This is a genomic window from Haloferax mucosum ATCC BAA-1512, assembly GCF_000337815.1.
GTDB lineage: Archaea > Halobacteriota > Halobacteria > Halobacteriales > Haloferacaceae > Haloferax > Haloferax mucosum.
In genome coordinates this window covers 163855-382966 of sequence record NZ_AOLN01000011.1, presented here as the reverse complement: position 1 = coordinate 382966, position 219112 = coordinate 163855, and the positions used below count along the sequence as shown (strand labels likewise).

The 219112-nt window shown below is 62.1% G+C and carries 245 protein-coding genes, 3 tRNA genes and 1 CRISPR repeat array (2 of these 249 running past the window's edge); of the genes, 133 read left to right on the top strand and 115 right to left on the bottom strand.

Translation table 11 applies throughout. The features are described 5' to 3' along the window. A protein-coding gene (locus tag C440_RS08775) for a 60S ribosomal export protein NMD3 (RefSeq protein WP_049915566.1) crosses the window boundary here: on the bottom strand, positions 1-761 show its 5' portion. It extends 370 nt beyond the left edge of the window; only the first 761 of its 1131 coding nucleotides appear in the window; it begins with the start codon at positions 759-761; its stop codon lies beyond the left edge, outside the window. A gap of 83 nt (positions 762-844) precedes the next feature. After that, complete coding sequence (locus C440_RS08770; RefSeq protein WP_008320032.1) at positions 845-1483, bottom strand: phosphoribosyltransferase; 639 nt, start codon at positions 1481-1483, stop codon at positions 845-847. A gap of 252 nt (positions 1484-1735) precedes the next feature. On the opposite strand from C440_RS08770, the gene htpX reads away from it, so the two are divergent. The 5 genes from htpX (at position 1736) to C440_RS08750 (ending at position 5303) form a co-directional block, all read left to right on the top strand. Then, a complete protein-coding gene (gene htpX, locus C440_RS08765) occupies positions 1736-2617 on the top strand; it encodes a zinc metalloprotease HtpX (protein WP_008320031.1) in 882 nt (293 codons plus the stop codon). Between the two features lie 84 nt (positions 2618-2701). Next, positions 2702-3307: a PspA-associated protein PspAB gene (pspAB, locus tag C440_RS08760; protein WP_008320030.1), complete on the top strand. Its 606-nt coding sequence runs from the start codon at positions 2702-2704 to the stop codon at positions 3305-3307. Between the two features lie 190 nt (positions 3308-3497). Beyond that, positions 3498-4529: a DNA repair and recombination protein RadA gene (radA, locus tag C440_RS08755; protein WP_008320029.1), complete on the top strand. Its 1032-nt coding sequence runs from the start codon at positions 3498-3500 to the stop codon at positions 4527-4529. Between the two features lie 234 nt (positions 4530-4763). After that, positions 4764-4919, top strand: coding sequence for a hypothetical protein (locus C440_RS17750; protein WP_169317785.1), 156 nt, complete (start codon positions 4764-4766; stop codon positions 4917-4919). A gap of 30 nt (positions 4920-4949) precedes the next feature. Then, entirely contained in the window at positions 4950-5303 is a 354-nt protein-coding gene (locus tag C440_RS08750; RefSeq protein ID WP_008320028.1) for a DUF1641 domain-containing protein, read from the top strand. A gap of 18 nt (positions 5304-5321) precedes the next feature. Here C440_RS08750 and sufU read toward each other — a convergent pair whose 3' ends face one another. Further along, on the bottom strand, positions 5322-5747 hold the full coding sequence (gene sufU / locus C440_RS08745; protein ID WP_008320027.1) for a Fe-S cluster assembly sulfur transfer protein SufU: 426 nt from the start codon (positions 5745-5747) through the stop codon (positions 5322-5324). Positions 5748-5922: 175 nt separating this feature from the next. After that, on the bottom strand, positions 5923-7203 hold the full coding sequence (gene sufS, locus C440_RS08740; RefSeq protein WP_008320024.1) for a bifunctional cysteine desulfurase/selenocysteine lyase SufS: 1281 nt from the start codon (positions 7201-7203) through the stop codon (positions 5923-5925). Between the two features lie 255 nt (positions 7204-7458). Between sufS and C440_RS08735 the strand changes: the two genes are divergently transcribed. Beyond that, positions 7459-8526, top strand: coding sequence for a PAS domain-containing sensor histidine kinase (locus tag C440_RS08735; protein WP_049915564.1), 1068 nt, complete (start codon positions 7459-7461; stop codon positions 8524-8526). 91 nt (positions 8527-8617) lie between these two features. Here the strand turns inward: C440_RS08735 and C440_RS08730 are convergent, their stop codons facing one another. Next, positions 8618-8920, bottom strand: coding sequence for a DUF424 domain-containing protein (locus C440_RS08730; protein ID WP_008320022.1), 303 nt, complete (start codon positions 8918-8920; stop codon positions 8618-8620). Next, positions 8920-9660, bottom strand: a complete 741-nt coding sequence (locus tag C440_RS08725; protein WP_008320021.1) for a tetratricopeptide repeat protein — start codon at positions 9658-9660, stop codon at positions 8920-8922. Before C440_RS08725 ends, C440_RS08730 begins: the two co-directional genes overlap by 1 nt. A gap of 91 nt (positions 9661-9751) precedes the next feature. Here C440_RS08725 and C440_RS08720 point away from each other — a divergent pair, with 91 nt between their 5' ends. From C440_RS08720 to thpR, 3 genes are read left to right on the top strand one after another with little or no spacing between them, the layout of a single operon-like run. Next, positions 9752-10393: a histidine phosphatase family protein gene (locus tag C440_RS08720; RefSeq protein ID WP_049915561.1), complete on the top strand. Its 642-nt coding sequence runs from the start codon at positions 9752-9754 to the stop codon at positions 10391-10393. Continuing rightward, positions 10390-10536, top strand: a complete 147-nt coding sequence (locus C440_RS17515) for a hypothetical protein (protein WP_161605923.1) — start codon at positions 10390-10392, stop codon at positions 10534-10536. The genes C440_RS08720 and C440_RS17515 overlap by 4 nt, the downstream gene beginning before the upstream one ends. Positions 10537-10542: 6 nt before the next feature. Beyond that, a complete protein-coding gene (gene thpR, locus C440_RS08715) occupies positions 10543-11097 on the top strand; it encodes an RNA 2',3'-cyclic phosphodiesterase (protein WP_008320018.1) in 555 nt (184 codons plus the stop codon). 82 nt (positions 11098-11179) lie between these two features. On the opposite strand, the gene C440_RS08710 is transcribed toward thpR, so the two are convergent. Further along, a complete protein-coding gene (locus C440_RS08710) occupies positions 11180-12121 on the bottom strand; it encodes a DMT family transporter (RefSeq protein WP_008320017.1) in 942 nt (313 codons plus the stop codon). A gap of 213 nt (positions 12122-12334) precedes the next feature. On the opposite strand from C440_RS08710, the gene C440_RS08705 reads away from it, so the two are divergent. From C440_RS08705 to ftsY, 6 genes are all read left to right on the top strand, one after another. Beyond that, on the top strand, positions 12335-12487 hold the full coding sequence (locus tag C440_RS08705; RefSeq protein ID WP_004058569.1) for a 50S ribosomal protein L39e: 153 nt from the start codon (positions 12335-12337) through the stop codon (positions 12485-12487). A 3-nt stretch (positions 12488-12490) separates the two neighbouring features. Continuing rightward, the gene (locus C440_RS08700) at positions 12491-12769 is read left to right on the top strand and encodes a 50S ribosomal protein L31e (protein ID WP_008320016.1); all 279 of its coding nucleotides are present in this window, start codon (positions 12491-12493) and stop codon (positions 12767-12769) included. A gap of 3 nt (positions 12770-12772) precedes the next feature. After that, positions 12773-13438, top strand: a complete 666-nt coding sequence (locus C440_RS08695; protein WP_008320015.1) for a translation initiation factor IF-6 — start codon at positions 12773-12775, stop codon at positions 13436-13438. Positions 13439-13519: 81 nt separating this feature from the next. Next, a complete protein-coding gene (rpl18a, locus tag C440_RS08690; RefSeq protein WP_008320014.1) occupies positions 13520-13696 on the top strand; it encodes a 50S ribosomal protein L18Ae in 177 nt (58 codons plus the stop codon). Next, a complete protein-coding gene (pfdA, locus tag C440_RS08685; protein WP_049915558.1) occupies positions 13696-14169 on the top strand; it encodes a prefoldin subunit alpha in 474 nt (157 codons plus the stop codon). The genes rpl18a and pfdA overlap by 1 nt, the downstream gene beginning before the upstream one ends. Positions 14170-14190: 21 nt before the next feature. Next, positions 14191-15582 carry a signal recognition particle-docking protein FtsY gene (ftsY, locus tag C440_RS08680; protein ID WP_008320012.1) on the top strand — a complete coding sequence of 464 codons (1392 nt, stop codon included), beginning with the start codon at positions 14191-14193 and terminating at the stop codon, positions 15580-15582. 206 nt (positions 15583-15788) lie between these two features. On the opposite strand, the gene C440_RS08675 is transcribed toward ftsY, so the two are convergent. The 3 genes from C440_RS08675 to C440_RS08665 form a co-directional block, all read right to left on the bottom strand. After that, positions 15789-22487 carry a PGF-CTERM sorting domain-containing protein gene (locus C440_RS08675; protein ID WP_008320011.1) on the bottom strand — a complete coding sequence of 2233 codons (6699 nt, stop codon included), beginning with the start codon at positions 22485-22487 and terminating at the stop codon, positions 15789-15791. 161 nt (positions 22488-22648) lie between these two features. After that, a complete protein-coding gene (locus C440_RS08670) occupies positions 22649-23266 on the bottom strand; it encodes a LysE family translocator (protein WP_008320010.1) in 618 nt (205 codons plus the stop codon). Positions 23267-23275: 9 nt separating this feature from the next. After that, on the bottom strand, positions 23276-24265 hold the full coding sequence (locus C440_RS08665; protein ID WP_008320009.1) for a D-2-hydroxyacid dehydrogenase: 990 nt from the start codon (positions 24263-24265) through the stop codon (positions 23276-23278). Between the two features lie 91 nt (positions 24266-24356). Here C440_RS08665 and C440_RS08660 point away from each other — a divergent pair, with 91 nt between their 5' ends. From C440_RS08660 to C440_RS08645, 4 genes are all read left to right on the top strand, one after another. After that, a complete protein-coding gene (locus tag C440_RS08660; RefSeq protein WP_008320008.1) occupies positions 24357-25751 on the top strand; it encodes a signal recognition particle protein Srp54 in 1395 nt (464 codons plus the stop codon). A gap of 147 nt (positions 25752-25898) precedes the next feature. Then, complete coding sequence (locus tag C440_RS08655) at positions 25899-26480, top strand: magnesium transporter (protein WP_008320007.1); 582 nt, start codon at positions 25899-25901, stop codon at positions 26478-26480. Continuing rightward, entirely contained in the window at positions 26481-27041 is a 561-nt protein-coding gene (locus C440_RS08650) for a magnesium transporter (protein ID WP_008320006.1), read from the top strand. A gap of 68 nt (positions 27042-27109) precedes the next feature. Then, positions 27110-28111, top strand: coding sequence for a transporter gate domain-containing protein (locus C440_RS08645; protein ID WP_008320004.1), 1002 nt, complete (start codon positions 27110-27112; stop codon positions 28109-28111). Between the two features lie 26 nt (positions 28112-28137). Here the strand turns inward: C440_RS08645 and C440_RS08640 are convergent, their stop codons facing one another. After that, positions 28138-28554 carry an RNA-binding domain-containing protein gene (locus C440_RS08640; RefSeq protein ID WP_008320003.1) on the bottom strand — a complete coding sequence of 139 codons (417 nt, stop codon included), beginning with the start codon at positions 28552-28554 and terminating at the stop codon, positions 28138-28140. Next, entirely contained in the window at positions 28551-29120 is a 570-nt protein-coding gene (locus C440_RS08635) for an AAA family ATPase (protein WP_008320001.1), read from the bottom strand. The genes C440_RS08640 and C440_RS08635 overlap by 4 nt, the downstream gene beginning before the upstream one ends. Positions 29121-29256: 136 nt before the next feature. Between C440_RS08635 and C440_RS08630 the strand changes: the two genes are divergently transcribed. The 3 genes from C440_RS08630 (at position 29257) to C440_RS08620 (ending at position 30223) form a co-directional block, all read left to right on the top strand. Beyond that, positions 29257-29634, top strand: a complete 378-nt coding sequence (locus C440_RS08630; protein ID WP_008319999.1) for a YccF domain-containing protein — start codon at positions 29257-29259, stop codon at positions 29632-29634. 43 nt (positions 29635-29677) lie between these two features. Then, positions 29678-29751 (top strand) — tRNA-Arg (locus C440_RS08625). Positions 29752-29899: 148 nt separating this feature from the next. Further along, positions 29900-30223, top strand: a complete 324-nt coding sequence (locus C440_RS08620) for a hypothetical protein (protein WP_008319998.1) — start codon at positions 29900-29902, stop codon at positions 30221-30223. Between the two features lie 115 nt (positions 30224-30338). Here C440_RS08620 and thsA read toward each other — a convergent pair whose 3' ends face one another. The 5 genes from thsA to eif1A form a co-directional block, all read right to left on the bottom strand. Then, positions 30339-31991 (bottom strand): thermosome subunit alpha, encoded by a 1653-nt coding sequence (gene thsA, locus C440_RS08615; RefSeq protein WP_008319996.1) that lies wholly within the window; start codon positions 31989-31991, stop codon positions 30339-30341. 304 nt (positions 31992-32295) lie between these two features. After that, positions 32296-32565 (bottom strand): hypothetical protein, encoded by a 270-nt coding sequence (locus tag C440_RS18060; RefSeq protein ID WP_049915555.1) that lies wholly within the window; start codon positions 32563-32565, stop codon positions 32296-32298. An 84-nt stretch (positions 32566-32649) separates the two neighbouring features. Next, on the bottom strand, positions 32650-33192 hold the full coding sequence (locus C440_RS08605; RefSeq protein WP_008319993.1) for a KH domain-containing protein: 543 nt from the start codon (positions 33190-33192) through the stop codon (positions 32650-32652). A gap of 83 nt (positions 33193-33275) precedes the next feature. Continuing rightward, entirely contained in the window at positions 33276-34130 is an 855-nt protein-coding gene (gene rio1 / locus C440_RS08600) for a serine/threonine-protein kinase Rio1 (protein WP_008319990.1), read from the bottom strand. Positions 34131-34298: 168 nt separating this feature from the next. Continuing rightward, on the bottom strand, positions 34299-34589 hold the full coding sequence (gene eif1A, locus C440_RS08595) for a translation initiation factor eIF-1A (protein ID WP_004058539.1): 291 nt from the start codon (positions 34587-34589) through the stop codon (positions 34299-34301). A 105-nt stretch (positions 34590-34694) separates the two neighbouring features. Between eif1A and C440_RS08590 the strand changes: the two genes are divergently transcribed. Then, on the top strand, positions 34695-34874 hold the full coding sequence (locus tag C440_RS08590; protein ID WP_008319989.1) for a DUF7470 family protein: 180 nt from the start codon (positions 34695-34697) through the stop codon (positions 34872-34874). Positions 34875-34913: 39 nt separating this feature from the next. Here the strand turns inward: C440_RS08590 and C440_RS08585 are convergent, their stop codons facing one another. Further along, the gene (locus tag C440_RS08585) at positions 34914-35897 is read right to left on the bottom strand and encodes a tyrosine--tRNA ligase (RefSeq protein ID WP_008319988.1); all 984 of its coding nucleotides are present in this window, start codon (positions 35895-35897) and stop codon (positions 34914-34916) included. A gap of 90 nt (positions 35898-35987) precedes the next feature. Here C440_RS08585 and C440_RS08580 point away from each other — a divergent pair, with 90 nt between their 5' ends. Both C440_RS08580 and C440_RS08575 read left to right on the top strand, forming a co-directional pair. After that, positions 35988-36299 carry a hypothetical protein gene (locus C440_RS08580; RefSeq protein WP_008319987.1) on the top strand — a complete coding sequence of 104 codons (312 nt, stop codon included), beginning with the start codon at positions 35988-35990 and terminating at the stop codon, positions 36297-36299. Between the two features lie 85 nt (positions 36300-36384). Beyond that, on the top strand, positions 36385-36627 hold the full coding sequence (locus C440_RS08575) for a hypothetical protein (RefSeq protein ID WP_241432022.1): 243 nt from the start codon (positions 36385-36387) through the stop codon (positions 36625-36627). A gap of 89 nt (positions 36628-36716) precedes the next feature. On the opposite strand, the gene C440_RS08570 is transcribed toward C440_RS08575, so the two are convergent. Further along, positions 36717-38780: a DUF460 domain-containing protein gene (locus C440_RS08570; RefSeq protein ID WP_008319985.1), complete on the bottom strand. Its 2064-nt coding sequence runs from the start codon at positions 38778-38780 to the stop codon at positions 36717-36719. 169 nt (positions 38781-38949) lie between these two features. Between C440_RS08570 and C440_RS08565 the strand changes: the two genes are divergently transcribed. Both C440_RS08565 and C440_RS08560 read left to right on the top strand, forming a co-directional pair. Beyond that, positions 38950-39921, top strand: a complete 972-nt coding sequence (locus C440_RS08565) for a prohibitin family protein (protein WP_049915552.1) — start codon at positions 38950-38952, stop codon at positions 39919-39921. Next, the gene (locus C440_RS08560; RefSeq protein WP_008319983.1) at positions 39921-40265 is read left to right on the top strand and encodes a hypothetical protein; all 345 of its coding nucleotides are present in this window, start codon (positions 39921-39923) and stop codon (positions 40263-40265) included. The genes C440_RS08565 and C440_RS08560 overlap by 1 nt, the downstream gene beginning before the upstream one ends. 27 nt (positions 40266-40292) lie before the next feature. On the opposite strand, the gene C440_RS08555 is transcribed toward C440_RS08560, so the two are convergent. Both C440_RS08555 and rnz read right to left on the bottom strand, forming a co-directional pair. Further along, positions 40293-41177: a PhzF family phenazine biosynthesis protein gene (locus C440_RS08555; RefSeq protein WP_008319982.1), complete on the bottom strand. Its 885-nt coding sequence runs from the start codon at positions 41175-41177 to the stop codon at positions 40293-40295. Positions 41178-41260: 83 nt separating this feature from the next. Further along, the gene (rnz, locus tag C440_RS08550) at positions 41261-42190 is read right to left on the bottom strand and encodes a ribonuclease Z (protein ID WP_193788399.1); all 930 of its coding nucleotides are present in this window, start codon (positions 42188-42190) and stop codon (positions 41261-41263) included. Positions 42191-42321: 131 nt separating this feature from the next. On the opposite strand from rnz, the gene C440_RS08545 reads away from it, so the two are divergent. From C440_RS08545 to C440_RS18055, 3 genes are read left to right on the top strand one after another with little or no spacing between them, the layout of a single operon-like run. Continuing rightward, positions 42322-43347, top strand: a complete 1026-nt coding sequence (locus C440_RS08545; protein ID WP_008319980.1) for an AAA family ATPase — start codon at positions 42322-42324, stop codon at positions 43345-43347. Next, complete coding sequence (locus C440_RS08540) at positions 43348-43953, top strand: protein sorting system archaetidylserine decarboxylase (protein WP_008319979.1); 606 nt, start codon at positions 43348-43350, stop codon at positions 43951-43953. It begins immediately after the preceding gene. Positions 43954-44008: 55 nt separating this feature from the next. Continuing rightward, positions 44009-44416 (top strand): hypothetical protein, encoded by a 408-nt coding sequence (locus C440_RS18055; protein ID WP_241432021.1) that lies wholly within the window; start codon positions 44009-44011, stop codon positions 44414-44416. Positions 44417-44432: 16 nt separating this feature from the next. Here the strand turns inward: C440_RS18055 and C440_RS17745 are convergent, their stop codons facing one another. Then, entirely contained in the window at positions 44433-44603 is a 171-nt protein-coding gene (locus tag C440_RS17745; RefSeq protein ID WP_169317789.1) for a hypothetical protein, read from the bottom strand. 80 nt (positions 44604-44683) lie between these two features. Further along, on the bottom strand, positions 44684-45646 hold the full coding sequence (locus C440_RS08530; protein ID WP_008319977.1) for a TIGR01177 family methyltransferase: 963 nt from the start codon (positions 45644-45646) through the stop codon (positions 44684-44686). 232 nt (positions 45647-45878) lie between these two features. On the opposite strand from C440_RS08530, the gene C440_RS08525 reads away from it, so the two are divergent. From C440_RS08525 to C440_RS08510, 4 genes are all read left to right on the top strand, one after another. Further along, a complete protein-coding gene (locus tag C440_RS08525) occupies positions 45879-46190 on the top strand; it encodes a DUF5658 family protein (protein ID WP_008319976.1) in 312 nt (103 codons plus the stop codon). A 58-nt stretch (positions 46191-46248) separates the two neighbouring features. Further along, complete coding sequence (locus tag C440_RS08520; RefSeq protein ID WP_008319975.1) at positions 46249-46818, top strand: TATA-box-binding protein; 570 nt, start codon at positions 46249-46251, stop codon at positions 46816-46818. A gap of 126 nt (positions 46819-46944) precedes the next feature. Next, the gene (locus C440_RS08515) at positions 46945-47325 is read left to right on the top strand and encodes a DUF7473 family protein (protein ID WP_008319974.1); all 381 of its coding nucleotides are present in this window, start codon (positions 46945-46947) and stop codon (positions 47323-47325) included. Between the two features lie 98 nt (positions 47326-47423). Further along, positions 47424-48368: a CPBP family intramembrane glutamic endopeptidase gene (locus C440_RS08510; protein WP_008319973.1), complete on the top strand. Its 945-nt coding sequence runs from the start codon at positions 47424-47426 to the stop codon at positions 48366-48368. A gap of 27 nt (positions 48369-48395) precedes the next feature. Here the strand turns inward: C440_RS08510 and hisG are convergent, their stop codons facing one another. Beyond that, positions 48396-49241 carry an ATP phosphoribosyltransferase gene (hisG, locus tag C440_RS08505; protein ID WP_008319968.1) on the bottom strand — a complete coding sequence of 282 codons (846 nt, stop codon included), beginning with the start codon at positions 49239-49241 and terminating at the stop codon, positions 48396-48398. A gap of 78 nt (positions 49242-49319) precedes the next feature. On the opposite strand from hisG, the gene C440_RS08500 reads away from it, so the two are divergent. Further along, positions 49320-50399, top strand: a complete 1080-nt coding sequence (locus C440_RS08500; RefSeq protein ID WP_008319967.1) for a hypothetical protein — start codon at positions 49320-49322, stop codon at positions 50397-50399. Between the two features lie 150 nt (positions 50400-50549). On the opposite strand, the gene C440_RS08495 is transcribed toward C440_RS08500, so the two are convergent. Both C440_RS08495 and C440_RS08490 read right to left on the bottom strand, forming a co-directional pair. Next, positions 50550-51062: a winged helix-turn-helix transcriptional regulator gene (locus C440_RS08495; protein ID WP_008319966.1), complete on the bottom strand. Its 513-nt coding sequence runs from the start codon at positions 51060-51062 to the stop codon at positions 50550-50552. Further along, positions 51059-51406: a DUF7471 family protein gene (locus C440_RS08490; RefSeq protein WP_008319965.1), complete on the bottom strand. Its 348-nt coding sequence runs from the start codon at positions 51404-51406 to the stop codon at positions 51059-51061. Before C440_RS08490 ends, C440_RS08495 begins: the two co-directional genes overlap by 4 nt. A gap of 159 nt (positions 51407-51565) precedes the next feature. Here C440_RS08490 and C440_RS08485 point away from each other — a divergent pair, with 159 nt between their 5' ends. Then, the gene (locus C440_RS08485) at positions 51566-52858 is read left to right on the top strand and encodes an amidohydrolase (RefSeq protein WP_008319964.1); all 1293 of its coding nucleotides are present in this window, start codon (positions 51566-51568) and stop codon (positions 52856-52858) included. A 22-nt stretch (positions 52859-52880) separates the two neighbouring features. Here C440_RS08485 and C440_RS08480 read toward each other — a convergent pair whose 3' ends face one another. After that, positions 52881-53192: a helix-turn-helix domain-containing protein gene (locus tag C440_RS08480; RefSeq protein ID WP_008319962.1), complete on the bottom strand. Its 312-nt coding sequence runs from the start codon at positions 53190-53192 to the stop codon at positions 52881-52883. A gap of 98 nt (positions 53193-53290) precedes the next feature. Here C440_RS08480 and C440_RS08475 point away from each other — a divergent pair, with 98 nt between their 5' ends. Continuing rightward, the gene (locus C440_RS08475; protein ID WP_008319960.1) at positions 53291-54577 is read left to right on the top strand and encodes an adenosylhomocysteinase; all 1287 of its coding nucleotides are present in this window, start codon (positions 53291-53293) and stop codon (positions 54575-54577) included. A 207-nt stretch (positions 54578-54784) separates the two neighbouring features. Here C440_RS08475 and C440_RS18235 read toward each other — a convergent pair whose 3' ends face one another. Next, positions 54785-55483: a DUF3800 domain-containing protein gene (locus C440_RS18235; RefSeq protein ID WP_161605922.1), complete on the bottom strand. Its 699-nt coding sequence runs from the start codon at positions 55481-55483 to the stop codon at positions 54785-54787. Positions 55484-55617: 134 nt separating this feature from the next. Here C440_RS18235 and hjc point away from each other — a divergent pair, with 134 nt between their 5' ends. Further along, positions 55618-56040, top strand: a complete 423-nt coding sequence (gene hjc, locus C440_RS08470; protein WP_008319959.1) for a Holliday junction resolvase Hjc — start codon at positions 55618-55620, stop codon at positions 56038-56040. A 30-nt stretch (positions 56041-56070) separates the two neighbouring features. Here the strand turns inward: hjc and C440_RS08465 are convergent, their stop codons facing one another. After that, positions 56071-56718, bottom strand: a complete 648-nt coding sequence (locus tag C440_RS08465; protein ID WP_083894011.1) for an SWIM zinc finger family protein — start codon at positions 56716-56718, stop codon at positions 56071-56073. Positions 56719-56938: 220 nt separating this feature from the next. On the opposite strand from C440_RS08465, the gene C440_RS08460 reads away from it, so the two are divergent. After that, a complete protein-coding gene (locus C440_RS08460) occupies positions 56939-57142 on the top strand; it encodes a DUF7472 family protein (protein ID WP_008319957.1) in 204 nt (67 codons plus the stop codon). Positions 57143-57318: 176 nt separating this feature from the next. Here the strand turns inward: C440_RS08460 and C440_RS08455 are convergent, their stop codons facing one another. Next, positions 57319-58419 carry a DNA primase large subunit PriL gene (locus C440_RS08455; RefSeq protein ID WP_008319956.1) on the bottom strand — a complete coding sequence of 367 codons (1101 nt, stop codon included), beginning with the start codon at positions 58417-58419 and terminating at the stop codon, positions 57319-57321. A 129-nt stretch (positions 58420-58548) separates the two neighbouring features. On the opposite strand from C440_RS08455, the gene C440_RS08450 reads away from it, so the two are divergent. From C440_RS08450 to C440_RS08440, 3 genes are all read left to right on the top strand, one after another. Then, a complete protein-coding gene (locus C440_RS08450; protein WP_008319955.1) occupies positions 58549-59142 on the top strand; it encodes a DUF7474 family protein in 594 nt (197 codons plus the stop codon). A gap of 63 nt (positions 59143-59205) precedes the next feature. Beyond that, entirely contained in the window at positions 59206-60552 is a 1347-nt protein-coding gene (locus C440_RS08445) for an MFS transporter (RefSeq protein ID WP_008319954.1), read from the top strand. Between the two features lie 84 nt (positions 60553-60636). Continuing rightward, a complete protein-coding gene (locus C440_RS08440; protein ID WP_008319953.1) occupies positions 60637-62466 on the top strand; it encodes a histidine kinase N-terminal 7TM domain-containing protein in 1830 nt (609 codons plus the stop codon). A 123-nt stretch (positions 62467-62589) separates the two neighbouring features. Here the strand turns inward: C440_RS08440 and C440_RS08435 are convergent, their stop codons facing one another. Beyond that, positions 62590-63333 (bottom strand): DNA polymerase sliding clamp, encoded by a 744-nt coding sequence (locus C440_RS08435; protein ID WP_008319952.1) that lies wholly within the window; start codon positions 63331-63333, stop codon positions 62590-62592. 24 nt (positions 63334-63357) lie between these two features. Next, the gene (locus C440_RS08430) at positions 63358-65106 is read right to left on the bottom strand and encodes a histidine kinase N-terminal 7TM domain-containing protein (RefSeq protein WP_008319951.1); all 1749 of its coding nucleotides are present in this window, start codon (positions 65104-65106) and stop codon (positions 63358-63360) included. Positions 65107-65307: 201 nt separating this feature from the next. Here C440_RS08430 and C440_RS08425 point away from each other — a divergent pair, with 201 nt between their 5' ends. Together C440_RS08425 and C440_RS08420 are read left to right on the top strand one after the other, a co-directional pair. Then, entirely contained in the window at positions 65308-65700 is a 393-nt protein-coding gene (locus C440_RS08425) for an ArsR/SmtB family transcription factor (protein ID WP_008319950.1), read from the top strand. Next, the gene (locus tag C440_RS08420) at positions 65697-66128 is read left to right on the top strand and encodes an arsenate-mycothiol transferase ArsC (RefSeq protein WP_008319949.1); all 432 of its coding nucleotides are present in this window, start codon (positions 65697-65699) and stop codon (positions 66126-66128) included. The genes C440_RS08425 and C440_RS08420 overlap by 4 nt, the downstream gene beginning before the upstream one ends. A gap of 95 nt (positions 66129-66223) precedes the next feature. On the opposite strand, the gene C440_RS08415 is transcribed toward C440_RS08420, so the two are convergent. Together C440_RS08415 and C440_RS08410 are read right to left on the bottom strand one after the other, a co-directional pair. Next, the gene (locus tag C440_RS08415; RefSeq protein ID WP_008319947.1) at positions 66224-68467 is read right to left on the bottom strand and encodes an amino acid permease; all 2244 of its coding nucleotides are present in this window, start codon (positions 68465-68467) and stop codon (positions 66224-66226) included. Further along, entirely contained in the window at positions 68464-68700 is a 237-nt protein-coding gene (locus tag C440_RS08410) for a hypothetical protein (RefSeq protein ID WP_008319946.1), read from the bottom strand. The genes C440_RS08415 and C440_RS08410 overlap by 4 nt, the downstream gene beginning before the upstream one ends. Positions 68701-69074: 374 nt before the next feature. Between C440_RS08410 and C440_RS08405 the strand changes: the two genes are divergently transcribed. The 3 genes from C440_RS08405 to C440_RS08395 all read left to right on the top strand — a co-directional run bounded on the left by C440_RS08405 (position 69075) and on the right by C440_RS08395 (position 71321). Continuing rightward, a complete protein-coding gene (locus C440_RS08405) occupies positions 69075-69854 on the top strand; it encodes an Lrp/AsnC family transcriptional regulator (protein ID WP_008319944.1) in 780 nt (259 codons plus the stop codon). Between the two features lie 181 nt (positions 69855-70035). After that, positions 70036-70809 carry a 23S rRNA (uridine(2552)-2'-O)-methyltransferase gene (locus tag C440_RS08400; RefSeq protein WP_008319943.1) on the top strand — a complete coding sequence of 258 codons (774 nt, stop codon included), beginning with the start codon at positions 70036-70038 and terminating at the stop codon, positions 70807-70809. 110 nt (positions 70810-70919) lie between these two features. Further along, a complete protein-coding gene (locus C440_RS08395) occupies positions 70920-71321 on the top strand; it encodes a DUF7475 family protein (protein ID WP_008319942.1) in 402 nt (133 codons plus the stop codon). A 67-nt stretch (positions 71322-71388) separates the two neighbouring features. On the opposite strand, the gene C440_RS17740 is transcribed toward C440_RS08395, so the two are convergent. From C440_RS17740 to C440_RS08380, 4 genes are all read right to left on the bottom strand, one after another. Further along, positions 71389-71565, bottom strand: a complete 177-nt coding sequence (locus tag C440_RS17740) for a hypothetical protein (RefSeq protein ID WP_008319940.1) — start codon at positions 71563-71565, stop codon at positions 71389-71391. Between the two features lie 52 nt (positions 71566-71617). Next, positions 71618-72337, bottom strand: coding sequence for a queuosine precursor transporter (locus C440_RS08390; RefSeq protein ID WP_008319939.1), 720 nt, complete (start codon positions 72335-72337; stop codon positions 71618-71620). Next, positions 72330-72506 carry a ribbon-helix-helix domain-containing protein gene (locus C440_RS08385; protein ID WP_004058458.1) on the bottom strand — a complete coding sequence of 59 codons (177 nt, stop codon included), beginning with the start codon at positions 72504-72506 and terminating at the stop codon, positions 72330-72332. Before C440_RS08385 ends, C440_RS08390 begins: the two co-directional genes overlap by 8 nt. Positions 72507-72597: 91 nt before the next feature. Further along, positions 72598-74751, bottom strand: a complete 2154-nt coding sequence (locus tag C440_RS08380; RefSeq protein WP_008319938.1) for a twin-arginine translocase subunit TatC — start codon at positions 74749-74751, stop codon at positions 72598-72600. A gap of 131 nt (positions 74752-74882) precedes the next feature. On the opposite strand from C440_RS08380, the gene C440_RS08375 reads away from it, so the two are divergent. Further along, a complete protein-coding gene (locus C440_RS08375) occupies positions 74883-76016 on the top strand; it encodes a twin-arginine translocase subunit TatC (RefSeq protein WP_008319937.1) in 1134 nt (377 codons plus the stop codon). 157 nt (positions 76017-76173) lie between these two features. Then, positions 76174-76530, top strand: a complete 357-nt coding sequence (locus C440_RS08370; RefSeq protein ID WP_008319936.1) for a hypothetical protein — start codon at positions 76174-76176, stop codon at positions 76528-76530. 135 nt (positions 76531-76665) lie between these two features. Here C440_RS08370 and C440_RS08365 read toward each other — a convergent pair whose 3' ends face one another. Then, positions 76666-77178, bottom strand: coding sequence for an SRPBCC domain-containing protein (locus tag C440_RS08365; RefSeq protein WP_008319935.1), 513 nt, complete (start codon positions 77176-77178; stop codon positions 76666-76668). Positions 77179-77251: 73 nt separating this feature from the next. On the opposite strand from C440_RS08365, the gene C440_RS08360 reads away from it, so the two are divergent. Then, positions 77252-77887: a histidine phosphatase family protein gene (locus C440_RS08360; RefSeq protein WP_008319934.1), complete on the top strand. Its 636-nt coding sequence runs from the start codon at positions 77252-77254 to the stop codon at positions 77885-77887. Between the two features lie 9 nt (positions 77888-77896). Here the strand turns inward: C440_RS08360 and larE are convergent, their stop codons facing one another. After that, the gene (larE, locus tag C440_RS08355; RefSeq protein ID WP_008319933.1) at positions 77897-78796 is read right to left on the bottom strand and encodes an ATP-dependent sacrificial sulfur transferase LarE; all 900 of its coding nucleotides are present in this window, start codon (positions 78794-78796) and stop codon (positions 77897-77899) included. A gap of 156 nt (positions 78797-78952) precedes the next feature. Here larE and C440_RS08350 point away from each other — a divergent pair, with 156 nt between their 5' ends. After that, positions 78953-80944: a MutS-related protein gene (locus C440_RS08350; protein WP_008319932.1), complete on the top strand. Its 1992-nt coding sequence runs from the start codon at positions 78953-78955 to the stop codon at positions 80942-80944. 9 nt (positions 80945-80953) lie between these two features. Here C440_RS08350 and C440_RS08345 read toward each other — a convergent pair whose 3' ends face one another. Continuing rightward, positions 80954-81508, bottom strand: a complete 555-nt coding sequence (locus tag C440_RS08345; RefSeq protein ID WP_008319930.1) for a GNAT family N-acetyltransferase — start codon at positions 81506-81508, stop codon at positions 80954-80956. Between the two features lie 81 nt (positions 81509-81589). On the opposite strand from C440_RS08345, the gene C440_RS08340 reads away from it, so the two are divergent. Next, complete coding sequence (locus C440_RS08340; RefSeq protein ID WP_241432020.1) at positions 81590-81877, top strand: hypothetical protein; 288 nt, start codon at positions 81590-81592, stop codon at positions 81875-81877. Here the strand turns inward: C440_RS08340 and C440_RS08335 are convergent. Continuing rightward, positions 81871-82275, bottom strand: a complete 405-nt coding sequence (locus C440_RS08335) for a hypothetical protein (RefSeq protein ID WP_008319927.1) — start codon at positions 82273-82275, stop codon at positions 81871-81873. The two genes, C440_RS08340 and C440_RS08335, sit on opposite strands and share 7 nt — an antisense overlap. 174 nt (positions 82276-82449) lie before the next feature. Between C440_RS08335 and C440_RS08330 the strand changes: the two genes are divergently transcribed. Both C440_RS08330 and rpiA read left to right on the top strand, forming a co-directional pair. Continuing rightward, positions 82450-83574 (top strand): ORC1-type DNA replication protein, encoded by a 1125-nt coding sequence (locus C440_RS08330; protein ID WP_008319926.1) that lies wholly within the window; start codon positions 82450-82452, stop codon positions 83572-83574. A gap of 69 nt (positions 83575-83643) precedes the next feature. Next, the gene (gene rpiA / locus C440_RS08325) at positions 83644-84336 is read left to right on the top strand and encodes a ribose-5-phosphate isomerase RpiA (RefSeq protein ID WP_008319924.1); all 693 of its coding nucleotides are present in this window, start codon (positions 83644-83646) and stop codon (positions 84334-84336) included. Positions 84337-84432: 96 nt separating this feature from the next. On the opposite strand, the gene C440_RS08320 is transcribed toward rpiA, so the two are convergent. Then, positions 84433-84600 (bottom strand): DUF1931 family protein, encoded by a 168-nt coding sequence (locus tag C440_RS08320; protein ID WP_008319923.1) that lies wholly within the window; start codon positions 84598-84600, stop codon positions 84433-84435. 183 nt (positions 84601-84783) lie between these two features. On the opposite strand from C440_RS08320, the gene larB reads away from it, so the two are divergent. The 4 genes from larB to C440_RS08305 all read left to right on the top strand — a co-directional run bounded on the left by larB (position 84784) and on the right by C440_RS08305 (position 87565). Next, positions 84784-85542, top strand: a complete 759-nt coding sequence (larB, locus tag C440_RS08315) for a nickel pincer cofactor biosynthesis protein LarB (protein ID WP_008319922.1) — start codon at positions 84784-84786, stop codon at positions 85540-85542. Positions 85543-85647: 105 nt separating this feature from the next. Continuing rightward, the gene (locus C440_RS18270) at positions 85648-85797 is read left to right on the top strand and encodes a DUF7563 family protein (RefSeq protein WP_187367346.1); all 150 of its coding nucleotides are present in this window, start codon (positions 85648-85650) and stop codon (positions 85795-85797) included. Positions 85798-85892: 95 nt separating this feature from the next. Beyond that, positions 85893-86156 carry a GIY-YIG nuclease family protein gene (locus C440_RS08310; RefSeq protein WP_008319920.1) on the top strand — a complete coding sequence of 88 codons (264 nt, stop codon included), beginning with the start codon at positions 85893-85895 and terminating at the stop codon, positions 86154-86156. A gap of 35 nt (positions 86157-86191) precedes the next feature. Next, entirely contained in the window at positions 86192-87565 is a 1374-nt protein-coding gene (locus C440_RS08305) for a phosphoglucomutase/phosphomannomutase family protein (RefSeq protein ID WP_008319919.1), read from the top strand. Here C440_RS08305 and C440_RS08300 read toward each other — a convergent pair. The 3 genes from C440_RS08300 to samp2 all read right to left on the bottom strand — a co-directional run bounded on the left by C440_RS08300 (position 87562) and on the right by samp2 (position 88887). After that, entirely contained in the window at positions 87562-87957 is a 396-nt protein-coding gene (locus C440_RS08300) for a DUF7344 domain-containing protein (RefSeq protein ID WP_008319918.1), read from the bottom strand. The two genes, C440_RS08305 and C440_RS08300, sit on opposite strands and share 4 nt — an antisense overlap. 143 nt (positions 87958-88100) lie before the next feature. After that, positions 88101-88520 (bottom strand): GNAT family N-acetyltransferase, encoded by a 420-nt coding sequence (locus C440_RS08295; protein WP_008319917.1) that lies wholly within the window; start codon positions 88518-88520, stop codon positions 88101-88103. A gap of 166 nt (positions 88521-88686) precedes the next feature. Then, positions 88687-88887 carry a ubiquitin-like small modifier protein SAMP2 gene (gene samp2 / locus C440_RS08290; RefSeq protein ID WP_008319915.1) on the bottom strand — a complete coding sequence of 67 codons (201 nt, stop codon included), beginning with the start codon at positions 88885-88887 and terminating at the stop codon, positions 88687-88689. Positions 88888-89004: 117 nt separating this feature from the next. Between samp2 and C440_RS08285 the strand changes: the two genes are divergently transcribed. Then, the gene (locus C440_RS08285; protein ID WP_193788398.1) at positions 89005-89988 is read left to right on the top strand and encodes a replication factor C small subunit; all 984 of its coding nucleotides are present in this window, start codon (positions 89005-89007) and stop codon (positions 89986-89988) included. A gap of 69 nt (positions 89989-90057) precedes the next feature. On the opposite strand, the gene C440_RS08280 is transcribed toward C440_RS08285, so the two are convergent. Beyond that, positions 90058-92391 (bottom strand): GAF domain-containing protein, encoded by a 2334-nt coding sequence (locus C440_RS08280; RefSeq protein WP_008319913.1) that lies wholly within the window; start codon positions 92389-92391, stop codon positions 90058-90060. Between the two features lie 293 nt (positions 92392-92684). Here C440_RS08280 and alaS point away from each other — a divergent pair, with 293 nt between their 5' ends. The 10 genes from alaS (at position 92685) to C440_RS08225 (ending at position 104369) form a co-directional block, all read left to right on the top strand. Beyond that, positions 92685-95453, top strand: a complete 2769-nt coding sequence (gene alaS, locus C440_RS08270) for an alanine--tRNA ligase (protein WP_008319912.1) — start codon at positions 92685-92687, stop codon at positions 95451-95453. 108 nt (positions 95454-95561) lie between these two features. After that, positions 95562-96335 carry an alpha/beta fold hydrolase gene (locus C440_RS08265; RefSeq protein WP_008319910.1) on the top strand — a complete coding sequence of 258 codons (774 nt, stop codon included), beginning with the start codon at positions 95562-95564 and terminating at the stop codon, positions 96333-96335. A gap of 243 nt (positions 96336-96578) precedes the next feature. After that, on the top strand, positions 96579-97937 hold the full coding sequence (locus C440_RS08260; RefSeq protein ID WP_008319909.1) for an APC family permease: 1359 nt from the start codon (positions 96579-96581) through the stop codon (positions 97935-97937). A 98-nt stretch (positions 97938-98035) separates the two neighbouring features. Further along, a complete protein-coding gene (locus C440_RS08255; protein WP_008319908.1) occupies positions 98036-98740 on the top strand; it encodes a type 1 glutamine amidotransferase in 705 nt (234 codons plus the stop codon). A gap of 243 nt (positions 98741-98983) precedes the next feature. Beyond that, positions 98984-100147 carry an acyl-CoA dehydrogenase family protein gene (locus C440_RS08250; protein WP_008319907.1) on the top strand — a complete coding sequence of 388 codons (1164 nt, stop codon included), beginning with the start codon at positions 98984-98986 and terminating at the stop codon, positions 100145-100147. 110 nt (positions 100148-100257) lie between these two features. Continuing rightward, entirely contained in the window at positions 100258-100548 is a 291-nt protein-coding gene (locus C440_RS08245) for a DUF7853 family protein (protein ID WP_008319906.1), read from the top strand. A gap of 244 nt (positions 100549-100792) precedes the next feature. Continuing rightward, positions 100793-101509, top strand: coding sequence for a DUF7827 domain-containing protein (locus C440_RS08240; RefSeq protein WP_008319905.1), 717 nt, complete (start codon positions 100793-100795; stop codon positions 101507-101509). A 134-nt stretch (positions 101510-101643) separates the two neighbouring features. Further along, positions 101644-102699, top strand: coding sequence for a DUF7827 domain-containing protein (locus C440_RS08235; RefSeq protein ID WP_008319904.1), 1056 nt, complete (start codon positions 101644-101646; stop codon positions 102697-102699). A gap of 134 nt (positions 102700-102833) precedes the next feature. Next, positions 102834-103877, top strand: coding sequence for a DUF7827 domain-containing protein (locus C440_RS08230; protein WP_049915546.1), 1044 nt, complete (start codon positions 102834-102836; stop codon positions 103875-103877). Positions 103878-104000: 123 nt separating this feature from the next. Next, a complete protein-coding gene (locus C440_RS08225; RefSeq protein WP_008319902.1) occupies positions 104001-104369 on the top strand; it encodes a 4Fe-4S dicluster domain-containing protein in 369 nt (122 codons plus the stop codon). Positions 104370-104393: 24 nt separating this feature from the next. Here the strand turns inward: C440_RS08225 and C440_RS08220 are convergent, their stop codons facing one another. Continuing rightward, entirely contained in the window at positions 104394-105134 is a 741-nt protein-coding gene (locus C440_RS08220) for an archaellin/type IV pilin N-terminal domain-containing protein (protein ID WP_049915545.1), read from the bottom strand. A gap of 151 nt (positions 105135-105285) precedes the next feature. Here C440_RS08220 and C440_RS08215 point away from each other — a divergent pair, with 151 nt between their 5' ends. Further along, positions 105286-105738 (top strand): ferritin-like domain-containing protein, encoded by a 453-nt coding sequence (locus tag C440_RS08215; protein WP_008319900.1) that lies wholly within the window; start codon positions 105286-105288, stop codon positions 105736-105738. A gap of 323 nt (positions 105739-106061) precedes the next feature. Here C440_RS08215 and C440_RS08210 read toward each other — a convergent pair whose 3' ends face one another. The 4 genes from C440_RS08210 to C440_RS08195 form a co-directional block, all read right to left on the bottom strand. Continuing rightward, entirely contained in the window at positions 106062-108176 is a 2115-nt protein-coding gene (locus tag C440_RS08210; RefSeq protein ID WP_008319899.1) for a (Fe-S)-binding protein, read from the bottom strand. 81 nt (positions 108177-108257) lie between these two features. Further along, on the bottom strand, positions 108258-108962 hold the full coding sequence (locus C440_RS08205) for an energy-coupling factor transporter transmembrane component T family protein (protein ID WP_008319898.1): 705 nt from the start codon (positions 108960-108962) through the stop codon (positions 108258-108260). Continuing rightward, on the bottom strand, positions 108956-109657 hold the full coding sequence (locus tag C440_RS08200) for an energy-coupling factor ABC transporter ATP-binding protein (protein WP_008319897.1): 702 nt from the start codon (positions 109655-109657) through the stop codon (positions 108956-108958). The genes C440_RS08205 and C440_RS08200 overlap by 7 nt, the downstream gene beginning before the upstream one ends. Next, on the bottom strand, positions 109658-110236 hold the full coding sequence (locus tag C440_RS08195; RefSeq protein WP_008319896.1) for a biotin transporter BioY: 579 nt from the start codon (positions 110234-110236) through the stop codon (positions 109658-109660). A gap of 180 nt (positions 110237-110416) precedes the next feature. Here C440_RS08195 and C440_RS08190 point away from each other — a divergent pair, with 180 nt between their 5' ends. From C440_RS08190 to C440_RS08160, 7 genes are all read left to right on the top strand, one after another. Continuing rightward, positions 110417-111022: a hypothetical protein gene (locus C440_RS08190; RefSeq protein ID WP_008319895.1), complete on the top strand. Its 606-nt coding sequence runs from the start codon at positions 110417-110419 to the stop codon at positions 111020-111022. A 112-nt stretch (positions 111023-111134) separates the two neighbouring features. Then, positions 111135-113243, top strand: coding sequence for a minichromosome maintenance protein MCM (locus C440_RS08185; RefSeq protein WP_008319894.1), 2109 nt, complete (start codon positions 111135-111137; stop codon positions 113241-113243). Next, positions 113244-113546 (top strand): DUF7854 family protein, encoded by a 303-nt coding sequence (locus C440_RS08180; protein WP_008319893.1) that lies wholly within the window; start codon positions 113244-113246, stop codon positions 113544-113546. A 134-nt stretch (positions 113547-113680) separates the two neighbouring features. Next, positions 113681-114019, top strand: a complete 339-nt coding sequence (locus C440_RS08175) for a DUF7855 family protein (protein WP_008319892.1) — start codon at positions 113681-113683, stop codon at positions 114017-114019. Further along, positions 114016-114948: a DUF7856 family protein gene (locus tag C440_RS08170; RefSeq protein ID WP_008319891.1), complete on the top strand. Its 933-nt coding sequence runs from the start codon at positions 114016-114018 to the stop codon at positions 114946-114948. The genes C440_RS08175 and C440_RS08170 overlap by 4 nt, the downstream gene beginning before the upstream one ends. A gap of 108 nt (positions 114949-115056) precedes the next feature. After that, entirely contained in the window at positions 115057-116061 is a 1005-nt protein-coding gene (locus C440_RS08165) for a DUF7857 domain-containing protein (RefSeq protein ID WP_008319890.1), read from the top strand. Continuing rightward, positions 116058-116720: a P-loop NTPase gene (locus C440_RS08160; RefSeq protein ID WP_008319889.1), complete on the top strand. Its 663-nt coding sequence runs from the start codon at positions 116058-116060 to the stop codon at positions 116718-116720. Before C440_RS08165 ends, C440_RS08160 begins: the two co-directional genes overlap by 4 nt. A 142-nt stretch (positions 116721-116862) precedes the next feature. On the opposite strand, the gene C440_RS08155 is transcribed toward C440_RS08160, so the two are convergent. Beyond that, a complete protein-coding gene (locus C440_RS08155) occupies positions 116863-117729 on the bottom strand; it encodes a transcription initiation factor IIB (RefSeq protein WP_008319888.1) in 867 nt (288 codons plus the stop codon). A gap of 162 nt (positions 117730-117891) precedes the next feature. Between C440_RS08155 and C440_RS08150 the strand changes: the two genes are divergently transcribed. After that, a complete protein-coding gene (locus C440_RS08150) occupies positions 117892-118413 on the top strand; it encodes a DUF7858 family protein (RefSeq protein WP_008319887.1) in 522 nt (173 codons plus the stop codon). Between the two features lie 97 nt (positions 118414-118510). Here the strand turns inward: C440_RS08150 and C440_RS08145 are convergent, their stop codons facing one another. The 8 genes from C440_RS08145 to C440_RS08110 all read right to left on the bottom strand — a co-directional run bounded on the left by C440_RS08145 (position 118511) and on the right by C440_RS08110 (position 123247). After that, positions 118511-119254 (bottom strand): P-loop NTPase family protein, encoded by a 744-nt coding sequence (locus tag C440_RS08145; RefSeq protein WP_008319886.1) that lies wholly within the window; start codon positions 119252-119254, stop codon positions 118511-118513. A gap of 95 nt (positions 119255-119349) precedes the next feature. Then, positions 119350-119769: an HIT family protein gene (locus tag C440_RS08140; RefSeq protein WP_008319885.1), complete on the bottom strand. Its 420-nt coding sequence runs from the start codon at positions 119767-119769 to the stop codon at positions 119350-119352. Between the two features lie 98 nt (positions 119770-119867). After that, the gene (locus C440_RS08135) at positions 119868-120080 is read right to left on the bottom strand and encodes a hypothetical protein (RefSeq protein ID WP_008319884.1); all 213 of its coding nucleotides are present in this window, start codon (positions 120078-120080) and stop codon (positions 119868-119870) included. Between the two features lie 33 nt (positions 120081-120113). Further along, on the bottom strand, positions 120114-120761 hold the full coding sequence (locus tag C440_RS08130) for a uracil-DNA glycosylase (protein ID WP_008319883.1): 648 nt from the start codon (positions 120759-120761) through the stop codon (positions 120114-120116). Between the two features lie 4 nt (positions 120762-120765). After that, positions 120766-120996 carry a DUF7860 family protein gene (locus C440_RS08125; RefSeq protein ID WP_008319882.1) on the bottom strand — a complete coding sequence of 77 codons (231 nt, stop codon included), beginning with the start codon at positions 120994-120996 and terminating at the stop codon, positions 120766-120768. A 77-nt stretch (positions 120997-121073) separates the two neighbouring features. Continuing rightward, on the bottom strand, positions 121074-121925 hold the full coding sequence (locus C440_RS08120) for a ribose-phosphate diphosphokinase (protein ID WP_008319881.1): 852 nt from the start codon (positions 121923-121925) through the stop codon (positions 121074-121076). 60 nt (positions 121926-121985) lie between these two features. After that, positions 121986-122810 carry an HVO_0234 family beta-propeller protein gene (locus C440_RS08115; protein WP_008319880.1) on the bottom strand — a complete coding sequence of 275 codons (825 nt, stop codon included), beginning with the start codon at positions 122808-122810 and terminating at the stop codon, positions 121986-121988. 92 nt (positions 122811-122902) lie between these two features. Continuing rightward, positions 122903-123247 carry a metal-binding protein gene (locus C440_RS08110; RefSeq protein WP_049915616.1) on the bottom strand — a complete coding sequence of 115 codons (345 nt, stop codon included), beginning with the start codon at positions 123245-123247 and terminating at the stop codon, positions 122903-122905. A gap of 150 nt (positions 123248-123397) precedes the next feature. Here C440_RS08110 and C440_RS08105 point away from each other — a divergent pair, with 150 nt between their 5' ends. The 3 genes from C440_RS08105 to C440_RS08095 all read left to right on the top strand — a co-directional run bounded on the left by C440_RS08105 (position 123398) and on the right by C440_RS08095 (position 126890). Then, on the top strand, positions 123398-124528 hold the full coding sequence (locus C440_RS08105; protein WP_008319878.1) for a tRNA (guanine(26)-N(2))-dimethyltransferase: 1131 nt from the start codon (positions 123398-123400) through the stop codon (positions 124526-124528). A gap of 66 nt (positions 124529-124594) precedes the next feature. Then, positions 124595-125938 carry a YihY/virulence factor BrkB family protein gene (locus C440_RS08100; protein ID WP_049915540.1) on the top strand — a complete coding sequence of 448 codons (1344 nt, stop codon included), beginning with the start codon at positions 124595-124597 and terminating at the stop codon, positions 125936-125938. 1 nt (position 125939) lies between these two features. Next, positions 125940-126890, top strand: a complete 951-nt coding sequence (locus C440_RS08095; RefSeq protein WP_008319876.1) for a phosphatase PAP2 family protein — start codon at positions 125940-125942, stop codon at positions 126888-126890. Between the two features lie 140 nt (positions 126891-127030). On the opposite strand, the gene glnA is transcribed toward C440_RS08095, so the two are convergent. After that, positions 127031-128401 carry a type I glutamate--ammonia ligase gene (glnA, locus tag C440_RS08090; protein ID WP_008319875.1) on the bottom strand — a complete coding sequence of 457 codons (1371 nt, stop codon included), beginning with the start codon at positions 128399-128401 and terminating at the stop codon, positions 127031-127033. 117 nt (positions 128402-128518) lie between these two features. Between glnA and lrp the strand changes: the two genes are divergently transcribed. Beyond that, on the top strand, positions 128519-128986 hold the full coding sequence (gene lrp / locus C440_RS08085) for an HTH-type transcriptional regulator Lrp (RefSeq protein WP_449404596.1): 468 nt from the start codon (positions 128519-128521) through the stop codon (positions 128984-128986). 6 nt (positions 128987-128992) lie between these two features. Here lrp and C440_RS17735 read toward each other — a convergent pair whose 3' ends face one another. Then, positions 128993-129145 carry a hypothetical protein gene (locus C440_RS17735; protein ID WP_008319873.1) on the bottom strand — a complete coding sequence of 51 codons (153 nt, stop codon included), beginning with the start codon at positions 129143-129145 and terminating at the stop codon, positions 128993-128995. A gap of 381 nt (positions 129146-129526) precedes the next feature. Then, positions 129527-130612 (bottom strand): aminopeptidase, encoded by a 1086-nt coding sequence (locus tag C440_RS08080; protein ID WP_008319871.1) that lies wholly within the window; start codon positions 130610-130612, stop codon positions 129527-129529. Between the two features lie 140 nt (positions 130613-130752). On the opposite strand from C440_RS08080, the gene C440_RS08075 reads away from it, so the two are divergent. Beyond that, positions 130753-131778 carry a threonine aldolase family protein gene (locus C440_RS08075; RefSeq protein WP_008319870.1) on the top strand — a complete coding sequence of 342 codons (1026 nt, stop codon included), beginning with the start codon at positions 130753-130755 and terminating at the stop codon, positions 131776-131778. 21 nt (positions 131779-131799) lie between these two features. On the opposite strand, the gene C440_RS08070 is transcribed toward C440_RS08075, so the two are convergent. After that, positions 131800-132744: a cation diffusion facilitator family transporter gene (locus tag C440_RS08070; RefSeq protein ID WP_008319869.1), complete on the bottom strand. Its 945-nt coding sequence runs from the start codon at positions 132742-132744 to the stop codon at positions 131800-131802. 120 nt (positions 132745-132864) lie between these two features. Here C440_RS08070 and C440_RS08065 point away from each other — a divergent pair, with 120 nt between their 5' ends. Continuing rightward, positions 132865-133389: a metallophosphoesterase gene (locus C440_RS08065; RefSeq protein WP_008319868.1), complete on the top strand. Its 525-nt coding sequence runs from the start codon at positions 132865-132867 to the stop codon at positions 133387-133389. A 229-nt stretch (positions 133390-133618) separates the two neighbouring features. On the opposite strand, the gene C440_RS08060 is transcribed toward C440_RS08065, so the two are convergent. Then, entirely contained in the window at positions 133619-134545 is a 927-nt protein-coding gene (locus tag C440_RS08060; RefSeq protein WP_008319867.1) for an ArsR/SmtB family transcription factor, read from the bottom strand. A gap of 96 nt (positions 134546-134641) precedes the next feature. On the opposite strand from C440_RS08060, the gene C440_RS17730 reads away from it, so the two are divergent. The 3 genes from C440_RS17730 to C440_RS08050 are packed head-to-tail and all read left to right on the top strand — an operon-like array spanning position 134642 to position 136323. Then, positions 134642-134809 (top strand): DUF7859 family protein, encoded by a 168-nt coding sequence (locus C440_RS17730; protein ID WP_169317788.1) that lies wholly within the window; start codon positions 134642-134644, stop codon positions 134807-134809. A 42-nt stretch (positions 134810-134851) separates the two neighbouring features. Then, positions 134852-136051, top strand: a complete 1200-nt coding sequence (locus C440_RS08055) for an inorganic phosphate transporter (protein WP_008319865.1) — start codon at positions 134852-134854, stop codon at positions 136049-136051. Beyond that, positions 136048-136323 carry a hypothetical protein gene (locus C440_RS08050; protein WP_008319864.1) on the top strand — a complete coding sequence of 92 codons (276 nt, stop codon included), beginning with the start codon at positions 136048-136050 and terminating at the stop codon, positions 136321-136323. Before C440_RS08055 ends, C440_RS08050 begins: the two co-directional genes overlap by 4 nt. 31 nt (positions 136324-136354) lie before the next feature. On the opposite strand, the gene C440_RS08045 is transcribed toward C440_RS08050, so the two are convergent. Further along, positions 136355-137752, bottom strand: a complete 1398-nt coding sequence (locus C440_RS08045) for a hemolysin family protein (protein ID WP_008319863.1) — start codon at positions 137750-137752, stop codon at positions 136355-136357. A gap of 208 nt (positions 137753-137960) precedes the next feature. Here C440_RS08045 and C440_RS08040 point away from each other — a divergent pair, with 208 nt between their 5' ends. The 3 genes from C440_RS08040 to C440_RS08030 all read left to right on the top strand — a co-directional run bounded on the left by C440_RS08040 (position 137961) and on the right by C440_RS08030 (position 139543). Then, positions 137961-138224, top strand: coding sequence for a glutaredoxin family protein (locus C440_RS08040; protein ID WP_008319862.1), 264 nt, complete (start codon positions 137961-137963; stop codon positions 138222-138224). After that, positions 138224-138730 (top strand): redoxin domain-containing protein, encoded by a 507-nt coding sequence (locus C440_RS08035; RefSeq protein ID WP_008319861.1) that lies wholly within the window; start codon positions 138224-138226, stop codon positions 138728-138730. Before C440_RS08040 ends, C440_RS08035 begins: the two co-directional genes overlap by 1 nt. A gap of 204 nt (positions 138731-138934) precedes the next feature. Beyond that, positions 138935-139543 carry an L-threonylcarbamoyladenylate synthase gene (locus C440_RS08030; RefSeq protein WP_008319860.1) on the top strand — a complete coding sequence of 203 codons (609 nt, stop codon included), beginning with the start codon at positions 138935-138937 and terminating at the stop codon, positions 139541-139543. Between the two features lie 5 nt (positions 139544-139548). Here C440_RS08030 and C440_RS08025 read toward each other — a convergent pair whose 3' ends face one another. Continuing rightward, on the bottom strand, positions 139549-140211 hold the full coding sequence (locus C440_RS08025) for a CRISPR-associated protein Cas4 (RefSeq protein WP_008319859.1): 663 nt from the start codon (positions 140209-140211) through the stop codon (positions 139549-139551). Positions 140212-140343: 132 nt separating this feature from the next. Here C440_RS08025 and C440_RS08020 point away from each other — a divergent pair, with 132 nt between their 5' ends. Further along, entirely contained in the window at positions 140344-141957 is a 1614-nt protein-coding gene (locus C440_RS08020) for a spermidine synthase (protein WP_008319858.1), read from the top strand. Between the two features lie 28 nt (positions 141958-141985). Here the strand turns inward: C440_RS08020 and C440_RS17725 are convergent, their stop codons facing one another. Next, positions 141986-142147: a hypothetical protein gene (locus C440_RS17725; RefSeq protein WP_169317787.1), complete on the bottom strand. Its 162-nt coding sequence runs from the start codon at positions 142145-142147 to the stop codon at positions 141986-141988. Between the two features lie 168 nt (positions 142148-142315). Here C440_RS17725 and C440_RS08015 point away from each other — a divergent pair, with 168 nt between their 5' ends. Together C440_RS08015 and C440_RS17920 are read left to right on the top strand one after the other, a co-directional pair. Further along, positions 142316-142501, top strand: a complete 186-nt coding sequence (locus C440_RS08015) for a hypothetical protein (RefSeq protein ID WP_008319856.1) — start codon at positions 142316-142318, stop codon at positions 142499-142501. A gap of 443 nt (positions 142502-142944) precedes the next feature. Continuing rightward, positions 142945-143253, top strand: coding sequence for an SHOCT domain-containing protein (locus C440_RS17920; RefSeq protein WP_008319855.1), 309 nt, complete (start codon positions 142945-142947; stop codon positions 143251-143253). Positions 143254-144061: 808 nt separating this feature from the next. Here the strand turns inward: C440_RS17920 and C440_RS08005 are convergent. The 3 genes from C440_RS08005 to C440_RS18220 all read right to left on the bottom strand — a co-directional run bounded on the left by C440_RS08005 (position 144062) and on the right by C440_RS18220 (position 146838). Beyond that, positions 144062-145087, bottom strand: coding sequence for a tyrosine-type recombinase/integrase (locus C440_RS08005; RefSeq protein ID WP_008319854.1), 1026 nt, complete (start codon positions 145085-145087; stop codon positions 144062-144064). A 290-nt stretch (positions 145088-145377) separates the two neighbouring features. Continuing rightward, positions 145378-145728 (bottom strand): hypothetical protein, encoded by a 351-nt coding sequence (locus C440_RS08000; RefSeq protein WP_008319853.1) that lies wholly within the window; start codon positions 145726-145728, stop codon positions 145378-145380. Between the two features lie 354 nt (positions 145729-146082). Further along, a complete protein-coding gene (locus C440_RS18220; protein WP_008319852.1) occupies positions 146083-146838 on the bottom strand; it encodes a helix-turn-helix transcriptional regulator in 756 nt (251 codons plus the stop codon). Positions 146839-147231: 393 nt separating this feature from the next. Between C440_RS18220 and C440_RS07985 the strand changes: the two genes are divergently transcribed. The 4 genes from C440_RS07985 (at position 147232) to C440_RS07970 (ending at position 148752) form a co-directional block, all read left to right on the top strand. After that, positions 147232-147510 (top strand): helix-turn-helix domain-containing protein, encoded by a 279-nt coding sequence (locus C440_RS07985; protein ID WP_008319850.1) that lies wholly within the window; start codon positions 147232-147234, stop codon positions 147508-147510. A gap of 42 nt (positions 147511-147552) precedes the next feature. Next, the gene (locus C440_RS07980) at positions 147553-147822 is read left to right on the top strand and encodes a ribbon-helix-helix domain-containing protein (RefSeq protein WP_008319849.1); all 270 of its coding nucleotides are present in this window, start codon (positions 147553-147555) and stop codon (positions 147820-147822) included. 10 nt (positions 147823-147832) lie between these two features. Continuing rightward, positions 147833-148129 (top strand): type II toxin-antitoxin system RelE family toxin, encoded by a 297-nt coding sequence (locus C440_RS07975; RefSeq protein ID WP_008319848.1) that lies wholly within the window; start codon positions 147833-147835, stop codon positions 148127-148129. Between the two features lie 269 nt (positions 148130-148398). Further along, positions 148399-148752, top strand: coding sequence for a hypothetical protein (locus tag C440_RS07970; RefSeq protein ID WP_241432019.1), 354 nt, complete (start codon positions 148399-148401; stop codon positions 148750-148752). Positions 148753-148754: 2 nt separating this feature from the next. Here C440_RS07970 and C440_RS07965 read toward each other — a convergent pair whose 3' ends face one another. Further along, the gene (locus C440_RS07965) at positions 148755-149030 is read right to left on the bottom strand and encodes a hypothetical protein (RefSeq protein WP_008319846.1); all 276 of its coding nucleotides are present in this window, start codon (positions 149028-149030) and stop codon (positions 148755-148757) included. Between the two features lie 313 nt (positions 149031-149343). On the opposite strand from C440_RS07965, the gene C440_RS07960 reads away from it, so the two are divergent. Further along, positions 149344-149865, top strand: a complete 522-nt coding sequence (locus C440_RS07960) for a hypothetical protein (RefSeq protein ID WP_241432018.1) — start codon at positions 149344-149346, stop codon at positions 149863-149865. Continuing rightward, entirely contained in the window at positions 149862-150251 is a 390-nt protein-coding gene (locus C440_RS17375; RefSeq protein WP_008319844.1) for a hypothetical protein, read from the top strand. Before C440_RS07960 ends, C440_RS17375 begins: the two co-directional genes overlap by 4 nt. Before the next feature lie 101 nt (positions 150252-150352). Here the strand turns inward: C440_RS17375 and C440_RS07955 are convergent, their stop codons facing one another. After that, positions 150353-150739: a type II toxin-antitoxin system VapC family toxin gene (locus C440_RS07955; RefSeq protein ID WP_008319843.1), complete on the bottom strand. Its 387-nt coding sequence runs from the start codon at positions 150737-150739 to the stop codon at positions 150353-150355. After that, positions 150736-150963 (bottom strand): antitoxin VapB family protein, encoded by a 228-nt coding sequence (locus tag C440_RS07950; protein ID WP_193788395.1) that lies wholly within the window; start codon positions 150961-150963, stop codon positions 150736-150738. The genes C440_RS07955 and C440_RS07950 overlap by 4 nt, the downstream gene beginning before the upstream one ends. 65 nt (positions 150964-151028) lie before the next feature. On the opposite strand from C440_RS07950, the gene C440_RS07945 reads away from it, so the two are divergent. Continuing rightward, the gene (locus tag C440_RS07945; RefSeq protein WP_008319841.1) at positions 151029-151433 is read left to right on the top strand and encodes an HVO_A0114 family putative DNA-binding protein; all 405 of its coding nucleotides are present in this window, start codon (positions 151029-151031) and stop codon (positions 151431-151433) included. A 19-nt stretch (positions 151434-151452) separates the two neighbouring features. On the opposite strand, the gene C440_RS07940 is transcribed toward C440_RS07945, so the two are convergent. From C440_RS07940 to C440_RS07865, 16 genes are all read right to left on the bottom strand, one after another. Further along, the gene (locus C440_RS07940; protein ID WP_008319840.1) at positions 151453-151959 is read right to left on the bottom strand and encodes a hypothetical protein; all 507 of its coding nucleotides are present in this window, start codon (positions 151957-151959) and stop codon (positions 151453-151455) included. Next, positions 151956-152282, bottom strand: a complete 327-nt coding sequence (locus C440_RS07935) for a UPF0175 family protein (protein WP_008319839.1) — start codon at positions 152280-152282, stop codon at positions 151956-151958. Before C440_RS07935 ends, C440_RS07940 begins: the two co-directional genes overlap by 4 nt. Positions 152283-152385: 103 nt before the next feature. Then, positions 152386-153390, bottom strand: a complete 1005-nt coding sequence (locus C440_RS07930; RefSeq protein WP_008319838.1) for a Cdc6/Cdc18 family protein — start codon at positions 153388-153390, stop codon at positions 152386-152388. 95 nt (positions 153391-153485) lie between these two features. Beyond that, positions 153486-153839: a hypothetical protein gene (locus C440_RS07925; protein WP_008319837.1), complete on the bottom strand. Its 354-nt coding sequence runs from the start codon at positions 153837-153839 to the stop codon at positions 153486-153488. Beyond that, positions 153836-154081, bottom strand: a complete 246-nt coding sequence (locus tag C440_RS07920) for a hypothetical protein (protein ID WP_008319836.1) — start codon at positions 154079-154081, stop codon at positions 153836-153838. The genes C440_RS07925 and C440_RS07920 overlap by 4 nt, the downstream gene beginning before the upstream one ends. Beyond that, the gene (locus C440_RS07915) at positions 154078-154371 is read right to left on the bottom strand and encodes a hypothetical protein (protein WP_008319835.1); all 294 of its coding nucleotides are present in this window, start codon (positions 154369-154371) and stop codon (positions 154078-154080) included. Before C440_RS07915 ends, C440_RS07920 begins: the two co-directional genes overlap by 4 nt. Next, the gene (locus C440_RS07910) at positions 154368-154739 is read right to left on the bottom strand and encodes a hypothetical protein (RefSeq protein ID WP_241432016.1); all 372 of its coding nucleotides are present in this window, start codon (positions 154737-154739) and stop codon (positions 154368-154370) included. The genes C440_RS07915 and C440_RS07910 overlap by 4 nt, the downstream gene beginning before the upstream one ends. A 1-nt stretch (position 154740) precedes the next feature. Next, on the bottom strand, positions 154741-156291 hold the full coding sequence (locus C440_RS07905) for an Ig-like domain repeat protein (protein WP_241432015.1): 1551 nt from the start codon (positions 156289-156291) through the stop codon (positions 154741-154743). 1177 nt (positions 156292-157468) lie between these two features. After that, entirely contained in the window at positions 157469-157744 is a 276-nt protein-coding gene (locus tag C440_RS07900; RefSeq protein ID WP_008319832.1) for a hypothetical protein, read from the bottom strand. Next, the gene (locus C440_RS07895) at positions 157741-157995 is read right to left on the bottom strand and encodes a hypothetical protein (RefSeq protein ID WP_008319831.1); all 255 of its coding nucleotides are present in this window, start codon (positions 157993-157995) and stop codon (positions 157741-157743) included. The genes C440_RS07900 and C440_RS07895 overlap by 4 nt, the downstream gene beginning before the upstream one ends. Then, on the bottom strand, positions 157995-160058 hold the full coding sequence (locus C440_RS07890) for a hypothetical protein (protein ID WP_241432014.1): 2064 nt from the start codon (positions 160056-160058) through the stop codon (positions 157995-157997). Before C440_RS07890 ends, C440_RS07895 begins: the two co-directional genes overlap by 1 nt. 873 nt (positions 160059-160931) lie before the next feature. Further along, positions 160932-161795 (bottom strand): hypothetical protein, encoded by an 864-nt coding sequence (locus C440_RS07885; RefSeq protein ID WP_008319829.1) that lies wholly within the window; start codon positions 161793-161795, stop codon positions 160932-160934. Positions 161796-161801: 6 nt separating this feature from the next. Continuing rightward, the gene (locus C440_RS07880; protein ID WP_008319828.1) at positions 161802-162392 is read right to left on the bottom strand and encodes a hypothetical protein; all 591 of its coding nucleotides are present in this window, start codon (positions 162390-162392) and stop codon (positions 161802-161804) included. After that, positions 162392-162691 (bottom strand): hypothetical protein, encoded by a 300-nt coding sequence (locus C440_RS07875; protein ID WP_241432013.1) that lies wholly within the window; start codon positions 162689-162691, stop codon positions 162392-162394. Before C440_RS07875 ends, C440_RS07880 begins: the two co-directional genes overlap by 1 nt. Next, complete coding sequence (locus C440_RS07870; RefSeq protein WP_008319826.1) at positions 162688-163116, bottom strand: hypothetical protein; 429 nt, start codon at positions 163114-163116, stop codon at positions 162688-162690. The genes C440_RS07875 and C440_RS07870 overlap by 4 nt, the downstream gene beginning before the upstream one ends. A gap of 47 nt (positions 163117-163163) precedes the next feature. Next, positions 163164-163646 (bottom strand): hypothetical protein, encoded by a 483-nt coding sequence (locus C440_RS07865; protein ID WP_241432012.1) that lies wholly within the window; start codon positions 163644-163646, stop codon positions 163164-163166. 141 nt (positions 163647-163787) lie between these two features. Here C440_RS07865 and C440_RS07860 point away from each other — a divergent pair, with 141 nt between their 5' ends. From C440_RS07860 to C440_RS07835, 6 genes are all read left to right on the top strand, one after another. After that, the gene (locus C440_RS07860; RefSeq protein ID WP_241432011.1) at positions 163788-164093 is read left to right on the top strand and encodes a hypothetical protein; all 306 of its coding nucleotides are present in this window, start codon (positions 163788-163790) and stop codon (positions 164091-164093) included. Next, positions 164083-164649 (top strand): hypothetical protein, encoded by a 567-nt coding sequence (locus C440_RS07855; protein ID WP_241432010.1) that lies wholly within the window; start codon positions 164083-164085, stop codon positions 164647-164649. The genes C440_RS07860 and C440_RS07855 overlap by 11 nt, the downstream gene beginning before the upstream one ends. Then, the gene (locus tag C440_RS07850; protein WP_008319822.1) at positions 164646-165599 is read left to right on the top strand and encodes a hypothetical protein; all 954 of its coding nucleotides are present in this window, start codon (positions 164646-164648) and stop codon (positions 165597-165599) included. The genes C440_RS07855 and C440_RS07850 overlap by 4 nt, the downstream gene beginning before the upstream one ends. Before the next feature lie 162 nt (positions 165600-165761). Then, on the top strand, positions 165762-166283 hold the full coding sequence (locus tag C440_RS07845; RefSeq protein WP_008319821.1) for a class I SAM-dependent methyltransferase: 522 nt from the start codon (positions 165762-165764) through the stop codon (positions 166281-166283). 68 nt (positions 166284-166351) lie between these two features. Beyond that, positions 166352-166504, top strand: coding sequence for a hypothetical protein (locus C440_RS07840; RefSeq protein ID WP_241432009.1), 153 nt, complete (start codon positions 166352-166354; stop codon positions 166502-166504). A gap of 220 nt (positions 166505-166724) precedes the next feature. Continuing rightward, positions 166725-167415: direct repeats of the CRISPR family, unit length 30 nt; unit sequence GCTTCAACCCAACTAGGGTTCGTCTGTAAC. A gap of 256 nt (positions 167416-167671) precedes the next feature. Beyond that, positions 167672-168292 carry a site-specific integrase gene (locus tag C440_RS07835; protein ID WP_008319819.1) on the top strand — a complete coding sequence of 207 codons (621 nt, stop codon included), beginning with the start codon at positions 167672-167674 and terminating at the stop codon, positions 168290-168292. 115 nt (positions 168293-168407) lie between these two features. Here C440_RS07835 and C440_RS07830 read toward each other — a convergent pair whose 3' ends face one another. The 7 genes from C440_RS07830 to C440_RS07800 form a co-directional block, all read right to left on the bottom strand. Then, positions 168408-169043, bottom strand: coding sequence for a hypothetical protein (locus C440_RS07830; protein WP_008319818.1), 636 nt, complete (start codon positions 169041-169043; stop codon positions 168408-168410). A gap of 672 nt (positions 169044-169715) precedes the next feature. Continuing rightward, positions 169716-171833 carry a DUF7845 domain-containing protein gene (locus C440_RS07825; protein WP_008319817.1) on the bottom strand — a complete coding sequence of 706 codons (2118 nt, stop codon included), beginning with the start codon at positions 171831-171833 and terminating at the stop codon, positions 169716-169718. 159 nt (positions 171834-171992) lie between these two features. Then, positions 171993-172065 (bottom strand) — tRNA-Pro (locus tag C440_RS07820). 48 nt (positions 172066-172113) lie between these two features. Beyond that, positions 172114-173970 (bottom strand): SLC13 family permease, encoded by a 1857-nt coding sequence (locus C440_RS07815; RefSeq protein ID WP_008319816.1) that lies wholly within the window; start codon positions 173968-173970, stop codon positions 172114-172116. Positions 173971-174093: 123 nt separating this feature from the next. Continuing rightward, a complete protein-coding gene (locus tag C440_RS07810) occupies positions 174094-176148 on the bottom strand; it encodes a DEAD/DEAH box helicase (protein WP_008319815.1) in 2055 nt (684 codons plus the stop codon). 57 nt (positions 176149-176205) lie between these two features. Continuing rightward, the gene (locus C440_RS07805) at positions 176206-177258 is read right to left on the bottom strand and encodes a hypothetical protein (protein WP_008319814.1); all 1053 of its coding nucleotides are present in this window, start codon (positions 177256-177258) and stop codon (positions 176206-176208) included. Positions 177259-177484: 226 nt separating this feature from the next. Continuing rightward, positions 177485-177865 carry a cupin domain-containing protein gene (locus tag C440_RS07800; RefSeq protein WP_049915528.1) on the bottom strand — a complete coding sequence of 127 codons (381 nt, stop codon included), beginning with the start codon at positions 177863-177865 and terminating at the stop codon, positions 177485-177487. An 85-nt stretch (positions 177866-177950) separates the two neighbouring features. Here C440_RS07800 and C440_RS07795 point away from each other — a divergent pair, with 85 nt between their 5' ends. Beyond that, on the top strand, positions 177951-179123 hold the full coding sequence (locus C440_RS07795) for a M50 family metallopeptidase (RefSeq protein ID WP_008319811.1): 1173 nt from the start codon (positions 177951-177953) through the stop codon (positions 179121-179123). 15 nt (positions 179124-179138) lie between these two features. On the opposite strand, the gene C440_RS07790 is transcribed toward C440_RS07795, so the two are convergent. Beyond that, a complete protein-coding gene (locus C440_RS07790) occupies positions 179139-179984 on the bottom strand; it encodes a competence/damage-inducible protein A (protein WP_008319810.1) in 846 nt (281 codons plus the stop codon). Positions 179985-180117: 133 nt separating this feature from the next. On the opposite strand from C440_RS07790, the gene C440_RS17080 reads away from it, so the two are divergent. Next, positions 180118-180282 carry a DUF1059 domain-containing protein gene (locus C440_RS17080; protein ID WP_008319809.1) on the top strand — a complete coding sequence of 55 codons (165 nt, stop codon included), beginning with the start codon at positions 180118-180120 and terminating at the stop codon, positions 180280-180282. A gap of 79 nt (positions 180283-180361) precedes the next feature. Here C440_RS17080 and C440_RS07785 read toward each other — a convergent pair. Further along, positions 180362-180434, bottom strand: a tRNA-His gene (locus tag C440_RS07785). A 264-nt stretch (positions 180435-180698) separates the two neighbouring features. Here C440_RS07785 and C440_RS07780 point away from each other — a divergent pair. Continuing rightward, positions 180699-181160 (top strand): DUF5814 domain-containing protein, encoded by a 462-nt coding sequence (locus tag C440_RS07780; RefSeq protein WP_008319808.1) that lies wholly within the window; start codon positions 180699-180701, stop codon positions 181158-181160. Between the two features lie 43 nt (positions 181161-181203). On the opposite strand, the gene C440_RS07775 is transcribed toward C440_RS07780, so the two are convergent. The 3 genes from C440_RS07775 to C440_RS07765 all read right to left on the bottom strand — a co-directional run bounded on the left by C440_RS07775 (position 181204) and on the right by C440_RS07765 (position 183257). Further along, positions 181204-181623 carry a ribbon-helix-helix protein, CopG family gene (locus tag C440_RS07775; protein WP_008319807.1) on the bottom strand — a complete coding sequence of 140 codons (420 nt, stop codon included), beginning with the start codon at positions 181621-181623 and terminating at the stop codon, positions 181204-181206. 104 nt (positions 181624-181727) lie between these two features. Next, complete coding sequence (locus tag C440_RS07770; RefSeq protein ID WP_008319806.1) at positions 181728-182318, bottom strand: RPA family protein; 591 nt, start codon at positions 182316-182318, stop codon at positions 181728-181730. Then, on the bottom strand, positions 182319-183257 hold the full coding sequence (locus C440_RS07765; protein WP_049915526.1) for a replication factor A: 939 nt from the start codon (positions 183255-183257) through the stop codon (positions 182319-182321). It lies immediately after the preceding gene. 148 nt (positions 183258-183405) lie between these two features. On the opposite strand from C440_RS07765, the gene C440_RS07760 reads away from it, so the two are divergent. Both C440_RS07760 and C440_RS07755 read left to right on the top strand, forming a co-directional pair. Next, positions 183406-183690, top strand: a complete 285-nt coding sequence (locus C440_RS07760) for a DUF7091 family protein (protein WP_008319804.1) — start codon at positions 183406-183408, stop codon at positions 183688-183690. A gap of 66 nt (positions 183691-183756) precedes the next feature. Continuing rightward, complete coding sequence (locus C440_RS07755) at positions 183757-184761, top strand: mannose-1-phosphate guanylyltransferase (protein WP_008319803.1); 1005 nt, start codon at positions 183757-183759, stop codon at positions 184759-184761. Positions 184762-184773: 12 nt separating this feature from the next. Here C440_RS07755 and C440_RS07750 read toward each other — a convergent pair whose 3' ends face one another. From C440_RS07750 to C440_RS07740, 3 genes are all read right to left on the bottom strand, one after another. Next, entirely contained in the window at positions 184774-185559 is a 786-nt protein-coding gene (locus C440_RS07750; RefSeq protein ID WP_008319802.1) for an SDR family oxidoreductase, read from the bottom strand. Between the two features lie 87 nt (positions 185560-185646). Then, positions 185647-186141: a Tfx family DNA-binding protein gene (locus C440_RS07745; protein ID WP_008319801.1), complete on the bottom strand. Its 495-nt coding sequence runs from the start codon at positions 186139-186141 to the stop codon at positions 185647-185649. Positions 186142-186217: 76 nt separating this feature from the next. Next, positions 186218-186682 (bottom strand): TRAM domain-containing protein, encoded by a 465-nt coding sequence (locus C440_RS07740; protein ID WP_008319800.1) that lies wholly within the window; start codon positions 186680-186682, stop codon positions 186218-186220. 121 nt (positions 186683-186803) lie between these two features. On the opposite strand from C440_RS07740, the gene C440_RS07735 reads away from it, so the two are divergent. Further along, on the top strand, positions 186804-187463 hold the full coding sequence (locus C440_RS07735) for a hypothetical protein (protein WP_008319799.1): 660 nt from the start codon (positions 186804-186806) through the stop codon (positions 187461-187463). Between the two features lie 14 nt (positions 187464-187477). Here the strand turns inward: C440_RS07735 and C440_RS07730 are convergent, their stop codons facing one another. Beyond that, positions 187478-188473 carry a radical SAM protein gene (locus C440_RS07730; RefSeq protein WP_049915525.1) on the bottom strand — a complete coding sequence of 332 codons (996 nt, stop codon included), beginning with the start codon at positions 188471-188473 and terminating at the stop codon, positions 187478-187480. 120 nt (positions 188474-188593) lie between these two features. Between C440_RS07730 and C440_RS07725 the strand changes: the two genes are divergently transcribed. After that, positions 188594-190480, top strand: coding sequence for a S9 family peptidase (locus C440_RS07725; protein WP_008319797.1), 1887 nt, complete (start codon positions 188594-188596; stop codon positions 190478-190480). A gap of 65 nt (positions 190481-190545) precedes the next feature. Next, a complete protein-coding gene (locus C440_RS07720) occupies positions 190546-191679 on the top strand; it encodes a DUF373 family protein (protein WP_008319795.1) in 1134 nt (377 codons plus the stop codon). Positions 191680-191695: 16 nt separating this feature from the next. On the opposite strand, the gene C440_RS07715 is transcribed toward C440_RS07720, so the two are convergent. The 4 genes from C440_RS07715 to C440_RS07700 all read right to left on the bottom strand — a co-directional run bounded on the left by C440_RS07715 (position 191696) and on the right by C440_RS07700 (position 195754). Beyond that, positions 191696-192538, bottom strand: coding sequence for a polyprenyl synthetase family protein (locus tag C440_RS07715; RefSeq protein WP_008319794.1), 843 nt, complete (start codon positions 192536-192538; stop codon positions 191696-191698). A 272-nt stretch (positions 192539-192810) separates the two neighbouring features. Then, on the bottom strand, positions 192811-193764 hold the full coding sequence (locus C440_RS07710; RefSeq protein ID WP_008319793.1) for an electron transfer flavoprotein subunit alpha/FixB family protein: 954 nt from the start codon (positions 193762-193764) through the stop codon (positions 192811-192813). Continuing rightward, on the bottom strand, positions 193761-194555 hold the full coding sequence (locus C440_RS07705; protein WP_008319792.1) for an electron transfer flavoprotein subunit beta/FixA family protein: 795 nt from the start codon (positions 194553-194555) through the stop codon (positions 193761-193763). Before C440_RS07705 ends, C440_RS07710 begins: the two co-directional genes overlap by 4 nt. Positions 194556-194623: 68 nt before the next feature. Next, a complete protein-coding gene (locus C440_RS07700; protein ID WP_008319791.1) occupies positions 194624-195754 on the bottom strand; it encodes a helix-turn-helix transcriptional regulator in 1131 nt (376 codons plus the stop codon). A 195-nt stretch (positions 195755-195949) separates the two neighbouring features. Here C440_RS07700 and C440_RS07695 point away from each other — a divergent pair, with 195 nt between their 5' ends. Both C440_RS07695 and C440_RS07690 read left to right on the top strand, forming a co-directional pair. Then, positions 195950-197278: a DUF7094 domain-containing protein gene (locus C440_RS07695; RefSeq protein ID WP_008319790.1), complete on the top strand. Its 1329-nt coding sequence runs from the start codon at positions 195950-195952 to the stop codon at positions 197276-197278. Positions 197279-197347: 69 nt separating this feature from the next. Next, entirely contained in the window at positions 197348-197830 is a 483-nt protein-coding gene (locus tag C440_RS07690) for a type IV pilin (protein WP_008319789.1), read from the top strand. Positions 197831-197934: 104 nt separating this feature from the next. Here the strand turns inward: C440_RS07690 and C440_RS07685 are convergent, their stop codons facing one another. Beyond that, on the bottom strand, positions 197935-198558 hold the full coding sequence (locus C440_RS07685; RefSeq protein WP_008319788.1) for a methyltransferase domain-containing protein: 624 nt from the start codon (positions 198556-198558) through the stop codon (positions 197935-197937). Between the two features lie 156 nt (positions 198559-198714). Between C440_RS07685 and ahaH the strand changes: the two genes are divergently transcribed. The 11 genes from ahaH to C440_RS07630 all read left to right on the top strand — a co-directional run bounded on the left by ahaH (position 198715) and on the right by C440_RS07630 (position 210161). Further along, complete coding sequence (gene ahaH, locus C440_RS07680; RefSeq protein WP_008319787.1) at positions 198715-199047, top strand: ATP synthase archaeal subunit H; 333 nt, start codon at positions 198715-198717, stop codon at positions 199045-199047. Beyond that, positions 199034-201244: a V-type ATP synthase subunit I gene (locus C440_RS07675; RefSeq protein ID WP_008319786.1), complete on the top strand. Its 2211-nt coding sequence runs from the start codon at positions 199034-199036 to the stop codon at positions 201242-201244. The genes ahaH and C440_RS07675 overlap by 14 nt, the downstream gene beginning before the upstream one ends. A 175-nt stretch (positions 201245-201419) precedes the next feature. Beyond that, a complete protein-coding gene (locus tag C440_RS07670; protein WP_008319785.1) occupies positions 201420-201677 on the top strand; it encodes a F0F1 ATP synthase subunit C in 258 nt (85 codons plus the stop codon). A gap of 20 nt (positions 201678-201697) precedes the next feature. Further along, positions 201698-202282: a V-type ATP synthase subunit E gene (locus C440_RS07665; protein WP_008319784.1), complete on the top strand. Its 585-nt coding sequence runs from the start codon at positions 201698-201700 to the stop codon at positions 202280-202282. Beyond that, positions 202279-203325, top strand: coding sequence for a V-type ATP synthase subunit C (locus C440_RS07660; protein WP_008319782.1), 1047 nt, complete (start codon positions 202279-202281; stop codon positions 203323-203325). Before C440_RS07665 ends, C440_RS07660 begins: the two co-directional genes overlap by 4 nt. Next, on the top strand, positions 203322-203642 hold the full coding sequence (locus C440_RS07655) for a V-type ATP synthase subunit F (RefSeq protein ID WP_008319781.1): 321 nt from the start codon (positions 203322-203324) through the stop codon (positions 203640-203642). The genes C440_RS07660 and C440_RS07655 overlap by 4 nt, the downstream gene beginning before the upstream one ends. Positions 203643-203648: 6 nt before the next feature. Further along, positions 203649-205409 carry an ATP synthase subunit A gene (locus tag C440_RS07650; protein WP_008319780.1) on the top strand — a complete coding sequence of 587 codons (1761 nt, stop codon included), beginning with the start codon at positions 203649-203651 and terminating at the stop codon, positions 205407-205409. A gap of 4 nt (positions 205410-205413) precedes the next feature. Further along, entirely contained in the window at positions 205414-206820 is a 1407-nt protein-coding gene (locus tag C440_RS07645; protein WP_008319779.1) for an ATP synthase subunit B, read from the top strand. A gap of 102 nt (positions 206821-206922) precedes the next feature. Beyond that, on the top strand, positions 206923-208902 hold the full coding sequence (locus tag C440_RS07640) for a bacterio-opsin activator domain-containing protein (protein ID WP_008319778.1): 1980 nt from the start codon (positions 206923-206925) through the stop codon (positions 208900-208902). Between the two features lie 110 nt (positions 208903-209012). Continuing rightward, complete coding sequence (locus C440_RS07635) at positions 209013-209681, top strand: V-type ATP synthase subunit D (protein ID WP_008319777.1); 669 nt, start codon at positions 209013-209015, stop codon at positions 209679-209681. A 96-nt stretch (positions 209682-209777) separates the two neighbouring features. After that, a complete protein-coding gene (locus C440_RS07630; RefSeq protein ID WP_008319776.1) occupies positions 209778-210161 on the top strand; it encodes a DUF6276 family protein in 384 nt (127 codons plus the stop codon). Positions 210162-210300: 139 nt separating this feature from the next. Here C440_RS07630 and prf1 read toward each other — a convergent pair whose 3' ends face one another. Beyond that, positions 210301-211545 (bottom strand): peptide chain release factor aRF-1, encoded by a 1245-nt coding sequence (gene prf1, locus C440_RS07625; protein ID WP_008319775.1) that lies wholly within the window; start codon positions 211543-211545, stop codon positions 210301-210303. Between the two features lie 130 nt (positions 211546-211675). Between prf1 and minD the strand changes: the two genes are divergently transcribed. Together minD and C440_RS17720 are read left to right on the top strand one after the other, a co-directional pair. Beyond that, a complete protein-coding gene (gene minD, locus C440_RS07620) occupies positions 211676-213652 on the top strand; it encodes a cell division ATPase MinD (protein ID WP_049915607.1) in 1977 nt (658 codons plus the stop codon). A gap of 39 nt (positions 213653-213691) precedes the next feature. Beyond that, on the top strand, positions 213692-213829 hold the full coding sequence (locus tag C440_RS17720; RefSeq protein ID WP_008319773.1) for a hypothetical protein: 138 nt from the start codon (positions 213692-213694) through the stop codon (positions 213827-213829). Between the two features lie 26 nt (positions 213830-213855). Here C440_RS17720 and argS read toward each other — a convergent pair whose 3' ends face one another. Further along, positions 213856-215619 carry an arginine--tRNA ligase gene (gene argS, locus C440_RS07615; protein WP_008319772.1) on the bottom strand — a complete coding sequence of 588 codons (1764 nt, stop codon included), beginning with the start codon at positions 215617-215619 and terminating at the stop codon, positions 213856-213858. A gap of 227 nt (positions 215620-215846) precedes the next feature. Between argS and C440_RS18265 the strand changes: the two genes are divergently transcribed. From C440_RS18265 to ribB, 3 genes are all read left to right on the top strand, one after another. Next, entirely contained in the window at positions 215847-215999 is a 153-nt protein-coding gene (locus C440_RS18265) for a DUF7563 family protein (protein ID WP_449404595.1), read from the top strand. A gap of 311 nt (positions 216000-216310) precedes the next feature. Further along, a complete protein-coding gene (locus C440_RS07610) occupies positions 216311-217024 on the top strand; it encodes a DUF120 domain-containing protein (protein WP_008319771.1) in 714 nt (237 codons plus the stop codon). Beyond that, positions 217021-217704 carry a 3,4-dihydroxy-2-butanone-4-phosphate synthase gene (ribB, locus tag C440_RS07605; RefSeq protein WP_008319770.1) on the top strand — a complete coding sequence of 228 codons (684 nt, stop codon included), beginning with the start codon at positions 217021-217023 and terminating at the stop codon, positions 217702-217704. The genes C440_RS07610 and ribB overlap by 4 nt, the downstream gene beginning before the upstream one ends. A gap of 96 nt (positions 217705-217800) precedes the next feature. On the opposite strand, the gene C440_RS07600 is transcribed toward ribB, so the two are convergent. Beyond that, positions 217801-218691, bottom strand: coding sequence for an NAD-dependent epimerase/dehydratase family protein (locus tag C440_RS07600; RefSeq protein ID WP_008319769.1), 891 nt, complete (start codon positions 218689-218691; stop codon positions 217801-217803). Positions 218692-218781: 90 nt separating this feature from the next. On the opposite strand from C440_RS07600, the gene C440_RS07595 reads away from it, so the two are divergent. After that, positions 218782-219112 carry the start of a branched-chain amino acid transaminase gene (locus C440_RS07595; protein ID WP_008319768.1) on the top strand. 608 nt of this gene lie beyond the right edge of the window, so the window shows 331 of its 939 coding nt (coding positions 1-331); the start codon lies at positions 218782-218784; its stop codon lies off the right edge, out of view.

Below are 219112 nucleotides of genomic sequence, written 5' to 3'. Positions count from 1 at the left end.
AGTCGCGCGACGAACGTGACGCGGTACACCTCGTTGCCGTCGCCGTCCTCCGTGACGAGCGTCGGGTGTTCTTCGATGGTGCCGCCAAATCGCTCACGAATCTGTTTTGCGACGCCGCTTCCCATCTGGTTGGTCGAGATCTTGATGTCCGGGCCGTCGGGCGTTCGGTTGACCTCCGTGATGAAGGCGTTGCGGTCGCCTTTGTCCTCGCGCTCGGCGATGTAGGATTCGGCGATTTCGATGGCCGTCTCGGCCTCGTCGGTCGTTGGTGTGCGGTCGTCGGCGCGGACCTGTACGAGACTGGCGAAGTAGCCGCCGGCGATGCGGCCGCACCGCTTGCACGTCTCGCGGGCGATACTCACCGGGACGACGACCGACTCTTCCAGCGGCGTCCCGCGGACGACGCCCGAAAAGTGGCAGTGCATTTTGATGTTGTTCTCGTCGATTTGCTCGGGTTCGACCCCCCAGCGGACCTCCTCCGCGTTGAGGTGGACGCCGAGCGAGTTCGATACCTCCTCGATGGCGATGTCGGTGTAGTCTCGCGCGCCGACATCGACCCATCGGTTTCCGCGGTGAATCGCGCCGCACTGCGCGCAGACGCGCACCTGCACCTTGTCGGGCGCGTCCACGAGGTCGAAATCCTCGAAGTAACACGCGTCGCAGAGCACGTCGTCGCGCTCGCGGGGCATCCCCGGGAGCTGTTCCGGTCGCTCCGGAATAGGGTCCCCACACCGAGGGCAAAAGTCGCGGGATTCGCTCATTGACGGCTCTAGTCCGCTCGACCGCTTAAATTCCGCGTCACGTCTGTGTCGTGTGCCGTCTCCGATTCCCCCGAACTCCCGGGTTACTCGATGGTCTCGCTCGGGTCCAAATACGTCGCGGCCACCTCGTCCGTAACCTGCGTGAAATCGCGGTAGAACGCACCGACGGCTCCGAACGCCTCGGGGGCTTCGACGGTCACGACGGCGTCACACTCACCTTCGAGGTCTTCGATTGTGTGAGGCGGCCCGACCGGAACCGCGAGCACGACGCGTTCTGCGCCACTTCCTCTCACCTGTCGGAGACAGGCGCGGGCGGTCGCCCCGGTCGCAACGCCGTCGTCAACGACGATAACGCGTTTTCCATCGAGGTTCGGAAGCGGGTCACCGTCGCGGTACAGCGAGATTTTCTCACGTGCCACCTCCGCCTCGTGTTTGCGCTCTCGGTCGAGGTAGTCGTCTTTCACGCTGAGATACGACACGAGGTCCTCGTTCCACCACGCGCTTTCGTCACCCGCGACGGCCCCGAGTGCGAGTTCCGAATTTCCCGGCGCGCCGACTTTCGAGGCGACGACCACGTCGAGCGGCGCTCTGAGCCTGTCGGCCACCTCTCTCCCCACCGGTAGCCCCCCACGCGGGATTGCCAGCACTACGTCCGCCTCTTCGCCTCGTTCGTCGAGGAGGTCTGCCAAGCGTCGGCCCGCGTCTTCTCTATCGGCGAACATCTCTCCTAGCGATACGCACCCAGTCGGCAAAATGGTGTGTCCCGATTTCCCGCTTCGGCGACGCAAAAACGGCTTCGGACGCATTACTTCTGACTCTCCCAGTCGAACGCTTCCGGTTCACTATCGAAACCATTGCCGTCTGTGACACGGAGGTGACCTGTGAACGAGCCGACCCGTACCCGATTCAGTTACAACCGTGCGATAAATTCGCACTCCAACAGCGTTTATTAGCCGGATTACTAAGCACACCCTATGGAATGGAAACCGGACTGGGGACTGCGTGGTCGCATGGCGTTCACGATGTTTCTCCTGTTCGCACTCTACATCGTCTTCGCAGGGGTGCTGTTCGCCTACTTCCAGAGCCTCGCTATCATGGTCGGGTTCATGGGCGTCTTCCTCTTTGCGCAGTTGTTCTTCAGCGACAAACTCGCGCTTTACAGCATGGGCGCGACCGTCGTTGACGAAGACGACGGCCCACAAGCGAAGAAACTCCACGCGATGATCGGTCGCCTCTCGCAACAGGCCGACCTGCCGAAGCCGAAAGTCGCCATCGCCGACACCCGCGTCCCGAACGCGTTTGCGACGGGTCGCTCGCAGAAGAATTCGGCCGTCTGCGTCACGACTGGACTGATGCAGACGCTCGACGACGACGAGTTAGAAGGCGTCATCGCGCACGAACTCGCGCACGTGAAGAACCGCGACGTGATGGTCATGACAATCGCATCGTTCCTCTCCAGTATCGCCTTCCTTATCGTCCGCTGGGGCTGGTTCTTCGGCGGTGACCGCGACCGACAGAACATGCCGGTCATCGTGGCCATCCTCGCGTCGCTCGTCGTCTGGATTATCTCGTATCTCCTGATTCGGGCGCTCTCGCGCTACCGTGAGTACGCCGCCGACCGCGGGGCCGCCATCATCACGGGCCGCCCGTCGGCGCTGGCATCCGCCCTGACCAAGATTTCGGGCCGGATGGAGAACGTCCCAAAGCGCGACATGCGCGAAACCTCGGAGATGAACGCGTTCTTCATCATCCCCATCAAGTCGGACTTCATCGGTCGGCTGTTCAGCACCCACCCCTCGACCGAGAACCGTATCGAGCGCCTCCGCGACATGGAGCGCGAGATGGAGACGTTCTAGGTCGGTTTCACCCGCGGCGTTTTTTCTGCGACCGCCCGATGACTGTCCCACGACGCTAAGTTACCAGCCACCTTACCGGTGGCCATGGGACTCTTCGATTCAGTCCGCGCCGCACTTGGCATCAGCGCCGAGTCAGACGCGACCAGCCGAGCCGACCCCGACGACCTCTTCGGGATGAGCACGGCGTATCTGACGATGGAAGCCGACCTTGGATTCGACCCGTCTAACGAAGCGGCACTCTGTTTTTCCTCCGTCGATAGCACCGACTTCGCAGACACCGTCGACGCCGTCGAGGCTATCCTCACCGCCGGAGAGGAAGAGACCGGGACCGAGTTCCGTCGCCACACAGACGGTCACGGCTACAACTGGGTAATCCTCGTTGACGACGACCCAGAGGACCTCGTGACGAGTGTCCACTTCGCGGCCGACGAGTTCATCGAACGCGGCTACGGGTCGCGCCTGCTCGCGGCACTCTTCGGGTTCCGAAAGGATGGCGACCGAGCCTACTGGGTGTACTCGTTCCGCCGCGGCGCGTATTACCCGTTTTCGCCACAGGGAACGTCGAACCGGAACCAACAACTGGAGTTCAAACTCGAATCGGTCCTCAACGGCGAACTCGAAATCGAAGACGACGAGAGTTACTGGTACCCGCTTTGGCCCTCGACGCGAGATGGGCACCCGTGGAACTGATGGCTTGGCCTGCCTTGCTCTGACCTGACCTGACCTGACCTGACTCGACTTCTTTCATCGCCACCGAACGTCTCGACTTCCAACTTCAACCTCCGTCAGACAGTCGTCATCGGGTAGCCGCAGTCCCTCGATTTCACTTTCACTCCGCTGTTAACGAGGGTTTATGTGGGTATGGGCGGAACGACTGGGTATGGCAGAAGACGACCTCGAAAGTCTCCCCGGTGTCGGCCCGGCCACCGCCGACAAACTCGTCGAGAGCGGTTACGACAGCTACCAGTCTATCGCAGTCGCCAGCCCCGGCGAACTGTCTAACAAGGCCGACATCGGCTCTAGCACGGCCTCGGACATCATTAACGTGGCCCGTGACGCCGCCGATGTCGGTGGCTTCGAGACCGGTTCGATGGTCCTCGAACGACGCCAGCAAATCGGCAAGCTGAGCTGGCAAATCGACGAAGTGGACGAACTCCTCGGCGGCGGCCTCGAAACACAGTCCATCACCGAAGTCTACGGCGAGTTCGGTGCCGGTAAGTCTCAGATTACGCACCAACTGGCCGTCAACGTCCAACTCCCGCCCGAACAGGGCGGCCTCGGCGGCGGTTGTATCTTCATCGACTCCGAAGACACGTTCCGCCCGGAGCGTATCGACGACATGGTCCGCGGTCTCGAAGACGATGTCCTCGAAGCGACGCTCGATGACCGCGGCATCGAAGGCTCTATCGACGACGAAGAGACGATGACGGCGCTCGTCGATGACGTCCTCGACAAGATTCACGTCGCAAAGGCGTTCAACTCCAACCACCAGATTCTCCTCGCCGAGAAGGCCAAGGAACTCGCCGGCGACCACGAAGACACCGAGTGGCCGGTTCGCCTGCTCTGTGTTGACTCGCTTACGGCACACTTCCGCGCTGAGTACGTCGGTCGTGGCGAACTCGCAGAACGCCAGCAGAAGCTCAACAAGCACCTCCACGACCTGATGCGCATCGGCGACCTGTTCAACACGGGTATCCTCGTCACGAACCAGGTCGCGTCGAACCCCGACTCCTACTTCGGCGACCCGACACAACCTATCGGTGGCAACATCCTCGGCCACACCTCGACGTTCCGTATCTACCTCCGCAAGTCGAAAGGTGACAAGCGTATCGTCCGTCTCGTTGACGCGCCGAACCTTGCCGACGGCGAGGGAATCATGCGCGTGCAGGACGGCGGTCTCAAGCCCGAATAGACCCGGCTTCCGCTCCAAACCCAAGACTCCATGTCCTCCCTTTCGCTTCGAAACCACGACGTTGAGCACCAGCAGTCGTGTCTACTTCCCAATCTCGTCTGGGAAGACTGAAACGACTATCTCCGAACTGAACACCGTCTCCCTATCGCCTCACCGTCTGTCAGTTCCCACAATATTGGGGATGTGGTTCAATACTGACGCCCTCGGAAACGACTACTCACGTAAGTGAACGTGATGACACAGCGAATCGTGGTCGTCGTCGGTGGAACTGGCGGGACGGTGGTCTCGAATCGACTCGCCGACTGCGGCGTCCGCGTCGAGACCGACTTCGTGGTCGAGGCTACCGACCCGGACGACCGAGTCGTACGTACAACGAATCGTACTGGCTGACCGCCAGAGGAATGCTCTGAGGGACGGACGATGCAAGACCAAGAGAACCCACAATCGACCGAACAGGCGGTGCCCGACGAACTCGTTCGGGCTATCGAGAACAACCCCGAAGAAGTCGCCGTCCTCGTCGAACGACTCGGTCTCGTCAACGACCGCATCGACGTGGTCGAACTCGGCGTCGGCGCGATGGACGACGAGATGGTGCACTCGATCGCACGAACCGGGAGCACGCTCGCCGAAGTCGCCGACGCGGAAGACGCCGATGCCGAGCCGCTCGGAGCGGTCGGACTCCTTCGAGCGACGCGAGACCCGGACGTCAAAGCCGGACTCGGCTACCTCGTCGCGCTGGCCGCGGCGCTCGGGTCGCGGACGAACGAAGAATAAGCGCGCACCCGAACGACTTCAGTCGTCGTCTTCGGTTTTCGTCTGCTCGATTTCTATCTCGCCGTCGTGAATCTTCGCGCCGTCCTGTGCGACCTGTCGAGCGAGGACAGCGCACTTGACGCGCATCGGCGAAATATCGACGCCGAGCATCTCCGTGATGTCGTCGGTGTCCATCTCGTTTAGTTCCGAGAGCGTCGTCCCCGGGAGCCGCTGGGTGAGCATGCTCGCGGACGCCTGACTGATGGCACAGCCATCGCCGGAGAACGCGACGCGCTCTATCGTCTCGCCGTCGTCGGCGAGTTGCACGTCCATCGTGATGGTATCGCCGCAGGAGGGATTCTCCCCCGTGTGACTGAACGTCGGCGAGTCGAGCCGGCCGTGGTTTCGGGGGTTCTTGTAGTGGTCCAAAATCTGCTGACGATACATGTCTGAGCCAATGCCCATTGTGTTCGTCGGGGCTACGCCCGAGCGCGGTAAAAGGATTCCGGGGCCGCAAATCGGCCGATTTCGCCGGGTACGCTCGCCCAGCAAAAAAGAGCGGAACCCGCTTCGGGCCGCAAGCGGCGTGCGGTGACTGTTCGCGGGCGACAGCGAGCGTGTTGAGGGACGCCGAGCGTGTTCAGGCGAACAGTTCGCGGGCGATGTCGAGCCCTTCGACTAACGCGTCTACTTCGTCTTTCGTGTTGTAGATGTAGAAGGACGCGCGCGTCGAGGCGGCCGCGCCGAGTTTGTCGTGAAGCGGTTGCGTACAGTGGTCGCCGGCGCGGATGGCAACGCCCTGCTCGTTGAGGATGCTGGAGAGGTCGTGAGCGTGGACGCCGTCGAGGTTGAACGACACCAGTCCGCCGCGGTCGTCGCCCGGCGGACCGTAGATTTCGATATCGTCGAACTCGCTGAGTCGGTCGTAGGCGTACTCGGCGAGGAGTTCCTCGTGGGCTTGGACGTTCTCCATGCCGATGTCGTCGAGATAGTCGATGGCGGCGGCAAAGCCGATGCCCTGTGCGATGGGCGGCGTCCCGGCTTCGAACTTCCACGGGAGGTCTTCCCACGTGGCGTCGTCGAAGGTGACGCGGCGAATCATCGACCCGCCGTAGTGGTACGGTTGCATCTCGTCGAGGATATCGCGCTTACCGTAGAGCGCACCGATGCCGGTCGGACCGCACATCTTGTGGCCCGAAAAGGCGAAGAAGTCGGCGTCGATGGTCTCGACATCGACCGGGCGGGTCGGTGCCGATTGCGCGCCGTCAACGAAGATGTACGCGCCGACGTCGTGGGCCATGTCCGCGAGGTCGGAGACGGGGTTGATGGTCCCGAGCGTGTTCGAGATGTGGACGACAGAAACCATCTTCGTCGAGTCGTCGATGAGTTCCTTCGCGTGTTCCATGTCGAGACGGCCGTCCTCGTCGATGCGGATGTAGCGCACCTCTGCGCCGACTTTCTTGGCTATCTGTTGCCACGTGACGAGCGAGGCGTGGTGTTCCATCTCGGTGAGGACGACGGAGTCGTCCGGACTCAGTTCGTTGAGTCCCCACGCGTACGCGACCGTGTTCATCGCTTCGGTCGTGTTCTTGGTGAACGCGACTTCCTCGCGTCCGCCAGAGGCACCGATGAACTCGGCGACTCGGTCGTGGGCGTCCTCGTAGGCGATAGAAGCCTCTTGGCTCAGGTGGTGGATGCCACGGTGAACGTTCGAGTTGTAGCCGTGGTAGTACTCGACTATCGAATCGACAACCTGCTTCGGGGTGTGGCTCGTGGCGGCGTTGTCGAGATAGACGAGCGGTGTCGTGTCATCGTCGTGTTCGCCCGGCGTCGAAGTGTCGCCGCCGACGTTCCGTTCGAGGATGGGGAAATCCGACCGGATAGCGCCGACGTTGACGGGATACGATTCCTTCGCTTCCATTACAAATACGTTACCCCCGTAGGCACAACACGTCTTCGGTCCCGGAATCGCTTCGAAACCGATTCCAGTTACGTCGTCTGTCTGATGGTGTCGGAATCAGTGACAGTCCAGCCGTTTCGGCGGGTACAGACATCGACGTGCCCACCCCTTGTGTGCCGTTTTGGGACCCCCCGATTTGCCATTCTCTCGCTTCTGACCGTGCTGAATCGAACATATACACCGTCCAAACAAATCAAGTAGCTCACGTCCCACTGTATGTGTATGACTCTCTCCCCCTCACTCGCGTCTTCGAGTTTAGACGCGCTTCCGACACAACTCGCAATTTTGGACGCGGAGGGAGTCATCATCTATACGAACCAGACGTGGCGCGAGTTCGGCAACGAACACGGACGCACCGACGATAGTAGCTCGATTGGGTCGAACTATCTCGATATCTGTGACGTGAGTGGGGATAAGACGGCAATGACGGCGAGAGACGGTATTCGGGCGGTCGCTCGCGGCGACCGCGACACGTTCTCGTTCGAGTATCCGTGTCACAACGAGAACGAACGACAGTGGTTCACGATGCGTGCCTCTCGGTTCTCGGTGGGCGACGAGATGTACATTCAGGTCATCCACCTGGATATCACCGACCGAAAGCGCGCCGAACTGGAGGTCGATGAGAAAGCGGCGCGACTGCAGAGCGTCGCCCGCATGCTCTCACACGACCTCAGAAACCCGCTTTCGGTCGCGTCGGGATACGTCGATTCGCTTCTCGAAGAGGGCGTCGTCCCGTCGCAACTCGAACGCGTCGCCAACGCGCTCAGCCGCATCGACGAAATCATCTCCGACGCGCTGATTTTCGCCCGCCACGACTCGGTCAATGAACTCGTCACTGTTGACCTCGAAACGCAAGCCGAACGCGCGTGGGAACACGTCGAAACGGGCGATGCCGAACTGGTCGTCTCCGACACGGTCGTATTCCGCGCGGACCCGAATCTCCTCGGACACATCTTCGAGAACCTGTTTCGGAACGCCATCGAACACGGTTGCGACACCGACGATTGTGGCCAGCTAACCGTGACCGTCGGCCCGACCACGGGCCGGACGGGTGACCCCGGATTCTACGTCGCAGACGACGGTCCCGGCGTTCCGGCCGAAGACCGCGACGAGGTGTTCGAAGCCGGCTACACGACAGGAACAGACGGAACCGGGTTCGGACTGGCTATCGTCACACAAACGGCCATGGCACACGATTGGTGTATCGAACTCGCCGAGTCGGTCGGCGGTTCGAGATTCGAGATTACGGGTCTCGAACTTCGAGCGGACGGGGAAAGCGAATAACCGGTTCGCGTTTCGCACTCGACTGCTCGGCGTATCGAAGCAGTGACGGCTACAGCAGTGCGGCGAGAGACCAGCACGGAGAACGCCTGCGTTAGCGAAGCCAGAGCAGTTGCGCGTGGAGCGTGCCGCCCACTTCGAGGACGGCCGCTTCGTCCACGAGTCCGGCGTCGATGGCGACGGAGACGGACTCTTCGCCGACGATGTTGGCGACGGTCGCGCGGGTGAGGCTCTCGACGACGGTGTCTTCATCGACGGTTTCGGCTTCGTCGCCGCCGTAGAAGTCCTCGGTCACGTCCAGCGAGACACCGCCGTCGGTGTACGTCTCGCCGATGCAGTCGGAGTCACAGACCGACACGAGGAGTCCTTCGGGCGTCTCTCGTTCGCGGAGGAGCATCAGTAATCCTCGACCAGTTCGGCTTCGGCCTGCTCGCGGATGTCGTCAGCCTGCTTTTGTGCCTGTTCTGCTTCTTCCTCGCGGCCGAGTTCTTCGAGTGCGCGCGCCTTCTCCTCGTGGACCGTCGGGTTGCGCATTCCGAGACGAATCGCGTTGTCGAAGGCGTTGACGGCGTCTTCGTTCAGCCCTCGCTCGTGGAGGAAAAAGCCGCGATTGTACCACGCCTGCGGGAAGCGCGGGTCGAGTTCGACGGCGCGCTCTGCGTGGTCTAATGCGTCGGCGGTCTGGCCGGACTCCCACAGCGCGTACGCGAGGTTCGTGTGAGCCGTCGCGGCGTGTTCGCCGTCGTCGTCGATGTCGAGCGCTTCGTAGTACGACCCGATTGCCTCGTCCCACTCTTCGAGTTGCGCGTGTGCCGCGCCCTTGTTCGCCCACGCCTCCTGTGCGAGCGGGGAGCCGTCGTCCGCGAATCGAGCGGTGCGCTCGAACGCTTCGGTGGCTTCCTCGAAGCGATTGATCTGCATATACGAGAGGCCGACGTCGAGCAGTTGCTCCACATCGACGTCCTCGGGGTCGATGTTACGCTCGTCGAGGATGTCGGTGAGGACGCGTGAATCGACCGGATCGACCTTCGTCGGGTCCACCGAAAGCTCCGGCGGGTCGAGCGAGAAATCAGAGTAGTCCTCGTCGAACCCCTGGCCTTCCGAGAATTGGTGGGGTCGGTTGCCGTCGTCGGTCATATAGCCGGGTTTGGGTGTCACGGCGGTTAAACGCTACGTCAGAGCGGCGACACCGACCGCTTTTTAGCCTCGCAGAGGTGACCGTCTGCGAATGACTGCGCCCTCGATGACCGTAGTTTCGTTCGTCCGGCACGCCCACTCGCCGTACATACCCGATGCCGAACGGAGCCGCGGGCTTTCCCGTCGAGGTCGCCGCGACGCCGCACGCGTGACTGCCCACCTCGCCGATGTCGCCGATATCGTCGCCACGAGTCCGTACGAACGCGCCCGAGCGACCGTAACGGGCGTCTCCGACGCCGCCGACGTACCGCTGGTCGTTGATGAGGACCTTCGTGAACGCGAACTCGCGGGCCGACACGTCGAGGACTTCGACGCGGCCGTCGAGGAGTTGTGGGCGGACCCCACGGCGTCCCATCCCGGTGGCGAATCACACGCCGAAGCCCAAGCCCGCGGCGTGGCCGCCGTAGACCGACTCGTCGAGGCCTACCCCGGTCGCCACGTCGTCGTCGGCACCCACGGAACGCTCATGGCGCTCGTGTTCAACGCCTACGACCCACGATACGGCTACGAGTTCTGGACCGGTCTGTCCATGCCCGACGTGTACGAAGCGACCTTCGTCGGCGACGCGCTCGCCAGTCTCGTCCGGACGTGGGTCCCGCCGGACGAACGGGCGGCTGTCCTCGACCACGGCCCGACCACCGAACGCGGCGGTGCGGACGACTTCGAGGGATGATGATTTTTACGGGAAACGACTTCGACGAGCGACGCTTTCGACTGCTGACGGTCCTCCCGATAGATACCGACGGTCGCTGGCGACGCCAACAGACGATGCGTCTCTGTCGCCGGGAGACAGTTAAGTTCGATTCGACCGACTAGTCTCTCATGCGATTGTTCCTCGCAATCGACCTTCCGCCGTCGCTCTCGGAGGGCGTCGCCGAAGTGCAGGAACTGCTCTCAGACGCCGAAAGCCTCCGGTTGACCGACTCCGAACAGGCGCACGTCACGCTGAAATTCCTCGGTGAGACGCCGACGGACCGACTCGATACGGTCGAAAACGCGGTCGAAGACGCCATCGAAGCGGCCGATGTCGAGCCATTCGAGGCCGAAGTCAGCGGACTCGGCGTCTTCCCCTCGCTCGACTACATACGGGTCGTCTGGGCCGGTGTCACCGACGGTGCACCCGAGATGACGCGGCTTCACGAGGCGCTCGAACGCGAGACGACGGCTCTCGGCTTCGACGCCGAAGCCCACGAGTTTTCGCCTCACGTCACGCTCGCTCGACTGGACGATGCCCGCGGAAAAGATCACGTGAGACGGGTCGTCGAGCGGGAATCGCCGACGATTGGGACGTTCCGCGTCCCGGAAGTCCGACTGAAAAAGAGCGAACTCGGTTCCGCCGGTCCCGACTACGAGACTGTCACGCGGTTTTCGCTGTAAGTGGCGGATTCGGCGTTCCTGTCTCCTGTTCGGTGTTTTGTCTTCTGTTCGACGTTCTCGTCTCCGCTTTCTCCTCGGTGCATCAGTCGTCCGTCGGTTCACGCCGCCTTCGACGGTCGATGACGCGCCGAAGCTCGCCGCGAATCGCCTCTCGTTTGAACAGGACGAACCCGACGAAGATGAGGACGAACCCGGCGACAGTCGTCCGCGTCGGCGCTCGCTCGACGACGACCCACTCCGCGAGCGCGGCGAAAAGCGGAATGACGTACTCCAGAATGCTCACCTCGATTGGGCCGATTCGGTCGAGAAGCCAGAAGTACAGGAGGAAGCCGCCCGCGCCGGCGATGACTGCGAGATAGCCCGTGGCGACCAGCGCGTGCGTGTTCCAGACTGCGGTCGCGGCGGACTCCCACGGGAGCGCGATACTCGTCACGTGGAGCGTCACAGCACCGATGAGCATCATCCACGCTTGAACGGAAAGCAACGACATGTCCGTCTCGCTGTCGTGGGTGAGGACCGCGCCGAGCGCGAATGCGATTGCCGACCCGAACACCAACACCGCGCCGACGAGGTTCGACGAGAACAGGTTTTCGGGGTCTGGGTTGGCGATGACGACGAGGCCGAGGAACCCGAGTACTAGCCCTGTCGCCTTGAGCGGAGAGAGTTGCTCCTGTGTCGCCGTCAGTCGAGTGAGCGTCGGCGTTGCGAGCGGGATGATGCCGAGGAGAACTGACGCCACGGACCCGGGGATGTAGACCTGCCCGGAGAACAAGAGCGCGTGGTGTGCGCCGATGCTGAACACGCCACCGGCGAGAATCGGTCGCCACTCGTTTCGTCCGGCGGGGACGAACCGGTCGCCGCGGACGACGGTGAGCGCGAACAGTAAGAGGGCCGCAACGTCGAACCGAACGGCTCCGAGAAACGCCGGCGGAACCGTTTCGAGGGCGATATCGGTGGCGAGAAAGGCGCTCCCCCAAACCGCGGAAAGCGCCACGAAGACGGCGAGTGTACGGCCCCGACTCATTCGTCATGGGATTTCTCGCCGACGGTACTGAATGGGTCGGTTGGGTTGTATCGTGCCGGAACCGGCGGCTGTGCCCGGAATGTTCCGTTCTTCGAACCCCGGCGCTTCGGTTCGGATGTCAATCGGACCGCACCCCAACGTGCGGGCGCATCTCACACTGCTAAAACGCGAAGGAACAAGATTTTATGCGGAGGATGGAAAGTGTAGCCCACTATGGGTAAGAAGTCGAAGGCTAAGAAGAAGCGTCTGGCGAAGCTCGAACGCCAGAACAGTCGTGTCCCCGCGTGGGTCATGCTCAAGACCGACATGGAAGTTTCCCGAAACCCCAAGCGTCGCAACTGGCGGCGGAGCAACACGGACGAGTAAGCAATGAGCGCAAACGACTTCGAGGAGCGCGTCGTCACCGTCCCGCTCCGAGACGTGAAAGCAGTGCCGTCCCACGAGCGCGCAGGTCGCGCCATGAAGCTCATCCGCGAACACCTCGCCAAGCACTTCAAGGTCGAAGCCGACAACGTGCGTCTCGACTCTCAGATCAACGAGGACATCTGGGCGCACGGTCGGCAGAGCCCGCCGAGCAAGTTCCGCGTTCGCGCCGCTCGATTCGACGAGGACGGCGAGTCGATCGTCGAAGCCGAACCGGCCGAGTAAACAGTGCTCCGCGCCTCCTTCGCCGGTTCGTCCTACATCGGCGTCTTCGCTCGGGCTACCGACGACGTGCTTCTCGTTCGCCCGGATGCCGACGACTCGCTCGTCGAGCAGATGACCGCAGAACTCGACGTGCCAGCGGTCCAGACGACTATCGGCGGGTCTGGCACTGTCGGTGCGCTAGCGACCGGTAACGAGAACGGTCTTCTCGTTTCGAGTCGCGCGACGACCCGCGAAAAGGAGGCCATCGAAGACACCGTAGACCTCCCCGTCTACGAGCTTCCCGGGCGTATCAACGCCGCCGGAAACGTCGTTCTTGCGAACGACTACGGCGCGTACGTCCACGCGGACCTCTCCGACGACGCCGTTGAAGCCGTCGAAGACGCACTCGACGTGCCCGTCGAACGCGGCGACCTCGCCGACGTTCGAACCGTCGGGATGGCGGCCGTCGCCAACAACCGTGGCGTCCTCTGCCATCCGAAATCGCGCGAACCCGAACTCGAAGCTATCGAAGCGCTTCTCGACGTTCGCGCCGACATCGGCACTATCAACTACGGCGGACCGCTCGTCGGCTCCGGCCTCGTCGCCACCGACGAGAGCTACATCGTCGGCGACGACACGACCGGCCCGGAACTGGGTCGCATCGAAGACGCCCTCGACTACATCGACTGAGGGCCTCGCGTCCGCCCGTTTCGCGGTTTCTTTTCGCTCCGAGTAGGAAGACTCTTCCCGCTTGCCACCAGACCGACGTGCATGAGCCAGTTCATTATTGCGGGTACCTTCACGAGCCGTGGTGTGGTCCACGAGTTCACGAAGACCGTTGAAGCGCCGAACGAGAACGTCGCAGAAGAACACGCGTACTCGCTTATCGGAAGCGAACACGGAATCAAGCGCACGAAGGTCGAACTCACTGAGGTGTCCGCGGCATGATGGGTGGTGGCGGTCAGCAGCAACTCCAACAGCTCTCCCAGGAACTGCAGGCTCTCGACGAGGAGATCGAATCCCTCAAAGCTGAGGTTTCGGACCTCAACGACGAGAAGGCCGAAATCGACGAGGCAGTCGAAGCCATCGAGACGCTCGAAACCGGTTCGACCGTGCAGGTCCCGCTCGGCGGTGACGCGTACCTCCGCGCCGAAGTACAGGACATCGACGAAATTATCGTCTCGCTCGGTGCCAACTACGCGGCCGAACAGGACCAGACGACCGCTATCGAATCCCTGCACCGCAAGCAGGACATGCTCGACGAGGAAATCGCCAGCATCCGCGGACAGATCGAGGACCTCGAAGAGGAAAGCGACGAAATCGAACAGCAGGCGATGCAGGCCCAACAGCAGATGCAGCAACAGCAGATGCAACAGATGCAACAGATGCAGGGCGAAGGCGACGACGGCGACGACGAGTAACCTCACTACCTCACTATTCAGATGTTCGACGGACTGAAGAAGAAACTCAACCGCTTCCGGAAAGACGTCGAAGATACCGCCGAAGAGAAGGCAGAAGCGGCCGCTGAGGACGCTGACGCCGACGCGGAAGCGGACGCTCCCGATGCGGCGACGACCGCCGACACCGACGCGGTCGATGCCGAATCCACCGAGACGACCCCCACGGCGACTGACTCGGTTGCTGTCGAGACCGACGCCGAGACACAGCCAGCCGAACCCACCACGGAGACGGCCGAGGCTGACGCCGCGGTTGACACCGACGATGGGACGGGAGCCGAAACCGGAACCGAGTCGGCGACTGCATCGACCGACAGTCCGGCGACCGAGACGGCATCCCAACCCGAATCGGCGTCGGAACCTGCGTCGGCGGCCGCCGAACGCGAGGCCGAACGCGACGCTGACGGCGACGACATTCCGGAGTCGCTCGCCTCCGACGCCGCGAAAGCGGCGCTGTCGAACGAGGACGAAGACGATTCGTCCAGTGCGAGCCGATTGAAGCGCGCCGCCGCGTTTGCTACCGGGAAAGTCGTCATCGAGGAAGAAGACCTCGAAGACCCCCTGTGGGAACTCGAAATGGCGCTCCTCCAGAGCGACGTGGAGATGCAGGTCGCAGAGGAGATTCTCGACACCATCCGCGGGAAACTCATCGGCGAGACGCGAAAGCAGGTCCAGAGTACGGGCCAGCTCGTCTCCGAGGCGCTTCACGACGCACTTTACGAAGTCATCAGCGTCGGCCAGTTCGACTTCGACCAGCGCATCGCCGAGGCGGACAAACCGGTCACGCTCATCTTCACCGGTATCAACGGCGTCGGGAAGACGACGACCATCGCCAAGCTCGCTCGCTACTTCGAGAAACAGGGCTACTCGACGGTGCTCGCCAACGGCGACACCTACCGCGCCGGTGCGAACGAGCAGATTCGTGAGCACGCGGACGCGCTCGACAAGAAACTCATCGCCCACGAGCAGGGTGGCGACCCGGCGGCGGTCATCTACGACGCCGTCGAATACGCCGAGGCGCACGACATCGACATCGTGCTCGGCGACACGGCCGGTCGTCTTCACACCTCCAACGACCTCATGGCGCAGTTGGAGAAAATCGACCGCGTCGTCGGCCCGGACCTCACCATCTTCGTAGACGAGGCCGTCGCCGGACAGGACGCGGTCGAACGCGCTCGCCAGTTCAACGACGCGGCCGCAATCGACGGCGCGATTCTCACGAAGGCCGACGCCGACTCCAACGGCGGCGCGGCCATCTCTATCGCGTACGTCACGGGGAAACCAATCCTGTTCCTCGGCGTCGGACAGGGCTACGACCACATCGAACGGTTCGACCCCGAAGCGATGGTCGAACGACTTCTCGGAGACGAGGAGTAACCGCTCGGGACCGAACACGACGGTCCGTCGGCCGTCTGTCGTCTCATTTTTGCGCGTTGCAACACTGACATCAGTCTACTATAGTAGCGTTTGCAACTGCTGACAGCCGATCGAACGACAGCGGTCTATCGAGTGTGCAATGACTTGCAAACGCTACTATCGCTCCGACAGAACGTCGCGCCAGCGTCGTCTCAGTCGCGTCCGCGTCACTTCCGCCGACGTCGCCGACCTCGAACGAGCGCGACGATACCGACTGCGACGACTGCGACGACAGCGCCGAATCCGGGCGTCTCGGTCGTCGTCGACCGCTCGGTGGTCGCTTCCGTGGGCGGTGTCGTCTCGTCGTCCTTCTCGGTCGTCGTCGCCTCCGGCGTGGGCGTCTCGTCAGTCCGGGCGGTCACGGTCCCGGCCGACACGCCATCGACCGACACGTTCGTCACGCCGCCGCGTTCCAGTTCGACGTCGAGCGCGACGACCGCCCGCTCGCCCGCGCCGAGAGTCACGTCGCGCGACCCGACGACGGTCCCGTTTGCCGTCACCGCGACGGTCTTTTTCACGCCGAAGCCGCGGGGATTAGTGAGTTCGGCCGTCACCGTAAGCGACTGTCCAGCAGGTACGCTCGGCCGGGAGAGGGTCGCACCCTCCACGGAGAGCAAGTCGCCCGATTCGACGCCGACGACGAACCGGGAGAGACCGGGCGAGTTCGCTCGGAGCCTGTGCGTTCCGTTGTCTCGCGTTTCGACAGTCGTCTCGACGCGATTCCACGCGTCGCCGTGGAACCGGTACAAAGAGAGTTCGTCCGCCTCGACACCGAGCCGAGCGAGTCGGTCGGCATCGACGGCAACCGTGAAGGCGGCCGCGTCGATGGTCGAATCGTCGATTTCGTGGTCAACTCGGAGCGACCCGAGGACGACGCCATCGAACCGGGTCGTCGGGCCATCGTTCGCCTCGCCAGAGTCGTTAGCCTCGTCGGCGTCATCTTCGGCTGGCGAGGCCGTTCTGTTCGACGTCGTCACATCGACTGTCGTCTCCGAGACCGACGTGTCGAGAAGCGGTGCGTCGCCCGCGACGGCGAGGGAGTAGTTGGACGCGCGGTTCGTCGTCACTGTGAGTCGCGTCAGATTCATCCCGCCGGTTTCGACACGGCCGTCGAAATCGACCGCGACCGGCTTGTCTCGTGCGGGATTCCCGACTGAGACGTTCGTCACGTTCTCGTTGGTCTCGTCGTCTTCGACGCGAACGACGGTGTCGGGACGCGAGCGACCGTCCCCGTCGTCGTTCGAGCCACCTCCGCTTTGACTGCTGTCTCCGCCGTCCGATGACCCACCGCCGGACGAACCGCCGCCGGAACCGCCTGCACCGCCGCTTCCGCCGTCGTCGCTGTCGTCGCTGTCGTCCACTTGGATTGAGATACTATCGGACTGTCCGCTCGCGCCGTCTTTGCCGGTCGCGTCGGTCGCCGCCGAGAGCGTCGCGGTCACGGTACCGCTTGCACTCGGCTCGAACGTTGCGACGTAGCCGGACCCGACTGCCGTGAACGCGTCTGTCGAGAGCGTCGCCGACTCCGCGCCGGAGACGGTCACCGTGATGTTCGTCAGCGCTTCGGAGGCGCTGAAACTCACTCGAACCGTCTCTCCCGTCGGATTTTCGACCGTGAACTTCGACACGTCCGGTGGCGTGTTCAACGCGAGCGTGTTCGTCCACTCGTGTTGGTCGGTGCCCTCGGTGTCGGTTGCGACGAGTTCGACGTCGTAGTCGCCGTCGTCGTCGGCGGCCGCGCCGTCAACGGTGACGTTCGCGTCGTAGATGTCGTCGCCGTCCCCGTCGGTCAGCGCGACGGCCGCTCCCGCGCCGAACGATGTCGCATCTGCGGTGACAGCCGTCACGCCGGTATCGTCGGTCACGTTCGCGCTGATTTCGAGCACGTCGCCGTCATCGACCGCGCCGTCGCCGTCGGTCGCATCGGTCAGCGTCGCGTTCGTCACGACGGGACCGGTAGCGCTCACGGTGAGCGGTGCCGTCGTCCCGCTGTCGTCGTTTCCGACCGTGTCTTCGACGACGAACGTCGCGGACTGCGTGCCGCCGGACGCGCCGGAGCCGACCGCGACGGTGGCTTCGTAGGTGTCGTCGCCGTTGCCGTCGGTCAGTTCGACAGGCGACCCGACGCCGAGGTCGGAGAGATACGCCGTCACCGACTCGACCGCGGTCGTCGCGTCTGTGACGGTGATGCTGACTGTCACCGAGTCGCCGACGCCGACAGTGCCGTCGCCGTCGGTCGCGTCGGTGAGCGAGAGACCGCTCATCGCCGGCGGCGCCGTATCGAGCGTGACCGTGCCGGTCGCCGCGGTCTGTGCGGTTCCGCCGGTGTCGTTCGCGGTGACGCTGACGGCGCGGTCACCGTCAGCCGGGACGCCGCTTTCGTCGACGACGAGCGTCGATTCGTAGGTCCCGTCACCGTCGCCGTCGGTGAGTTTCACGGCCGACCCCGCGCCGAAGGCGGACGCGTCGGCGAGGACCGCCGCGACTGCTGTCGTCGCGTCGGCGGCGTCCACGGAGACGACGAGCACGTCACCGTCGCTTACGGTGCCGTCGCCGTCGGTCGTATCAGTGAGTGTGACGTTCGAGAGCGACGGGGCGGTCGTGTCGAGCGTCAGTTGCGGCGTGCTGACGGTCTGTGCGTTCCCCTGTCCGTCGGTCGCTTGAATCGTGATGCCGCGGGCACCGTCCGCCGCGGTCCCGGTGTCATCGACGGTGACGGTCGCGTCGTAGATATCGTCGCCGTCGGCGTCAGAGAGCGTGACTGCCGACCCCGCGCCGAAGGCGGACGCGTCGGCGACGACCGACTCGACGCCTGTGAGGTCGGTCGCTTCGACCGAGACGGTGAGGTCGCTCCCGTTCGCAGCGACGCCGTCGCCGTCAGTTGCGTCCGTGAGCGTAGGATTCGACAGCGACGGGGATGCGCTGTCGAGAGTCGGTCCGCCGACCGTCGTCATCCCCTCGTTGTCGGCCGCATCGACCGCGGTGAAGGTGACGTCGTGTGCCCCGTCGGACGTTCCCGCCTCCGAGACCGTGACTGTCGCGTCGTATGTGCCGTCGCCGTCGCCATCGGAGAGTGGCACCGCCGACCCGGCACCGAACGCGGAGACATCCGCGGTGACGGTTGCGACAGTCGTGTTGTCGGCGACCGTCACGTCGAGCGTGAGTTCGTCGCCGCCATCGACGGCCCCGTTTGCGTCGGTCGAATCGGTGACAGCGTCGTTCGAGAGTGTCGGTGCGGTCGTATCGAGCGTCAGCGGGTCGGTCGTACCGGTTTCGGTGTTGAACCCGGCGTCGGCCACGGTGACTGTGATACTGTAGTTGCCGTCGGGGTCGGCGGCCGAGTCATCGACTGGGACCGTCGTCTCGTAGGTGTTGCCCGACGCGTGTCCGAGTGCGACTCCTGAGCCGAGACCGAACTCGGTCAAGTCGGCCGTTACGGTCTCGATACTACTTTCGCCGTCCGAGACGGTCGCTGTCACCGTGATGTCGTCGCCGTCGCCGACGATTCTGTCGCCGTCGTCACCGACGCTCACGTCCGAGATAGTCGGTGCCGCGGTGTCAACGGTCACACTTCCGGTCCCTGCCGTCTGGGTTCTTCCCTGTGCGTCTTCGGCGACGATTGTGAGCGAGTGCGCGCCGAGCGTCGCGTTTCCGCCATCGACGCTGATAGTCGCGTCGTAGCGGTCACTGCCGCTGTTCGTCAGGGTGACGTCGCCCGCGCCGAACGCGGACGCATCGACCGTCACGTTCCGAACCGTCGTCGCGTCGGTCACGTTCGCCGAGATGGTCAGCGCGTCCGCGTCGGCGACGACGCCGTTTCCGTCGGTCGCATCGGTCAGTTCCGCGTCGTCGAGTACGGGCGCGTCGGTGTCGAGCGTGAGTTCGCCAGCGGACTGGTTTCGGTCGTTTCCGGCCGCGTCGGTCGCGGTGACGACGACCGTGTGATTCCCGTCGAGACCAGCGGTCGCGTCGGAGACGGTTGCCGTCGCGGTGTAGGTACTTCCCGTGTCGTGCGGGAGTTCGACGACGCCAGCGCCGAACGCGGAGAGATTCACCGTGACGTTCACGACACCGCTCGTCGCGTCGGAGACGGTCGCAGTGACGCGAATCGACTCGCCGTCGCCGACCACGCCGTCGCCGTTCGTCGCGTCTTCCGCGCTCGGCGAGAACGACGCGGGTGGAGTCGAATCGAGGGTGAGTTCGCCCGTCGCGGTTGTCACGTCGGTCCCATGAGCGTCGGCCGCGACGATTTCGACGGAGTAGTTGCCGTCGGGGTCGGCGGTCGCGCCATCGACGGTGACGGTCGCGTCGTAGGTGTCGTCGCCGTTGCCGTCGGTGAGAGAGACCGCCGACCCAGCGCCGAACGCCGAGAGGTCGGCCGTGACGGAACCGGCCGTGGTCGCGTCGGTGACGGTCGCCGAGACGGTCACGCTGTCGCCGTCGGTCACGAGACGGTCGCCGTCGTCCGAGAGCGTCGCCTCCGCCACGCTCGGCGCGGTCGTATCGAGCGTCAGGGTCGGCGTCGTCGCGGTCGAAATCTTGCTTTTTTCGTCTGTCGCGGTGAGTTCGACGGAGTGGTCTCCGTCGGGGTCGGCGGTCGCGTCATCGACGGTGACGGTCGCGTCGTAGGTGTCGTCGCCGTTGCCGTCGGTGAGAGAGACCGCCGACCCAGCGCCGAACGCGGAGAGATTCGCGGTGATGGACGAGATGGTAACGGTGTCGGTGACGGTCGCCGAGACGGTTATCGAATCCGTGTCGGCGACGACGCCGTCTCCGTTGGTCGCGTCGGTCACCGTCGGATTCGTGATGGTCGGCGGCGCGGTGTTCAGCGCGAGCGTCCCCGTCGAATCCGTGCGTTCGTTGTCGCCGTCGTCGGTCGCTGTCACCGTAACGCCGTAGTCGCCCTCGCCGGAGGAATCCGCTTCGTCGACGGTGACGGTCCCGGTGTAGGTGCCACCGCCGCTGTCGGTGAGTTTCACGGCTGGTCCCGCGCCGAACGCGGAGGCGTCGGCCGTGACGTTCACGACGCCGCTCGTCGCGTCGGTGCTGTTCGCACGAATCTCGATTTGGTCACCGTCTTCGACGATGCCGTCGCCGTCAGTCGCGTCCGTTATCGAGAGGTCAGAGAGCGTCGGGTCCGTCGTGTCGAGAACGAGCGTCTCGGTCGTCACGGATTCGACGTTGCCTTCGGCGTCGGTGGCGGTGAGTTGTACGGAATAGCTTCCGTCCGAGGCCGCGTTCGTGGCTTTCACCGTCGCCGTCGCGTCGTACACGCCGTCGGCGTCGCCGTCGGTCAGCGTCTCGCTTTCGCCGAGGTGCCCCCAGCCGAACTCTCGCCCGTCGAAGGTGACGCTGGCGATATCGCTCGTCGCATCCGAGACGTTCACGTCGAGACGGAAGTCGTCACCGTCGGCGAGAACGCTGTCGCCGTCGGCCGCGTCGAGTAGCGTCGCGTTCGACATCGACGGCGAGATGGTGTCTACCGTCGTGGCTCCCGACCGTCCGCCCGCGCCGTTCTGGCCGGTTGAGTCGTTTGCGACGAGCAGGTCGGCGGTGAAATCTCCCTCGGTGGTCGTGTTCCACGTCGCCGTGTAGGTGCCGCCGGATTCGGCGAAATCGGACGCTGTCAGCGTCGTCGTACTCGGGCCGCTGACGGACACCTCGATGTCGGCCAGCGTCTCCGAGGAGTCGAAACTGACGGTGAGATTCTGGCCGCTTGGGTTGGTGACGGCGTAGGACGTGATGTCCGGCGGGGCGCTGATTGCGACCGCCGCGCTTTCGTTCGACGCCGACTGCCCGGCGAAATCGACCGCGGTGACGGTCGCGTTGTAGTAGCCGTCAGGTGCGGCCGCCGCGCCGTCGGTAGTTGCCGTCGCGGTGTAGATGTTTCCGGTGTCTTTCGTGAGGACGACGGCAGAACCGGCACCGAACGCCGAGAGGTCGGCCGTGAGTTTCGACCCGTCGAGAGTCGGTCCCGCCGGGCCGTCGGTGATGGCGGCTTCGATGCCGAACGTGTCGCCGTCGTTGAGCACGTCGTCTTGGACCGCGCTCCCGGTGAACTGCACGTTCGAGACCGACGGCGTCGAGGTGTCGATGGTCAGCGTCGTCGCGCTCGTCGTGTTCCCTTCGTTTCCTGTGCCGTCGGTGTCGGTCGCGGTGAGCGTCACCGAGTGGTTGCCTTCGGTCGGCGTCTCACCCGAACCGACGGTGATTGTCGTCTCGTAGGTGTCGCCGCCCGTATGACTGAGTGGTTCGGCGGCGTCTGCACCGAACGCGCTGAGATTGGCCGTCACCGAGTCGATGCTCGTCGTGTTTTCGACGACAGTCGCGCTGACCGTGACATCGTCACCAGCCGTGACGTAGCCGTTGCCGTCGGCGTCGTCGGTGACAGCAAGGTTCGAAACTAACGGCGGCCCGGAATCGACGATGACAGTTCGTTCTTCGCCGCTCGCGCCGTTGTTTCCGTCTTGGCCCTTGGCGACGAGCAGTTCGGCGGTGTAGGTGCTGTCTGCTGACGCCGTGTAGGTCGCCGTGTACCGGTACGGAGCAGAGGTGTCCCCGGTCGAAAATATGGAATCAGTAATCGCGTAGTCGATGAACTTCTCTTCTGTCGTCGGATTCAGCGAGGCGTTGTAGAACGCGACGTTGATGTCCTCTAACTCCTTCGAGGAGGTGAAACTGAACTCGACGGTGCGGCCGGATTTACTTTCGACGGTGAAGTCCGAGATGGTCGGCGCGGACGCCGCGGACACGACACCCGCCCCGAAGCCGATATCTGTCGTCGCGGCCGGCGCGACGACCATCGTGGAGAGAACCACGACACCGACGAAAAAGAGCTTGAGCGTATTACGAGCGTTCTTGTCCACGAATCTATTTTGATATTGAAATTGAATGTCCGAATGACTCGACTCGTCCGTGTGCGTACGTGTATTATCCGACATGAAGCTGTGGCTGATAAGGGCACGGTCGTAATTATCAAAATTGTAATTTGCACCTCGGGTACGATGTCAATCCCCGGCGTGCGAAGCTACTCGACCGCGAGACCGACGCCGAGTGCAACCATCACACCGCCGCCAACCCAATTGAGACGTGACGTGACCCGCGGCGATTCGAGTGCTTTCCCCGCCCGCTCCGAGACGAGCGCGACGAGACAGAGATAGACGGCCGTGAGAACCGCGTACGTCGCGCCGAGAAGCGCTATCCTGCTGTCCGCGCCCGCTCCCGTGCCGGCGAAGTTGGGGAGAAACGCGAGGAAGAACAGCGCGACCTTCGGGTTGAGCGCGTTCACCAAGACGCCGCGGCGAAAACTCCCGCCCGAATTCGTCTCCACCTGCGGGTCGAACTCGCGGTTTCGGATGGCGTTGATGCCGAGATAGACGAGATATAGCGCACCGACGTATTTCACGGCGCGATACGCAATCGGCGCGGCTCTAAGCAGTGCCGCCAACCCGAGCGTCGCCGCGGCGGTATGGAGCAAGACGCCGGTGGCGATGCCGAGCGCCGATCGAATCCCCGAACTTCTGCCTTGTACCCCCCGAGCGAGGACGTACACCGTATCTGGGCCGGGCGTGAGAATGAGCGCGATAGACGCGGCGCAGAAGGCGACCATGGTTGCCGGTTGCAGGCCAAACACGACGCCAGTCATGAGTTCTGACTAGCGCGTTCCGGATGAAGTACGTGGGGTTTCGGGAAGGATTTGGTTCCGGAGCGTCGCGTCGGCACTCTCGCGGTCTGCCAGCAGTTCGACGTTCTCCGCGAGAATCTCTGCCAGCCGGGTGAAGTACTGCGGCGTGTGACCCGCGATGTGGGGTGTGATGAATACGTTCTCGAAGTTCCAAAGCGGGTGGTCCTTCGGGAGTGGTTCCGGGTCTGTCACGTCGAGTGCGGCCGCCCGAATCCGCCCGCGTTGGACCGTCGTGACGAGTGCGTCGGTATCGACGACACCACCGCGGGCGACGTTCACGAGGACGGCGTGGTCCGGCAGGGCGTCGAACGCGTTTCCGTCGATGAGTCGTCGCGTGTCGTCGGTCAGCGGACACGCGAGAACGAGATAGTCCGTCTCCACGAGGGCGGATTCGAGTTCGTCGAAGCCGAGCACGCGGTCGGTCGGACCGCCCTTTTCGGGCGTGTATCGAACACCGACGGTCTCGACGCCGAAGGGGTCGAGGCGTTCGACGACGGCCTGCCCGATTGCGCCGAGACCGACGACGGTGACGGTTGCCCCGTTGAGTTCGCCCATCGCCTGAAACGACCGCCATTCGCGGCGCTCTTGGCGGCGGATTCCCTCGTCGAGGCGGCGGGTAATCAACAGGAGCCAACCGATGACGTGTTCGGCGACGTTGGGACCGTGGACGCCGGAGGCGTTCGTGAGCGCGATGTTCCGCTCGCGGAGGGTCTCCATCGGCAGGTGGTCGTAGCCAGCGGCCGCACCGGCGAATAGCCGGAGGTTGTCGGCGGCGGCGAGCACGTCGTCGGAGAGGTACGTCCCGGTGATGATATCGGCGTCGCCGGCCGCGTCGAGGGTCTCGTCGGTCGTCTTCGGGTGGACGATGGTCGCGTCGGGAAGCCGTTCGCGGAGCGCATCGATGTACTCCTCGGTGGGGATACCGTGGGCGGGCTGGTCGAGCACGAGGATTTTGGGCATCGTCAGCAACGTCGCCGGCGCGGCCGATAGATGTTCGCCCGCGGACGCGACGGATAAAGCCTTTACCGACGCGACGGCGTAGGAAGGGACAATGGTACTCGATAATCTCGGGAGTTCTCTCCGTGGCAGTCTCGACAAGCTACGGGGGAAGTCCCGCCTCGACGAGGACGACGTCCAGGAGATCGTCAAGGAGATTCAACGCTCCTTGCTCTCCGCCGACGTCGATGTCAGTCTCGTCATGGACCTCTCTGACTCCATCAAGACCCGCGCGCTCGAAGAAGAGCCGCCGGGTGGTACGAGCGCCCGTGACCACGTTCTGAAAATCGTCTACGAGGAACTCGTCGGTCTCATCGGCGAATCCACGGAGATTCCGCTCGAATCGCAAACCATCATGCTCGCCGGTCTCCAGGGGTCGGGGAAGACGACCACCTCCGCCAAGATGGCGTGGTGGTTCTCGAAGAAGGGCCTTCGTCCGGCGGTCATCCAGACCGACACCTTCCGCCCCGGTGCGTACGACCAGGCCAAACAGATGTGTGAGCGCGCCGAGGTCGACTTCTACGGCGACCCCGACTGCGACGACCCGGTTCAAATCGCCCGCGACGGCCTCGAAGCGACTGCAGACGCTGAGGTGCACATCGTGGACACGGCCGGTCGCCACGCCCTCGAAGACGACCTTATCGACGAAATCGAGGAAATCGAATCGGTCGTCCAGCCCGACCTGAACATGCTCGTCCTCGACGCGGCAATCGGGCAGGGTGCCAAAGAGCAGGCCCAGCAGTTCGACGAGTCCATCGGCATCGGCGGCGTCGTCATCACCAAACTCGACGGGACGGCGAAGGGTGGCGGTGCGCTGACCGCCGTCAACGAGACGGATTCGTCCATCGGCTTCCTCGGCATGGGTGAGACCGTTCAGGACATCGAGCGCTTCGAGCCGAACGGCTTCATCTCCCGCCTGCTCGGCATGGGTGACCTGAAACAACTCTCCGAGCGCGTCGAACGCGCCATGACCGAGACCCAGGCCGAAGACGAGGACTGGGACCCCGAGGAGATGATGAAGGGGAGTTTCACCCTCAAGGACATGCAAAAACAGATGGAGGCGATGAACAAGATGGGACCGCTCGACCAAGTCCTCGACATGATTCCGGGCTTCGGTGGCGGCATCAAAGATCAACTCCCGGACGACGCGATGGACGTGACGAAAGACCGGATGCGGTCGTTCGAGGTCGTCATGGACTCCATGACCGACGAGGAACTGGAGAACCCACGCAAGGTCGGCGCCTCTCGCGTCAGGCGCATCGCACAGGGGTCCGGACAGGACGAAGAGACGATTCAGGAACTCCTCGAACAACACCGTATGATGGAACAGACCATCAAGCAGTTCCAGAGCATGGGCGACGGCGACATGCAACGGATGATGAAGAAACTCCAGAACCAAGGTGGCGGTGGTGGCGGTATGGGTGGTCTCGGCGGTATGGGACCGTTCTAAGCCGTTCTGTTGGTCTCGTCTGAGCAACCCTGCTTCGTCCCCGCTCGTTTTCCGTCTCGACTTCGATACCGCAACCGACCGACGCCACGTCAGTCAGACGTGCTCGATACCCCCGACTTTTAACGTTCGAGGCCGTCGCACCCCACAATGACGGTGCGCGACGTGGCGGTCGAGGCCTACAAGGAAGCCTTGCCTGCGCTCGCTGCGAGTCTCGTCGGTGGTCTCATCGCCGGGGTCGTCCTCAGCGGCATGCGCGCCGAACTCCGGGCAGTTCCGGGCTTGCTCGTGCTCGTCCCTGCGCTTCTCGCCACCCGTGGCAACGTCTACGGCTCGCTCGGCGCTCGCATCGCCACCGGTCTCCATCAGGGACTCGTCGAACCGCACGTGACCAGCGGCGACGAACGACTCCGTGCCGCCGCGACGGCCGCACTCGCAAACGGTGTGCTGACAAGCACGTTCGCCGCCGTGGTGGCGTTTTTCCTCCTGACGCTCCTCGGCAGTGCGGTCGCGCCGCTTCCGGTTCTCGTCGGCATCGCAATCATCGCCGGACTGCTCTCGGGTATCGTGCTTACTGTCGTCGTCGTCACCGTCGTCTTCGCCGGGTACCGCCGGGGCCGAAATCCGGACACAATCGTCGGTCCCGTCGTGACGACGACCGGTGACGTGTTCGGCATCCTCTTTTTGCTCGTCGCCGTCAGGACCGTCCTCGCGCTCGCGGGGGTGTTCTGAGTGCCGACCGAGTGGACGGTCCGCGACATCACTCGCGCGATGCTCCCCGTCTTGCTCGTACTCACGCTCGTCGAACTCGGAAGCGGTCTCGTCCTCGGAAGTTTCGAGGCGCAGTTGCTCCAATATCCCTCGCTTCTCGTGCTCGTGCCGGTCACTATCGGGACGGCTGGCAACCTCGGAAGCGTACTCGCGGCCCGGCTCTCCACGTCGTTTCACCTCGGGACGCTCTCGTTTTCTCCCGCCGACGACGAACTCACCGGAAACGCAATCGCAACGCTCGCGCTCGCCATCACCGTCTTCCCGGTCATCGGTGCCGGAGCGTGGCTCGCAACGCTCGTCGTCTCCAGCGACCCCGCGTTGACGTTCTGGACGGTCGTCGTGGTCGCGCTCTCCAGCGGCATCTCGCTCGCTGTCTTGGCCGTGTTGGTGACGTTCACCGCGACTTACGTCGCCTACCGGTTCGGACTCGACCCAGACGACGTGGTGATTCCCGTCGTCACCAACGTCTGCGACGTGTTGGGGGTCGTCGTCCTGTTCGTCGTGGCGCAGTTGTTGGTTTAGCGTCGCTCGATTCCGGCGGCGCGGGAGTGACCGACGCCGATTAGTCCGCTCGGACCAGACCCTCCTGCGTGCAGTTGTCGGCAATCCTTCCGGTACTCTTCGAGGTCCTCCCGCGAGTCGCGCGCATCGCCGCGTACATCGCAGTCGGCGTCTTCGCCGCGAACCTCGTCGTCGCGTTCGGTCTCGTCGAGCGAATCGCCGGTCTCTCGCGGTATCTGACCGGTCCCGCGAACCTCCCCGACGAGGTCGGAACGGCCATCGTCACGACCGCCGCATCGACGACCGCGGGCTACGGGATGCTCGCCGAATTCCGCGACTCCGGCGTTCTCGACGACCGAGCGACCCTCGTCGCCGTCACCATCAACACCTTTTTCGGCTTCGTCCAGCACATCTTCACGTTCTACTGGCCGGTTCTCATCCCCATCCTCGGCCGCGAAGTCGGGTTCATGTACGTCGGCGCGCGAGCGGCCATCGCGCTCGCAATCACCCTCACGGGCGTCGTCGCCGGGGCAGTGCTCCTTTCGAGCCGAAAAACCGCAGTCGCATCCGACTCCACACCGGTCACCGAGACCGACGGGTCCGGCACCCCACCGGCCGACGCCGCTTTCGACTCCGACGACGATTCGCTTCGGACGAACGTCGAATCTGCCGCCCGGAGTACGTGGAACAAGCTCCGGCGCATCGTCCCGCGACTCGCCGTCGTCTACGTGGCTATCACGCTCGTCCTCCGGACGACCGACCTCGAATCGTTCACGACGCTCGCCGAACCGCTGACGACTCTCGTCGGACTCCCGGGGGCCGCGGTCCCGGTCGTCGTCGCCTTCGCGTTCGACACGACAACCGGCGCGGCGGCCATCGCGCCGGCTATCGGCGAGACGTTCTCGCCGAAGCAAGCCGTGGCGACGATGCTCATCGGCGGTATCATCTCCTTTGCCGTCTCGACGTTCAAGCGGTCGATTCCCTTCCAGTACGGCATCTGGGGACCCGAGTTCGGGTCCAAAGTAATCGCCGTCAACACGGCACTGAAAGTCGTCTTCATCGCTATCGCGGTGGCGGTGTTGGTTGCGTAACCGTTCGAAAACGAGCTTTACTCGTCTTATCGCTCGTCAGGGTCGATTGGCCGCCCGTCTTCCGTCGGCGGCGCGATGTAGTTGATGAGTTCGTCTACCGTCGGGTCGCCGACGGTCACGTGCACCTCGATGTCGCCGAGTTCGTCGGGGTTGCCGACCGCGAAGTTGACGACACCTTTGAAGGCGGCCTGCTTTTTCAGCGCGAACGAGAAGCCGTCGTCGTCTTTTCGCTTTGCGAACTCGCGGCGGGCCGTGTCGAGGATGGTCTGTTCGTGCAACCGCTCCGAAAACCGCTCTAACTCGTGGGTCTCGCCGACGAGTGCTCCCGGTTCGTGCGTGAGTTCGGTGCCGGGAAAGAGGTTCTTGACGGCGTCGCCGACGCGGTCTGTCACTTCGGTGTCGCGGACAGGCACTTCGATGCGAACGTCAACACTGTAAATCATGCTTCGGCCTCCGTGACGGCCTCCGGACCGTCTTCGAACAGGAGGGTAATTTGCTCGCGGTACGCCTCCAGCGTGTCGGTGTTCTCGATGACCACGTCGGCGCGGTCCATCGCTTCGCCCATCCCGAAGTCGAGTTCGCGTGCTTCGCGCTTTTTTAGCGCCTCGACGTCCGTGTCGCTCGCGTCGCGGTCGCGGTCGAGCAGGCGCTCTGCGCGCGTCTCGAACGGCGCTTCGACGCTCACGAGGACGAACTCGTCGCCGAAGGCCTCGCGGAAGCGGTCGAGTTCCACGCCCGAGCGAAGCCCATCGACGAGCACCACGTCGTTCGATTCGAGGTGGCCTTCGATGACCGGCAGTGAGCGCGCGGCGATGGCGTCGTCGCCGTCTTCCTCGCGGAGGGCTTTCGCTATCTTCCCGTGGTCCGTCGCCGGGTCGAGACCGCGGCGGCGACACTCCTCGCGGATGATGTCGCCCATCGTCACGACGGGGATGCCTGCTTCGCGGGCGACGTCGGCCAGTTCACCCTTCCCGCTTCCGGGCAAACCGACCGTCCCGATGACTCTCATAGCCGGTGATACCGCGTTGGCGCTGTTAAACCCTCCCTTCACGTCGCTCCGGGCGGCCGAACTACCTCGTCGCCGCGGCGGTCTTCGAACCACTGTTTGCCCCGTCGCTTTTCGGTTCTCGCTCCGTAGGTGTCGTATGCGACAACGCTCCCTCATCGTCCGTGCGCTCTGGTTCGTGTTCGTCGGTTGGTGGGCCACCCCGGCTATCGTCAACATCGCGTGGCTCCTGAACGCAACGGTCATCGGCATCCCGCTCGGTATCTCGCTCATCAACCTCGTTCCGACCGTGTTGTCGCTCAAAGAGCCTCTCTATCAGTTCGAGGACGAGAGCACCGAGGGTCAGCGGTCGCTCTTCGTTCGCGCTGTCTATTTCGTGTGTATCGGCTGGTGGCTCGGTTGGCTGTGGGCGAACGTCGCGGTCGTGTTCACGCTCACGATTATCGGACTCCCGGTCGGCATTTGGATGCTCAACCGGTTGCCCGCGGTCACGTCGTTGTATCGGTTTGACGGATAGAACCCGATTCGTTTTTCTTGCAGGGCCGATTTGTGGGAGTCGAGGGCGCGTAGCTCAGTTGGACAGAGCGTCGGACTTCTAATCCGATGGCCGCGGGTTCGAATCCCGTCGCGCCCGCTCAGTCGCGTTGCTCCTTCGCGGGCGCGACTGACTCCCACTCGCTTCGCTCGCGGGAGTCAGTCGCGCTTTTTGTGTTTGTGTTAGTCTGCCGAGCGACAGCGAGGCGTAAACAATATTCCATCGCCTCGGGAGAACTCCTTCAGATATGAGGGATATCGTTGGTCTCCTCGCGGCGACGCTGATTTTCGTGGTCCTCGCGTACAATCTGGTGTTCAGTTTTGCCAACGAGGAGTGGTTGAACACCGTCTTTCACGGGGCGAGTCTCATCGTGGGTGTTCTCTTATTGGCTTCTTACTTCGGCTTCACCCAGGCTGTTCCCGTGGCTGTTGACCCGCTTCTGTCGGCACTCACGCTACTCCTCGCGCCGTTATTTGTTGTCGAACATCTCACCGAGCGTGGTTCACCATATCGACAGCCAACCGTCCGAGTAGAGGCGGTCTGTGGAGTACTCGCGGTCTCGGTTCAGTAACTCCGGCGCAGTCGCTCACCGGTGAGTCCAAGAAAAATACGGTTCTGAATCGGGCCGACGATTCGAGTCGATGCGCGAGTCAGGTGGTGGGTGTATGTGTCCTATCCGGGAGCGCTCACATTGCGCCGCCCATGCCGCCCATGCCGCCCATACCGCCCATGCCACCCATGCCGCCAGCGGGTGCGCCGCCTTCGTCGTCGTCGTCGCCGGTCTGGCCACCGGAGAGGTCGCCAGCGGCGATGACGTCGTCGATGCGGAGGATCATGACAGCGGCTTCGGTCGCGGACTCGATGGCCTGCGTCTTGACGCGGAGGGGTTCCACGACGCCTTCGTCTTCCATGTCGATGACTTCGCCCGTGTAGGCGTCGAGACCAGCGGCGAATTCGCCGCCGTCGTGACGCGAGCGGAGGTCGACGAGGGAGTCGATGGGGTCGAGACCGGCGTTCTCGGCGAGAGTGCGCGGGATGATGTCCAGCGCTTCGGCGAACGCCTCGACGGCGAGCTGTTCGCGGCCGCCGACGGAGTCAGCGAACTCGCGCAGGACAAGCGAGAGTTCCGTCTCGGGCGCGCCGCCACCGGGGAGCACCTTGCCGTCTTCGAGCGTCGTGCGGACGACGCCGAGGGAATCCTCGATTGCGCGTTCGAGTTCGTCAACGACGTGTTCCGTGCCGCCGCGGAGGATGAGCGTGACGGACTTCGCGTCTTCGACATCCTCGACGAAGATGCGCTCGTCGCCGCCGATGTCCTTCTGGGCGACGGAGCCGGCGAAGCCAAGGTCGTCGGCTTCGATGTCGTCGAGACTGCTGACGACGCGGCCGCCCGTGGCGCGGGCGAGGCGCTTGAGGTCGGAGGATTTGGCGCGGCGGACGGCGAGGATGCCTTCCTTGGCGAGGTAGTGCTGGGCCATGTCGTCGATACCGTCGCCGACGAAGACGACGTCGGTGCCGACATCGACGAGCTTGTCAACCATCTCCTTCAGCTGTTTTTCTTCCTGGTCGAGGAACTGCTGAAGCTGGTCTGGGTCCGTGACGTTGACTTCGGCGTCGATTTCGGTCTCGCGGACTTCGAGTGCGTCGTCGAGGATGGCGATGTCGGCGTCCTCGACTCCGTAGGGCATGTTCTCATCGACGCGCTCTTTGTCAACGATGACGCCTTCGACGAGTTCGGAGTTGTTGATGGTGCCGCCGACGACCTTCTCGATAGAGACGTTGTCCGTGTCGATGCTGTCGTCGTCCTTGACGGCCAGCACGGAATCGACGACGAGTTCGGCGAGCAGGTCCTTCGCGGACTCTGCGCCCTTGCCGGTCATCGCCGTCGCGGCGATCTTCTGGAGGGTCTCGTGGTCGTCTTCGGTGACCTCGATGGCGTTGTCTTCGAGGACTTCCTTGGCCTTCTCGGCGGCCTGACGGTAGCCCTGCGCGATGGTCGTCGCGTGGACATCGGATTCGAGGAGGTCCTCGGCCTGGTCGAGGAGTTCGCCGGCGATGATGACGGCCGTCGTCGTGCCATCTCCGACTTCGGTCTCTTGCGTCTCGGAGACTTCGACGATCATGTTGGCCGCGGGGTGGTCGATATCCATCTCCTTGAGGATGGTGACGCCGTCGTTCGTGACGACGACCTGGCCCGACGAATCGACGAGCATCTTGTCCATCCCTTTGGGGCCGAGTGTCGTGCGTACGGCCTCAGCAACAGCCTTTCCGGCTGTGATGTTCATCGACTGTGCGTCCTGTCCGGACGTTCGCTGGGAGTCTTCACCCAGAATGATCATGGGCTGACCCTGCTGCATTCGCTGGCTCATAGACATCGCTTGATTGTTTGTGATTCTATAAAAACATTGCGCTTAATGGTATGCTAAAACGCATCACAGTGTCGGGGTACAGACCCGGCGTTGGCGGGCGGTTAGCCGCGTTTATTAACGGCGTTCAACCGCACCAGACGCGCCCCGTCAAACGGGTCGGTGTAGTCGATTCCGAGATGGTCGTACACGCCACGCGGAATCCCGATGTCGGCGAGACACAAGTCACCTACCGTCGCTTCCGGGCAGACTCTCCCGGTCTTCGGGAGCGCCAGTGTCAGCGTCGTGTTAGGACCCACGGCCGCGTTCGACGGTTTTGGTGCTCTCGGTGTTTTTGTCGTCGCCCGTCTCCGCGGTGGCTTCCGATGTCTCGGTGAGAGCCGCCGCTTCGCGGGCGACTTCCGCGAGCGTCCGCCCGCCCGTGTTCCATCATCTGAAGGAGTCCGAGACCGACGGTCTCGACCGCGACTCGGTCCACATCGCGCATCTCGTCGGCGGTGACGGCTGGCACGGCCCGCCCGTGTTCCATCTCGAAAGTCGTCGTCACGACTCTCCGTACGGGGTGCGAAAGAAAGACGGTACGGGGCCGGTGCCGCGTCGGCGACGGTCTTCGTGACGGTGGCGTCTCAGTTCAGTCGTTCTGCTTGACGTTGAAACCGCGCGTTAGGTCGTTGTGCTTGCGTTCGAGGTACGAGTACACCGCGCCGTGGGGGGCACCGTCGAGAATCATATCGACGGCGCGACGGACGACTTCGACCTCTTCGGGCTGGCCGATGATGCCGAGCGTCGAACCGTAGATGACAACGTCCGCGCCGGTCAACTCTTCCATGAGTTCGCGGGTGCGACCGTTCTCGCCGATGAGTCGGCCCTTCTGCCGCCGCATGTCGTTTTTATTTCGAGTATGTCGGTCGATTTCGATGAGTTCGAACATCATCATGTCGTCGTCGAGGAGCGCCATCGCGTCCTCTGGGGCGAAGCCGCGGCCGACAGCCCGAACGACGTCGGGAGCGACCATTCCGAGAACGGGGTCGCCGACGCTGTCGATGGCGACACTGCCGTTTTCGGAATCGACGTCGAGTCGGACTTCCGCACGACTCTCGATTTCGCGGAGCGTCGAGCCACCTTCGCCGATGAGAACACCGATACGGTCCTGCGGCACCTTGACGTGCTGCATATCACTGGGTATCCGGCCGAACGGTTTAAGCGTTCGCTCGGCCGCGACCCACGTGTCTTAGTCGCATACGTCGCCGCAGTCGGTTATTCGTCCTCGTCGGCCGTGACGAACTCGTACAGCGAGTCGCCATCGGCGTCGGCACCCTGTCGGCGGAAGAAGTTAGCCACGTTGTGGCAGTCACGCCGGAGGAACTCCTCGGCGTTCGGGTGATGGACCGTGACTGCCTGTCCGAGGTCGATGACGACGAGTTCGCCCTCGTGGATGATGAGATTGTACTCGGAGAGGTCGCCGTGGACGAGACCGGCACGGTGAAGGCGACGCATGTACTCACGGACGACTTCGTAGGCTGTCTGCGGGTTCTCGACGTTTACTTCGGAGAGGCGACGTGCCCGGTCTTCGACCAAGCCGACGAGTTCCATCACGAGGACGTTCCGCTGGACGGCGATTGGTTTCGGAACCCGGACACCGGCGCGTTGGGCACGTTCGAGGTTGGCGAACTCCTTTCTGACCCACGCGCGAACGACTTGCCCTTTGTCGTGGCCGATATTTTCGAATCGCGGGTCGCCTTCGAGGTAGTCGCGCATGTGGCGGAAGTCAGAGGCGTTGATACGGTAGATTTTGACGGCGACGTCGTCTTCTTCGCCGCCGAGTGCTTCGAAGACGTTCGCCTCTTTCCCGGTCGAAATCGGCCCGCCGAACGCGTCGATGTAGCCGTCTTGAACCAGTTTGTAGATGGCGGCGAAGGTCGCGTCGTCGAATACCGACTGTTCGACTTTGAACTGGTCGGCGTCTTTCAACCGAATTCTGAACTCGTCGAAATCGCGGTCCTTGCGACGTGCGATGCGGTCTGCTTCGTCGTCGGAGACGTCTATCTCCTCCCACTCGTCGCCGAACGCCTCACCCTCTTGAGGTTCGACCATGCCGAACTCGTCACTCATTGGACTACAGCTACGAGAGGCGAGCTGAAAAGGACACAGGTGCTGTCTTCGCGCGTTCGTCGGCGGTTGGCGTCCTGTTCACTTGGGTTCGGAACGCTGTCGGTGCGTCCACCGGACCGTCGGTGCGACCTGGCGCGGCCCACAGCTGGCGCGCTCGGACTCGACTCGTTACTGGATGTGGCCTTCGCGGCGAAGTTGGTCGGCTTCGGACTTCTCGTAACGCCACGTCACGTCGGCTTTCTCGTCTTGCCAGTCCCACGGCTCGACGAGGACTACGTCGTCTTCTCGAATCCAGATGCGTTTTTGCATTCGACCGGGAATGCGAGCGGTCCGCTCGACGCCGTCGGCACAGCGGACGCGGATACGATTGGCACCGAGCATGTTCGTCACGACGGCGAACACTTCGTCGTCGTTCGGCATTCGGAGGTCTCGGCGGCGCTCGTTCTCGTCGTCGCTCATGCGCGAGCGTTTGATGGCGTCATGTTTAAACCCGCCGACGTTTGTCCGGCGCGAACCGTCGGTACAAGCGACGCGTTTAGGGTACTCCCTGCACGCCGTCGTGATATGCTTGATAAACTTGGAACGAAGGGTATCGTTGGAGTCGTCTGTCTGCTCGCTGGAATCGGCATCGTCGCCGTCAAAGCGCCAATCGTCGCGGCCGGTCTCGCATTTGTCGTCGCGGGGATGGGTCTCGTCGCCAGCGGTCTCGCCGAAGGCGTCATGAAAATGTTCGGGATGGCTTGAGCGCGGTCAGGCTATCGAACGGTCCGGAACACAGCCGGATTACTGTATCTTCTCGCGGCCGGGCGCGATGAGTTCGTCGAGGTAGTCGGCGAGCGCGCCCTTCGCGTCGGCCGGGTGGAGTTCGCCGGATTCGAGGTCCGCCTCCAGCGACTCGTAGTCGTCGTATTCGAGGTTCCCGCCGTACTGATCGGGGCGCTCGACCACGACGCGCTCGAAGCGCGGGAAGACGTGGTACTCGAAGATTTGGAGAACCGGATTTTCACGCTCTTCGCCGTCGTCGGTCGGTTCGGGGTCGGCCGTCGGCGGGCAGAATGCGCCGTTGACCTTGTCCTCGATGTCTTCGGTCGAGTCTTCCATCGAGATGGTGACGCCCTTCGACGACGACATCTTGCCGATGCCACTTCCCAAGTCGGCGATGAGCGGCGTGTGCAGACAGGTCGGGGCGTCCTCGTTGATGCTCGGAAGCGTGTCGCGGGCGAGCATGTGAACCTTGCGCTGTTCCATCCCGCCGATGGCGAGGTCCACGTCGAGGTAGACGATGTCGAGCGCCTGCATGATGGGGTAGACCGCCTGTGCGACGGTGACGCTGTCGCCGCTTTTGATTTCGGCCATGGCGCGCTCGGCGCGCGAGAGCGTCGTCTCCAGTTCGAGGGCGTGCAGGTCGAGCACGTAGCTCTCGTCGAGTTGGAACTCCGACCCGAGGACGAACTCGGTTTGACTCTCGTCGAGACCGTAGGCGATGAACTGTTCTTTCATCCGCTCGGCCGTCTGGCGAATCTCCTCGAAAGTGCCCTTGCCGTTGAGGTAGGCGTGTACGTCAGCGAGAAGTACGACTACCTTGAAGCCCGCCGCTTGGAGGTCGATGAGCTTGTTGGCGGTGAGCATGTGACCGATGTGGAGGACACCGGAGGGCTCGTAACCCACGTACGCTCGCTTGCCCTCAGAGTCGTCGGCCAGCGCGCGCACTTCGTCCTCCGTGACCACTTCGGAGGCGTTCCGAGTGATCAGGTCGTATGCGTCCATACGTATCGGGTGACGGGGATGTGGGATATTACTTCTGGAACGCCTCTCGGTGTCGAAACGGACAACAGGCCGCGGTCCTAACTCCGGGTGATGTCCGACTCCGGAACCCGAACCCGCGCACCGATACTCATCTTCGCCGCGCTCATCCTCGCCGTCTTCGGCCTACTGGCGGCCATGTGGGCCTCGGTTCGCGGCGGCGACCTCCTTCCGTACATCCTCGGCTTCGCCCTCTACTTCCTCGCGTTCCACATCTACCTTCCCTATCGCGTCCACAAGGATGCGACGTTCAAAGAGCGGAACGCGACGTTCTGGGCGGCGCTCGCTTTTTTCGTGCCGCTTCTCGGCGCGGCGACGTACTTCGCCGTGATTGCGCTGACCGGCGACGACACGAGCGGAAACTGAGGGTCATCGCCGTCGGGAAGCAGTCCGGGTCCAGATGACTGCTAACGAACAGCTTAACACGCCTCTGACACGAGTTCGTCTGTCGGTGGCTTCCGACGAACTTCTGCGGTCGATACGGCGGTGGCTCATGACCGTCGTGTTCCTGTTCGCTACGTTGTTGTATCTCGTTTCGGCGGCGAGTCGGGGAGTGTATTTGGACAACGTTATCGTGCTCCTCTCCGGCGGAATCGCGTTGACCAGTCTGTTCTATCTGGGCGACGATATCGTGCCCGTGTGTATCGAACAGACGCGACGGTATCTCAAGGAGATTCCCCGAGAAGACGAGTGAGACCTGTGGACTCTCACAGTGGTCTATCGCGTCGGGTACTCAGCACAGACAATCACACCTGGGAATTCTCAACGACCATCATAACCCTGTCAGCGCCGGTTCTCGGCGCGATGTTCGGAGATAATCTGGTCCACCATCTCTTTTTGTTGTTCCTTCTGTCGTTCTTCGGCTCGGTCCTCCCAGTCCGCAATCGCGGCGGCGACGTCCGACTCTCTGGCGACGGCGAGTTCGTCTATCTCCTGAATCGCCACGTCGTCAGCGGGAGCGACCGGGATATCGGCCTCGAAGAGCACTTCGTCGGCGACTTCCGAGAGGTTGCCCGACCGGAGGACGACCTTGGGGTCGAACTCGGCGAGTCGCTCCGCGGTCGTTCGCCCCGCACCGCTGGCGTCCCGGAGGTAGACGACGTCTCCGGCGGCGATACCGTACTGTTCGACGGTTTCGTCCAGCGCGCCGTTAGTGAACTGCTCGACGACCTTGACCGGCATCAAGTTTCTGCTGGACTCGCTCGCTTCGCTCTCTCCGTCGGGGACTTCCCACTCACCGTCGCCCGCGGGAATCCCGTCGGTGTTCACGTCCGCGAAGTTCGAGTGGTCGAGTTTCCACAGCGACTTCAAGCGGTCGAGTTTGTCGGTGAGTGCTTCGTTTTCGGCTTCGAGCGATTCGACCGTGCGCTCTAAACGACCGTTCTCGCGTTCGAGCCGATTGATTTCACGACGCTCGCGGGCCTCTCGGCGCTCTTCGCGTCGCGCTTCGGAGAGTTCCGTTTTGTACTCCTCGATGGTCTCGTCTTTCGCTTCGATGGTCGATTTGAGGTCGTCAACGTGGGATTCGAGGCGCTCGACGCGGGATTTGAGGTCGCTGATTTTGCGCTCTTCGGGCGTGCGCTCGGACGATTCGTGAGCGTCCGCTTCGGATTCGTCGCCCTCGTCGCCGCCCTCGTCGTCGAGGTCGCGGAGGACGGCTTCGACCGACTCGTCGTTTACGAGCACGCGGGCGATGACCTCCTCGCGGTCCACGTCGGCCGGAACTTTCCGCGAGATGCGTTCGAACTGGTCTTCGTGGTCGTCGAAGGCGAACAGCGCGGCCGCGAGAGCGTCGCGTTCGTGGTCGTTCTCGTAGTCGATGTCGCGGGTCCGGTGGAGCTTTTCGTCTACCGGGATGTCCGACGGCGGTTCCCACCCGGCGGCGTCGAAGCTTCGCCGGAACTTCTCGACCGTCTCGGGCATCGGGTGTACGTCGGCGGCGACGAGGCTGGGGCGACCGCGCTCGATGAGCCATTCGATGACCGCGGCCGTGTCCGCGGTTCGCGTCGAGTGCACGTCGAGGACGCGACCGTCGAAGCCGACGACGGCGACGGCGGTGGTCGTGCCGGGGTCGATGCCGACGATGACCCGGTCGCGGCGTTTCACGAGCGGTTCGAATTCGATGCCGTCGCGGCGCTCGCGCTCGATTTCGACTCGGGTGTCGCCGGAGCGGTGCGTCGAGACCGGAATGTCTTGCGGGCGCGCCTCGACGGTGAAAAGCGCCTGCGAATAGCCGCCGTACTTTTCGGTCACGTCCTGTTCGAAGTCGAGATTCGCGTCGGTGAGCGCGGATTCGACTTCGCGGGCCTGTTGCCTGACGGAGCCGTGAATCCGGCGCGTGTAGCGGTCTTGACTCCAGCCGCCTTTCCCGGTCGAACGCCCGCGAGAGACTTTGACGGTGGTCGTATTTTCGAAAGCGGCGACCTCGTAGCCGACGTTGGCGAGCGCGAGGCGAGCGGCCGCCTCGGCCTCTTTCATCGGGTCTTTTCCGTAGGGGACACCGTGACGCGAGGCGACTCGTGAGAGCGGTTCGGGACGCTCCGCGCCCGTCACCTGCACCAAGCGCGTCTCGTGGGGAAGCCACCGCAGAAACCGAACAAGGTCGTCCTTGTCGGTCGCCAGTTCGTACATGTTGTCGGTGGCGACGAACGCGGGTTCGTCGCGCTCGATGAGTCGGCGTAACTTTCGGAAGGAGACAACGTCTCGTTCGATTCGGACCTCGTCTGACTCGGTGTCTCTGGTGTCTAACACGACCAGCGCGTACGACGGCGAATCGCCGCGGATGTCGCCGCTCTGGATGTCAACGCCGAAGACGACCGAGTCGAGCGCACTCGTCCGGTCGTTCACGGCGGCGACTAGGGACGCGCCGAATATATACTCCACGCCGGTTTTGGGGTCGCTTCGAGGGACGAAATCGAACAGTGAGTTTGCCGACGAAAGTACACCGCACCGCGGAACTGCGCTACGACTGGACTGACACGAAACAAACAAGTCATCTGTATCTGAAATCGGTACGATGAGCTCTGATACTCCCTCCCCGCCATCTATGACCCCGCGGTCACTGACGCGGATGGCTCTTATCGGTGTCGTTGCCCTCCTCCTTATCGCCGCTCCCATCGCTGGCCTCCTCGCGTGGGAACCAGTCGAAGAAGGGAACGTGAAGGTCGTAAAGAAGTGGGGCGCGACGACGGACACCGTCTTCCAGCCCGGTGCGCACCTGATTAACCCCGTCTCGCAGTCCACCGTCTCGCTGTCGGTTCGCCCGCAGTCGTACACCATGTCCGGAAAGAGCACTGAGGGTGCTCAGCAGGGTGACGACGCGATTACCGTTCTCACACAGGACGGTCTCCGAACCGATATCGACGTGACCGTCAGATACCGCGTCGATTCCGGTCAGGCCGTCAAGTTCTACCGCAACTACCGGACGCTCGACAGCGCCGAAGAACGCCTGATTCGGCCGTCGATTCGCTCCGTGCTCCGGACCGAGGCCGGCCGCCTCCCGGTCACGGTTATCTACACCGGCGAGGGTCAGACGCAACTGAAAGCCGCCGCCGAAAAGGAACTCTCCAAGGAATTCGCAAAGGCCGGTCTCATCCTCGAAGCCGTCCAGGTTCGGAACGTCGAACTCCCCTCGGAGTACGCACAGGCGGTCGAAAAGAAGGAAATCACGGAACAGCGCCGCCAACAGAAGCAAGACGAACTCGCAGTCGAGGAACTCGAAGCGGAGCGCAAACGCATCGAGGCACAGGGACAGGCCGACGCCAACCGAATCCTCGCCGAGTCGCTCTCTGACGAAGTGCTCGCCCAGAAGTACATCGAGAAACTCGACGAGACCGACACGGTGTACATCCCGGTCGGCGAAAGCGGCTACCCGAAGTTCGTCCGCTCACTCGACAGTGACGGGTCGGCTTCGACCGCCTCGTCGGCATCCGATTCGAGTTCGGACTCGCCTCCGACAAACAGCACGAGAAACGCGACGTCAGCCTGATGCGATTTCGCCGGGAACTCGCGGTCGTGGTCGCGCTGTTCGTCCTCGTCGGCGCACTCGCACGAACTAGCGCGGGACGATTCGTCCTCCCGCTCGTCAGTGTAGCCGTCGTCGCCGCACTCGTCATCCTCCTGTTCCGGACGCCGGCGTACTCGCGGACGACGTTCGGCCCGCGAACGCGAATCCTCGAATCGACGCCGAACACGACGGACACCGCCTGCGTCGAGTGTGGGTCTCCCGCGACGACGCTCCGACGATACGTCCGCGAATGGGTCGTCCTCGGCGTTCCCGTCGTCCTCCTCGACGACGGTGAAAACCCGGTTTGCGACGACCACCGCGACTGAGACGCTCAACTCCCACCCCCCGTTTTCTTAGACCAACTTTCCTTCTGCGACGAACTCGACGCGACCACCGACACGAACAGTGACCTCACCGGCATCGCCAGCCTCGTCGCTGGCTTCGAGGTGGAGATGCGAGGGGCGGCCCATCTCGTACCCCTGTTCGACCGTCACCTCGATACTCGACGTTCCGAAGTACTCGTGCCGAGCGAGGTAGCCCGCGAGACAGCCGTTTGCGCTTCCGGTTGCGGGGTCTTCGGCGACGCCGTAACCGGGTGCGAACATCCGCGCCGCGAGGTCGTTCACGTCGTCGCGCGGGTCCGGGCAGAATGGCAGGAGATTCTCCGGGCCGCCATCGTCGAGGAATGCACGGTACGCGGGCAGGTCGACTTCGCTCCGACCGAGTGCGTCGCGGTCGCGGAGGGGAATCATCAGTGCCGGGAGCCCGGTCGAAACTGCCTGCACGGGCCAGTCGGTGTCGAGGTCGTCAACGTCGAGCGAAAGAACGTCTGCCAGCGTCTCGTGGGCGAACTCGTCGCCGAATTCGGGTGCGTTCTGGGTCATCCAGTACACCTCGTCGTCGCCCTCCTTGCGCACTTCGACTGGTATCTTCCCGACACCGAGGTTCAGTGTGATTTCGTCTCCGGCGTCAAAGTGCGTTCGGAGAGTGGCGGCGGTCCCGAGTGTCGGGTGCCCGGCGAACGGAATTTCACCCGCAGGTGTGAAGATACGAACGTCGAACCCCGCTTCCGGGTTTCCGCCTTCGATGAAGGTCGTCTCGGAGTAGTTCATCTCCTTTGCGAGCGCCGCCATCTGGTCGTCAGAGAGCGTGTCGGCGTCTTCGAAGACGGCCAGTTGGTTCCCGGCGTACTTCTCGGTCGCGAACACGTCGAGGATGTGAAAGTTATTCGTTGGCATACAAGTTCTGCACTCGGAAGCCTAAAAAGCGTACTGCGCCCAAATCGGTTTCTGCGGGCTACTCGTCCGCGTCGTTCTGCGGACTACTCGCCGTCGCTGTCGGGATACGGAATCTCGACTTTTTGGCCGTCTTCGGCGACGAACACGTCGCCGGTGTAGACCTCGCGGGCCTGTTCGAGAAGCGGGTCCGGATTCGCCGCATAGCGCGCCGAGATGTGGGTCAGCGCGAACCGTCGAACGTCGGCGTCGCGGGCGACTCGCGCGGCCTCGCGTGCGGTCGAGTGGGCGGTCTGTTTGGCTCTGTCGGCTTCCTCGTCGGTGAACGTCGCGTCGTGGACGAGCAAATCGGCGTCGCGGGCGACTTCGACCGTCGAATCGAGCGGGCGCGTGTCGCCGGTGTAGACGACTTTCCGACCCGAACGCGGGTCGCCGACGACCTGTTCGGACTCGACGACGGTGCCGTCTTCGAGTTCCACGTCCTCACCGGCGTGGAGGCGACCGAATGCGGGACCGACCGGAACGCCGAGTGATTCGGCCTTCTCGCGGTCGAATCTGCCGGGTCGGTCGTCTTCGACGAGCGCGTAGCCGATAGACGAGGTTCGGTGTTCGGTCTCGAACGCGCGAACTTCGTAGTCGTCGTCGCGGTAGGCGACGGTACCGGGCCGGACTTCGTGGACGGAGACGTGGAATCCGGGTTGGTAGCCACCGGCGTGGACCAGTGTTTCGAGGTGTTGTTTGCTCCCCGGCGGACCGTGAATGGCGAGCGCGTCGTCGCGCTCGTTGAAATCGAGGGTCTGAATCAGTCCGGGGATGCCGAGAATGTGGTCGCCGTGGAGGTGCGTGACGAAGAGGTGGCTGATGCCGAACCCCGTTCCGAACCGCATCATCTGGCGTTGAGTGCCCTCCCCGCAATCGAACAACAGGCGCTCGCCGTCGCGGTTCACGAGGAACGCGCTCGGCGCACGCGCCGTGGTGGGGACGGCCCCGCCGGTCCCGAGGAAGGTCGCGCGCATGGACATGCCCAACAATGATGGCGGCGGGACTAAACGTGCGTCGAATCCGCCGCGGACGCGGACGCGCTGGACGCTCCCGGAACCGCGACGGACCGACCGATTCTTACCCGACCGTCTGCTACGGCAGTCCAATGGACGCGCCGCTGTGGACCGAGACGCACGCGCCGACACTCGACGACCTCCCACAGCCGGAGGTCCGCGAACGCCTTCGACGCGCCGTGGACGAACCGATGAATCTCGTCGTGCAAGGCCCGCCGGGCGTCGGCAAGACCGCCGCTGTGCGCGCACTCGCACGGGAGGCCCACGCCGACCCCGAAAACGACCTCATCGAACTCAACGTCGCGGACTTCTTCAACCAGACGAAAAAGCAGATTCGACAGGACCCGCGCTTCGAGCAGTTCCTCGACGGCCGCAGTCGGATGGCGAAACGCGACATGATAAACCGCGTGCTCAAGGAATCCGCGAGCTACGCCCCGATGTCGGGTGAGTACAAGACGATCGTCCTCGACAACGCCGAGGCCATCCGCGAGGACTTCCAGCAGGCGCTTCGCCGCGTGATGGAACAACACCACCGGACGACGCAGTTCGTCATCACCACGCGTCAGCCGTCGAAGCTCATCCCGCCGATTCGCTCGCGGTGTTTCCCCGTCCCGATGCCCGCGCCGGACGACGACACGCTCGAATCGCTCCTCGCGGACATCCTTGACGCCGAAGACGTCGCGTACGACGACACCGGGCTTCAGTTCCTCGCTGACGCGTCGAACGGAAACGTTCGGAAAGCCGTCCTCTCAGCTCAGCGAACCGCAACCGAGGCCGACGGGGTGACTATGTCTACGGTTCACGCCGCCCTCGGCGACGTGGGCTTCGACGACGAGCTGAAGACGCTCCTCATCAACGCCCGCGACGGCGACATCAAAGACGCTCGCAAGACGCTGACGACGCTCCTCGACGACGAGGGCTACGAGGGCCAGGAACTCCTCCGTGATATCCTCCGCGTCGCCGACGCGACCCCCGAGCGATTCGCCGACGGCGAACTCGCCCGCCTACACGAACTCGCCGGTGGCGTCGATTTAGACCTCGTGACCGGTATCGACGACCGCCTGCACATCACCCACCTCCTCACGAGTTGGGGCGCGGACGTCCGCGGTGAGGCCTGAATGAACTTCGCTCCCGGCTACCGACGCTTCGCCCTTCCGGCGTTCCTCGGCGCGGCAGTCTCGGCGTTCGTCTTCCCGCCCGCAGGCGCAGTGTTCCTCGGCGTCGGCGCGTTCGTGCTTTGGTTCTTCCGCGACCCGGAACGCTCGCCGCCTGACGAACCGGGCGTTATCTCGCCCGCCGACGGACGCGTCTCGGTTATTCGCGTCGAAGACGGTCGCGTCCGCGTGGGCGTGTTCATGAACGTCACCGACGTGCACGTCAATCGCGCGCCCGTCTCGGGGACGGTCAACGACGTGACTCACCGTCCCGGCGCGCACAAACCGGCGTTTTCGAAGGATTCAGACCGGAACGAGCGCGTCGATATCACCGTCGATTCAGACGACGACACCTACGAACTCTCGCTCATTGCCGGCGCATTCGCCCGCCGGATTCACCCCTACGTCGCACCCGGCGACGAACTCGCCCGCGGCGACAAAATCGGACACATCGACTTCGGCTCTCGGGCGGACGTGTTGTTACCGCCCGAGTTCGGGTCGGAAGATGTCGTCGTCGAGAAAGGTGAGTCGGTGCGGGCGGGCGAGACAGTGTTGGCGCGGCGGGACTGAGGAACAAGACACCCAATTGACAACAACTTTCTACCGTGGCGGTGTCTGTTCTCGCATGTCCGCCACAGCTCATTCTTCGTCCCCAAATTGGTGGTACGGCGTCGCCTTGTTCCCCGTTTCGGTGCTTTTCGGAATACTCGAATTACTGTCTCGGCAGTCCCTTTCGAGAGCGCTTGTACACGACAGCCTGGGTGACTATTTCCTGTATTTCGTCATGTCCATCCTCTCGCAGTGGGGTGCGATTCTCTTCGGTCTCGTCGTGTTAGTCGCACTCGTTTTGGACATCCGCGGATTACGGAACAGCGAGGCACTGTGGCGACCCAACTGGGCGTGGGGACTCCTTGGGCTACCCAATCTCGCGGTCGGGGTGTACCCACCGATACTGGCCGCGTCCGTGCCGCTGTTGTCGTTCTACCTCTACCGGCGCGGGAAACAGGTCGGAACACCGAGTTTCGGGCCTTGAGACGGGCAAACGACCATCACACTACGCTCCCCTTGAGAAAGCCGTAGCCGAGCAAGACGACGAGCACTAACACGCCGAACGTCGCCTCCAAATCGACCTGAAAGCCGATTACGAGCAGGAGAACGAAGTTTGCCGCTAAGAGCAGGAGGGCGATATCCAGGCGTCTCCGGAGACTAGCGTCTGCCATGGCGCGATTTATTTACAGCCCTCTATTCATCATTGTCATCCATCTACCTACTTCGGCGGGACAGTCTCCGAAGAGACGAGTTAGGATTCTCGATGCAACAGATGCACGTACCGAACTAACGACCGGTGGACCCGTCGTTCGAACACCTGCTCGACTTCCCAGCCAGCGTCCTCGGCTTCCTCGGTCCACGACCGGTCGGCGACCATCACGCACCGACTCGAAACTCGCCCAACCTCGGCTAACGCCCCGCCGACCAACTCCGCTAACGAGTGGCGCGCAATTTTCGATTGCCGGCCGTACGGCGCGTCGAACACCACCCCGTCGATAGAATCGTCACAGAGCGGCAGTGCGGTCGCATCGCCGCGGACGACGTGGCCGTCGCCGACGTAGTGAGCGACGTTCACACGCGCTCCCGCGGCCATCTTCGATTGGGCATCGACGCCGACCACGTCGGCACCGACGAGACCCGCTTCGAGGAGGACGCCGCCGGTCCCGCACATCGGGTCGAGGATGCGCGCGCCGGGTTTCGCGCCGGCCATGTTGACGAAGGCGCGGGCATCGACGGGGGCCATGCTCCCCGGTTGGAAGAAGGGTCGGTCCGTGGGCTTTCGGTCGGCGAAGTCGCGGACGCCTTCGACGACTGTCCAGCCGACGAGACAGGCGTCTTCGGAGAAATAGACGCGGAGTTCGTGGTCCGGGTCGTCGAGGTCAACGTCGAATTCGCGGGCAACGAGTGCGGAACCGATGCGGCGCTCGGCGTCGGTCGTGCTTACGTCCGTCAGGCTTCGAACGTCGCGGGCGCGGACCGCGACGGTCCCCTCGCGGTCGATGGTCGCCGCTTCGACGACGGCGTGGGCGGCGTCGATAGTGGGGTCACAGTGCCCGACAAGTTCCACGACGCGGCGGGTGTACGCGAGATGTTTCGCGCGCTCCGTGTCCACGCCGCGGGCGGTGGCGAGGCCGGGCGCGACGACTGTCACGTCCGTCGCCGCCGACTCGGCCTCGCGGGCGGCGAACGCGTCTTCCTCGCCGGCGAGTTCCAATCCGTACACGCTCGGACCTGACGGGCCGCGAAAATGAGGGTATCGGTCGTCGGCAGGCGTCAGCGGGTAGTGGGGGCAGATGCAGGAACAGAAAGTAGAGAACCGGACCGCGGTCGAGTCCGGACTTCGTTTCGACGGCTGGTTTCGAACGGCGGCCGCTGGACGCTTGTTCACGAAACCCTGACCGTTCGCCGACGGCGAGATTTATATTGGATGGTCCGAATCCACCCGCATGGCCTCTCTCGACGCCATCCTCTGGAGTGCGGCGACGCTCGCATACGGTCTCGGCGACTACGTGACAACCGTGCTCGGTGTGCGGATGGCAGGCGTTCAGGAGGGTAATCCCATCGTTCGACTTATCTCCGGCGGCGACCCGGGCCCCGGTTCGTTCGCCGTCTTGAAAGTCGTCTCAGTGGCGCTGTTTTTCGCTACCTACTGGGTCCTCAAACCGACGCTCGCCCGACTCGCTGTTCCCGCGGCACTGACACTTCTCGGAGCGGTCGTCACCGCGCGGAACGTCCAGATTATTCGTCGCCGCGCGTAACGTGTCAGCCCACCGCACCAATCTTTTTAAATCTTAAATACGTGTTTTAAATCGTTACATGACCGGCCCCAAGGACACCATCACCATCGAGAACGTCGTCGCCTCCACGGGAATCGGCCAGGAACTTGACCTCCAGAGCGTGGCGATGGATTTAGAGGGTGCCGATTACGACCCCGAGCAGTTTCCCGGTCTCGTCTATCGGACGCAGGACCCGAAGTCCGCGGCGCTCATCTTTCGGTCCGGAAAAATCGTCTGTACGGGGGCGAAATCGACTGACGGCGTGCACGAGAGTCTAGAAATCGTCTTCGACAAGCTCCGCGAACTCCAGATTCCGGTCGATGACGACCCCGAGATAACCGTCCAAAACATCGTCACGAGCGCTGACCTCGGCGAGAATCTAAACCTCAACGCAATCGCTATCGGACTCGGTCTCGAACACATCGAGTACGAACCCGAACAGTTCCCGGGGTTGGTCTATCGGCTCGACGAACCGAGCGTGGTGGCGCTTCTTTTCGGGTCGGGGAAGCTCGTCATCACGGGTGGAAAAAAGCCGCAGGACGCCGAGGATGCGGTTGACGTCATCATGTCTCGCCTCTCGGACCTCGGGTTGTTGTCCGGCGCGCTCTAATCGGTCGCTGTTTTCCCAGTCGAGGTGTCGGTCGTGTCATCTCGCGGTGTGCTGGCCGGTGTACTCGCACTCGGACGCCGGCACCGAACCGACCGAACCTAAGTTCGTCGCGTTCGTGCCGCCGGTATGGACGCGCTCATCTTGCAGACGACCGCCTCCGGCGCGCCGGTCTCGGCCGTTGCCGGAACCTTCGCGCTGTTCGCGCTGTTTCTCTCTATCACCGCCCACATCGCCGCGCGAAACGTCCTTGGCGACGTCGAGGTGAAAAAAGCGTTCGCCGTCGGCCCGGTCCCGGCGGCCATCGCCGTCGTCTTCACCACGTTCGGTTGGAACTCGTTTCTCGCGCTCGGCCTCGCGCTCGCGCTCGATTTCGGATTCGTCAAATTCCTCTACGGCCGGTCGAACCGCCTCTCCGCGTACATCGTGGGGATTCACTTCGTCGTTTCGGTCCTCCTCGGGACCGTCCTCTTCGGTCTCCTCGTCATCCTGTCGAGCGCGCCGGTGTAACGCGTTCTGAACGCCTCTTTGGAACACTTCTCGAACGCCACCCCGAGCGCCGCCACGTCCCGCGTACTTTCTTCACCGAGGCCGTCGAACCGTCGGGCGTGTCCCCCCGCCGACTCGTCTGGAACGATACGGAGCGTCGCCCGACCGCTCCACTTCGGTTGCTCACCATGCCCATCGTCGTCGTGTTGGTCGTGTTGGCCCTCGCGTTCGGCGTCGTCGGACCGCTCGGGACCGTGCTCTCCGGTCGGCCAGTCGCTTCGGTCGTCACCAACGTCGTCTCCGCCGGCGCAACCGGCATCGCCGGTCTCGTCGTCGCCCGGTACATCGACAGACGAACGCTCTCTGACCTCGGATTCGGCATCGACCGCGACTGGATGCTCGACCTCGGGTTCGGACTCGCTCTCGGCGCGGTCCTGATGGGTGGTATCTTCCTCGTCGGACTCGCAACCGGCTGGTTTACCGTTGACAGCGTCGGATTCGGCGGTGCTCGACTCTCCGGTGTCGCGTCGCTGTTGGCACTTTTCGTCGTCGTCGGCATCTCCGAGGAACTGCTCGTTCGGGGCGTCGTGCTCACGGATATCTCCGAGGGACTTCGCTGGAAGTTCGACGTTCGAGTCGCGTCCACGGTCGCGCTGGTCGTCTCGGCGGCCGTCTTCGGCGTCATCCATCTCTCGAATCCGAATTCGAGTCTCGCCAGCACGCTCAGCATCACGCTCGCGGGCGTCATGCTCGGTCTCGGCTACGTGCTCTCGGGCGACCTCGCAATCCCGATTGGGCTTCACATCACGTGGAACTTCTTTCAGGGCGGCGTCTTCGGCTTCTCCGTCAGCGGTCTCAGCTTCGGCACGTCGGTCGTGGCGACGACCGAACGCGGGCCGGACGTCATCACTGGCGGCGCGTTCGGTCCCGAAGCGGGACTGCTCGGTGTCGGCGCGATTCTCGTCGGCACGGCGGCTATCGCGTGGTACGTCCGCGCTCGCTACGGCAACCTCCGATTCGACCCCGGCGTGACGGTGCCGGAACTCCGCTGGAAACGCGAGTGAGAAAAACGCGGTCGCTCGACAGTTTCGCTACTCGACTAACCGCTCGATTTCGGTGACGAGAATGCCGCTCGCACCGACGTTCTTGAGGTCGCTGACGACTTCGAACACGTCCTGTTCGTTCACGACGGCGTGGACGGCGACGGTTTCGTCGCCCGCGACGTCCATCACGGTCGGCCCGCCCAGCCCCGGAATGACTTCCTTTACCTCGTCGAGTTTGTCGCGCGGCGCGTTCATCATCAGGTAGCGCTTGTCCTCCGCGGACCGGACAGATTCGAGCGCCATGACGAGTTGGGCCACCTTCGGGTCGTCTACGACTTCGGGCCGGGCGAACAGCCGAACCGACGACGAGAGCACTTCGTCAACGATTGCGAGGCGATTCACCCGGAGCGTCGTTCCGGTCGAGGTGATGTCGATGATGGCGTCGGCCATCTCGACGTGTGGCGTCAGTTCCGTCGCGCCGGTAACCTCGACGACTTCGGCGTCGATTCCGTGTCTGTCGAAGTAGCTTCGGGCGATGTGCGGGAACTCGGTGGCGACGATTTTCCCTGACACGTCCTGTGGCGAGTCGATGTCGCCGTCTTCCGGGGCGGCGAGGACGAGTCGGCAGTTTCCGTACTCTAAATCGAGCAGTTCGGCGAGTCTGTGGCCCGACTCGCGGACTTGGTCGAGTCCCGTGATACCGACCTCGGCGGCTCCGTCGCGGACGTACTCGGGAATGTCGGCGGCGCGAGCGAAGAGCACGGTCACGTCGGGATCGACGGTCCCTGCGTAGAGTTTCCGCTCGGCACCGTTGTCAAGGTGGAGTCCCGCACGTTCCAGAAGCTCTATCGTCGGCTCGTGCAGGCGGCCCTTGTTGGGAACGGCGATTCGCATACCGTTCCGTCTCGTCCCGACGCTAATTGACTTTCGCAAGCCGGAATTATTTTTGACAGGTCACGTGTCCAGTTTTACATGGTTCCTGTTACGTTCGTCGGCGCGTTCGTCGCCGTGTCCCTCCTCGGGTCGGGGTGGTCGTGGCTGAGCGCCCGCCGACTCGAAAAACGAGACGGGTCGGTTCAGCGGCTTAGACGGCGGATTCGGAGTCTCTGGCTCTTTGCCGCGGCCCTCTTTGCAGTCGTCACCTTGCTGTTCGATGCAGACCGTGAACTGCTCAGCCTCGCCGGCCTTCCAACCGGTTGGCCGTGGCCGATTCTCGGATGGCTCTTCGTCGCGGTCGGTGCCGCGGCCGTCGCAACCGTTTCCTACCTCGGCGCGTTCCCGGTCGCAAAGCGCGTGCGCGGTGTCGAGATGAGCACGGGGACGGCCGCCGCGATAATGTTCCGATACCACCTCGTCGTCGCGGTTCTCGTCTTCTCCGTGGTGACGCTGTACCGGGCCGAAATCAGAAGTGGCGTCTCGCATGGCGTGTTTACGATTCTGGTACTCGGTACCGCAGGATACATCTTTTCGACGCCGCTCGTCGGTCTCTCGCAGACGACGACTGAACCGGACGCGGATGCACAACAGAGACTCGATAATCTTCAGTCGCGTGTCGGTCTCTCGGTCGTTCGAACCCGACTGCTCGACGGCAACGGCTATCGCTCGGACCACTTCGTTCGCGGCCCGGTCGGTCGGAAAACGCTCTTCGTGACCGACTCGTTTCTCGAACGCTATGACGACGACACGGTCGCCGCCGTGCTCGCCGTGCTCGCCGTCCAAGCGGAGCGAACGAACCGATTCACGTACGAGATGCAGTTGCTCTCGGCTACCGCCTTCGGCGGCCTCGCGCTCTCCGGACTCGCACCGACAAACAGCCTTCTCGTCTTCGCCAGCGTCGGCGTTTTGTCACTTGTGGTCGGAATCACGCTGAGTAAGCGACTCAAGCTTCGGGCCGACGACGCGGCGGCGGCGCGAGTCGGACACGACACGCTCGCGGATACGTTAGAGCCGATACGAGAGGAACTCGACCACAGTCGTGGGTCGGCCCTCTCGTTCGAACCGGATTACGACGCTCGAATCGACCGACTGCGACAGGCCACAACCGAAGGCTGAGGTGGCTCCGCCCGCGACCGGCGGGCTGTCTTAGCCTTCGGCGGGCTGTCTTAGCCTTCGGCGGGCTGTCTTAGCCTTCGGCGGGCTGTCTTAGCCTTCGGCGGGCTGTCTTAGCCTTCGGCGGGCTGTCTTAGCCTTCGGCGGGCTGTCTTAGCCTTCGACGAGCGCGTCGATGAGTCGGTCGAACCGGTCTACGAACCGCTCGGGAAGCGACGGTGACACTTCGTTGAGGAGCTTCGTCGTCCGCTCAGGGTGGGTGAGGACGAGCGTCACGCGGTTGTGAAGGTCGCGTTCTTTTTCCACGAGGTCGCGCTCGATGAGGTGGTCGAGGTGCCACTCCAGCGTGCTCCGGGCGACGCCGATTGCGTCGGCGACGTCGTCGGGGCGGGCATCGCCGTGTTCGAGGAGGTGTCCGAGAATGTCGCGGGCGGTCTCGCGTCGGACGAGTGCGAGCGCGCCGCGTTCCCAGTCGTCGAACTCCGGCGGGAAGTAGTGCGTCCGTCCGTAGAACTCGGTTCGGCGGACCGTCTCGTCGGAGAGCAGTCTGCGGACGTGGTGTTGTACCTGCCCGGGAGCGAGGTCGAGCGCGCGGACGAGCTCGTTGAAGTGGACTCCCGGATTGTGCTTGATGTGGTCGGCGACGCGGATTCGTGTCTCGCTCATGGTTCGTTTACCCCCGTTTCGCGCTCGATACGCCGGGCGTAGTAGATGGCCGCGAGGACGAGTCCGGCCATCACAAAGTCCAAGAGATGCTCGAAGACGTGGTGGTCGAAGTCCGTGAGGATACCACCGAAGGTGAGCGCCGAGACGGCGGCCCGTGAGGCGAACGCCAGAAGCGCCAGCGCGATGAGCAAGTGTGACCGCGTCCGTCGGCGGAAGAACACCGCCACACCCAGCCCGGCCAGCACCACCGACGAAATGCCCGCGAGGGCGACGACGACGGTTATCCACGGGCTTTCAGCTTGGACGTGCCCCGGAACGAGCGCGAGGTTCAACGGGGACTCCATATCCCCTCATAATTGGGGTCCATACCTAAGGACCTTTGCTCGTTCTCGATTTTCGGGAATCGGACTAGTATCGGTTGATTCGGCTTCGAAGCGGCGGGCGCGTTCGCACCGCGACCGCGAGACGGTGGATTGACGACACCCCCGGACCGAACGAGCGACATGGATACGCTCCGAATCGCAGGCGGACAAGTCCTTCGCCCCGACGCGACGATCGAGGATGCAGACGTGCTCATCGACCGCGACGCGGGAACGATTCTCGACATCGGCGCGGGCCTCGACGCCGATGCGGACGCGACGCTCGACGCCGAAGGCTGTCTGGTCACGCCCGGATTGGTCAACGCCCACTGTCACGTGGCGATGACGCTCCTCCGCGGCTACGCCGACGACAAACCGCTCGATACGTGGCTCCGCGAGGACATCTGGCCCGCAGAGGCCGCGCTCACACCCGAAGACGTGCGCGTCGGTGCCGAACTCGGACTCGTCGAGATGATCAAATCCGGCACCACGTCGTTCGCGGACATGTACTTCGACGTCCCCGAAATCGTCGATGCTGTCGAGAAATCGGGGCTTCGCGCCCGACTTGGCCACGGTTCTGTCACCATCGGCAAGGACGAAGCCGACGCGTGGGACGACATCGAAGAGAGCATCGAGGTCGCCCGCGAGTTCGACGGGGCCGCCGACGGTCGCATCCGAACGGCCGTGATGCCGCACTCGCTGACGACGGTCGGCGAGGAGTACCTCCGCGAGGCCGCCGTCGAAGCCCACGACTCCGACGTTCCGGTCCACTACCACGCCAACGAGACGTCCGACGAAGTCGGACCCATCGTCGACGACCGCGGCGAGCGACCGCTCGCGTACGCACAGGACCTCGGCATGCTCACGGAGCGCGACTTCCTCGCTCACGGCGTTCACGTTGACGACGAGGAGATTTCGCTTCTCGCCGACGCCGGAACGGGCGTCGTCCACTGCCCCGCGTCGAACATGAAACTCGCCTCCGGGATGGCACCCGTCCAGAAGATGCTCGACGCGGGCGTCACGGTCGGTCTCGGCACCGACGGAGCCGCCTCGAACAACGACCTCGACATGTTCGACGAGATGCGTGACGCCGCGATGCTCGGCAAACTCGCGGCCGACGACGCGAGCGCCGTCGCCGCCGAAGACGTGGTTCACATGGCGACCGCCGGGTCGGCGGCCGCTATCGACCTTCCGGGTGGCGCGCTCGAAGTCGGCGGCGTCGCCGACGTCGCCGTCATCGACCTCGACGCACCGCATCTCACGCCTGCGAACGACCTCGTGAGTCACCTCGCGTACGCCACCCGCGGCTCTGACGTCCGACACACCGTCTGCGACGGGCAGGTGCTGATGCGCGACCGCGAGGTCCTGACGCTCGACGAATCCGCCGCGATGGACCGCGCCAGCGACGCTATCGCCGCGCTCTGCGAACGCGTCTAACGCCCGAACCGACGGGTGTCTCTCACCCGGCTAACTCGATTCGAAGGCCGTCGTCCGTGACGCGGACTTCCATCCGTTCGAACGTCCGACAGTACTGCGAGACGTGTCGGCCGTCGCTGTGGTCAACCATAATCGACTTTTCGAGGAGCGCCGCCTCGTGAAGCCGTTTGACCTCCCTGTACGCCGTCGAAAGCGGCACGTCGGCGCGGGAACTCAACTCTTTGACCGTCAGCGGTTCGTCGGCCACACGCAACAAATCCGGGACCGCCGGTGCGCTCATCAGGGCGAACAGTTCCTGTTCGGCGACCGCTTCACCATCGTTTATGATGAGCATTTGGCTCGTGTGATAATCTCTGTGTTGACACTTGTAGATTCGGGCACGGTGAATCTCCCTTCGGTAGGGTTTTCGGACCCCTGTTCGAATCCACGGGTATGAGCGAACACTACGCTCCCGTCTCCGAGCACCTCGACGACGTTGAGGCCGCTCGAAAAGAGGGACGCCGCAAGATGGACTGGGCGCTCCAGCACATGCCCATCCTGCGAGAACTCCGCGAACAGTTCGAAGCCGACCAGCCGTTCGCCGGCGAGGTCATCGGCATGGCCATGCACGTCGAAGCGAAGACGGCAAATCTCGTCGAACTGCTCGCGCTCGGCGGCGCGGAAGTCGCGGTCACCGGGTGCAACCCGCTTTCGACCCACAACGACGTCTCCGCCGCGCTCGACGCGAACGACGACATCACCTCGTACGCCGTCCGCGGCGTCGATGACGACGGCTACTACGCGGCTATCGACGCGGTCGTCGCCCACGAACCGACCATCACGGTTGACGACGGCATGGACATGGTCTTTACCATCCACGAGGAGTACCCGGAACTCATCGAGACCATCGTCGGCGGGGCCGAAGAGACCACGACCGGTGTCCACCGTCTCCGCGCGATGGACGAAGACGGCGAACTCAAGTACCCCGTCTTCGCCGTCAACGACACGCCGATGAAGCGGCTCTTCGACAACATCCACGGCACGGGCGAATCCTCGCTCGCAACCATTGCCATGACGACGAACCTCTCGTACGCCGGGAAGAACGTCGTCGTCGGCGGCTACGGACACTGTGGCAAGGGCGTCGCAAAGAAGGCCGCGGGCCAGAACGCGAACGTCATCGTCACCGAGGTTGACCCCCGCCGCGCACTCGAAGCCCACATGGAGGGCTACGAGGTCATGCCGATGGAGGAAGCCGCGAAGGTCGGCGACGTGTTCATCACGACGACCGGCAACCGCGACGTCATCACCCGCGAGGACTTCGAGCAGATGAAAGACGGCGCGCTCCTCGCCAACGCCGGCCACTTCGACATCGAAATCGACCTCGACGCGCTTTCGGACCTTGCTGTCGATGAGTACGAGGCCCGAGACGGCGTCGAAGCCTACGAGATGGAAGACGGCCGCCGCCTCAACGTTCTCGCCGAGGGCCGCCTCGTCAACCTCGCGTCGCCCATCGCGCTCGGCCACCCGGTCGAGGTCATGGACCAGTCGTTCGGCGTGCAGGCCGTCGTCGTCCGCGAACTCGTCGAAAACGGCGACGCCTACGACGCCGGCGTCCACAACGTCCCCGACGAACTGGACCGCGAAGTCGCCGAAATCAAGCTCGAAGCCGAGGGCATCGAGTTCGACGCGATGACCGACGAACAGCGCGAATACATGGGTAGCTGGGCCCACGGGACGTAGCGCTTCCACGGTACTTCCCCGATTGAGTGGTTGTGACAACATTTATGTTATTGGTTGGGCTACACTCAACCGTGAGGACGGAAGGGAAGACGATGATCCCTCTGTGAAGGGGTATGAGACTTCCTAGCCCGTCCGACCAGTGGAAGGGAAGACGATGATCCCTCTGTGAAGGGGTATGAGACTTCCCAGCCCACTGAGTTTCTTAGTTTAACACTGAATCTCGGAGAGAAACCTTTCCGCACTCTGGCAGTTTCCGCTCTTATAGTTTGTTCGGAGGCTGTATGCCATCATATCTGAGACTTGTATCCCGGGTGTTTTGGCGCTGTCTCTCGTGTTAACTTCGATATCCGGAATCTCTAGTTGACCATGCTGTTGTAGTGCAGACGATACTCGTGAGGCGGGCGTATCCCACACTTCCGCGTCAGGAACTAAGCGTATTGTGTCGATACCGCTGAGGTCGATTCGTGCGCGATGGTGGAGCGGGTTGAGGATTTTTGCAAGTGCAAGCGTTTGTAGCGCTTGCGGAGCGTCAGGTCTCGGGAGATAATCAGCTAGCAATTCGGTTCCGACAGTCGGATTAAGATGGTGATACGTACAAGCGAACGGTCGTGCGTGATTCCACGTCGTTTCGTCATGGCCGACTGTCCCATCGCTGTAACTGTACTGTTCTAAGTTCCGCAAAAGCTCTCCAAGATGTTCGGTTGGTAGACTTGTCCCTTTGAGCTCATTAACCGTGCCACCGTATCCGTAACTGGTCGTAAGTGATTCGACTAACCGGCTCACCGCATTTTGGAACACGTTACCCGGTCGACTACTGGAAACACACCAACACCCTGCCACAACGTAATGGCTCCCCTGCGCGTACTGCCCGCTTTCGTCGACAAAAATGTACAGTGTCTCGCTCATCAGGACCAGTCTACCTACTGTGTCAGAATTTGTAGGACGAGACAGTATATCTCATCTGGTTTGAACCGCAGTCGAACGCTCTACTGGCGGACTGCTCCGCCTATTTTATCACAGCGACTTACTGACGTACGACCATGTCTTCGAACAGAAAGGGAGACCGACGCGAGCGCGAACTCGTGAACAGACTCGACGAGGCCGGGTTCGCGGTCATGCGCGCGCCCGCCTCCGGGAGCGCGACGACGCGCGAACTCCCCGACGTGCTCGCGGGCAACGGTGAGATGTTCTACGCAATCGAGGCGAAAGCCTCCAGCGGCCGGCCGATTTATCTCGACGGCGAAGAGGTCGAAGCGCTCATCTACTTCTCGCAGAACTTCGGCGCGAAAGCCCGCATCGCCGTCAGATTCGACCGCGAGGACTGGTACTTCTTCCACCCCAGCGACCTGTATGTGACCGACGGCGGAAACTACCGCGTCAAAAAGGAGACGGCGCTCTCGGAGGGCGAAGATTTCGAGTCGTTCACCGGCGGCCCGAAGCAGACGCGCCTCGGCGACGACTAACCCGGCGAACGCCCCGTTCTCCGGGCGAGTTCAGGCGCGCGCTATCGGCTCGCCGACCGAGCGCGCGCCGACGAATCCACGCTCGACGCGACTGAGACGCGACGTTGGGAAGCGGTACGCCCGCAAGTGACCGAGGTCGGCGAGTCCGGCGTCCGCCGGAAGCGACCCGAGGTAGACGGCTTCGAACACCGGTTCGTGGTCGCCGTAGTGGGCGTTGCTCTCGTACTCTGAGACGAGCGTGCCCGTCTCGGTCGGCGTTTCGTCCGCGCGGCGTTCTATCGCTCGCGTGACGACGAGCAGGCTTCCGGTCTCCCTGTCGTGGACGAGGTCGCCGGGATGGTGCTCGTGGTCACGGCAGAGTTGCGGGCCGCGTGCGTCCATCGGGACGAACGTCTCGTCGCCGCAGACGGCGCAGGTGGCGCTTCGCCGACCTGGCGGCGGCACTTCGCCGCGGGTAATTTCGATTGCGACGCGGCGGAGGTGCTTACAGCGGGCGTGTCTGATGGCGTGGTCGGGACAAGTACAGGTTCGGGCGTCCACATCGACCACGTAAGTGCCGCCGTCGGTTTCGACGACGTACCGGCCGTCTCGGAGCGGTCGCACGGCCATCGGCTCGGTGCGGGCGCGGCGTGCGCGACCGGTCAACCCGTCCGGCGACAACGTAGTTTTTCGGCGCACCGGGCGGGGAGACGACGCGGGTGTGTGTGCGGTGTGCGTCATGATTGGTGCGGGATTCGACCTGTACCAGCGGCTGGTTGGGGTCAGTTTCCGTCACCAACAGATAGGTTCCGAAGCGACCTAAACCCTCGTTTCGCGTGGAAAATCGGCCGCGTGAGTGGCTCTCGTCGGCCATCCGCCCATCGAAGACCTTTTAGAATGGCCGCGGATACGTCGTCGCATGGCTATCGAATCGGAGATGCGTCGGAAGATTGCCGTCTCCATCGTCGCGGTCGGGGTGTTTATCACCCTCATCGTCGGCATCGGTTCGACCTACAATCAGAGCGGTCTCGTCGCCACCGGCGGACTCGCACTCGTAGGCGCTATCGCGGCATTCGTGCTCGTGATGGCAGGTATCGGCGTCTGGCTGTCTCGCTCCTCGTAACCCGTAATCTGCAGTTTACGACTCACTCCTCGCAACTCGCACTCCGCAGTTTACGACTCACTCCTCGCAACTCACAACCTGTAATCTGCAGTTTACGACTTGCAATTCGTAGCCGGTTCTCGACGATACTCCGCGCTATCTGTGCTTCTCGTCAGCCTCAGCGCTCCGCTCGCACGTCAATCCGCGCTACCGGGTGTTTCGTCGGTTGTCGCCGTCGACTCCGCGCCGCTCGTTGCCGTCTCGAAGTACTTCATCGGGTGAGAAATAGTGTCACAACGGTCGTCGCGGTTCACACAGAGGTCGTACGCCTGCATCGTCTCGCAGGTCGGCGGCGCGTACTGCGACCCGCTGGAGTCCGCGAGGACGGTCGCCCGCGTTTTCAGCGACTCGGCGCTCGCGTCGCCGACGACGCCGCCGACTTCCTCTGGACTGAGACCGACGCCGACGAGAAACGCCGCGAGTGAGAATTCGGCTTCGTTCGAGAGCGATTCGCCGTCCTGTGTGCGCGACAGAAGCGATTCGACACAGGGCGGGAAGTGGTCGGGACTGACCGTGTCCGTGTAGACGACGTTGACCGCGCCGCGGTCCGAAAGGAGGTTTCGCAGGCGTTCGACGTGGGGCTTGAGCGCGTCAGCGAGTTGGTCGCCCGCGTCGCTTCCGCGGACGGCGAACGGGAGGCCCTCGGCGACGCGGCGGCGCACGGCCTCTCTGAGGAGTTTGTAGAGTTCTTTTCTGCCAACACGAACCGCGCCATCGGCGAGCGAGCGATTGACGAGTCGCCAGTCCGCTCCCCAGTCGGTGTCGCAGTAGGTGAGGTAGGGACCGATATCGACCCAGTAGTATTCCGGAGCGCGGTGGGCGTTTTCGGTCCGCTCGGCCCGTACCGAACCAGCCAGGTCGAACTCGCGGAGCACGTCGTCGAGACTGGCGCGAGCGTCGCTGTTGATGTCATCCCCGGTCGCTTCGAAGTCGGCAACCATGTGCTCGTAGGCGGTGTCGGCCTCGGCGCGGGCGTACTTATCCACCGCCGCGGGCGTCTCGACGAGCGAGACGATAATCCGAGAAATCGGATACGAGAGGAGTTCCGACTCGGTGTCCCACGCGTAGGGGTCTTCGGCTTCGACGGTGCCCTCCATGAGGGCGCGTTCGACGCGCTCTACCCCACGCTCGACGGCCGGGGCGTCCTCGGCGACGAGCGTTGCAATCGCAACCTCGGCCGATTCGACCGCCTGTCTGGCCGCGGCGAAAAACGGGTATCGAGCGTGGAGCGGGCGCATCCGCATACCGCCACGTTCCGGGTGCCCACCGATAAACGCGACGGATTCGGCGGTGGCGCGCGTGGCGATGGCACTCGCGGCGACGACGCATCACACTACCTATTACGGATTACTCCCTCAACCTCTCACGTGCCACACTTCGACTACCCGTGTCCGGATTGCCGCTCGACGACCAGTCTCCACGATGCGGACTGCCAGTTCGAGGGAATCCCGTGGGTCGAGGTCGAACGTGCCTACATCGACCTCGTCTCGGTTCTCACCGGCGGTCCGTGCGACGAAGAGACGCTTCGCCGCGAGAGTCCCGGCGAGTGGGGACCGCTCCGGCAGGCCGCACTCGGGCGGCTCAAACGCGACGAACGGGTGTCTGAAGCCAAGTCGGGTGTTCTTCGACTCCTCACGGCTGAGGAGTTCAGAGAGGAGGTGTCCGAGCCGACCCACGAACCGATGCGGACCCTCCACCAGTACGGAAGCGTCCCCGGCTGTCACGACAACGCCGTCTTCGCCATGATTGCGTGGTACGAGATGGTTGGTCTGTCGTGGCCTGAGACGCGCGAAAACGTCGTCAATTGGCTCCGCGAGACCGGCGCGTGGGACCGTGGCGGATTCGAGGAAGCGACACCCGCCGAACTCGTCGAAAAAAAGCGCCACGTCTACGACGCGGGCTACGGATGGAAGGAAAAAGCCATCTCGGCAAAGCGCGTCATCGACCGCTACCGTTCCTGAAGTCTCAATTTCGTCGCTCCGGTCGGCGCAACGGTTAGTAACGTTTCGCCCCTTTGATGTGTCGTGAGCACTCCCGAAACTGCAACCGTCAGTGACGCCGCCGCGCCGGACGCGACGCGCGGAACCCGACGCGCTCTCGCCGTCGTCGTCGCCATCGTCTTTATCGACCTCCTCGGTTTCGGCGTCGTCATCCCGATTCTCCCGTTCTACGTCCGGGACTTCGCCGTCAGCGACGTCTTCATCGGACTGCTCGCGGCGTCGTACTCTATCATGCAGTTTCTCTTCGCACCCATCCTCGGCCGCATCTCTGACCAGCGCGGCCGTCGCCCCGTCATCATGCTCTCGCTTCTCGGAAGCGTCCTCGCGTGGACCGTCTTCGGCGTCGCGGGCGAGGTTGACGTTCTGTTCGGGACCTCTCTCGCGGTGGGGACGCTGTTCGCCTCGCGGATGCTCGCGGGCGCGATGGGTGGAAATATCGCCACCGCACAGGCGTATATCGCCGATATCACGCCGCCGGAGCGCCGTGCGGGTGCGCTCGGACTCATCGGTGCCTCGTTCAGTCTCGGATTCATCTTCGGACCGGCCATCGGCGGGTTGATGGCCTCCGACCTAGTCGTCACAGCCGCTCGGGACGTACTCCCCGCGTTCGTCCCGGTGACGCGCTTTTCGCTTCCGAGTTTCACCGCGGCGGGCTTGAGCCTCGTAAGCCTCGGCTTCGCGGGCGCGTTCCTCCGCGAACCCGACCGCAAGCGCGGTCCTGCGGCGTCGGCGACGACGCTCGTCACCCAATTCCGCGGTGCTCTCGCGGACGACGACCTCCGCGGACTCGTCGTGTCTTTCTTCGTCGTCTCGGTCGCCTTCTCTGGGATTCAGGTTATGTTCATCCCCTTCGCGGCCGATATCTACGGCTACGGCGAGACGGAGACGGCGCTGTTTCTGACCTACATCGGGATTCTCGGCACGCTGAATCAGGGCGTCGTCGTCGGGCAACTCGCTCGTCGCATCTCGGAGGCGAAACTGGCGGTCGTGGGTGCGTTGGGACTCATGCTCGCTCTCGCACTGCTCCCGTTTTCGCCCGGCATCGGGCAGTTCCTCCCGGCGGTTGGCGGCCCGACGTGGCTCACCCGCGAACTCCTCGCGCTTCTCCTCGTCGGTGCGCTGTTGTCGGTCGGTAACGGGCTGTTGAACGTCTCGCTTTCGACACTCGTCTCGACGTCAGCCTCCGACGACCAGCAGGGAAACGCCTTCGGCGTCACACAGGGTGCCGGGAGTCTCGGCCGAACGGTCGGCCCACCGACGATGGCGGCGCTCTACGTCCTCGCGTACTGGTCTCCGTTCGTCTTCGGCGCGGTACTCGTCGTCCCGGTCGTCTTCGTGCTCGCGGCGGTCGCTCGAACGCCGGGCACGTGACCCCTGATGAGACCGAACGTCCTCGCCCTCCTGCTTTTATACTGCTCCCGCAAGTGTTAGGCCGACCGAGTCAGAGGTTTATCCGTGCTTTCGGTTCTCCCTGTCTCGCCGCTCGTCGTGCTCTGTCTCGTCGCGGCGGTCGTCTCCGGCTCTATCGGCACTATCGCGTGGCGTGAGGGGACCGAACCCGGTTCGAAATCGCTGTCAGTCCTTCTGTTTTCGGCGTCGCTCTGGGCGGTCTCCTACGCGGTTGCACTCACCGAGTTTGACCTCTCGGTTCGGTTCTGGTACCAACTCCCTATCGAGGTCGCACAGGCTATCATCGCCCCGGCGTGGTTCGCGTTTTCGCTTTCGTACACCGGCCGCGGTGAACTCCTCACACGCCGCCTCATCGCCGTGCTAGCCGTGTTTCCGACGCTCACTGTCGGCGCACTCGTTGTGAACCCGACGTACGAACTCCTCTGGACGAACTACCGTCTCAACCCGGTCTTCGGCGCGGCGACAGTCAAGTTCGACCCGAAGCTCTGGTACCAAATCCACGCCGTGTACGGCTACGTCATCATCGGTACCGGTCTCGTCCTCGTCGTCGAAATGCTAGTCGAGCGATTCTCGCGGTACCGCGAGCAGGCGGTCGCGCTCGCAATCGGTTCGGTCGCTCCCACCGTCGCCCACGTCGCCCACACGTTCGGTTTCGGCCCGCTCCAAATGGTGAATTTCACGCCGGTCGCGCTGTCGGTGACGGGCGCGACGTTCGGGTACGCGCTCTATCGGTTCCAGTTGTTCGGGCTCTCGCCCGCGACTGGACGATTGGGCCGGCGGGCCGCCATCGACGACGTTGCCGTCGGCGTGCTCGTCCTCGACCGCGAGAACCGAATCGTCGATGCCAACAAGGCCGCGACGTCGCTTCTCGACCTCGATAGCGCGGTGGCGCTCGATTCGCTTTCGTCGGTCCTTCCCGGCGTCACGCTCGACGACGACCGCCAACTTGTCGATGTGACCGTCGACCGCCGCCGCCGGACGTACGAAGTCACCGTCTCGCCGGTCACAGACCAACACGGTCGGCGTCTCGGGCGCACCGTCACCGTCTCCGACGTGACGGGTCGTGTCCGCCGTCGCCAACGACTCGAAGTGCTGAATCGCGTGCTCCGGCACAATCTCCGAAACGATATGACGGTCGTCATCGGTTACGCCGACATGGTCGCCGACCACCTCCCGCCGGCCCATCGAGGCGCGGCCGACACGATTCGAACCCGCTCGAATCAGTTGCTCTCGCTCGGCGAGAAGGCGCGCACGGTCGAACGCGTCATGGCCGATATCGACAGCGGGAGCCGGTTCGACGCGGTCGAGACGGTTCGAACGGCAGTCGCGGCGATTCACGACGACTTCGACGCCGGGACCGCGACTATCGACGCGCCCGACTCGCTTTTTGTCACTGGGAGCGAACAGGCGACGAAACTACTCGTCCGCGAACTCGTCGAGAACGCCCTCGAACACGGTGGTGACGACCCGACAGTTCGCGTCTCGATTTACGACGTCGATTCGGACCTCGTCGTCTGCGTCGCGGACGACGGGCCGGGCGTCCCCGATTACGAACGGTCGGTAGTCGAAGACGGTAGCGAATCACCGCTCCAACACGGAAGCGGACTCGGCCTGTGGGCGGTCCGCTGGACGGTCGATTCGCTCGGCGGCCAACTCACGTTCGACGTGGACGACGGAACGACGGCGACCGTTCGCCTGCCGCACTGGCGTCTGCCCGAAGCCGACGGGATGGTGCCAGAGTCGGAAGAAGCGGAATCAGCGCCAGACTTGACGCTGGCGGAATCGGCGCTAGACTCGACGTCAGAAGGGAAATCGACGGGAGCAGAATCGGCGTCCGAATCGACGTCGGCGTCGTCGTCCGTCTCAGATACGTGAGCGCGCACGGCGCGTCGTCGCCGCATCTCTGGGCGCGCTCGCTCGTCGTCACTCTCAGCTAACTATTCGGAACCCGGTGAGGACACCCCGGAGAGAGAAGAGTCGAAGCGTCGTGTCGTTCGATTAGTCGCTCTGGATGCGCGGGGCGAGCATGTACGTGATGTTGCCCAGTCCTTCCGCAATCTGGTAGTGAAGTTTGACCGGGAACTCTTCGCCGAGTTCGACGGTGACTTCGGCGTCGGTCGGAATCGCCTTGTTCATGTCCTTCAGGTAGTCGAGGGAGAACAGCGAGTCGGCGTCGCCGGCCTCGATGCTGATGAGGTCTGCCGGTGGAAGCGACAGGTCAACGTCGTCGGTGTCGCCTTCGGCCTCGACGTGGAACGTCTCTTCTGTGCTATCGACGCGGAGACGGATGTGGTCGGAGACCATGTCGGCCGCCTTGATACCGCGGGCGAGGTGGGTGCCTTCGAGGACGATGTTCGCGGGCAGGTCGAGGTCCGGAATGTCCGGTTCCTGCCGAATCGAATCGGGGTCGATGAGCGCGAGCGTGTACGAGAGTCCGTCGATGCGGATGTTGAGCTTTCGCGTCTCTTCGTCGAGCGTGAGGTGAATCAGGTCGCCCGAGCCCGCCATCCCGGCGACCTCTTCGAGACGAGAGAGGTTGACGCCGATGACGCCGCCGTCAGCCTCGTAGGATTCGAACGCCGCCGCGTCGAGCGTGAGGTCCACCATGCCGACGTTCGCGGGATCGACAGCGCGGATGGAGAGACTCTCCTCGTTGAGTCGAATCTTACACTCATCGACGAGAACGCTCACAGAGTCGAGCGCATCCCGGAGCGTCGCGGCACTCACGATGGCCTTGAACATATGTGCCGTCGTACGACAGCGGTCTTAAAAATACTCCTGATTTGACCCAGCCATATCTTCTTCCCGCACGCCTCCCCGCGTGTGTGCGACAGAGCGACGAGGAATCCGAAGGCGAACGAGTGCTCCCTCATCGGTGTCGTCGAATTCGACCTCACCGCCGAGTACCATCGTTCCCCACTGGACCAACCACAGACCCACGCCGCTTCCGTGGCGCAGTTCGTCTTCGCTCTCGCTGTCAACGACGCGCCGTTCCATCTCCGGGATTCCGTCGCCGTCGTCTTCGACTTCGACGACGAGCACCTCGTGGTCCGCCGAGTCGTCGATTACTGCCCGTATCTCGACCTGCGGTACGTCTCCGTCGCTGTAGTGGACGATGGCGTTTTCGACGAGTTCGTCGAGCACCGATTTGAGTACCTGTCTGTCGGTTTTGATGTCGATGCCGGGCGAGACCGTCACTGTCACGTTGGCGTGCTCGTGACGGGCGAGAATCGTCTGTGCGGTCTCTTCTGCGACCGTCCGAACCGAGACGTCCGTGACGACCGCTTCGTCTTCCGTGAAGACCGTCTCTACGGTTCGGGCCTTCTCGCCGAGCGAGACGAGACGCGTCGCCGCTTCACGGATGCGCGCCGCAAAGGCGTGTGTGTCGTCGCTCGCCGCCGCGTCGTCTCCGATGAGGTCGGCGTAGCCGGTAACGACGTTCATCTCGTTGCGGACGTTGTGCCGGAGGACGCGATTCAACACTTCCAGCCGCTGTCGTTGGACCTCCCGAAGGGTCACGTCACGGAAGACGAACGACTCCCCGATATGCCTGCCGCGGCGGTCTTCGAACGTCGAACGGACGACGTCGTAGCGGCGGCCGTCGCTCCCAACGTAGTTTGCGTGTCCGTCTTCGTCCACCGGAAAGTCCGGGACGACTTCCTCGATAGGCGTGCCGAACACCGCGCGTCGCTCGACGTCGAAGAGCGTCGCCGCCCGTTCGTTGAGACTGAGGACGTGTCCCGTCTTGTCAACGACGACGACGCCGTCTTCGAACCCCTCGATAACCTTCTGTTCGCCGATACGGCGGTGAGAGAGGTCGATATCGAGGAACCTCGACTCGAAGAGCGCGTACGCGAAACAGAGCCCGGAGAGCCAGAGCACCATCGGGATGTAGTCGAGGTCCGCAATGGGCGCGGCGTCAGTAAAGGAGACGAAACCCGCGGCCAGCGGAATACTCGCTCCGAGGAGCATCGCGGCCGCCTGCCGTTCGTAGATGTGTTCGTAATCGCGGACGGACCGGAAGATGACGACGATACCGGCGAGAAAGACGAGATTCGTGTAGAGGAACTGGACGAATATCCACGGCGAAAAGGCGAACGTCGTAACGGCGAGACCGCTCCGAGAGACGACGGATGCGTCGGTCCATGCGGCTTGGAACAGCGGATTCGTCAAGATGGTGCCGATGGTTACGACGGGGACGACAGACAGAGCGGCGATGGCTCGTGGACGTTGCGTGAGTCGTAGACCGAGATACTCGCCGACGAAACGTGCCCACACGACGGGGAGTATCGTACTCACTACGAGACCGGCCACTGTCGCGGCCGTCGTCGTCTCTGCGGAGAACCCGAGCACGGCAACGCCGGTGAAAAATGCCCAGATACCGCTGAGAACGGTGAGGACGACGAACCACCACGTCGCCGCCGAGTCACGGTAGCGAAGGGCGGTCCCGGCGAGCAACAGTTCGACCCCCGCGGAGACGAAGTACGCCACGACGAAGAGTCCGGTCGTACTCATCTGTCGAACACACTCTCTCGTCCCTGACTCGGTCGCCGATTTCGGCTGTGAGAGCGGGTCGCCGAACGTGCGCCGTTCATACTCTCGCCGTCTAGAACGGCCGCACGTGGGTAATATCTTCTCCAGAGGAATTATAACGCGATATCTATTTTCTGCTTTCACACCCGGGATTCATATGAATAGTTGCGCAATCACTCAAATATGTCTGCTCCCACGCGGCTCCGAAACCTCATCCGAGACGAAGTCGGTTCGTGCTGTGACGCCGACGTCGAAGCGCGTTTAGCTCAGCTCACGGAACTGAAAACGGACCTTCCGGACGAATACGAAGCCGACCTCGCGGCGATGAAGGCGCTCGGAAACGACACGCGGTACCGCGTCGTTCGGTTGCTTACTGCCGCCGACGAACTCTGCGTCTGCGAGATTACGCCGCTTCTCGACGTGAGCGAGAGCGCCGTGAGCCACGCGCTCTCCGACCTCACCGACGCCGGTCTCGTCACTCGCCGGAAGGACGGCACGTGGCGATACTACCGCTCGACACCGCTCGCAGAACGGCTTCTCACCGCCCTCGACGCCGACCGAGGTGACGACGAATGAGCGACGACCCGACTCGGGTCGCGTTCGTCTGCGTCCAAAACGCCGGCCGAAGCCAGATGGCGACGGCGTTCGCCCGCCGCGAGCGTTCGACGCGCGGCGTCGGCGACGACATCGAGGTCGTAACCGGTGGGACCGACCCCGCCGACCACGTTCACGACGAAGTAGTCGAAGTGATGGGAGAACGCGGCTTCGACCTCGCGGACGAGACGCCGCGAGCTATCAGCCAAGACGACATCATGGGCGTCGATATCGTCGTCACGATGGGCTGTTCCGCGGAGGGAATCTGTCCGATGACGTGGCGCGGCGACGCCCGAGACTGGGCGCTCGACGACCCCGACGGGCAGGACCTCGACGCGGTTCGAGAGATTCGAGATGACATCGAAGCTCGGGTTTCTGCACTGTTCGACGAACTCGTCGGCGACGACTGACAGTTCGCACCCGAAGGAAGCCGACGGCGGTATTCCCCCGAGTTTTCGACGGCCACCGCCGACTAGTCTTCGAGAGCGACCTCTCGGCTCGTTGGTTAGCCGAACAGTCGCTCACGAAGCGACCGTTCCCGCGGGCGCTCGGCCAGCAACACGTCCGTGTCGAGGTCGTTGAGGACGGATAGCGTCAACGACCCGCCGACGAGTCGTGACAGCAGACCAGACTCCGTCGCTCCGACGAGGACGAGCGACTTGCCTGCCGCCGCCTCTCTGATTGCGGTCTCCACGTCACCCGTCTCGACCAGCAACTCGACCCCGTCGAGTTCGTGTTCTGCGACCCACTGTTCGAGGAATGCACGGCCGGTCGTGGCCTCGTCGGCGACGTGTAGCACCGAGATGCGGGCGTCGGTCGTCTCTTGTAACGCCCGTGCGACCTCGGCGGACAGGCCGGACGAATAGCCACCCGCGGTCGGGAGCAGTATCTCGCTCGGGTCGAACGTCTGCCCGTCGAGGACGAGCACGTCACACGGGAGGTCGTGAGTCAGTTCGTCCAGCGGGCCTTCGACACGCCCGCCAGCGATCTTTGCGCCGCTGTGGCCTATCACGAGCCTGTTGACGCCGTGTTCGCGTGCCACGTCGAACACCTCGTCGAGACCCTCGTGAGAGAGAACCGTCTTCGTGTCAACCGGCACGCCCAACTGTTCGGCGTCGGTTCGCGCGTCGGCCATGAGCTGTTTGGACGTCTGTGAGATGCGGTCGCGCTGGTCGGCGGCGGCCGCAAGGGAGGTCTGGTCCGGCACTTGAATGACGTGCGTCACGACCACTCGTCCGCCGTCGGACTTCGCAATCGCCGCCGCAAGCGTCACGAGCGCTCGCTCGGTTCGTGGGTTCGAAACGGCGACCATCGTCGTCGGCGCAGTATCGACGCGACCCGTCCCATTCGGGGCGACCGTCGCCGCCGCTTCGACGACCGTGGGTGGCAAGCCGTCGCTCCGGGAGAGGATGTACCGCCCGAGCAACCCCTGTCTATCGACGTGGTTGCGTGCATACGCGAAGTACCAGACGACGGCACCGACGATGAACAGTCCCGAGAGGAGGAGTTCCTCCCTGCCGACGTACGCCAGCAGACCAAGCGACACCGCGATACCGACGATCGGTGTGAGCGGGTAGAGCGGAACCGTAAACTCCGGGTCGTACTCCGGGTCCGTCTCCCGGAAGACGATGAGCGCCGCGTTCATAAGCGCGTAGACGACGAGATGAAGAGCTGTCGCGGCTTTCGCAAGCACCTCGATGTCCCGGCCGAGCGCCGCGATAAAGAGGATGATAACCACACCCGTGACGAGAATCGAACGGTAGGGGGTCGCGTAGTTCGGGTGGATTTTGTTGAGCCAGTTGGTGACGATTTTATCTCGGCCCATTGCGAAGTTAATCCGGGCCGACGCCAGAATCGACGCGTTCGCACTGGAAGCGGTCGCAAGCAGTGCACCCAGCGTCACGACGGTGACGGCGAGACCGGCGAGTCCGCCGGGGAACGCGACCCGCGTCGCCTGCGTCAGCGGTGCGCTCTCGTTTAGTTCCGGCCACGGCACCACGCCGAGCATGATGCTCACGAGAATCGCGTAGAGAATCGTCACGATGGTGACGCTCCCGATGACCGCCAACGGCAGATTTCGACCGGGGTTTTTCAACTCCTCGGCGACGGTCGCAATCTTCGCGTAGCCGAGAAACGAGACGAACACGAGCGCCGTCCCCGGCAGTATGGCACCGTACCCGAACGGCGCGACACCACCGTCGCCGAGGAGCGTCGCAACGTCGAACGAGAGCCAGCCCTGCACGGCAAAGAGGGTGAGAATCATCAGCAAGATGGTGACGATGACCGTCTGCACGCCGCCGGTCTCTTTGGCACCGATGTAATTCACGCCGACGAAGACGGCACCGGCGACGACCGCACCGACCTGCACCTCGTTGAGAAAGGCCACTCCGGACATTGGGATCAGTGTCGCAAGGTACTGCCCGAAGCCGATACTGTAGAACGCGGAAGCGAACGCTAACCCCATCCAGTCACCGAGACCCGCGATAGAGCCGAACAGCGGTCCGAGCGCGCGGTTGACGTAGTAATAGCCACCACCGGCTTTTGGCATGGCCGTTCCGAGCTCGGAGACCGACAACGCGTTCACCAGCGCGATGAGACCGCCGACGACGAACGAAGCGACGACGACCGGACCAGCGGCTCTGGCCGCGGCACCGGGTAAGACGAAGATACCCGCACCGATCATCGTCCCGATTCCGATGGTCAGCGCCGACAGGAGACCGAGGTCTTTTGCGAGTTCTTCGTCGCTCATCCGCCTACCTCCGTGCTGTCTGTTTTCACTCGCAACGCCGAGAACTCCCGGCCGCGATTCCGTATCGCGGTCGAGACGGCCGTGAAGCCGGTCTGGCTTGCGAGACGCATCGCTGTCTCACTCGCGGTGCCCTGAACGAGACAGACGGCGCTGTGCGAACAGAAAGCGGCCGCCGTGTGGTCGGCGCCGAACGCCGATTCGACGACTGTTCCGACGATATCTGTCTTCTTCATGGCCGCTATTCGGTTGTAGAATACTATAAACTAATGCTTTTTATTTCAAATTTGGAAATTCAGGCGGGTTTCATTTCTAATATCGAATCTACACGGCGTGAGAAGAGAAAAGAGAAAAGAGGATAACGTGGACTCGGACACCATCACCTCGACTCAGTATCGCTGGAACCTCTACTAGGGACGACAGCGTCGAATTTGGCACTGCTGGGTCATTCCCGGCCGGACAACACGTCGTGAACGCGTTTCGTGGTCTCGCTGTCGCTCGAAGTCGCTCGACGAGTCGTTCCGTATCGGACATCGGTGCCTCTCAAACAAGCGTTATATGAGTACACCGGGTATCTAACTTCGCAAATCGAAACTCGAAACCTCCAAAAATGCCATATCGAAATACCGACCACCGGCTCGACGAGATTGACCGGCGCATCCTCTATGCGCTCATGGACGATGCGCGTAACATGTCCGCCAGCACGCTCGCGGCGGAGGCCGGTGTCTCCGGAGCGACGATCCGGAACCGGATTCACAAGCTCGAAGACTCCGGAATTATCCGCGGGTCCACCACGAAGATCGACTTCGAACTGGCCGGCGGCAAGCTCACCAATCTCTATCTCTGCGACGTTCCCGTGACCGAGCGCGAGGCACTCGCTCACGAGGCACGGGAGATTCCCGGCGTCATCAACGTCCGGACACTGATGACCGGCCGTCGCAACCTTCACGCCCTCGCCGTCGGCGAGAGCACAAGCGATCTCCGGCGCATCGCGCGGCGGCTCACGGACATCGGCATCCACATCAAAGACGAAGACCTGCTCGAAGAGGAACTGTTCGCTCCCTACGGGCCATTCGACCCCGACGATGGTGGTCACGCACCCGAAGCGAACGACTTCATCAGCCTCACAGGCGACGCGAGCGTCGTCGAGGTCACCGTCCAATCCGACGCTCCTATCGCCACGCTCACGTTGGAAGCCGCGTCAGGGCAGGGTATTCTTGACGAAGAGACGCTCGTCATCGCCATCGAGCGCGACGACCGCGAACTCACCCCTCACGGAGACACGGTTATCCAACCGGACGACATCGTGACTATCCTCTCGAGAGCCGGCGAGGACGCGGACTCCCTGTCGGCGTTTCGCGGACCGCAGACGGAATCGACCCCGCGCTGACCGTATCGACCCCACACTGACCACATCGACGACGCCCACGCCACAGCGCCCGCGCTCGAACCGGATGTTTCCAGACGGTATCCGATGTGCCTTTCCGGTTCGACCACGTCACACCCGATATGAACGCGAATTCGCCGGCCGTCTCCACGCTGAACGTGTCGGACAACCGAGTGAGATAACCATGGCGCGCAAGGACCATTACTACAACAAGGCCAAACAGGAGGGCTACCGCGCTCGTTCGGCATACAAGTTGAAGCAACTCGACGAGGACGCTGGGCTGTTCGGACCCGGAAACACCGTCGTTGACCTCGGTGCCGCCCCCGGTGGGTGGCTTCAGGTCGCCTCCGAGAGGGTCGGCGACCACGGCAAGGTCGTCGGCGTCGATCTCCAGCGAATCCGAGACCTCGACCACCACAATATCGAGACGATTCGCGGCGACATGACCGAAGACGAGACGAAAGAGCGACTCACGGCCAGTATCGGCGAGGCGGGTGCCGACGCCGTCGTCTCCGACATGGCACCGAACATGACCGGCGAGTACTCGCTCGACCACGCTCGCTCTATCTACCTCGCTCGGCAGGCGTTCGAGGTCGCACAGGAACTCCTCGCCACCGGCGGCGATTTCGCCGTGAAGGTGTTCGACGGACAGGACCTCGCGGACTTCCGCGCCGACATGGAACCGGAGTTCCAGTACGTCCGGTCGATTCGACCGAAAGCCTCCCGCGACAGTTCCTCCGAGCAGTATCTCGTCGGCAAGCACTTCCTCACCGCTCCGGTCCGCGTAGGCGACGAACTCGACGTCGAAATCGTCGATGTCGGAAGCGAAGGCGACGGCATCGCCAAAGTCGAGGACTTCACCGTCTTCGTTTCTGACACGGAGGCTGGCGACACGCCGACTGTTCGCATCACCGACGTGAAGCCGCGGTTCGCCTTCGCCGAACCAATCGACGACTGAGCGCGCTGACCTCGGTAGCTCCCGCGTCATCGACGTAGAATTCCACATAAATCGTGTCTAAGTCAGGGAAAATATTATTGTTGGGTGACACGACTCTGCTAGGGAGTCTCATGTCAGCAGATACGACGACTGCCGAGTCACAATCGCTGTTCACCGGATTACCGTCGGGTATCGTTCCGTACGTCGCCATCCTCGGTGCGTTAGCGTCCGTGTACGCTCATCTCTCGCTCGCACCGGTGGTGATGGGGTTCAACCAGACGCAGGCGATTCTGTTCGTCCTCGCTGGTGTCGGCTTCCTCGCGGGTATCGCCGTCTACCTGAGCAAGTTATGGCGGCGTGAGTTCTATCTCGTCGCCATCGCGTTCGCGCTGGCGCAGATTGTCGCGTTCTTCGTCATGAACGGCCCGCTCAACGACATGGCGGTTCTCTCGAAGAGCGGCGAGGCCGTCTTCTCTATCGCGGCCGCGTACCTCTATCTGAACGAGTCGCCGAACGCCGACGCGACCATCTGAGTTCCACTCAGTATCCATTCGTCGTTGCGTCCGAGCGGTCGGGCGTTCGCCGCCACACCGTCTCTTTTCACTCGACTATCACGAGGTCGAGTCGGAGACCCGTCTGACACCCTTTCCAACCGCCGCGACAGTGTCCCGTCGCAAGGATGTCGCCGAACGACGTGTATGTCCCACAGTTCGGACAGCGGATTCCCATCTCCATGCCGTCTCGCTCGGTGAGACGGATGCGACGCTCGACAGCCATACAATGTGTGGTATGCTACCAAAAGAGATAAACCGTCCGACGGCGTCGTCTCTCAGTCTGCGACCCAACCGTCGTCTGCGGCGTCTGCTCTGCCACCGAGGAGTGCAACGGTTCCGTAGACGAACGGCGTATCGACGATTGCGATGAGGAGTTTTAGGAGGTACTGTCCGATGATGAGTCCGACGAGTACGTTCCCTTCGAGCACCTGCCCGATACCGAGCACCTTCGGTGCGACGAAGAACGCGACGCCGACGAAGATGACCGTGTCGAACGCCTGACTCGTCGCCGTCGAAGCGATATTTCGGAGCCACAGGAGCGACCCGTCGGTCGCATCCCGGATTTTGTGGAAGACGATGACGTCCCAGTTTTGACTCACGAGGTACGCAAAGAGGCTCCCGACGACGATGTTCGTTCCCGAAGAGAGCACCTCGGCGAAGTTGCCGGCGAATTCGGCGTCTGCGGCGGGTGCCGCGATGGTCCCCCAGACGAGTACGAGGAGCACGAAGTTCATTGCGAAGCCGACGTTCACCATCGTCTGCGCGGCCCGACGGCCGTAGAGTTCGGAGTAACAGTCCGACGCGAAGAACGTGAGCGCGTACGCCAGCGCCGCTCCCGGCATGAGAATCGCCGCGCCGACGAACGGCAGTTCGCCGATGAACGACGGAAGCGGAATGGCCAGCAGTTTCGATGCGGTCAGCTGTGCGGTCGTCAGCGCCGTGACGAACAGTCCGACGAGCGTGATTTGACCGACCTCCGCCCGCCCGTCACTCATCTTCGTCGAGTCGGTTGTGTCGCTCGTCGATTTCGTCGAGGATGTCCAGCGTCTTTCGAATCGACGCGCGGACCGCATCGCTCCGGTTTACGAATTTCTTGTCGTCGCCGACGTGCTCGTCGAGGTCGGTGAGCAACTCGTCGGGAATCTCGACACTTATCTTGGCCATACTCTGCGATTCTCATGAGAATACTTAACGCCTTTTCAACGGTCTCAGCGCCGATACCTCCGGTGTCACTCGATTGGTTGGTCGGAGCGGGCTATTCGAGTATCCGACGGGCGGGTGCGAGGTTCCGACGCCCGCCGAACGTGATTACGAACAGCACTCCGAGACCGACGCCGTATGCGACCATCAGCGGAATCGTCACGAGGAACATCGTCGTGATGCTCGCCGGGGTGAACACCGCCGCGAGCGCGAGGATGACGACGGTAATCTCGCGCCAGCGATTCCACATCACGTCGAACGTGATGCCCTCGCTGTTGAGAAGCACCATCAAAATCGGGACGTCGGCGAGGAGGCCGATTCCGGCCGTGGTGAAGAACACGAGCCAGAAGAAGTTGGTGATGCGGTAGGAGATAATCATGTCCGCCGCGAGCGCGTCCTCGACGAGGAACGTGATGACCGTCGGCGCGATGTGCGTATAGCCGAGGGCGAGACCACCGAAGAGACCGGCACCGAGCGCGCCGACCCACAGGAAGATGGTCGAACGGTGGCGCATGACGATGTTTCGCTCGCGGAGCGCGGGCCACGCGAAGTACGCGAGAAGCGGCAGGGTCGCAAACGCCGCCAGAATCGTCGAGAACTTCACTTCGAGGACGAGCGCCTCCATCGGATGGAGCGTGATGACGCTCCAGACCTCGTCCGGCGTCACACTGGACGGCAGGCGACCGAGGAAATTGTCGTACACGACCTTGATACCGCCGCTGTAGAGCCAGCCGAAGGTCGTTGCGAGGACGAACATGAACCAACCGATGATCCAGAACGCCCGCGAGGTAATCGAATCGACGATGAACGCGATGTCCTTGTAGTAGCCGCCGATGTCGTCTTCGTCGGTTTCGCCGCCGGTGAGTTCGTCGAAGAACGCACCGCTCGCACGGGTCGCCCGGTCTTCGAGTCCGTCCGACTCCTCGGCTTCGGCCTCGGCGGCCTCGCGGTCTGCTTCGGCCGAGTCGAAGCGGTCGATAAGCGCCTGTGCCTTTTCTCTGTCACCGTCGTCGATGGCCGCCGACGCCAGCGCCATAATCTCGTTTTCTTCGCGGTCGGCGAACGCCTCGGGCGGTGCGGCGCGGATTCCCGACGCGTCGAGCGACGAGAGGTCGAGTTTCGTCGGGTCGCCGACGCCGATTTGCGTCCGCTCTATCTCTTGGATGTCGCGGAAGACGAGGTACGCGAGACCCAAGACCAGAGCGAAGATGGTACCCCCGATGACGAACCCGCCGAGGACGGCTTCGGACCCCGGCATGAGGAAGCGGTACTCGCTCTCGGCGACGACGAGCGCCTCGTTTGCGAGTTCGACGCCGCCGTACTCGTAGAAGGCGTAGACGAGGAGTCCACCGACACCGCCGGTCCCGGCGAGAAGGTTCCACTGCTCCGTCGCGGTTGCTTTCAGCGCTATCTTCTCGCTTCCGCGCTTAGCCGTGACGACGACCCGCGCGAGGTAGAGACTGAAGGCGTACAGCGAAATGACCGGGACGGCCCACATAATCTGCGTGAACGGGTCCGGCGGGGTGAACAGCGCACCGACGGCGAAGATGCCGACGATTGCGTGCCGCCACTTGTCGCGGAAGAGTTCGTAGGGGACGATTTCGGTGTACGACAGACCGGTCACAGCCAACGGCAGTTGACTGGCAAGGCCGAACGAAACGGTGAGCAGGAAGATGAACTGCGACCACTTGACGATGGAGTATTTCGGGTCGAATCCGGCGTTGTACGCGCTCCGCGCGAGGAACTCGAAGGTAAACGGGAAGAACACGAGATAACCGTAGGCGACGCCGCCCGCGAACAACAGGAGCATCGTGAGTCCGATGAGCGCGAGTTTCCACGGCGCGACGGGCGATTTCGGCCACATGTTGCGCGCTTTCAGCGCGTCACGTGAGAAGTAGATGAACGGCGGAATTGCGAAGAGGATGCCCACGACGAGCGCGATTTTCGCCTGTAAGAGAAGCACGTCGAAGGGCGTCTGTGCGATAATATCGAGCGCACCCTCCGTCGTGGCGTCCATCTTGGCTTTGGTCACGCCCTTGAGGAACTCCCAAACGTAGAGACTGAGTGCGTAAAACGTCCCGAGGAACCCGAACAGAAAGACGATAAAGACCTTTTGGAGGTCTTTTTGCGCCGCTCGGAGCATAGCTCCCGCGGTCTCACGACCGGCGGCGAGTGTCTGTTTGGTGTCCTCGTCGAGGGCACTGGACATACGTACGTGGCGAAAGCAGTCTAGCCGTTATCAATCTTTTTCACCGCCGCTCCGTTTGCGGTCGGTTTCGGGCCGCCCGCTCGGCACGATGCGAAAAGACCTATAACAAGCCGGAAGCGTAGGTCACCTGAATGGCGGACGAGGAGCGCGACACCGGCCTCTCTGCGGTCGATGACGAGCCAGAAACCTCAGACGGCACCGAGCAGTCTTCGTCCACCGGCGGGTCCGACGACGCGTCTACGGCGGCCGACGGTCCGACAGACCACGTGACACCGCGCGACGAGACTGTCACAGACGGGTCCGTCGAGCCTGCCGAATCAACTCCTGCACCGACTGCCTCCGTCACCAGCGCGGAAGCGGGTATGCCCGACGAAACCGCTTGGGAAGACCGTGGCGGCACGTCTCCGCCGGACGGCGTCGAGGAGAATTTCGACGACGAGTTCGACGACGACCTCGACGACGGCGTTCTCGGCGGCGCACCGGAAAGCGACCAAGAGATGCCGCTCACTGCGCACATCGAAGAGATGATTCGCCGGCTGGCGGTCGTCTTCGGCGTCGCGGGCCTAATTACGCTCGTTCTCTTCCCCGGTGCGGACATCCTCAACGCGATGGTCGATATCGAGGCCAGACTCGGCATCACGATTCCGAGTGCGACCGACGTCATCAACTTCCTCTGGAACTCCCACATTCCCAACGCCGCGGACCTTTCGGACCGCCGTCCGCGACTCTACGGCCCGCTCGAACTCATCCTGACGAAACTCAAGGTCGCCGGTCTCGCCGGCACGGTCATCGGACTGCCGGTCTTCGTCTACGAGACGTACCTCTTCATGCGCCCCGGGCTGTACAAAAAAGAGCGGAAATACTACCTCGCGGCCGTTCCGACGAGCCTCGTCCTCGCACTCATCGGCGTCGCGTTCACCCACTTTATCGTCCTCCCGGCGCTCTTCGAATACCTCACACAGTACACACAAGACACCGCGACCGTCGCCTTCGGTCTCAAAGAGACCTTCAACCTCATCCTCATCCTGATGGGCTACATGGCCATCGTCTTCCAGATTCCACTGTTCATCGAGTTGGCCATCATGATGAACTTGGTCACGCGACAGTGGCTCGAAAACCGTCGCCTGCTCTTTTGGGGCGCGTTCGTCGGTCTCGCGTTCCTCGTCAGTCCCGACCCGACCGGGATGGCACCAATCATGATTGGCGCGACGATGATTGGACTCTTCGAGGGGACGCTCGCGGTCTTGCGGTGGACCGGGAACTGACCACCGCACGCGATAGAGATGGTGTCTCTCTTTTCGGCCCGTCTATCGCGCAGGCTCGCTCACCGTTTCGGTTCGTCTACCGCTCGTTCGACTCTCTCGCGGTAGCACCGTTGAGTGCCCGGAACAACTTTCATATATTGGTTGAAAATACGATATGATGGCGGACACAATCGCGTGGGTGGTGCTCGTCTTCGTCCCGTGGTTCGGCGTGAGTGTCTTAGTCGGTATCGACGCCACGAAACACAGTTCTCACAACGCCTTTCTCTGGGGATTCTCGGTTTTCGCCGGAGGGGTTCTTGGGTTGGCTCTTTATTTAAATCTCGGGAGAGACGAACCGGGATACCGCCGTGTCGATGCTGACGCCCAGTCGCGGTCCGACGCCGGTGTCGCTCCCACTCGTACAGCCCTTATCTCCTGTCCGAACTGCCACTCGCGCGAAGCGGCCGACCGCGACACGTGTCGCTTCTGCGGCGAGTCACTCGACGAGCGTGAAGCGACGAGTAAAACGAATTGACGGTCTACTCGGCTCTCTGTAGCACCGTCGCCAACCTGCCCACGACGAATCTCTCGTCGCTCGGCGGCTCGACCCACGTACGTCGGTACCTCAACCCACGTAGGTCGGCACCTCTCCCCCGCGTTCATCAGCTCCTCAACGATCTACCTCTCGTTCGTCAACCTCCTGTCCCTCCACTGCACTTCCGTTTTCGTCACGTCTTTCGGCCGCGACCACCCCTTCGACGCGCGTCTTCAGGCCCTCGTTCATGGCGACGAACCCGGCTCTCGTCTCGTCGCCCATGTACCACAGAAGCGGTCCCGAGAGCAGTCCCGTGAACGCCTCCGTGTGCTCGAATCGAGTTCGTTCGCCGCCGTCGAGCGGTTCGAGATGAAAGCGATGCTCGCCGTCGAACAGTCCCGACACGACGAGGTGGCCGACCCACGCGAGTTCGCGGTGTTTTTCGCACCGAACTACGTCCGGTTCGAAGACGGATTCACGCCCGCCGGGTGGCATGAGGTGAACGGTGAGCGTCGCGCCCTCGTTCGGCCGCCCGGCGATGCGCATAAAGGGGTTCCACTCGGGGTAGTGGTCGAAATCGACGAGTACCTCCCACACCCGCGCCGGCGGGGCGTCGATGTCGATACTCGTGGTTATCTCGTGTGTCATACGAGATAGTTCGCGCTCCAACACCGTGAATTTCGCGCGGAACGTTCATTGCGAGTGCGGAGAGACACGGGGTATGGCAACCCTCCTTCTCGCCCGACACGGCGAGACGACGTGGAACCGCGCCGGCCGCGTACAGGGGTGGGCACCCGTCTCGCTCACAGAGCGCGGACACGGACAGGCCGACGCCCTCGCGCGCCACGTCGCAGACACCTACGACATCGACCGACTCGTCTCGTCGGACATCGAACGTGCCCAAGAGACTGCACGTCCGATTGTCCGCGAATCCGGTCTCGAACCCGTCCTTGACCCGGCGTGGCGCGAACGCGACGTCGGCTCGTTTCAAGGTCTCGACTTCGACGACGTGACCGAGCGATACCCGCAGTACGCCCTCTCAGCCGTCGGGTCGCCCGCCGCCCGCGAACGCCCCCCGAGTGGTGAAAGCCTCGTGGAGGTCCGCCGACGCGTTCGAAACGCGCGGACGGGGCTCGCGGACTCGCTTTCGCCCGACGAAACCGTGTTAGTCGTCACGCACAGCGCGCCGATTCGGCTCTCGCTCGGTGAGGTCAAAGGACTCGATATCGTCGAGACGATGCTGTCACAACCGCTCGAAAATGGAAGTCTGTGCGAACTCGACGTCGAAGTCGTCGAAGGCGACGAACCGCTCGTTCACGTCGTCGCGGAAAACGAGACGCATTTTCTCACGGCGTAGCGCGCCGGCCTACTTCCGCATCGGATACTCCTGTGCGAACACGTCGTCAACGAGAAGTTCGTCGTCGTCCGCGGTCTCGTCGGGTGCCGCGTCGTCCGCGGCGGGACTGACGCTTCCGGTTCGGTACCCGTGTAAGTCGAGCGTCACGTGGTCGAACCCGGCGTCTTTCAGATGGTCGCGGGCGGCGCGAACGAAGTCGGCGTCGAGGGCGCGGTCGAGTTCGTCGGGTGCGACTTCGATGCGGGCGAGACCGTCGTGGTCGCGGACGCGGAACTGCTCGAAGCCCCACGTCCGGAGAATCGTCTCCGCGCGTTCGACCCGCGAGAGCCGTTCTTCAGTCACTTCGAGACCGGTCGGGATACGAGAGGAGAGACAGGCCATCGAGGGCTTGTCGGCGACAGAGAGGTCGTACTCGTCGGCGATGGCGCGAACCTCGTCTTTCGTGATATCGTGTGCGAGAAGCGGTGAGAGAACTTCTAACTCCTCGACTGCGCGGAGACCCGGTCGGTGTCCCTCGCCGGGGTCCGAGGCGTTGGTCCCGTCGCAGACCGTCTCGATACCGCGCTCGCGGGCGGCCTCGTACATCCGCCCGAGACGCATCGTCCGGCAGTGATAACAGCGGTCGTCGTCGTTGACGACGAAGTCCGGGTTGTCGAGTTCGGAGAATTCGACGGTCACGTGTTCGATGCCGATTTCGTCGGCGACGCGCTTTGCGTCCGACAACTCGGCTTCGGGAAGCGTCTCGCTTTTTGCGGTGCAGGCGACCGCGTTCTCGCCGAGGGCGTCGGAGGCGAGTGCGGCGACCACACTGGAATCCACGCCGCCGGAGAAGGCGATGAGGACGCTCTCCCGTTCCGCGAGTGCCTCGCGTACTGCGTCAGCCTTCGCCGCGACGTCTCGCTCGCTCATGGCCCTCTTTCCCGGTGGACGGTCAAAAGCCCCTCGTCCCCGGCCCGAACGACCGGGTCGGACGGCGTGCGCCGAGCATCCAGTCGCGGCACACTGCGTCGTCCGGCAGTTTCCACCCCGCGACTTTTTGTCCTATGCCGCGATAGGTCCGGCCGAATGGACTTCGAGACCATCCCGGGCGTCGGCGAGAAGACCGCCGCGGCGCTCGCGGAACTCGACGACGCCGAACGAGCGCTCACCGACGGTGACGTGGCCGCGCTCGCGCGAGCGCCGGGACTCACCGAGGGCCGGGCGGCGGCCATCGCGCGCGGCGCGATTCGACGCGACCACGACGACCCCGGCGGGTTCCTCGCAACCGACCGCGCCTCGGAGATTTACCGCGACGCGCTCGGTCTCTTGCAGGCCCGAACCGTCACCTCGTACGCCGAAAAGCGGCTTGAGACGCTGTTTCCCACGGGGTCGAAATCGCGCATCGAGGAGGTTCGTGCGTTCGCGGGCGACGCGACCGCCCTCGACGCCGACCCGGACGTGCTCGCGGCGCTCTCTGGCGTCGAACCGCTTTCTGACCCGAACCCGCGTCGCGTCCGTGAGCGATGTATCGCCACCACCGACGCGGAGCGCTACGCCGCGGCCAAAGAGACGTTTCCCGAACTCTCCATCGAAGTCGTCGAAAACGCCCGCGATATCGGCGAACTCGCGCGGTCGTACTCGACAGTCGTCGTTCTCGACGAGTCGTTCGCCGGCATCGACGTCGAAGGCGACGTGCGGGTTCTCCCGGACGCCGCCGAGCGTACCGACGAAGTCGTTCCCGAACGCCTTCTCGCGTTTTTCGCCGAGAACCGCGAGGCGCTCGAAGCCGCGGCCGCGGTCCACGAGGCCGCCGGTATCGACCCACCGTGCGACGTGGCCGCACTCAGAGACGCTCTCGACCGCCTCGACGACGACGGAACCATCGTCGGCGACGACGAACTCGAACGCCTCTCAAACGCCGTCTCCGACCTCGACACGGCCGCCTCAACCGCTGAATCGGTCGCCAACGACCGCCTGCGAGACGTCATTCGAGAGCGCGACGTGACCATCGAGGGAACGGATTTCCTCTCGCTGGTCGAACAGGGCGCGCGGGTCGATTCGTTGCTCTCGCGGGAACTCGAAGACGAGTTCGACGAGGCGCTTTCGGCCGCCCGCGAGCACTTCGTCGAGTCGCTTTCGCTCCGCCCGAGCGAGGCCGACCTCACCGAACGAGTCTTTCCCGAAGACCCGTCGTTCCCGCTGGGTCACGACGAGGAGGCGGTCGGCCGTCTCCGAACCGAACTGAAGACCGCCCGCGACCGCCGCGCCGCGAAACTGAAAGCCGATCTCGCGTCGGACCTCGACGACCTCAGAGAACCGGTCGAGACGCTGGTCCGCGACGCGCTCGAACTCGACGTTCGACTCGCAGTCTCTCGGTTTGCCGACGACTTCGACTGTGTCTTCCCCCAATTTACCGGCCACGCGGGCGACGACGGCCCCGGAACGTTCACCATCGAGGGTGGTCGCTCGCCGCTTCTCGACGTCGATTTCGAGGACGTAGCCCCCGTCGATTACGACGTCTCCGGCGTCACACTTCTCTCGGGCGTCAACAGCGGCGGGAAGACTTCGACGCTCGACCTCGTCGGTCTCGTCGTCGTCCTCGCCCACATGGGACTGCCCGTCCCCGCCGAATCGGTCCGACTCTCGCGGTTTTCCGAACTCCACTACTACGCCAAATCGCAAGGGACGCTCGACGCCGGAGCGTTCGAGAGCACGCTCCGCGATTTCGCCGCGCTCACCGACGGCGCGGCCGACCGCCTCGTTCTCGTAGACGAGTTAGAGAGCATCACCGAACCCGGCGCGTCGGCGAAAATCATCGCCGGTATTCTCGAAGAACTCGCCGAACAGGGCGCGGCCGCAGTGTTCGTCTCGCACCTCGCAGGCGGCATCCGCGAGGCCGCAGACGTTTCGGTCGCGGTCGATGGAATCGAGGCTGTCGGACTCGAAGACGGTGAACTCGTGGTGAATCGCTCGCCCGTCAAAGACCACCTCGCGCGCTCGACACCCGAATTGATAGTCGAGAAACTGGCGGGCGAGCGCGAGACGAGTTTCTACGGCCGATTGCTGGAAAAGTTCTGACCCGCGAACTCACTCGCCGCCGCGCCACTCCTCCCGAAGCAGGCCGTACCGAATCGTATCTCGGTACGCCCCATTGACGTAGATGCACTTTCGCTGGCGACCTTCCTCGACGAACCCGAGCGACTCTAAGAGACCGCGAGATGCGTCGTTGTAGTCGAACGCCGCCGCACCGATAGCGGGGGTGTCGTACGTCCGGAAGGTGTAGTCGATGGCGAGCGAGACGGATTCTCTGCCGTAGCCTTCGCCGTGGACCTCCGGAATCAACCAGTAGCCGAGTTCCGGACGCTTGAAGTGCGCGTCGGCGACGGTCACCTGTCCCAGTCGTCTGATATCGTCGTCGTCGGGTTCGACCGCGTCGGTTTCGTCGGATTCGAGACAGACGAGAAACTGGTCTGGTGCGTTTCGATCGTCGGATATCTCGTACTGTTCGCGGTTCCGAAGCGGGTTCCCGAGCGAGTACCGTAGCTCTGGGTTTGCACCCGCCCGCTGGAGAAACGGGATGTCCTCGCGTTCGGCCGTTCTGAGCGTCACCCGCTCGCCGCTCGCAGTGCGTGCACCTGGCATGGGTGGAGTGGTTGGGCGTTCACAATACGCTTTGTGTGTGGACCGCCCGGCGATTCTACCGCTCGATTTTATTACAATTCAGTGATAGTCACGCCCATATCCCCTGATTCAGACGGCACCCTCTCTCCCGAACAGCAGTACGAAATCACGTATCGGGCGGTGAAGAACGCACTCTGGCACGTACCCGGGACGAGTGTGTACCTGGTGTTTCTCATCTTCGCGGCCGCTATCGGACTGTTCACTTTTGCGTTCCCCGCGTTGGGTTCGCTCGCACAGGGCGATACCGGACTGTTCGTTCTCGCAGTCGGCCTCTTCGGTCTCTTCGTCACGGGTGTTGCGGGCTACCGAATCTACCAACTGATTCAGTAAGTGACGTACCGGCTTGTCACCTCCCACCGAACCGTCGCAATGACGCCGACGAGACCGAGAACGAGTGTAACCATCGGTACGATTGTTGTCGGGTCGGCGTAGTCGATGTTCGTCTCGAAGGCGAAGGCGTGGTAGGTACCGTCGCGCTCGACGAGTCCGGGGAGGGTCTTGGAGTCTTCGAACTGGAGGACTTCACCGTCAAGTGCGCGGTCTACTGCGTCCTGACTCGACTCGGATAACTCGCTGTACAGCGGCGGTACCGTCTCCGGCGTCTCTGCCACTTCTCCCTCGTACTGGTACGTATAGTCTCGGTCCGCGCCGAATCCGAACCCGAGCATTCCGCCGCCGAGGAGAGCGAGCGAGACGAGGAGGGCGATACGTTGTTTCTTTGTGGTCATGTATAGACGAACTGAACGAGCCTCATTAAAGCATGTACCGAGATACCGTCAGACACACCAGCACTGTGTCTCAATACCAGATGCTCGACGCATGTCGCAACCGCGTTTTCGTCTCCCTCGCGTCTCACGGTATCCGGTAAACGATTAAGTCCCCTGCGCGTGGTACTATACTCGATGAGGGAGGACCCGGGAGCGGGGATGTTGTCGTGGGACGAGACGGTCTTCCGCGACGAACACGTCTTCGAAATTGACCACGTTCCGGAGACGTTCAACCACCGCGAGAGTCAACTTCGGAGTCTGAAGTACGCGCTTCGGCCAGCGGTTCGTGGCTCTCGCCCCCTGAACACGATGGTTCGTGGTCCGCCGGGGACGGGCAAAACGACCGCGGTACAGAAGCTCTTCGGCGAGTTGGGCACGCAGTCGGGCGTCCGCACCGTCCGGGTCAACTGTCAGGTCGATTCGACCCGTTATGCGGTGTTCTCGCGCGTCTTCGAACATATCTTCGAGTACGAACCACCGTCGTCGGGCATCTCGTTCAAGAAGTTGTTCGGCCAGATTACCGACCGTCTCGTGGAAGACGACGAAGTGCTTGCCGTCGCCCTCGACGACGTGAACTACCTGTTTTACGAAAACGAGGCGACCGATACGCTCGGGTCACTCCTTCGCGCTCACGAAGCACAGTCCGGAGCACGAATCGGCGTTATCATCATCTCGTCGGACCTCTCGCTCGACGTTATCGACGAACTCGACGGACGCGTCCAGAGCGTCTTCCGCCCCGAAGAGGTGTTTTTCCCGCGGTACGACGTGGACGAAATCGTCGATATCCTCCGCGGACGGACCAAACGCGGGTTCCACGAGGACGTCATCGGCGCACCCGAACTCGACCAAGTCGCCGAGTTCACCGCCGACAGTGGCGACCTTCGGGTGGGTATCGATCTCCTTCGGCGTGCCGGACTCCACGCCGAGATGCGCGCCTCCAGAACGGTCGATATGGAGGATGTCGAAGCCGCCTACGACAAATCGAAGTACGTCCATCTCTCGCGGTGTCTCCAAGGGCTGTCGGACCCCGAGCGCGAACTCGTCCGAGTCGTCGCCGAGTACGACGGCGAGCGCGCTGGCGCGGTCTACGAGGCGTTCAACGAGGAGACCGGACTGGGCTACACGCGCTACTCCGAACTCGTGAACAAACTCGACCAACTCGGCGTCATCGAGGCTCGATACACCGAAATCGAAGGCCGCGGTCGAACGCGGTCTATCTCGCTCGCCTACGATGCTGACGCCGTGTTGGACCGACTCTGACCGCGGCACAGCGCCGACGAATCGCCGTAATCAGGGCTATTTTTACTCGCCGCGCGAGTCGCCACAGGTATGAAGACGACTGGCGGAACCGACGCGCAGAAGCGCCGCGCCGCTACGGCCGCGGTCGAAGCAGTCGAAGACGGGATGGTCGTCGGCCTCGGCACCGGCAGTACGACGGCGTTCGCTATCCGGGCTATCGGCGACCTCGTGGCCGACGGACTCGACGTACGCGGCGTCCCGACCTCTTTTGCGGCCCGCGAACTCGCCCGCGAGTGCGGAATCCCACTCGCCGACCTCGACGAGGTAGACGCAATCGACCTCGCCATCGACGGGGCCGACCAAGTGGCGACGACCGACGGCGCGCTCGTCAAAGGCGGCGGCGCGGCCCACGCCCGCGAAAAGGTGGTCGATGCATTCGCGGACCGTTTCCTCGTCGTTGCAGACCCGTCGAAGACGGCCGAGACGCTCTCGCATCCGGTCCCGGTCGAAGTCCTGCCGTCCGCCCGGAGCACCGTCGCCGCCGCCGTGTCTGCCCTCGGCGGCGACCCGACGCTCCGCCGTGCTGAAAAGAAAGACGGTCCCGTCGTCACCGACAACGGGAATCTCGTCCTCGACTGTGAGTTCGGCACTATCGACGACCCCGACGCGCTCGCAACGTCGCTCTCGCGGACGCCCGGCACTGTCGAACACGGTCTCTTCGTCGGCCTCGCCGAGACGGTCTACGTCGGCACCGACGACGGCGTGGACGTTATCGAGCCGTAGCTCGGAGGCGACTCGTGCAACCGAATTCTTCTGTTCGCACGGACGACGCAGTCGCTCTGCGGTCGGTTATAAAAGAACGAGAGGTCTAAGACCGATTTACAGGTCGCGGGGCTGGACCGTCTTACGGTCGTTCTGCTCAGCGCGGCGAGCAGCGTCTTCGAGAAGCTCCTTGACTTCCTCGTCGAGAGCGTCGTAGAAGTCCGAGGCCACGTTCTTGTCGTTGAGCGCTTCCTTGACGGCTGCCTTGACAATGAGGTCTGCCATACAGGATGACCTACCGATTCTCCTTTAATAAACTTTCCTATATTGGACGTTAATACCGCCGGATTTGGGGGTTATGGCGCTTCTATAAGGACGGATTTCGCAGGAACAATCTCCACTTATATATTCTTTCCCCAACCGAGAGAGAACGACGGATATGAGTACGCCACAGGCCAACGTGCGGCTATGCGCGACATCTTGGAGTCCGTCGCGGACGGTTCCCTCTCGCCCACAGAGGCCGAGGTACAACTCGCGGGGTACGCGACGACTGACGCCGGACGGTTCGACGCCGCCCGAGAGACACGACGCGGCCTGCCCGAGGCTATCCTCGCGGACGGAAAAACGCCCGACGAAACCGCGACGCTCGCCGTCGCCGCAGTCGAAACGAGCGGCCGCGCACTCGTCACTCGGGCGAGTCCCGCCCACGCCGAGGCCGTTGCGGACGCGCTTCCTGAGTGCGATATCGACCGCGACGCCCGCGCGAAGACGGTCGTCGCCTACGATTCGCCTTTCGAGCGCCCCGAACTCGACGCTAGCGTGGCCATCGTCACCGGCGGCACCTCCGATGCAGAGGCCGCGGGTGAGGCCGCTGTCGTCCTCCGCGAGATGGGTGCGAGCGTCGAGCGTATCGAGGACGTTGGCGTCGCCCATCTCGGACGCGTGCTCGACCACCTCGACACACTCCGCGAAGCCGACGTGCTCGTCGTCGCCGCTGGGCGCGAGGGTGCGCTTCCGACGGTCGTCGCTGGACTCGTCGATACACCGGTCATCGGGCTTCCAGTTTCGACCGGCTACGGCCACGGCGGTGACGGTGAGGCGGCGATTCTCGGCATGCTTCAGTCGTGTACCGTACTTTCGGTCGTCAACGTCGATGCCGGATTTATCGCCGGTTCGCAGGCTGGGTTAGTCGCTCGCGCGGTGTCCGACGCCCGTAATTCCGAATAGGGGTTGCGATGTTTTCGTCGTCCTCGCGCGCACACGCGCGATGGCCTTACAAGGGTCGGGAACTGTGTATCAGACACCGGCTTGGTGGCTGCCGGACCGCAAACGATGCCAGTATGTGACCACTGCGGGTCACACGTCTCCGAGCGTTTCGCGCGCGTGTTCGCCGACAAAGACGGACAAGTTCTCGCTTGCCCGAACTGTTCGGCGAACGCCGGTATCGCGGAGGTCGCTCGACAGCGTGCCCGCACTGCATGACCACTGAAGCGCACAAAGACCACCACGCGAAGCCAACAATCGGTGTACGAGGCCGGGCGTAGGGTTCATACCCGTGTCCCGGAAACCATTCTCTCGTGCACTTCGTCTACGTCCTCCGATGTAGCGACGGCTCGCTGTACACCGGCTACACGACCGATGTCGAGCGACGCGTCGCGGAACACGACGCCGGTACCGGTGCAAAGTACACCCGCGGTCGGACGCCGGTCGAACTCGTCCACGTCGAGGAGTTCGACTCGAAGTCGGCGGCGATGTCGCGCGAATACGAGATTAAACAACTCACGAGAGCGGAGAAACTGACGCTCATCGAGTCGGAGTCGAAGCCCCTCGCCGGTTCGTAACGTAGTTTTTTGGCTCGCCGACAAGAGGTGCGCATATGGACGAAATCTCTTTCGGGACGGATGGGTGGCGCGCCACGTTGGACACGTTTACCGACGACCGCGTCCGCGTGGTCGGACAGGCGGTCGCGGACTACCTCGAAGACGAGGGCTTCACAGCGCCGGTTCTCGTCGGCTACGATGCCCGCGAAACCTCGCCCGGCTTCGCCGAATCACTCGCGGAAGTCGTCGCCGGAAACGGGTTCGACGTGCTCCTCCCAGAGCGTGACTGTCCGACCCCGCTCGTCGCCTATGCCATCGCCGACCGCGGCCTCTCGGGCGCACTCATGGTCACGGCCTCGCACAACCCGCCGGAGTACAACGGCGTGAAATTCATTCCGTCTGACGGCGCACCGGCACTCCCCGAAGTAACCGACGCCGTCTCCGACTATCTCGCCGAACCCGACCTGCGTCCCGAGTCTGAACGCGGGACTATCGAGCGAATCGACGTGGTCTCGCCGCACGCCGACCACGCTATCGACCTCGTCGGCGACGACATCTCCGGGCTGACGGTCGTCTACGACGCCATGCACGGAAGCGGTCGCGGCGTCACCGACGCACTGCTCGAATCGGCCGGTGCCGACGTTATCCGCCTGCGATGCGAGCGCGACGCCGATTTCGGCGGCATCTCGCCGGAGCCCTCGGCGGAGTATCTCGACGGACTCGTCGAAGCGATGGACGAACACGACGCCGACCTCGGGGTCGCAAACGACGGCGACGCCGACCGAATCGCCATCGCAACACCCGACCGCGGCGTCCTCGACGAGAACCTCTTTTTTGCCGCCGTCTACGACTATCTGCTTGAATCCGACTCCGGCCCGGCCATTCGGACCGTTTCGACTACGTTCCTCATCGACCGCATCGCGGAGGCGCACGGCGAGGACGTCTTCGAGACCGCGGTCGGCTTCAAGTGGGTCGCCGACGCGATGCGCGAACACGACGCGCTCATCGGCGGCGAGGAGTCAGGCGGCTTCTCGATCCGCGGGCACGTGCGCGAGAAAGACGGTGTTCTCATGGCGCTTCTCGCGGCCTGCGCCGCGGCCGAAGAAGGCTTCGACGCCCGTCTCGACCGCATCAGCGAGGAGTTCGGCGATATCGTCGCCGACAAAATCAGCATCGACTGCCCCGACTCCGAAAAGGCCCGCGTCATCGACGAACTGGACGACGAACTCCCCGAGACGGTCGCCGGCCGCGACATCGCCAAGGTCGTCACGCTCGACGGGTTCAAACTACTCTTAGACGACGGGTCGTGGGTGTTGGTTCGCCCCTCCGGGACCGAACCCAAGATGCGCGTCTACGCCGAAGCGGGCAGTGCGGACGCCGTTGCAACGCTCCTCGATGCGGGCCGCGACCTCGTCGAACCGCTCGTCTAAGCGTCCTCTCGCGTTCGCTCTCGGTACTCGTCTTCTCCCGCGGCCGGCGGGACGACGCCACGATACGCCGGGGTAAACAATGGGAGAGTCTGAGCGTGGTCCGTCAGCGCGACGGTTCCACCGGCCGATTCCACGAGATTCGCCGCTTCGAGTTTCGGCAGGTGGACGTGTCGGATACCCATCTCGGCTTGTTCGACGATCTGTACGTCAACCTCGTCGGGCGGAAGGTCAGTCGTCCGAACCGCGAGCGCGACAGCGAGGTCCCACACCGACGCCGGTTCCGTCCTGTCGTGTAAATATTCGAGGACGTAGCGGCGAGACGGGTCCGCGAGCGCATCGAACACGCGGTCCCAGTCGGTGAGGATGTGGTCGCTCCGGTCTCGTTTTGCCATGGCCTCGACCTCCTAACACTTACCAGCGCGGGCGTATATCTATGTCGATTGGTAACACCAATCACGGAATTGGCGGTCCGAAATGGTTCTCGACTTCGGTTCACGCGTCTCTCGACCGGTTTCTGTCTCTCTCACTGTTCGTTTCAGTCCTGTTTTCGGGTGCGAACACCGCGAAACCGCTCGGCGTCCGAGTCTTCGCTTTCGGGTTCGACGTCGAATCCGAGCGAGTCGTAAAACGGGCGGACGCGGGCGTCGAACCCGGCGACGAGTCGTTCGCGTCGGTCGAGTGCGTCGGTTACGAGTTCGCGTCCGATACCCCGTCCGCGACGGCTCGGCGAGACGGCCACGGCGTCGATATAGTCGCCGTCGAGGACGAGCGCGCCGACGATTCGGCCGCCCGATTCGTCGTCGTTCGACACACTGGCTTCGGCGACGAGACAGTCGCCCGCGCCCAGTCGCGCTCGAACGTCGCTCGCGTCTGTTTCGAGGAGTCCGGCGTCGAGCACGCGCATGACGGCGACTAACTCGTCTGGCGTTCCCTCGCGGACGGCGACATCGCTCATCGTCTGCGCTGGGGCGCGTGAGAAGAAAGGTCCGGCGGAGCAGACGTGGCGTCGAGTGGCTCGTAGGCGCCTTCGTAAATAGTTTACATAACGGTCTCTCGGATGTGCGTTTCGGGCGGCAAACACCGAAAATAGCACCGCGAACGCGTCTTTCCTGTCCCTCCGACTATCCGCCCTTGATGAGTCTGAGCACCTTCACCCGGTCCGTTTCGACCGGTTGGTCTTCGGGGACGGGGCGGCCGTCCACGAGAACGGACACTTCGTGGGGGCTGAGTTCGACTGCCTTCACGAGGTCCGCGTAGGTGCCATCGTCGCCGACGGTGACCTCGTGGGTCTCCTCGCCGACGACTTCGACGGTCACGTCCATACCGGGGCGTGGGCGGCCTGCGGGTTTCAGTCCGTCGGCTTTTCGGCCGTGGTCGCCGCGTTCGTGCCGCCGCACCGTCTCGGACGGTTTATGTGCGGGGCGGTCCGTGGGATGGTTATGAGCGAGGCCGCGGAGTCGGGCGACGTCCCGGCGGGTCGTGAAATCTGGATCGAGAAGTACCGACCGCAGACCCTCGACGACATCTACGGACAAGAAGAAATCGTCGAGCGCCTGTGCAGTTACATCGAGCGCGACGACCTGCCACACCTGCTGTTCGCAGGACCGGCCGGTGTCGGAAAGACGACGTCTGCGACCGCCATCGCCCGCGCTATCTACGGCGACGACTGGCGCGGAAATTTCCTCGAACTCAACGCCTCTGACCAACGCGGTATCGACGTGGTGCGCGACCGAATCAAGAACTTCGCGCGCTCGTCGTTCGGCGGCCACGACTACCGCATCATCTTCCTCGACGAGGCCGACTCGCTGACGAACGACGCGCAGTCGGCGCTTCGCCGGACGATGGAGCAGTTCTCCGACAACACGCGATTTATCCTCTCGTGTAACTACTCCTCGAAGATTATCGACCCTATCCAGTCTCGCTGTGCGGTCTTCCGATTCTCGCCGCTCGGCGACGACGCCATCGCGGACCAGACCCGCGACATCGCAGAGACGGAGGAAATCGAACTCACGGAAGACGGTCTCGACGCGCTCGTCTACGCCGCAGGCGGCGACATGCGCCGCGCAATCAACTCCTTGCAGGCCGCGGCGACGACCGGCGAGGTCGTTGACGAGGAAGCCGTCTACATGATTACTTCGACCGCCCGCCCCGAAGACATCGAGAAGATGGTTCGCGCCGCCATCGACGGCGAGTTCACCGCGGCGCGAAAGCAGTTAGAGACCCTCATCGTCGATACCGGGATGGCCGGCGGCGACATCATCGACCAACTTCACCGGTCGGTCTGGGAGTTCGACCTCGACGAGCGCGCCGCCGTCCGCCTCATGGAACGCATCGGCGAGACCGACTACCGAATCTCGGAAGGCGCGAACGAACAGGTGCAACTCGAAGCGCTCCTCGCGTCGCTCGCGCTCTCGGAGAACTGAGTCGTCTTCGTCTTTCGGTCTTTTTCCGACACCACCGTCTCTCTCGTCCCTCGTCCGATTTCGATGCGACTACTGCGGCCGGAACTCGAATCTCGCCCCGCCGGCCGTGCCCGACGTGACGTCTGCTGACCAGCCGTGGGCCTCAGCAATCGATTCGACGATTGCGAGTCCGTAGCCGATACCGTCTTCACCGGTCGTCTCGCCGGGTTCGAACACCTCGTCGCGGCGGCCGGGTTCGATACCCGGTCCATCGTCTTCGACGTAGAAGCCGCCGTCGAGACCGCCGACATCGACGCGAACGTCTTCGCCGGCGTGTTCGACCGCGTTTCGAAACAGGTTCGTGAGGAGTTCCGCGAGTCTGTCTTCGTCGGCCTCGACGACGACCGAGTCGGCGGTCGTCAGCGTCGCGTCGGCGGTCTCGGTGCCGTCCCACGCCCGCCGTGTCACGGCCTTGAGAGCGACCGGCGAGGTCTCATCGACGAGTTCGCCGCGCCGCGCCAACGAAAGAAGGTCGTCGATGAGTTCGCCCATCTGTTCGAGCGCCTGCGCCGCGGTGTCGAAGCGTTCTTCTGAGCCGGTTTCGCGGGCGAGTTCCAGGTTCCCGCGGGCGATTCCGAGGGGGTTTCGGAGGTCGTGACTGACGATGTTTGCGAACTCTTCGAGCCGTTCGTTCTGTCGTTCCAACTCGCTTTCGCGGGCCTTTCGGTCGGTGATATCGGTGTAAATCGCGTAGCCAGCCCCGCGTTCTTCGCCGGGCGAGAGCGGAACGACGTTCAAGATGAACTCGCGCACGCCGTCTTCGGTCCGTCTACAGACCTCGCCGCGATAGCTCTCGCCGGTCGCAACGAGCAGTTCCGGAATGGTCTCTTCGACGTCGGGTTCGGGGACTGGGTCCGACTCGGCTTCGAGTGGGACGATTCGACCGAGGAGGTCGCTTTCGACTACAGCCGCCGCGTCGTAGCCGAAGGTCGCCTGAAACGCCTGATTCACGTCGCGGACGGTGACTGCGCCTGCTTCGACGTCGTAGGCGACCGCGGCGTCGGAGACGTGTTCGAAGAGTGCGCTCGACCGGTCGCGCTCCTCGCGGAGTCGCGCTTCGGCCCGGATTCGCTCGGCCGCGACGGCCACGTGGGCCATGAGCAGTTCGGCCAGTTCGACGTCCTGTTCGTCGAACGCGCCGGCGGTAAACGAGGTGGCTTGGAAGACACCGATATCGCCGATTGGGACGCTCAACGCGGACCGGTACATCCGTTTGACCGGCTTCGCGTCGGGGTGGTCCCGCACGTCGTCGATGATGCGTTTTTCGCCGGACTGGTAGACCTCCGCGGCGACGCCGCCTGCTTCGAGCGGGACGTGTTCGGCCGCGTCCGCGGGCGCATCAGACGAGATCGCCGTCGGAACGATGTAGCCGTCTTCGACGATACCGACGTAGCTGATGTCGAATTCGAGGATGTCGTCGGTAATCCCGACGGTTTGGTCGAACAACTCGTCGAGGCTCGTCGCCGCCGCCAACTCGGTCGCGCCGCGGTGGAGTCGCTCGATTTGCTCGCGGCTCTTTCGAACCGCAGTCTCCGACTCGATTCGAGCCCGCGTTTCCGAGACGTACGAGACGAGTAGTTCGGCGAGACGGAGGTCGGTCTCGTCGTACGCGCCAACGTCGTTCGAGATAGCCTGAAAGACGCCTTCGTCGCCCATCGGCACGCTCACGGCGGAACGGTACGCCGACTTTTCAGGTTCCGCGATGGGGTGTTCGAGCACGTTATCGACGAGCGACGACTCTTTCGACCGGTAGGTCTCGGCGAGAAGTCCTGAATCGGACGGAATCGGTCCCGCCTCGCCGAATTCGTGGTCGTTTGCGGTGACGTAGAAGCCGTCGTCCCTGTGAACGAAAAAGGAGGTGTTGTCGAACTCGAGGATGTGTGCCGCCAGCCCGATTGCGCGCTCGTAGAGTTCTTCGACCGTCTCGGCGGTGATAAGTGTCGTCGTTCCTTCGTAGAGTCGCTTGAGTCGATCCAACTCGCTGTGTGGTTGTCCGGTACTGTCGCCGTCGGTGCCGAGTTCGTCGGTTTCGGGGGCGGCCGTTCGTCTCTCCTCGTCATCCTTGACGTCCCCGTCGCGCTGTGCGAGCACCCATCGAATCTGCGATTCGAGGTCCGAGTGGTTACCGCGCCGCACGTACGCATCGAATCGTGCCGGGCGCTCGACCTCTTCGGGTTGCTCGTCGGTGTATAAAATGGTCGCCACGCCGGCTGGAACTGTCACGTCCGAGTTCGAAACGACGGCGCACGCGGCGGTCCCGGCGGCGTCCACGTCACTCGACGAGGTTACCGTGATTCCACTTCCAAACTCGACGGCGTCGTCGAAGTCGTCGTCTACGAGAACGGTTCGTTCCGTTGCGTGCACGGCAGTCCACCTATCTGACGGCCACGAGAAATATAATCGTTGCGGCATGTTTTCTCACGCCAAGACATGTGTTGTCGTTGAACACTTTCTCGGTCGAGTTTCGGGCATCGAACGACGGCGACGCACACGTCGTTCTGTAGGTCGTAGACGATAGTACACGTCGCGTCTTCCGTCGTTTCTTGGTTCCGAAAGGCGGGAAACGGTCTGGCTGTTCCGGACAGTATTGCCCGGAACCGGCCGTCTGCGCCCATTTCCCGGAACTGTTTTACCCGACGGTAGACCAGAGTTTGGCAATGAGCGAACTCGAAGCGGAGTACCGCCTCGACTATTTCGAGGAGGAGGGCTTCCACCGGAAGCAATGCCCCGTGACGGGCGTGTACTTCTGGACACGCGACCCCGACCGAGAGACCTGCGGCGAACCACCGGCCGACGACTACACCTTCATCGACAACCCCGGATTCGACGAGGAGTACACGCTGGAGGAGATGCGTGAAGAGTTCCTCTCGTTTTTCGAGGACCACGACCACGAGCGCATCGAACCCTACCCGGTCGCCGCGAACCGCTGGCGCGACGACGTGCTGTTGACGCAGGCATCTATCTACGACTTCCAACCGCTCGTCACGTCCGGCGAGACGCCACCGCCGGCGAACCCGCTCACCATCTCCCAGCCCTGTATCCGAATGCAGGACATCGACAACGTGGGCAAAACGGGCCGCCACACGATGGCCTTCGAGATGATGGCCCACCACGCCTTCAACGCCCGCGAGGAGGCCGGTGACAAGTACGCCTACGAAGGCGAAGTCTACTGGAAAGACGAGACGGTTCGTCTCTGCGACGAGTTCTTCGAATCGCTCGGTGCCGACATCTCCGAAATCACCTACATCGAAGACCCGTGGGTCGGCGGCGGCAACGCCGGTCCCGCCTTCGAGGTGCTCTACCGCGGCGCGGAACTCGCCACGCTCGTCTTCATGTCGATGAAACAGGACCCCGACGGAGAGTACGAACTCAAGGACGGCAACTCCTACTCGCCGATGGACACCTACATCGTCGATACCGGCTACGGACTCGAACGGTGGACGTGGGTGTCACAGGGAACGCCGACGGTCTACGAGGCCGTCTACCCCGACATGATCGACTTCCTCAAGGACAACGTTGGCATCGAACACTCCGACGACGACGAGGAACTCATCCACCGCGCGGCGAAGCTCTCGGGGCACCTCGACATCGACGAAATCGACGACCTCGCCACCGCTCGCGCCGAAGTCGCCGACGAACTCGGTGTCGATACCGAGGCACTCACTTCACTTCTGCGCCCGCTCGAAGACATCTACGCCATCGCCGACCACTGCCGGACGCTCGCGTACATGTTCGGCGACGGCATCGTACCCTCGAACGTCGGAACGGGCTATCTCGCTCGCATGGTCCTCCGCCGCACCAAGCGTCTCGTTGACAACCTCGGCGTGGACGCGCCGCTAGACGAACTCGTGGACATGCAGGCCGAACGGCTGGACTACCAGAACCGCGACACCATCCGCGACATCGTCCGAAGCGAAGAGCGCAAGTACAGAAAGACGCTCGAACGCGGCTCTCGCAAGGTCCAGCAACTCGCCGACGACTACGCCGAAACGGGCGAGCCGATTCCGGTCTCGGAACTCATCGAACTGTACGACTCACACGGCATCCAACCCGACATGGTCCAAGAAATCGCCGAGGAGCGCGGTGCGACCGTCGATATCCCCGACGACTTCTACTCGCTCGTCGCCGACCGCCACGAGCAGGCCGATGCCGAAACAGCCGCGGACGACCACGACGAACGTCTCGGCGACCTTCCGGCGACGGACAAACTCTACTACGACGACCAGGAGCGAACTGAGTTCGAAGCCGTCGTCCTCGACGTGTTCGAACGCGAGGAGGGTTACGATGTGGTGCTCGACCAGACGATGTTCTATCCCGAAGGCGGCGGTCAGCCCGCCGACCACGGGTCGCTCGCCACCGACGACACGACGGTCGAAGTGACCGACGTGCAGATCGAAGGCGACGTCGTGCTCCACCGCACCGACGACGACCCCGGGAAAGGCGAGTTCGTCCGCGGCCAACTCGACGTCGAGCGCCGCCGTCGGCTCATGCGACACCACACGGCGACACACGTCATCGGCCACGCCATCCGGACGGTCCTCGGCGACCACATCCGACAGGCTGGTGCTTCGAAGGGCGTTGACCGCTCTCGCCTCGACGTGACGCACTACGAGCGCATCACCCGCGAGGAGGTCAAGCAAATCGAGCGCGTCGCCAACGAACTCGTGATGCGAAACATCACGGTCAAACAGGAGTGGCCGGACCGACGCGACGCGGAGAAGAAACACGGCTTCGACCTCTATCAGGGTGGGATTCCACCGGGCGAGAAGATTCGCCTCATCCACGTCGCCGACGACGTACAGGCCTGCGGTGGCACCCACGTCAAGCGAACCGGCGACATCGGCGCTATCAAAGTGCTGACGACCGAGCCGGTCCAAGACGGTGTCGAACGCGTCGTCTTCGCCGCCGGCAACGCCGCCATCGAGGCGACCCAGCGCACCGAAGACGCGCTCTATGAGGCCGGCGACGTGCTCGACGTGAACCCCGAAGACGTGCCCGAGACCGCCGAGCGCTTCTTCACCGAGTGGAAAGCGCGCGGCAAGACCATCGACCGCCTGAAGACGGAACTCGCCGAGGCGCGCGCCGCGGCGGGGGCCGACGAAATAGATATCGAGGGCACGCCAGCGGTTATCCAGCGACTCGACAGCGACGCCGACGAACTCCGCGCGACCGCGAACGCGCTGGTCGAAGAGGGTAAAGTGGCCGTGCTCGGCTCTGCCGCCGGTGGAAGCGCCCAGTTCGTCGTTGGCGTCCCCGACGACATCGGCATCAACGCCGGGCAGGTCGTCGGCGAACTCGCCGGTAAAGTCGGCGGCGGCGGCGGCGGCCCCGCGGACTTCGCGCAGGGCGGCGGTCCCGACGTTGACGCCCTCGACGACGTGCTCGACGAGGCTCCCGACGTGCTCCGGACCGTTCTGAACGCCTAACTCGCCCGGAGAACTCCCGGCGCGACGCTCCGTTTTCACGACGTTTTCGCTCGACTCGCCGACCGGCGAGACGGACGCCCTAAGTCGCTCGCGCGACGACCGACAGGTATGCCTACAGCAGTCTCCGACGGCGTCGAACTGTACTACGATTCGGACGGCGACGGCGACCCGGTCGTCTTCGTCGGCGACGCTGGATACGGTGCGTGGCAGTGGGGCTGGCAACACGCCGCTGTCGCCGGCCCGTTCGAAAGCGTCGTCGTGGACCTCCGCGGCTCCGGTCGGTCCGACGCGCCGGCCGGCCCGTACGCGGTCGAAACGCTCGTCTCAGACCTCGTGGCCGTCCTCGCCGACGCCGACATCCGGAAAGCACACCTCGTCGGACTCGGTCTCGGCGGCATGGTCGCGCTGGAAGCCGCCAGAACGACGAGTCGCGTTCGGAGCCTCGTCCTCGTCGGCACCGCGGCCTCGGGTGCTGAGATAGACCCCGAACCGCTCTACGGAGCACCGGGCGACCCGCACGAACTCCGCGAGTCGCTCGCGCCGGCGCTCTCCGAGGACTTCCGGACGGCCCAACCCGATGTCGGAGACCAAATCGTCGAGTGGCGGCAGTTGGAAGACGCGGACCCGGACGCGTGGGCGGCCCAAGCCGCCGCTCTCGCCGCGTACGATGCCGGCCCGCTCTACGACGTGACGGTCCCGACACTTGTCGTCCACGGCGGCGACGACCCGGTCTGGCCGGCCGACGGCGGACGTGCCCTCGCGGACGACCTGCCGCGCGGGCAGTTCGAGTCGTTCGACGGCGCGCGACACCTCGTCACCGTCGAACAGTCCCGCGTCGTCAACGACGCCATCGTCGGCTTCCTCGAATCGCTCGACGACTGAGGCCGCGATACTGCCGTGCAATCGGCTCCGACGACGCGCTTCCGCACTGTTCTGTTTCAAAATCGAGAACCATAATTAATATGCGATGGTGGCGGACTGACCTAAACGACATGTTCCGAGGAGGCGATTTCGATCGGGTTCGTTCGGAGAGTCACAGACGGCCGAGTTGGCGTCGTTCATCGAGGGATTCGACAGGCACTCTCGCTCACCGTGGTGGCGGGACCAACCGGGGCGCGTAACCCGATGGCCGAATCCACCGCGTCGGAGTTCGAAGGCAGTCTCGGGTTGCTCGACTGTATCGTCCTGAGTCTCGGCGGCATGGCCGGGTCCGCCATCTTCATCTTCCCCGGAACCACGGGCCAACTCGTCGGCTCAGCCGCGATTGGCGCGTGGTTTCTCGCCGGGGTGTTGATGCTCGCACTCGGACTGTGCTACGCTGAACTCACGCTCGCGTTCCCGAAGACCGGGTCGGTGGCGGTGTTCCCGCGCGAGACGCTGGGGTCGAACCCGCACGTTCGGTCGTTCGCAAGCTACCTCGAAGGAGTGGGGTACACGGTCGGGTGGGTACTCGCAATTACGATTTCGGCGCTCTCGATTCCGGACTATCTCGCGGTGATACTCCCTGCCGCCGCCGGAAACACCGTCGTCATCGCGGTCAGCGCTATCTGTTTGGCGACGGTGTGTAATCTCCTCGGCGTCGGCGTCACCAGTCGGGCGAATCTGCTCTTGACCGGGGTCGTTCTCGCCGTGTTGGTGCTGTTTCTCGGCGTCGGCGCGTCTCACGTCACCCTCGGACAGTACGACCCTGTCGGCGTGAGTGGGCCGATGAAGTTCTTCGCGGCCGTCCAACTCGCGCTCACGTCGTACGGCGCGTGGACGGTCATTCCGTCCGCCGTCGAAGAAATCAAAGAGCCGTCTCGGACGGTCCCTCGGGCTATCGTCGTCTCCTTGGCTCTCACCACGCTTCTCTACACCGGACTCGTCGCCGTCGTCCACGGCGTCGTTCCACTCGGACGATTTACCGCGGGCGATGTGGCGATAACCGCGCCACTCCGCGTCGCTACCGAACTCATGGGAGTCGAGTGGCTTCAGTACCTGCTCGCGCTCAGCGCGATTAGTGCCATCTTCACCACGATGCTCGTCGGCATACTGAGCGCGGGACGGGTCCTCTTCGCGCTGGGAGAAAACGGGACGCTCCCGTCCGTGTTCCGGACCACGAGTTCTCGGTTTCGCGTCCCGTGGGTCGGTATCCTCGGCGTCGGTGTCGTCGCCGGGGCACTCGCAACCGTCCCCGAGTACTTCTACCAACTGCTGGTCGTGGGTGCCATCGTCGGCACCGGACTCCCGTATGCGATTAACGTCCTGTCGTTCCTCGGCCTGCGATACTATCGAACCGACGTCTCCTCGTCGTTTCGAGCGCCCGGCGGAACCGTCCTCGCCGCCGTCTCCTTTGGGGTTCTCGGCATCGCCATGCTCGGACTCAGTTCGACGGACGTCGTCTGGTCCGCCGGCACGCTCGTCGTTCTCAGTGGATACTACGGCGTTCGGTACGTCCGCCATCCGAACACGGTAGCGCCCGCACGACTCGACGACCACCCGTAGCGACGCCGGTCTCACATGACAGGTCGGGTCGTCACGAACGCCGGCAGAACCCGGCTTAGGCGCAACGCATTTGCATCCCTGCCTACTGTATCCTGTCAATGAATCGGCCGAGACTCGCTTTCCTCGACGCATCGCACGCCGACGAGAACACGTCACGAAACTTCAGACGCGAACTGGCCGCCGATCTCGTCGAGTTCGATGTCACCGACGGACACCTCCCCGACCACTTCGAATACGACGGCGTCGTCATCACCGGGTCGTCGTCGTCGGTCTACTGGGACGACGAGTGGATTCGAACTCTCGTCTCGTGGGTCGCCGACGCCGACGACCGCGAGCTTCCGATTCTCGGCGTCTGTTTCGGCCACCAAGTTCTCGCGGCGGCCCTCGGGGGTACCGTCGAAGACATGGGCGAGTTCGAACTCGGCTACAGCGAAATCGACCGAACCGCCTCCGACGACCTCTTGGCCGGTATCAGTGACCGATTCACCGTGTTCACCTCTCACGGCGACGTCGTAACCGAACTCCCGCCAGGTGCGGAACGCCTCGCAGAAAACGAGTTCGGCGTCCACGCCTTCCGCCGGAATCACGCCTTCGGCGTCCAGTTCCACCCCGAGTACGACACGGCCACCGCGGAGGCGATTGCGAGAGAGAAAGACTTCCTGCCGGACGAACGGATTCAGTCCGTCATCGACGACATCACGCCGGAGAACTACGACGCCGCCTGCGAGGCGAAGCGTCTGTTCGACAACTTCGTCACCTACGCCAACCGCACGAGGACCGGGGCCGCCGAATCTACGGCGTAACCACTCGGTTTCACTCATCTGTTGGCACCCGGTTACGGCTGTTTTTGTGCACCATCGTTTCGTCCATCGCGTCGTCGCGTGTGCTCGAACGGTGGCTGGGTCACTGTTCGACCTCCTGGTCTGTGTTAGTACATGTCCCCGAGCTATATTTTACAGCGGCACATTTTCGACGGTAATAGAGGGACGTCGTTCCTGTCAAATCTGAGCGAATCGCTTTTCACCGACCCAATCACACGGTCTATCATGCTGGATTATCTCGGATTGGAGGAGGACCTGTCGTCCGAAGAGAAACTCGTCCGCGACGAGGCGCGACGATTCGTCGAAGAGCAGGTCAAACCCGACATCGGCGACCACTACGAGAAGGGGACGTTCCCGATGGACCTGATTCCGAAGATGGGCGAACTCGGCTTTTATGCGCCCAACCTCGACGGTTACGGCCTGCCCGGTCTCGGCCAGCGCGCCTACGGACTGTTGATGCAGGAACTCGAAGCCGGGGACTCCGGCCTTCGCTCGATGGCGAGCGTGCAAGGGTCGCTCGTCATCTACCCGATTCACGCCTTCGGGTCGGAAGCACAGAAAGAAGCGTGGCTTCCGGCGCTCGGGTCGGGTGAGGCCGTCGGTTGTTTCGGTCTCACGGAACCGCAACACGGCTCGAACCCGTCGGGGATGGAGACCCGTGCCGAGAAGGACGCCGACGGCTACGTGCTCAACGGCTCGAAGACGTGGATTACGAACTCCCCGATTGCCGACGTGGCAGTCGTCTGGGCGCGCGACGTTTCGACCGACGGCTCGCCGGTCCGCGGCTTCCTCGTCGAGACCGACCGCGACGGGGTGACGACGAACAAAATCGACGACAAACTCTCGATGCGCGCGTCGGTCACGGGCGAAATCGGCCTCGACGACGTGCGCGTTCCGGAAGAGAACGTACTTCCCGGCGTCGAGGGGATGCGAGGTCCGCTGTCGTGTCTCACGCAGGCACGATTCGGCATCGCGTGGGGCGTCGTCGGAGCCGCCCGCGACGCTTTCGAGGAGGCACTCCAGTACGCCAAAGACCGCGACCAGTTCGGCGGGCCAATCGCGCGATTCCAACTCCAGCAGGGCAAACTCGCCGAGATGGCGACCCAGATTACGAACGCGCAACTCCAGGCCCACCGACTCGCCGAACTCAAAGAACGCGGCGACCTGCGCCACCAGCACGTGTCGATGGCAAAGCGCCACAACGTTCGCGTCGCCCGCGACGTGACCCGAACGGCCCGCGAGATACTCGGCGGAAACGGCATCACGACCGACTACTCGCCGATGCGCCACATGGAGAACATCGAGACGGTCTACACCTACGAGGGAACCGACGACATCCACACGCTTGTCATCGGAGCTGACCTGACGGGAATCGAAGCATTCGAGTAACCCGCGGGAGCGGGTGACCCCGCCGCTTTCGCTATTGTGCGTGGTCTGTGACAACAGTACACATACATTTATATCTCCCCGACCATAGTCTACGATAGAGGCACCCCACAATGACCACCTCGGCTAAGGACCGTCCGGCGACGCTCGACCTCTCTCGTGAGGAGTCGTGGGTCGTCCACGCCGCCTTGCTCGCCGCAATCGAGCGGGCGGTCGATGCAGACGAAGAGCCGACGCCAGCCCCCGGCCTGCTCGCGCGGGTCGAAGCCGGCGATGAAGACTTCAACAGTGCCGAACTCGACTATCTCGTCGGCGCTCTCCGCGCATACCGCGACGAGGCCCCCTCTCGGGACCAACACCACATCTCGCACGTCATCGACCACATCGAGGCGGCCCAAGTATAGCGTCGCCGCGATGTCCGTTTTCGACCTCACGTCGTCCGAGTGGCTTCGCTAGCGAGGCGTTTTCGCGGCTGACGATAGCCCACAGCTAAATTTGACAGGGAATTTGTAATTTCACATTTACACCCATTCAGAATTGCCCGCCTCCAATCCTATCTCCTATATTGCTACATGTTACCAATACCAATTCTCGTTTGACATATCTACTTAGTAAATAACTTACCTATGGATTTGATAGGCACAATCCATGCGAACCTCCAACCGGTTTGAACTGTTGACGACGACCTTCCTCGTGGTGGCGCTTCTGGCGTCTGCGGTCGCTCCTGCGGCCGCCGCTTCGGCCCACTACGAGTTCGCAGATGACACCTACACTACTGAACAAGGCGAAGTTGTCGCCATCACGTTCAACGCCGCTGACGGCGTGAACAACACCTCCAAGGTGCTGGCTGGCGACAACAACACCTTCGATGTCTACCTCGGTGACTCCGATTCGGGATTCCTCGTCAACGCGACGGTCGTTGACGAGAACCGCGACGGCAACGTCACCCTCGAACTGAACACGTCCACTGCGGGACAGGGCAACGTTTCGTCCTACCTCACCGCCGCTGGCAACGACTCGCTGACGAACGCGACGCAGGCCACGGAGAACCTCTCCGACCCGCTCGACGCTGGCGAGTACTCGATGGCTCTCGGCTCGATGAACAACTCGACCGACACGGCATCGCTCGTCATCGAGGACAACGAGACCGAGACGACGACCGCAACGACCACGACCGAGGCGACGGAGACGACGACCGAAGTCACGGAAGAGACCACCAGCGGCTCCACGAACGAGTCTGAAACCAACGAGTCGGCGACCGACACGACGACTGAGAAGTCCACCGACACCGGCATCCCCGGCTTCGGTGCCGCTCTCGCAGTCATCGCACTCGTTGCGGTGGCGTTCGTCGCAGTCCGCAACTAAGACCGCTAGCTGACCTCGGTTCGATTTTCATCTTTTGTGCCGTGTTCTCTGTACCTCTGCCTGCTAGTCTCAACTGTTAGCTACAAATGACAATCTAGTAACTAATTTAACTATGGTCGAGAAAGTGTCGTTCGATGTCCCCCTCCAACAGATTCGAATTGTTGACGACAGCGTTTCTCGTGGTGGCGCTCTTGGCGTCCGCGGCCACTCCCGCGGCGGCCGCATCGGGTCACTACGAGTTTGCGGACGACGAGTTCAGCGGCGAACGAGGTGAGGTAATATCGATCACTGTCGAAGCGTCGGACGACGCTAACGACACGACGACCGTTCACATCGGCAACGAAGACCAAGGCTTTCTCGTCCACGCGACGGCCGTTGACGAGAACGGTGACGGCGAAGTCACGCTCGAACTGAATACCACGACCGCGGCTCAAACCGACCCATCGATATATCTCGACGTCGCTGGTGATGATTCGGTGACGAATCTAACGCAGTCTTCCCGCTTGCTCTCCGACCTGCTCGACCCGGGCAGTTACGACCTGCGAGTCGGGTCGATGGACAACCCGAACGACACGGCGCTACTCTCCATCAAAGATAACGACTCGGTGACCGGCCCGATTTCAGAGACGCCGGTCCCGGGAGTGCCCGAAGAGCCTGACTTCAAAAATAGCGTTGTCACGGTGACCCCCGGTGTCGATGACACCGCACAGATTCCGGTTGAGTTCGACTCCAGCGGGACCGCGACCCTCGCCATTGTCTCGACAGAGACCGGGTACAACACGTCCGTCGAACTGTTTGACGGCAATGGCGACTACAAGACAAACGTCTCGATTGACCTGACTGCAACCGACGAATCGCCGGAGGAGTACATTTCCGTCTCCAACGGTGACCGAATCGAGAGCATCTCGTGGAACGAATCGACGACCGACATCGAGTCGCCCCACCACTACGACCTCAGACTCTCCGACTCGAACGAGACTGTCAACGTCGGCATGCTCGCCGTCACGGAAACGGGGGTTGCGACTGACAGCCCCGAAACCGACACTGAAACCGACGCGAAAGCCTCGCCGACCGCAAACAGTACCACGAAAAGTACCACAGAGTCAACCGACACCGGCATCCCCGGATTCGGTGCCGCTCTCGCAGTCATCGCACTCGTGGCGGTGGCGTTCGTCGCAGTCCGCAACTAAGACCGCTAGCTAACCTCGACTCGATTTTTATCTTTTGTGCCGTGTTCTCTGTACCTCTGCCTGCTAGTCTCAACTGTCAGCTACAAATGACAATCTAGTAACTAATTTAACTATGGTCGAGAAAGTGTCGTTCGATGCCCCCCTCCAACAGATTCGAATTGTTGACGACAGCATTTCTCGTGGTGGCGCTTCTGGCGTCTGCGGTGACACCCGTATCGGCCGCGTCGGGTCACTCCGAGTTCGCCGATGACGAGTTCACGGGTGAACAAGGCGATGTAATCGAAATCACGCTGAACGCGCCGGATGACGCTAACGACACGGTGAACCTCCACATTGGCAGTGATGGCAACGGGTTCCTCGTCCACGTGACTGCAGTCGACGAAGACGGTGACGGCGAAGTCACGCTCGCACTCAACACGAGCATCGCTGGCCAGACTGAGCCTTCGATGTATCTCTCTGCGGTCGGCGACGACACCGTATCGAACGTCACTCAGGAGTCCGACCTCCTTGTCGACTTGCTCGACGCCGGCGCGTACCCGATGAAAGCCGGACCGATGGACAACTCGACCGACACGGCATCGCTCGTCATCGACAGAAACGAATCGTTGACCGACCCGATTGTGGAGACGCCTAAGCCAAAACCTCCAGAAGAGGTCAAGACGGGCTACGTCGCGCCACCTAACGAGGACGGTCTCGTGACGGTTCCACTCGTGTTTGACACCAGTCGGACGATGTCGGTCGAAATTTCGTCCACAGAGACTGCTTACAACACGACCCTCGAACTCATCGACGGGAACCGCGACTACAAGGCGAATCTGACTCTCGATTTGACCGCGACTGACCAGCCGCCGAGCGAGTACATCTCGGTCTCGAACGGCGACCAAATCGAGGACATCACGTGGAACGAGTCGGCGACAGAAGTCAAGACGGAACACCCCTACATACTGAACCTCTCCTCTCCGCAGAGTAATAACCGTGAATTGATGGTAATCGGCGAACCGGAGACTGAAACGCCGAAACCGACGACCTCGGTAGAGACGACACCGACCGAAAGCACGACCAGCGACCCAGCGACGACCACAACCGGAGAATCCACTGACACCGGTATCCCCGGATTCGGTGCGGCACTTGCCGTCGTGGCACTTGTCGCAGCAGCGTTCGTTGCGATCCGTCGCTGACGCCTGAGGTCGCCCACGCGACCCTCTCTTTTCCACGCAACCAACCTCTCTATCCCCGCTCTGTTGGAGCTTTTTGGCTCCGATGCGGGCGCTTTAGTACCACGCCCGGACAACGCCCCGTCAATGGCTATCGACCCGAACTTCGACCAGAATCGCGAGCAAGTCAGCGAGGAAAAGCTGGACGAACTTCGTTCGTCGGCAGACCAAACGACGTTCGGTGACGATGTCGCCGTCTGGGGACCCGTCGAACCGCCAGAGAAACTCGGTATCCACGGCACGCACGTCGCCGTCGATTACGACATCTGTCTCGCCGACGGCGCGTGTCTCGAAAACTGCCCGGTTGACGTGTTCACGTGGGTCGATACGCCCGACCATCCGGTGAGCGAACTGAAAGTCGAACCGACGAACGAAGACCAGTGTATCGACTGCATGCTCTGTGTCGATATTTGCCCCGTTGACGCCATCGACGTAGACGCCTCTCGGCAGGCGTGACTCCGAAATAAGGCGGTCGCTCGCTTATTCGCAGTCGAGGTCGTCCCCGTTGATTTCGCTCGGACTCCCGTCGAACCGCGTTGCGGTCGCTTCCGTCTCCGCGATGAGGAGTTCGTCTTCTGGACCGTAGAACTTGATTTCGACGGTGTCACCGGGTTCCATCGGTCTGTCGCCGCCGTATTCGACCGGATAGCGTCCGTCTGTTCTGAAAAACGGTCCGTCGGTCGCGTCGATGTCGTTCCAGTTGGACTCGGCGTATCTGACGCCGACGTCGTCGCGGCCGGTCTTCCCGTCAGTCTGCCAGCGGTTGTGAACCATTCGAATTGTCAGGCGCTCGCCCGCGCCGAAATCGCCGGTGCAGAACTCGCCCACGTCGCCGTCGTGATACGCTTGGTCCGTGTCGTCGCTGAACCGATTCGGATTGACGTAGCGGAGGTGCCCACCCTCGCCGTCGTCGCCCCGCCAGCGGACGAGTACCGACCCGATGTCGTCGCCCTCGAAGACGGGACCGTGTGTGTATTCGATTCGAATTCGGTCGATATCGCCCCGCGTCTCGCCGCCGCCGGAGTTCCAGCCGTTCCACGACCGGTGTTCGGGACCGAGTACGACGGTTGTCTCACCGAACGCACGAGCCTCCTGTGGCTCTGTGTACTTGTCTGCGGCGCCGAACACGTATCCCGAGACGGTCGCCGCGAGGATGAGCACGATAGCGACTAACAGTATTGTTGCAATGACCGTTGAAACCCCTCTTTCTGTTCTGCTCACGTTTCTTCTCTGTGAAGAGGTGGAACCTATCTGATAACGGTTTTGAGACGTCGATATGGGCGTTTTTTTGCCATATATCGGCCTTTCATAACCGAACGAACTCGCCGCGTCGAACAGGTATATGAAGTTAGAGAGGTAATTGGAAAGTGCCATGTCTGAGGACGTGACTGCGCTTCTCAAGCGCGCTTATCAAGACGAACACGAGACGGTGATGAACTACATGACGAACTCCATCGTCCTCGATGGCGTTCGGGCCGAGGAGATCAAAGAGTCGCTCAAGACCGACATTCAGGAGGAACTCACCCACGCCGAGCAACTCGGCAATCGGCTGAAGCAACTGGACGAAAAGCCCCCGGGGTCTGCGGAGTTCAAAGCCCGACAGCATGACCTGCAATCGCCGGAAGATAGCACGGACGTACTCTCGGTCATTAACGGTGTCCTCACGGCCGAAGAGGACGCAATCGAGACCTACCGTGCGCTCATCGACGCCGCCGAAGCGGCCAACGACCCCGTCACCGAAGACCTCGCTGTGACCATCCTCGCCGACGAGGAGGCACACCGTACGGAGTTCCGCGGCTTCAAGAAAGAGTACGACCGCGAATAGCTTCGACTCGACCACTCACACGCTCCCAACCGACCGATTACAGCCTCGACTCGACCGCCCCGACGTGCGTGCCGCGTCGAACTGACGCGGGGCGTACACCCGACCCTCTTTTTTGTTCCGGCGACGGCGTGGCATTCGACCCGTCGAACGCGACGATATCGACATCCTCCAGAGGCATCGCAACGACCCAGTATGTGGATGCGTCTCCGGCATGCTCGAATCGGAGTGGCGCGAAAAATACAGTCAGGACGGAGTCGGTCAGTCAGTCGGTCGGAACGGAGTCGGTCAGTCAGCCAGTGCGGAATCGGTCGGCCGGTGAGAAATCAGTCGGCCGATGCGGGCGTCTTGCTCGCGCCCGCGACGCCGGGCGTTTCGTCGAGCGCTTCGACGACGAGTTCCGAGATATCGACGATATCGAGGTCTTCCTCGTAGCCGCCGGTCTTGCGGCCGTCTTCGTACATCGTTGCACACATCGGGCAGGCGACGACGAATCGCTCGACTGCGTTGCCGGAGTCGGTGTCGTCCAGTGCCTCGCGGAGACGCTCTTCGGACGGTTTCGACTCTTCTTCGTGGTCTAACCAGAGACCGCCGCCACCGCCACCGCAACAGAACGAGTCGTCGCGGTTGCGGGGCATCTCGGCGAGTTCGACGCCGGTCGCGCGGATGACCTCGCGGGGCGCTTCGTACTCGCCATTGTACCGACCCAAGTGACACGGGTCGTGGTACGTGACGGTCTGCGCCGAAAGTTCGGTGCCGGCGAGACCGAGTCGGCCGTCGTTGACGAGGGTTTCGACCAGTTGGGTGTAGTGGTACACCGGGTAGTCGAACGACTCGTCCATCTCGGGGTACTCGTTTTTGAACGTGTTGTACGAGTGGGGGTCCGTACAGACGATTTTGTCGAAGTCGCAGTCGTCCATCGCGTCGATGTTGTCTTCGACGAGCATCTCGTAGAGACCCTCTTCGCCGACACGACGAACGTCGTTGCCGTCGTTCTGTTCGTCCTCGTAGAGGATGCCGTAGGAGACGCCTGCCTCGTCGAAGATACGGGCCATGGCGCGGGCGACGCGGCGGTTCCGTTCGTCGTAGGACGGGTAGTCGCCGACGTACCAGAGGAACTCGACGGACTCGTCGCGGGCGTCCGGCACCTCGAAGTCGAGGTCGTCAGTCCAGTCGGGTCGCTTGCGTTCCGGGTCGCCGAAGGCGTTGCCGTTCGAGAAGATGTTCATCATCGCCTCCTGGACGGACTCCTGTTGTTGGCCCGTCTCGGTGAGCCGACGATTCATCTCGGTGAAGTGCGTCAGGTGCTCGATATCGACCGGACAGGCGTCCATACAAGCCATACAGGCCATACAGGATTCCATCGACTCGGCGTCGATGACCGAGGTACCGCCGTCGGCGACGATATCGACCGAATCACCGCCCGCATCCAGCGACTCGCGGTAGGTCTTCAGGTCGAGAATCACATCACGCGGGTCGAGGTTGCGGCCGGAGGTTTTCGCCGGGCACGCGTCGGAACACCGACCGCACTTGGTACAGGCGTCCATATCGAGCATCGCCTTCCACGAGAAGTCGTCTTCCGAGACGTAGCCAATTTCGTCCGGCGGCGTGTCGGCCGGGACTTTCGGAAGCCGCCGGCCGGCCTTCTCGTCCGCGGTGACGACGTTCGCAAACGACGTGAGCATGTGCAGGGGCTTTGCGTACGGGACGGCGGCGACGAACGCCAGCGCGAGGATGGCGTGAGACCACCAGCCGAACCAGTAGAGCGTCTCTGCGAGACCCTGACCCATTCCGGCCGCCTCGAAGACCATGGCGACGAAGTAGCCGACGAAACTCACCGTTTCGAACTCGGGGAACTCGGTGCCGACGATGCGAACGCCCTCGATGACGTACCCGCCGACGCCGAGGATAAAGAGCGTCCAGACGAACGCGTCGTCTTCGAAGCTCGTGTGTTTCCCCCACAGGCGCGGGTGTCGGACGCCGTAGCGCCGCCAGAGCGCCATCCCGACGCCGACGACGAACAGCAGACCCATGAGGTCCATGACGAACGAGTACGAGAGGTAGAAGCTACCGACGAAGAACGAACTCCCCGTCACCCGCCGCCAGACGTCGATGTCGATGGCGAGGATGGTCGTTCCGATGAGGAGCGTCAGGAAACCCCACATGATGAACGTGTGCATCACGCCCGCGTACAGGTCGCGGTCGAACTGCTTTTCGTTCGAGAACACCACTTTGGTCGAGCGAATGATTCGCCCGGGGAGGTCGGACAGCCGGTCGAACGGGTCCGACCCGCCGCGTGCGTAGCGAGCGACGCGCTCGTACACCCCGTACAGGAAGACGAGGGACGCGATAGCGGCGAGACCGTAGAAGAGGGCCTCTCCGACCGGGCTAATAGTCCAGAAGGTCTCTCGTGTGACCTCTGCCTGTGCCACAAATTCCATAATCAATCACTAATGAACTGGGGGTTAAATCTTGTCACCCGAATCGCGCTCGCGTCGGGGGATTCGCTCCGGTGTGCGTCTTCAGACGGCGACGCTCACCGACAGGGCCACAGCGAGTGCGAGTCCGGCGGCGTCGCGTCGAGCGAACCGAATCACCGGAAGCGTGGGATTCCACGCAAAACACCGAGCGCGAAGCGCGAGCGCAAGGGCGTCCGCCCGCGCGAACGACCGCCGGAGACCGCCGGCCGCGACGAGCGACAGTCGTTCGTCGAGGCGGCGTTCGTCGCCGAGTCGGGCGGCCTGCGCCTCGCGGACCCGAAGCAGGTCGCGTCGGACGAGCGGGAGAAACCGAAAGACGAGCGCGATACCGATGCCGAGGGCGATGCCGATGCGACCCGGAACGAGTCGCTGAACCGCCGCCCGCGATTCGCGGACCGGCGTCGTTTTGACGTACGCGGCGGCGACGAAAAAGACGAGCAACACGCGAACGCTGGCGAGTGCGGGCTCGACGGCCGCGGCGGGTTCGAACCACGGCGCGCCGAGACGGGCCGCCTCGACGACGGGACCGACGGCGAGAAATGGAATCGCATAGCGGAGGCCGTGGAGAGCCGAAAGCGGTGACGTGTCGGCGGCGCGGAGACAGCCCGCGGCGACGAGACCGAGCACGACTAATCCGACGGGCGTCGTGTGCGCGAGCCCGGCGGCCGCAAAGGACAGTTGCACCGCGAGCTTCGTCCGCGGGTCGAGTCGGTGGGCGAAGGAGTCGCCCGGTTCGTATGTCAACACGGCGGGCGAACGTCGAGTTCTGGTAGTCGGTCTGCGGCCGCGGCGGGCGTCTCGTCGAGGGCGACGCGTCCGTCAGCGAGGACGACCACGCGGTCTGCGAGCGACGCCACGTCTCGAAGGTCGTGTGTCACGACGACGAGGCTGGTCCCCGACTCGCGGAGTTCGCTGAGGTGCGCGAGGACCGACTGGCGGGCAGGTTCGTCGAGACCCGTGAACGGTTCGTCCAAGACGAGGTGGTCCGGTTGCATCGCCAGCGCCCCCGCAATTGCGAGCCGTTCGACCTCGCCGCCGGAGAGCGAATCCACGCGTTCGTCCTCGCGGCCGTCGAGGTTGACGGCGGCGAGCGATTCGCGGACTCGACGGTCGATTTCGCCGCGGTCGAGACCGAGGTTTTCGGGACCGAAGGCGACGTCGGCACCGACGGTCGCCGCCACGAGTTGGTCTTCGGGATGCTGGAACACCATCGCCACGGCTGTCCGGGCGGCTACGAGGCGTTCTTCGACTGGGTCGTCGTTGACGAAGACGCCTCCCTCGTCGGGTTCGAGAAGCCCGTTGAAGTGGCGAACGAGCGTTGTCTTCCCCGACCCGTTCGCTCCCGCGAGGATGACACACTCGCCGTCGTCGATAGTGAGTGTGACGCCATCGACTGCGGCGGTATCGCCGTAGCGATGGACCAGGTCCCCGACGCGAATCATCTACTGTGCCGCGATGGCATCCGAGCGAACGATACCGACGGCGGCGGCGATTTTGAACGCCTCGACCGGGATGAAGGCGGCCGAGGCCGCCCAGAAGGCCGATTGGAGGCTGACCCCTTGGACGTACGCGAAGCCGACCGTCCCGAGCGTGTAGACGACGAGCGTTCCGGCGACCATCGCGCTGACGAGTCGCGGCGTACCCACGCGGTAATCGCGGAGTTCGACGCCGCCGTGGACGAGAGCGCCGACGAGCGTGGCCGCGAGCGGGTACGACCAGAGGTACCCGGCGGTCGGGCCGACGAGCGGAGCAAACCCGGCAGACCCACCGGCGAAGACGGGTGCGCCGAGTCCGCCAGCGGCGAGGTACAACCCCATCGACGCGCCGCCCCAAATGGGACCGAGGAAGATGCCCGCCAAGAAGACGACGAGCACCTGCATCGTCACCGGAATCGGTGAAATCGGATTCGGGAACGAGACGTACGAACCCGCACCCATGAGCGCCGCGAACAGGGCGGAACGGGCGATGTTGCCGACGAGTTCGTCGCCGACGAGTTCGACCGATTCGTGTTCTGTTGCCATGCGTGTCGCTGGCGCGTAAACCTAGTTGAAAGTATCGGTTTACGGGATGTAATACCGCCTCACCGGCGTTTTCTGTGGATTTACTGTCACGGTGTGCGTGTCTCGACCGCCTCCACTTTGGGCGATTCCGATCGCGCGCGACAACACGATTAAAGACGCTGGCGGTTCCATCTCTCGGGTATGGACGAGAAGACCGCCGAACTCCGCGATATCTTCATCGAGACGACCGGGTCGGACACCGTCACCGAACGGCAGTCCGAATCGCGCGGCTCCCTCGCCGACGTGGACGACCCCGAGGAAGTCCGTGCTCGCGTCCGCGGCCTCGTGACGACGATGCGCGAGCGCTACGAGTTCGAAACCGACCTTTCGGACGACGCGCTCGTCTCGCTCGTCGTCGGCTACTTCGACGGTGAGACGGACGACGCCCTCGCGGTCGAACTCGATATCGCGCCCGCGACGGTTCGAACCGCGCGGTTCGACCTCCATCTCGTCCGCGAGAGCGACCGTGAGTTCCCGTTCGACGCCGACCGCTTCGACAAACTCCTCGTCGGTGGCGCGGACGACGACATGCTAGCCGAGACGTTCGACGTCCCGACCGACGTTATCGACGAACTCCGACCTGTCGCGGAAGCCGACATCCAGTCAACGCGGGTCAACCACCGGTTCCGCGACGACTTCGCTGAGTTGCTCACCGACGACGACCTCTCCGGACGACTGGCCGAAGACGCCCGCCGCGACGGACTTCGAGAGGCGACAGAAGACATCGAGACGGACGTCTCGCTGTAGTCTCTGCTCGCCGCTCGTTTCGACTGCCTCGAACCGATACGGAATCCTGACACGAAACTAACCGGTAACGACGACGAAGGTTCTTAACCGGTTGGGGACATACCCCTGTGCGATGGCGCAGGCCCCGCAGAATCGAGACCTTACAGAGCGGTTTATCGAGTTCTACCGCAACTACTATCGAGAGGAAATCGGGACGCTCGCACAGCAGTACCCGAAAGAAAAGCGCTCGCTGTACATCGACTACGACGACCTATACAGGTTCGACGCCGAACTCGCCGACGACTACATCACGAAACCCGGGCAGTATCAGGAGTACGCCGAAGAGGCGCTTCGCCTGTTCGACCTACCGGCGGACGTCAAACTCGGACAGGCGCACGTTCGGATGCGAAACCTCCCCGAAACGGTCGATATTCGGAATATCCGGGTCAACGACGACCACATCGGGACGCTCATCTCCGTACAAGGAATCGTCCGGAAGGCGACCGACGTGCGCCCGAAAATCACGGAAGCCGCGTTCGAGTGCCAGCGCTGTGGGACGATGAGTTACATTCCACAGGGCGACGGCGGCTTTCAGGAACCTCACGAGTGTCAAGGGTGTGAACGACAGGGACCGTTCCGTATCGACTTCGACCAGTCGAACTTCGTCGATTCACAGAAGTTGCGCGTCCAAGAGTCCCCCGAAGGCCTGCGCGGGGGCGAGACGCCACAGAGCATCGACATCAACCTCTCCGACGACGTGACCGGGATGGTCACCGCCGGCGACCACGTCACCGCCGTCGGCATCCTCCACATCGAACAACAAACCTCGGGCAACGAGAAGACGCCAGTCTTCGACTACTACATGGAAGGCATCTCGCTCGCCATCGAGGACGAGGAGTTCGAAGACATGGAGATTACCGACGATGACGTGGCCCAAATCATCGAACTTTCTAACAAGCCCGATATCTACGAGGAGATGATCGACTCCGTGGCCCCGGCCATCTACGGCTACGAACAGGAGAAACTCGCCATGATTCTCCAACTCTTCTCGGGCGTTACGAAGCACCTTCCAGACGGCTCTCGGATTCGCGGCGACCTGCACATGCTGTTGATAGGGGACCCCGGTACTGGCAAATCGCAGATGTTGGCATATATCCGGAATATTGCACCACGCTCCGTCTACACCTCTGGTAAGGGTTCTTCGTCCGCCGGTTTGACCGCTGCGGCGGTCCGCGACGATTTCGGCGACGGCCAGCAGTGGACGCTCGAAGCGGGTGCGCTCGTCCTCGCCGACAAGGGAATCGCGGCTGTCGACGAGCTGGACAAGATGCGAAGCGAAGACCGCTCTGCGATGCACGAGGGCCTCGAACAACAGCAGATTTCGGTCTCGAAGGCAGGGATCAACGCGACGCTCAAGTCGCGGTGTTCGCTTCTCGGCGCGGCGAACCCCAAGTACGGGCGGTTCGACCAGTACGAATCTATCGGCGAACAGATCGACCTCGAACCGGCGCTTATCTCTCGTTTCGACCTCATCTTCACGGTCACGGACAACCCCGACCCCGACACTGACTCCGAACTCGCAGAACACATCCTCAAGACGAACTACGCCGGGGAGTTGAACACCCAGCGGACGAACGTCGCCAACTCCGAGTTTACCGAAGCGCAGGTCGAATCCGTCACCAACGAGGTCGCACCGGCCATCGACGCGGAACTCCTGCGCAAGTACATCGCCTACGCGAAACGGACGTGTTACCCGACGATGACGGAGGAAGCGAAGAACGTCATCCGCGATTTCTACGTGGACTTCCGGGCCCGCGGGGCCGACGAAGACGCCCCCGTTCCCGTGACGGCGCGAAAGCTCGAAGCGCTCGTTCGACTCGGCGAGGCGTCAGCACGTGTTCGGCTCTCAGACAAGGTAACCCGCGAGGACGCAGAACGCGTCACCGGCATCGTCGAGTCGTGTCTCCGCGACATCGGGATGGACCCCGAGACCGGCGAGTTCGACGCCGACATCGTAGAGACCGGGCGCTCGAAGACCCAGCGAGACCGCATCAAGAACCTGCTCGAACTCATCCGCACCATGCAGGAAGAGTACGAGGAGGGCGCACCGCACGAAGAGGTTGTCGAGCGGGCCAACACCGAGTTGAACATGGACGAAAAGACCGTCATCGACCAACTGGAGAAACTCAAGATGAAAGGCGACATCTACGAACCGCGCGGGGACGTCTACCGGGCGACATAGATGGACCGAATCTCCGCGCTCCGAAACATCGAAGACGCCATCCGGGACCTCGAATCGGGGGAATCTGACCTTGAAGGAACCGAACGCCGCGTCGTTACCATCCTCCGGACGTTCGCAACGGAGTTCGAGTCCGAAACCGGCGACGAAGCACTCGACGCGTGGAGAGCCGTCGGCGACGACCGTGTGGAAGGTATCGTCGTCCTCGCCGCAACGGCGGACGAGGCGACAGCACGCGTCCGCGACCTCTTGGCCAACGCGACCGACGACGGAGACGACGTGTCCTTTTCGGTCGAGCGCGTCTGACCGCCGCCCCGTGGTACCGGGGCAACATCGAAATTCAGCTATTTCTGAATATCCAATTCCGAAACAAGACGCCCTAACGACACGAAATACGGCACGTCGAACGATTTTTGTTCCGACTCCGTGACCGACTGCTCGTGCTGTTGGTCGTGACCTACTCGCAGGCGGCGCGGACGACACTTCGGAACATCTGCCGAACCCACGACAACGTGGTCGTCCGGCGATTCGGACGCGCCGCGTTATTCAGCGAGACGGAACTGGCCGCCTTTCTCGCGCTTCGACTCCGAGAGAAACACGACGCGGACGTGCAAATCGAGCGAACTGAGCCGTTCAACGAGTTCACTGCCGTCCCCGAACCGGTCCGCGAGGCGGCCGCGGCGTACGAGTCGCGGGACTCATCGGCGACGCCGTACAGCAAATTCGTCGTCGGGACAGACTACCCGTCCGCGTCGGAGATGCGAGACCGAGAGCTATGAGGCTTCGACTCCCCGACGGAACCGTTCGCACGGGCCGTGCTATCGACCTTTCTTCGGAGCGACTCGACCCTAACGAGGTCGTCGATGCGGTTCGAACCGACTCGGGGAGGGACGCAGACTGTACTGACAGCGCACCCGATACCGGGCTGTGTATCGAGTGCCCGGAGCCGGGGCCGGGGTACGACCGACTCGCCCGAATTCCCGCACCCAACTCGCCGCTGTCTCGCGGTGAACTGCTCGTTGCGGTCGGCCGTTCACGCGAATTAGCCACCCCGGTTGATGACGACCTCGCTCGACTCGAAGCGCGACTTCTGGAACGCGAACCCGACAGCGACGAGAACACTGCTACGCTCCCGGCGCCGTCGGCGTCCGACCTTCGGGAGGCGCGCCGCCGAGTTGCCGCCGCGGGCGACGACGAGAGTCGGCTTCGAGAGCGTGTGGCGACGCTCCGCGGACGACTCAACGCCCACCGCGAGGCGGACGACGAGGAGGCGGCGGCCGCCACGCAGTCAGAACTCGTCGAAGTCGCCACGGAACTCTCCGAGGTGGAGACGGAGCGCGTCGCCGCCAAACAACGTCTCGACGCGCTCGAACGCGCGGCCCGCCGCGCACGCGACGGCCGCGAAGAACGGCTTCGAATCCGGGATGCGATTGCGAACCGGCGGCGCGAGCTTCGGGCGTATCTCAGCACCGAACTCGGCGACGAGTTCGATGCCACCGTCCGCGAACTCGTCGCAGACGCGCGCGGCCCAAACGATTTCGTTCGGAGCGCAACCTCGGGCACGGGCAATCTTCAGCAGACGGTCGTGAACGGTCTCGCGGCCGTCCGAATCGCGGAGTTGAACGCCCCGGTCGTCTTGATGCGCCAGCCGTTCACCGATTTAGAAACTGCCGTACAATGGCTTGGGACGCCCGTCATCACGTGTTGAGCCGATAGCGTAGCCGGATGTCGCGGATGTCGGATTCGTACGCGTCTCCGGAGAGCCACGCACTCATTCGGGCATCGGTTTATATACCATGGAGCGGCCAGCCCCGCTGTGAACTCCGACGTTGACGTAGCCGTCGAGGGCGATGTCGCCCTCGTAACGGTCAAATTCGACAACGACGCGCCGGTTGACCGGCGCGTTCGTCTCCGGAACCGCCTCGACGGACCGGTCCTTCCACCCCGCCGCGATGGCGTTCCGGCCTCCGGTTGGGACGACGACGGGTTCGAGGGTACGGTCCCCGCGGAATCGACGATTGCACTCGGGTACGCGTGCCCGGCCGCCTCTCTCGTGTCCGGTACTGGGTCCGAATCTGTCTTCCATCCCGACAGCGACCTCGACCCCTCGACTGTCGTCGATATCGACGTCCTCGGCAGGGCTGACGAGGTGTCGGCTAGCCGACGAGATATCTCGACGGCCGCGGACGTGGTCCGGGAACTTGGTACGTCTCGTCCGCCAGCGGACGCGGTGCCGGCCGCGGTCGGTAACTCGTCCTCGGCCGCAGGCGACGTGGCCGGACGCGAACCCGCGGTCTCTGGTTCTGATTCGGTCGATACCGGTGTTTCGGACGCGGTTGGTGACGAGACGACACGAGACGATTGCGTGACGGACGCGGGTAATCGTATTTCACTGCCGTCAGAAACAGAACCAACGGATTCGCAACCACAGACTCGTGAACTGTCCATCGAACCGGAGTCGGAATTCGTATCTGAATCTGGTTCGGAACGGGAAACCGAACCCGCATCGGAACCGGAACCGGAACCGGAGCCGGAACCGGAAGCCGACCCTGTTCCGGTCTCACCCGCCACCAACCAACAGTTCGACGCGTCGCTTCTCGACCGCGCGTCGCGCCGAATTGAACTCGCCGAACGACTCGACGGCGCGTCGGTCGCCGAAGCGGCGACGGCTCTCACCGATTCGGACGCGCGTATCGAAGATGTCGAATCGCTCGACGCTGAACGAGACCGACTGCGCCGACTCGCCGCTCGCGCCACGGCGCTTGCGGACCGGGCGGCCGACGCCGACCCCGATGTGGACGCACTCCGGAGGCTCGCGTGATTCTCGCGGTCGTCTCCGGCAAGGGTGGGGTCGGAAAGTCAACGTTGTCGTTCGAACTCGGCGCGGCCCTCGATGCCGTCGTCGTAGACGCCGACCTCGGCATGGCGAACCTCCCGTACGCGCCGGGACCGGACTTACACGACGTGCTCGCGGGTCGAGCCGAGCCGACTGAAGCGGTCCGGGAGAGCGCGGCAGTCTCGATACTTCCGTGTGGGCGAACACTCGCTGGTGCCCGCGCGGCCGACGTACGACACCTCGACGACGCGCTCCACGCGGTCGAAGTCGCCTACGGGAACGTCGTCGTGGACTGCCCGGCTGGCATGCGCGCCAATGCCGGCGTCCCGCTCGCCATCGCAGACGCCTGCGTCATCGTCGCGTCTCCAAAACAGTACGCGCTGGCGGACGCGGTTCGGACCCGCGAACTCGCTCGGGAACTCGGATGCGGTCTCGCCGCTGTCGCGGTCAACCGTACCGTCGATGACCCGCCGGTCGATGCCTTCGCGGACGTTCTCGGCGCGCCGACCACGGCGATTCCTGCGGACGCCCGACTGGGCGAGGCTGTCGAGCGGTTCGAACCAGTCGTCACCTCGTCGCCGAATAGTCTTCCCGGGACTCGGATTCGACAACTCGCGTCGGCGGTTCGCGTCTGCGGTCGGTGAGAAGGAGCGTCGGATTCGTCGGTCGGGCGGTCGCGCTTGGAGTTCCCGTAACTCGTTCGTACGTACCCGTTCGCTGAAGTAGTGAGTCGCCCGAATTTCTCGTCAGTTCGTCCGTCGGCAGTTTCGTATCGGAACGCCGGGGTTAGTCGCGGAGCGCAACGTACGTTTTCCGGAGTGTCACGGGCGTCACGTCGGCAACGTCGGCGGCGGCGGACTGCGTGCAGTCTACGTCGAGGTCGCGGGCGGCCGTGTAGAGACACGCCGCGGCGACGCCGCAGGGGTTCTTACCGGCGATGAGTCCCTCATCGCGCGCGTCGGCGACGTACTCGCGCGCTCGGCGTTCGACGTCGCGGCCGAGGTCGAGTTTGGTTGCGAACCGCGGTAGGTACTCGGTCGGGTCGGCGGGTGCGACGGGAAGTCCGAGCTCGCGGTTGAGCGCGCGGTAGGCGGCTTGGTGCTCGGACTCGGTCGATTTCGAGACCGTACAGACCTCCTCGATGCTCCGGGAGATACCGCCGACGCGACAGGCGGCGTAGACGCAGGCGGCGGCGAAACCTTCGAGCGAGCGGCCGCGCAGGAGGTCTTCGTTCTGCGCCGACTCGAACAGCGAGCACGCTTGGTCGCGGATGTGGTTTGGAAGGCCGAGTGCGCCGGTCACGCGGCGAATTTCGGTGAAGGCGTACACTTGGTTGCGCTCACGCTTCGAGGAGATCCGAGCGCGGTTGTGTTGCCGGCGTAGACGGGCGAACTTCCGGCGCTTGCGACCCTTGATACGCGTCGAGCGGCCGATTTCGGTCGAGAGACCGCGGTCGTGACGAGACCGGGTGAGCGGTGCGCCCGTGCGAGCGGGATTGCGGTCGTCGTCGGCGAACGACCGCCATTCGGGACCGTGGTCGATTCGGTACTCGGAAACGACGAGTCCGCAGTCGGTGCAAACGGTTTCGCCGGCTTCCGCGCCGAGGTGTCCATCGCATTCGGGGCAGCCCTGGGTGGAACGTGCTTCGCTCATCACATTTGAAAATCGGTCCCGAACGAGTATTTAAACACGGGTTGAAACGGGGTTTCAACCCTGTATTCGGAGCGCTGAACGTACCGGTAATCGACACGCTGTGCTATCTAATTTGATATCGTTTAGCAACGCTTTTATTGGCGACAACGCGACTTTCGAGCGATGGGGCTGTCGGATATCGCCGCCGAATTGGAGACAACGACAACCGAACAGCGCCCGCGTTGTGTACCGACTGTCGATGACACCGATGTTTCACTCCGCGAGCGTTTCGACGCACACGCAGACGCGCTCCCCTGTGCGCCTGCGGCCGCGGAGCGGGTTGTCGAAACACACGGGTCGGGCAGATCACTCGGTGAGAGCGCGCGCGAAGCGGGTGTCGCCCCTGTCACGGCGGCGAAAGTCTTGCATCGCTGTGGCGAAGCGGGAGTGACCCCCCTCGCCCCCGAAGCGCGACGTATCGTCCGCGACTGGATCGATGGACGACTCTCGCGCGCCGACGCGCTCGCGCTCACCAACGCCGAGCCGTCGGAGTTCGCCCTTGCGACCTACATCGAGACGCACGACCCCATCGAACCCCTCGTCGAAGCCGTCGAGGGCGCGCTCACTGACCACGGCGACGCCGCGGTTGCAAAGCGCGATTCTCTGGCCGAGACCATGAGCTCGGTCACCGATATGCAGTTCTAACACGGGACAAACGCCTCCCCACCACCTCCCGTTTCTAGCGATTCGAGTAGTCTGCTTCCTTAGATTCGCAATTCGTACAAAAGACGCAGAGCCACCTTCAGCCTCGGACGTACTCGCCGACCGACGTGAGCACGCTTCCGGATGCCGAGACCGATTCGACGTCTTCGTCGAGAAGCACTGCGGCTACTGCCGCGACGCCCGCGGCGAGTTCGGAGTCATCACGACACGCTGGCGCGTCGGTCGTCGCGCGCGACTCGCTTTCTGGGACAATCACGTCTGCGTCGGAGAGCGACCCGAACGTCGAGACGACGGCGTCGATATCGGTTCCGATGTCGGCGGCTCGGGCGGTGAGCCGACCGATGGCGTCTGCTCCGCGGTCGGTCGCGGGCGCGACGAGCGCAACTCGGTCGCACGCCGTCGCGGCGGCGACCGTCGGATTCGACGCGAGCAACGGTGCGTCCACGAGCACGTGGTCGAACTCACCGGCGGCCTCGTCGATTCGGCCTTCGAGCGTCTGGGCCGCGTCGGTGGTCATCGCACGCGCCAATCGCTCGAACGGAGCGGCCGCCGGGCAGACTGCCACGCGACCGGTGGTCGAGACATCGAGTTCGACGAGTCCGGTTGTCAGCGGTTCGTCGGCCGCGTCAGTTACGAGTGCCGTCACGTCGGGGTCGAGCGGTCCAGAAACGTAATCAGAAAGCCCCTGCGTGGCGAGCGCCGCATCGAGGACGGCCACGTCGCGGCCGTCCGCGGCGAGCGCCGTCGCCAGTTCGATCGTGAGTCGCGTCGCGCCCGCGCCGCCGGTTGCTCCGACAAGTGCGGTGGTAGTCGGCTGTGTCATACGGCGACTGGTCCGGTTCTCGGATTAATAGCTTCGGTCGGTCTATCGAATTTGAGACCGAGACGCCGAGTAGCGCGTCAAAAATAGCGATTTGCCTACAGGTCTGACAGCGTCGCTTCGATGTCGTCCATCTCGTCGTCCGAGAGGTCGGGTCGCTCACCGGCGACGGCGTGGATGGGGTTGCCGCCGTCGTCTTCGAACCGGGGGACGATGTGTACGTGGACGTGTTCGACTTCCTGTCCCGCGGCGGGCCCGTTGTTGATGCCGACGTTCGTCGCGTCGGCGTCCACCGCGTCTTCGACGCGCGGGACGAGTTCGTCAACCGTGCGGAAGAGGTCCGCCGAGAGTTCGTCCGGAAGGTCGTCGAGACGAGCGTAGTGGTCTTTGGGCACGACGAGCGTATGCCCCGGCGCGAGGGGATTCACGTCGAGGAACGCAAGCGAGTGTTCGGTCTCGTGGACGATTCGGCCGTGGATGTCGCGCGCGGCGATGCCACAGAAGATGCAGTCGGACATACGTGAGATGTTGACTGGCGACGAAAAGAAAGTTCGGACCGATTTTCACCGATGGTCCGTCCGGCAATGGTTTCGCGGGAGTTGCTCGTGAGTGAGAGTCACTTCTCGCGGTGTCGGTCGGTAGTCCCGCGATGTGTTCCGCTTCGGGAGCCGAATCGCCGCTTTTCACCGGTCTCGTCGTTATCGGACTCCGACGCGGGCCGAAGTCGTCGAGTCGCTCGCTTCGCACCCACGACGAGGATGTCGAATAGCTTCAAAACCGGATAGAGAAGCAACTCGAAAAGCAGACCGCCGATAAGTTCGCCGAGCATTGGTTCTGCGAACTCGTATCTCGTGCCCCCAGGTTAATGGCTTTCATCCGCTGACATCGAGGGGAGTAGACTCGCCAACTCCTCGAAGTACTCGTCCAGTTCGTACCCTAACCGAGAGAGCCACACGTCGCGGTAGGCGGGATGCAGGAGTGGAACGATAGTGTAACCGAATCGCTCGCTTTCGACGGGTTCGAGCACGGTGTCGAGAAAGCCGCCGAGTGACCGCTCGTCGAGCGAAAAGATGCTCTCCGTGGCGTGGCGGCCGGTCGGGACAACCACGTCCGGGTCGATGGTTTCGAGTTCGGTCACGAGATGGTCCAGACAGTTCGACTTCTCGTCGGCGCTCGGCGCGCGGTTCGACCCCTCGCCGTCGGCGGGGAAACACTTGACTGCGTTCGTGTAGAAGACGCCGCCTTCGTGGCCGACGGTGGCCATCGTCTCTCGAATCCGGCGGCCGGAGTGCTGGGCGGTGTAGGACATCCCGGTCCAGTTGCCGCCCTGCCAGCGCTCGGCGTCGGGGTTGCCCGCGCCCGGTGCCTCGCCAACGACGACGACGGTCGCATCTCGGGGGCCGACGCCCCACGAAATCCGGTTTCGGCATTCGACGAGTTCTGGACACCGACTGCAGTCGCTCTCGACGACGAGCGTGTTCTCGGTCTCGGGAAACCGTGGGTCGGTCATCGACCTATTCGGTCAGCGGGAGCACGATGCCGAAGATGATGGGCGAAAAGAGCACGAGGAGGATGCCGAGCCATTCGGCGTCAAAAAAGAGCGTGCGCTCCCACCCGGGAATGTGCCCGCCCGACGACGCCAGTGCGACTTTCGCACCGACGGCACCGAACAGGAAGAGTACGAGTCCGAGACCGACGCCGGTCTTGGTCAATCGTGGGTAATCGAGGTTTCCATAACGTCCCATACACTTCCGAGATAGGCGAACCGAGAAAACCGTTGCGAGAGAGTGTGTGAACAGGTATCGAACCCTCGGGCGGCCGCTCAACGCGAGAGCGCGTCGGCAAGCGCGGGGGCGACAGACACGTCGCTCACGTCGCGCTCGATAGTGTCGGTCCCGACGACGCGTTCGATTCCGGCGCGGGAGAGCTTCGTCCGGGCGTTTCGAGCGAGAAGCGGGTGAACAGTGGCACAGAAGACGCGGCGTGCGCCGCCGTCGGCGAGGACGGACACCGCTTCGCTCATGGTCGTTCCGGTGGCGATGATATCGTCGGTGATGACCACGTCTCGGCCTTCGAAGTCGGCGTCGCTCGGCGTAATTTCCACGTCGGTTCCGGAGTGACGGACTTTCTCGAAGTAGTCGGCTTCGCCCGCGCCGTAGGCGTCGCGGACGGTTTGGGCGATGTCGATAGCGCCCGAGTCGGGCGAGAGGAAAAGCGGGTCGTCGAGGGTCGGAAGCGGTTCGGCGAGTCGTCCGGCGGCATCGACGATGTCCACGGGCACGTCGAAGAACTCGGCGACGGCGTCCTCGTGGGGATTGACGAGCACGACGCGGTCGGTCGTCGTGCTCACGGCGCGGGCGACGGCGCGGGCCGAAATCGGATGGCCGGGGTTGAACGCCTTGTCCTGTCGCGCGTACCCCATGTACGGGATAACCGTCGTAACCCGCTCAGCGCCCGCTTCGCGGACGGCGTCTTGGAGTTGGAGCAGTTCGATGTAGGCGTCGTTGCTGACGGTGCTGGCGACGACAGTCGCTTCGTCGGCGTCGAAATCGGGGACCGCCGCGAGCGTCTCGCCGTCCGGGAACCGGTCGTACTCGACGGCCGAAAGCGACTCGCCGAGTTCGGAAGCGAGCGCGGCCGTGAGTGCCTGCGAAGATGCGCCGGGTACGAGCATAGTGGTGCGTCTCTCCCGGTGGGTAAAACCGCTTTTCGTTGCGTTCAGCCACGACGCGTGTCAGCGAACCGCGACGCCGACCGCGTCGAGACCGAGCACCTGCGTCCGCCAATCGGATGTCGTCGTCCGAACACAGAACGTCCCCGCGTCGGTCACGGCGTAGACGGCCCGCGCGTCGTGCGCCAGTGCGACGACCGTCTCGTCCATCGGAATCGGGTCCGAAACCCACGCGTCACCGTCGCGTGCGACGACACCCTCCGGCCCGACGGCGTTGGCCCGCCCGTCCGGCATCGACGCGACCGCGGTCACGCGTCCGTCGAGTAAGTCCATCCAGCCGTTCCCGAGTTCGTACAGCCCGGACTCGGTCGCCGCGAGTGGTGTTCCCTCGCCGCCACCGAGTCTCCCCGTGGGGTCGGACACGTCGTGTACGTTGTCGAGACCGGCGTGTCCCAGTTCGTCGTCGTCGTCGATGCGGTAGACACCGTTTGCGGTCGCCACGAGACTGCCGTCGAGTGCGTGAACGTCATCGACGTCGCCGAGGTCGGTCCATCCTGATTCGTCGAATCGAGCGATGCGTCCCGTCTCGTCGGCGGCGACGACTCTGTTGCGGTGAAAGCCGACGGTCGTCGCGGGACCGAAGCCGAGTTCGTGGTAGTCGTCGCCCTGTATCAAGAGCACGTCGTCGGCGGTTGCGACGGCGACCTCGCCGGGCGAACCAGCCACGTCGCGGGGGTCACAGCGCCGGTCGATGCGGAACCCGCCGACGAGCGTGTCGGACACATCGACACCCACGACGCCTACGCTCGCGGCGACGTACACCGTCTTTTTTTCCGATTTGTCCGCGTACACCCGTTTTTCGTCGATAGAGAGGTCGAAATCAGCCATCCGTTGGTTCGACGTTCGATGCGGTATTCAGAAAGGATTGTGGTCGTTTTCGGAGACAGCGACTCGGAGCGCTCGCAGTCCGGGACAGACGGTTACAGAAACTCTCGAACTTCGGAGTACCACATGTCGTGGTGGTCGAGTTCGCCGAGCGCTTCGGCGACATCGACCGCGAGGACGTGCCAACAGCGCTCGCCTTCGTCGGGGTCGAGGTTGTAGATGGTGTCTTTACAGGTACAGCCACGGCCTTCGACCACGTATTCGTCGTCGTAGCCGACGACTACGTCGAAGTCGCGGTAGCGCTTCACGCGTCGCTCTGAGACGGCCTCGATGGCCTGAATCCCGCGGTCGCCGTGGGCGTCCGCGATGGCCTGCACGATTGGTGGCGAGAGCGCGCCGGTCTCGGAGAGGGCCGCTCGCCAGTCGTCAACCGTATCCACACCCTCGCCTTCGTCGGTGCCGGTGAAAACGCATTCGATGCCCCAACCGGTGGGTTTCGGGGGCCGCGTGGCGATTCCGTGACCGGCCGCGCGCCCGGCGATTCCGCGACGCATCGCAATCGGTTTCCGCCCGCGCGGGCGACTCCGGATATGCACGTGAGTGAGGGTGGCGTCGAAATCGAGGTGCCTGATGCCCGCGACGGGGCGTCCGAGGGGACCGGTGACGACGTGTTCTACAACCCGACACAGGAATTGAACCGAGACGTGACGGTGGCCGTCCTCCGGGCCTTCTCCGAGCGCGAACCGCGCGCCGAATCGTATCTCGACGCGATGGCCGCCTCCGGTATTCGCGGCGTCCGCGCCGCCGCCGAGGGCTACGACGTGACCTGTGCCGACCTCGACGCCGACGCCGTCGAACTCGCCCAAAAGAACCTCGACCGCGCCGGAAACGGCGGCGAGGCGGTCCTGCAAAACGCCAACGCGCTCATGTACGACTCCGTCTTCGACGTGGTTGACCTCGACCCGTTCGGCACGCCGATGCCGTTTGCGGACCCCGCGTTCGCCAACACCCGCGACCTCGTCTGCGTCACCGCGACCGACACCGCACCGCTCTGCGGCGCACACCAGAAAAGCGGTATCCGAAAGTACGGCTGTCTCCCCCAGAACACCGACTACCACCCCGAGATGGGCCTGCGCGTCCTTCTCGGCGCGATGGTCCGAACCGCCGCTCGCTACGACAAAGCCGCCGTCCCGATTCTCTCGCACGCGACCCGCCACTACGCGCGGGCCTACCTCGAACTCGACGAACGAGCGACGAAAGCCGACGAACTCCTCGAATCGACCGGCTTCGTCTACCACTGCGAGGACTGCCTGCACCGCGAGGCCGAATACGCTCTCGTCGCACACCCACCAGCGACATGCCCGAACTGCGACTCGACGCGCATCCTCGAAGCCGGTCCAATCTGGCTCGGTCCCGTCTCGGAACCCGAGTTCGTCGAAGCCGTCCGTGACGAGGTGACAGACGACTTCGGCACCGCAAAGCGCGCTCGGAAACTGCTCGACACCCTCGCCGTCGAACTCGACACGCCGACGCACTTCGACCAACACCGACTCTGCAAACTCTGGGGGCGGTCGGCGTCGAAGATGGAGACGTTCATCGAAACGCTCCGTGACGCCGGTTTCGACGCGACACCCGCTCACTACCACGGAACCGCGTTCAAGACGGACGCGACGGTCGCGGAGATACGCGAAGCCACAGCCGAACTCGACCCGGAAGCCTGAGTCACCGACTCACCCACACCCGAATTCGGGCTAGCTTCTTTGCCTCCCGTGTCGTTTTAGTGATACGTGAGCGCCAAGATTCGAACTGCCGTTCCCGTGGCACGGGCCGTGGTGGATACGGTCCGCGAAAAGGAGATTTCGTTTCTCGCCGCGAGCATCTCGTACTACACGCTCGTCTCGCTCATCCCGCTTCTCGTTCTCGGCGCCATCGTCGCAACTACCGTCGGCGGCGAACCGCTCCAGATGCAACTCCAATCCCTCGTCGAGCAGTATCTCGTTCCGACCGGCCAGGACCTCGTGCAGGAGGCCCTCTCCGATAGAACCGGTCAGGGAAGCGTCGGCGTCGTAAGTCTCGGCTTGACCCTGTGGGGCGCGCTGAAGCTCTTTCGCGGGCTGGATATCGCCTTCTCACGCATCTACGGCTCGGAAGCCGGGGGACTCGTAGACCAACTCCGTGACGGCGGTATCGCCCTCGCAAGCATCGGTCTCGGCACTCTCGGCGTCGCCATCGTGACCGCACTTCTCGGCATCCTTCGGATTCCGTTCGTTCAATACCTCTCCCCGCTTTTCCTCCTCCTCACGCTCTGTGCGGCGTTCTTCCCGTTGTACTACGTCTTTCCCGATGCGAACCTCTCGGCGCGGCAGGTCGTTCCGGGGACGCTCTTCGCGGCGGTCGGCTGGACCGCCCTCGGCGTCGGCTTCGGCATCTACGCGCAGGTCGCCGGGTCGTCGGTCGCGGGCGCGCTCGGGACGCTCTTACTCCTCGTGACGTGGTTCTACTTCTCCGGTCTTATCCTGCTTTCGGGGGCGGTTATCAACGCTGTCCTCGCGGGCGTCGTCAGCGTCGCCGACGCGTCGAAATCGGGCGACCGGCCCGGGGGACCGGGCGGAACGGACCGGCAGGTACAACATACGGGAGTTCGACATGAGGGTCGTACGGATATGAGCGACGACCGAGGTGACACAGATGGTCCACGGACGGGCGACGACGCCGACGACGAACACCAGACCGGCGCGTCCGTCTCGCCGCGTGGCGCTCCCGACATCGAGGAGTTGGAATCGCAGGTCGAGGAACTCCGTGCGGACCTCGACGCGTTCGAGGACGACGTAACCGACCGGACGGTCGAAAAGCCCAAACTCGAAGCCGAGTTGAAGCGGTACGTCCGCCGTCGCATTCGCCGCGGGAAAGCCCGTGGGTGGGGTCCCTACCTCGTCCTCGCTTACGGCGTCGTTCTCACGCTCGGCGCGTTTTATTATCTGAACTCGGACCTCATCGCAATGGTAGCGATGATTATCATCTTCCTCTCGACGCTCGGACTCTACGTCCTGTTTGTCATCTTCGGAATCGGCCTGAACGCGCTCGGCGTCCCCGGCCGCGCCATCGACGCCGTTCGAGAACGCCGTCGCTGAAATGTTTCTCCTCCAGACTCGCGGCGTCGGCGAAACCGTGCTTTCGACCGCGCCCGACGCAGTCGTCTTTCTGTTCGGTCTCGTCACGCAACTCGGCGACCAGTGGTGGTTCTTCGTCGCGTTCACCGCACTGTACTGGCTTCGTCGCCCTCGAATCACCGACCGACCGCGGCGGACGGCGGCGTCGTTCGTCGGTCTCGCCCTCGCGTCGCTCGCGCTCGTCACCGCGCTGAAAGTCGGCTTCGCCCTGCCGCGTCCGCCGTCGGCCGCCGTCTCCGCCGCGCCGGCGTGGCCGACACCGCTTTCCGACTTGTTCGTCGCGTTCACCACCGACGACGGCTTCGGCTTCCCGAGCGGTCACGCTCTCGGAACGACGGTCGTCTACGGCGCGTCCGTCGCGCTTCTCGACGTGTGGGACCGCACCCGCCGTCTCCTCGTGGCCGGTGCGCTCGTCGCAACGGTCTCGATTTCGCGCGTCGTCCTCGGCGTCCACTACGGCGTGGACATCGTCGTCGGCGTCCTGCTTGGTCTCGCGTTCCTGAAGGTCGTCTTCGCGGTCGCGGCCGCCGACGAGACCGACGCACCCGGCTCCCTCGACCCGATTCGACTGTTCGCGCTCGCGGCTGGTCTCAGTGCGCTGGCGCTCGCGGTTCTCTTCGTCACCGACGCGCCCGCACACGCTGAAAACGCCGCGGCCGCCCTCGGCGGGTCGCTCGGTGGTCTCGTCGGGTGGTCTCGGCTCTCCGACCACGAGTCACTGCCCACACTCTCCGCGCCGCTCGGACTCGTCTCGTTTTTCGCCGCGGGCGGGCTTTGGGTCGGCGTCGCCGCGATTTCTCCGGCGCTTCCCGTCACCGTCCTCGCAACTGCCGCGGTCGTCGCGTTCATCCTCGTCGCCCCGCAGTTGCAACTTCGACTCTCCGGTGACACGCCGACGCCGAACGCAGACTGAACGCGCCGCCTTTCAGTTTGGGTCGTCTCGCCAGTTTGGGTCGTCTCGTCTCACCACGATTCGGTCGTCTCTCGTCGGTCCCGAAGCGGTCGCTCAGGGTTCCATACGTGGAAAAATGGTCGGTATTCGGGTGTAACCGCTCAGAACGTTTCGAGGTAGCGGTCGAGTTCCCACTCGGAGACCGAGACGAGGTAGTCTTGGAACTCGGAACGCTTGGCCTGCACAAACTTCTCGAAGACGTGCTCGCCGAGTGCGTTCTGGATGACTTCGTCTTCTTCGAGCGCATCGACGGCCGCGCCGAGGTCCTTCGGGAGCGTCTCGATGCCGTACTCTTCGCGTTTCTCCTCGTCGAACTCGTAGATGTTCTCTCGGACCGGGTTGGGGCAGTCGAGACCGCGCTCGATGCCGTCCAGACCAGCGTGGATGAGCGCCGCGAGGGCGAGGTACGGGTTACACGACGGGTCGGGGAAGCGGGCTTCGATACGCGAGGCGGCCGGCGTGCGGGCGGCCGGCTTGCGGATGAGCGCCGAGCGGTTACGGTCGGACCACGCGATGTAGACCGGCGCTTCGTATCCGGGGACGAGGCGCTTGTAAGAGTTCACGGTCGGGTTGGCGACGGCGGTCACAGCGGGCGCGTGTTCGAGGATACCGGCGGTGAACTGCTTGGCGGTCTCGCTCAGGTCGAACTCGTCGGCACCGTCGTGGAACGCGTTCTCGCCGTCTTTGAACAGCGAGATGTGTGTGTGCATCCCCGAGCCGTTGACTCGCGCGATTGGCTTGGGCATGAACGTCGCGTGGAGGTCGTGTTCGGCCGCGATGGCGCGGACGACAGAACGGAAGGTTGCGACGTTGTCGGCCGTCGAAAGGGCGTCGTCGTAGGTGAAGTTAATCTCGTGTTGGCCTTCGGCGACCTCGTGGTGCGAGGCTTCGATGTCGAAGCCCATGCTTTCGAGACCGTAGATGATGTCGCGGCGTACGTCCGACGCGAGGTCCTTCGGCGCGAGGTCGAAGTAGCCACCGGCGTCGTTCGTGACGGTCGTCGCGCGGCCGCCTTCGTCTTCTTCGAACAGGAAGAACTCCGGCTCGGGGGCCGCGTTGATTTCGTAGCCCATGTCATCTGCGCGCTCGATAGCGCGCTTGAGAACGCCGCGCGGGTCGCCGATGAACGGCTCACCGGTGGACGTGTTGAACACGTCACAGATGAGGCGGGCCGCCGCGCTGTTTTCCTTCTTCCGCCACGGGAGGATGGCGAACGTGGACGGGTCGGGTTCGAGACGCATGTCGGACTCCTGGATGCGCACGAAGCCATCGATAGACGACCCGTCGAAGTAGATTCCCTCGGTGAACGCCTTCTCGGCTTGCGATGCTGGAATGGAGACGTTCTTTACCGTCCCGAGTATATCCGTGAACTGAAGCCGAAGGAAATCGACGTTCTCCGAGTCGATTTTGTCGATAACTGCCTGTGCTTCGTCGCTCAGCCCACCGTCGGTGAGCACGTTGTCTTCCGTCATTTTCCTGAACATGCGATTCCAACACCCGCACTATAAAGACCTTTCCGCTTAATGCAATTCCCCGCAGGTCGCCATAGAATTGGATATTCGTAAAATTCTAATGCCCCCGGACGGTTTCTGAATGTAATGACGTACGAAAACCTCGATGCGAAGCTCATCAATGCACTCCTCGGCGACGGTCGAGCGAGTCTGCGTAGTCTCGCGGAAGAACTCGACGTGTCGGTCACGACCGTCTCGAATCACCTGCGCGACCTCGAAGACGAGGGGGTCATCGAGGGATACACACCGCGTGTGAACTATGACGCGCTCGGCTACGACGTGACCGCCGTCATCCAACTCAAAGTCGAGGGCTCCGCACTCCCCGAGATTACCGAGCGACTCCGCACGGAAAAACAGATGATTTCGGTCTACGAGGTCACCGGCGACTACGACATCATCGCCATCGGCAAGTTCCGCGACACTGACGGCATGAACACACAGATCAAGAAGCTCCTCACCGACGCGGACATCCGCGAGTCGAACACGTCGGTCGTGCTCAACGCCGTCACCGAAAACGAGCAGTTCGAACTCGACGTAGACGAGTAGCAACACTCAGACGATTCGCGTTTTCACGTCGCGCATCTCCTGTTTGCAGTAGGGACAGCGATATCTCGTGTCGAACCCGTCGGGTGTGGTTTGCGTCGTCGTCTCGATTTCGTGAACGCCGATGTCACGACCACACTCTCGGCACTGAACCGCTGGCATCGGTTCGTCTTCGTCGGGTCTCCGAATTAAAGCTACTGACTCATGCGGATTGTTGTCACAATACAATCCATATCTGGAAGGCAACTGTTTCGACTGGAACTTCGACGGCTTCGGAGCCGTTCCGTCGTGATTTCTACGGTCTCCGTTCCGCTCGTTGCACGGCTTTTCCGAAGGCTGACATTTCGACTGGAGAGTGCGTGACGAGGACCCAGTTATCGGTCGATAACGTGGAGATGAAACGTTGCAGTTCGTGCGGAAAAGTGGGTCCCCCGTCATCGGACCACTCGCAGTCGTCTTCGAACGCGACCGGCCCAGTTTCGGGGGTTCCGCATCACTCACGATGTTCGCTCGCGGAGCCTTCAGAAAAAAGACGCCAGACGCTTAGAAGTCGTCTTCGAACACGAACGTCCCGTTGCGCTGAACGACCTCGCCATCGACTTCGATGACGGAGTCTTCGGACATATCGACGATCATATCGACGTGCTCTGCGCTCTCGTTGAGTTCGTTCTCCTCGCCGACCGTTTCGGGGTAGGCCGCGCCGACGGCTATGTGGACTGTATCTCCCATCTTCTCGTCGAAGAGCATGTTGTAAGTAAAGCGGTCGATACTGCGGTTCATGCCGATTCCGAGTTCGCCGAGATAGCGCGCGCCCTCGTCAGTCTCGAACACGCCATCGAGCACTTCCTCGTTGCGCTCTGCGCTGTATCCGACGACCTCACCGTCTTCGAAGCGGACGCGAACGCCCGAAACCTCGCGGCCCTGTCGGTACAGCGGAAGGTCGAAGTAGACTTCACCGTTGACCGAGTCCTTGACGGGGGCGGTGAACACTTCGCCGCCGGGAAGGTTGTGTTCGCCCTTGTCGTTGATGGTGCTGTTGCCCGCGACGCTCATCGTCACGTCGGTTTCGTCGCCCGATTTGATGCGTACTTCGTCGGCGTCGTCCAGAATCTCGACCATCTGCTGTTGGTGCTCGGCTTGGGCGTCCCAGTCGAGCGTGACGGCATCGTAGACGAAGTTCTCGTACGCTTCGGTGCTCATGCCGGCGAGTTGCGCGCTTCCGGGTGCGGGGTGTTGCGTGAGACACCAGCGCTTCGAGAGCATCTCCGCTTGAATCGGCTTGTACGCGCGCTTCCACGCCGCGTTGGTCTCGGGCGCGACGTCGCTTTGTTCGGTCGCGTTGGTCTCGCCGCGAATTCGGATGATGACGTCTGTCTCCTCGTAGAGCGCCTGCAAGTGCGACGGCGTCTCGAACTCGTCCGTGTCGCTGGCGCGGAGGAACGCGCGCATGAATCGCGGATTCGCGTCCATCGAGATGACGTTCGCTTCTCGGTCGCCGAGCAGTTCGTAAATCGCCGTGACGAGGTCGTCGGCGACTGCCGGCGCGGAGACGACGACGTTGTCGCCGGACTCAACTCGTGTGGAGTGCTCGACGATAGTCTGTGCGTGTTCGCGGATACGCGGGTCCATACCGCGTCGTGTGTGTCCCCGGGGCAAACACCTTTCGAAGCGTACACATTGCCGTCTGGAGCCGACACTGGTCGTCCGCGATTCGCTGTGTCGTCACGCGACCAGCGGCTATTTCTCGCGGGAGTTTGTCTGTTTATATCATGATTGACCTTCGAAGCGATACCGTCACACGCCCGTCCGACGAGATGCGCGCGGCCGCCCGCGACGCCGATGTCGGCGACGACGTGTACGGTGACGACCCGACGGTGAACGAACTCGAAGCGCGCGCCGCCGAGTCGGTCGGCATGGACGACGCGGTCTTCGTCCCGTCCGGGACGATGGGCAACCAAATCGCCGCCCGCGTCCACACCGACCCCGGACAGGAGGCCCTCGTCGATGTCGAAGCCCACGTCTACAAGTGGGAAGTCGGCGGCTTTGCCCAACTCTCGGGCTTGCAGGTCCGGGCTTTCGACGCGGGGTCCCGCGGCGTACCGACACCCGAGCAAGTCCGCGAGCACGCGCGGGAGGAGTCACTCCACGTCGCCGGAACCGGACTGCTCTGTCTCGAAAACACGCACAACGCTCGCGGGGGCGTCGCCGTCTCGAAAGCCGATATCGACGCGGCGGCCGACGCGGCCCACGAACTCGGGATTCCGGTCCACCTCGACGGCGCACGGTTGTTCAACGCCTGCGTCGCGCTCGACGAAGACCCCGCCGCGATGGCCGAGCGCGTCGATAGCGTGATGTTCTGTCTCTCGAAGGGTCTCGGCGCGCCCGTCGGGTCGATTCTCGCCGGGTCCGAGGCGTTCGTCGAGAACGCGGTTCGCGTGCGCAAGCAGTTCGGCGGCGGGATGCGACAGGCGGGTATCATCGCCGCGCCGGGACTCCTCGCGCTCGACAACGTCGAGCGACTCGCCGACGACCACGAAAACGCCCGCGTCCTCGCCGAGGGTCTCGATGCCGTCGATGGGCTGTCGGCCGCGACCCCCGATACGAACATCGTCGTCGTAGACTCCGAAGCGGCGGGGATGACGGCGGACGCGTTCGTCGAAGCGTGCGAATCTGTCGGCGTCCTCGGCGGGACGTTCGGCGAGTACCACACCCGGTTTACGACGAATCTGAACGTCTCGCGCGCCGACGTCGAACACGCGGTCGAACTCGCCGGTGACGCGGTCGAGTCTCGGTGAGAAACGCGGGCGACGCGCCCGTTACAGTTCGGGTTCGATGTAGACGAAGTGGACACGGTCGTCGGCCGACCTGAGTTCGGTTTCGATGTCGCTGATGTATCTGTCTATCTCCTCGGTGTCGAGTTCGGGGTCGAAGCTCACGTCGAGGGTGACGAGGAGTTTTTCGGGACCGACGTAGGACGCGCGGAACTTGTCTACGTGGCTGACGTGGGGGTCGTCGCGGACGATAGATTTGAGCCGTTGTTCTTCGTGCATCGGGACGTTCTCGCCGATGAGGAGTCGTTTGTTCTCCCACGCGAGCGCGATGGCAAAGCCCATGAGGAGGATACCGATGAGGAGCGCGGCGGCGGCGTCGAACGCCTCGATGCCGGTCAGTTCTGTCAGGCCGATGCCGACGAGCGCGAGCATTGCCCCGACGAGCGCGACGGTGTCTTCGGTGAACGCCGTCAGCGTCGTCACGTCGCTCGTCTCATGGAACGCTTGTCTGAGCCCGCTCCACTCGTACTCCTCGATTTGACGGCGGAGTTCCGCGTTCGCCTTCAGGAAGGCGTAACTCTCGAAGGCGATGGCTCCGAGGAGAATCGCGATGTTGACGTAGACTGGGTCGATTTGCGTGCCTAAGAACATGAACGGCTCTGCGCCGCCGCCGTGGCCCGGGTGCATCAGGGCGTTGTATCCGTGTTTCGCGGACTCCCAGCCTGCGATACCGAACAGCATCACGGAGACGAGAAACGAGTAGAAAAACTGCGCCTTGCCGAAACCGAAGGGGTGTTCGCGGGTCTCTTCGCGCCGACTGTATCTGATTCCGATGAGGAGAAACACCTGGTTCCCGGTGTCTGAAACCGAGTGATAGGTTTCGGAGAGCATCGAGGGGCTTCCGGTTGCGAGAAATCCGAGAAACTTGAGGACGGCGATGGCCCCGTTCGCAAAGAGAGCCGCAATGACGACCGACGTACTGCCTGCCATGTGGTGGGCCACTCCCCCCTCCCGGATAGACTTACCGACGTACGGACAGGTCATCTCGGCTGAATCGACTCTCGCGCCGCAGTCAGTGGGTTTCAATCCCCCCGACGCCTAGGCGCTGGTATGCTCGTCGTCGTCTCAGACACACACAGCACGGACGGTCACCGACTCTCGAACCGAACGCTCGAAGCGGTCCGCGAGGCAGACCTCGTCGTCCACGCGGGCGACTTTATGCGCGAGTCCGTCCTCGACGCCTTCATCGACGAGTCCGAGTCGTTTCTCGCCGTCTTCGGCAACAACGACGATGCGGCGATTCGAGACCGGATTCCCAAGGCGCGGAACTTCACCTACGGCGGCGTGGAGTTCGCACTGACGCACACGCGGCGCGGCGGCGGCACCGCGCTCACACTGTTCGGCCGTGAGCGCGGCGCTGACGCGGTTATTTTCGGTCACAGTCACCGACCGACGTTCGACGCGACCGGTGCGATTCCGCTTCTCAATCCGGGGAGCCACGCACAACCCCGCGGAAACCAACGGGCGCACGCGGAACTGGAGGAACTGCCGGGCGGCGGCGTACGCGGCCGGCTGGTCACTGTCGATGGCGAGGAGTTCGAGACGTTCCGAATCGGTCCCAGCGGACGCCGATAAGTCGAAGGAGGGCCGAAAGAACAGCGGGAACGCGAATGGAGGGTTGGAGCGGAGGGGCTTCGTGCGTTCCATGACAGGCGGACCGAGGCCGCGGGGGGAGGCGACGGCAGGACGGGGGCAGGGGCACCGAAGATGGCGTGTCCCGACCGTCGTGGGGGGCGAACGCGACCTCGCAGTTTGTCGTATGCGTTCGGCGGTCAAATACACACCGTAGGCTCAAAGGGTCCTTTTAGTCACGGAGTACGCTGATTGCAATCCATGCGATAAGGACCGTCAAACCGCCGAAAAAGAACAATATCCCCGGCGAGAGCGACCCGAACGATTCGGCGATGCCGGACCCTCCAGCCAGTTGCGTTGCTGTCTCCGCCGTCTCCGTCGCCTGTTGTGCAATCGTCGTCGTGTTCGCCGCCGGTGTCGGCGTCGCGGTCGGCGCTGGCGTCGCCGTCTCCGCGGTTCGAGTCGCCGCTTCGGTCACGGTTTCCTCGACGGTCGTGGCTCCGGCGTCCGAAGCCGTCGTCGCCGCATCCGCCGCGGTCGCATCGCCGCCGTCCGCGACGGTCGTCGTTTCGTCTGCTTCGTAGACCACGTTCGAGTCCGACCCGGACCCATCGGAGGTGTTCGCGTTCGTTGCGACATCGACGCTTCCGCCGTTCCCGCCCGCACTTTCGCCCGCGCTCCCGAGTCCGAACGGGACGAACGACTCCGGTCGGGCGAGTCGGTTCACGACGACCGAGCCGATACCGAGAACACCGATACCGCCGATAAGGCGCGTGAGCGCTCCTTTGAGTCCTTCAGTCTCGTCGTCGTCACCGGCGACGACGACCAGCGCGCGGTCGGCGGGCGCGTAGACGTTCATCTCGCGGCCCTTCTCGGAGTACCGCGTGTCGGTCACGTCGATGAGGTCCGCCTCGGCGAGATTGCCGAGATGGTACTGAACGTTCTGAAGCGACGTTTCGACCTCGGTTGCGAGTTCCGACGGAGTCGCGGGCGATTCGTGGAGGGACGCGAGGACCGACCGGGCGGTAGACGAGGAGATGGCGGCGAGTAAGTCGTCGGCTTCGTCGCTGTCGAGACCGACGACGCGCGGGTCTCTGTCGTCCGGGTCGTCGTCGGCGTTCCCGGTGTCCCCGGCGTCGGAGGGGAGGAGGTCGGCCATCTGTTCGCGCTACTCGCGTTTTCGGTATGAGTGTTTGTATCCCGTCACGTCCTGACGCCGAAATTGCTATACCCCGTGCCCGCGGAATCCTCGCACATGACCGACCCTTTGGTCGTAGACGGCATCGTCGATTTTCTCGTTGGTGACCCCATATTCACGGGCTTGCTCATCGTGATGTTGCTCTTCGTCTTCTTCGCGTATCTCCTCGTCCGCCGGACCCTGCTCGGCTTGAGCGAGGGATACGACGAGGTGCGTCGCCGGTAGAATGGTCACCGCGCACTCCACTCATTCCCGAGGTGTCCTGTCGTGGTAGCTATCGGTACGCTCGCCACCTTCGCCGTCGCCGCCCTTGCGAGTCTGTTCATGGCGTGGGCTATCGGTGCCGGGTCGTCGGGTTCGACGCCGTTTGCACCTGCTGTCGGTGCCAACGCCATCTCGGTGATGCGGGCCGGATTTATCGTCGGCCTGCTCGGCTTCGCCGGGGCCTTCCTGCAGGGTGCGAACGTCACGAACGCCGTCGGAACCGAACTCATCGGCGGCGTTACGCTGACCGCGGTCGCCGCGGTCGTTGCGCTTCTCACCGCGGCGGTCCTCGTCGCGCTTGGCGTCTTCACCGGTTACCCCATCGCCACCGCCTTTACCGTCACCGGGGCCGTCGTCGGCGTCGGTCTCGCCATGGGCGGCGTTCCAGCGTGGGCGAAATATCAACAAATCCTCTCCCTGTGGATTCTCACGCCGTTCGTCGGCGGCGGCGCGTCGTACGCGACCGCCCGAACGCTCCGCTCCAACGGCACGTCCGAACGAGTCACGGTTCCCATTCTCGCTGGAATCGTCGGCCTGCTGGTCGCCAACATGGAGTTTGCGAGTCTCGGTTCGAACGGGTCGTCTGCGTCCGTCGCCCGCGCCGCCGCGCTCGAACTGACCGGCGTCGTCGGCATCGGCGAGACGGTCTGGTTCGTCGCCGCCTCGCTGTTCGTTGGTCTCATCGCGGTCGCAATCGTCGGTCGCTGGATGGCTACGGACCAGACCCGCGGTCAGCGACGCTTCCTGCTCGTTCTCGGCGGCCTCGTCGCCTTCTCGGCTGGCGGGAGTCAGGTCGGACTTGCCATCGGACCGCTGGTTCCGCTTCTCGACGCGGTGACCGTTCCGCTCCCGGCGCTCCTCGTCGGCGGCGGTGTCGGTCTCCTCGCGGGGTCGTGGACCGGCGCACCGCGCATGATTAAGGCGCTCGCGCAGGACTACTCTTCGCTCGGCCCGCGTCGCTCTATCGCCGCGATGATTCCCTCGTTCGCCATCGCGCAGACGGCGGTCGCACTCGGCGTTCCCGTCTCGTTCAACGAAATCATCGTCAGTGCCATCATCGGTTCCGGCTACGCCGCCGGTGGCTCAGGCGTCTCGGGGCGGAAGATGCTCTACACCGTTCTCGCGTGGGTCGGCTCGTTGGTCCTCGCGTTCGGTCTCGGCTACGGTGTCTTTACGGTCGTTTCGACCGCATTCTCGGTGTGAACGTTCGTCGCTTCCGCGTCGTCCTCGCCGCGCTGGTCGCCGGTCTCTGGGCGGTGTTCGGTATCTACCACGTTGCGATGGCGGTCGTCACCGGACTCTCGATTCAGGGATTCGCCTTCGGGACCGTCGGACTCGGCGGGTTCGCGCTGTCGATTCGGTTTCGAGACCGCTCTCGACGGCTCAAAGACGGCACCGAAACAACGGCCGAACTCGTCGGCCTCACCTTGGTGTCGCTGGCACTGGTGTTGCTCTCGTTTACGCTCTTCGGATAACACAAAAACGTAGTACCGCCGTTCGTACCGCCTACGTGTCGGGTTCGACTTCGGCTTCTTCGTCGATACCGTCGTCGTCAGCGTCGGTTTCCGACACGTCGGCGTGCGTTCGGATGCGCGCTTTCATGATGCGCGTGTTGTCAACCTGTTCGATGCGGATGACGATGTCGCCGTAGGTTATCTCCTCGCCCTCTTCGACGAGGCGACCGGCGCGGTTGAAGATGAAGCCGGCGAGCGTCTCGAACTCTTCGCCCTCGGGGAGTTCGATGCCCAGAATCTCGTTTACCTCGTCGATGTTGACCTCGCCGCGGACGAGGTACGTATCTTCGTCAACCTCCTCGAACGGCTCTTCTTCGTCGCCTTCGAGGATGTCGCCGACGATCTCTTCGACCATGTCTTCGAGCGTGATGAGCCCCTCGGTGGTCCCGAACTCGTCGATGACGATGACCATCTGCATCCGGGTCTCTTGCATCTCGGCCATGAGTTCGTCGACGTTCTTCGATTCGGGGACGTGGAGTGTCGGCGAGACGATATCCGCGATGGTCACGCCGCGCTCGCCGTAGTACTTCTCGCGGACGAGATTCCGGATGTTGACGATGCCGATGACGTTGTCGAGGTTGCCGTCGTAGACGGGGACGCGCTCGTGGTCGGCCTGCACGCAGGTCTCGATGGCTTCGTCGATGGTCGCGTCTTTAGAGACGGCGGTCATGTCGAGCCGCGGCGTCATGACCTCTTTTGCAATCGTCGAGTTGAAACGGAAGATGCGGTCGAGCATCTCGCGTTCTTCCTCTTCGATGACGCCCTCGCGTTCACCCGTCTCGATGAGGTTCTGAATCTCGTCGCGCGTGACGTACGTCGTCTCAATTGCCGTCTGCCCACCTGTTATTTTGTTGACAACCCGAGTCAGGTAGTCGAAGAGGACGACGAGCGGGAGCAACAGTAGCTCTGCGTACTTCAGCGGGCGTGCAATGCGGAGAGACCAGGACTCGGTGTTCTCGACCGCGTAGGATTTCGGAGCACTCTCGCCGAACAACAGGACGATTGCTGTAATACCGAATGTCGCGATGGCAACGGCCTCTCCCTGTTGGAACCCGACAAAGACGAGCAGTCCGGTCGAGATGGAGGACATCGCGATGTTGGCGATGTTGTTCCCGACTAGGATGGTCACGAGGAGGCGGTGAGGGTCGTCCTTGAGCGCTTTCACCCGCTCTGCGCCGGGGACTCCGTCTTCGACCATCGAGTCGACGCGGTGTTTCGCCAGTGAGAACATCGCAATCTCGGAGGAGGAAAAGAACGCCGAGAGTCCGATGAGTACGATAATCGCAGCCACCCCGAGGGCGGTGATCGTATTGTCGCCAGCGGGAAGGTCCGAGACCTGTGCGACCGCGAATAACGTGGCTGGAAGTGATAGTAGCGGCGGCAAGCCCATGTAACTACACAGTCTTGCGTGGCACTGGAATTAAGAGTTACCCTCGGGTTCTCGTCCGTCGGTATTAGGTTGGTGTGCCCCGTCAGCCCCATATCAACATTCTCACAGGACCACACGGTTGGATGACAGAGAACTCCGCTAGTTCGGCATTGCGGCGGTGATACCCGCGAGCGAAGGGCTTAGGCGAGGGTCTTCCTAACGGCCATCCATGTCCGGCGACCAACCGGCGATTACGCTGTATCGGCTCCAAGCGTGTCCCTTCTGCGAGCGCGTCGTCCGTGTTCTCGACGAACGAGGTCTCGACTACCGGTCGCGGTTCGTCGAACCGATGCACGCCGACCGCAACGTCGTCAAGCGAATCTCGGGGAAGCGAACCGTTCCGGCCATCGTTGACGAGAACACCGGCGTCACGATGTCCGAGTCCGAAAACATCGTCGAGTATCTCGAACAGACCTACGGGGAGGCCGCATAATGGTTGCCTTCGACGTCGTCGAACTCCCCGACCACGACGCGCCGGGCGTGGGTGACACCGCTCCGGATTTCACACGCCCACTCGTCAACCACGAGTTCTGGGAGAACGCGTCGCTGTCGGACCTGACGGACGACGGCCCGGTTCTTCTCGTCTTCCACACGATGGACGGCGCGTTCCCGGCGACGTACATCTGGAACAACCTCCGCGACCGCGGTGTTCCGGAAGCGGTTCAAGCTGTCGGCGTCTCAATCTCGTCGCCCTACGAGCACAAGTCGTTCCTCCGAGAACGCGAGGTTGACGCCCGGTTGTTCGCTGACCCGGGGGCCGGCGTCGCCGCCGACTACGGCATCGAAAACGACCTCGACGGCATGGCCGGAATCACCGAACACCGGCCTGCCGTCTTCCTCCTCGACGACGCGCGCACGGTCCAGTACGTGTGGGTCGCCGACAAATGGCCTGCTTTCCCCGACTACGACGAACTCGCAGACGCCGTCGCGGACCTGTAATCGGCGTCAGCACTGGCGCGCGACTCGATTCCGTCGCCGGGAATCACCCGTCGCTCATCGTCTATTCAGCCACTCGCCAGTCGTCTACTCACTCACCAACCAGCCTCCATCCACTCACCATCCAACCTCCCGCATCCACTCACCATCCAACCTCCCGCATCCACTTTCGTCACGCTTTTTCGCCGCTCTCGCGTTCGTTCAGCCATGAGCGACGACGTAACAGCCGCCGCCGACGCCGTTCGTCACGGCGAGGTGGTTGTCTATCCGACCGAGACGGTCTACGGAATGGGCGCGGACGCGACGAACCCGGATGCCGTCGAACGCGTCTTCGACACCAAGGGACGCGACCGAGACAAACCGCTTTCAGCCGGTTTTCCGAGCGTCGATGCCGCGCTCGAATACGTCGTCACAACCGACCTCGAAGTAGCGTTCATGCGGCGGTTCCTTCCCGGCCCGGTGACCGTCGTCGTCGAACGCCGTGACGCACTTCCGGACGTACTCGTCGCCGGCCGCGACCGCGTGGGCGTCCGCGTCCCCGACCACGACCTCGCGTGCGACTTCTTCGAGCGGGCCGACACGCCGGTGACCGCGACCAGCGCGAATCGCTCCGGCACAGGTAGTATCACCAACCCGTCGCAACTCTCCGACGACGTCCGCGAAGCCGTTGCGGTCGTCCTCGATGGGGGGACGACGCCTGGAACCGAAAGCACCGTCGTTGACCCCGGCCGTGGAATCATCCATCGCCGCGGGGCGATGGCCGACGACATCGAGACGTGGCTCGCAGAGCACGCCGACTCCGAACCCGACGCGTAAGCTACTCAAAAGCCGAGCAACGACCGCAACGAACGGGTTTTCACGCCGCACGCTTCCCGATAGGCGCACTCGTCACACTTCGAGGAGCGCCGCAGTCGCGGCGGAACGAAATCGAGGTCGCGGGCGACCCGCAACGCCCGCCGATATGCGGCTTTGTTTCCTGTCGTGAGTCGGACGGTCCTGACGACGCCGACGGCTGGATATTCGACGAGCGCCCGCGATACCGACGTTTCGTGTTCCCACGAGAGCGCCTTCGCAAGTGCGACGGCCCGAACTCGCTGTGGTTCCCACACCCCTCGTTCCGGTGGCTCGCCCGGTGAAACGAGAGACGGTACGGCAGGGTCGCCGACGAGTTTGTGCGCGACGCCGCGGCAGTCTTTTCCGGTGAGAAGGACGTCGCGGCCGGCGGGTGCGGTGAGTTCGTCCCAGTCGTCCCGCTCTCGGAGTCGCCGAAGGTTCTCGCGGTACGTCTTCGGCGAGACGGCGATCGGATAGGTGGCGAGCGCGCTCTCGTCGGTGCCGAGGAGCGACGGATACTCGAAGGCGAGCGCACGAATCTCCTCGACTCCCGGCGGCGGCCCGCGAGTATCGTCGTTGCGGGCGTAGTAGAGTTGTCGCGGACAGTAAGCGGCGCGAGCGAGGTCAGACGCGGCGACGGGCGACGACATGGCGGGTCTGGCGTCGCTTTCGGATAAATAGCTACTCGCCCGACCACTACGGTGTGCGGGTGTCTGAACCTCGGTTTTCCACCCGCTGACGCGGGCGTCAATTAATACGTCTGTGACACTAATCGTTCTGCCATGGGTTCGTCGCCCACGTTTTCGTCGCTTCGGGTCTCACGCCCCGAACTCGCGGTGTTCGTCTCCGGCGTCACCAGCATGGGGCTTGAAATCCTCGCCGGGCGGATGGTCGCTCCAGAGTTCGGGAGCAGTATCTACACGTGGGGGAGCATCATCGGCGTCTTTCTCGCGGCGCTGAGCCTCGGTTACTACCGCGGCGGCAAACAGGCCGAGCGCGCGTCCAACGGGACACTCGTCCGCGTGTTCGTCGCAACCGCGGCCTACATCGCGGGCGTCATTCTCTTCGGCGACCTCTTTTTACAGTCCACGGCCGGGCTTCCGCTTCCGAGTCGGTTCGCGTCGCTTCCGGCGGTGACGCTCCTTTTCGGCCCGCCGACCTACCTTCTCGGGTACGTCAGCCCGTACGCGGCGGAACTCTCCGGGCGGTCGAAGGTCGGTGCCGCGTCGGGACACGTCTACGCTGTCGGCACCGTCGGGAGCATCATCGGCGCGTTCGCAACCACCTATCTGCTCATTCCGTCCTTGAGCGTCGCCGACATCGGACTGGTGTTCGGTCTCTTGTCGGTTGGGACGGCGCTCGCGCTCGCTCGCCCCGATATCGACCGGGAAGCGGCGGTCTGGAGCGTCGGCATCGCCGTCGTTCTTCTCGTCGCCGCGACGACCGGCGGTATCGGACTCGACTCCCGCGGGAACACCGTCTACCACACCCAAACCGCGTATCAAGAACTCCGCGTCTCCGACGCTGGTGGCGTCCGCACGCTCTACCTCGACGGCCAACCGCACAGTGCGATGGACCTCGATGACCCGACGCGACACGTCTTCGACTACACGTCGTATTTCCACGTCCCGTTTCTCCTTTCGGACGACATCGACCGCGTGTTGTTCGTCGGCGGCGGCGGCTTCACCGGTCCCCGGGTGTTTCTGGAGACGTATCCGAACGTGACCGTCGATGTCGTCGAAATCGATCCTGAAGTCGTCGCCGTCTCGAAAGAGTACTTCGGCGTCGAAACGTCCGACCGTCTCAACATCTACACGATGGACGGACGGCAGTACCTTCGGGAGACGAACACGACCTACGACCTCATCGTCCTCGACGCCTACCGGAAAGACAAGGTCCCGTTCGAGTTGACGACCGTCGAGTTCATGGAACTCACGTCGGACCGCCTCGACGACGACGGAATCCTCTTTGCGAACGTCATCTCCGCCCCCAGCGGTCCCGCCTCGAAGTTCTACCGCGCGGAGTACAAGACGATGCGCGAGGTGTACCCGCAGGTCTACAGTTTCCCCACCGTGGGGAGCGTCGTCGTCCAGAATATCGAGGTCGTAGCGACGAAAAACGACACGCACGTCACCCGTTCGGAGTTACAGACGCGGAACCAGCGCCGTGACATCGGTATCGACCTCGCGGCCGAACTCGCGTCGTACCGAAATTCGACGCCGACCGACGACGTGCCGGTGCTGCGCGACGACCGCGCGCCGGTGGATAGCCTCTTGGACCCGATGGTCGGCCAGCGCTACGTCATCCAGCAGACGAACGAGACGAACCGAACGGAGACCGACCGGAACGCAACTGCGCGCAACGCGGCCGCACAGAACGCCGTCGCACTTCGATAGATTCGGATTCCGTCAGAACGCCCGAGACTCACATCTCCCTTGACGTGAGTATCGTTGGGACGATGACGCCGACCCCGATGAGAAGCGCCCAGCGAATCCACGATTCTGCGGTGTAGTACCCCGAAACCAACCAGAGCGTGGCACCGAGGAAGACGAACAACACGGTAATCGCAAAATCCCGGTGGAGCATGCGAGACGGTTGTTGGTCTCCCGTCATATGTCTACTCCCGGATGATGTACTCGGAACCGGTACTTCGCACTCGGTCGCAGAACTCGACGTCGCATCCGACTGTCTCGACCATCAGCACCCACGCGGGCAATAAGACATTTGACACGAGCGCTCGACAGTCCGACTATAATGCCGCTCCAACCGCTCGATGTCCTCGGTGGCGTCATGTTTCTGGCGGGACTACTGCTGGTCGTTGGACTGTTTACACCGTCCGTCGTCGCAAGCCAGCGTCTCGGAACCGGTGCGACGCTCATGGTCCTCGGAACCGCCGCCGTCGCGGGACCGCGTATGTTCAAAACCGCACTCAAGAACTGACGCTCGCCGCGAGAGGACCCATCTTCGGAGTGTCTCGGGAGCTACTTTCACCCAGTCAATAGCTATAATATTTCACTCTCGCCATGTGCTCGTATGGGTTCCCAATCGGAAGCGACGCTGGAAGACGACGATACCGAAGCACAGAAGAACGAACTACTCGACCGAGTGCTGAACTTCCTCACTACGTATCTTCCGTGAGTGATCTCGGGAGCGCAGTCAACGAGGAGTGCGGTCTCAACCTTCGAAGTTCGCGGATTTGAGTGAGTACGCTTCACGGCTATTCCACCGCCACAGTTCATCCCGTTGACTTTTGTGGGTGGAGTGATAGGATTTAGCCAATGTATAATTTGGTCCACCGCTACGCCCCAGAGAGTCCCGGCGGGAGGACTGCCGTCGCAGTCGTTTCTTCCCTCGTTGGCGTTCCATCACTCATACTTGCAATAATGGGTTCTGGTAGCAATTTACACACGCTTCTGTTTCTCTTGGCCGGTCTCGCTCTCCTCGCCGTCGCCTGGTGTTTGACGCTCGGTGTCGTTCGGCAGGCGAACGAGGCACCCAACACAGTTCCACTCACCGAGCCGCGAGCTGATGCTGTATCCGAATCATCGACCGAAACCCCAATCGAGACACTCCGCCGCCGGTACGCCGAAGGCGAACTCAGCGACGACGCGTTCCAACGACAACTCGACAACCTCCTCGAAAGTGAATCGCTGGGCCAAGACGAACGCGAGCCGGCGCAGATGCTTGAGTAAGGCTCGATAACTCGACTCTGCGGATTTAGCGCTCGTTCGGTGGCTTCTCTAGATATCACACTTCGAGGCTGTCGTCATCCACTGCGAGTTTCAAGACGTGCGAACACGGCGAGGAGTCCATAATTCGTGGGTGGGTAGTCACAGAAGCGTCTGTGAGTGGTTCATACAACTTGCGTAATACGATAATTTTCCAGAGACTACAGCAATTGCTCGACGGACGAACGTCGGTCGGGGGTAGTCATCAACTAGACAGTCCCAGTGGCAGGAATTGAGAGTGGTTTTTGAATCCGCAGATGTTGGGTCTATTCAATCGGAAACCGAGAAGATATTGGAGATAATTGAGAGCGAAGAGGAGTAGCTCGAATCACTGTCGTTATCGTCCGATTTTGACCAGCTTCGAGGAACGACTATTTTCGTAACCTCCGGTGCGTCGAAGGTGGGTAAATTCGCGTCAAAATAAGACCGCCCGGATTTGGAATCTCGCTCGCAACGAGTTGCTCGTTGGTTCAAAGCCGTCTTTGTCCATCTCCCACGAACCCGGTGTCCCTCGCACACGCTACGCGGTGCTCGAATGTCAAGTTTGAGTCAAAATGGGACCGCCCGGATTTGAACCTCACTCGCTCACTGCGTTCGCTCGCTGGTTCAAACCCGGACGGTTGTCACTCTTTGGCTCATCACGTTGTTCTTCGCACAAAGAGTGGGACCGCCCGGTTTCGAACCGTCAGCGAAAACGGACCCCTGAGCATCGCCAAACCGTTGGCGAGACTCTACTCTGTTCGAGGTGGCAAACGTGGACATTGTTACAGGTTTAATTAAGGCTCAATTTATCGAGATGCGGGCCTCTCCGCAGTTCCATTTCTTCGAGCTTCGTGGCGGTGTCGTAGTGGCGGTCGATCACACGTTGCGAGGCGTTCACGCGCTCAGCGGTGACCTCCTTCGGGATGCCACGGTCACGGTGCCAAGTGATCGACCCGGTACGGATGTGGTGCGGTGCCCTCGACGACGGACACTTACTCGCGTGAGAGTGCGAACGGAACTCGCAATCTGGCGGGTCGTGACCGTGAGGACACGGGCCATGAACGCACGGCATCGTCGCGCGATAAGACCAGACACGAACGGTATTTCGACCAGGACGGCCACGAGTTGAGGTAAAAAGTGGCTGCCGACCGTGGTCATCGTGGTTCGACCAACGGTCATTCGCAATGTACTCCTGGAGAACATCGACGACCTCAGGAAGCAGTTTGACCATGCGCTCGCCCTTCCGCTTGTTTTTCAGCGGAGTATCGGTCTCGGGTCGGTGGACAAACTCGACGTAGCCCACATCGCTGTTAAAATCACGCAGATCAAGGCCGCGAAGCGCACCGAGTCGAGCGCCGGTGTGCCACGCGACTTCAAGAAACGCATGGAAAAGCGAGCCGTAGGTCTCATCGTTCGACCGGTGGAACTGGATGAGTTCGAGTGCGTCGTCGGTGGTCAGTTTGGTCTCGCGTGATTGGTCGTCTTCGGAGACTCGAGGAACATCGACCTTTTCTGCGAGACCGTCCTCGACGGCACCGATGTTTTCGAGGTACTCGACAAGCCCGCGTAGCGTCTCCATCTCGTTGTGGAGCGTGGTCGGGGCGATCCCCTCACCGGCACGGTAAGCGCGAAACTCGTCGAGAAGCCAGCCGTTGAGTTCGGACACGGTCTCGATACCGCGCTCCTCGCACCACGCGCCGAAGAGCTTGAGGCGGTAGTGGTAGGAATCGGCCGACCCATCGGTGAGTTCGGTCCGCCGTCTGTCGATGTACCGCTTCCAAGCGTCACGAGGCGACAGGTCACGCGGACCACTCACAGCAACCACCTCGCTCGGTGGACAACTTCACCATCAACAACCTGCACGTCCCGAAAATCCTCCGCAGTCATTCCGACGCACTTCGTCCCGCACACTGGGCACTCCTCAACGTACACATCAGTCACGGGTTTTCACCCCGACATACAGCGAAAGATGTGCACCACAGTTCTGACAGTCACTCGCAGGGAGTTCGATTTTCGTCCCTTCGCGGCACTCCGGGCACCGAACAGTTGTTTTCAGAAACTCGCTCGATATGTCTCCGCCACCGATTCGGTGGTATTCTGGTTCGCTCATAGGTTGTATTTCTCGTTGATTCGTTGTGCTATCTCTCGGAGTTTGCTGGCTCTCTCTGGCTTCTCGTCTTCGACTTTATTCGACCGAATCAAGATGGCACGAGCGACGTGAATCGCGTCGTCTTCACTCTTAATAGCGGATGCGGATGTACCGCCGTCGGTGAGAAGCGTCTGTTGCTCGGTGGTCTCCTCGACACCGTCGCCAGACCCGCAGTCGTCACACTCGTCTTGCCATTCGAAGACGACTGCTCCGCAGTCAGGACACTCCTCAGCGTAGTCGTGTCTCAGTAGCGACTCGCGTTTCTCCTGCCGTTGCTCGGGCGTGAGCGGGTCGAGTCCGTCACTCATCGCGCTGGACCTCCGCGTAGTCGGCTGCACGAAGCAGGATGTTCGCAAGCTCTCTCGCCTCGTTCGGCGACAGTTGGCTCAGCGTTCCGGCAGATACGCCGCCCTCTTCGTCGTCTCCCGTGAACAGCCCGACTGCTGCCCAGTCGGAACGACGTTGCGGGAACTATCTCGCGGTCATAAACCTCGCTGGCGTCACCGAGAGGTTCGCTCAGGTCGATGGGTGTCTGATGTCCGGTCTCTCTCATCGCAGGTCACCCCCAGTGAGTTGGGAGACCTCTGCGCGGATGTCCTCCAGGAGACCAGCGACATCGCGCTCGGACGCATCCTTACACGGCGAGCCACAACGCTTGCAACTCACTGTTCTGCACCATCCTGATGACCGTGGCCGCAGTCCCAACAGTACATTTCACCGTCTGCAACAACCGCATCGCCTGAGCCGCAGTCGGGACACTCACTCAGATTCTTGGCAGTCGTCTCTTCTGGGAGTTGGAACTCGCCTCCATCAGCAACCGCCTCAGTGACTTCGAGGCCAGCGAGGTGAGCCATGTGCTCGGCCTCTCCAGCAACTATCTGGCGAGCAATCGTCGTCGATTCGTAGGAGTTCGTCCGCCGGTCAAGTGCGCCCTTCTCAACGACGCCCACCTCCACGAGATCATCGAGATTCGGGTAGAGTTGACCATGACCGACTTCCTTACCGTAGCGTTCGTTGAGGACCTCCTTGATAGCGAGACCGTATGGGACGTCGCCATCGTTCTCGAGTTCAACGATAGCCTTCACGAGTTGTTGCTGAAACTCACTCAGATCGATCCAGCGGACGCCGCCATCGGCGACAGCACGCTCAGAAGAATCCTCAGCAACACGCTCAATCTTCCAGCGGAGCGGACTCGACGCGCCGGGATTCCACTTCGTGAACTTGAGGCCCGGCACGTCCGTCGGTTCGACGCCGTCGTGAGAGCCGTTGATATGACCGAGCCAATAGCCGACCTCGTGGCTACTGAGGCCAGTCTCAGTCGCAATCCGGCGCGCCGTGTAGACCATCCAATTACCGGGTGCGATTTTCGCGCGAAGGTGCGTGACGATACAATCGAGATTCTCAGAGTCGTAGCTCATGGTTCAAAACATCTCCTGCGCGATATCGCTCGCGCGGACGAATCCAAGTTCGCAGCCACACGGCTCAACAGTGTGACGGCCGGGACTGTTCGCGGCGAAGCCTTCGATGAGACTCCCACACGCGAGGCAGTTTGCAGACTGTTCGAAGGTCGTGTCGGGGGATTTATCATTCGCCCCCGAGAGGGTTTCAGCGGTCGTCATCATGGCCGACGACCCTCGACCGGGCTCCTGTGGCAGCAGGGGTCCGGACTTTTGCTCGGACCTGTAGCATCCAGTGAGAGTCGTCAATAGCGACAATGATACCCATCCGATATAAATCTTATCTACGATAGTGGATAGACATTTTCGACTATCGTGGGTAGGTTTAACTACTATAGCTGTAATTTTTGAACTATGTCTGACGATTTCCTGAGAGAGATGGTCAATAGAATCTCGTGGTTTTCGCCAGTTGACTACGAGATAATGATATTCTACGAGCAGCACGATATAGCGGTCACTGCGAAATCGATTGCAGCAAACATCGACTACCACCGCCAGTACGTCAACAAGCGGATGCGTGTCTTGGAAAACGCTGGTCTGTTTTCGAATACCGACGGAATCTACTCTTTGACCGACTTCGGCCGTGAGTTCCTCGCGGGCAACGTTTCCGAAGACGAACTGCCCGAACCCTGAGTGACCGTCAGGGCTTTCTGTACCACCCACGTACCACGCAACATGAGTACTGACACTGGCGAGAATGATGACATGGTGAAACTCAACGTGAAGGTCCCGAGGCGGCTTCTCGAAGAGATTGACGAACTCTCGAAAGAGTTGAACTACACGAACCGTTCGGAGTTCGTCCGTGAGGTCCTCCGCGATACGACCGAGCCAATCCTGACGCCCGGCGCGCAGGAAGGTGTCGCTGAAGGATACAGCGATGTTGCCGCTGGACGGACGATGTCGATGTCTGATGCGAGAGATCGACTCGGACTCTCCGACGAGTGACTGTTGACGAATGGGCCACAACATCGAACTCACCGAGACGCTGGTAGCGTCGCTCGAACAACTCGAAAAGCAGGACGCGAAGCGAATCCTCAACAAACTCGAAGACATTGAGGACTTCCCCGAACACTTTCTCGACCGTCTGAAGAACCATCCCGGGTACAAGCTTCGAGTCGGTGACTTCCGAGTACTTGTCGACTGGGATAAAGGCGAACAGATTCTATACGCCATCGACGTATTCGAGCGCAAGAAAGAGTACCGCGAACTCGGGAAGTATCGTGAAGTCTGGGGTTCGTGGCGTGACGACTGAGTAGTCTCTACAGACTCACGGACTTCGGCCGCGAATTTCTTGCTGGGAACTTCGATTGCAGACTGTTCGAAGGTCGTGTCGGGGGATTTATCATTCGCCCCCGAGAGGGTTTCAGCGGTCGTCATCATGGCCGACGACCCTCGACCGGATTCCTGTTCCAGCAGGGGTCCGGGACTTTTGGACCTGTAGTATCCGGTGAGAGTCGTCAATATCCACATAACGCCACCCCTACATAAAGCTTGATACAGTTCTGTATCATATGACACAGAATGGAATCTAATGAAACAGATATGATTCAGGAAGACTGTTTGCGTAATTTTACGGCATGGCCCCTTTACGGTCCAGATATGAGTCCGTGGAGGAACGACGCGATTGAGCCGACCTTGTCTCTCTTGGATCAATCTGGTCTTGATCTGAATCCAAAAGCGATTGTGCACAATCTCGAACAACAAATGCAACGGCCACCATCCCGCTCGACGGTCAATCGAGCGCTGAAAATGCTGCTGGAAGGTGGCCTCGTGGAGAAGGTTGATGGTGGCCCCTTCTATCGGATCACAGATGAGGGGAGTGCGGTCATCCGTGCCCAGCAAGACCCTTCGAAATACGATTTTTATACCGAGTAATTTCACACCCAATCGACCCCCAACTGCACGAAGACCTCGTGCATCCAGTCAGGTTCGTTGGGGTCGTCAACACGACCGTCATCGTCGAACCCATCGATGAGCGTCACAATCTCGTTGCTATCAATTCCGTAGACCCAGCGCCGAGCGCCGTGATGAACGTCAAGGCGAGCGGCATAGTCAGCGTCTGAGGTAATTTCGAGACGAACCTGTAGGCCGTTCAGCAACCGGAGCGTCCGACTGGTTCCGGTGGACGGCCTATCACCGATTGTCGTGGACATGGTGAGTCCGATGACAATCTGGTATATACGACTTGACGGGCGATGAACGAATCAGCCGATTTGAGGACCTAAAACGCCGAATTCTCGTGTGAAATTGGCTCTATCACTGAATGAGTGAAAATGAACGAATGAACGAATCACCGCGCAGTCTGGCGATTAGCACGATGAACGAATCCGGAGACGACCATTGATGGTATCGATAGTGATTTTCAAATTTCATCAAGTCGTTAGACAACCATCTACCGCGAGATTTCTCCACATATACAAATATCTATCCCGATAATTTTATTGTCTAATTCAATATCACTCTGGTATGTCAGTAATGGACACCATCAGAATGCTCACCGCGGTTGGAGTTCTGATTGCACTCGGGTCAGCTGGTTTTATAGCTGCTGATACATCTGGGGATGATGCAACCAACTTGGGATTGGGAGAAATATTCCAAACAGCGGATAATCCGTGGGAAGAGCCAACTATTGAGGTGTATATCAATGCGACAGAGGAACATAACGAGGAACGCGCAGTAGCAGAACTAGCTCGGTTCGCTAATACAACCGACCGAGAAGTCGAATTCGACCGGGTTAATTCCAGCACAAGTGCTGACCTTGTTATTGAATACACCGAAGAGATCAATTGTGTGAGTAGACGGCCTACGGCTAGTTGTGCATTTGTCGAAGGGACGGAAAACTTCACTATTATCTATGATGCGATAATCACGATAGATCGGGACTTGCCACCTAGCGACTCGCGCAACACTCTTAGGGATAGTTTAGACTATGTTTTCCACGTCGATGAAGAGAGGAACGAGGCTATCGAACAAGGAGATATAGTATGAGCCAGAAGCCTATTGGTACAACTAAGTCGGAGTTCAGTGAGGCTCTTAAATATGAATTTACCCGGCTCTTAGGTGGAACTACGATTAGGAACACCTCTGGAGCGTCAGAACTCGTTGCAGGCATTCTTCTATACCCCCACACTGTTCTCAGCGCAATAACGCGGATTACATTACTCGTCGGACTCGTGACCGCGTTCTCTCCTTTGGGACGGTTATACCGAGTGACATCCGACTTACTGTTGTTTGTTGTTGTTTCGCTAACGCTCGTGGGCCTCGCTCCAGTTTCTGCCAGTCAGGTTCTTCCAACGGCTATCGCTACTCCACTCGATGCTGTTGGTGAGTCCCTCGCAGACATTCTTATTGCTCTGATGAATCTCATCATATGAATTGACAGACGGAGTCTGGTGAGCCGTCTCAACGGCAATCTCGCTTGTATTGTTTGGGCTGGTGAGGCTGGCTTCGTCAGCGAAATCAGCAGTGTAGAAGACTACTCTCGGTAATTAATCGTCACTAGTCCATCGACGTGGTCGAAATGGTTGTCTGGAGTGACGAGCGTTCCTCCCGCCTCACGAACGACACCCGCGATGAGCGTATCCAGTGCGCCGATAGGTGTTCCGTTAGCATGGAGTTCTGCGTCGATCTTCGCCGCTTCTGCAGCGCCATCGATGGTAAGTGGGATTGACTCTAACCAGTCCAACCCGTCCCGCGTACTTTCGACACCGTCCGATCCGCGTAGTCTCGCCCCTCCAACAAATACTTTGTACAGCGCGACCGTCGGAGCGAAGTATGGTTGCTGGCTTTCTTCGAGGAACTCCGCGATAGCTTGCTCTCCCTCCAAGTAGTCAATGAGAGCGTTCGTGTCGAGGCTGTTCACAGTGATGCCTGCCGATTCTCGAAGTCTTCGTCAAACTCCTCACGAGCATCCTCCACTGCCTCACGAAGCCCCGACTCTTTCCACGAACCGAAGCCCTTCATTACGTCTTCCTCTCCTCCAGTGACTCGAAGGAGAACGTCAGTGAAGCTCTCGTCACCGCGCTTCATCGCACGAAGTCGCTCGTACACTTCCTCGGTCACAGTGATTGTTTTCGTTGTCACCATGTACACATACACGTACACATGGGAATGGGTTATCGAGGTCCAACACTATGTTTGGTATCTAATAGATGACGAAACTCAAAGTGATAGTTGGTAAGTGGAGTACCCTCGACGAGTGCACACGCCAACGGATCAAGGCCACACAGGAAGACGAAGGAATCGAGGATGCACATCCAATCCTCAACTTCGAGTCGTATGCTGAACTCAGCAGACTGTTCAGCCCGAAGAACCTCAGATTGCTGGAAGCAATCGCTACGGACTCACCTCAGAGTATCCACGAAGCCACAGAGTTAGTGAATCGTGACTACAAGCAGGTTCACCGGAACCTGACCGAACTGGAAGACATCGGTATCATCGAGTTCGAATGTGGTGAGCCGGGGCTACCCAAGAAGCCAGTGTTACCCTACGATGGTCTCGAAATCCATCTTCCGTTCGATAATTCGAACAACAACGTCGGTGCAGAAGCACCGTAGCCTGTGAAGTTTACAGAACTCACTCTTCAAGAAAGACGGCGAAGTCACGAGCGGGAGAACGAAATCCAGCTTCATCGATCCAGCGTTTGAGGTACTCATCAGCAGTCTCTGCCGAGATTTCACCGTCTTCGACGAAACGCACCAAGAGTCCAATTGACCCGGTCAAGCCCACGCCACGTTGCTTCGAAGTAGCACGCGCATCCCCATCGTCAGTGATGACGATTCCATCGGCGGCCTCTGCAACGGCTATAGCCTGCGCTTCTCCAGGGTCCAACGTTTCCAAAAGCTTCTCTTCTAATCTCTCTGCTGAGGAAGACGGAGTGACTACGGGGATTCCTTCTTCCAGTACGGCTAATGCATGTTCAAGATACAGGTGGGACTCAGTTCCTTCTTCGAGCTCTTCTTGGACAGCATCCACGGTCACGAGTCGCGGTAAGTCCAATAACAACTCAACGTGGTTCACCTGAGCAAAATTCGAGAGGACAGTAGTGTTGAGTACTGTCGCGTTCTTCGGTACTTCCGTCATTCGAGGTTACGAGCGGTTTCTATTTCGTCTCTCGCGGCAGCCATATCTTCGGGGCCGAATCGTAGCTCGATTCCCTCTTCTCGTAGTATGCCTCTCATCTCGAATCGGTTGACACCAGCGAGGCGGGCAGCAGTTCCCAAGGTAATCTCCCCGTCGTCGTAAAGCGATACCGCGGCGGCAATCCGCGCGTTCTCGTTTTCTTCGAAATATGCCCGTAAGACGTGGCGAATGGCATCGCTCTTGTTTTCGAAGATACCCGCTTTGACAGCCCCTTTCATGAGGTCGGTGAGATCGTTTGGAATGGTTGCGGTGGTTCGGGACATGCCTTCACTCAATACATGGTTTTCATACATTATATGAATTTTGCCGAGCCTATATTCCCCCACTGTCTTCGTCCGGGACAGTGAACTCACCGAAATGAGGTGATTAAGGTTCGACAAGCCGATACCGGGTTCCTCTCGTCGCACCCTCCTTCTCGATGAGTCGATAGCGTTCCAGCGCACCGAGATAGCGTCGGCGCGTCACCTTCGATTTTGCAGAGCCGATTCGCCGCTCGTACTCAGCGTGGAGTTCCGACGAAGGGAGTTCACCGTGCTCGTGGACGATATCATAGAGGAGTCGCTTGTGTGTCGAGAGACGCTCAACGTTCCGCTCGTGGACTTCGCCAGCCGCGCCGTCGGCGACCTCGTCCACGAGACCGGGACTAAGCGCACTGAGATCATCTTGATCGGCACGCTCCGCAGCACGTCGGAGATTCGTGATAGCGAGGCGAGCATCACCGGCCGCGAGTGATGCCATGTGCTGGATAGTCGCCTCATCGACCGCACCCGGATCGAGACCGTACTCGACGCGAGCGCGAATGATATCTGCAATCTCCCGGTCACGATACTTCTCCAGTTTTACTGACGCCGCGGCACGTGCCCGCGAGGAGACGCGCATATCCAGTCCAGTGAGAAACGCGTCCTCAGAGACGCAAACCATCAACGTCGTCACGTTCGGGACATCGTAGAGCATCGCAACCAGCGACGGGTCTTCGAGGACGTCCACCTCATCGAGAATGACAACAAACTGTTCGTCGAGGTCCCGAATTTTGTCGAGATACTCGCCGACGGGAGTGCTTCCACGGTCGAATTCGATGCCGAGGTTCGCATCACGCATCAGAGAGTGTAGGACACCAGCATTCGTGGAGTTCGAGAGGCAGTTGGCGTAGGCAGACCTCGCTCCGAGTGTCGCACGTTCGAGTTCAGCCGTGACGAATTTGGCGAGTGTTGTTTTGCCAGCACCCGACGGTCCGGTAATCAGGATATCTTCACCAGATTCGTCGTCTTCAATCGGAGCGAGATAAGACGAGAGATGACCGATTTCGGCATTTCGATGTTCTAGATCTGCAGGGACGAAGTTGTCCCGAAGTGCCCGGGCGTCGCGTATCATGCCCAAACCCTTCGCAATACCGGGATTTCAATAATTGCAAACCACAGTGAAAGTAGTCGAACGCAGGAAGAATTGAGAAAGATTCGGTCACCGAACTAACCGAGCGGACGTCGGTCTCCCCGTGACGGGTAGGTGAAGATTGCCCAGTTGAGTGCGAGAATAACGAGAAGGCCGAGTTCGTGGATAGCAAGCCCAGATAGTGTTGAGACCGACGGAACGCCGAAGAGGGCGATGAAGACGAACAGCAAGCCGAGTCCGACGAGCGTCGGTGCGAGTGAGATGAGATAGACGGCCCACACTGGCGTGCCGTCGGGAAGCGTCACGTCAACGTGCGCGTCATCGCGGAGGAGGCTGGCGTCGATGTCGGAAGCCCATGGGAGCGCTGCGAGTGCGTGGGTGAGTTCGTGGAGGGGAACAGACGGTGTCAGCAGGTGCCAGAGGAGACTCATTGGTCGATGACCTCCGAGATAAGGGGCAGTGCAACGGTCGTCGTCACCATGCCGATGGCGAGGTAGAAGACAACCACACTGACGAGCGGTGGGAATGAAACGTGGGTTGAGGTCGGTGCGATCATGAGTGCGACCAGTATCCAATCGACGAAGACGAGGTCGAGAAGCGCGCGTTCACGACCTCCGAGAGAGTCTTCGACCTGGACGAGCTTCTCCCAGGTTGTCGAGAACTGCTGGATCATTCGATCACCATCCGGAAGAGGAGAACGAAGAGTGCGCCGGCAACTGAGACGAACAGCACTGTCCACGCGATACTCGCAATGGTCCCCGGGAGAAGTGGGATCGCCATGCCGGAGATGAGAGCAAGCAGTACCGCTGGAAGGACGAAGTCCCCGGTCTTGTTGTAGACTGGGATGACGACGATAGCGACAATGAACATCGCAAGCGTGGGTTCGGCGATGAATCCCGACCATCCGGGTTCGCCGAAAACGCAGGTGTGAGCGTCGTTCTGGAACCAACATTCGAGGCTCATGAGACTCGCATCCCCCGGATTATCTGCCAGATACCGACGTAGTTGATGAACTGAACTGGCATGCCAAGCGGAACGACAAACCACCCGGGGAAGCCGATATTCTGGAGGGCTACGGGGAGCATGAGACTCCATTTGAGTAACCCGACGAATGCACGTGTGGAGTCGGCGGTGAGTCCGAGGTAGGACCCGGCACCGCCGCCAGCACGTTCAGCGCGGAACTCCGAGGTATTGTCATCGAACTGTGCAGCGTCGTCTTGTAGCCCAGTCGCTTTCCCGATACCGACGGCGGTGTTGAACCCAGAGCCTTCCATGATGGCTCCAGCAACCGCACACGAGATGACGATGAGCATGGGAACAGTGACTCTCATCTTAGTACCTGCTGTTGAACTCGGCCACGACGCCGAGCAATGCGATTGCACCACCGAGACCGATAACCTCGATAGGAATCGGAACGATTCCGAGCCACGAGACTCCGGTAGCGACAGCGACCGTCGTAACGGCTCCGACGCGAGACATCGTCGAGGGGAAGAGTGCGCCGACTCCGATGACCAGGAGATAGCCCCCGAGTGTGAGCCATCGCTGGTCAACGGGAGGATTAATGCCTGCAACGCCGGAGATTGGCTCTTGAACTGTCCGTTCGGACCCGTTTCTGACTGCAGTGAAGTTGACGACCCACTGTGTGTTGGTCTCGCCCGCCGAGAGCGGCTCCGTCCGCTGGTACGACGAGATAGAGCCGGTCTGGTTCGTCTGGTAGAGGACGTTACTCCGGTTCCCACGCTCGAAGACAGTCATATTGAGCGCAGTCGTCTGATCTTTTGGGTCTGAATAGACGAATTTGAGGACGTGAGGGTCGTCTTGTTGATCGATGTAGGCGTCCCACTGGAAGGTGTCTCCACTTGGACTTTTCCAGACGATTTCGCCGACTGTGAGCGTCGCAGAGGTGTTTGCGGCCGCGATGTAACTCCCAAGTTCGCGCCGGTCACCATCGTTACTCTCGATGGTCAGCCGGTAGCGCTGGTCCTTGGCGAGCGTGGTTTTGAAGATACCGTCACTGCCGAAGTAGTCGCCCGTGACAGTTCGCCATCGGAGCGTACCGTTCTTCTCGATAGGTCGCTCGACGTAGAGGACTGTCTCGCTGGTATCGAACTCGTTGGTGTTATCGACGAGTCGGAACTCGTTGTAGACGTTCGATTCGTTCTCCGGGAGGAGGTATGCAGTCTGTTGCTCGTAGATTGATCGAATCGCAATTGTTCGGAGGACGTAGTCATCGACACGGAGCTGAAGGACGTACCCTTGTCCTGGGGGGACACCAGTCAAGTCGATTGTACCGTCGGTAGCAGTCTTCTCGAAGACTTCCTTGCCGGTGAAGAGTCGTGCTTCGACGGACGCAGTCTCAGTGATGAGCGCACCCGACGAGACGTTTCGGATGTAAACTGTCGAGGGAGAACTGACTGACTGTGTCGGAGACGTCGTATCAGTCCCACTCCCGTACTGGTCGCTGACTCGGATGTGCCAATCGAACGAACCGGTCCCAGGATTGTACGTGTGTGAGACGGTTCCGTTGCTAGTGAGCGACTCTGTACCGACAACACTCCCATCGACAACGAACTCGGCAGTGATCGAATCGCCATCGAATTGGAAATCGCCGTCAGAGACGTCCGCTGATAGGTTGGCTGTTTGTGACGTCAGTTGCGACCCATCTTCTGGCGACAGCGACGAAGCGTTGATGACTGGGTCGAAGTGAGCAACCTCGAAATTCCTCGTCGAACTTGTTATTGAGCCACCGTAGGCGTCGGTGAGTTTGACGTACCACGTGTGGTTACCATCTGCGAGTCCAGTCGCGGTGGCTGAGACTGTTCCAGCATCCGAGGTTGTTGTCTCACCAATCTTAGTGCCGTCAACAAAGAACTCTGCAGTCACTGAGTCCCCTTGGGTGGTGTTGAACTCAGTATCTAAGACATCCACAGAGAGTGTCATATCCGACGTTCGGGATACCTCTCCACCACTCGGAGAATCGTTCAAGACAGTTGGTGCGTGGTTAGTGAACCGGACGAACTCACGGTCCACATTTGCGCTGGGATTCGAGCCTGCCTTTACGAAATCCACGCGGACACGGACTTTCGACGAACTGGAAGCTGAGAGATCAGCTGTCTTCGTTCCGGCTGTCGTGTATGTCGTGGCCGTCACATTCGACCAGGACCCAGAGAGATATTCTTGCCATGTCACCGTAATCTCAGTATCAGCGACTTCAGAAAGCTCAACGACACCTTCTGTTGTATCATCAACATCGTGCGACGACCCGATATACGAGCCATTAGTGCTTGTTCCGATTACCAACTCATCGGTGAATACGTCTATACCAGAAGTGGGTCCCTCACCGAACGGGCTGACGTCGTTGTGCCCCCATCCAATACCACCCGATGAGTAGATGGTACTCGGAGTAACCGAGAAAGAAGTTATCTCGCTTCCTGTCTCGTCGTTTGTGAGCGTAACCTGTAGTGTTCCGTCTGTTGCCCACTCACCCTGTACATTCAGACGGGTGTTATTCGGGATATTCGCAGGGACCGTCTTCTCAGTACCTCCGTCAACCGAAAATCGGACCTCTTGATTAGTGAGATCTGTTCGAATCGTATATCGTTTGCTCGTGTCAGACTGGACGGCGAAATAGAATTTGTGGTAGTACGAGTCTACCTGGTTGAAATATATCGAGTATCTAAACGTGTCTCCTTGTTCCGGATATGCTGGAAGTCCAGAGGTCGAGAAGACGTCTTTAGAATTCTGGTCAGAGAAGTGTCCGAGACCGTAGATTTCAGAAAGAGCGGCATCCGTCTCAGGCTTAATACTGCCCTTGTCACCTGAGTACTCGGACATATCACTGTCCTCGACATCCTCGGCGACTTGTTGGCCGCCAGTGTAAACGACCTCAGCGGCACTCCCTGACCCTTGGACAGAAACCCTTTCTAACGTCCCTGCTTGCAGATCGCTGTAGGTGTCGTGATCAGACCCAACAGCAGTGTTCGCTGCGGCCGCAGGTGTCGCGGTCACCGCGAGAACGGAGGCAATCAGCGCGAACAGAACGATACTAAGCCGCCGCATATCAGTATCCACCCCGGTACAGACGCTCCTGCTGTTTCTCCTCTTGATGACCTGAGTAGATCGCGTAGAGGATGATGTTGAGGAGGAAGATCGGGACTACTAGAAGGTACGCGGCGCTCTTGATACGCTGGAGCGGCGTCGCTACCCACGTTTCAGTAACGTAGGGTAGCGACTCGGCAACCAGGACCAGTTCGGCGACGGCAGTGTTGAGAAACATAACGAACGCAGCGACCTGCGCAAGGCCGAATGCGACGAAGATGAGCGTGCGGACTCTCATGCACGAATCCCTCCGTAAATCACACCACGAGAGACGCCAGTGACGAACATGCCGACGAGAACGAACCCGAGGAACCAGGTCATCGCCTGTTGCATGTAGAGGCAGTTCTGTGCCCCCTCGACGACGACTGGCGTGTCAGCGGAGCACCCAACGTCAAGGAACGGACCAACGATAGCACCGAGAACGTCCTTGACTGGAATCGAGACGAGGAACGTGATGGCGAGTTGGAGATACGTCGAGAGCGTCGGCATCAGAAATCACTCCAAAGATCACGGAGCAGGTCGTCAGCGTCGGCGATGGACGACCGCCAGACATCCTCATCGACACCGAACCCGCCTGTATCTTCATCGAAGACGTTGTCTGTCGCGTCCTTGGGCCAGCGCTCACGTTCGCGCTCGTATTCGGACTCGAATTCCGATTCGAGTTCGGGTTCCGGTTCGATCTCACGCTCCACCTCGTAGACAGGTTCGGTCTCGAATTCCGGTTCGAGTTCGGGTTCCGGTTCGATCTCATAGACAGGTTCGGTCTCGAATTCCGGTTCGAGTTCGGGTTCCGGTTCGATCTCATAGACAGGTTCGGTCTCGAATTCCGGTTCGAGTTCGACCGTCGTCTCGCCGTCAAGTTCGCGTTCGAGGTCTGTCGTCAGGTCCGTCTCAAATGGACGTACTGCAGTTCGACCTGCGGCGTCGAGACGCTCGCGTTCTTTCTCAACTGGGTCAGGCGTATCAATCTCCGCGCCAGTGGGCTGGCGTGCGATGGACTCCGTTTCGGGTTTGACACTCGGTTCTGTCGCTTGCTTACGACGCTTTTGTGGTCCACGAAGACTTTGATCGAGGGCTTGTCGCTGACGTTTGATCTGCACATCCACGGCATCCACAACATCCACGAAATCCGCGACTCGTAGGTCGATTTCTGGTACACTTTTCCTTCGCTGACTGTTTCGAAAGTTTTCAGCGACGGTCCGTCCATATGGATAATCCCATTCTTCGACCTCGCTACGTGTGTGAGACCGCCAACCATTACGTGTGGCCGGTTCAGATGATGATTTCAGACCTAACGGACGCACCCATGAGCTAATATCGTTCGAATCAGCACCAGGACCGGGGTCGAACGTCTGCCGCTCTTCGTACTCTGGGACACGGTCAGTAACCACATCGCCATAGCGCTGTGCTGTTTCGTATTCGACTTGTTTTTGGGCTTGCCGTGCAAGCTCTCTCCGCTCGTCGATTGGCTCAGCAATGTCATCTGCCTCTACTTTGTTTGACGCATCAGCATCGCGGCCACGAGGTCCGGCGAGGTCGAGTTGACCGCGTCCAGAATCACGGACGAACTTGTTGATCTTGGAGGCCTCTTGATGTGCGAACTCGTGGACGAAGTTGTTCTTAGTGCGTCGGATACGCCGCGAAAGCTTCGAAGCCCTGGGCTTCACACTACGCTTGTAGATGGCGTAGGCAATCTCTTCGTTGTCGAGGCGGCCGCCGGGAATCTTGTTGAGGACGCGCTGGCCGCGTGCAGACCGCGAAAGCACTGCGGTTGCGGTGTCGCTGAGTATCTCTTCGCTAGGTTGGATAGCGTACCGAGCAACGCGGCCTGCACGTCCCGAGTATCTTGCCGCAGTACCCATTGCTCCGACAGACCCAACGAGCGATCCCACAACTTCCCCAGACAAACGACCAGGTCTCTCATTTAGTGCTTTGTCGAGCTCTGTTCTTGCTGCACCAACCGCTTCATCGACGTCACCCACGAACTCTTCGCCTTGTCCTTTCACGGTTTCAGCGGCGGCGTAGCCGATGAACTCACCGGTTTCTTTGAGTCCGAGGACAACCGAAGGAACATTCAGAATCTGTCCAGCACCGGAGATACCGCCACGCACAAATTCTTCGCCACGCGGCCGGCCGGTTTCGGGGTTAATACTGAGGTTGTTGAACCAATCTGGTGCGTGTGGTGTGACAGCCTCGAAAACTTTCCGATTGTAAATCATGATGGGATTATACGAATTGAAATCAACAGCACCCTTGACCAAGTCGTCGTAGGTGGCGGATCCAGCGCGAAGATAGTCTTCGACGCGCTTGCCGTTACCAAGCTTAATTGGGAGGTCACCGAACTCCTCGTCAGGCCGTTCGGACGGCTTCTGCTCGCGTTCGACAGTTGCGACCCACCGGCCCTCATCATTGAGCCGAACGTTGCCCAGCTGTTCAGGATCGACACCGTGCTTCTTGGCGATGCGGTCCCGCGCTTGCTCACGTTCACTGCTTCCAATCCCTTCCAGCGCATCGCGCTGGCGCTCAAGTTGTTCCGAACTGACCGTCCGCACGACTCCTTCTCCCTGTCGGTTAGTGTCGATGAACGACCCCGTATGATTTGTCGGCCGTCGTTCCCGGGCACGTTCTGCGAACTTCTCTGACGCGTCCTCAGAGAAGGAATACCGCTGTTCGATTTCACGGCCGTCTGCAGTGTAGACGGTGGCAGTATAACCGTCTTCGAACGTTTCGTTAATCTCGATTCGCTTGACACCCCCATCGACACTACTCCGAGCGCGCTGTTCGACAGCCTCGAGTTCTCGGCTGTCCTGAAGCCTATCTCTCCCCGAGTCGGTCAGCCTGACTTCGACCTGCCCGGAGTCTTTTACGACGTACTGGTAATCGTCGTTTCCGAGACGGTCGCCGTACTGCTGGTCGATACTGTGCTCGTACTTGTTGATCTGTCGCTGGATAAGTGAGTTCTCGGTCGAAATATCGCCCGTTCGATTGATGACTTCCGGCGACGACCGGTCCCGGTCTTTGTCTCGGTTGCGACGCTCGTTTTCACTCTTTGTTTCTCTGACCTGCTCTTTGTATCGGTTGATCACCTCGCGGTCCCGGTCACGATTCGATTGCGGAGACGAGGCGGACGACGTCGAGTCTTGCTTGTCTTTCGACTCGTCGTCGTTAGAGTTCTGGTCCTTCTGGTCTTTTATCTCCCTGACCTGCTCTTTGTACTGCTCGACGGCCTCGCGGTCCGCCTCCCGACTGGAGTCGTTGGATGATGAGCCGGACGACGAGGAAGAGTCACTCGAGGAGCTTCCACCATCATTGTCGTTGGCTCTCTCACGGCTCTCGTCACGTGCGTCTCGGACGTCCTCTTCGTACTCTCTGGCGGCCTCTCGATCATCGGGCGACGAATCACCGACGTCTCCGGGAAGTGGCATTTAGAACACCCCCGGAAGGCTGTTGATGAAGAGCGGGAGACTGATTCCACCACCGATACCGCCACCTCCACCGCCACCAGCGATGGACGTTGCGAGCGCGGGACCGAACATCCCAAGTGCGAGACCACCACCGAAGATGAGCACCAAGTAGAGTTGCTGTCGGGTACTCCAATCGAGTTCGGCGAGTTTCCCTCGAGTCTCCTGTCGCTTCATATCCTGCTGGGTGACCTTGCTACCGAAGAGTCTCCAGCCGTCGCGGAACGAGAGCGCACGCCCCTCGTAGCCGTCTGTCTCAGCGTGGATGGCGACGTCCTTTCCACTTCCATCGGTCCGAAGATGCTCGTCGTAGTTACCGAGACGCCGCTGTGCACCCATGTAAGCCTCAAGTGGGTCGGTAATCTCGCGGCCTTCACGGAGTGCCCAGACCATCGAGTATTTGCCGTTCTGACGGTAGGGAAAGCCCAACCGGTCGGCTTTGTACGCTTGTCCGTCGGTAGTCTGATACTCGTGTTCTTCAGAGTGCCACGACCCAGCGATTGGTTTGACGACACCATCGCCGTAGATCGTGTTGACGATGGTGTCCGCGCCGGTGGTCTTGAGCATCGTCTTGTAGCCAGCGTCAACGAGAGCTTCACCGAGTTTGTGGCTCTTCGGAACGATACGGAGAACGAGGTACAGCGGAATTGCAACCAACGAGAGAAGGCCCTTGAGAGCCATCGCTGTCACTTTCCCGGAGCCTTCGCCGAGCTTCTTTCCAGTCTCGGCTGTATCAGCGAACGTCTCGTCAAGCCGTGCTCGGAAACGGGTCTGGTCGTCGGTACTGGTCGGGTTGTCTGTTGGGTCAAGTGGGTCGTTGTCAGTCATGAGGGGTCACTTCCAAGGGAGGAGAGAACTGAGGCCGCCGCTGTTCGATTGCTGTTCAGCACCGCGACGTTCCGTGGAGACGTGCGTCTCCATGATTGCACGGAGGAGCGTCCCGTCACCGAGGGACTGTCGGTCGGTTCGGAGTTCCTCGACGATAACGCGAATCGCTTCTTTCTCAGCGGGCGACCAGTCGCGGCGTTGGCCGTCGAAGTCGTCGCCATCGACGTCTTGTGCGACCTCGCGGAACACCCCGGTACAGAGGTCGTTGTACTCCCGTCCGAGGATAATCCGGTCGGCGAGGTTCTCGTTGAGGAGGCGTCGCTTCCGGTCGTCGTAGTAGTCCTCGCCGTGGTTGGCGAGCATCTCACTGGACGACAGATAGGGCTTGAGCACCGAGACGATGGACTCGTACTCGGACGATTCGACGTCGACGCCCGTGAGGTTCTCCCAGAGTTCGTCGGCGTCCATCTCGGCGAGAACGTCCATCGCCGGGCCTTCACTCGACGCACGTTGTGCGGTGGTGCGCTCGAGGTCGTTCGCGGCGCGCTCTTGGAGTTCCTGCTGGCGGTGCTGGTGGCGTTTATCTTCGTTTGGCATTATCGAGTCACCTCGGCGTTGTCAGTTCGGGCGATAACCGCGCCGTAGAGCACGATTAGAGACGTCAGCGCCCCCGCGAGGGCGAATACTTGCATTTCGGGACTGACGATAGTCGTCGTCTCGCCAGTCTCGGAGAGATGAGCGAGTGCACCGGACCGAAGCGCGAGGATACCCCACGCGAACGCGCCAAGAAGCGCGAATAGGCCGACGTTCCGGTGTTGGTCGAAGATGAGCGTGACGAGGAGCGAGAGCGTCCCGAACGCGAATAGTGCGTGGGACTGCGAGACGAGGAGGCTCACGACAGCCACCCCCAGACCGCTGCAACCGCAAGGAAGAGAACGATGTAGGGAAGAGCGAAGCTGGCGGTAGAGACTGTCGTTTGGATGTCTTTGGTTGTCTGGCTGGGTTTCTCGAACGCGTAGTCGATGGTAACTGTGGACCCATCGGGAACGCTCGACCCCGAGAGTCGAGTTAATTCTCCTGTCGAGGTGTTCCAGCGGTAGTCGGTTCCTTCGGTGAGTGTCGTCCCGTTGTGGACGACGGTTTCGTTATCGCCGTACTCGAAGGCGTCTCGCTCATCGACGTAGGTCCCGGCGTCCGAAAGCGTGATGTCTTCGCTCGTGGTGGCGACGACACCACTCTCAGCGTAGGCGACCGAGAGGCCGACGAAGGCGACAACGCCGATGATGAGGATTGCGGCGAACGTTTGGATTTGTGAACTCATGGCTCAGACGGGTGGTAAACGGAAGGAAGTTGGTCGTCCGCGCTGGGTTACCGGCCGCCGCCGCCCATCCCACCGAAGTAGGAGAGAGCGACGCCTGCACCGACGGCGATCAGTCCAACACCGATGAGCGTGAACGCGGTCGTCCCATAGTCGGCGAACGTCCCCGTCATGTTCGTCCACGCGTTCTGGTTGTCCGGGTTGGAGACGATGTCGGTGGAATAGAGCGCCCCGAGGACGATGAGCGCGACAACGGCGACGATGATACCGCGGGCGACGACCATGACCGAGCCGCCGATTTCAGCGGTGATGGTTGTCTCGTCGGAGAGTTCCCGGGAGCCAAGGCCGAGTTTATCGGCCGTCGCAACCCCCGCAGCGAGTGCGGTTCCCATGTCCGTCCCGGCGTGCTTGAGAGCGGCACGGTCGAACATGTCGTTCGTTTGCTCGGTACTGTCAACTGGTGTAACTTCGAGGTCGGTCTGAGAAGCCGGTCGCTCCAGCCCTCCGACGCCTGCGGTTGCACATGCAGACATACTTTCGCCCATGTGATGCTACAGTATATAATTTCACTTTACCTAATAATGAAAATAGTGGTTAGAAGGGTTGAGAAACCATATGGTGGGCCACATGGCCACCCAATATTATACATCCAATAGGCTAGTCTCCCTGTTTGTATGTCATCCCAGACACCCACCCATCCGGGGAAGACAGAGGAGCGGCTGTCGCCGGTGGTGAACTTCGGGCACAGAAAGAGCGTCCGGCTAAAAGCGCTCATTCGAGAGCACATCGACGTGTCGAGTCTCGACGAGAGCGCACTCAACGCCGAAACGCGAAGTGTCATCGCAAACAACGGCGGGCTATACATCAACGCACCAGTCGATGCGGTCGATTGGTTCGGCCTCTCACGAGGAGACCGCGTCCGTGTTCGGACGTTCCCTGATGCAATCGTCATCACTCGGGAGGACGCAGATGAGTTCTAGGGACGACGGACCACCGCAGAAGACGATGCGCGAACGGCTCATCGAGGAAGCCCAAGTTGAGGTTCACGAAGCCCGCTCGAAAGTCACTCGCGTCCGACTGATGTACGATGGTGTTCCCCGAGCATGGAGACAAGAGCTTCAGGAGGCCATTATCGCGTACTATTACGCACTTCGACCGCTTCGGACTGAGGGACTCATCAAGGACTGGTGGTCTTCCGCAGTACTCTCAGAGACGTGGACGCGAACGGAGGTCGTCGATACTGAGACCGTACTCGAAGAGTCCGACGACGGTGAGTTAGTGGAGGTCGAGAAGCCAATCACCGACGAGATTCCGTACCGTGGACTGAGTATTCTCGAAGACGTCGAGACCGCCACGGAGTCGAAAGTCGTCTCGGTAAGCGACATGCGCGGGGAACGCGAAGAGACCGTTTCTCGGCAGTTGGTACTCGACGCGCCGATTCTCGTGGACATCGCCGGAGTGCTCGACGATGCGGCGACGAAACTCGGCTTCGCGCCGTCTATCGAACTGCAGGATGCGGCAGGTGAGACCGTATGAGTTCGGAAGCCGAGCCGGAGATTGTTGATCGGATGGCGGCCCATACCGCTCCACAGAACCTCTCGAGCTACTACCCGGAGATGCCTGACAGAGTCCGCGAGAACCTGATTCTCCGTCGGAAAGTGTGGCCGCGGATGAACGTCTATAACGAAAACTGGATGTGCTTCCTTGCTGGCGAAACTGGTGACGGGAAGTCCTACGCGGCACTGAGGCTCGCGGAGGCTCTCGACCCGAACTTCGATGTTAGCCGTGTGACTTACAGCGTTGAGGAGTTCCTCGAACTGGCGGCGTCGGACCTCCCCGAAGGGTCAATTCTCGTGCTCGAAGAGACAGGTGTCGCTGCAGGGAACCGCAATTGGTACACGGTTGCGAATCAGGTGCTTGACGCCTTAACGCAGACGTGGCGACACCGCAACCACGGCGCAATCATGACCGCACCGGACTTCGATCTCATCGACTCACACGTCCAACGCCGGTTTCATCACCTCGGTATCATGGTCGGAAAGGACGAATCTGCAGGTCTCTCGAAGGCCCGCTGGAAGTACATCCAGACGAACAACGAGACGGGGAAGATGTACAAGAAGTACCATCGAATGATTGGCGACGATGGTGTCCTACGACGGCACAAGTGGATGAAGTTCCAACTCCCATCACCCGAACTTGTGAGGGAGTACGAGGCGACGAAGGGAGAGTACACGGACGACCTGATCGAGGACCTGCTTGAACGGGTGCGCGCTGAGAACGAGCAGGCTGAGGCCGAGCAGTTGTCACCGATGGAGGTAGCGAAGGAAATCCTCGACGAGAATTGCGTTGAGGAGTACATCAGTGAAGCCTCTGGCGGTGAGTACTTCGACCGCGACATCCTGAAGATGGATTACGGTGTGAGCGAAGCCGAGTCGAAACAAATCAAGAAATACGTCGTTCGGGAGGCAGACCTCGATGTCATGTAATCCGTCGGGACACACCCCCACCCCCTCCCCCTATAGTGTTTATATTAAATTGAGATACGCAAGTGGCGGTTCGTCGGGTCGTCGCCTTCGGCAGTCCTTCGGCGTTTCTTCGCGTGTCCGCCCGGCGAGCGCGCTACCCGCGGGGTCTTCGGGAGGTGTACGATGAGCAATCGAGTCGCATCGCCGCTAAAGCTCAACCTCGGGTGTGGTGACGACATCAAACAGGGGTGGCTCAACGTCGATTACCGTCCTGGAGAGATGGGCGTTCAAGGCGACGTTGTTGAGCCTGACGAGATACACGATCTCAACGAGACGCCATGGCCGTGGCCGGATGACTCAGCAGAGCGTATCCTTCTCGATAATGTCCTCGAGCACCTGGTCGATCCAGTCGAGGCGATTCTCGAAGCAATTCGAGTGCTTGCTCCGGGCGGTCGTTTGGAGATCGTCGCACCGTACCCGAACAATCCATCCTCAGCTCGGATTGATCACACACGTCAGATGCATCCAGTTGAGTTCCTCGACGATGACTGGCTGTTTCCAGAGCTGTCGGTAGTGGAGTGGTCCGTGTCTCGTGTGCGTGTGGGTCGCCTATTGCCGAGTGACCGGCTCGCACTCTGGATGTGCGATACGTTCGGGTTGTTCGGGATCGACTCGTGGAGCGTCGCCTTGGAGGTCCAGCGATGATCCGTCGCTTACGCCGTCGGATCAAACTCGGGTTTTGTCGGTCTCGGCTGTCTGATATCGAGGACACGATGGCGTCACTCCAGGGCAAGTCGAGATTGCCAGTCTGGTTGGTGTCGTTGCTGGTGTCGATAGAGCATCCTGCTGACGTTGACGAGCAGCGCGATCTCCTCGAGGCCGAGCACGAGTTCTACGAAAAGCGAGTCGAGATACTGGAGCGGTGATTACAATGAGAATAGCACAATTCGAAGGGGTTTACGAAGTCGTTTATGAGGTTGCCGATGTCATCATCACAGTCGACGTGAGAACATCTGATTGAGCTCCCAACGACTCGATTCTCATTTCGATAACCGAACTACAGAATTGCAAGACTGCTCTACATCAACAATGTGCTACACAAGAGCGAACCCGAATATCCTCTCCAGAGACGAGGACTTCAACGGGGCTTCAACCCAACTAGGGTTCGTCTGTAACTATCGGTCGGAGGGTATCATCGGCTATACGCTGGACGCTTCAACCCAACTAGGGTTCGTCTGTAACAGAGTACGCCTATCGCTTCAACGCGGTTCACGAAGGCTTCAACCCAACTAGGGTTCGTCTGTAACGAGGTCGTCGCCGATGCATGTGCGACCACCATCCGCGCTTCAACCCAACTAGGGTTCGTCTGTAACGCTTAGCCGTGTATCTGCCACCGTAAAGTGCGAACGGCTTCAACCCAACTAGGGTTCGTCTGTAACCCGCGCGAGCGTCGCTGAAGTGAACTGGCGCGAGGTCGCTTCAACCCAACTAGGGTTCGTCTGTAACTACGCGCCTAAGTTGGTGCACGGCGTTCACGACGACGGCTTCAACCCAACTAGGGTTCGTCTGTAACACCTCGTATCCCTGGTCGGTGAGGTAGGCAACTTTGCTTCAACCCAACTAGGGTTCGTCTGTAACTCGACCGCCGCCAGAGCCGGTGGACGATCCAATTGGAGCTTCAACCCAACTAGGGTTCGTCTGTAACGATGAACCTTACCGGCTCGTCGAACGTGTACGCCGAGCTTCAACCCAACTAGGGTTCGTCTGTAACGCCGTGGTCTTCGAACGGCGACGGTTCGAGCAAGACGCTTCAACCCAACTAGGGTTCGTCTGTAACCATGCCCAATTCAGGGGCACACAGCCTCCTACGCACTGCTCACACTCAACAGTTTCTGTCGACCTCCAATAGCCCCAAACCCCCGGGGGGTCGATGGAAATTCAGGTAGAATCCTCGAAACGAACTTCCGAGAATCGGCTATTCTCGTAACCTCCGACACCCCGAGGCCACCAAATCGGCCTGATTCCCGGCTTGATCGACCCCACCCGACTAGCTAAGGTTCCGGAATACAGAGATAGCTACCAAGACCGGAACCATGCAGGCACGTCCATATCCGTCGAAGGCAGGAAAGCGACTATGGCTCTCCCGCGACGAGCAGGCTAAACTCCTCTCGCTCGTCGAGGACGAATACCCACGTCGACGCATCGCTCTGGACCTCGCACTCCACGGTCTCCGTAGCGACGAAGTGCGGAACGTCGAGCCGCGACACTTCGAACGCCTCGACGACCAGGGGAAGTGGCGACTCACTGTCCCGAACGGGAAGACCGGGACACGTGACACGCCAGTCTCGCGGTCTCTACGCGAGCGCGTTAAGTACCTCAAGTCCGCGGCGCGGATGCGTGCCGACGAGCCGGTCATCGACGTATCGACTCGTTCGCTCCGAGACTGGATCGTCGAGGCGCGCGAGCAGTTGGCCGACGACCTCGACGACGACCGATGGCACGACCTCGGGATGCACGACCTTCGCCGAACGTGGGCGACGGATACGTTCTACTCACTTGCATTCGAGGGAGTTCCGATTGCCGAGGAGCTGACGATGGCGTGGGGTGGCTGGGCGATGACCGATTCTGGACGTGAGACGTTCCGGCGGAATTACCTCGGCCCTGTGCCGGACCACGTGACCTCACGCGCAATGGCACATCTCAATTTCCGGTAAAGGCACGCCGATTCGCCCAGTCTGTGCGTGATGGGGCGTTCTCGCACAGGGAATAGGGTTCATCAAGACTCTGAGCCCTAAAACAAAATAGTCAACTTATCTCAACATGTTCGGATTAGTCCTCGACTATCCATCGATGTGGCTCACCGTGGTCTTTCTGTGAGAAAATTTCCCCCAAATTCATTGGTTGCCGCTCGTTCTCCTCTTCAAATTCATCAACCCATTCGTTGAATTCATCTTCGAGACTTGAGGGGTCAGCAGAATCACTCCTGGCCAAGATTTCGATGACAGACCTCATCTCTGCCTCATTCAAACTGTCATGGTCTCCATTTTTTATGCGCTCGGTCACTGATTTCATATTCACTTTCGACTCAGGCAATCTTTCAAACGAGATATCAATCTCATAATTTCCATAGTAAGATGTTCTGGGTTCAAATTCTCCCTGAACAATTCCATGCTCAAGTGACATGGCAAATGGCGGGTGGAACCCAGTGTTCTTCTTTGTCTCTCTATATATGAATGAGATAGTATCTGTGATACATCCCACATGATTGGTTTTAGAGGATGGCAATTCTAGCTCTTTCTCAAATATTTTGTTTGCATCGAAGTACTCGAAAATATCTTTCCGTTGGTCCTCGTCGAGATGGTTTTCGAGAATTGAGAAATCTAAAAGAGCGTTGATGATGCGTTCTTTGATAGCCTTCTCCCGTTTGTATTGGCTCTGGTTGGAGTACCCACTTTTGTCGCTCAATAGGTATCTTCGATCTGCTGGACTCAAAATTCCACGTCCACGTTCTAATTCGTCTTGGTCTCCTGAATAAACCATTCTAGTTTAGTCTATCACCCATTTCAGTTAAGTTTGGCTCTTGTGAGTATCTCAGTATGAGCAAAAACCGGACGAGTATTTCGAGACATAAAAAAGGCAAATCAAATAGTACACTCCAGTGGGGAGTTGCGACGAAAATCGTCGGGATATATAATTATGTCTTGGCAGCTATTCTTCTGATTGCACCAGTCGAACCATCTTCCCTTTATGCTCTATTTACAATCCTGGGTACGATATTCTGGTTTGTCGGGTCGGTTATTGAATAGAACCTTTTTGATGTGTTTCCAATACGTATCTACAGTCTAAAGAAAAATTTTCGCGCGGGCAAGCCGCGCCGAGTAGGCGCGGCGACCCTCGTTTCATCTGTTTCATCTGGAGTCTGCGCAGCAGACTCCGGTAATCTTGGAGTGTGGCTCTTTAGCCACACATCTAACGGAGAATCAGGGGGGACCCCCCGGATTCGAAGTGACGGCGGTCGCGGTCGCTGGGCGGTCGAGACGACGTCCAGAAAATTGCAGTCGCTACGGCAGTGAAAAACCTGCAAAAGAAGCCGCATCTACACTGGAAAGATAGCGTTGCCACTCGGTAGACGGAACGTCAGCCGACGAGCTGACGCAGTTCACCGAAGCTGTATGTCAACGGAGCGGAGGTGTCGTAGGCCTCACCGACAACAGCGAACTCGCGGGCGAACTGCTTCCAGTCGTTCCCAGTCACCTCTGCCCACTTCGCGGCACCCGTCCGAAGGATACGCTTGACCTCCTGGCGCGTCGCCTGCGGTGCAAGCTCAAGGCGTTCACGTCCGTCCTCACGGTTATCTGCCCGCTCGCGGACGTAATTCCGAAGCCAGCGCTCCCACGGACCGTCACCATCGCCGTAGGTGTCTGCGCGGATGATATCCTCCGTCGCTTCTTCGAGTGTCGCGGAGACCGAGCGTCGAGCGGACTCGATGTGCTCGACGATCCCCTCCGCGATGTGCTTCGAAGCGAGCTCGACGTGACCGTATTCGTGAATCACGAGGTCGCCGAGGCGCTTCAGCGCGCGATAGACGGTATCGATGTGGACGCCAATCCGCTCGGCGAGGTCGGCCGGCGAGATTTGGCCGCCGTCGGTCACCAACTCGTCGGCAATCGACACGTCGGTCTCGTAGAGGTTGTTCGCGGCGGCGAACAGCCGAACCTCGTCGTCCTGTTGCTGGGCGATACGCGGCAGCGGGTTATCGATGACTTTGACCATTCGGGCCTCGCCGTCGACGCGGAAGTAGTCGTCCGCGACGTACTTCTGGTGGTCCGGTGTCACCGGGAGGTCGGACCAGTTCAGGACGTTCAGTAATCCCTCTTCGAGTTCCTTGTAAAGGCTCTCGACGTCCTTGAATCGGAGGACATCGTCGTACAGCGAGTTCTGATAGGAGACACCAATCTTCGGGTTCTCCAGTGGCGTTCCTTCGACGGCATCGGGGTTGCGGACGTGGTAGTGTTTGAACTCCTTCGGGAGTTCGTGTCCACCGACGACCTCGGCGGCGCGCATCGCGCAGATCGTCGCCGTGTGGTAGTACCCTTCGCATCCCGTATCATCTCGAACACTCTTCGCGTAGCCGCTCCGCTCACGGCTCAACAGTAACGAAATCCGGTGAAGTGTCCCGTCGATAGCGAACACCTTGCCGGTCTCGCCCTTCTTCGCGCGGACGTACAGCTCCGCGTCGGTGATGTTCGACGAGGCGTGAAGGCTATCGGGGTGGCACAACTCCGCGTTGATCTCGGTGAACGAGTTCCATCCAAAGGCGTTTTGCCGCTCTCGCAGTTCGGCAAGCGCGTGGTAGAGTAGGCTCGGGTAGTCTGTGAATTCGAAGTAGCTCCCGCGCGTCTCGACGTCCACGCCGAGAATACCGTGCGGGTTCGGAATCGACTTCCCGCTTTTCGACTCGACACCGGGCCAGCGCGGACGGACTCGGAAGTATGCACGTTTTCGGTTGTCGTCTTTCGCGGCCGTCCAAGAGTCGTAGCTCGCGGGATAGACCCGAACGAGGAACTCGGGGACGTCTTCGAGACGCCAGTCGTAGGGTCCAAGATCAGTATCGTCGTCGGGGACTGCGAGACCGGGATTATCGGCGTAACCGAACTCGATAGTCCACTCTTCGCCTCCATATTCGAGACCAGCACGTAAGTTTCCGTGCTCCTCGAAATCGTGCATTTTGTAGAGTGAGACGAGTCCGAAGTAGGTTTTCAGCGACTTGTCCCACTTGAGGTACGCCGCGAACTCGTGTTCTTGCGGGAGTAGGAACTGCCGGAGTGCGGCGAGACCCTGCGTGGCGTTTTGTCCGCGCATCGTCCGAGCACGCGACCCACGCTTCAGTTGGCGGGCGTGTTGCTCGGCTTCGGCGCACGAGTAGAAGTGGTCCTCGCGGACGTCCTTGCGGATGTGTGTGCCGCCACAGAAGCGACACTCTCCGGTCGGTTCGAGGTCGCAGTTCCATTCGTGAGCGAGTGCATCTTCTTCGGTTTCGAACGTCGCCTGGCAGTAGCGGCATGCCGCGACGTACTCCGGCATCTCGAACTCGATGCGGTCGCGCTCGTCCTGGACGTCTTCGTCGAGGTGGTCTGGAGTGTACTCGCCTTCAACTGCGGACGCGACGGTGTCGTCTTCGTCCGACGTGACGATGTCTGCTTCGTCGAGGACAGAGAACTCCGCGACGACCTCGCCAGGAGCGTCGTCGCTCACTGCTGATCACTCCCGACGAGGTCCCGGCCACAGTGCTCGCAGCGATGAAGTTTTTCGCTGTCATGACCGCACGTGGGGCACTCGTGGGTCACGCGCAGACCCCCGTCTCTTCGGGTGGAAAACAACCGGCAAAGCACGCCGGCTTACTTATATACCCAATGGGACCGCCCGGATTTGAACCGGGGTCACGGGCACCCAAGGCCCGAAGTATACCAGGCTAACCCACGGTCCCGCATATACGTCTCTCCCCGTCTTGGAGTAAAGCGTTTCGTTCCTCGTTTCAGGTTAGCGGGAAGAAATACGCGACTCCGATAGTCGTCACGACCCCGAGAAGCAACTGGAGCGGCCCGCCAACGCGAATGTAGTCCGAGAACTTGTACCCGCCCGGGCCGTAGACGAAGAGATTCGTCTGATAGCCGACCGGCGTCATGAACGCCGTCGATGCGGCGAACATCACGGCGAGGACGAACGGAAACGCCTCGGCTCCGAGTGTCCCCGCGGCTTCGATAGCGACCGGAATCATGAGCACGACGCTCGCGTTGTTCGAAATGACGTTCGTCAACAGCGCGGTCACGAAGTAGAACACGCCGAGGACTGCGAGCAATGGGAGGAAATTGCCGCTCATCACGACCATTCCCGCGAGGAGTTCCGCCGCGCCGGAGTTCTCCATCGCAATGCCGAGAGGGATGACGCCCGCCAAGAGAAAAATCACGTCCCACTGGACGGCATCGTACAGTTCGGTCGGTCGAAGACAGCCCGTAGCGACCATCGCAAGGGACCCGAGTAACGCCGAGACGACGATTGGGAGAAAGTCGATTGCGGCGAGAGCGACAACGCCGGTGACGATGCCGACGGCGACCGGAATCTTCGATTCGCGGTAGTCGTGGCGCTCGACTTCTTGGGCGACGATGAAGTTTCGGTTGTTGTCGAGGCGTTCGACGCTGTTGGCAGTCGCCTGCACGAGAAGCGTGTCACCGACTCGAAGCGGGAGTTTGTCGATTCGCCGTCGAATCAACTCGCCGCCGCGGCGAAGCGCGAGCACGGTCGCGTCGTATCGCTGTCTAAAACTCGCAGTTGCGAGAGATTCGCCGACGAGCGACGACCCCGGCGCGATGACGACTTCGACGAGGTTCTGGCCTTCGTCGGCGAGTTCGAGTTCGCTTTCGGTGACGGTGGCCGGAACGAGGTCGAGACCTTCTACGTCGAGCAGTTCGACGAGTGTGTTGCGGTCGGTTCTGAGCGTGAATACGTCGCCCGCCTGAATCTCCTTCGGTCCGAGTGGTTCGAGAAAGACGCTATCCCCGCGAATCAGTTGGAGGAGGTCAACGTCGAAGTCCGTCTCGACGAGCGCCCGCTGGACCTGTTGTCCGACGAGCGGAGAGTCCGCTCTGACGGTGACTTCGGTCAGGTACTCGGCCATCTCGAACTCCTCGGTCAGGTCGCCTCTGGGTTCGATTCGTTCGGGTGTGAGCCGTCGGCCGACGGTGAGGAGATAGACCATGCCGACAGCCATGACGACCGCGCCGAGCGCGGTGAACTCGAACATCGAGAAGGGCGCTTCGCCCGTGATACGCGAGTAGACATCGCTGGCGAGAATGTTGGTCGAAGTTCCGATGAGCGTCAGCATGCCGCCGAACATCGAGGCGTACGACAGCGGAAGGAGAAGCTTCGACGGCGACGTGTTCCCGCGTTCTGCGAGGTCTGTCACCATCGGAAGCAAGATTGCGACCGCGGCGGTGTTGTTGATGAATCCGGAGATGGGTCCCACGACGCCGACGGTCGCTCCGAGTTGCCGGAGTTCGCTGTCGCCGGTGAACGACGCAATCTTCGCGCCCAGTAGCTGGATGATACCGGTTCGCTGGACGCCCTCACTCAGGATGAACATCGCAAGGACCGTCAGCGTCGCCGTGTTGGCGAACCCCGACAGCGCGTCGCCCGGATACGACTCGAAGAGGACGATGGGTGCGCCGATGAGGCCGACCGAGACGAGCGTCTCCGAAATCGGCTGGACCAGCATCAACGTCACCATCACGCCGATTGCCGTCACATCGACGGGGACCGGTTCGGTCGCAAAGAAGACCAATGCGGCGAGGATGATGACGGAGACGACGACGATACCCGGCGTTATCGCTACCACGCGCCAACCGACGTACTGACGGTCGAAAAGCGTGCGGGATTCGGAACCCAGTGACGGTATCGAGGTGACGGTCGTGTAGCAGTAGTGAGCCGGACAGTCGCCCGATCGAAGCGAAAGCGGTCGTTATCGACCTTCTTCGCCGAGTTCGATGTCGGCGACGATTTCGTACGGCGAGTAGCCATTTCTGATACCGTCGAGAATGCGGAATGCCTCGCTCGGCGAGAGGAACTGCCTCGTGACAGCGAGACCGAGCGGTGTCGGGTCGAGACCGTCGATAAAGTCCCATTCGAGGAGTTTTCCGACGGTGTGGGTGGTCGGTATCTCCCCGAGCATTCGGTTGTTGAGCGCCTTCGCTTTCTTGCCGGCAACGACGATGTTTGCCAGCGTCTCCTCGACGGCGGCGGACTCGTCGTAGACGGTCCTGACTTCCTCCATCTCGCCTTTGAGGAGTTTGAACGCGACTTCGTCTTCGGTCATCTCCATCGTGTTGTGGTAGCTCGTGTCGGGTTCGACGAGCAGGTAGACGACGCCTTTGTCGTGATAGTCGGGGCGACCGGCGCGGCCGAGCATCTGGCTGAACTCCTGTACGGAGAGCCACTCGATACCCATCGCCAGCGTGTCGAAGATGACCTGTGACGCCGGGAAATCGACACCGGCGGCGAGGGCGGCGGTCGTGACGACGGCGGCGAGGTCCTGGTCGGCGAACTGGCGTTCGACGCGTTTGCGCTGTTTGTAGTCCAGTCCGGCGTGGTACGGCGCGGCGTTGTAGTCGATTTTCCGCGATATTTCGTGACAGCGTCGCCGCGAGTTGGTGAAGATAATCGTCTGGCCGCGATAGCCCTTCGACGATTTGGTGTCGAACGCCTGCCTGACGAGGCGGTTTTCGATGCGCGGTTTCTCCTGTCCGTCGGCGAAGGTGACGTGGCGTTCGATGGGCACCGGTCGGTCTTCGTACTCGACGAGGTTGGCTCGGAGGTTCTGTGCCAACCACGCCGGATTCCCGACGGTCGCAGAGAGGTAAATCCACTGCGCGCCGTCGTACCCGCCGCGCCGGTCCGCTCGCGTCTCGCAGAAGTGCTTGAGCCGAGAAATCATCCCGTCGAGGCGGTGGCCTCGCTCTTCTTCTTTCAGCGTGTGCACTTCGTCGATGACGACGGTTCCGATGTCGCCGAGGTCCTTGCCCGTCCGGAGCGCGTGGTCGATTCCCTCGTAGGTGCCGACGATAATGTCGGCGTTCGGGTCGAAGCGATTTCCGTCGTCGTTGATTCTGCTCGCGCCGACGCGAATCGTCACGTTGCCGAGGTGGCCGTAGCGGTCCTGAAAATCCTCGTGTTTCTGGTTTGCGAGTGCGACGAGCGGGACGAGAAAGAGCATCTTTCCCTTCCCTTCGAGCATCCGGTTGATGCCGGCGAGTTCGCCGACGAGCGTCTTCCCGGTCGCCGTGGCGCTCACCACGAGTTGGTCGTCGCCGTCGAGAAGGCCGTTGTCGATGGCGAGGCTCTGGACCGGAAGCAACGTCTCGAACCGGTCTGTCAGCATCGACTGCAGATTCGGATGGAGGTCGAGCGTCTCCGTCTCGACCAATTCGACGTCCTCCGTCGTCGCGCTGATAGTGTCGAACTTCGTCAGGTCGGGGTCTAATTCGCCCTGCAAGAGGTTCGTGATTCTGGTCAGGTCGCCCGTCTCGTAGAGGAGTTCTTCGAGGCGTTCTTGGGCCGCCTGCGTGAGACCTCCCGCGAACGAGAGTTCCTGTTCGAGTTCGCGGACCGCACAGTCCCGACAGACGTGTTCGTGGTCGGCTTTGATGGCCGTGTCGTCGGTGATGGGCGAATACCGGCCGTTGATGGCACACCGACGACAGGTCCGCACCGCGACGGCCTCCAACTGGTAGCCGTCGAACATCGTTTTGAGTTCCTCGCGGCCGGCTTTCGACGTTTGCTGTGAGATGCGGATTCGGGCGGCCGACCGGGCGAGTTCGACGAACTGGCTCGGGTCGCGCGGTTTCTCCTCGCCCTTTCGGATGACGAGAAAGCGAAGCGGACGCGGCCCCGCGTTCGTCTCTTTGAGTTCGAGTTTTCCGCGGAGCACCCGCTTTCCGTCCCGACGGGCGACGACGAGATAGCTATCCCCCGTCTGGTGGAGAAAGAGCGTATCGACGCGGGTGACCTGTTGAGACACATCCGTTGGTGTGTTCTCGCGTTATTTGAGCAGTTCGCTTCGAAAAAAGTGGACTGACTATGTGCTCGGCGCTTCTGCACCGGTTCCGCTGGTTCCGGTGACGCCGACTTCGGACGTTTCGTTGCCGACTTTGACGGTGAAGTCCGTCGTGGCGACGGTGATGCCGACGTGTTGGTCGGCGAAGTTCCGGAGCGTCGCATACGAGAGTCCGGAGGCGGTGTAGCCGTTGCCTTCGAAGTCGTAGTTCCCCAACCCGCCGCTCGGGTAGACGATTCGACTGTTGCCGCTGTCAAAGTCGCTCGCTGGGATGCCGAAGCCGCTGAACGCGCCGGTCGTCGGGTCGCCGTTCGGCCGCTGGAGTTCGAACGTGTACCGAAGGAAGACTCTCGTCTCTTTTTTCTGTTCGTCTTCGGTCGTATCGCGGAACTGCGAGACGCCGCCAGCCGCGCCGTAGTACCCCGCGTTGGCTCCGGGGAAGTTGTTGACGAGCGGGAGTCCTTGCGTGTCCACGAGCATCGATTCGGCGTCGCTCGCCGGGCCCATACTGGTCCCGTCGAGATAGCTCGCTTGCGACCCGGCAGGGTAATCGCCGTCCGCGACACTCTCGTAATCCGGGCGACCAGCGTTGTTGAACACGTCTAACGGTCGCGGCACGGGGCGAGACGTGTCGGCGTTCGAGACGCGCGAGTCGTTAGCGAGGACCTGCGACAGCGGGACGGTGAGTTCGTAGTGACCGGTCGTCCCCGGTGCGCTCTCGGAGACGCCCGTCGGGGCACTGGCGTTTATCCACGGAGTCGCGCGGAACACCGGGGTGAAGCCGTCTCCGAGGTAGCCGCCTTCGTAGGGTGTCCGCCCGTCTTCGTCTTCGACCGCGGCTTCGACGAGGTAGAATATCTTGGCGACCGTCTGGTCGAAGTTCCGCCACTCGACTCTGAATTTGGGGTCGATGGTGACCGCGTCGATTTCACCTTCGTCGTTCGTTCCCACGTTGACGTCTCCGGCACCGATGTTGACGGTCATCGCGGCGGCGTTTCCCGAGAGGGCACCCACACCGACCGCACCGAGCGCTCCTACTCCTGCAAGTGTCTTGAGATATGTTCTTCGTTGCATGGGTTTCGTGTGACGCCGGATTCTCCCACAGCGGGTTGCCGACGCCCGAAGCGCACTAACTGCGCTTCTTGATGACACTCTGCGCCACCGCCGCTTTGTTACAAGATTGCTGATAGACTGTTGCTACTTACTAACACTGACTGCAGATTGTTAGCCCCGACCTAGTATCCGAGGTATGTGGTCACCTACTTAGTGTGACAAAACGAGATATGGAAGGTTCCAGCGCCTATCCGTCGGTGAGTTCGATTGCGTCGTCGCCGTTCGGCACGGCACAGAGGAACGAGCCTTCCTCGTCGGACTCGTTTCGGTACCAGTGGACGACGCCGGCGGGAATCAAAAGCGAGTCGCCCGCTTCGACGTCGTACTCTTCGTCGTCGATGCCGACGACGTACCGCCCCGAGAGGACGTACTGCTCGTGTTCGACCTCGTTCGTGTGTTTCGGGACCGACGCGCCGGCGTCGAGGACGAACCGCCGGATGGCGAAGTTCGGCGCGCCGTCGTCGTCGGAGATGAGGACGCCCTTGGACATTCCGTCCGCCGCACCCACCGACTCGTACTCGACATCCGCGCTCCGCTTCACCACTGGCTTCGGTCGGGAATCGCTCATATCTCCCCGTCGATTGCCGGCCCGCGTAAGCTTTCCCCTGTCTTTTGGCCTGACTGCTTAAGGCCCTCCCATGGCTACTACGCGTATGCGAGGAATCCGCATCGGTAGCGCCTTCGGCATCCCGATTAGGTTGGACCTCACCTTCCTCATCGTCCTCCCGCTTTTCGCGTGGCTCATTGGCTCTGACGTCGCCAATCTCGCGCTCGTCATCAACCAACTCTTCGGCACGAATATCGACGGTGTTGCCATCTCGACCGGGTCGCTCCAGTGGATACTCGGCGGCGCGGCCGCTATCGGCCTGTTCGCTGGCGTGCTCCTCCACGAATTTGGACACTCACTCGTCGCAATGCGATACGGCTACGAAATCGAATCCATCACGCTCTGGCTGTTCGGCGGCGTCGCTCGATTCAAAGAGATTCCCGAAGACTGGAAACAGGAGTTTACGATCGCCGTCGCCGGTCCTATCGTCTCCGTCGCCATCGGGGTCGTCTCCTACGCCGGATTTCTGCTCCTCCCCGCCTCGCAAGGACCCGCACAGTTCGTCCTCGGTTACCTCGCGTTGATGAACGTCTCGCTCGCCATCTTCAACATGCTTCCGGGCTTCCCGATGGACGGCGGCCGCGTTCTCCGGGCGCTTCTCGCACGTACTCGACCACACGCGAAAGCGACGCAGATGGCCGCCGAAGTCGGGAAGGTGTTCGCCTTCCTCCTCGGAATCTTCGGGCTGTTTTTCAACCTCTTCCTCGTCGCGCTCGCTTTCTTCATCTACATGGGCGCGTCGGGCGAGGCCCAACAGACCGTCCTCAAGGCGACGTTCCAAGATGTCGTCGTCCGCGATATCATGACCGCCCGCGACAACCTCGACGTGGTCGAAGAAAGAACGTCGGTCACGGAACTCCTCGAACGGATGTTCGTCGAGCGCCACACGGGCTACCCCGTCCTCAGAAACGGCGACCTCATCGGTATGGTGACGCTCGACGACGCCCGCGGAGTCAAAGAAGTCGAACGCGACGCCTTCCGCGTAGACGACATCATGAGCGACGAACTGACGACTATCGACCCCGACGCCGACGCGATGGACGCTATCGCCCTCATGCAAGAACGCGGTGTCGGCCGCCTACCGGTCGTTGACGAGACCGGAGAACTCGTCGGCCTCGTCTCTCGGTCCGACCTCGTGACCGCGTTCAACATCATCCGCAGTCGCGGGTCGCTCGACTCCCTTCCACGGACTGACGCCGGTATCGCGCAACTCCGCTGAGAAGATTCCGACCGCTCATTTGTCTGCTTCTGGGTCGTCGTCGGTCTCCGAGTATTCGTTTGCCCCCGAGTCGTCGTCTCCGGTGCGGTCTGCCGCGTCGTCTGCTTGTGCCGCCCGCGCCGCTTCGACTGCCGCCTCACTCCCGTAGAGGGACACTGTCGCGTGCTCCCACACCCACGCCACGGCGTCGTCGAGGACGACAGCGTCGGCACCGGAGAGTTTGATTCGCGTCGGCCCGCCGCGGTTTGGATAGCTTCCGACCTCGACGCCGAACTGCTCGGCCACAATCCCGAGTTCTCGGGCGACCGCGCCCTCGGGCGCGTCGGCGTAGAACACTCGTGACGTTCTGTCCCCGGCGAACCGGTCCGCTATCGAATCGAACATCGGCTTCATTTCGGTGGGGATGCCCGGGAGGACGTAGACGTTTCCCGCTCGACACCCCGGCGCGAGTCCCTCGTCGTTTTCGAGTACCTCGGCGTCCGCGGGCATCGACGCGTACCACGCCACGTCGAGGTCGAAGTCGATGTCGGGGCGTCGTTCGAGGATGGCCGTGATGGTCGCTTCGACCTGTTTTGCGGCCTCGTCGTTGACGGCGACCCCCCGTCCGAGACCGGCCGCGACCGCCGCCATGGTGATGTCGTCCGGCGTCCCGCCGAGACCGCCGGTAACGACGACCGCGTCGAACGCGTCGCTCCACTCAGCGACCACGTCGGCGATGACCTCGTGGTCGTCCGGAACCGTCTGGATGCGCGCCACCGTCGCTCCGACGTCGGTGAGTCGCCGAGCGAGCCACGTCGCGTTCGTGTTCTCGATGTCGCCCGCGAGGAGTTCGTTGCCGACGGTGAGGATGGCGACCTGCATACCGTACCGGTCGGGGTCTGAGGAAAAAGGCCTACGCCCTCGCGCTCGCTTGAGTGTGCGCCGCACGCACGGGGACACAACGATTATCTCCGACACTGTTCCATGCTAGCATGCACTCGGTGGTGTATGAGAGATGCCAAAACGAGTCGTCTGCCGAGAGGCGGGCCACGACTGCGACTTCTCGGTACAATCCGAGGACGAAGCCGAACTCATCGAGTTCGTTCAGCAACACGCAGAAACGATGCACAACCTCCAACTGTCCGAATCGGACGTTCGAGGGCTTGCAGTCTCGGTCTGACTGCACTTTCTTTCTGTGGCTATCCCGAACGTGCTCGCACACACTACACAATGCTCGCCAGTTAAAATGAAGAGAGAAGGTCCAGGTGCGAGAATTGAACCCGCGTCTCAGCCTCCACAAGGCTGAAGGATAGTCCACTACCCCAACCCGGACACGTTGCAACCATCTGTAATCCGCTACGACTAAAATACGTTACGCTACGGTCCCGGAGTGACAGAACGTCACAGTGCGCGGCGACGACACCCGCAAAACGGACCGCCTCGTCTGTGGTGAACCTGACGGGACCGACTCGTCTGTGATTCGACCGTCGCGCTCACGTGCCGTGTTCGTGGTTGCTCCGTGGGCATTTACCTTCACAGCGTGCCGCCGCGGGAGCGGGAGTCTTTTGCCACGGTGTCTCCTACGGCCCGGTAGCAGTGGCTATCACGGACAAAATCTATCTCAAAAACCACCGTCAAATCGTCTCGCAACTGGATACGAACATTCCGAAGCGCGTGTTCAGCGGTGCGACCCTCGAAATCCTCTACTCCGGTGAGGGACTTGCCAAAGTTGACGACGCCACCCGCGACCGACTGCTCGACTTCGCACAGGACTTCCTCGACTGCGAGAACTCTGACGACATCTACACCGGGTACCCCGAGCGAAAGTTCATCGAATACCTGCTCGAACTCCGCGCACAAGGACTCGGTCCCGACGCCATCGTGGACGTGATGAGCGACGAGTACATGGTGTACGCCTACCCGGGTGACATGCTTTCGTTTCTCGACAACTCGGTTCGGACGCTCGAATCGGTCGAGGCACTCGCGGACGTCGAAGGCGACAGCGAGATGCAAGACGCGGCTCGACGCGCGAAGAAAGACTTGGTCGGTCCCCGTTAGCGGCGCGTAGTCGAGTCGCCAACGCGTCGAGTCGGAGACCGCTTTATCCGAGGCGGAACGACTGTTCGTCGCCCGCGTCGAGGTCTTCGAGTTGGATGACCTCTTCGACGTCGTCGTGGTCGTTTTCCAGTTGCTCGCGGAGATAGTTCACGTAGCCTTTGTGTTCTTCGAGCTGTTCGCGGAGATGTTCGGCTTCCAGTTCGAGGCGCTCGTGCTCGCGGATGAAGCTCTTCGGAACTTCGACACTCGGCGGGAACGACTCGTCTCCGTCGTCGCCCTCGCGCAACTGCTCTAATTCGTGTTTGGGGACGACCTGTACCTGACCGTCGTGGGCAACTAACGTGTCCACGTAGTCGCGGAAGACGGCGGACAGGGAGATGTCCCGCTCTTCAGCAATCTCCCGAAGGGTCTCGAACGCGTCTTCGTTGACACGAAACGAGATGGTTTTGTTCTTGTTGCCCATGATACTCGTCGGTCTGTATTCCGGACACTTAACGTTTCGTCAGACGAGCGGTCGTCCGCTCTGAAACTCCCACGAAAGACGACAAAATAGGGTGTGTCGCGTGGTTACGCGTTCAACTCGTCGGCCTGTTCGAGGCTTTCGAGCGCGGCGATGGCGACGCGTTTGTACTCGTCGGTGTCGAGGTCGTAGTGCTCGCGGGCCATCCGCGCGTACTCGTTGCCGTCGTCGTCGAAGGCGTCGATGCGGTCGAGCGTCTGTTCGGCCGTCTCTGTCACCCAGCGGTCGCGCGTCGCCGCATCGACTTCAGTGATGGATTCGGGCCGGACGGAGACGTTGATGGTGCCGTCGTCGGTCTCGTAGGTCCGGGGCTTGCCGACGACTGCGACGTAGGCGGGGGCATCGAGGTCGCGGAGCGTGCTCGCGGCTTCTGGCTGGTACTGGCCGGCGTAGACGAAGAACGTCCCCGTCGGATCGACGATACGGCCGCGCCAGTACTCGTTGTCTTCGCCGACGTCTTCCTTCTCGGTGAGCGTCCCGACGAGGAAGATGCGATTCGCGCGCTCACCCGTCGGCAGAAGCACGTAGACGGGTGCGCGCTCGTCGTCGGATTCCTTGAACGTGTAACCGGCGTCGTTGAACTCCTGTGCGAAGACGCGCCGGGCGACCTCTCGGGTGGGAATATCGTTAGCACTCATTTACATCGACCTCGCTTTGATGAGCAGTTCTTCGGCGTCTGCTGGTTCGCTCAGGCGTTCGACTTCGTTAGCGAGTACGTACCGACCGAGCGTCGGGCCGGTAACGCGGTAGTAGAACCCCACGAGGTCTCCGCGCATCTCCTCTTCGACGATGGTGGTATCGAGGGCGTCCATGGCCATTTGCTTCGCCTCGTCCAGTTCGATGCCGGTCTGTGCTTCGGTCATCTCGCGGTTGAAGATGACTTCGTGAACTTCGGTGCCGTCGTCCACGACGGCCTTGATTCGAAGGTCGAACTCGCCTTCGACGTTGCCGTGTTCTGAACAGCGTCCGTTTTGCAGGACGCGCGTACAGTCCTCTTTGGGGCACCGCTTGATGAGGCCGCTCCCGGACTGCATGTCCACGAGGGCGCCTTCGACGGTGGTCGAGTCGTCGCCGACTTCGATCTCCTCGTCGAGTTCCGCGATGCTCGTCGTTCGGTTGAGTTTCACGGAGAAGTTGCCCTGGTACTCGTCGGTGACGACGTTCCCGAGAGCGTACGAGACGCCTTCTTCGAGTTCGGGAAGTTCCGACGTGGTAAACGAGACGAACTTCATCCGGCCGGATTCGTCACCGAGCAGGCCGACCTGCGCGATGGCCTCGCTCCGGGGTTCCCAGAGTTCGACGACCTTCGCGCGCACGTCAACCCACTGTTCGTCCTCGTCGATATCGTTGAGCAGGGTCTGTTCGTTACCGCCGGCACCGCCGCCGCCGAGTTCGTCGCGTTCGATACCTGCTTCGTCGAGGTAACTGTTGACGACACTCCGGCGTGCTTCATCGACGGGGACGCGGTACTCGCTGACGAGGCTCTCTAGTCGTTCTTCGACCTCGTCCGCGGACACGTCTAAATGGTCCGAGAACTGTTCGGCTATCTCCACTGCGTGGCTTCGCAAATCAGTCATGGTCTACCTCGCCTCCACCTTGGTTTCCATTGGGAGGCATACGGACGTTGGCCGCGTACTCATATAAAAATGTCTGAGCCGGAGTGAAAGTAAAGCGTGAGTCTCTGAGAGCGAGGAATTGATAGCCACGGCGCACGCATGGTCGGACATGGACGACCGCCTCGAAAGCATCATTCGAAGCGCCGCCCGAAACGCCGGCAAGCGCTACGAGGAGGTCAAGCGCGCCTACCGGGACGGGCGCAACTCACCGGCCGCGCTCGATTCGCTCCCCCGCGACGACGACGGTCGAGCGAAAATCGTCTGTCGCAGACACGTCGAGCGCCGCGCCGCCGCCATCGACGCGGCGGGCCGTCCGGCGTGTTTCGACCCCGACCATCCCGACTGTCAGGGTTGTGTCGAGGATATCCGAGAGGGTGTCGTCGAGACGTGGTAATCCCGTGAGATTGCTCGGCGTTCGGAGACGTGGTAGGATTTTGTGGTTGTAGCACCACCCGCCGATATGGACCGCCCACTCGTCGCACTCGTCCTCGCCGGCGGCACCGGCACGCGCCTGTATCCCGCGAGCAGAAGCGACCGCCCAAAGCAGTTCCTCCCTCTCGGTGACGACCAGTCGCTCCTCACAGCAACTGTCTCTCGCGCCGATTTCGCCGACCACGTCGTCGTCTCCACGCGGCCGGCGTTCGCCGACGAGATATCCGACCACGCTCCCGACGCCGATGTCGTGGTCGAACCCGCGGCGAAAGACACCGGCCCGGCGCTCGTCTACGCGACCCACCGAATCGCCGAGTTGTACGACGACCCAGTCGTTGCCGTCCTTCCGAGTGACCACCACGTCGGCGACGGCTTCGCCGAGGCCGTGGTTCGGGGCGCGCGCGTCGCCGCCGACACCGACCGTCTCGTCGCCTTCGGCGTCGAACCAACGCGACCCGATACCGGCTACGGCTACATCGAGCCGGGGTTGGACCGCGGCGACTACCACGACCTCGACGCCTTCCACGAGAAGCCGGACGCCGACACCGCGACCCGATACGTCGAGGAGGGCTACCTATGGAACGCCGGAATGTTCGCGTGGACGCCCGAGGCGCTGTTTTCCGCGGCCACCGACTCGCCGCTCGGTCCGCTCGTGGATGCCCTCGACGCGGGCGACATCGACGGCGGGTTCGAGACCGTTGAACCGGTCAGTATCGACTACGCCGTCATGGAACGCGCCGCCGACGCGGCGGTCGTTCCGGTCCACTTCGAGTGGGACGATTTAGGCTCGTGGGACGCCCTCGAACGAATCTTCGACGCCGACGCGGAGGGCAACGTCGCGCTCGGTGACGACCCGGTGTTCGTCGATGCCGCAGACAACGTCGTCGCCACCGACGGCGCGAACGTCTCCCTCGTCGGCGTCTCTGACCTCGCGGTCGTATCGTGGGGCGACCGGGTACTCGTCGTGCCGAAAGCCGAAGCACAGCGGGTCCGTGACGTCGTCGCCCGACTGAAAGAACGCGGCCGATTCTAAGCCGTCGGGGGTTCAGGCGCTCCGCAGTCGGCCGCCGTCCACCGGGATGCACGCACCCGTGACGAAACTCGCGCGGTCGCTGGCGAGGAACGCGACCACGTCACCGAGTTCGCGCGGGCCGCCGATTCTCCCGAGCGGGATGTCGTCGGCCCACGATTGCAGGCCCGCTTCGTAGGTGTCGTGGTCGCCGCGCTCGACGCTAGCCTCTACTAATTCTTCGATCCGACTCGTCTCGTGCGCGGCCGGGAGGACGGCGTTCACGCGAACGCTCGGAGCGAGTTCCCGCGAGAGCGACTTCACGAGACCGATGACGCCGCGTCGGACCGCGTTCGAGAGGATGAGGTCGTCGGCGACTTCGTTGACCGTCGTGGAAGTGATACAGGTGATGGTTCCGGCGTCGCTCGCTTCGAGGTATGGACGGGCCGCCTCGACCGTCCAGACGGCACTCATGACGAGCATGTCGAACGCGCCGTACCACGCTTCTTCGGTCGTGTCGGCGAAGCCGCCCGGAGGAACACCTCCCGCCGAGGTGACGACGTGGTCGATGCCACCGAACGCCTCGACTGCGGCCTCGACGAGCGCGTCGATATCTGCCTTGCTCGTGATGTCCGTTTCGACGCCGAGCACGTCCCCAGCGAGGTCGGCGAGTTCGGCTTCTGCGTCGGCGAGGCGTTCCGGGTCGCGGCCACAAATCACGACGTTCGCACCTTCGTCGGCCAGTGCCTCGGCGCTCGCACGTCCGAGACCGGCCGAACTTGCCGTTACGACAACCGTGTCGCCGTCGATTCCGAGGTCCATGGGTGATGCGTCGAACCCCTGAATAAAAACGCCCAGCATCGAGACAGTCTCGGCGACCGCATCTCGACCGGTTCTCCGTTGTACCGCTTATCGGTCGTTCGCCTGTCGGCGGACGCGAACCTGTCCATCGTTCGTGACGCCGACGAACAGTCGTTCTCTGACTTCGCGCCCTGCGACCGCGTCGCCGGCGGCGTCGGAGACGACTTTCATCAGGTCCGGAGCGGCGTGGCTCACTTTCACGCCGACGTCGTCGCAGGCGTCGTACACCTGCGTCGGGACGTCGTAGAGGTCGCTTCCGGCCGGGATTTCGACGCGAACCGGCGCGGTGAGCGCGCCGACGAACGCCACGGTCTCTCGGGCTTTCTCGACGTTGTCTCGGGCGCTCGATTCGATGCTGGAGACGTTCGCACGCGAGGTTCCGAGGCGGTCAGCAATCGTCGCTTGGCGGACCCCACGTTCGCGTAGCGCGAGAACTTCGGCCTGTCGGCGGGTGAGGACGCTCCGTTCGGGGTCGAACCCCGCCTCATCGAGGAGGTCGTCTGCGTCGGGAACTGTCTCGTCGTCGCGTCCGACATCGCTCATACCACGGAGTCGGTCGCGGGTGCGGAAAAAGATACAGCAGGCTGACTGTCCACCGAAAGTCGGAAGCGGGCTGTCGTTATTCGCCCCAGAAGTTGTCCCTACTTCCGAGTGCTTCCGGTCGCTTTGGTCCGTCGCGGTCGGCTTCGTGGGTGGTCTCAGATTCGACGTCGGTGTTGGTCTCGATATTGGCCGATTCGTCTTCTTCGAACGGCAGTCGCTCGACGACCTTCTTCGCGCGGGCGTGACTTCCCTTGACTTGGTCGATTCGAACGACCGCTCGCGCGTCCGGGAGGAGTCCATCGACGAAGACGATGAACCCGTCTTCGGTTCGACCGACGCCAGCACCGCTCTCGTGGATGTCTTCGACGGTGACGATGACTTCTTCGCCCGGTTTGACGGGCTGTTGTTTCAGTTCGTATATAGGCCGGTCGTAGTGGTCACACCACTCGGCACCGCCACGGTCGCCGTAATACTGACACCCCATCCCTTTGATTCGCTCTGAGAAACTCGGGCAGTCGTCCGCGAGTGGACAGTCCGACATGCCGGGAGGTACACTATGGTCACTCTAAACGCTTGCGGGTAGGTCGCCGCCCTCTCAGACCTCCGTTCTCGACTGTCTCTCGCCCCGAAACTCTTTCTGTCGCTCGAACCAACCCCACAACGTGACCGAGCGCGTCCCCGAATTTGCCCTCCTCGTCGGTGTGTTTCTCGGCCTCTCGGCGGTCGTCTCTGGCGTCGTCCTCACCGGCGAGTTGTTTCGCTCACTCCTCTCCGGCGTGGTCGTCTGTTACCCTTTCGCCGCCTTTGGCGTCGTCCGCTCTGACAACCCGACCGAGGCGCTCTCGCCCCGTCTCGTCACCGTCTTCGGTGCCGTCCTCGGCGTCGTGATGCTTCTCGTTGCGCTTTTCGAACGTCCCGACGACATCCTTTCGGGGGTCGTCGCCAGTCTCGTCGTCGCGCTTCCGCCCGCCGCCTACGCCACGCACTTCGGTGCCGACGTCAACCCGCTGTCGCCTGGACAGACACTCGCGGTGACTGCCGCCGTGGGCGCGACGTTTCTCGCCTCCGCACCGCTCTTCGGGACTCTCAATGCTGTCGTCGGTCTGCTAGTCGGACTCCCGGGCGCGCTCTACGCCGACGCTCGCGGCCTGCGACTCACCCACCGCCAGCGCCGTCTCAGTATCGTTGCCGGGGTACTCGCTGGTGTCGCAGTCGCGTGGCTCAGCATCGTGATGCGCCTCCCGCTTGCGCCAACGACGGCGACGGCCGCGGCGCTCATCCTTGCGCCGAGTCTGTTCGTTGCGATTACGCGCGAGGAGTAGAATCTGCGCGGCCGTCAGGCCAGCGGCGTTCGCTCGACGACCGTCCCGTCGTAGGTCGGGTACTGCTCGACGATTTCACCGTCTTCGATGTCGCCTTCCTCTATCATCTCTTCGAGGAGCCACCACGCGACTTCGACGTGATTCGATTTGATGCTGTAGAACTCGTCGGGAACGCCGAGTTCGATAAAGCGCTCTGCCGGCGTGTAGGTCTTTCCGTAGACCAGCGTCCCGTCTTCTGTCACCTCGTCGAACGACCGACGCAGGTTCTGTGCCATGCGCTTGAGGCGATTGCGGTGCTGTGCGGCGTCTTTGAACACGGAGGTACAGAAGTAGACGCGCTCGTGGTCGCCCATCGCGTCGAGAATCGCTTCCTTCGAGCCATCGACCGCCGACATGTGACCGTCCTGTAGCTCGTAGCCCTTCTCCTGCATCCGGCGGTAGTTTCCGTCGGACATCTCGAACTCGTTGATGTTACAGAACTCCGCGGCTCCTTCGTCGAGGAAGTCGAGAAACTCCTGTTCGGCGCGGATGCCCGGAATCTCGAACGCCGGAGTGAGTCCCTCTTCGCGGGCGATGTAGAGAATATCCTCCCACTCGGTCCCGTGCATATCGCCCCAGAGTTCGAGCGGCGGGTGGAAGCGAATCTCGTCCAGTCCGGCCTCGGCGAGACGACGCATGTTCTCGCGGCCGCCGGGAATGCCGGTGTAGAGATGGATGTGGTGGTCCTCGCCGAATTCGTCCTTCAGAAGCGAGATGTAGTGACACGTCTTGTCGAGCGCCTCTTGCGGCTCGCCGCCGGTGATAGAAGAGCCGAGGGCGTCCATGCGCTTTGCCTCCTCGATGACGTCTTCGTCCGATTCGACGAGTCGCTCGTTGGCGTACACGTCGGTCACGTTCTTGCGATTCTCGCCGAGCGGGCAGTAGAAACAATCGCGCTGGTCGCAGTACCCGTAGACGAACATCACCATCTTTCCGCCCATGGCGCACTGTTCGCAGCCCTTCGAGATCATTCGTTGAACACACGATATACGTCCCACGTGCAAAAACCGTGCGAAACGTGCTTCGTACCGTCTGTCTGTTTTTCACACGCAGACAATAGACTGAATACACCCCAAAATCGTGATGTATGTATGTCAACATCTGACGACACGAACGTGTTGGAACGGTTGGCAAGCCTTCCGACGGTCCGCCACCCTACTGTCTCCCCCGACGGCGACGAAATCGCCCTCTACTACGACGGAACCGGACGAAACGAACTGCACATTCTCGACGCCGAGACCGGCGACCTCGACCAGTGGAGCGACGGCGAAGTGCCCCGAGACGCCAGATGGCCCATCGCGTGGGATGCCGACGGCGACCGCGTGTTCTTCCATCTCGACGAGGCTGGCGACGAGCAAAACGACATCTACGCGTTCGACCGGGGTGGAACCGTCGACCCCGTCGTCGAACTCCCCGGACAAAACAGCCTCTACGACGTCGGCGACGACGGCGAGACGTTGCTCGTCGGTTCGACGCGCGACGGACAGATGAACCTCTATCGCCACGACCTACCGACCGGTGAGACGACGAAACTCACCGACTACGACAGAGCCGTCCTGTTCGCTCACCTCTCGCCCGACTGTGAGCGCGTCGTCTACGGCGCGAACGAAGCCGCCGATACCGCCAACCTCGACGTTTACATCGCCGACATCGACGGCTCGAACCCACGGAGACTCGACCTCGGGAAAACCGGTGCTGAAACGGCGGCTACCGACTGGGGTCCCGAGGGCGAACGCTTGTTACTCTCGGACGACTCGCCGGGGCTGAACCGCTGTGGTGTCTACGACCTCGCGGCCGACGAGGTAACGTGGTTCGGCGACGGCGACTACGAGGAGGTACCCGTCTCGTTCGTTGACGGCGGCCGAACGATATTGGCGACGCGACCGTCCCACGCCGCGACGGTGCCGGTCGTCTACGACGTTCGCTCCGGCGATGTCAGCGTCTTCGACCTACCCGACGGCGTCTCCGGGTTCGGCATGCGGAGTGAACGACGCCTCAACGACGACCGCGTTTTGGTGAGCCACACGACGCCGACGCGTCGAACCGAACTCGTCGCGTACGACGTTTCGACCGACGAGCGCGAGACGCTTCTCGAAGCCGACCACGGCGACTTTTCGACGGACGATTTCGCCGACGCCGAGTACATCCGTTTCGAATCCGACGGCGTCCCCGAGACACCCGCGAAGGCCGTCTCTCACGACCCGTACGACGAACTCGAAATCGGCGCGCTGTTTTACGACTCCGGTCGGCGTCCATCGCCGCTCGTCGTGAACCCTCACGGCGGGCCACGCGCGAGAGACTCTAAGTCCTTCAGTCTCTACACGCAGTTTTTGATTCAGTGTGGCTTTTCTGTCCTCCAGGTCAACTACCGCGGTTCGACCGGGCGCGGACGCGAGTTCGTCGAGGAACTGTTCGACGATTGGGGCGGCGCAGAACAGGGCGACGTCGCAACCGCGGTCGAGCACGTCCTCGACACCTACAACTGGCTGGACGAAGACCGCGTCGTCGTCTTCGGCGGGTCCTACGGCGGCTACTCGGCGTACTGGCAGTCGGTGCAGTATCCCGACCTTTATGCCGCCAGTATCGCGTGGATTGGTGTCTCCGACCTCCACGACATGTACGACAACACGATGCCGCACTTCCAGACGCGACTGATGGAGTTGTATCTCGGCGACCCCGAGGAAAACGCCGACCTGTACACGGAACGGTCGCCGACGACGCACGCCGAGAACGTCGATGCGCCGCTATGTATCCTCCACGGCGTCAACGACCGGCGCGTCCCAATCTCGCAGGCGCGACTGTTCCGCGACGCGCTCGACGAACACGGCTACGAGGAGGGAACAGACTACGAGTACCACGAACTCGGCGACGAAGGACACGCCTCGTCGGACATCGACCAGAAGACTCGGACGTTCGAACTGCTCGCGGACTTCCTCGACCGACGCGTTGAGCCGACGACGGTGACCGCCGACGACTGACCGAACCCGCCGCCCGCGGACGGTTCCCCGAAAGCAGATATATCCCCGTGGCATAGGCATCAACGATGCTCTTGGTCCTCTGTGTCGATCTCGACGACGACCTCGGCCGCAAGACGGGACTCGATACGCCCGTCGTCGGCCGACAGAACGTCGAGGACGCCGCGGTGGCACTCGCCACTGCCGACCCCGAGGACTCCGACGTGAACGTTCTCTTTCAGGGGATTCAGGTTCACGACCAACTCCTCGAAGACGAAGACGAGGAGGTCGAAGTCGCCGCCGTTACCGGGGTGGAAGGAAGCGACGTGAAGGCCAACCGGGAAATCGGTGCGGAGATAGACACCGTTCTCGCCAGTATCTCGACTGGCGAGTCCGTCCACGCTATCGTCATCACCGACGGCGCACAGGACGAATCCGTCCTTCCGGTCATCCGCTCTCGCGTCCCCATCGACGGCGTTCGTCGGGTCGTTGTCAGACAGGCACAGAACCTCGAATCCATGTACTACACGATGAAACAGGTTCTCGCCGACCCCGAAACCCGCGGGACCATCCTCGTCCCGCTCGGCATCCTGCTTCTCATCTACCCGTTCGTCACCATTGCGAGTCTCTTCGACGTTCCCGGAGCCGTCGTCCTCGGTCTCATCTCGGCGCTTCTCGGCTTGTATACGCTCTTCCGCGGCCTCGGTCTCGAATCCGCCGTGGACGAGGCCGCCAACAGAGCCAGAAACGTCCTCTACACCGGTCGCGTCACGATTATCACCTATGTCGCCGCCGCGGCCTTGCTCGTCGTCGGTGGCGTCCGCGGATACGACCTCTTCCAGAACGTCTCCGGAAGCGTCAACGGCGACCCTGCCCCAGGTCTCATTCTCGCCGCGCTCGTCCACGGGGCGGTCGAGTGGTTCGCGGCCGCCGGTATCACGAGCAGTCTCGGGCAAGTCACGGACGAGTACCTCCACGACCGCTTCAAGTGGCGCTACCTCAACGCTCCGTTCTACGTCTCGGCCATCGCAATCGTGCTCTACGCACTCTCCGGATTTTTCCTCCCCGCGGGAATCGACGGCGTCCAAACGTTCGAACTCACCGGCCTCGCCGTCGCACTCACGGTCGGCACGCTCCTCGGTGTGCTGAGCACACTCACCTTCGCAGTGGTCGAAGCCCACTTCCCGACGAGCGCCGAGAACGACGGCGAACAACCGGCCTAAGACTGCCCATCACGCCTCAGCTTTCGCGGACGATGACGAACTCGGCGAGGTCGCGGAGATATTCCAGCGGTTCCGAGTCGTCAACGCCGGACGAGTCGAGCGCATTGAGCGCTTCGTCGGCCTGCTGTCGCGCGCGGCGGTTCGCCTCTTCGGGCGTCAAGTCGGTCACCTGTACGAGCGACGGACGGCCCATCTCGGCGTCCTGTCCGGTCGGCTTCCCTAACTCCTCGGCGTCGGCGGTCGCGTCGAGCACGTCGTCACGAATCTGGAAGGCGACGCCGACGCGGGCGGCGTAGTCACCGAAGGCTTCGACGACGTGGGCGTCGCCGCCGGCCGCGACCGCGCCCAGTTCGGCGGCGGCACGGAAGAGTGCGCCCGTCTTTCTGTGTGCTAGTTGCATGTACTCCGTTTCGTTCGACGGCACGGCGACGAGTTCGGTCGCCTCGCCCTCGCCGAGTTCGACCATCGACTCGGCGACGATGCGGGTCGCGCGGTCGCTGGACGACAGCAACGCGAACGCTTCGCCGAGCAGGCCGTCGGAGGCGATGATAGACGGCCCGTATCCGTACGCCGCCCACGCGCTCGGGGTGCCGCGGCGGATATCGGACCGGTCGATGATATCGTCGATGACGAGCGAGGCGTTGTGGACGAGTTCGACGCCGACGGCAAAATCGACGGCGTCTTCGGGGGACCCACCGACGGCCTCGCAGGCGAGGATGGTCACGGCGGGGCGGACGCGCTTGCCCCCCGCGAGAGCGACGTGGTCGAGTTGGTCGGCGAGTTCCGACGGCTCGACCGCCGAGACGACCTCTTCGAGGCGGTCGTTTACCATCGTGACCCGGCGCTCCAGGTATTCCATTGTCGGTTCGTAGTGTTGGGTAGGGAAGTACGTACCGGATTTCGAGAAACCGAGCGACCGGGGTTCAGGCCCCGATTTCGTCGCACACTCCCGGCGTACTTCTACGGGGATTGCTCCCCGGCTCATTCGTTCTCGACCTGTAAAAACGACTGGCGACCGAATTGGGTATTCCCCGAACTGCTCGATGCGTTTCCGGAACCGCGTGCGACCTCCTTTTCTCCGGCCGCTCACGGGTTCGCGGCCGCAAAAATATGGATCAAAAACGAGGTGAGTTATTCGAACCGTTCGATGAGTTCCGGAACCACGTCGAAGAGGTCGCCGACGATACCGTAGTCGGCGATGTCGAAGATGGGTGCGTCGGGGTCGGTGTTGATAGCGATAATCGTCTCGGCACCTTTCATCCCGGCGACGTGCTGGACTGCACCGGAGATACCGACCGCGAGGTAGACCTTCGGGGTCACGACCTTGCCGGATTGGCCGACCTGTCGGTCCTTCGGGAGCCAGCCGTTGTCAACGATTGGGCGCGAAGACGACAGGGTTGCACCGAGGGCGTCGGCAAGGTTCTGGACCAGTTCGATGTTCTCTTCTTCTTCGATACCGCGGCCGACGGAGACGAGCACGTCCGCCTCCGAGATATCGACGTCGCCGCCGCCGACCTCTTCGAATCCAGTTACGCGCGAGCGCACGCGAGACTCGTCGAGAGTGAAGTCGAACGCTTCGACGGCGGGTTCGCCAGCGGCTTCCGCGGCGTCCCACTCGCTCGGACGGATAGTGACTACGGCGCGGTCGGCATCGACTTCGACGGTCGATTCGACCTTCGAGGCGTACATCTCGCGGGTGACTTCGAGCGTCCCGTCGTTCTGGAGTCCGACGGCGTCGGTCACGAGCGGGAGGTCGAGCGCTTCGGCGACTGCGGGCGCGTAGTCGAGACCGTTGACGGTGTTGCCTGCGAGGATGTAGGTCGGGTCGAGTTCCTCGTACAGCGCTGTGATGGCCTGCACGTACACGTCGTGGTTGAACTCGTCTCCCTCGGAGACTGTGTGAATCGTGTCCACGCCGTCGAGCGAGAGTGCTTCGGCGAAGCCGTCCACGTCGCCGCCGATAACGGCGAGGTGGAGGTCGCCGCCGGTATCGCCGACGAGGTCGGCACCCGCGGTGACGAGTTCGAAGGAGACGTCGCGGAGGTCGCCACGGCGGTGTTCCGTAATGGCGAGTACGTCGCTCATTGGGAACCCACCCCCTTCTCGCGGAGGACGGTCGCAAGTTCGGCGGCCTGCGTTCCTGCATCGCCCTCGAAGTACGTCGCGTCGGATTCGGTCTCCGGTTCGTACACGTCGGTCAGCACGAGGTCGGATTCGACGGCCGACCCGTCGAGTCCGAGGTCAGAAAGCGTCATGGGTTTGATTTCTTTGGACTGAGCCTGACGGATTCCGCGCAGACTCGCGTAGCGCGGTTCGTTGATACCGGTCTGGATGGTGAGCACGGCGGGCAGATCAACTTCGGTGAGTTCTTCGACGCCACCTTCGAGTTCGCGGCGGACGTTGGCGACAGCACCGTCAACGTCGAGGTCGAGGTCGTTGACGACGGCGGCCCACTCGAAGTCGATCGCCGACGCGAGCGAGACGCCGGTCGCGCCGAAGCTATCGTCGTTCGCCTGAACGCCCGTCAAAACGAGGTCCGGGTCTTCTTCTTCGACGACCGCCGATAGCAGTCGCGTCTTCGCGCCCACGTCGAGGAGATCAACGTCGTCGAGCGCGTCGTCCCACACGCGCACCGCGCGGTCAACACCCTTGGCGAGCGCCATGCGGATGGTCTCTTCGGAGCGCTCGGGACCGATGGTCGCGCTGACGACTTCGACATCGTCGTTCTCCTCGGCGATTTGAACCGCCGCTTCGACCGCGTACTCGTCCCACTCGTTGAGGTCGTAGTCGAGGTACTGCTCTGCTACGCGGAGGCCGTCGAGTTGGAAATCCTCCTCCACCTCGGCAACCTCTTTGACGGTTACGAGAACTTTCATCAACGTTCCCTACCGACGGGGGCGAATAAACGTTTTCGCACCGTCGCCGTCGTCAGCGCGGGCGGTCGTTATGCCGTGTTTTCGTCCTCGTCAGGGAGCGAGATGAGGTTTTCGCGGCCGAGACGGAGCTTTTCGACCCGTCCTTCGTCGGCCATCGCCGACAGCAGTTGCGACACTTTCGCGTCGGACCAGCCCGTCTCCTTGACGATATTCGCCTGTTTCATCCGTCCGCCGTTTTGCTCTAAGAGCAGTTCGACGCGCTCTTCGTCCGAGAGCAGGTCGAGGTCGATATCCTGCGTTTCGCTCGCTTCGTCTTCGTCCTCGGATTCGAGTGTTGGCGCTGGTTCGTCTCGCGGCTCGGACGGTTGCTCGTCTCTCGTCTCACTCTGGGGTTCGCGTTGCGGCTCCGTCTGTGGTCGCTCGCGGCCCGACGGACGGCGACGCAGGTAGACAATCAGGCCCGCAATCAACACGACGGCCGCGACGGTACCGCCTCCGATGAGTCCGACCGGTAACTCTCTGGTCGAGTCGTACGTCACCGCCAGCTGGTCCGGCGAGTCGATTCTCGTCGGCCCTTCGATGACGAGCGCCCGGTTTTCCAGCGGGAGATTGGTACTGTTGACCGTGTAGCCCGGCGGGCTTTGGATGGTGAGATTCTGGTTCGAACGAAGCGACGTCACCCACGTCTCACCGTTCCCCGCGGCGAACGCGTCTCCGAGGCGCAGTCCTTGGTCAGTCTGCTCTAAGAAGTTCGTCCACGTAAACGTTAAAACGAGCACGCCCGTCCCGTTTTTGACGTATCCTCTCCGCGTGGTGTTCTGAATCGTCATCGACCGCTGAGTCTGCGTTTCGGCCGTCTGGCTGACCCGCTCGAACAGGTCGGCGTCCAGACCGACGTCCGCCGATCCTCGTTCGTACCGCCGCGCGAACTCCTCGAACGCCGTCGTCTCGTTTTCCGTGTCGAGTTCGTAGTACATCTCGATGCGCCAATCGGCGGACCGGTCGTTCTGTAGCTCGATGAGAATCTCGGTCCTCGGCGTCCGTTCGAGCGTCGATTGTTGGGCGACGAGAGGAGTCCGGTCGAGAGCCGCCGTGTCAGCGCTATGAGTGTCGGTTGTGACAGCGCCGGCTGTCGAGACTGGTGCCGCAACACCGGCGACGATGAGGGAGAGGACAACGATGAGGGCGACACTCCGCATACGTGAATCCGTTTCGTCCGGCGATGAAAACGCTTTCCATCGACTCAACGCCGCGTTCCGTCGCTATTGGTTACTGTTAGCATTTTGTAACTGAGTCGAAACGTCGGCCCCACGGGCGTCTCGACACAGCCCGTTTCGTGGACTGGCAACTCGTAAGAGGGTCATTTTAGTACTGCCATCGTGTATCCAACGTCGATGAAGGCCCTTCCGTTCGTCCTCGCCATTCTTCTGGTGGCGTCGCCGGTTCTCGGTGCGGTCGGTCCCGACGCTGTCTCGGGGCAGACCCCGGCTCTCAACGGGACGTCGCCCACGCAGACTCAACAGGTGTCGAACGAGACGGTTCGCGTCCTCGACATTCCCGAGTCGGCTATCGTGCAAGCGACAGTCGAGCCGCAACACGTTGACCTTGGCCCATCGCTCGACTTCGCGGCGCTCAGATCCGGAGGGCAGATACAAACCGGCGCATCTATCGAGCGGATCGAGTCGGCGAACGACGACAGCATCCGCCAGCAGTTGATTCTCGACGAAATAAACCGCATCGAACAGCGGGCTATCGCCCTCCAGAGTACACAGCGGTCGGTCATAGAAGCGTTCAACGACGACCAAATCTCCGCACGCGAACTGCTCGTCGAACTCGCCCGTATCGACGCCGAAGCACGCGGTCTCAACGAACGCCGTATCGAGCTTCGTAGCCTCGCAACTGAGACGCCTGATTTCTCTATCGAGTCTGCTCGGCTTGCGGCGCTCGAACGCGAACTCGACACGTTCACCGGTCCCGTCAGAAAACACGCCGTCGCCGTCATGACGGGGCGCTCGGACCCGACGCGGTTTTCCGTCCGAACGAGCGACACTGGCGTCGTTCTCAGCGTCGTCGCGGACGGCGAGTACATCCGCGAAGCGTACCGGGCCGACCTCCGGGACCGCGACCGGAGCACAGTCACGTACGAAGACGCGCTCGGTATCGTCGCGGACAACTACCCGGCCGTCTATTCGAGCCGTTCAGCTCAAAACGGGACGAACGTCATCAGCGCTGGCAACAGCCATCGCGTGCGCATCAATTACAATAGCGGACAACTGGCGGCGTACGTTGACGCCGGAAGCGGAGAAGTGTTCAAAGAGACCCAGCGCCGACCGCTCAGGGGTGTCTCCCTGACTACGCCAACGACGGAGGTTAAAGACGGTCTCTCGCTTACGGCGTATCGAACCTATCCCGGCGGTCCGCTCCGAATCCAGTTGAACGAGACCGAGACTGACACGCCGGTCGATGCGAACGTGACGCTTGGACTCGAAGCTAGCCAAGAGAGCACGCTGGTCGGACACACCGGTCCCGACGGGACGATTTGGACCGTCTCGCCGTCTGAGACGTTCACTATCACCGTCATCAAGGGTAACTCGGCGGTCGTCCTTACCACGTCGCCGACGACTATCCCCGGGCTTGCGACGAACACGACCGGGGAGTCCAACTCGACGCCCGACGGGGAGACGACACCGGCACCAACTCCCGGGACTCCAATCCCGGCGTAGCGGCGTTTCGAATCATCGACCCGGACGCTGACGAACGTTCTTATCGCATGCCGGGACCACACACTCTCGATGTTCCGTCAGTTCCACCGTTCGACTCGTGGCTCTTCTATTCTCATCGGGAGCGTCCTTCTCGTCGGCATCGTCGTCGTCATTGCCGGCGTCGTCGGCGTCGCCGCGTTCGAGGTCGCTGAGTCGTCCCCATCGCCGGCACAACCGACGGCGCTGTCGCTTTCGGTCTCCGACGAAACACTCTCGATAACGCACGAGGGCGGTGCGCCGCTCGACGTGGCGACACTCAGTGTTCGTATCTCGGTCGATGGCGAGACGCTCGCGCACCAACCGCCGGTCCCATTCTTTTCGGCGACGGGATTCCGACCGGGACCGACAGGACCGTTCAACGCGGCGGCCGATTCGGAGTGGACCGCCGGAGAGCTTGCGACTCTCGAACTCGCCGGGACGAACGACCCCGACATCACGACCGGGTCGTCGGTAGTCGTTCGCGTCTACGACGACGAGACGCCGGTCGCGGTGCTTCGAGCGACGGCTTCGTAGACTCCCGTCTGTCGGTGACAAGAAGCTACTGAACGTGCGACCGGACTGTGAGACCGAGACCGTGAGAACGCGGGCTGACTCTCCGTGAGAACGTGCGGCCGAACTTATTCCTCTGGCGCGCGTGCGATGGTCACGATGGCACGCGGGCTACCGGGCTGGCGTTGGAGGATGTGGTGTTCGATATCGACGAAGCCAGCGGCTTCGAACATTCGGTCGGCTTCGTCCTCGTCGTAGAAGAGCATGATTGCGTCGGCGAGCTTTTGGAAGACGCCGGATTTCGGGTCGTCGGGACCGACGACGAGTACCTTGTGTCCGGGCTTCACCACTCGGCGGAACTCTTCGAGTGCGACGACCGGGTTCGGCCAGTATTCGATCGACCCGGACGACCAGATGACATCAAACGTGTCGTCGGCGAAAGGAAGACGCTCGGCGTCGCCGCGGTAGAACCGAACTTCGTCGTTCTTGCCGAATTTCTTCCACGCTTTCTGCATCTGGTGGATGCTCTGGTCGAGGCCGTGTACGTCGTCGGTGTAGCGGAGCAGTCCCTCGGTCCCGAAGCCGGTACCGCACCCGACGTCGAGAACGCGGTCTCCCTGCTCGATATCGAGCATTTCGAGCGCCTCGTCGCGCATCTCCTCGTTCCAGATGAACGGGTTCACCTGGTCGTACACCTTCGAGAGGTACTTGTAGAACAGGCGGGCCCGCGCTTTGTTTTCGAGGACTCCCATCGCGCCGGGATTAGGACTCACCGATGATAACGGTGCGGATTCGCGGCGCAGTTCGGCACTCGGACGGGCGATTTATCTCGCCATTCTGGAATGTCTGTCACAGACTTTCCGCAAACACCTTATACAGCGCTTGTGCAACGTTCCTGTGATACGAGTATGCCGAGACAAGAGGTTCTCGAACGAATCAAAACGGCCGAGCAGGAGGCCGACGACATCGTTGAAGAGGCCGAGGCCAAACGTGAGGAGCTCGTCGCGGAGGCGCGCCGCGAAGCCGATGAGATTCGCTCCGAGGCCGAACAAGAGGCTGACGAACTCGAAGCCGAGCGTCTGCAGGAGGGACGCGCGGAGATAGAGACGGAGCGGGAACGCATCCTCGAAGAAGGCGAGGAAGCCCGTGACGAACTGGTCGCCGAGGCGGAAGACCACATCGACGACGCGGTCGAGTACGCCATCGGCAAATTCGAGGAGGCGGTTAATGCTCAGACCTGAGCAAATGAGCAAGGTCTCGGTGACCGGTTCGAAGGGCGTCATGCCCGAGGTCATCGAGACTGTCCACGATCTCCGACTGCTTCACGTCACCGAGTACGACGGTTCGTGGCAGGAGGAGTTCGGATTCGAGACGGGGACGCCCATCGAGGGCGCGGAGAGCGCCTCCGATAAACTCGTCACCGTTCGCTCGCTCAAGAGTATCCTCGGTGTCGAAGATTCCGACGCCGGTCGCCAGCGCATCGTCCCGGACGACGCACTCGGCGAGCCGCTCGAAGAGATTCGGGCCGAGGTCAACGAACTGGACGACCGCCGCTCCGAGCTCGAAAACAAGCTCCGGTCGGTGGACGAAGAAATCGACGCGATGGAGCCGTTCGTTGACCTCGGACTCGACCTCGACCTGCTTTCGGGGTACGACACCCTGCAGGTCGTCGTCGGACAGGGCAAACGCGAGGCCATCGAGCGCGCAGTCGTCGATTCGCCCGACATCAACGCGTACGAAATCTTCTCGGGCAAGCGCACCCACGCCATCTTCGGCCGCCCGGTCGAGGACGCCTCAGAAATGGCGCTCACGGACGCGCTCGTCGGCGTCGAGTTCACGACGCTCGATGTGCCGGACGCTTCGGGAAGCCCGGAAGACCACATCCGCGAACTTGAACAGCGAAAGCGCGAGCTCGAATCGAAGCTCGAAACCGTCGAGTCAGAACTTCACGACCTCGCGGTCGAAGAAGGCGAGTTCCTCCTCGCGGCCGAGGAGCGCCTCTCAATCGACGTCCAGAAGACGGAAGCGCCGTTGTCCTTTGCGACGACCGAAAACGCCTTCGTCGCAGAAGGCTGGATTCCGACCGAGCGTTACAATCGCTTCGCCAGCGAACTGAAATCTATCGTCGGCGAGCACGTCGATGTCGAAGAAATCGAACGCGCGGAGTTCTCCCGCGATGGCCACGACCACGCGCGCGAAGAGGTTCCGGAAAGTGGTGGCACCGCCGCCGCAACCGACGGCGGGTCCGTCGTCATGTCCGATGATGAACCGCCAGTCATCCAGAACAACAGCGGCGCAGTCAAGCCGTTCGAACTCCTCGTGCAGGCGGTCAACCGACCGAACTACCACGAGTTCGACCCGACCATTATCCTCTTCCTGACGTTCCCGGCGTTCTTCGGGTTCATGATCGGGGACTTCGGATACGGTCTCATCTACACCGCTATCGGGTACTACCTCTACGCGAGCTTCGACTCTGACGCGTTCAAGAGTATGGGCGGGATGACGATTGCGGCCGGTATCTTCACCACGATATTCGGCATCCTCTACGGGGAAATATTCGGATTCCACCTCATCACGGAGTACTTCTGGGAAGGCATGCTCCACATGTCTCACCCGCCGATCGAGAAGGGTCTCTCGCCGGCTACCTCCGAGTGGGCACTCGCGTGGCTCACCGTGAGCGTCGTCGTCGGTATCCTGCATCTGAACGTCGGCTACATCTTCGACTTCGTCGAGAAGTCGCAACTCCACGGTGCGAAGGAGGCAATCCTCGAAACCGGTTCGTGGATTCTCATGCTGAACGGCCTGTGGATTTGGGTCTTCAGTGATGCCCTCGGTGGTGTTCCCCCCGAATTCCTGTTCACGACGTTCGCCAGTGGCGGGCTTCTCCCGATCGGCTTCTCGGGCTTCTCGTACACTGTCGGCTGGGGTGGATTCGGACTCTACCTATTCGGTGCGCTCTTGCTGGCGCTGGCAGAGCCCGCTGAACTCGCCGAGTTCGCGGCCGTGCTCTCGAACGTCCTGTCGTACACTCGTCTCGGCGCTGTCCTCATCGCTAAGGCGTCGATGGCGTTCGCAGTCAACCTACTCGTCTTCGGTGTGTACGTTGACGACCACGGCGGGTGGCACTTCGGCCTCGGCGGAATGCCCGACGCCACCGCTGTGGCGGCGCTCGCTCCGGGTGAAACGCTGAGTTACCACGGATACGAAGTGACCAACGTCCTATTCGGCGGGCTGTTCCACTCCGGCGCGGCTGGCGTCGTCGGTGGACTGCTCGTCCTCGTCGTCGGCCACATCGTCGTCCTCGCGCTCGGTGTCACGAGTGCGGGTCTGCAAGCCGTCCGTCTCGAATACGTCGAGTTCTTCGGCAAGTTCTTCGAGGGCGGTGGCCGCGAGTACGAACCGTTCGGCTACGACCGTCAGTTCACGACCGAAGACTGAGTGAACAGGCGGTACCTTCTTTATCGACCGCTTCGATAGCGACGGCTCTCCCGGAATCACCGACGACAGCCGCCCGAATGCCGTATTTCACCCGATTATTTTGGGAACCTTTATGAGAAGGCTTGCAACACATACGAACGTTCGGAGACGACAATCCGGTACTCAGGAACACACAATGATTGAAGCAATTGAACCCCTCATGACTGCACTGCAGAGTGAAGCCGCTTCCTCGCCCGCTATCACCGCCGACGCTGCGGCGGCCCTTTCGGTCGGTATCGCCGCCTTCGCAGCCGGATACGCCGAGCGTGGTATCGGTTCCGCTGCGATGGGTGCCATCGCCGAGGACGAGGGTCTCTTCGTCAACGGGCTGATCCTTACGGTCCTCCCCGAAACTCTCGTCATCCTCGCACTGGTCGTTGTTTTCGCGGCCTAAGCACCCCTCCCTTTCCCATTATGAGTTTGGATAACGTCGTTGAGGATATCCGAGACGAAGCCCGCGCACGCGCAGAGGAAATCAGGCAGGACGGCCAAGAACAGGCGGACGCTATCATCGCCGAAGCCGAGGCCGATGCCGAAGACATCCTCGAATCGCGTACGGCAGACGTCGAGCAGCAGATCGAACGGGAGCGCGAACAGGCGCTTTCCAGTGCGAAGCTCGAAGCCAAGCAGGCACGACTCGGCGCACGCCGTGACGTCCTGCAGCGCGTCCGCGAGCAGGTCGAACGCGAACTTGCCGAGTTCGAAGGCGACCGCCGCGAAGAGCTTACGCGTTCGCTACTCGATGCTGCCGCGGTCGAGTTCGAAGATGAAGACGAAGTGAGCGTCTACGGCCGTGACGAGGACGCTGACATGCTCGAAACCATCCTCGCCGACTACGACGGGTACGAAGTCGCCGGTGAGCGCGACTGCCTCGGTGGCGTCGTGGTCGAAGGCGCGAACTCGCGTGTTCGGGTGAACAACACCTTCGACTCGGTCCTCGACACAGTCTGGGAGGACAACCTGAAAGAAGTGAGTACGCGACTGTTTGACGACCAATGAGCACTGCAGGCGGCTCGAATCCGGAATACGTTATCGCTCGTGTTCGAGCGCGACGCAGTGCCCTGTTCGGAGACGAGGAGTACCGTAAACTGGTCCGTATGGGGCCGGCCGAGATTGCCCGATTCATGGAGGAGTCGGAGTACGAGACCGAGATCAATGCGCTGGGGAGTCGATTCTCCGGTGTTGACCTCATCGAGTACGCGCTGAACCAGAATCTGGCGAAGCAGTTCAACGACATCCTCGACTGGGCAGGTGGCCGCCTCTACGACCTCATCGCACGGTACCTCCGCAAATTCGACGCATGGAACGTCAAGACCATCATCCGTGGTATCTACTCCGAGGCGCCACGCGATGAAGTCGAAGCGGACCTCATCCGTGCCGGCGAGTTCGACGACAAACTTCTCTCGCGTCTGCTTGATGCGAGCGAACTCGAAGAAGTCGTTGACCTCCTTTCCGGCACGATCTTCGGAGACGGCCTCGCGGCCGCCTACGAGGATTACGAAGAGGTTGGCGTTCTCGTGCCCCTGGAAAACGCGGTTGACCGCGCCTTCTACGAGCGACTGCTCGAAGGGCTGGTCGTCGGCGAAGAAGCCAAGCAGTACCGCGAATTCCTCAAAGCAGAAATCGACTTCCGAAACGCCCGCAACGCGCTTCGAATCGCCCGCAGTGGCGCTGACCTCGACCCGGTTGACTACTTCATCGAGGGCGGAACGCTGTTCCGGGCGACGGAACTTGCGGCACTGGCGACCAGTCCGGACGAACTGGTCTCGAAGATACGCGACAGCCAATACGGTGACCGTCTCTCGAAGGCGCTTTCGGACCTCGAAGACGCAGACAGCCTCATCGGATTCGAACGTGCCCTCGACGCGGCACTCTTAGAGTACGGTGACTCGCTCGGACACGTGTATCCGCTGTCTGTCACCCCAATCGTCTCGTATATCCTCGCCAAGGAGCGCGAGGTCGATAACATCCGGGCGATTGCCCGTGGCCGCGAGGCAGGGCTCGGCCCCGATGCAATCGAGGAGGAGCTGGTCATCCTATGAGCCAGGAAATCGCAGTTATCGGCAGTCCGGACTTCACCACGGGGTTCCGACTTGCGGGCGTCCGTAAGTTCGAAAACGTCCCGAACGAAGAAAAGGACGAAGCACTCGACGAGGCCGTTATGCGCACGCTCGAGGACGAAGACGTCGGCATCATCGTGATGCACGAACGCGACCTCGACCACCTTTCGCGCAACGCCCGCCAATCCGTCGAGCGAAGCATCGAGCCAACGCTCGTGACGCTCGGCGGTTCCGGTGGTGCGAGCGGTCTCCGCGACCAGATCAAGAGAGCAATCGGTATCGATCTGATGGACGAATAACCAAACATGAGTCAGGCAACACAAGGTTCCGTTCGTGAAGACGGAGTCATCGCAAGCGTGAGTGGTCCGGTCGTGACCGCCCGTGGCCTCGACGCCCGTATGAACGACGTCGTCTACGTAGGCGACGAAGGACTAATGGGCGAGGTCATCGAAATTGAGGGCGACCTCACGACCATTCAGGTGTACGAAGAGACCTCCGGTGTCGGTCCCGGCGAACCCGTCGAGAGTACGGGCGAACCGCTAACCGTCGACCTCGGTCCCGGGATGCTGGACGCCATCTACGACGGTGTCCAGCGCCCGCTGGACGTTCTCGAGTCCAAGATGGACTCGCCGTACCTCGACCGCGGTGTCGACGCACCCGGTATCGACCTGGAGAAAAAATGGGAGTTCGAACCGACGGTCTCCGAAGGCGACGAAGTCGCCCCCGGTGACATCGTCGGGACCGTTCCCGAAACCGTGACCATCGAACACAAGGTCATGGTCCCGCCGGACTTCGAAGGCGGCGAAGTCGCCGTCGCCGAAGCAGGCGAGTTCTCCGTCACCGAGGCGGTCGTCGAACTCGACAACGGCGAAGAAATCACGATGCACCAGGAGTGGCCGGTTCGGAAGGCGCGTCCGTCTGCGGAGAAGAAGACGCCCCGCGAACCGCTCGTCTCCGGTCAGCGCATCCTCGACGGGCTGTTCCCCATCGCAAAGGGCGGAACGGCCGCGATTCCGGGTCCGTTCGGGTCCGGAAAGACGGTTACACAGCACCAGCTCGCCAAGTGGGCCGACGCTGACATCGTCGTCTACGTCGGCTGTGGTGAGCGCGGTAACGAGATGACCGAGGTAATCGAGGACTTCCCGGAACTCGACGACCCGAAGACGGGCAACCCGCTTATGGCGCGGACGTCGCTCATTGCGAACACGTCCAACATGCCCGTGGCGGCCCGCGAATCCTGCATCTACACCGGAATCACCATCGCGGAGTACTACCGCGACATGGGCTACGACGTCGCGCTGATGGCCGACTCCACCTCCCGGTGGGCAGAGGCAATGCGCGAGATTTCCTCGCGTCTCGAAGAGATGCCCGGCGAAGAGGGGTACCCCGCGTACCTCGCCGCGCGTCTCTCCGAGTTCTACGAGCGTGCAGGCTACTTCACGACCGTCAACGGTCAGGAAGGCTCCGTCTCTGTCATTGGCGCGGTTTCGCCGCCGGGCGGCGACTTCTCCGAGCCGGTTACGCAGAACACTCTGCGTATCGTGAAGACGTTCTGGGCACTCGACGCGGACCTCGCAGAACGTCGGCACTTCCCGGCGATTAACTGGAACGAGTCGTACTCCCTCTACCGAGAGCAACTCGACCCGTGGTTCGTCGAAAACGTCCAGGACGACTGGCCCGAAGAGCGCCAGTGGGCGGTTGACGTGCTCGACGAGGAGAGTGAGCTTCAGGAAATCGTTCAGCTCGTCGGTAAGGACGCCCTGCCGGAGGACCAGCAGTTGACGCTCGAAGTCGCTCGCTACCTCCGTGAGGCGTATCTCCAGCAGAACGCGTTCCACCCGACGGACACGTACTGCGAACCCGAGAAGACGTACGGTATCCTCACCGCAATCCACAAATTCAACGACGAGGCGTTCAAGGCGCTCGAAGCCGGCGTCCCCGTCGAGGAAATTCAGTCCATCGAGGCGGCTCCCCGGCTGAACCGCATCGGTGTGCAGGAAGACTGGGATGCGTACATCGAGGACCTCAAAGCAGAGATCACTGAGCAACTCCGCGAGCTGTACTGAGACCATGAAGGAATACCAGACTATCACCGAAATCAGCGGCCCGCTGGTGTTCGCCGAGGTTGACGAGCCGATTGGCTACGACGAAATCGTCGAAATCGAGACTCCTCAAGGCGAAACCAAGCGCGGACAGGTCCTCGAATCCAGCGAGGGCGTCGTCGCAATTCAGGTGTTCGAAGGCACGACCGGTATCGACAGGAACGCGTCCGTCAAGTTCCTCGGTGAGACCCTCAAGATGCCCGTAACCGAGGACCTTCTCGGTCGCGTGCTCGACGGGTCCGGCCAGCCGATCGACGGCGGCCCCGAAATCGTTCCCGACGAACGCCGTGACATCGTCGGCGCGGCAATCAACCCGTACTCCCGCGAGTACCCAGAGGAGTTCATCCAGACTGGCGTCTCAGCCATCGACGGCATGAACACTCTTGTTCGTGGACAGAAGCTCCCCATCTTCTCTGCGTCGGGACTTCCCCACAACGACCTCGCGCTCCAGATCGCTCGTCAGGCGACGGTGCCTGAGGACGAAGAAAGCGGCGAAGACTCCGAATTCGCTGTGGTCTTCGGCGCGATGGGTATCACGCAGGAAGAGGCGAACGAGTTCATGGAAGACTTCGAGCGCACGGGCGCACTCGAACGCTCCGTCGTCTTCACGAACCTCGCGGACGACCCCGCAGTCGAGCGGACGGTCACGCCGCGTCTCGCCCTGACGACCGCCGAGTACCTCGCGTTCGACAAGGACTACCACGTTCTCGTCATCCTCACGGACATGACGAACTACTGTGAGGCACTCCGCGAAATCGGTGCGGCCCGCGAAGAGGTTCCGGGTCGCCGTGGCTACCCCGGTTACATGTACACCGACCTTGCACAGCTCTACGAGCGTGCGGGTCGTATCGAGGGACGCGAAGGGTCTGTCACGCAGATTCCCATCCTCACGATGCCGGGTGACGACGACACGCACCCGATTCCTGACCTGACCGGATACATTACGGAAGGGCAGATCTACATCGACCGCGACCTCAACTCGCAGGGTATCCGCCCGCCGATTAACCCGCTTCCGTCTCTCTCGCGGCTGATGGACGACGGTATCGGTGAGGGACTCACCCGCGAGGACCACGCCGACGTGTCCGACCAGATGTACGCGGCGTACGCAGAAGGTGAAGACCTCCGCGACCTCGTGAACATTGTCGGTCGTGAAGCGCTCTCCGAGCGTGACAACAAGTACCTCGACTTCGCCGAGCGATTCGAAGCTGAGTTCGTCAACCAGGGCTTCGATTCGAACCGTTCTATCGAGAACACACTCGAAATCGGCTGGGACCTCCTGTCGATGCTTCCGAAGTCCGAACTCAACCGTATCGACGAAGACCTCATCGAGGACTACTACCGCGAAGAAGCCGAGACTGCCGAAGCGGAAGCCTAACTCCGGCGACCCTCACGTTCGCACTCGGTTCCGATTTTCTCTTTATCTGTTTGTGAGCGCCCGCTCGGGAAGCTCCTTATGAGCGGAGCGAGTGTGTCTCGTATGAACGAACCGACGCCGAACCTCCGAGTGCTCACGGTCGTCGGCGACGAGCACCGCGAGCGACTCGAACGTCGTCTCTCTCCGCTGTCGGTCGAAACGATGTCGTCAGTCGCGGACGCGCGGCGACGACTCGGCGACGACACGATAGACTGTCTCGTCGTCGTGACCGACCGCTCAGAAGCTATCGAGCAACTCCACGGCGAGACTGCGGTGCCACTCGTTGCGGTCGTCCCCGAAACGGGGCAACTTTCGGACGCGGACGCACGCGACGCGGGTGCGTCCGACGTCGTTCCGGTCGTTGATTCGAACCTCTTCGAACGTCTTCCGGACCGGGTACAGAGCGCCGTCGCGTGGCGACGCCGCGGGACGGAAGCGGCCGACCGAATCACCGAGAACCTGAAAGAACAGGCGATGGACGAAGCGCCAGTCGGCATCACTATCGCCGATTGCTCGCTTCCGGACCGGCCGCTCGTCTACGTTAACGAGGCGTTCGAGTCGATGACCGGTTACTCTGAAGACGCGGCGCTGGGGCGGAACTGTCGCTATCTGCAAGGCCCGAAAACGGACCCCGAACAGGTCACAGCACTTCGGCGAGCCATCGATGCAGAGGAGTCTGCGTCCGTAGAACTCTTGAACTACCGCGAAGACGGCGAATCGTTCTGGAACCGGGTCGATGTTGCACCCTTGAGCGGCCCCGATGGCGAGGTAACGCACTACGTCGGATTCCAGACCGACATCACAGAGCGCGTCCGCGCGGAAGCGGCCGCAGAACAGTACGCCGCGCGGGTGGAAGAAGAACGCACCCGGCTCAGGACGCTCATCGACCACATCGAGGGACTTCTAGAGGACGTGACCGGCGCGCTCGTCAGAGCCGAGACGCGCCAGGAACTCGAAGCCGCCGTCTGCGGCCGAGTCGCTGAGACGGCACAGTTCGGTTGCGCGTGGGTCGGAAACTGCGACCTCTCGCCAGCGACAATCGTCCCGAACGAATGGGCCGGAATCGACGCGGAGTCGGTCGAACATATCGAAATCTCCCGCGACGACACCGACGACCCGACCGCTCGGGCCGTCCGAACGCGGTCCGTTCAGTCCGGGGCGGTCCCGGAGGGGCTGTCTGGCGACGACGCCCGATTCCCGTTCCTGTCGGCCATCGCGGTTCCGTTGGTTCACCGGGAGACACTCTACGGCGTTTTGACCGTCTACACGGCTATCGACGCGCTGGATGAGGAGGTGGCGGTCGTCCTCGGAACGCTCGGGAGGGCAGTCGGTGCGGCTATCGACGCCTTCGAGAGCCGTCGGTCGCTCCTCTCGGACGACGTACTCGAACTCGATGTAGACGTAAGCGACCCAACGCAACCGTTGGTTCGGCTCGCGGCCGCCGCCGAGTGCCAACTCACGTACGAAGGCGCGGTGCCGCACGACGACGGGACGCTCAGCCTGTTCGTTTCGACGGCGGAGGCGACCGACCTCGACGAAGTCGGAGTCGGAGTCGAATCCGACGGCATCGCTTCGATTTCACGGCTCCCCCGCGGAGACGACGTTGGACTGTACGATATCACGTTCACGCGGGGGTCGCTCGCGCACCTCGTCGCGGACGCGGGTGGCCGATTACTCGATCTCGATGCGGACACGAACGGCTGTCGGTTCACCGCCGTCGTCCCCGACCGAACGGTCGGACGAGCGTTACTCGACGACCTGAAGGCCGCGGCCGACGGCGTCGAACTCCGCGCCATCAAAGAGCGCTCGGCACCGCCGCAGACGCCTCGTGAGTTCGTCTCCGGCCTCAGCGCGGAACTCACCGATAGACAGCACACGGCGCTTCAACTCGCGTACCTCGGCGGCTTTTTCGAGTGGCCTCACGGCGTCACGGGCGACGAACTCGCCGAGTCGATGGACATCTCACGGGCGACGTTTCACCAGCATCTGCGGGCGGCCGAGCGAAAACTCGTCTCCGGGTTCTTCGAGACCCGTCTTACGTAGTCTCTCATCGTGAGTTCGTCGCATCGATTCTGAAATCCGACGAATTTCGCCGCGGCTGGCGGGCCAGACAGTAAAAGGTTAACACCCCAGACGAACAACCCCCGCCAAAGATGGCCGAAGACGTCAAGCCGACCCGCAAGAACTTGATGGCGATCGAGGATCGCATCGAACTCTCAGAGCGGGGCCACGACACGCTCGAACAGAAGCGTGACGGTCTCATCATGGAGTTCATGGACATCCTCGACCAGGCACAGGACGTGCGGGCGAACCTCAATCAGGACTACGAACACGCCCAGAACACCATCAACATGGCTCGCGCCATGGAAGGTGACGTGGCGGTTCGCGGCGCGGCGGCCGCGCTGAAGGAATTCCCGGAGATTACGACGCAGTCGAAAAACATCATGGGCGTCGTCGTCCCGCAGATCGAATCCTCACGCGTCAAAAAGACGCTCGACCAGCGTGGCTACGGACTTCTCGGGTCCTCCGCCCGCATCGATGAGGCCGCAGACGCCTACGAGGAACTCCTCGAATCCATCATCCTCGCCGCGGAAGTCGAGACGGCGATGAAGAAAATGCTCGAAGAGATCGAGACGACGAAGCGCCGCGTCAACGCGCTCGAATTCAAACTGCTCCCCGAACTGTACGAGAACCAGGAGTACATCGAGCAGAAACTCGAAGAACAAGAGCGAGAGGAGATTTTCCGTCTGAAGAAGATCAAGGCGAAGAAGGAAGAAGAAGAAAAGGAAGCGCGGGCGGCGGCCGAAGAGGCTAGCGCGTAACTTCCGCGACGGACGAAGCGTTCCGGGTATATCTATCGAGGGTCTCTCGGTCGGGGTACCGACCATTTTTCATCGTCGTACCGCGTAGTGGTCGCTATGTCCTGTCCCGACTGCGGCGGGGAGGAAGCCGTCTTTTCGGTTCCCGAACCGCTCGAAGAGTACACGCCGGAAGCGGCGCTGACGCTCGCGCTGTGTAGCGACTGTCTCCGCGTTCACCCGAGCGATAGCCACCCGACAGAAGATGCATCCCGACCTCTCGCGGGAGTCGTCCCGCTCGGTGACGGCGGTGCCGCGATTGCGGTGCTGGTGAGCCTGCTCGATTCGTTGGCGTTGAACCGGACCGGAATCGTAGATTGTGTGGAGTTCGCCGAACGGTCGGGTGTCGATGTCCAACTGACGCTCGGCCGACTGCAACGGGAGGCGACCGACCCACACTTCGACGTCGCTCAGCGGCAGGCGCAGTTAGAGTCGTTCCTCTAAGCCGTTCTCGTCGGGACACCGCTGTCTCCTCTTCTCGGTGAGACGCTACCTTCTCGCTATTGTTGTTACTCCTTTTCGCTATTGTCGTTACTGTCACTGACTCACGCTTGTGTGCGCGAAAACGCCGAGGAGGAGTCGTTTAGATGCCGGTCGAGTACCGGAGAATGCCCGCAATACCGCCGAACGCGTCGTAGAGCTGTTCGCCCTTCTCGAAGTCCGTACTGATGAACTTCGTCTCGGTGCCGCGCTGGTCTGCGAGGTCCATCAAGAACTCGATAACGTCTTCTCGTTCCTGCAGTTCGGCTTCCGAGCCGTCTTCGCACTCGTGTGTCGGCGTGTTGTGCCGGTGGTCGATGAGTTCGTGCTCCTCTTGTCCCCCACAGTCGAAGATGGCCACGTCCTTTCGGAGGTCCTCCGAGATGAGAAGGCGGTCTACCGACCCCATCACGAGGTTCTTGCGCGTCGCCTCGAACCCGTAGGTGGACTCGTTTCCGCGGTGGAGTTTCTCGAAGAACTCCTCCATCTGCTTTTTGTCCTTGATGACCTCTTGGTCGGCCAGCGCGTCCTGCCCGGCGTCAACGAGGTCGTACAGGCCGGACTCGTCCGTGTACGCCACGTCGAACTTCCCGACGACGAGGTCCTGCAGTTCGTGGTGGAGGTAGTCTCCATCGAGGAACTCGTCTTTCGTCGGCGAGGGACCGCCCACGAGGATGCCGTCCATATCGTGGCGTTGTGGGACGAACAGGTCGTTCGCCATGCCAGCAACTTCTTGATAGAAGTTGTCGATTGCTTCGAGGCGGAGACGGGCGAAACGCTGGGCGGACTGTCCACCTTTGCGCTGTTTCCCGGGAACGAGCGACGAGGCGCTCTTGACCGGCTCGACGCGTTTGCCTTTCAGCCACCCGACGTTGGCTTCGCGGCGGTCGAGGACGATGAGGCCGAACAGGCCCTTGTCCATGAGCATATCTTCGAGCGGCCCAGTGAGGAAATTCGAGTCGCAGTGGTACCGGAACGACTGAATCGGCTCTGGCGGACTTTCGAGTACCTTCGTGACCATATCGGTCTGGCCGCCACCGGAGTTGACCGCACCGGAGAACATGACGATACCGCGTTCTGGTGGGAAGGTGTCGTAGTAGCGGAGACGGTCTTTGATGCTCGTAAGCGCGTCTTGGACGTTCGTCCGCGTCTGCTTCGATTTAATGTTAGACGCTTCGCTGTGCTCTGTAATGACGTGTTCGACGACGTCAGATATCTGCTTGTCTTCGGGGATATAGATGGTGACGAGCTGAGTTCCTGAGCCTTCGTACTCTCTGAGGTCCTCGATGACCTTCTTGAATTCGTACTTCCGGCGGTCGTCGCTCGGCTCCTCGGCGTCGCTACTCATCACCCAACCTAGTCCGGCCAGCGGCTAAGTAACCTTTGACTGTGCACGCGGGACGATACCGCGAATCAACACCGAGAACGGTCGGCGAACATTTATGTGGCTGTCATGGGTGGACTTCGACGTTGGAATCATGGCACGGGTGTACGCAATTGCCAGCGCAAAAGGCGGGGTTGGAAAGACGACAACGACGGCCAACCTCGGGACCACCCTCTCGATGGCTGGTCACGATGTCGTCGTCGTTGACGGTGACCTCGGGATGCCGAATCTCGCTGGTGCCCTCGGCGTTGAGCCGGATGGGGCGACGCTCCACGACGTGCTCACCGGAGAGACGGCGGTCGAATCAGCTATCTACGAGGGACCAACGGGACTCTCGGTTCTTCCGGGGTCGGACGCGCTGGAGGCGTTCGCCCGCGCGAACGCGACGGAACTCGACCCAGTAATCTCGACGCTCAAAGAGAACCACGACATCGTCATCATCGACACGGGCGCGGGCCTCAGCGACGACACCTTCGTCCCGCTGAAGCTCTCTGACGAGGTCGTGTTGGTCTCGACGACGGAACGCGAGGCTCTCGGTGACACAGAAAAGACTCGACAACTCGCCGAACGAATCGGGGCCGAGATGGTCGGCGTCGTACTCACCAGAGTCAACCAGTCGAGTCCGAACGCCGACGTCGTCGCTTCGACTCTCGACGCCGGCGTCATCGCGGTCGTACCGGAGGACCCGGCCATCCGCGACGCACTCAGCACGCAGGTTCCGGTCGTCGCGCGCACACCCGACAGCATCGCGGCCGCGGGCTACCGGGCGCTCGCGGAGGCGCTCACGGGGAAACCGGTTCCGATTCCGGACCCGCCTGCGACGTCCGATTCGGAAGACGAGACGACTGATACGGAGCCAATTTCGGACGCCGAATCCGAGTCCACTGCACCCTCCGACTCCGACACGTCGGAAAACGCGTCAACTGAGTCGGTTGATCTGGACGCAAATTCGAAACCGGACACGGAAGCAACCCCTGACCCGGAAGCAGACGTGGGCGCGGACTCGGAGACGAACGCAGTAATCGACTCTGCGACTCCTCAAACTGACACCGAGTCGGCGACCACGCCAGACTCCGAATCCGAACCAGAGCCGAAACCGGAATCCGAGTCGGAACTCGAACCAGAGTCGGAACTCGAATCGCCTCCCGAGCAGATGGCAGACTCGGTCCCTGAACCAGAGTCGGCACCGTCTCGTTCTGAACCGGCATCTGACGCCATTCCCGACGCGGGTTCGCTCCCGACTGAGACGCTGGCAGAGTCGGCTCCCGATTCAAACGCCCCTGACGCCGAAGGGGACACCACCAAAGCCGACACCACTGACACCGACGACGCCGTCGATACCACCGATACAGACGATATCGCCGGCTCGATTCCGTTCTCCAGCGGCGAACCGACCGAGCCGGCCGAGCCGTCGCCGGCGCACGAACGCGAGTCAGATTCGGCTATCGGCGTCTCGACCGGAGAAAAAGAACTGCCGGACACCGACCCCGCGAACGCGTCCGACGCCGACGTCGCCTCGGATGTCGAGGAGACCGTTGACCCGCTGGCCGCTGACGTCGCCGACGAGTCGCCCGCCTCGGATGTCGGCGATGACCCACTCGCCGCGGACGACCCGCTCGCGGCAGATGCCTCGCTGATGGCCGAAGACGACGCTTCGGCGCTCGGAACCGACGAGACGCTCGTCAGTGACGACCCGTTGGCCGCCGACATCGACGGGGACACGAGTGAATCCCCCGCCGACGAGTCGCCCGCCTCAGATATCGACCCCCGGCGAGACGACCAGCTGGCCGATAGGACGGTCGTCGAAACCGGTGCCGACGCACCTACTGACGATGTGGACGACGCGCCGCCAATCGAGGACGCACCGGACACCACGGACGAACCGCTGGTCGCCGAGGCAGAACCGAGTCCCGACGAAGACGAACACGCGGACGACGACACCCCCAAAGCGGACGCCAACGGCGACGAAGAAGGCGTCTACACCACCTCGCTCGTCGAAGAGGTCGATTCGTTCGACGACGAGGAACGCGACGAAAAGAAGAAGGGATTCTTCAGTCGGTTCCTCGGCTAAACGGGAAGGCCTTTTACTCGCGTCTGCGGAAAGCCCCCTATGGCAGAATCTGAGTCCGTCCCATTTTGGTGGATCGTGTTGTTCCTAGTCCTCGCACTCGGCGGCGGTGCCGCCGCAGTCCTCTCTACCGGCGGGTCGCTCATCTCCGGCACCGTGGTACTACCGGTCGTATTCTAACGCGAAAAAGACGTTTTAGCCCGCAGTCACATCGACTCGGGCGCTTCGATGCCGATGATGGAGAGCGTGTTCGCAACCGCGTTCCGCGACGCTTTGACGAGTGCAAGCCGTGCGGCACCGACGTCTTCGTCGGCGTCGAGCACGGGGCACTCGCGGTAGAAGGTGTTGAACACTTCCGCGAGTTCGCGGGCGAACGTCGCAATCGTGTGGGGTTCGAGGTCGTCAGCCGCGGCTTCGACGACCGCGGGGAACCGCGCAATCGTCCGGAGCAGGTCGCGCTCGGCGTCGGTCGTGAGCACCGCGGGGTCGATTTCGCTGGCGTCGAGTCCGGCGGTGGTCGCCTCGTCGATGATGCCGCAACAGCGGGCGTGGACGTACTGGATGTACGGCGCGGACTGCGCCTCGAAGTTGAGCGCCTGGTCCCACTCGAAGGTAATCGTCTTCGTCGGCTGTTTCGAGACGATGTCGTAGCGAACCGCGCCGATACCAACCTGTCGGGCGATGCGTTCGATGTCGTCTTCGTCAAGGTCGTCGTCGCGGGTGCGACCTTCGAGGCGCACCTCGACTTCGTCGCGGGCGCGCGAGATAGCCTCATCGAGGAGGTCGTCGAGCATGACGCCCGTCCCTTTGCGGGTGGACATCGTCTCGCCGCCGGGGAGGTTGACCCACGAGTAGATGACGTTTTCGAGCTTTTCAGTGTCGTTTCCGAGGAGGTCGAGCGCGGCGCGGAGTTGACCGGCCTGTAGCTTGTGGTCCTCGCCGAGGACGGTCACGGCGCGATCGTAGTTGTCGAACTTCCACTCGTGGTGAGCCAGGTCGCGCGTCGTGTACAGCGAGGTGTCGTCCGACCGGAGGAAGACGAGGTTCTTTTCGAAGCCGTAGTCGTCGAGTTCGAGTTGCCACGCGTCTTCCTCGTAGACCGCGTTTTCGGTCTCCTTGAGGCGTTCTGCGAGGTCGCGGGTGCTCCCGTCGAACATGAAGCGCGTCTCTTTGACGAACTCGTCGAACTCCGCGGGAAGGCGCTGGAGGCACTCGCGCATGCCGCCGAGCACTTGATCGACGACGGTCTCGACGCGGGCGTACGTCTCCTCGTCGCCCGCTTCGATGCCCTGCAGAATTTCGGTGATCTCCTCTTCGGCGGCCTCGACTTCCTCGGGGTCGGCCGATTCGAGGAAGGCGTTGCCTTTGCGGTAGTAGCGAACCAAGTCGTACTCGACGCGTTCGCGCTCGGGTTCGCCGTCGAGGTCAGCCTCGTCGAACGCCTCGTAGGCCCACGTGAAGACGGCCATCTGGCGACCGGCGTCGTTCACGTAGTAGTGGCGGTCAACGTCGTTGCCGGCGAAATCCAGTAGGTTGGCGACGGCGTCGCCGATGACGGGGTTCCGGGTGCGGCCGACGTGAACCGGCCCGGTCGGGTTCGCGCTCGTGTGCTCGACGACGACGCTGTCGCCGGTCGAAGGGAGGCGACCGTACTCGACGTCGTCGGCCGCGGCTTTGAGCGTGTCGTCGTAGTACGCATCGTTCACGTGGAAGTTGACGTACGGACCTTGGGTATCGACCGCGTCGAGGTAGTCGTAACCCTCGACTGACACCGCTTCGGCGATGTCAACTGCAATCTTCGGCGGCGCGGCGCCGACGACGCCCGCCAGTCGGAAGGCGACGCTGGAGGCGAGCGTTGCGGGTACGTCCTCCGGCGGTTCCTCGACCCCGAGGTCGTCGGTGGGGAGGTCGAGCGACGAGAGCGCCGCAGAGAGCGCCGTCTCGACCTCCTCGCGGAACTGTCTGAACATGTACGCGGTTTCTCGGCAGGCGGCTAAAGGCCTTTCCGAAGCGTCCGGACGGGCTGACCCGTGTTCGACTGAACGTCCGTCTCCCCATTTCGGACCGTCCAATGGGGTTCGACCGAAACGTCCGCGACGTGGTGTCGCCGACTGATGCCTTACTAGTTAGGTAATAGTAGTATATTGTAAGCGGTCCACATTCAAATCAAGGCAGTTCGACCTGCCACCCACCCACCATGAGTCAATGCAACCACTGCGATGCGTTCGTATCGAGTAACTTCGTCCGCGTCTTCGGCGACCACGAAGGACGCGTCTACGCGTGTCCAAGTTGCTCGGCGAATGCGGGTATCTCACAAGTGAGCACAGAGCGGAGGGCTTCGACCCTCTGAATTAGCCCTTCCCTCGCGGGACAGCCCACTCCCGCCGTTTCCTTCTCCCGCTCCACCCCTCTTGCCCACCATTCCCACCATTCTACCAGCTCAGCCCACCATTCCCACTAACCTCACCGCAGTTTTCCAACCCAGCCTAATCCGGCCTCGCTCAGTCCAGCTCAGTTCAACCCTCCTGACCGACGGACTTACCCGTGCCCGATTGAAAGAGGGGATACGCGATTCAGTCGGCTCTATCTCCGAACCATCTCATTTATGAGGTGAATCTCAGTTACGATACGCTTATGGGACGAGCGTTCGAAGCGTGACGTATGTCAGAATCGGCAGTCGCCGCGACGGTCGGGTACGACGAGTTGGCCACCCTCAAACTCGTCGCGCTCGACGGCGGCCGGTCCGGTCCGGTCAAAGTCTCTTGTTCCGGCCTCGCTGACCGGCTCGACGTCTCCAATCAGACGGCGTCGCGCCGCCTTCAACGCCTCGAAGAGACCGACTTCATCGACCGCGAAGTCGTCGCCGACGGGCAGTGGATAACCATCACCGACGCCGGCGAGTCGGCGCTTCGCCGCGAGTACGCGGACTACCGTCGCATCTTCGAGACGCCCTCGGTCGTCGTCCTCGAAGGTGAGGTGACCGGCGGGATGGGCGAAGGCCGCCACTACATCTCGCTTCCGGGCTACATGGAGCAGTTCACCGAACGACTCGGCTACGAACCGTTTCCCGGCACGCTGAACGTCACGCTCGACGACGACGCCGTTCGAACCCGCGCGGGAATGTCCGCTCTCGATGCGGTCCCGATAGACGGGTGGGAAGACGACGAACGAACCTTTGGCCCGGCTACGTGCTATGCGGCCGTCATCGAAGCCGGCGACGCGTCCTACGACCCCGTACACATCATCGTTCCCGAGCGAACCCACCACGACGAGTCGCAACTGGAGATTATCGCACCGGAGAAACTCCGTGACGAACTCGACCTCGCAGACGGGGATACGATTACGGTGCGCGTCGAGGAGGCAGAGTTCGAATGAGTCGCTCCGCGGAAACCGACCGCGGCGCCGTTTCGCGCGTCCTCGACGCGTTCCGCGCGGGCGACCCGGTACTTATCCACGACTTCGACGACCGCGAGGGGGAGACGGATATCGTCTATCCGGCCGGTGCAGTTCGCCCCGCAGACGTGGCTCGGATGCGAAACGACGCCGGTGGACTCGTCTGCGTCGCCCTGCCAAGTGACGTCGCTGAGACGCTCTCGCTCCCGTTCATGGACGACGTCCTCGACCATCCGGCGGCCACTTCGCAGGACCTCGCGTACGACTCCCGCTCGTCGTTTTCCTTCACGGTGAACCACCGCGACTCGTTTACTGGTATCACCGACAGCGACCGCGCGATGACCATCTCCCGGCTCGCACCCGTCGCAGAAGCGACTCGCGCCGGCGAGTACGACGCCGCCGACTTCGGCGGCGAGTTCCGCGCGCCCGGGCACGTCCACCTGCTCCGCGGTGCGCCGAACTTGCTCGAAGACCGGCAGGGACACACCGAACTCGGGCTTGCGCTCGCCGACGAGGCGTCGCTTCCACCTGCCGTCGTCGTCTGCGAGATGCTCGACGACGAGTCCGGCGCGGCGCTCTCGAAGTCGGCCGCCCGCGACTACGCCGCCAGACACGACCTCGCGTTCGTCGATGGCGACCTGCTCCTCGACGGTCTCGTCTGAGTCGCCGGTTTAGTCCGTTTTCAGTGCTGTTATCGACGCTATTGTCGTTTCGGCTGTTGTTTCCACTATCGCCGTTGTCACTGTTGTCACCGCAGTTCACTGCTGTTCGTCGCGCCACGACCACTCCGGCTCCCAGCCGAGACGCCGTTTTGCTTTCGCCGTCGAGACCAGCGACTCGTGGCCTGAAAGCGACGCTCGAACGTCGGCGTCAGGGTACACTTCGCGTGCGAGCGTCGCGGATTCGACCGTCGTAGACGTGTCCGATGCGGCCGCCCAAAACACGTCGTGGCCCTCATAGTCCGCTTCGAGTGCCCGCCGAATCAGTCTCGCCGCGTCCTCGCGGCCGAGATACGAAAAGAGCGTATTTCGCGCCGTGTGGAAAAATCCGGCCGCTTCGAGCCCGGACAGCGACCGGTCCTGTTCGGCGAACGTCACCGTCGCTTCCTCCTGGCTCGGCATCCACGGGAACCGAAGACTGGCGGTCGTCGTCGGCGCGTCGTCTCGTCGCGCGAATCCCGCCGCGGTTTCTTCGGCGATGTACTTTCCGAGTCCGTAGGGGTTCGACGGCGTCTCCCTGTGGGCTTCGTCAACCGGAAGATAGTCGATTCGCGCGGGGTCGGGTTCGAAACTGCCGCCGATGGCGCTCATACTCGACGCGATGACGACGGTGTCGATGTCGAGTGCGGCCGCCGCTTCGAGGACGACGTACGTCGATTGGACGTTGCTCTCGAAGACGCGGTGTCCCGGGTCGTGGTCGGGCGTCGAGATGGTTCCGAGGTGGACGATGGCGTCGGCATCGACCGAACTGAGCGTCCCCACGAGGTCGCCCGCGTCCAAGGCGCTGACCCGGTAGTCGTGGTCGGCAACTGACGATTCACTGTGGCGACTGAGGTTCGTCACCTCGTAACCGTTCGCCCGGAGGTGGGCGATAACCGTCGGTCCGAGTCGGCCGGTTCCGCCCGTGACGGCAACAGATTCGAGAGCCATAGGCGGATATGGCGGCGAGCAAACAAAATCGTCGGGGCCGTCGTGGCCGGTTCGTCATGATTTTAGAGGGGGGCCTCCGAAGGCCAGTACATGGGATTCGACGATATGGACGTGTCCACGATTTGGATGAACGGCGAATACGTGGACTGGGACGACGCGCAAATTCACGTCCTCACACACGGACTTCACTACGGTACGGGTATTTTCGAGGGCGTTCGCGCCTACGACACCGACCACGGCCCGGCCATCTTCCGCTGGGAAGAACACCTCGAACGGCTCTACAACTCGGCGAAGCCGTACGACATGGACATCGAGTACTCGCCCGAAGAACTCACCGAGGCGACGCTTGAAGTCGTCCGACGTAACGACCTCGATGGCTGTTACATCCGTCCAATTGCTTACTACGGCTACGACTCGCTCG

What these genes read in the sequence shown, in the direction of transcription:
- C440_RS08770 (WP_008320032.1), bottom strand. Translation starts at nt 1,483, where the DNA reads ATGTTCGCCGATAGAGAAGACGCGGGCCGACGCTTGGCAGACCTCCTC.
- htpX (WP_008320031.1), top strand. Translation starts at nt 1,736, where the DNA reads ATGGAATGGAAACCGGACTGGGGACTGCGTGGTCGCATGGCGTTCACG.
- pspAB (WP_008320030.1), top strand. Translation starts at nt 2,702, where the DNA reads ATGGGACTCTTCGATTCAGTCCGCGCCGCACTTGGCATCAGCGCCGAG.
- radA (WP_008320029.1), top strand. Translation starts at nt 3,498, where the DNA reads ATGGCAGAAGACGACCTCGAAAGTCTCCCCGGTGTCGGCCCGGCCACC.
- C440_RS17750 (WP_169317785.1), top strand. Translation starts at nt 4,764, where the DNA reads ATGACACAGCGAATCGTGGTCGTCGTCGGTGGAACTGGCGGGACGGTG.
- C440_RS08750 (WP_008320028.1), top strand. Translation starts at nt 4,950, where the DNA reads ATGCAAGACCAAGAGAACCCACAATCGACCGAACAGGCGGTGCCCGAC.
- sufU (WP_008320027.1), bottom strand. Translation starts at nt 5,747, where the DNA reads ATGGGCATTGGCTCAGACATGTATCGTCAGCAGATTTTGGACCACTAC.
- sufS (WP_008320024.1), bottom strand. Translation starts at nt 7,203, where the DNA reads ATGGAAGCGAAGGAATCGTATCCCGTCAACGTCGGCGCTATCCGGTCG.
- C440_RS08735 (WP_049915564.1), top strand. Translation starts at nt 7,459, where the DNA reads ATGTGTATGACTCTCTCCCCCTCACTCGCGTCTTCGAGTTTAGACGCG.
- C440_RS08730 (WP_008320022.1), bottom strand. Translation starts at nt 8,920, where the DNA reads ATGCTCCTCCGCGAACGAGAGACGCCCGAAGGACTCCTCGTGTCGGTC.
- C440_RS08725 (WP_008320021.1), bottom strand. Translation starts at nt 9,660, where the DNA reads ATGACCGACGACGGCAACCGACCCCACCAATTCTCGGAAGGCCAGGGG.
- C440_RS08720 (WP_049915561.1), top strand. Translation starts at nt 9,752, where the DNA reads ATGACTGCGCCCTCGATGACCGTAGTTTCGTTCGTCCGGCACGCCCAC.
- C440_RS17515 (WP_161605923.1), top strand. Translation starts at nt 10,390, where the DNA reads ATGATGATTTTTACGGGAAACGACTTCGACGAGCGACGCTTTCGACTG.
- thpR (WP_008320018.1), top strand. Translation starts at nt 10,543, where the DNA reads ATGCGATTGTTCCTCGCAATCGACCTTCCGCCGTCGCTCTCGGAGGGC.
- C440_RS08710 (WP_008320017.1), bottom strand. Translation starts at nt 12,121, where the DNA reads ATGAGTCGGGGCCGTACACTCGCCGTCTTCGTGGCGCTTTCCGCGGTT.
- C440_RS08705 (WP_004058569.1), top strand. Translation starts at nt 12,335, where the DNA reads ATGGGTAAGAAGTCGAAGGCTAAGAAGAAGCGTCTGGCGAAGCTCGAA.
- C440_RS08700 (WP_008320016.1), top strand. Translation starts at nt 12,491, where the DNA reads ATGAGCGCAAACGACTTCGAGGAGCGCGTCGTCACCGTCCCGCTCCGA.
- rpl18a (WP_008320014.1), top strand. Translation starts at nt 13,520, where the DNA reads ATGAGCCAGTTCATTATTGCGGGTACCTTCACGAGCCGTGGTGTGGTC.
- pfdA (WP_049915558.1), top strand. Translation starts at nt 13,696, where the DNA reads ATGGGTGGTGGCGGTCAGCAGCAACTCCAACAGCTCTCCCAGGAACTG.
- ftsY (WP_008320012.1), top strand. Translation starts at nt 14,191, where the DNA reads ATGTTCGACGGACTGAAGAAGAAACTCAACCGCTTCCGGAAAGACGTC.
- C440_RS08670 (WP_008320010.1), bottom strand. Translation starts at nt 23,266, where the DNA reads ATGACTGGCGTCGTGTTTGGCCTGCAACCGGCAACCATGGTCGCCTTC.
- C440_RS08665 (WP_008320009.1), bottom strand. Translation starts at nt 24,265, where the DNA reads ATGCCCAAAATCCTCGTGCTCGACCAGCCCGCCCACGGTATCCCCACC.
- C440_RS08660 (WP_008320008.1), top strand. Translation starts at nt 24,357, where the DNA reads ATGGTACTCGATAATCTCGGGAGTTCTCTCCGTGGCAGTCTCGACAAG.
- C440_RS08655 (WP_008320007.1), top strand. Translation starts at nt 25,899, where the DNA reads ATGACGGTGCGCGACGTGGCGGTCGAGGCCTACAAGGAAGCCTTGCCT.
- C440_RS08640 (WP_008320003.1), bottom strand. Translation starts at nt 28,554, where the DNA reads ATGATTTACAGTGTTGACGTTCGCATCGAAGTGCCTGTCCGCGACACC.
- C440_RS08635 (WP_008320001.1), bottom strand. Translation starts at nt 29,120, where the DNA reads ATGAGAGTCATCGGGACGGTCGGTTTGCCCGGAAGCGGGAAGGGTGAA.
- C440_RS08630 (WP_008319999.1), top strand. Translation starts at nt 29,257, where the DNA reads ATGCGACAACGCTCCCTCATCGTCCGTGCGCTCTGGTTCGTGTTCGTC.
- C440_RS08620 (WP_008319998.1), top strand. Translation starts at nt 29,900, where the DNA reads ATGAGGGATATCGTTGGTCTCCTCGCGGCGACGCTGATTTTCGTGGTC.
- thsA (WP_008319996.1), bottom strand. Translation starts at nt 31,991, where the DNA reads ATGATCATTCTGGGTGAAGACTCCCAGCGAACGTCCGGACAGGACGCA.
- C440_RS08605 (WP_008319993.1), bottom strand. Translation starts at nt 33,192, where the DNA reads ATGCAGCACGTCAAGGTGCCGCAGGACCGTATCGGTGTTCTCATCGGC.
- rio1 (WP_008319990.1), bottom strand. Translation starts at nt 34,130, where the DNA reads ATGAGTGACGAGTTCGGCATGGTCGAACCTCAAGAGGGTGAGGCGTTC.
- eif1A (WP_004058539.1), bottom strand. Translation starts at nt 34,589, where the DNA reads ATGAGCGACGACGAGAACGAGCGCCGCCGAGACCTCCGAATGCCGAAC.
- C440_RS08590 (WP_008319989.1), top strand. Translation starts at nt 34,695, where the DNA reads ATGCTTGATAAACTTGGAACGAAGGGTATCGTTGGAGTCGTCTGTCTG.
- C440_RS08585 (WP_008319988.1), bottom strand. Translation starts at nt 35,897, where the DNA reads ATGGACGCATACGACCTGATCACTCGGAACGCCTCCGAAGTGGTCACG.
- C440_RS08580 (WP_008319987.1), top strand. Translation starts at nt 35,988, where the DNA reads ATGTCCGACTCCGGAACCCGAACCCGCGCACCGATACTCATCTTCGCC.
- C440_RS08565 (WP_049915552.1), top strand. Translation starts at nt 38,950, where the DNA reads ATGAGCTCTGATACTCCCTCCCCGCCATCTATGACCCCGCGGTCACTG.
- C440_RS08560 (WP_008319983.1), top strand. Translation starts at nt 39,921, where the DNA reads ATGCGATTTCGCCGGGAACTCGCGGTCGTGGTCGCGCTGTTCGTCCTC.
- C440_RS08555 (WP_008319982.1), bottom strand. Translation starts at nt 41,177, where the DNA reads ATGCCAACGAATAACTTTCACATCCTCGACGTGTTCGCGACCGAGAAG.
- rnz (WP_193788399.1), bottom strand. Translation starts at nt 42,190, where the DNA reads ATGCGCGCGACCTTCCTCGGGACCGGCGGGGCCGTCCCCACCACGGCG.
- C440_RS08545 (WP_008319980.1), top strand. Translation starts at nt 42,322, where the DNA reads ATGGACGCGCCGCTGTGGACCGAGACGCACGCGCCGACACTCGACGAC.
- C440_RS08540 (WP_008319979.1), top strand. Translation starts at nt 43,348, where the DNA reads ATGAACTTCGCTCCCGGCTACCGACGCTTCGCCCTTCCGGCGTTCCTC.
- C440_RS18055 (WP_241432021.1), top strand. Translation starts at nt 44,009, where the DNA reads ATGTCCGCCACAGCTCATTCTTCGTCCCCAAATTGGTGGTACGGCGTC.
- C440_RS17745 (WP_169317789.1), bottom strand. Translation starts at nt 44,603, where the DNA reads ATGGCAGACGCTAGTCTCCGGAGACGCCTGGATATCGCCCTCCTGCTC.
- C440_RS08525 (WP_008319976.1), top strand. Translation starts at nt 45,879, where the DNA reads ATGGCCTCTCTCGACGCCATCCTCTGGAGTGCGGCGACGCTCGCATAC.
- C440_RS08520 (WP_008319975.1), top strand. Translation starts at nt 46,249, where the DNA reads ATGACCGGCCCCAAGGACACCATCACCATCGAGAACGTCGTCGCCTCC.
- C440_RS08515 (WP_008319974.1), top strand. Translation starts at nt 46,945, where the DNA reads ATGGACGCGCTCATCTTGCAGACGACCGCCTCCGGCGCGCCGGTCTCG.
- hisG (WP_008319968.1), bottom strand. Translation starts at nt 49,241, where the DNA reads ATGCGAATCGCCGTTCCCAACAAGGGCCGCCTGCACGAGCCGACGATA.
- C440_RS08500 (WP_008319967.1), top strand. Translation starts at nt 49,320, where the DNA reads ATGGTTCCTGTTACGTTCGTCGGCGCGTTCGTCGCCGTGTCCCTCCTC.
- C440_RS08495 (WP_008319966.1), bottom strand. Translation starts at nt 51,062, where the DNA reads ATGAGCGAGACACGAATCCGCGTCGCCGACCACATCAAGCACAATCCG.
- C440_RS08490 (WP_008319965.1), bottom strand. Translation starts at nt 51,406, where the DNA reads ATGGAGTCCCCGTTGAACCTCGCGCTCGTTCCGGGGCACGTCCAAGCT.
- C440_RS08485 (WP_008319964.1), top strand. Translation starts at nt 51,566, where the DNA reads ATGGATACGCTCCGAATCGCAGGCGGACAAGTCCTTCGCCCCGACGCG.
- C440_RS08480 (WP_008319962.1), bottom strand. Translation starts at nt 53,192, where the DNA reads ATGCTCATCATAAACGATGGTGAAGCGGTCGCCGAACAGGAACTGTTC.
- C440_RS08475 (WP_008319960.1), top strand. Translation starts at nt 53,291, where the DNA reads ATGAGCGAACACTACGCTCCCGTCTCCGAGCACCTCGACGACGTTGAG.
- C440_RS18235 (WP_161605922.1), bottom strand. Translation starts at nt 55,483, where the DNA reads ATGAGCGAGACACTGTACATTTTTGTCGACGAAAGCGGGCAGTACGCG.
- hjc (WP_008319959.1), top strand. Translation starts at nt 55,618, where the DNA reads ATGTCTTCGAACAGAAAGGGAGACCGACGCGAGCGCGAACTCGTGAAC.
- C440_RS08460 (WP_008319957.1), top strand. Translation starts at nt 56,939, where the DNA reads ATGGCTATCGAATCGGAGATGCGTCGGAAGATTGCCGTCTCCATCGTC.
- C440_RS08455 (WP_008319956.1), bottom strand. Translation starts at nt 58,419, where the DNA reads ATGCGCCCGCTCCACGCTCGATACCCGTTTTTCGCCGCGGCCAGACAG.
- C440_RS08435 (WP_008319952.1), bottom strand. Translation starts at nt 63,333, where the DNA reads ATGTTCAAGGCCATCGTGAGTGCCGCGACGCTCCGGGATGCGCTCGAC.
- C440_RS08430 (WP_008319951.1), bottom strand. Translation starts at nt 65,106, where the DNA reads ATGAGTACGACCGGACTCTTCGTCGTGGCGTACTTCGTCTCCGCGGGG.
- C440_RS08425 (WP_008319950.1), top strand. Translation starts at nt 65,308, where the DNA reads ATGTCTGCTCCCACGCGGCTCCGAAACCTCATCCGAGACGAAGTCGGT.
- C440_RS08420 (WP_008319949.1), top strand. Translation starts at nt 65,697, where the DNA reads ATGAGCGACGACCCGACTCGGGTCGCGTTCGTCTGCGTCCAAAACGCC.
- C440_RS08415 (WP_008319947.1), bottom strand. Translation starts at nt 68,467, where the DNA reads ATGAGCGACGAAGAACTCGCAAAAGACCTCGGTCTCCTGTCGGCGCTG.
- C440_RS08410 (WP_008319946.1), bottom strand. Translation starts at nt 68,700, where the DNA reads ATGAAGAAGACAGATATCGTCGGAACAGTCGTCGAATCGGCGTTCGGC.
- C440_RS08405 (WP_008319944.1), top strand. Translation starts at nt 69,075, where the DNA reads ATGCCATATCGAAATACCGACCACCGGCTCGACGAGATTGACCGGCGC.
- C440_RS08400 (WP_008319943.1), top strand. Translation starts at nt 70,036, where the DNA reads ATGGCGCGCAAGGACCATTACTACAACAAGGCCAAACAGGAGGGCTAC.
- C440_RS08395 (WP_008319942.1), top strand. Translation starts at nt 70,920, where the DNA reads ATGTCAGCAGATACGACGACTGCCGAGTCACAATCGCTGTTCACCGGA.
- C440_RS17740 (WP_008319940.1), bottom strand. Translation starts at nt 71,565, where the DNA reads ATGGCTGTCGAGCGTCGCATCCGTCTCACCGAGCGAGACGGCATGGAG.
- C440_RS08390 (WP_008319939.1), bottom strand. Translation starts at nt 72,337, where the DNA reads ATGAGTGACGGGCGGGCGGAGGTCGGTCAAATCACGCTCGTCGGACTG.
- C440_RS08385 (WP_004058458.1), bottom strand. Translation starts at nt 72,506, where the DNA reads ATGGCCAAGATAAGTGTCGAGATTCCCGACGAGTTGCTCACCGACCTC.
- C440_RS08380 (WP_008319938.1), bottom strand. Translation starts at nt 74,751, where the DNA reads ATGTCCAGTGCCCTCGACGAGGACACCAAACAGACACTCGCCGCCGGT.
- C440_RS08375 (WP_008319937.1), top strand. Translation starts at nt 74,883, where the DNA reads ATGGCGGACGAGGAGCGCGACACCGGCCTCTCTGCGGTCGATGACGAG.
- C440_RS08370 (WP_008319936.1), top strand. Translation starts at nt 76,174, where the DNA reads ATGGCGGACACAATCGCGTGGGTGGTGCTCGTCTTCGTCCCGTGGTTC.
- C440_RS08365 (WP_008319935.1), bottom strand. Translation starts at nt 77,178, where the DNA reads ATGACACACGAGATAACCACGAGTATCGACATCGACGCCCCGCCGGCG.
- C440_RS08360 (WP_008319934.1), top strand. Translation starts at nt 77,252, where the DNA reads ATGGCAACCCTCCTTCTCGCCCGACACGGCGAGACGACGTGGAACCGC.
- larE (WP_008319933.1), bottom strand. Translation starts at nt 78,796, where the DNA reads ATGAGCGAGCGAGACGTCGCGGCGAAGGCTGACGCAGTACGCGAGGCA.
- C440_RS08350 (WP_008319932.1), top strand. Translation starts at nt 78,953, where the DNA reads ATGGACTTCGAGACCATCCCGGGCGTCGGCGAGAAGACCGCCGCGGCG.
- C440_RS08345 (WP_008319930.1), bottom strand. Translation starts at nt 81,508, where the DNA reads ATGCCAGGTGCACGCACTGCGAGCGGCGAGCGGGTGACGCTCAGAACG.
- C440_RS08335 (WP_008319927.1), bottom strand. Translation starts at nt 82,275, where the DNA reads ATGACCACAAAGAAACAACGTATCGCCCTCCTCGTCTCGCTCGCTCTC.
- C440_RS08330 (WP_008319926.1), top strand. Translation starts at nt 82,450, where the DNA reads ATGAGGGAGGACCCGGGAGCGGGGATGTTGTCGTGGGACGAGACGGTC.
- rpiA (WP_008319924.1), top strand. Translation starts at nt 83,644, where the DNA reads ATGAAGACGACTGGCGGAACCGACGCGCAGAAGCGCCGCGCCGCTACG.
- C440_RS08320 (WP_008319923.1), bottom strand. Translation starts at nt 84,600, where the DNA reads ATGGCAGACCTCATTGTCAAGGCAGCCGTCAAGGAAGCGCTCAACGAC.
- larB (WP_008319922.1), top strand. Translation starts at nt 84,784, where the DNA reads ATGCGCGACATCTTGGAGTCCGTCGCGGACGGTTCCCTCTCGCCCACA.
- C440_RS18270 (WP_187367346.1), top strand. Translation starts at nt 85,648, where the DNA reads ATGCCAGTATGTGACCACTGCGGGTCACACGTCTCCGAGCGTTTCGCG.
- C440_RS08305 (WP_008319919.1), top strand. Translation starts at nt 86,192, where the DNA reads ATGGACGAAATCTCTTTCGGGACGGATGGGTGGCGCGCCACGTTGGAC.
- C440_RS08300 (WP_008319918.1), bottom strand. Translation starts at nt 87,957, where the DNA reads ATGGCAAAACGAGACCGGAGCGACCACATCCTCACCGACTGGGACCGC.
- C440_RS08295 (WP_008319917.1), bottom strand. Translation starts at nt 88,520, where the DNA reads ATGAGCGATGTCGCCGTCCGCGAGGGAACGCCAGACGAGTTAGTCGCC.
- samp2 (WP_008319915.1), bottom strand. Translation starts at nt 88,887, where the DNA reads ATGGACGTGACCGTCGAAGTCGTCGGCGAGGAGACCCACGAGGTCACC.
- C440_RS08285 (WP_193788398.1), top strand. Translation starts at nt 89,005, where the DNA reads ATGAGCGAGGCCGCGGAGTCGGGCGACGTCCCGGCGGGTCGTGAAATC.
- alaS (WP_008319912.1), top strand. Translation starts at nt 92,685, where the DNA reads ATGAGCGAACTCGAAGCGGAGTACCGCCTCGACTATTTCGAGGAGGAG.
- C440_RS08265 (WP_008319910.1), top strand. Translation starts at nt 95,562, where the DNA reads ATGCCTACAGCAGTCTCCGACGGCGTCGAACTGTACTACGATTCGGAC.
- C440_RS08260 (WP_008319909.1), top strand. Translation starts at nt 96,579, where the DNA reads ATGGCCGAATCCACCGCGTCGGAGTTCGAAGGCAGTCTCGGGTTGCTC.
- C440_RS08255 (WP_008319908.1), top strand. Translation starts at nt 98,036, where the DNA reads ATGAATCGGCCGAGACTCGCTTTCCTCGACGCATCGCACGCCGACGAG.
- C440_RS08250 (WP_008319907.1), top strand. Translation starts at nt 98,984, where the DNA reads ATGCTGGATTATCTCGGATTGGAGGAGGACCTGTCGTCCGAAGAGAAA.
- C440_RS08245 (WP_008319906.1), top strand. Translation starts at nt 100,258, where the DNA reads ATGACCACCTCGGCTAAGGACCGTCCGGCGACGCTCGACCTCTCTCGT.
- C440_RS08240 (WP_008319905.1), top strand. Translation starts at nt 100,793, where the DNA reads ATGCGAACCTCCAACCGGTTTGAACTGTTGACGACGACCTTCCTCGTG.
- C440_RS08235 (WP_008319904.1), top strand. Translation starts at nt 101,644, where the DNA reads ATGTCCCCCTCCAACAGATTCGAATTGTTGACGACAGCGTTTCTCGTG.
- C440_RS08230 (WP_049915546.1), top strand. Translation starts at nt 102,834, where the DNA reads ATGCCCCCCTCCAACAGATTCGAATTGTTGACGACAGCATTTCTCGTG.
- C440_RS08225 (WP_008319902.1), top strand. Translation starts at nt 104,001, where the DNA reads ATGGCTATCGACCCGAACTTCGACCAGAATCGCGAGCAAGTCAGCGAG.
- C440_RS08215 (WP_008319900.1), top strand. Translation starts at nt 105,286, where the DNA reads ATGTCTGAGGACGTGACTGCGCTTCTCAAGCGCGCTTATCAAGACGAA.
- C440_RS08210 (WP_008319899.1), bottom strand. Translation starts at nt 108,176, where the DNA reads ATGGAATTTGTGGCACAGGCAGAGGTCACACGAGAGACCTTCTGGACT.
- C440_RS08200 (WP_008319897.1), bottom strand. Translation starts at nt 109,657, where the DNA reads ATGATTCGCGTCGGGGACCTGGTCCATCGCTACGGCGATACCGCCGCA.
- C440_RS08195 (WP_008319896.1), bottom strand. Translation starts at nt 110,236, where the DNA reads ATGGCAACAGAACACGAATCGGTCGAACTCGTCGGCGACGAACTCGTC.
- C440_RS08190 (WP_008319895.1), top strand. Translation starts at nt 110,417, where the DNA reads ATGGACGAGAAGACCGCCGAACTCCGCGATATCTTCATCGAGACGACC.
- C440_RS08185 (WP_008319894.1), top strand. Translation starts at nt 111,135, where the DNA reads ATGGCGCAGGCCCCGCAGAATCGAGACCTTACAGAGCGGTTTATCGAG.
- C440_RS08180 (WP_008319893.1), top strand. Translation starts at nt 113,244, where the DNA reads ATGGACCGAATCTCCGCGCTCCGAAACATCGAAGACGCCATCCGGGAC.
- C440_RS08170 (WP_008319891.1), top strand. Translation starts at nt 114,016, where the DNA reads ATGAGGCTTCGACTCCCCGACGGAACCGTTCGCACGGGCCGTGCTATC.
- C440_RS08155 (WP_008319888.1), bottom strand. Translation starts at nt 117,729, where the DNA reads ATGAGCGAAGCACGTTCCACCCAGGGCTGCCCCGAATGCGATGGACAC.
- C440_RS08150 (WP_008319887.1), top strand. Translation starts at nt 117,892, where the DNA reads ATGGGGCTGTCGGATATCGCCGCCGAATTGGAGACAACGACAACCGAA.
- C440_RS08145 (WP_008319886.1), bottom strand. Translation starts at nt 119,254, where the DNA reads ATGACACAGCCGACTACCACCGCACTTGTCGGAGCAACCGGCGGCGCG.
- C440_RS08140 (WP_008319885.1), bottom strand. Translation starts at nt 119,769, where the DNA reads ATGTCCGACTGCATCTTCTGTGGCATCGCCGCGCGCGACATCCACGGC.
- C440_RS08135 (WP_008319884.1), bottom strand. Translation starts at nt 120,080, where the DNA reads ATGCTCGGCGAACTTATCGGCGGTCTGCTTTTCGAGTTGCTTCTCTAT.
- C440_RS08130 (WP_008319883.1), bottom strand. Translation starts at nt 120,761, where the DNA reads ATGACCGACCCACGGTTTCCCGAGACCGAGAACACGCTCGTCGTCGAG.
- C440_RS08125 (WP_008319882.1), bottom strand. Translation starts at nt 120,996, where the DNA reads ATGGGACGTTATGGAAACCTCGATTACCCACGATTGACCAAGACCGGC.
- C440_RS08120 (WP_008319881.1), bottom strand. Translation starts at nt 121,925, where the DNA reads ATGCTCGTACCCGGCGCATCTTCGCAGGCACTCACGGCCGCGCTCGCT.
- C440_RS08115 (WP_008319880.1), bottom strand. Translation starts at nt 122,810, where the DNA reads ATGGCTGATTTCGACCTCTCTATCGACGAAAAACGGGTGTACGCGGAC.
- C440_RS08105 (WP_008319878.1), top strand. Translation starts at nt 123,398, where the DNA reads ATGCACGTGAGTGAGGGTGGCGTCGAAATCGAGGTGCCTGATGCCCGC.
- C440_RS08095 (WP_008319876.1), top strand. Translation starts at nt 125,940, where the DNA reads ATGTTTCTCCTCCAGACTCGCGGCGTCGGCGAAACCGTGCTTTCGACC.
- glnA (WP_008319875.1), bottom strand. Translation starts at nt 128,401, where the DNA reads ATGACGGAAGACAACGTGCTCACCGACGGTGGGCTGAGCGACGAAGCA.
- C440_RS17735 (WP_008319873.1), bottom strand. Translation starts at nt 129,145, where the DNA reads ATGCCAGCGGTTCAGTGCCGAGAGTGTGGTCGTGACATCGGCGTTCAC.
- C440_RS08080 (WP_008319871.1), bottom strand. Translation starts at nt 130,612, where the DNA reads ATGGACCCGCGTATCCGCGAACACGCACAGACTATCGTCGAGCACTCC.
- C440_RS08075 (WP_008319870.1), top strand. Translation starts at nt 130,753, where the DNA reads ATGATTGACCTTCGAAGCGATACCGTCACACGCCCGTCCGACGAGATG.
- C440_RS08070 (WP_008319869.1), bottom strand. Translation starts at nt 132,744, where the DNA reads ATGGCAGGCAGTACGTCGGTCGTCATTGCGGCTCTCTTTGCGAACGGG.
- C440_RS08065 (WP_008319868.1), top strand. Translation starts at nt 132,865, where the DNA reads ATGCTCGTCGTCGTCTCAGACACACACAGCACGGACGGTCACCGACTC.
- C440_RS08060 (WP_008319867.1), bottom strand. Translation starts at nt 134,545, where the DNA reads ATGGCCGACCTCCTCCCCTCCGACGCCGGGGACACCGGGAACGCCGAC.
- C440_RS17730 (WP_169317788.1), top strand. Translation starts at nt 134,642, where the DNA reads ATGACCGACCCTTTGGTCGTAGACGGCATCGTCGATTTTCTCGTTGGT.
- C440_RS08045 (WP_008319863.1), bottom strand. Translation starts at nt 137,752, where the DNA reads ATGGGCTTGCCGCCGCTACTATCACTTCCAGCCACGTTATTCGCGGTC.
- C440_RS08040 (WP_008319862.1), top strand. Translation starts at nt 137,961, where the DNA reads ATGTCCGGCGACCAACCGGCGATTACGCTGTATCGGCTCCAAGCGTGT.
- C440_RS08035 (WP_008319861.1), top strand. Translation starts at nt 138,224, where the DNA reads ATGGTTGCCTTCGACGTCGTCGAACTCCCCGACCACGACGCGCCGGGC.
- C440_RS08030 (WP_008319860.1), top strand. Translation starts at nt 138,935, where the DNA reads ATGAGCGACGACGTAACAGCCGCCGCCGACGCCGTTCGTCACGGCGAG.
- C440_RS08025 (WP_008319859.1), bottom strand. Translation starts at nt 140,211, where the DNA reads ATGTCGTCGCCCGTCGCCGCGTCTGACCTCGCTCGCGCCGCTTACTGT.
- C440_RS08020 (WP_008319858.1), top strand. Translation starts at nt 140,344, where the DNA reads ATGGGTTCGTCGCCCACGTTTTCGTCGCTTCGGGTCTCACGCCCCGAA.
- C440_RS17725 (WP_169317787.1), bottom strand. Translation starts at nt 142,147, where the DNA reads ATGCTCCACCGGGATTTTGCGATTACCGTGTTGTTCGTCTTCCTCGGT.
- C440_RS08015 (WP_008319856.1), top strand. Translation starts at nt 142,316, where the DNA reads ATGCCGCTCCAACCGCTCGATGTCCTCGGTGGCGTCATGTTTCTGGCG.
- C440_RS17920 (WP_008319855.1), top strand. Translation starts at nt 142,945, where the DNA reads ATGGGTTCTGGTAGCAATTTACACACGCTTCTGTTTCTCTTGGCCGGT.
- C440_RS08000 (WP_008319853.1), bottom strand. Translation starts at nt 145,728, where the DNA reads ATGAGTGACGGACTCGACCCGCTCACGCCCGAGCAACGGCAGGAGAAA.
- C440_RS18220 (WP_008319852.1), bottom strand. Translation starts at nt 146,838, where the DNA reads ATGAGCTACGACTCTGAGAATCTCGATTGTATCGTCACGCACCTTCGC.
- C440_RS07985 (WP_008319850.1), top strand. Translation starts at nt 147,232, where the DNA reads ATGTCTGACGATTTCCTGAGAGAGATGGTCAATAGAATCTCGTGGTTT.
- C440_RS07980 (WP_008319849.1), top strand. Translation starts at nt 147,553, where the DNA reads ATGAGTACTGACACTGGCGAGAATGATGACATGGTGAAACTCAACGTG.
- C440_RS07975 (WP_008319848.1), top strand. Translation starts at nt 147,833, where the DNA reads ATGGGCCACAACATCGAACTCACCGAGACGCTGGTAGCGTCGCTCGAA.
- C440_RS07970 (WP_241432019.1), top strand. Translation starts at nt 148,399, where the DNA reads ATGGAATCTAATGAAACAGATATGATTCAGGAAGACTGTTTGCGTAAT.
- C440_RS07965 (WP_008319846.1), bottom strand. Translation starts at nt 149,030, where the DNA reads ATGTCCACGACAATCGGTGATAGGCCGTCCACCGGAACCAGTCGGACG.
- C440_RS07960 (WP_241432018.1), top strand. Translation starts at nt 149,344, where the DNA reads ATGTCAGTAATGGACACCATCAGAATGCTCACCGCGGTTGGAGTTCTG.
- C440_RS17375 (WP_008319844.1), top strand. Translation starts at nt 149,862, where the DNA reads ATGAGCCAGAAGCCTATTGGTACAACTAAGTCGGAGTTCAGTGAGGCT.
- C440_RS07950 (WP_193788395.1), bottom strand. Translation starts at nt 150,963, where the DNA reads ATGGTGACAACGAAAACAATCACTGTGACCGAGGAAGTGTACGAGCGA.
- C440_RS07945 (WP_008319841.1), top strand. Translation starts at nt 151,029, where the DNA reads ATGACGAAACTCAAAGTGATAGTTGGTAAGTGGAGTACCCTCGACGAG.
- C440_RS07940 (WP_008319840.1), bottom strand. Translation starts at nt 151,959, where the DNA reads ATGACGGAAGTACCGAAGAACGCGACAGTACTCAACACTACTGTCCTC.
- C440_RS07935 (WP_008319839.1), bottom strand. Translation starts at nt 152,282, where the DNA reads ATGTCCCGAACCACCGCAACCATTCCAAACGATCTCACCGACCTCATG.
- C440_RS07930 (WP_008319838.1), bottom strand. Translation starts at nt 153,390, where the DNA reads ATGATACGCGACGCCCGGGCACTTCGGGACAACTTCGTCCCTGCAGAT.
- C440_RS07925 (WP_008319837.1), bottom strand. Translation starts at nt 153,839, where the DNA reads ATGAGTCTCCTCTGGCACCTGCTGACACCGTCTGTTCCCCTCCACGAA.
- C440_RS07920 (WP_008319836.1), bottom strand. Translation starts at nt 154,081, where the DNA reads ATGATCCAGCAGTTCTCGACAACCTGGGAGAAGCTCGTCCAGGTCGAA.
- C440_RS07915 (WP_008319835.1), bottom strand. Translation starts at nt 154,371, where the DNA reads ATGAGCCTCGAATGTTGGTTCCAGAACGACGCTCACACCTGCGTTTTC.
- C440_RS07910 (WP_241432016.1), bottom strand. Translation starts at nt 154,739, where the DNA reads ATGAGAGTCACTGTTCCCATGCTCATCGTCATCTCGTGTGCGGTTGCT.
- C440_RS07900 (WP_008319832.1), bottom strand. Translation starts at nt 157,744, where the DNA reads ATGAGAGTCCGCACGCTCATCTTCGTCGCATTCGGCCTTGCGCAGGTC.
- C440_RS07895 (WP_008319831.1), bottom strand. Translation starts at nt 157,995, where the DNA reads ATGCCGACGCTCTCGACGTATCTCCAACTCGCCATCACGTTCCTCGTC.
- C440_RS07885 (WP_008319829.1), bottom strand. Translation starts at nt 161,795, where the DNA reads ATGACTGACAACGACCCACTTGACCCAACAGACAACCCGACCAGTACC.
- C440_RS07880 (WP_008319828.1), bottom strand. Translation starts at nt 162,392, where the DNA reads ATGCCAAACGAAGATAAACGCCACCAGCACCGCCAGCAGGAACTCCAA.
- C440_RS07870 (WP_008319826.1), bottom strand. Translation starts at nt 163,116, where the DNA reads ATGAGTTCACAAATCCAAACGTTCGCCGCAATCCTCATCATCGGCGTT.
- C440_RS07865 (WP_241432012.1), bottom strand. Translation starts at nt 163,646, where the DNA reads ATGTCTGCATGTGCAACCGCAGGCGTCGGAGGGCTGGAGCGACCGGCT.
- C440_RS07860 (WP_241432011.1), top strand. Translation starts at nt 163,788, where the DNA reads ATGTCATCCCAGACACCCACCCATCCGGGGAAGACAGAGGAGCGGCTG.
- C440_RS07855 (WP_241432010.1), top strand. Translation starts at nt 164,083, where the DNA reads ATGAGTTCTAGGGACGACGGACCACCGCAGAAGACGATGCGCGAACGG.
- C440_RS07850 (WP_008319822.1), top strand. Translation starts at nt 164,646, where the DNA reads ATGAGTTCGGAAGCCGAGCCGGAGATTGTTGATCGGATGGCGGCCCAT.
- C440_RS07845 (WP_008319821.1), top strand. Translation starts at nt 165,762, where the DNA reads ATGAGCAATCGAGTCGCATCGCCGCTAAAGCTCAACCTCGGGTGTGGT.
- C440_RS07840 (WP_241432009.1), top strand. Translation starts at nt 166,352, where the DNA reads ATGGCGTCACTCCAGGGCAAGTCGAGATTGCCAGTCTGGTTGGTGTCG.
- C440_RS07835 (WP_008319819.1), top strand. Translation starts at nt 167,672, where the DNA reads ATGCAGGCACGTCCATATCCGTCGAAGGCAGGAAAGCGACTATGGCTC.
- C440_RS07805 (WP_008319814.1), bottom strand. Translation starts at nt 177,258, where the DNA reads ATGCAACGAAGAACATATCTCAAGACACTTGCAGGAGTAGGAGCGCTC.
- C440_RS07800 (WP_049915528.1), bottom strand. Translation starts at nt 177,865, where the DNA reads ATGAGCGATTCCCGACCGAAGCCAGTGGTGAAGCGGAGCGCGGATGTC.
- C440_RS07795 (WP_008319811.1), top strand. Translation starts at nt 177,951, where the DNA reads ATGCGAGGAATCCGCATCGGTAGCGCCTTCGGCATCCCGATTAGGTTG.
- C440_RS07790 (WP_008319810.1), bottom strand. Translation starts at nt 179,984, where the DNA reads ATGCAGGTCGCCATCCTCACCGTCGGCAACGAACTCCTCGCGGGCGAC.
- C440_RS17080 (WP_008319809.1), top strand. Translation starts at nt 180,118, where the DNA reads ATGCCAAAACGAGTCGTCTGCCGAGAGGCGGGCCACGACTGCGACTTC.
- C440_RS07775 (WP_008319807.1), bottom strand. Translation starts at nt 181,623, where the DNA reads ATGGGCAACAAGAACAAAACCATCTCGTTTCGTGTCAACGAAGACGCG.
- C440_RS07770 (WP_008319806.1), bottom strand. Translation starts at nt 182,318, where the DNA reads ATGAGTGCTAACGATATTCCCACCCGAGAGGTCGCCCGGCGCGTCTTC.
- C440_RS07765 (WP_049915526.1), bottom strand. Translation starts at nt 183,257, where the DNA reads ATGACTGATTTGCGAAGCCACGCAGTGGAGATAGCCGAACAGTTCTCG.
- C440_RS07760 (WP_008319804.1), top strand. Translation starts at nt 183,406, where the DNA reads ATGGACGACCGCCTCGAAAGCATCATTCGAAGCGCCGCCCGAAACGCC.
- C440_RS07755 (WP_008319803.1), top strand. Translation starts at nt 183,757, where the DNA reads ATGGACCGCCCACTCGTCGCACTCGTCCTCGCCGGCGGCACCGGCACG.
- C440_RS07750 (WP_008319802.1), bottom strand. Translation starts at nt 185,559, where the DNA reads ATGGACCTCGGAATCGACGGCGACACGGTTGTCGTAACGGCAAGTTCG.
- C440_RS07745 (WP_008319801.1), bottom strand. Translation starts at nt 186,141, where the DNA reads ATGAGCGATGTCGGACGCGACGACGAGACAGTTCCCGACGCAGACGAC.
- C440_RS07740 (WP_008319800.1), bottom strand. Translation starts at nt 186,682, where the DNA reads ATGTCGGACTGTCCACTCGCGGACGACTGCCCGAGTTTCTCAGAGCGA.
- C440_RS07730 (WP_049915525.1), bottom strand. Translation starts at nt 188,473, where the DNA reads ATGATCTCGAAGGGCTGCGAACAGTGCGCCATGGGCGGAAAGATGGTG.
- C440_RS07725 (WP_008319797.1), top strand. Translation starts at nt 188,594, where the DNA reads ATGTCAACATCTGACGACACGAACGTGTTGGAACGGTTGGCAAGCCTT.
- C440_RS07720 (WP_008319795.1), top strand. Translation starts at nt 190,546, where the DNA reads ATGCTCTTGGTCCTCTGTGTCGATCTCGACGACGACCTCGGCCGCAAG.
- C440_RS07715 (WP_008319794.1), bottom strand. Translation starts at nt 192,538, where the DNA reads ATGGAATACCTGGAGCGCCGGGTCACGATGGTAAACGACCGCCTCGAA.
- C440_RS07710 (WP_008319793.1), bottom strand. Translation starts at nt 193,764, where the DNA reads ATGAGCGACGTACTCGCCATTACGGAACACCGCCGTGGCGACCTCCGC.
- C440_RS07705 (WP_008319792.1), bottom strand. Translation starts at nt 194,555, where the DNA reads ATGAAAGTTCTCGTAACCGTCAAAGAGGTTGCCGAGGTGGAGGAGGAT.
- C440_RS07700 (WP_008319791.1), bottom strand. Translation starts at nt 195,754, where the DNA reads ATGCGGAGTGTCGCCCTCATCGTTGTCCTCTCCCTCATCGTCGCCGGT.
- C440_RS07695 (WP_008319790.1), top strand. Translation starts at nt 195,950, where the DNA reads ATGAAGGCCCTTCCGTTCGTCCTCGCCATTCTTCTGGTGGCGTCGCCG.
- C440_RS07690 (WP_008319789.1), top strand. Translation starts at nt 197,348, where the DNA reads ATGTTCCGTCAGTTCCACCGTTCGACTCGTGGCTCTTCTATTCTCATC.
- C440_RS07685 (WP_008319788.1), bottom strand. Translation starts at nt 198,558, where the DNA reads ATGGGAGTCCTCGAAAACAAAGCGCGGGCCCGCCTGTTCTACAAGTAC.
- ahaH (WP_008319787.1), top strand. Translation starts at nt 198,715, where the DNA reads ATGCCGAGACAAGAGGTTCTCGAACGAATCAAAACGGCCGAGCAGGAG.
- C440_RS07675 (WP_008319786.1), top strand. Translation starts at nt 199,034, where the DNA reads ATGCTCAGACCTGAGCAAATGAGCAAGGTCTCGGTGACCGGTTCGAAG.
- C440_RS07670 (WP_008319785.1), top strand. Translation starts at nt 201,420, where the DNA reads ATGATTGAAGCAATTGAACCCCTCATGACTGCACTGCAGAGTGAAGCC.
- C440_RS07665 (WP_008319784.1), top strand. Translation starts at nt 201,698, where the DNA reads ATGAGTTTGGATAACGTCGTTGAGGATATCCGAGACGAAGCCCGCGCA.
- C440_RS07660 (WP_008319782.1), top strand. Translation starts at nt 202,279, where the DNA reads ATGAGCACTGCAGGCGGCTCGAATCCGGAATACGTTATCGCTCGTGTT.
- C440_RS07655 (WP_008319781.1), top strand. Translation starts at nt 203,322, where the DNA reads ATGAGCCAGGAAATCGCAGTTATCGGCAGTCCGGACTTCACCACGGGG.
- C440_RS07650 (WP_008319780.1), top strand. Translation starts at nt 203,649, where the DNA reads ATGAGTCAGGCAACACAAGGTTCCGTTCGTGAAGACGGAGTCATCGCA.
- C440_RS07645 (WP_008319779.1), top strand. Translation starts at nt 205,414, where the DNA reads ATGAAGGAATACCAGACTATCACCGAAATCAGCGGCCCGCTGGTGTTC.
- C440_RS07640 (WP_008319778.1), top strand. Translation starts at nt 206,923, where the DNA reads ATGAACGAACCGACGCCGAACCTCCGAGTGCTCACGGTCGTCGGCGAC.
- C440_RS07635 (WP_008319777.1), top strand. Translation starts at nt 209,013, where the DNA reads ATGGCCGAAGACGTCAAGCCGACCCGCAAGAACTTGATGGCGATCGAG.
- C440_RS07630 (WP_008319776.1), top strand. Translation starts at nt 209,778, where the DNA reads ATGTCCTGTCCCGACTGCGGCGGGGAGGAAGCCGTCTTTTCGGTTCCC.
- prf1 (WP_008319775.1), bottom strand. Translation starts at nt 211,545, where the DNA reads ATGAGTAGCGACGCCGAGGAGCCGAGCGACGACCGCCGGAAGTACGAA.
- minD (WP_049915607.1), top strand. Translation starts at nt 211,676, where the DNA reads ATGGCACGGGTGTACGCAATTGCCAGCGCAAAAGGCGGGGTTGGAAAG.
- C440_RS17720 (WP_008319773.1), top strand. Translation starts at nt 213,692, where the DNA reads ATGGCAGAATCTGAGTCCGTCCCATTTTGGTGGATCGTGTTGTTCCTA.
- argS (WP_008319772.1), bottom strand. Translation starts at nt 215,619, where the DNA reads ATGTTCAGACAGTTCCGCGAGGAGGTCGAGACGGCGCTCTCTGCGGCG.
- C440_RS18265 (WP_449404595.1), top strand. Translation starts at nt 215,847, where the DNA reads ATGAGTCAATGCAACCACTGCGATGCGTTCGTATCGAGTAACTTCGTC.
- C440_RS07610 (WP_008319771.1), top strand. Translation starts at nt 216,311, where the DNA reads ATGTCAGAATCGGCAGTCGCCGCGACGGTCGGGTACGACGAGTTGGCC.
- ribB (WP_008319770.1), top strand. Translation starts at nt 217,021, where the DNA reads ATGAGTCGCTCCGCGGAAACCGACCGCGGCGCCGTTTCGCGCGTCCTC.
- C440_RS07600 (WP_008319769.1), bottom strand. Translation starts at nt 218,691, where the DNA reads ATGGCTCTCGAATCTGTTGCCGTCACGGGCGGAACCGGCCGACTCGGA.